The sequence below is a fragment of the Ulvibacterium sp. genome (genome assembly GCF_028285715.1).
In the GTDB taxonomy this organism is placed as follows: Bacteria; Bacteroidota; Bacteroidia; order Flavobacteriales; family Flavobacteriaceae; genus Ulvibacterium.
This window is the reverse complement of record NZ_JANQOO010000017.1, coordinates 461,372-692,057: the sequence shown is the minus strand read 5'-3', so window position 1 is coordinate 692,057 and position 230,686 is coordinate 461,372. Positions and strand designations below refer to the sequence as shown.

Sequence of the window (230,686 nt, the reverse complement as noted above, 5' to 3'; positions counted from 1 at the left end):
GAAGTACCGAAAATTTTAATTTTGAAAACGCCTTTACTTTGAGTAAGGCGTTTTTTATTTGTTTAATTTAGTATAGCATGAAGAATTTGATGAATAGGAAGCGATACCGCTGCAACATGTATACAATGCAATCATGCGGTTAGAACGAACCGTTTTTACCTATCCAAGATATGTCCGGAAATTTATGAGATGCTTTGCCCTTTTATTTCTTTTTTTTGGATTTTCGGGTTCCACATATGCCCAAGAGAATGAAGATACGTTTAGTGGGAGTACCAACTATTTGGAAGATCAATTTTACATGGGTATTACCTATAACTTTCTATTGGATAAGCCTGTTGATGTTACCCAGCGTAACCTTTCTTATGGACTGCAGGCCGGTTTTATTAGGGATATTCCCGTGAATCCGGATAGAACGGTTGCTTTGGGCCTAGGCCTTGGGTATAACCTAAATTCCTATTATTCCAATTTAAGGGCCACGGAATCAGGAGATGATGTGATTTACGATGTTCTAGATGGTGATGCCGATTTTAAAAGGAGCAAAGTGGAGACTCATTTGATAGAAGTACCTTTGGAATTTCGATGGCGTAATTCTACTGCCTCCAGTTATAAATTTTGGAGGGTATATACTGGGTTAAGGTTCGGCTATGTAGTGGGGGGCAGGTCCAAGTTCGTGTCGGATTCTGGAGACTTTTCTTTTTATAATGATGATATTAGGAGATTTCAGTATGGTCTAACTTTTAATTTTGGGTATAATACCTTCAATATTCACCTGTATTACTCCCTTAATAATTTATTCAATGATGATGTTTTTGTTAATGGATCCGAGATTTCAATGAGACCTTTGCGAATCGGTCTCATCTTTTATATTTTATAGACTTTCCTTTCTCTCTTTTTTATAGAATACCATACTATATGGCATGAATATTGTTTCCTATATTTTAGTATTTGGGAGTTCTTATCTTTAGAAACCCAAGTATTTTTCCTCAATAATCTTTATTATTTGCTATATGCTACGGTCTCATATTTTATGAACCAATACTCTACTATTATGTCGAAAAGAGAGGAAATGCCAAAAGTAAATGCGGGATCTATGGCAGATATAGCTTTTCTGCTACTAATTTTTTTCTTAGTCACCACAAGCATCGAAACCGACTCGGGAATAGATAGGATCATGCCCCCGTTAACGGATTCATCCGATGCCAAAATTAAGGAACGAAACATACTTCGAATAGAGGTGAATGATCGGGATGAATTATTCGTTGAAGAGAAATTGGTCCAAATTGAGGACCTAAAGGAAATTGCAGTTGGTTTTCTGGACAATGGGGGAGCTACTCTGGGAACCGAAGATTTTTGCGACTATTGTAGAGGACATCGGGACTTGACTTCTTCCGATAACCCGTCCAAGGCGGTTATTTCACTTACCTGCCAAAGAGAAACCGGTTATGGTGCGTATATCACCATTCAAAATGAGTTGGTTGCGGCTTATAACGAATTGCGGAATAGGGAATCCCAACGCCTCTTTAAGGAGGATTATTCAAAAATGGTGGAGCACTATGAGTCCCCTGGAACCCCATTATTGGCTAAGGAAAGACTCAAGGAAAGAATTCAACGTATCCAAAAGTTATTCCCCCAAAAAATAGCAGAGGTAAAAATAGAGTAAGTGGAAGTTAGCCGTTCCTTTAGTATCCCTAATTACGGTATAAAGTTCATAACCAGAACCTGACCAGCAGCAACTGCGAAATAAGGCCGATACAGAAACCAATAAAAAGCTCTGCTTTGGAATGTGCCTTTAAATAAAGCCGGGAACTAGCCACTAGCCCAATGAATACGGTAAGGAAACTTAGGGCTAGGGTAATGTTAATTTCAAAATGGATACTCAGCGCCGTGAGGAACATAAATAGACTTCCCAGGCCCATGAGATGCAAACTACACTTTACCTTAAAAAGTAATGTAAAAAGTGCTGCAATGGCCGCAATCGTCAATCCCAAGAAATAATAGTGGATTTCCATGACAAAATTATTGGGAAGGACCTCATAGATAATCATCAACAATAGGCCAATATGAATTAAAAGAGGATATCTGCGTTCTTTGATGGAAGGCATAAAAATAGAACGGACCACGCCTATATTCCGGAGTATAAGGTAGGAAACTATAGGAATGATTATGGTTAATATAAAAATGGGTAAAATATTACCACTCTGCACCTCCAGGGGGCTATATTTTGGCGTAATTATAAAGTAAGCAATAGTTCCTGCCAGGGGTATGAACAAAGGATGGGAGATATAGGAAATAGCCCGTAAAAATAACCCCATTATATTTGTTTTCGTAAGCGGGCGACCGAAATGCCCAACTGTTCCCTATACTTCGCTACCGTTCTGCGTGCGATGGGGTAACCTTTTTCCTTTAGAATTTTGGCCAACTTGTCATCCGTAAGGGGTTTCTTCTTTTCCTCATTCTGTATCACGGTCTCCAAAATCTTTTTTATTTCCTTAGTGGAGACATCCTCGCCCTGTTCATTTTTCATGGATTCGGAAAAGTAATCCTTTATCAATTTGGTACCGTAAGGGGTATCCACATATTTGCTGTTGGCCACTCTGGAAACCGTGGATACGTCCATATCAATTTCATCTGCAATATCCTTTAGTATCATAGGGCGCAAGTTCCGTTCATCACCGGTCAAAAAGTATTCCCTTTGGTACTGCATTATGGCATTCATGGTAATGTATAAGGTTTGCTGCCTTTGACGAATGGCATCGATGAACCACTTGGCCGCATCCAATTTTTGTTTGATGAAGAGAACGGTATCCTTTTGGGATTTGGACTTGTTCTTGGAATCCTTATAGCCTTTGAGCATGTTGCTATATTCCCTGGATACATGGAGTTCCGGGGCATTTCTGCCGTTTAAGGTAAGCTCTAGTTCCCCATCCACGATACGAATGGAAAAATCGGGAACTACATGCTCTACGATTCTATTGTTTCCAGAATAAGATCCTCCCGGTTTGGGATTTAACTTTTCAATTTCGGAAATGGCTTCCTTAAGCTCTTCTTCTGAAATACCATGCCTTTGCACCAATTTCTTGTAGTGCTTTTTGGTAAATTGTTCAAACGATTTTTCCAATATGGCAATGGCTAGTTCCACACTCGGATGTGTTTCCCTTCTTTTTAATTGTATTATTAGACATTCTTCCAGTGACCTTGCCGCAACGCCTGGTGGATCTAGTTCCTGTACGATGCCCAAAACTCTTTCAATGGTCTTTTCCTCCGTATATATATTCTGCGTAAAGGCCAAGTCGTCCATAATATCGGAGAGCGGTCTACGGATATATCCGCTTTCATCTACACTGCCGACCAAAAATTCGGCAATGGCCCATTCCTCATCACTTAAATAGACGGTATTAAGTTGATTTAACAAGTATTGATTAAAAGAGGTCCCCGCGGCATAGGGTACACTTTTTTCATCGTCGTCAACGCTATAGTTGCTGGTCTTGGTACGGTAATCCGGAATCTCATCGTCACTTAGGTAATCATCAATATTGATATCATCCGTGTTGATGCTCTCATTGTCCGAATCTCCTTCGTAGATGTCCCCATAGTCATCCTCGGGCGAACTGCTTTCCTCTTTACCACCTTCCAAAGCGGGATTCTCCTCCAGTTCCTGTTTTAAACGCTGCTCAAAGGCCTGGGTAGGCAATTGTATAAGCTTCATCAGCTGAATTTGCTGTGGGGAAAGCTTTTGCGATAATTTAAACTGTAGGTGCTGTTTGAGCATTCCGGTTAAATTCTGCGTACTTTATAAAGTTAAAAAATGAATTCTAAAACTCAGCATTTTGTGGCGTTCTTGGGAAAGGAATAACATCCCTAATATTTCCCATACCAGTGGCAAAGAGCACCAGCCTTTCAAAGCCGAGGCCAAACCCGCTGTGTACCGCGGTACCGAATTTTCGTAAATCCAGATACCACCAGAGTTCTTTTTCGTCTATTTCCAATGCGGCAATCTTTTCCTTCAACACGTCCAAGCGTTCCTCACGCTGAGATCCGCCTACAATTTCCCCTATTCCCGGGAATAGGATATCCATGGCACGTACGGTTTTGCCATCTTCGTTGAGGCGCATATAAAAGGCCTTGATATTCGCCGGATAATCAAATAGGATTACAGGGCACTTAAAATGCTTTTCCACCAAATAACGCTCATGTTCGCTTTGCAGGTCTGCTCCCCATTCGTTGATTAGGTATTGAAACTTCTTCTTTTTGTTCGGTTTACTATTGCGCAAAATATCGATGGCCTCTGTATAGGTGACCCGCTTAAAACCGTTGTCCGCAACAAACCCAAGTTTTTCAATAAGGGTCATCTCGCTTCGTTCGGCCTGTGGTTTACTTTTCTCCTCATCCAATAACCGTTTTTCGAGAAATTGGAGGTCTTCTTTACAGTTTTCCAAGACGTGGCGAATAACGGATTTGATAAAATCCTCCGCCAAGTCCATATTGGCATCCAGGTCATAAAAGGCCATTTCTGGTTCTATCATCCAAAATTCGGCCAAATGCCTGGAAGTGTTGGAGTTTTCCGCCCGAAATGTTGGGCCAAAGGTATACACTTTTCCCAGCCCCATGGCATACGCTTCCGCTTCCAATTGACCGGAAACGGTCAGGTTGGTTTCCTTTCCAAAAAAATCTTCTTTAAAATCTACGCGTCCGTTTTCATCCAAAGGAGGGTTTTTGGCATCCAAGGTGGTTACGCGAAACATTTCTCCGGCTCCTTCGGCGTCAGATCCCGTTACGATAGGGGCATGGAAGTAATAGAAGCCGTTTTCGTTGAAGTATTTATGTATGGCAAATGCCAAAGCGGAACGCACTCGCATAACCGCTGAAAATGTATTGGTACGTATACGCAAATGAGCCTTTTCACGCAGAAATTCCAAAGAATGCTTTTTGGGCTGAATGGGATAGGTTTCCGGGTCGGCACCCCCATGGACAAAAATGTCCTTTACCTGAATTTCCACGTTCTGACCTCTTCCTTGACTTTCAACCAAAGTACCCGTTATTTGTAGGGCCGCTCCTGTGGCGATTTGCTTCAACACATTTTCATTGAACCGTTCAAAATCCACGACACATTGGATATTGTGAAGCGTGGACCCATCGTTGAGGGCAATAAATCGGTTACTTCGAAATGTTTTTACCCAGCCGTCCACTTGGACTTCCTGCAAAGCGGGTGCCGTTACAAGCAGCTCTTTTACACTATATGATTTCATCATATGTTACATGAAAATTTGAAGGGCAAAGATAACTTTTTTGATTAAAAGGAATCGTGGGATATGCGGTATAAAAAAGGTTTGTTAGGGTATTGTTTCTATGGGTTTTCCATATTTACCTCTTCCTTGGGAAGAATATCTATTTGTGGTTTTTTCAACACCTCTTTGTTGGCTATACTCCTTTCCAAAGAGAGTAGAAGGGAGGGCAATAAAATAAGATTGGCCAACATGGCAAAAAGCAAGGTAGCCGAAACCAAGGAACCCAAGGCTACCGTTCCACCAAAGTTGGAGATAACAAAAACCGAAAAACCGAAAAACAAAACAATGGACGTATAGAACATACTTACCCCCGTTTCCCTAAGGGCCGCGTATACTGACTTTTGAATACGCCACTTATTTGCGGTAAGCTCCTGACGATATTTGGCCAGAAAGTGAATGGTGTCATCAACGGAAATACCAAAGGCAATACTAAATACCAAGATGGTGGACGGTTTTATGGGAACCCCCACAAAGCCCATGACCCCGGCGGTAATGACCAATGGGAGCAAATTGGGAATCAGGGATATAATGATCATACGGAATGAACGGAATAAATAGGCCATGAACAGGGCTATCAAAAAAATGGCAAAAGCCAAGGAAAGCACCAGGTTCTTTACCAAAAATTTAGTGCCTTTTAGGAATAAAAGCGCACTACCGGTCATATAGACATTGTAGCGCTCCGAGGGAAAAATCTTTTGGATATGCTCCAATAGCCTATCTTCTATTTCCTCCATCCGATCCGTTTTAACATCTTTCATAAAGGTTGTGATCCGGGCGGTTTGTCCCGTGCTATCGACAAAATTTTTGAGCAGGTCACTATTGCCCGAAGATTTCCGGGCGACATCCATAATGAAATTGTTTTCCTGTGCGGTGGGAAGTTGATAGTATTTGGGAATACCGTTGTAAAAGGCCTGTTTGGAATATTTGACCAAATTGACTACGGAAATCGATTTGGAAAGTTCTGGAATTTCTTCGATGACTTCGCCCAATCGATCTATGCGTTTCAAGGTCGCCGGCTTCAATACGCCCTTCGGCCTTTCGGTATCCACCACGATTTCAACCGGCATAATTCCGTCAAATTCGCACTCAAAAAAACGGATGTCCTGAAAAAACTCGGCCTTTTTGGGCATATCCTCTATAGGACTTCCTGAAATCTCGATTTGGTAGATGCCTATAATGCTTACAACTAAAAGGGCTATGGAAACAATGTATACCGCTATCCTATGGTCTCGGACTATACGCTCCATCCAGTTGACGAAGGCATCGATCCATCTTTTGTTCAGATGTTTTAAATGCTTGGTCTTCGGCAACGACATAAAACTATAAACAATGGGAATGATCAATAGGGATAAAATAAAGATACCGATGATGTTTATGGAAGCGACAACACCAAATTCCTTTAGCAATTTGCTGTCCGTTATAATAAAGGTCGCGAAGCCAGAAGCCGTGGTCATGTTGGTCATTAAGGTGGCATTGCCAATTTTGGAGATGACCCGTTGTAACGAAAGAGCCTGATTGCCATGTTTTTTTACCTCCTGCTGATACTTGTTGATAAGGAAAATACAATTGGGCACTCCGATTACGATAATCAACGGAGGGATTAATGCGGTGAGCACGGTAATTTCGTATTGCAACAAACCTAGAATGCCAAATGCCCACATTACGCCAATAATAACGACGCACATGGAAATGGTGGTTGCCCTGACGCTTCTAAAGAAAAAGAAAAAAATCAGGGAAGTAACGGCAAGTGCCGCAAAGATAAACTTCCCGATTTCATCAATAATATTCTGTGAATTCAGGGTACGGATATAAGGCATCCCGGATACATGTACGTTTAGGCCGGTTTCCTCCTCAAAATCGTCAATAAGATTGGTAAGGTCCTTTAGAATAAAATCTTTTCGTACGGAAGTGTTTACAATATCCTTATCCAGGTTCACTATGGTCCGTATGGTGTTACTTTCCTTATTGTAAATGAGTTTGTCGTAGAAGGGAAGGTTATTGAAGAGATATCCGGTAAGACTATCTATTTTCCTTTTGGTATCCAAGGAATCCTTAATAAAGGGTTCCAAAACAAATTCCTGCTTTTCGGAATTGCGCTTCAGTTCCAGGAGATTGTCCGTGGAAAGGACAAAATCCACTTCGGGAAAAGCCTGTAACTGCTTGCTGAGCCGATTCCATCGGTTAAAATTCTGCGGAGCGTACAAGGCACTGTCCTTAACGGCAAATACGACTGCGTTACCTTCTTCGCCAAACTGCTTCAAAAAGGATTGATATTCCTGGTTAATGGGGTGGTCGTCCGGGAGTAAATTTGCTTGGGAACTGCTAAAGCGCATATGCTCCCATTGCAGTCCTAAAAAGACCGTAAAAGCGGCGATCAAAACCAAAATCAATATCCGGTTACGGAGGATGATACGGGCGGTTCTCGCCCAGAAGCCTTGTGTAAGTTTTGCTACCACAGTAGATTTTTACAGAGCGCAAAGATAGGGAATGGTACTGAAGGTTCCTATTAGGTTTCAAAGTATACCAAGATTGGTATTAGCTGGAAAATTTTAATCTTAAAATATAGACTATTTACTATATTATATGTATATTTGAGAAAATAAATTACAAAATAGGTGGGTATTTATGCTAGCCGTTTTTTAATATCTTGAAAATAAATGACTTGAATCTTGTTTACTCCAACTTTTTAAAACCTAGTATATTCAATTCATAGTAATAAAAGAGAAATTAATCGAAATAACTTGAATTAGTAACCGTTCTAAACTTAAACACATGAAAAAGTTCCCCCCTTTATTGCTTTTCGTAATCATTTTTATGTTTTCGTTAAGCTGTGATGACGTTAATGACTTAGAAGTTTCAAGTGATACGATACTTGAAACACGAATGTATGATAAAGAATATATAAAAGATGCTACTTTAAATGAGCAAATAAATTACCGTATATTTCATTTATCTCAACTAGTTAATGAATTAAATGCGACGGCAATGGATTTTGACCAAATGTTTTCCGGGAATAACGGAAAGGATAAAAGGTTTAACAAATTGTTTTTTAGCGATTTATTGTATTCAAATGCTCTAGACAATAAAGGGAAGGACGTAAATGAGGATACGGAATTTTCACTTAACGCATTTACTGGTCTATCCGAACAAGATTTGTTGCCCTATATTGAAAAGATTAAAAATGGGGATACCTCGGACCCGTTGTTCCTTGTTTCCTCCTACGATATAGAAAACGATAAGGAAAATGTCATCGGACTTAAACTGGACTCCGAAGGTAAGTTGAAGATGGTCAGTTCTCATGTAGAGGAGGAAGACGTTTTTGGGGATTTGAAAGGAAAAGTTACCGATCGTAATGCCGTTTATAAGGTCGATTCCGATGGTTGCGGAAACTATCATAAAAATGCTAGTTGTGGTAGTAGTGGCAGTATAGGTGATGTTACTACAAGTGGATCTGTTGCAATAAGGAAAATACAAATAAGGGATAAAAAGGATTCCTGGCTCTCAAATGCTCAGATTAGGTTTCAAAAAGTTACAGCAGGTGATTTCAATCCATCAAATTACTACACGCATTGTGGTATAAATAATGCCTGGTGTAACTTGGATGGTGAATGGTTGGCCCAGTACAGTAGCAGAGAAGTAAAAAAGGGAAGGGTTGTAAATGTTAACAAACATCTCGGCCGAAAATCTGGTGATTTTGTATTGTATGCACTATATGAGTATGATAACTGGCCGGCACCAAAAAAAACGTTTGAGAGGAATATTAATGGTGCGGATGTTTATGTGGAATATAGGTCTTATCAGACCCCGTATGACCATAATGTTTTTACAACTTACTCTGGAAATAGATATGGTGTTAGGTCAAGGACCTCATATACATTGGACAATAGGTCTATTAAATATAATTTTAATTAGAATTAATGAGAGTAGTACTGCTTTTGCTAATAGCACCTTTATTGGCATGCTCTCAGAGAAAGAACGAAGTTGACTATGGTGGTCAATTTCACCTTAATTTGGGAACAGAATATAGAATTACTCCAATATACAATGTGAATGTTCTTGGTTTAAGCGATTCGGCTTTTTTTACAAATTTGGATAGGCAAAATTCCGGTTTTAGCTTTAAAATTGGACTTGAATTATTTGTCATAAAAAATTTTTCTATTGGTTTAGTGGGTTCGCTCAGGTATGATTTACTAGTAAACGAACCTCCTGATTCCATAGATGATTTCTCCCAAACTGTGGGTGAAAGGAGGTTGATGCTGGGATATCATTTAAATTTGAGTTATTACTTTAAACTTTTTAGAAAGGGAGAGGCCTTTATAGGAGGAGGTATTAGCCTTCTTAACAGAAATAGTGATTATACAACTCAAGAAGTATTTTTTGATGAAGTAGGTAATATTACTAGAACCGAAACGAGAACAGGAAATTACAAGTTTTCCGCCAACAAGCTTTTAATAGGCTATAACATAAAGAGAAGTAAAATTTGCCTGGGCATTTATCTAACAAGAGAATCTCCTTATTTCCAAGAGTCTCCGACATTTATTATTCCTTTTATTGGGTATAACTACAATATTGCCAAATTTTGAAAAACTGAAATCAATCTGATAATCCATGTGGTGAAGTTTCCGGGGACATCAACGGCACAGGGGGTGGCGATGCCCCCTCTGCCCCGGGAGGCGGGGACGGCCCCCAAACGGGTACTTCGCCTGGCACTAGCAATTCCGTGGGCGGCCCAAGGGCCGGGGGTTATGGTTCCGTATCAGGAAGTGCTGTTACTCCGCGACAAGGCTCGGGTTCGGTAGTGGTAGAGGATGGCTGTTTCTGTACAAAACATGCCCCTAAGCAGGAGGGTGATAGCCAAAAGGGTTTTGGACTGGCCAGCAGGGATGACGATTGTCCTAAAGGGGAGTTGCTGATTCCTGTGAACGAGGAGGATGGTCTAGGCCATACGGCATGTCGAAGTTTTGAGTATTCGGAACTGGGAAACACAGGAACTATCGTGGCCGGTGTAAATGGAATATGGGATGTGGTGACGAGGTTGGGAAGATGCCCTGGAATTGGACTTGCTAAATCTTATCAAACGTATTATTTTGGTTTACCCGCTCATCGTTATTCTGCTACTGGTAGCAGAGCAAAAAAAGCATCTTCCATAGCTCTTGAAAAGGCCTTTAAAAGTCTGCAAATTTGGTTTGGAAAACAAAACTGTGGTAAAGCAATGGTCAATGTTCTAGGGCAAAAAATGGATCAGTTTATAAAAGCGGAATTTAAAAAAATTGGAGGCCAAGTGACTAGAACAATCCCTTTGGGATGGGACGGGGAGGAACAGGATTATGAGTCAAATGTTGGGATGTCAGTGCCTGACTGCTAATTTTAACTGAATAGGATATGACTAGAATACTAGTTTTTATATTATTTTTCCCATTAATGGCAAAATCACAACTAGACGAGAAAATTCTATGTAAAGATTTTAAAAGAATCGAGAATTCAGATTTCCGGGAAGTCTTAGAAACGGATGTTGATTCCTTTGAAATCGAATTCGATTTTGATTATTACTACAAACCCAGGAACGAAAAAGTTTATACATTTTTGAATCGGCCAATATCAGGAGCGTCATTTTTGCTTGATAAAAATCGAAAGATAAAGGAGTTTGGGATGTGGTTATATATAGAAGACTCTAAACTTTTTTATCGGGAAATGGTCGAAACCTATGGTGAAGCATCCTCGGCTAGCTTGTCCGAGTATTATTTGAAACAACATGGATTTAAAAAACTTTCTGAATATAATGATTTGGACGAGTCTGACTTCGAATCCCTGCCATTACCTACTCCAGAGAATTATAATAATACAAGGATGGTAAGTTGGTATAAAAAAGAAAGTAAAAATACCGGAAAAGAGGTCTTGATTTCAATTTATAATTATCCTGAGGATGGCTACGATTTTTCATATCCTAGTCGAAAACTTAGAATTAAGATTTCCCATTTAAATATGGAAAATATGCAATGACCCAATAAACCCAAGATACTCTAAAATATTGCTCGAACTAAGTATGGAAATTATGAAGTTGGTGTATCCGATTTTAATAGTATTAACGATTGGTTTAGCCGTTACCGGATTGACATTTAATCCGGAGGAGTCAATGATTATTACGTACTCAGACACTTAATTTGTCGTTTCTTATAGAAGTATTTTTCTGGTTTTGGCTCAATTGTTTTTCGTGTCTTTTTGTGTGATTCTTTGTTTTAGGCGGTTTGGAAGAAAATTTTTCAAATGATATTGGCATTTCAAGAAATGGAGATTGACGAAAATATTTTATCCAGAAGTTTTTCAGAGTACCACAATGTCACTTTTATTAAAATTGACCAGAATACTTCTTATGACTATGGTATAAGTTATCATTACAATTATTTTTATCCTACAGAAAGCCCAATTCCGTTTAGCTTTATGGGGCATACTGTTTCTAGGGCGGCTTTTGCTGTTAAAGAGGAACAAAATTCCATACAGAGTGTGGTTCTATTCCTGGAAGTTTTTGATATAGACTTGTTCTACTCGGAAATGGTTGAAAAATTCGGTCAACCGGGTACGGTAAGCGTTTCAAAAATATATTTAGAACAACACGGTTACAAAATACCTACAGAAATTGAAAATTTTAATGAAAGCTATTACGACTCATTACCTGTTCCAAAATTAAAAGACTATAAAAACTTGAGAAATATAAATTGGTATGAGGTGAATGATGTAAAAAACGATATGGCCAATGATACAAATATTATTGTTAGAAACAACCTTGTAAATCGTGTTATGGATACGGAGACCCATGAAGTTGAAATCACTTTTCTGGAAAGCAAAAAGGATTGGTAAGGGATACCCTTTGTGGCTTGTGTTTATGCGCCGGGAAGTTGGGTCAGAAAAATGAGTATTTTTTGGTGGCGTTTGATGGATAAATTACATCAAGAACAATACATGGTCATAAGGGAAATTTATAATCAAACATTGGAAATTCAACCGAAACTGAATTCTGTAAAGCACCTATAATTAAGGCCCATGACCTATTCTCAATTGGATGAAAAGATAGTATTAGGGAATTTTGAAATCATAAAAAATCTTGATTTCAGAAAAGTCACCTCTGGGGATTATGATAACTGGGATATTGAATATGAAAGTGATTATTTTTATAAACCCAATACTGAACCACCCTTAACCTTTTTGGAGTACCCAGTCTTGGATGCCTCTTTTTATTTGACGGAAAATCAAGACATAAAAAGCTTCGGACTTAGGCTGTATTTGGATGACGCTGATGGATTTTATGGAAAAATGGTGGAGCAATACGGGGAACCGTCGATAGTAAACCAATCAAACTATTATTTTCAAAATCACGGTATTGAATTACCCGTTGCGGAAAGTGAAAAAGCAAAAAAAATAATCGCGTCGATTCCTTTTCCATTAGTTAATGAGTACAAGGACATGCGTAAAGTAAGTTGGTATGATTTACGAAATGATTTTTCCGAAAACGAAATGGTAATACGAATTTATAATTACCCAATAGACCATTTGGGATTTGATAGTCCAAAGCGGATATTGCGTATTCTATTTGAAGAAGTGGAGGAGATGGACGACTAGAGAAGACCAAGTTCTACAATCTGCTAGCTTGCATGAAGCGCTAGGAATACCAGGAAATGGAAGTGCACCTGAAAAACCTAAACCTTCATGATCTCCGCTTCCTTGGCATGGAGAAAGTCGTCAATTTTTTTGGTATAACTATCGGTAAGTTCCTGAATGTCCAATTCGGCGTTCTTTTGTAGATCTTCGGAAACATCGAGACCCTTCACCTCCTTGTTGGCTTCCTGCCTGGCACTACGTACCCCCACCTTGGCGTGCTCGGCCTCCGATTTGGCCTGCTTTACCAATTGCTTCCTGCGCTCCTCGGTCAATGGAGGCACGTTAATGATGATCATTTCACCATTGTTCATAGGATTAAAGCCGAGGTTGGCATTCATAATGGCCGTTTCAATTTCTTGTAGCATGCTCTTTTCCCAAGGTTGTACGGAAATAGTTCGACCGTCCGGTGTGTTGATGTTGGATACTTGGGACAAAGGGGTCTGCGAGCCATAATATTCCACCATGACCGAGGAAAGCATAGCCGGACTGGCCTTTCCCGCCCGGATTTTGATAAACTCTTTTTCCAAATGCGCAATTGCCGCACCCATTCCCTCTTCTGCTGCTTCGAGTATAAACTGTACTTCTTCGTTCATTTTGTGAAATTTTTAATGCTGGAACAAAAATTGAACCAAGTTATAAGTTGACCACAGTCCCGATATTCTCCCCCGAAATAATCCTCATAAGATTGCCTTTTTTATTCATGTCAAAGACTACAATCGGCAACTCGTTCTCTTGACTGAGCGTAAAGGCCGTAGTGTCCATTACCTTTAGTCCTCTTCGTAATACATCGTTGAACGAAATGGTATCGAATTTGGTGGCATTTTTATCTTTTTCGGGATCGGAAGTATAAATCCCGTCCACACGTGTCCCTTTCAATATTACATCGGCCTCGATTTCAATGGCACGCAATACGGCGGCGGAATCCGTGGTGAAATAAGGATTTCCGGTACCTCCCCCAAATATGACCACCCTACCTTTTTCCAAATGGCGCATGGCGCGTCTGCGAATAAAAGGCTCCGCAACCTCATTTATTTTGATTGCGGATTGTAACCGGGTCTGTACCCCTTTTTGTTCTAGGGCACTTTGTAGGGCAAGTCCGTTTATGACCGTCGCCAACATACCCATATGATCGCCTTGTACACGGTCCATTCCCGTTGCTGCCCCTGAAAGCCCACGGAATATATTTCCTCCTCCAATGACCACGGCCACTTCTATGCCTCTCTCCACCACATCCTTTATTTCAACGGCATATTCGGCAAGCCTTTTCGGATCTATTCCATATTGTCTTTCGCCCATTAGTGCTTCACCGCTTAATTTTAATAGTATTCTTTTATACTGCATGCCGAAAAATTGTTTCAAGCAAAAATAATCAAAAAAAGTTAGGCAAAATCCTCACTTTTTTGGCGGTCGCTACCCTAATTATTTCATAATAATAGTGTGTGGCTGCAGTATATTTTATATTCTTGCAACATGTTAAAAACGATGTAGTTAAGTATTGAATAGATTGTAAAAGCACTAATAATGAAAAACACGATTGTAGTATTCTTTTTTGCAATGGCAGTTTATGGTTGCGGCTCCTCTAAAGCATTGATAACCGCAGAAAAAACACCTATGGCCGTAGCAATAGATCTTGTAAATGTTGATGACGATAAGGTGTTGGTATCTATAGATCCCGGGGCGTTCCAGGAGGATATGGTATCCTTTTATATTCCAAAGATAATTCCGGGAACCTATAGCGAAGACAATTACGGCAGATTTGTGGAAGGCCTTAAGGCGTTGGATTATAAGGGAAACGAGCTTAACGTCAGCAAGAGCGATGACAATACTTGGAACATCTCAAATGCAAGCAGTTTGGATAGGATAACCTACTACGTCAACGATACCTATGACACGGAAAACGAGGTCAAGGATGCCGTTTTCTCACCTGCGGGCACCAATATTTTGGGGAATGCAAACTTTGTTCTTAACCTCCACGGCTTTGTAGGTTATTTCAATGGTTTGAAGGAGATACCTTACAAAATCACGATTACAAGGCCGGCCGGTCTAAAGGCTACTACCTCCCTTAAAGAAAAAATTAATGAAAGTTCGGTCCCTAACATAGATGTGTTCACCGCCAACCGTTATTTTGAAGTCATTGATAGCCCTATTCAATATACACAACCAAATACGGAAACTTTTCAAATTAAGGATATTGAGGTCACACTCAGTGTATATTCCCCAAATGGAACCTACACCGCTTCAACCCTTAAAGATCGCATGGAAGAGATGATGACGGCCCAGAAAGCTTTTCTGGGCGATATTGATGGTACAAAGGAATACAACATTTTGCTGTATCTATCCACCATGGATCCTTCAGACGCAACGGGTTTCGGGGCTCTGGAACACCATACCTCCACTGTAGTGGTTTTACCCGAGACCATTTCCCAGGACCGTTTGGAACAGGCCATGGTAGATGTAGTGTCCCATGAGTTTTTTCATATTGTTACACCGCTGAACATACATTCCGAGGAAATTCAATATTTTGATTTTAATAATCCAAAAATGTCAGAGCATTTGTGGATGTATGAAGGTACTACCGAATACTTTGCCAATATCTTTCAAATTCAGCAGGGGTTAATAAATGAGGAGGAGTTTTATAAAAGGATGATGGACAAGGCCAACAATGCCAAAGCCTATGATGATGCAATGTCCTTTACCAAAATGAGCAAAAACATTCTTAAGGAACCCTATAAGAAGAACTACGCCAATGTGTATGAGAAGGGCGCATTGATCAATATGGTATTGGATATTATGTTACGAGAAAAAAGTAATGGGGAAAAAGGGGTATTATGGTTAATGAAGGAGCTCTCAAAGAAATACGGGGGAATGACACCTTTTAAAGATGATGAATTGATTGACGAAATCGTTGCGATGACCTATCCGGAAATGCGTGCATTTTTTGACATCCACGTTATCGGAGATACGCCGATAGATTACGGGAAGTATTTGGCGAAGGTGGGCCTAACGATCAAAACCCTTGAAAAGGAATCAGGGTATTTTCTGAATGGGGAGGTGCCTTTTATAGACGTTAATCAATCCGAGGGTAATTCCATCTTTGTCCGAAGGGGCATAGAATTGAACTCATTCTTCAATGACTTGGGTGCCAAGGGCGGGGATGTTATAAAAAGTATCAACGATACTTCTATCAACCTTGAAGCCATTCGGCCAATAATCGGGCAAAGTTTTCAGTGGAGCCCGGAAACGGAGATCAAGATGATTGTGCAACGCGGGGAGGAGGAAATTACCTTGGAAGGAAAGGTAGGAACTCCCGTATTGCAGGTAGAGACTATTGTACCCATGGAAAATGTGACCCCTGAAAAGAAAGAATTACGGAAAGCATGGTTAAAGGGCTAACCTAAGAAGGATTGTAGTTTAAAGAAGCCACCGAACCGGTGGCTTTTTAGTTTTATGGGTATAGGTGAAGAATCCTTTTTTGCAAAGAGCATCTTTTTATCGCTTAATCAACTTCTTTATTGCTTCGTTTCCTGGGGAAAGCCTTTCCTTAAGCTGCTTTCTTTTGTCCAAAAGAAGTACCTTAAAGAAATTTGAACTTTTTTGTAACCTTTTCAAAAAACATCGGTTTACCCTTTTGAAGATCTAAAACAAAGCATGCAGCAACTGACCGATAATGCACTAATGCTAAAAGTAAAATCAGGAGACCTGGATAAATTGGGTCTCTTGTACGAACGTCATAAAAAAAGGTTGTTCGGCTTTTTTTATAATATGAACGGAAATCCATCCATTAGTGAGGACTTGGTACAGAACGTATTTATAAGAATGTTGAAGTACAGGCATACCTTTACCGGGGAGGGTTCCTTTGCGGCTTGGATGTTTCGGACGGCCAGAAATGTGAACTACGATCATTTTAGAAAATATAAAAAGGAAAATGACCAAACTCAACTGACCTCGGTGGAATACAGGTTAGTGGATGACTTGGGGCCAGAGGCCAAAATGGATAAAAGGGATGAGGTTTTACAATTGAACCGTGCTATGCAACGGTTGACCCCAGAAAAAAGGGAAATACTAATTCTAAGCAAATATAAGGAAATTAAATTTAGTGAAATAGGAGAAATTATGGGATGTAGCGAGGGAGCCGCCAAAGTAAAGGCCCATAGGGCACTGAAGGATTTGAGGGCAATTTTTCTACAACTGGAAATGCAATAGGTTATGGAACAGGAAAGATTTGACATTTGGATGATGGAATACCTATCCGATGCTTTGGATGAGGATGGGAAAAAGGAATTTGAGGGGTTTGTGCAGAATCATCCCAAATATCAAAAACAGCTTAGCGAGATGCAGCGAACCTGGAATCAAGTGGATATTACCTCCGTTCCCGAACCGTCCGACGCCATGGACCAACGTTTTTTTGGGATGCTTCACGGTGAAATCGAGAAATCGGAAAAATCAAAGGACGGCATAACGTCTTGGTTCTCAAAACTTGGAACGGTTTTTTGGAGGCCACAAATGGCTTACGGCCTATTGCTGTTACTGTTAGGGCTAAATCTGGGATATTTTCTGAATTCTGAAGGGTCTTCTGAAAATGTAAGAACCACTGTGGTAAGCGATACGGAGGCAGAAGAGGTAAGGGAACAACTGGTGTTGACTTTATTGGAACAGCCTTCCGCCAATAAACGCTTGCAAGGCATAAACGAGGTCACCAAGATCAAGGAAGTGGACGAAACGGTGATTAGTGCCTTGTTGCAAACGTTAAACAGTGATCCAAATGTAAATGTACGCCTGGCCGCGATAGAATCACTGACCAATTATTTGGATAACCCAACGGTACGCGAAGGTTTGGTACAATCCATAGTGAAGCAAGATTCGCCGATAGTTCAAGTTACCTTGGCAAGCCTTATGGTGGCACTCCAAGAGAAGAAATCCATAGAGCCTTTTAAGACGCTGATGCGCACTCAGGAAATGGATAAGTCCGTAAAGGAAAAATTGGAAACATCGATCAATTCGATCATTTAGAGTAAGACTAAAATTTGTAATACAGCAAGTTTATTCATCAACACGTGCCGGACTTGTTTCGGTATCAAATCACGAACAGTTAAAATGTAAACCAATGAAAAGAGCAGTAGTATGTACCATTTTAGTGGGTTCCCTTATGGTACAATGTGCTAAGGCACAGAAAAAAGAGTTTAGAGAACTTATTAAGAAAGAGTTGTCCTACGCAAGTACGAGCGGGGATCGAATGCTTGAAGTACAAAATCTAGATGGTTCCATATCGGTTGAAGGATACGATGGTAATCAAGTTCTTTTGGAAGTGGAAAAAATCATTACCGCTAGAACTACAACGGACCTTGAACTTGGGAAAAAGGAAATCGGAGTAAAGGTCCTCCAGGAAGGTAGCAAGCTTATCGTTTATCCGGATTCGCCCCATATGCATTACAAAGATGGGCGGTTTACCTCAAGAAACTGTGGTCGCTGGGAGGAATCTCCTTATGATTATACCTTGAACTTTAAGGTGAAAATGCCCAAAAGTAGTAGGTTAAAGGTCGGTGCCATAAATAATGGGGAGATCCTGGTAAAGAATACCAAAGGCGATTATATCGAGGCCCATAATATAAATGGGGGCATTGAGCTTATGAATGTTACCGGTCAGACCAAGGTACACTGCATAAACGGAAAGGTGGATATTTCCTATGCGAATAATCCAACGGTCGCATCTACGTATTATTCGCTTAATGGGGATATCAATATTACCTACCAAAAAAACTTATCCGCTGACATCGTTTTTAAGAGTATGAACGGAGAACTGTTTACGGATTTTGATATCACCAAGCAATTTGCCAGAACTACTAAAGACAAGACCGGGGAAAAGAATGTTAAATATAAATACGAATCAAGGCCGGTAGTCCAGATAGGCCAAGGTGGTTTATCTTTTGATTTTGAGACTTTGAACGGCGATGTTATTATAAAAAAAATATAAAATAGATATCCTGAAGTGGGTGAAGGCAAATCCAAACGAAATGCGATTTCCATTGGAGGATTACCTTGCTTGACTTTAACAGTCGGATGTATACTTTAAAACAATTAAAAAATAGACAAATGAAAAATATTGGATTAGTAATCGTATCAATGTTCATGTTGCCCATATTGATCAATGCCCAAGAAGAGAGCGTGGAATTGTTTTCGGTTCCATTAAGTGACGGCAACAGTCCTGGAAAATTGATTGTAGAACAATTGGCAGGCTCAATAGATATTCTGGCCTATGAAGGGAATGAAGTGGTCGTCAAAGCTTCTTTTGGGAACAGAAAAGCACATTATAAGAAGGAAAAGGAAAAAAATGGCCTAAGACGGATTCAAAATAGCTCCCTAAAAATAAGTGCCGAGGAAAAGGACAATGTAGTGCGGATTATCAATGAACAGTGGGATAGGCCCACGAACCTTGAAATCAAGGTACCCAAAAATTTCTCCTTAAAGCTGGGTACCGTTAATGAGGGGAACATCACAGTAAAGGAGGTTAATGGCGAAATGGAGGTGAGCAATGTGAATGGGGAAATAACGCTAGAAAACATAAGTGGCTCTGCTTTGGCCGATACGGTCAATGGGGATATAAAGGTAAGCTTCGTATCGGTAACGCCAAATGTGAATATGGCCTTTAGTAGTCTCAATGGAGACTTGGACGTTACCTTTCCCAATTCTGTAAAGAGCGATCTTAAATTAAAATCGGAACAGGGCGATATCTATACAGATTTTGAAATGGTCACGGATAAACAAAAAACGGTGGCCAAGACCGACAAATCGTCCAGTACCTATAGAGTAAAAATTGAGCAATGGGTACGCGGACAGCTAAATGGTGGTGGGCCGGAAATGCTTTTTAAGACCTTTAATGGGGATATTATTATAAGATCCAAATAGTTTCAGTACATTTTTTGCACAATAGATTTTGATAAAAAACGCCCCGACAAAGTTGTCGGGGCGTTTTTCATTTGAGTTGGTTTTATTAGGTTTTAAATTACCCTAAGGCCACACGTTGGAACCCGATAACTTCCAAATTGGTATCTACGGATTTCACGTATTGTGCAACACTTTGTTTGCTGTCCTTGATAAAAGCTTGATTTACCAAAGTATTATCCTTAAAGAAACGTTTTAGTTTTCCCTTGGCAATATTGTCAAGCATAGCCTCTGGTTTGCCCTCTTGACGCAATTGGTCCTTGGCTATCTCAATTTCCTTGTCTATTACGGACTGGTCTACACCTTCTTCGTTCAATGCCACTGGATTCATGGCCGCTGCTTGCATGGCAACATCCTTGGCGGCTACGGCCGCACCTTCTACGGCAGCGGAAAGTCCGGCTAAAGTGGCAATTTTGTTCCCGGCATGGATATATGAACCAACGAATGGGGCGTTCAATTTTTCAAAACCCCCGATTTCTATTTTTTCCCCAATAACACCGGTTTGTTCCGTCAATTTGTCCTGAACCGTATTTCCTTTGAAATCAGCGGAAAGAAAGTCCTCTTTCGAATCGAATCCAAGGGCCAATTCAGCCAACTCATTGGCCAAGGTAACAAAGCTGTCGTTCTTGGCCACAAAGTCGGTTTCACAATTCAAAGAGATGATGACACCGGAAGTATTATCAGAATTTACCTTTGCAATTGCGGCCCCTTCAGAGGATTCCCTATCGGCCCTTTTGGCCGCCACTTTCTGGCCCTTCTTACGAAGGATTTCAATTGCTTTTTCAAAATCGCCTTCGGCCTCGACAAGGGCATTTTTACAGTCCATCATGCCGGAACCGGTCATTTTTCTTAATTTATTTACATCAGCTGCGGTAACTTTTACCATCATCGTTTCTTATGTTTTTATTCGGATATCAAAGATAGGGTTGCCTATCCTAAATTTATTTTACTAAAAGTTTATTTTTATTCTACTCCGGCCTTTACCTTGTCCTGCCATTCTTTGAGTTCGTCCCATTTGCCTTCGGCGGCCATTTTAGCCTGCTTGGGCCATGATGTTGGATCCAAATGAGCCATACGTGAACTGGCTTCGGTCAAGATTTCCTTTATCTTGTCGGACTTGGCTTGTGCCAAATCGGCAAAAGAAACTATTCCAGAATTTGCGATCGCCTCTGCCGCTTTGGGACCTATACCCTCTATTTTGGTAAGGTCGTCCGCCTTTTCCGATTTTTCGTTAGCCGTGGCTTCACCGGTCACCTCCTTATCCTCTTTTTGTTCTTCTTCCTTTGCCGCCTCTTCAACAACAGCGACTTCCTCAACTTTTTCCGTCTCTATTGCTTGTTCAGGTTCCGTGGCTTCTACTGTTGTATTCTCCGGGTTCTCTTGAGCAGTCTCTTCTACGACTTCGGCTTTAGGGGATTCTGGCTCTTCAAGGCCCTCCTTATCAGATTGTTTTTCGGCTTTTCGTTCCGCCAAGCCCTCGGCCACTGCATTGGTCACATGGGTCATGATAATATCAATTGACTTGGAAGCGTCATCATTGGAAGGAATTACAAAATCAATATCCCTGGGATCGGAGTTGGTGTCGATCATGGCAAAAATAGGGATATTCAATTTCTGTGCTTCCTTAACGGCTATATGCTCGCGCATAGTATCCACGACAAAAAGGGCTCCGGGCAATCGAGTCATCTCCGAAATGGAACCTAGGTTTTTCTCCAACTTCGCACGTAGACGATCCACTTGCAAACGTTCCTTTTTAGATAGCGTGTTGAACGTGCCATCTTTTTTCATTCGATCAATGGAAGCCATTTTCTTCACCGCCTTACGGATGGTGACAAAATTCGTAAGCATTCCACCTGGCCATCTTTCCGTAATATAAGGCATATTTACGTTGGAAACCTTTTCGGCCACAATGTCCTTGGCTTGTTTTTTGGTAGCTACAAAAAGGATTTTACGACCAGAGGCCGCAATTTTTTTGAGTGCCGTATTGGCCTCGTCCAATTTTGCTACGGTTTTGTAAAGATTGATGACATGAATCCCATTGCGCTCCATGTAGATATAAGGAGCCATGTTCGGGTTCCACTTTCTTGTGAGGTGGCCGAAATGCACACCTGCTTCCAATAATTGTTTTACTTCGACTTTCTGAGCCATTTTTACTATTAGTTTACGTTCCTTTGAATTAGCAATACGGGAGTGGTATCCGAAAATTTCAACGGAAGCCTCCAGCATTTAGATGCTAAACTAATTTACCTTGATGCCTTGGAAAGCATGCTAAGGGTTTTTAATTGTCCCCGCCATAAAGCGAAGACTTTCAATGAACTTGGTTATATCCCCGAACCTATTTCAGGGTTTGTTTATTAAATCTATTCTTCAAATAAAAAGTCCACAAACATTCAATGGTTCCTGAAATGGACTTGGCACCAATTAACGCTTGGAGAATTGGAATTTCTTCCGAGCTTTCTTTTGGCCAAATTTCTTGCGTTCCACCATTCTGGGGTCACGGGTCAATAGTCCTTCGGGCTTAAGGATAGTTCTATTCTCCTCGTCAATTTCGCATATGGCTCTAGAAAGGGCTAAACGAATTGCTTCCGCCTGTCCGGTAACACCTCCACCATAAACATTTACATTTACATCATAATTGTCTTCCGTCCTGGTAAGTGCAAAAGGCTGTTTTATCTTGTATTGTAAAGTAGCGGTAGGAAAATAATCGTTTAAATCGCGTTGATTCACGGTAATGCTCCCTTTTCCTTCGGAAACATATACCCGCGCAACGGATTTTTTTCTTCTACCAATTTTATGAATAGTCTCCATTATTTAATTTCATTAAGATTTACAACAGTAGGTTTTTGCGCTTCTTGTCCATGCTCCGCTCCAACATAAACCCTTAAGTTTCTAAAAAGGTCGGCCCCCAATTTGTTTTTCGGAAGCATACCTTTTACGGATTTCTCGATAATACGTTCTGGATGTTTTTCCAATAAATCCTTCGCCGTAGTAGATCGCTGCCCGCCTGGATAACCGGTATAACGGAAGTAAACCTTATCTTCCCATTTGTTTCCGGAAAGCTGTATTTTTTCGGCATTGATGACAATGACGTTGTCGCCGCAATCCACATGGGGCGTAAAATTGGTCTTATGTTTTCCTCTTAGAAATTTGGCCACTTCAGAGGCTAATCGTCCTAAGGTTTGTCCTTCTGCATCGATTAATAGCCATTGCTTATCAACGGTAGCCTTATTTGCAGAAACTGTCTTGTAGCTTAATGTATCCACTACGTTTGTTTTTATTAATTAAACCCTTTGATTCTGTAAAACGGGCTGCAAATGTACAATTATTAACTTGAAATGCAAACGGTTCTTTCTTGTATTTTTTCAATTCCTAAAGAATTTTTTTTGTAACAATCTTTATATAGGTATGGGAACAGTTCTAGGGACATTTCCAACCGTAAGGCCAAGTAATGCCATACCTATTTATGAAAAGAGTAAAGATGAATGGATCAATCCAAGTTTCTTTGTATACCGATACCATTACGGGGCACGGCATTGGAATCGACTCAATATTTGGAGGATAGTGTATTTGGATGGAAGAAACCAAAGAATGGCTTTCTTTTAAAGGTAACATATAGGTTGGTTTTTTAGGAGGCAAAGACGCTTCATAAAATATTACCGTTTTTTTTGCGTTACTACCACGCACAACGGAAAATAAAAACGCAATGAAAACACGAATAGTACTACTTTTTCTTTCAGCTACCCTATTTTGGGCCTGTTCATCGGACAATGATGACGGGAATGGGGGTGACGATAATTCCTTGATCGGAACTTGGAGTTTTACCGAACTTAAAGTTGATGATGCGGATGGGGAGATCAAATTGGCCAATGAAGTCATTCAGGTCCTCATTGCCCAAGGCTGCGACATCTTCACTTTTGAATTCAAAAGCGATCAGACTTTGGAAGCGGCATTTAAGGATTTTACCGAGACCGGCACGGATGTGAACTCGGAAGGTACCGGACTTTTAATTGAATGCCCTGAAAATGCCGAAACTACTTCTTCCACCTGGAGTTTGGAAGGAGACCAATTAACCATAGTGGATGGTAACGGCATAAGTGAAACCGTAACTATAAAACTGGAAGGCGGTACACTTACTCTTTCTGCGGAAATTATAGATGAGGACAATTTGGAAGGAGCCGAAGCCGTTTTCAAAAAGGATTAGTTTTTCCATAATACTTTACATATATAGGGGTCTTATGATAATTCGTAAGGCCCTTTTTAATTCTTCCTCATTTCATAATGGTAGTCTTTTGTTTCCACCTTTTTACCCGAATACGCTATTTCTTGCTGTTAGGCACTATATTTAAGGTGTTTTCCAAGGACTAAAATGCATTTGATAAGAAGTACTTTTTTAGGAAAGGCGACCTTTTTGCTTATAACCTGTTTTTTATGGGCCTGTGTTGATGCCGTAGATCCAGAGTTTAGGTATCAGGAGGGCTTGGTTTATATCGATGCCTTGGCCTCTACAGTTCCAGGAACTTCCTTTGTAAAGATTACACAATCCACCAGGGAGTTTGATATTAACACAAATGTCTTTATCAAAGGCGCCAGAGTTAGTTTCATAGAATCCAATACGGGCAATGAGATCGATCTTGTTGAGCAAGATGATGCATATATTCCTCCTGCCGATTTTGCATTGGAGGTTGGATCTACATGGGAACTGCGCGTGGTTTTGGAAGACGGTAGGGAGTATTGGTCAGAGCAGGAAACCACACTTCCACCGGTTGAAATCATGGATGTTAAGGTCGAATATGACCCCGAACTTCTTTTGATCGGTGATTCGGAAACTAGGGCTCCGGGTCATTCCCTTTCAGTTACCTTTATTTATCCACCAGAAGACGATAACTACTACTATTGGAATTTTCAATCGTTTGAACGTCTTATTTATTGCGCTACCTGCTTTACTTCATTGTACCGAAATGGCGGCTGTATTACAATAGCCCCTGCCTTGGTAAGTGCAATAAAGCCGTATTACACCTATGGCTGCTCCCCGAAATGTTGGAGAATTCGCTTTAACGATGATATAAATATTTTTTCGGATAAATTCACCAATGGAAATGAAGTGAAAAATTTTCCGGCTGGCAAGGTCCCTTTATTTACCAAGGAAAACATAGTGGTGGAATTGCGACAATTTTCCCTTACACCTTCGGCCCACTCCTACTATGAAACATTGAATGATATCGTTGATAATAATTCTGGGTTTAATTCTCCAATCCCTGCGGTTTTGGTCGGGAACCTTTTTAATCCAAACGATAACGAAGAATTTGTTCTTGGGAGATTCACTGCTGTCGGCACCTCCACAAAATCGGTTTTTATAGAGCGGACCTTTGTTCTGGAGAATCAGATAGAGAAGGATATTTTTGGGCAGTTTGAAGGGCTTGAAGTACCCGTAGGACCCATTACCACGAATGCGCCTTGTGAGGAAAGCCGCTACCGGACAAGTATTCTACCCGAAGGCTGGATAGAATAAATGAAGAACACGCTTTAGCTTAGTTTCTAATATCTTTACTTTAAACTATCAAAATGATCAAGGTCCCCCAACCGCTTTTACGCATTCTTTTTCTACGGATTGCTTTTATAGTCCCTATCGGATGTGTGGACCCCGTTGAACCTGAGTTTAAGTTCGTTGAAGATTCTGTATTTATAGAAGGTTTTGCTTCTACCATGCCTGGGGCCTCTTTTGTTATAATAAACAGGTTTGCACAGGAATCTGGAAGAAATACGGTCAATTTTGAGGAAAGGGCCACCGTAAGTTTTATAAACCTTGAAACCGGGGATGAGGAAACCTTGGTAGAAGTTGAAGGGCAATATTTACCTTCTGCAAGTTTTGTTGTCCGTGAGGGGGAGGAGTGGAAGTTAAATATTGTTCTTTCAGATGGTACCAACTACACTTCAACTGGGGAAAAAGTGTTGCCGACCGTACCTATTTTAGATTTGGAAATAGAATATGATCCAGAACTTGAATTTCGAGAAATCGGAGGGGGGCGGTTTATCCCAGGGCATCGGGCTCTTGTGAGCTTTGATGACCCATCCGATAGGGAGAACTATTATTACTGGACGTATCGAACTTTTGAAGATTTGGATTTCTGTGAGAAGTGTTTTGAGGGATATTTCAGAAATGGGGAATGCATAATGCCCAATGGCGTGGGTGGTCTACCTCCTTTTTATTTATATATCTGTGAAACCGATTGTTGGCGTATACGATACACTGAAGGTATTTCGGTCTTTAGTGATGAATTCTCCAATGGCCTACCAATATCAAAACTTACTGTAGGTAACCTGCCTTTATATACTTATGAAGATATGGTAGTGGAGGTACAGCAATTTTCCATAAATGCAGCAGCTTACGATTATTATAAAGTATTAAAAGATATTGTAGATAACAATGCGGGGCTGAATGCGCCACCTCCTGCGCCTTTGGTAGGCAACATAACAAACCCCAATGATTCCGAGGATTTTGTTTTTGGCCGTTTCACGGCTGCCTCAACTTCCGTAGTGTCGGCATTCATTGAGCGCAGCCGAATTGCCGAAGAAGCCCTGGAACCAAGAGACCCCATAATTTTAGAAGATATGTTTGATCCGGTACCGCCACCAATAACCAATTTTGCCCCATGTTCGGAAACCAGGTTTAGAACAGCCTTGCCTCCAGATGGATGGATTGAGCAATAGTTCCAAAAATGGATTTAGTACCCGAATAATTCCAAGAGATTTCTTTTTTAGTTAAAACTGACTTTTACCATTGTCCTAGTAGTCATTTTGCCTTATATTGAGATTCTGGAAATTTCCTACATGCATTTAAAATATCCGAAACATAAAGTATTGTTTTTCCCAATAATTGTTGTTGCTCTATTCAACAGTTGTATTGATCCCATAGAGCCGGATTTTGAATTGCGCGAGGGACTTATTTTTATAGAGGGTTTTGCCTCTACCGAACCTGGGGTTTCCTTTGTCTCCATAAGCGAATCTGCGATTGAATTTAACGTGTATGTCGTAAATTTTGTGGAAGGGGCCTCGGTAAGTTTTGAGAATACCGACAATGGGGAAATTGTTCCGCTTACGGAAATAACGGAGGCCTATGTGCCTCCTGAGGATTTTACTGTTGCCCCTGGGGAAAGTTGGATGCTGAACATACGAATGCCCAGTGGCAAAAGATTTTCCTCCCAGATAGAAAAAGTTTTAGATCCGGTGCCGATTACAGATTTAAATGTGGAGTATGATGCCGAATTGGAGTTTAGGGAAATTTTTGGAGGAAAATTTGTGCCCGGTCACGAAATCTTCGTTTCATTTGATGATCCTCCGGAAGAAGGCAATTATTACTATTGGAGCTACCGTAGTTATGAAAATCTGAATATCTGTGAAAAATGCAGGGAATCTTATTTTCGTAACGGCGAATGTCAACCCCTTCCCAGAAATGTAGGAGGTCTTCAACCCTATTATGATTATCCCTGCCAAACGGATTGTTGGCGAATTCGTTTCCCCGAAAGCATTCCAATTTTTCAGGACGAATTTTCGAATGGTCGTGCCATAACCGATTTTTCCATTGGCAATGCCTTGTTATATACCAAAGAGGATATGGTAATCGAGGTACAGCAGTTTGCGATTTCATCTTCGGCCCATGAGTACTATAAGGTATTGAAAGACCTTGTAGACAATAACAGTGGGCTCAATGCACCTCCTCCGGCCGGTTTGGTCGGAAATATGTTTAATCCGGAAGATAGTGAAGAGTTTGTATTTGGTAGGTTTACCGCTGCAGCAACCTCGGCGGCCTCTATTTTTATTGATAGAACATTTATAAATGAGGAGGCATTGGATGGAAGGGACCCTATACTGTTGGAACCTACCTTTAACTCTCCCTTACCTCCTCCAGCAACCATCTCTGCGCCCTGTGGCGAAACAAGATTTAGAACTGCGATTCGTCCAGAAGCTTGGATCGACCAATAGTGCCAAACCTAGACCAATATGTCATTAAAACCAAAATTAGTACTGACTTCCATCTTTTTTATTTGCCTGGGCTCAGTGGTTAGATCACAGGAGTATGCCATGTCCTTTGAAGTGTTGGCCCAGGCAACCGGACTGCCTATGGACAATGCCCAAATCTCCATAAGACCCTGCAACTGTGGAGGTATCACAAATAGGTCGGGAAGGTTCTCCATTAATCTTCCGGAAAACACCTATCAAGTTACGATTTCCTTTATAGGCTTTAAAGATGATATTCGAACCGTGGTACTTGATCAAAGTCAAATTATCCGAGTACAATTATATGAAGAGGAAGAGCAATTGTCCGAAGTAGTGGTAAGGGCCAAGCGTGTTCTGGAAAATATTGAAACCCCTCAAATGGGAGCTTTGAAATTGACCTCCCAAGAACTGAAAAAAATACCGGCGGCCGTTGGTGAGTTCGATGTATTGCGCGGGATGACACTTTTGGCCGGAGTCAATAATGCCGGCGAGATCAGTAACGGAATATCCGTCCGCGGAGGATCTTTGGACCAAAATTTGGTGTTGTATGATTATGCCCCGGTTTTTAATCCTACCCATTTATTCGGGCTTTTTTCCGTTTTTACCCCGGATGCCATTTCTTCCGTAGATTTGTATAGGGCCAATATTCCGGCTCGTTACGGGGGCAGGTCTACCTCGGTATTGGATATTAAGGTGAAAAACCCATATACGGATAAGTTTAAGTTGAATGGAGGAGTAGGCATTGTATCCAGTAGGCTATCATTAGAAACACCTATTATTAAGGATAAGTTGCTCCTCAACATTGGGGGCCGGGCCGGGTTTACCGATTTTTTGTTGCCGCTCTTTTCTGAGCGACTGGAAGATACCAAAGCCAATTTCTACGATGGTACAATGAAATTATTGTACCTGCCCACGGAAAATGATCAGATTTCCTTTACAGGATTTTACAGCAAGGACTTTTACCAGTTGGATTTGATTACCCAAATAGAGAATATCAATGCCAGTAGCAATCAATATGACTTTCAGACGTTGAACGGTACGCTCAATTGGATACATACCTTTGGTGATGAGTCCAATCTGCGGAACATTTTTGTAATAAGCGACTATACACCGAAGACCATCTTTCCAGAAAGGGATAGTAACAACGATATAGTGTTTGAGTCCAGGATCAATTATTTAAGTTTTATTTCCGAATATTCCAAAAGAATAAATGATAGGCTGGAATATTATGGTGGTATTCAAGCGAATAGATATAACATTGAACCCGGAAATTTGGACCCAGGAACAGGGAATAGTATCATTCCAGTTACCTTGGAATCGGAAACCAGTTATGAATTTGCCGGCTTTGGTAACGTAAATTGGAATGCGACCGAGGATTTGACCATTTCTGCCGGGCTTCGTTTCAACCATTTTGTGTTCGTAGGACCTTATACGCAAGCCACTTTTGATGAGAATTCGGGTGCCTTGTTAAGTACCCAATTTTTTGAGAAAGGCGCTGGCGTAAAGACCTATAATGGCCTAGATCCCAGATTGGGAATTAACTATAAACTTGGTGAAACAATGTCGCTGAAAGCCAGTTATGCCAGACTAAACCAATATCTTCAAAATATTTACAACACAACTACCCCTTTGCCAACATCCCGTTGGAAAACCGCTGATCCAAATATTGAACCACAACAAAGTGATAGTTACGGTCTTGGTTTTTATAAGAACCTAGAGGAAAGTGGTGTGGAGATCGGCCTGGAAGGCTATTATAGAAAATCAAAGAACAATCTGACCTATAAGCCCGGGGCAGATTTTTTCCTTGAAGAGTTTTTGGAAAGGGATGTGGTACAGGCGGAAGGCGAGGCCTATGGAGTGGAACTTAGCTTTAAGAAACCCAAAGGGAAGCTTAATGGTTGGTTCAACTATACTTGGTCCCGTAGTTTTTTGCGTTCCTTTAACGAAAGGCTGGCAGATCGAGTTAACAACAACCAACAGTTTCCTTCTGACTTTGACCGTCCGCACGTATTCAATGGTACCATCAACTTTGAAGGGGACAAATACAATACATGGAGCTTCAATTTTACGGCCCAAAGCGGAAGACCTTATACCGTTGCCAATAGTGTTTTTGCGTTGGAGGATATTAATGTGCCTATCTTTTTGGAAAGAAATAATGCACGTCTAAGACCCTATCACCGTTTGGATTTTTCGTGGAAGGTGAAGTATGGGAGAAATCCCAATAGAAGATGGGTAGGGGATTGGACATTTACCATTTACAATGTCTACAGCCGCAGAAACCCCTTGAACTTATATTATGCACAGCGGCAAGATGGCGTGGACGCCGATGTGTTTTTAGGGAGCCCCTTGGGGACCTATGAGCTTTCAGTACTTAACAGCCCCTTATTTGCCGTTACCTACAATTTTGTTTTCGATTAGCTTTGGACACTTGTGTGCCTTATTGTTTGTAGAATTTTGTACGGACTTTTTGCTCCAATGAATTAATAATGATAAGGTAAACCCCTTTTTCAAGATGTGCCACGGGTATGCTCAATGCATTGTTCTTGATTTTCCATTGGTGTTGCAGAACAGGATTCCCGTAAATATCCGAAATTAAAATATGGGCCCTATCACTATTTTCCAAACCTAAAACGTTGATTACATTGGTCGCCGGGTTGGGAAACAACTTTATTTTGGCTTGCACGGCAATTTGTTCGGAGTTCCCTGCTTGGGAATGACCCAATACCGTAAAGAAAAACAGACCAAGTATAAGGATAAGTTTTTTCATAGCCGAAATATCCGTAGAATACATCGACAAAAGTATCCCAGGCTATTATTCCGAACAAATCATTGTTGTAAAACCCGGTTTTTAATGGCCAAAAAAGAATAATTAACGCATGTTAACATTTTGACCGGTTTGCTAATGCGCCTGTAACCAATTATTTCCTTCCCCGAGCTCAACATCCAAGGGAACAGCAAGCTCATAAGCGCTTTCCATTTCGGACTGGATAAGCGGTCTTAATGTTTCCAGTTCCGGTTTGTAGGCATCAAAGACCAGTTCATCGTGTACTTGAAGTAGCATCTTGGTCTTGTAATTGCCCTCGATAAGTTTTTGGTGGATGTTGATCATGGCAATTTTAATGATGTCCGCGGCACTACCTTGGATAGGGGCATTCACGGCGTTCCGTTCTGCGGCCCCACGTACTACTTGATTACTGCCATTAATATCCTTTAAATAGCGTCTTCTGCCCAAAACAGTCTGTACATACCCATGTTCCCTGGCGAAATCAATCTGATCGCTAATGTAGTTCCGCAGTTTGGGGTAAGTTTTGTAATAGGTGTCTATGAGTTCCTTAGCCTCTGAACGGCTAAGATCTGTTTGGTTGCTTAAGCCAAAGGCGGAAACACCATAGATAATCCCAAAATTCACGGTTTTGGCATTGCTTCGCTGTTCCCGTGTTACTTCCGAAATAGGCACATTGAATACTTTCGAAGCCGTGGAGGCGTGGATGTCCTCTCCATTTTTAAAGGCCTCTATCATCGTAGTTTCTTCACTAAGGGCTGCAATGATACGAAGTTCTATCTGGGAATAGTCCGCAGCCAGTAAGGTGTAATTTTCATCCCGTGGTACAAAAGCTTTCCGAACTTCCCGGCCTCTTTCCGTTCGGATGGGAATGTTCTGTAAGTTGGGATTATTACTACTTAATCTTCCGGTGGCGGCAACGGTTTGCATATAATCCGTATGGACCCGTCCTGTAGAAGCTTCTACTTGCTCCGGAAGCGCATCTACATAGGTGCTTTTTAATTTGGAAAGTCCGCGATAATCCAACACATCCTGAATGATCTGGTGGTCCTTGGCCAAATAGGACAACACGTCTTCCGAAGTGGAATATTGCCCGGTCTTGGTCTTTTTAGGTTTATCCACCAGTTTCATTTTATCAAAGAGGATTTCACCCAATTGTTTTGGGGAGGCGATATTGAATTGTTCTCCCGAAGCTTCGTAAATCTTGCTTTCCAGCGTTGCAATATCGTTGTTGAGTTCCTCGGAAAGGGATTTTAGGAATGCCTCGTCCAGATTGATGCCTTCAAGTTCCATATCGGCCAATACACGGAGCAATGGTATTTCAATGGTATTGAACAAGTCTTCCGTCTTGGCTTCCGCCAATTCGGGCCTAAAGTGTTGTGCCAATTGAAAAGTGATATCCGCATCTTCTACGGCGTATTCGGTCTGTTGCTCCAGAGGAACATCGCGCATGCTCAATTGGTTCTTCCCTTTTTTGCCAATGAGTTCGGTAATGGAGACAGGGGTATAGTTGAGGTAGGTTTCCGAAAGGACATCCATATTGTGGCGCATATCCGGATTGATTAGGTAATGTGCCAACATGGTGTCGAAAAATTTTCCTTTCACCTTTACATTGTACTTGTACAGAACCTTAATATCATACTTTAGATTCTGTCCAATTTTTTCTATGGCCTCCGATTCAAAAAAGGGACGCAATTGCTCTATGATTTCCTGTGCCTTGTCCCTTTCCTCCGGGAAGGGAATGTAAAATCCCTTACCGGGCTCCCATGAGAAGGCAATGCCCACGAGCTCGGCGGTCAATGAATTTATTCCAGTAGTTTCGGTGTCAAAACACACGGCATCCTGCTTCATTAGGTTTTGTAGAAACAGTTTCATGGCCATTCCGGGAGCAACACTTTGGTAGACATGGGAAACGTCTTTAATGCTCTTTCGGCTGGACACTTCCTTGATGGTGGCAGCTGGGCTGGCCCCGTCATTCCCGAAAAGGGAAAATTGGCCACTACCGGCGGGCTGTACTTGTTTTTTTGCTGTTTCCGTGCTGCTTACCGGCGTCTGCGTTTCCTCTATCTCACCGGAAAAGATTTTTATGAATTGATCTTTTAACCTTCGGAACTCCAATTCCTCAAAAATCTCCTGCACCTTTTCACTGTCGGGGACTGAAAGTTGGTAATCTTTCGCATCAAATTGAACATCACAAGTGATGCAGATCGTTGCCAGTTTTTTGGAGAGGATACCGAGCTCGGCATTGGCTTCTACCTTTTCCTTCATCTTGCCCTTTAATTTATCGGTATTGGCCAATAGGCCTTCCATAGAATCGAATTCCTCTATAAATTTCTTGGCGGTCTTATCACCTACACCGGGTAGGCCGGGAATATTATCACTGGCATCGCCCATCATACCGAGATAGTCAATAACCTGCTCGGGCCTTTTTACCCCAAAACGCTTTTGCACCTCTGGGATTCCCCATATTTCAATACCATTTCCCATTCGAGCCGGGCGGTACATAAAAATGTTTTCCGATACCAATTGCCCAAAATCCTTATCCGGAGTTACCATAAAGACTTTATAGTCCTCCTTTTCGGCTTGTTTAGCCAAAGTGCCAATGATATCATCGGCTTCAAGCCCGGAAAGTTCCACCACGGGAATATGCATCGCTTTTAAGATATCTTGAATATAGGGCACGGCAATCTTTATGGCATCTGGGGTCTCATCCCGATTGGCCTTGTAATCGGCGAACATTTCCGTACGTTCCGCGCTTCCATCCTTGTCAAAGCATACTGCTAAATGGTCTGGTTTCTCCCTCTTGATGACATCAAAGAGAGAATTCATAAACCCCATTATGGCAGAAGTATCCATTCCTTTGGAGTTGATACGGGGATTTTTTATCAAAGCATAGTAACCCCGAAAAATAAGGGCGTAGGCATCCAATAAAAAGAGTCGTTTTTGTTCGGCCATATCAGTTGTTCTTTGAAGAATTAAAACTACGAATATTATTTCCGTTCAAAGGTATTAGGAGGTGATATATGAATCGGAAGGGTTATTTACATGTCCGGCCTTTGAAAACGTTCTGTAGGTAAAACCGGGTTGAATGCAATAGCCACCCGTTTCCCCTTTTTTGTTGATGGCGATAAACCCAATTTGGAAGTCGAGTTTATTCCTGTTTTTTTCAATAATACGTTTTACGCCTTCCTCACAGGCTTCTTGTGGAGACTTACCTTGCCGCATAAGTTCTACGATTAGAAAACTGCCTACGGTACGCACCACTTCTTCACCAACACCTGTTGCGGTGGCTGCGCCCACTGCATTATCCACAAAAAGTCCGGCCCCGATAATGGGGGAGTCCCCGACGCGTCCGGCCAATTTATAAGCCATTCCACTGGTGGTACAGGCACCGGCAAGGTCCCCGTTTTTGTCGATGGCCAGCATCCCTATGGTGTCATGATTTTCTATATTGATGATGGGTTGATATTTGGAGGTTTTTTTCCATTCCATCCATTCCTTTTTTGATTTTTCCGTGAGAAGGTCGGTCTTGTTAAAACCTTGCTCCATGGCAAATTGTTCCGCCCCTTTTCCAGCAAGCATAACATGAGGTGTTTCCTCCATAACCATGCGGGCCACGGATATCGGATGGGCTATGTTTTGCATGCATAGTACGGCGCCACAGTTACCATTCTTGTCCATAATACAGGCATCCAGGGTAACTTTTCCGTCCCGGTCCGGGCGTCCGCCCACTCCCACGGTCTGATTTTCAATATCAGCTTCCTCTACCTTAACCCCCATTTCAACGGCATCCAAGGAACTGCCTCCGTCTTTTAAGACTTCCCAAGCCTTGGCCGAAGCATTGTGGAAATCCCATGTACAAATGACAATTGGGCGTACGTTTTCCATTTCCTGGGGCAATGCTTTCACTGATTTGTCCATCTCACCACAGGACGCCAAAACAGAGGAGGATACAAGTCCGGCTGTACCGGTCGCCGAATTCTTAAGAAAGGTTCTTCGTTGCATGTTTTATTGGTAAATTACAGCCTTAAATATACATAAATATGTTGGTGGAAATTTGTGCAAATTCCTTGCAATCGGCTTTAAACGCAGAAATGGGCGGGGCGGATAGGATAGAGTTGTGTTCGGAATTGGCGGTAGGCGGTATTACCCCTTCGTATGGGTTGTTGAAGAGTATAAAAGCACATATCTCCATTCCAGTACACGTCCTTATTAGGCCCAGAAGTGGTGATTTTACCTACTCTGACCTGGAATTTGAGATTATGAAAAAGGATATAGCAATTTGTCGGGACCTGGGTTTTGAGGGAATCGTTGCTGGGGTTTTGCATAGAGATTTTACCTTGGATGAGGAACGCACCCGTTCCTTGATCGAAGCTTCAGGCGGACTCCACTTTACTTTCCACCGGGCGTTCGACTGGGTCCGGGACCCAATTTCTACTTTTGGGAAGTTAGAGCATTTGGGAGTACAGACTTTACTAAGCTCAGGACAAAAAATATCGGCTTTGGAAGGGATCGAATTACTGACACGTTTATACGAAAAGGCAACTACTTGTACTATTTTGCCCGGTGGAGGGATTGGAATGGGAAATGTGCAGGAATTTAAAAAGAGAAACTTCAAGGCCGTTCATCTCTCTGGAAGCACTTCGATAAAAAAGCTCAAAACTACGCCTCTTTTACCGATGTATTCCCAATCAAAATTAAAAGATGACGAGATTACCGTAACGGATTTGGATATTGTCCGTCATATTATAAATGAAGCCAAATAAGTCCCAATTCATAACCTTAAGTATGCTGTTGGGGATATCTTTGCAAAAAAAGTATTAAATGCTACGTTGGATTATTTTTATCGCCATATATATTGTCCTTGGATTGTATACCTTACAGGCCCTAAAAACCGCCACCCGTTTTCCCTGGGTATACTATCTTTTCATGGTCATTTCCATTTTGGTCCTTGGTAATTTTGTATACCAGTTTACCTGGGGAGAGACCGAGGGTCGAGTGTTGAGTCGCTCAAAAAGTTATGCCTTTGGTTTTTTGATTACTGTGCTCACGTTTCAGTTTATTACGATTATTTTTCTTTTTTCCGAGGATATTTTCCGTTTGCTGGCCGGCACGTATCACAAGTTTTTTGGAAGTTCAAGAGAGTTCAGCCTACCCGAAAGAAGACGATTTCTAAGCCTTATTGCCCTGGGCATTGCGGCCGTACCTTTTGGAGCGTTGTTGTACGGCATGTATCGTGGGAAGTACAATTACCAGGTATTGAAATATGATTTGGAATTTGAAGACTTGCCCGATGCCTTTGATGGCTACCAGATTACACAGCTATCCGACATACATAGCGGTAGTTTTGACAATAAGGAGATGGTGCAATATGCCGTCAACCTGGTCAATCAGCAGCGCAGTGATGTCATTTTCTTTACTGGGGATATGGTGAACAATAAAGCTGAGGAAATGTATCCATGGAAGGATATCTTTGCGCAACTCGAGGCGAAGGACGGGAAGTATTCCATTTTAGGAAATCATGATTATGGCGATTACGTACCATGGCCTACCGCAGCACAAAAAAGGGAGAATCTGGAAGAGCTTAAACGATTGCAGAAAGATATGGGTTTTAATCTTTTGCTCAATGAAAGTACATACCTGCAAAAAGGCGGAGATAAAATTGCACTTGTAGGTGTGGAGAATTGGGGACGTGGTGGATTTAAAAAAGCGGGCGACCTTAACAGGGCCATACAAACGATATCTGAGGATGATTTTAAGATTTTGCTGAGCCATGACCCGTCGCATTGGGAAGACGTGGTAATACCCCATGAATATCATTATCACCTAACACTCAGCGGCCATACCCACGGAATGCAATTTGGGATAGAAATACCGGGCTGGGTCAAATGGAGTCCGGTAAAATGGCGCTATAAATATTGGGCGGGAATTTATAAGGAAATGGGTCAATTCATCAACGTAAACCGGGGATTTGGGTTTATCGGGTATCCAGGCCGGGTAGGGATTTGGCCTGAGATTTCCGTAATCACTCTTAAAAAGAAAATCTTAACATGATTTTAACCTTCGTTACCGACTATAAAAACAAGGGTTTCCAAGTGTTTTTTAACAAATTTTACTACATTTGGCGCATAACCCAATGATTTACATATGTCTAAATTTGGTGAACTTATAGACGTAAACGTTCCGGTCCTTTTGGATTTTTATGCAGAGTGGAACGAGCAATCCACCGCCATGCATCCTGTTCTTAGGGATGTGGCCGCCGCCTTGGGCGATAAGGGAAAGGTAATAAAGATCGATGTGGATAAAAACAAAGAACTTTCCCAGGCGCTACGCGTTAAGGGATTACCCACTTTAATGATTTATAAAAAAGGTGAAATGGTTTGGCGACAAAGTGGGGAGCAGGACGCCAACACACTTATTGGGATACTTAACGAATATGTGTAAATAGGTCAATAAACGGGGCAAAATAGAACCACCCTTTGCTTTTTGTCCTAATACATCTTCAAAATCAGGACTGCTTCCAAACCCGCCAAAACAATCACATTACTTTACCTGAAAAGAAAAGTCGCTTAACTTTGTTCAGTAGAGGCAACGGTATTTTATTCACTTTGGGATTCTAAACTATCAGTGGAAGTACTGTCCGATAGGGGCATGGTATCCCTAAGGTCTGGATCACTTTCGGCGTCCGTACCTTCATCCAGCATATCGTCCCTATAAAAATGGGCGAACTTATCAATGTACTCGTTAAATATCAAGGTTTCCTTTTCCGATAATTCCCGATCATTATTGGTGATAAGAATATCAATGTTTCTTCTATATCCTTCCATGTCTGCAATGATATCATCAATATGGTCGTATTGCTCATCCAAGGGCACCCCGGCATAGTACTCCAAACGTTCTTGATATTTTGTTTTCAATTTATTAAAGAGTTCCCTTGCCTTGGTGGTTTCGCCGACCCTGTAATAACCATCCACAAAGGGCTCTACAAAAGTATAATACCCAAAATGATCCACCGGCAAATTGGTCATCGCAATTTCAATAATAGCCTTGGCCTTATCGATTTTTTCTTCCTTAATGAGTTCTTCCATCAATCGTGCAAGGTTGCTTCTAAATGTGAGTCCCTGGATCCTGGTCTGCGTATCGTGGTAAATATCCGAACGGCCAGAATTGCCCCATTCCCAATGGGTCACTATATCGTACATGAGTTCGGTATCTATACGTCCCATCTCAAAGGAATTTCTACGTTCCGTTTTAATGGGCACCAGTTTATAGGCCAGGCCATCCAACTGTAGATAATCCTTCATCCAAATGAATTCGGCATCGTCAAAACTTCCACCGGAGAAGTATATAGGTCTTCTCCAGTCGTTGTTGGCCATAATGTCCAACATCATCATACTCTTCTTTGTAATGGCACTCTGGGGAAGATCAATATCAATATAATCCACCATCAATGCGGAATCCTTCGCCTTTACCAGGCCACTTTCCAATGCATTTTTCTTGTTTACCGGAATACGGATTTTATTAGTAGGATAATAGACTGTATTTAAAAAGTTTTCCGAATACTGCTCAATATCGGCACCTTGCTTTTGTAGTATATGCCTTAGCTTGGTCTGAGGTTTATCGCTATCCAACCAGTCAATGAAGTCCTTTACATTCCATCTACTGTCCGTAAGCCCCTGATAATAGAGCACATCCCGGGAACCCCAACGATATTTGTCATGTGCTATTTGCGATGGTATGGGTTCACTGTCATAGGCCTTACGTTTCATCTGATCTACATACCAATCCGTTTCGAACAGGCTAGTACAAACAATTCGGACATCGGTTCTAAAGCCTTCTATTTCCTGAGCGTACCATAGCGGAAAGGTGTCGTTGTCCCCAATAGTGAACAATATGGCCCCAGCATCCTTTTGACAGGAATCCAAATAGGCCCGGGCCGATGACCATGCGGTATAGCGATTGGACCGGTCATGGTCGTCCCAGTTTTGTACGGCCATAACCGTGGGTACGGCAAGAAGGCATATCACAACAACAACGGGTGCCAGGATTTTTGGGCTCAACCACTTCTTGAATTCATCAAACAGCCCATATACGCCCAATCCGATCCAAAGCGCAAAAATGTAAAAAGAACCTACTAGGGAATAATCCCGCTCCCTAGGTTGAAAGATATAGGGGTTGGTATAAAACTGAATAGCGATGCCCGTAAACATAAAGAATATAAAGAGTACCCAGAACTGTTTGGGGTTCTTTGAGATTTGGAAGAGGATACCGATGATTCCCAAAATCAAGGGCAGGAAGAAATACGTATTTCGACCCTTATTCTCCAAAACTTCACTAGGTAGGTTGTCCTGGCTTCCTAAAAACCAGCTATCCACAATAGGGATCCCCGAAAGCCACCGGCCATTTTCATCATATCTACCCTGCACATCGTTCGTTTTCCCTGTGAAGTTCCACATGAAATAGCGCCAATACATATAGCCAAATTGAAACTCCAACATATATTTGATATTCTGCCAAAGGGTAGGTGGTTGCACCTCTATGTATTCACTAAATCGTTTCAGGAAGCTTATATATTGTTCAGCATCTATTTCGCCATTGGCATACCCATCCTTGACTTGGTTCACTGCCCTGCGTAGTTCATCATTGGATTGGGTCATCTTAAAGTCCAGCGGTCCAAAATAACGCATATAATTTTCCGCATGCTGTCCGCTCCACAATCGGGGAAGGATACCCACATGATCCGGATTGGGGCCCTGTAACGCGTCCTCGTAATAGTTTACGATAACATATTTGCCCAGTTTTTCATCTTTCTCATACTTTGGAGCTTCATCCTTGTCTTCCCCTGGAGGGGCAAAAATATCGGAGTAATAGGTGCCGAATACGGGACTGTCTACCCCGGGATATTGTTCCCTGTTGTAATACGCCAATAAGGCCCTGGCATCAGCTGGATTGTTCTCATTGATAACTACATTGGCATTGGCCCTAATGGGCAGCATAAGCCATGAGGAGAAGCCCAGAAAAAGAAACATAAGACAAAGGACCAGGGTATTAGCAGTCCTAAAATTGTTCTTTCGGGTATAATTAAGACCAAAATAGAAGGCGGCTGCAAAAATAAGTCCCATAATGATGGTGCCCGAATTAAAAGGTAGTCCAATGCTATTGATGAAAAAGACCTCGCTCCAACCAAAGAGTTTCAGCACATAGGTCAATGAAAATTTATAGACCAACATCAATATGGCTATGACCAAGACATTGGCGATTAAAAAATTCTTTACCGTGGTAGTTTTGTACTTCTTGAAGTAATAAAGCAGACCAATAGACGGAATTGCCAGAAAGCCCATAAACTGGATACCGAAGGTAAGCCCTACAACAAAAGAAATCAACACCAACCATTTATTCCCCCGGGGACTGTCTAGGCTGTCCGTCCATTTTAATCCCAGCCAGAGTAAAAGCGCCATGATAAAACTTGCCATTGCATATACTTCGGTCTCAACCGCATTGAACCAAAAACTATCGGAATAGGTAAAGGCCAGGCAACCAATCAAACCACTTCCCAGTATGGCGATAGCCTTGCCATTGGTAAGGGGACCATTTTTCCCTATTAGTTTTTGGGTAAGATTGGTTATGGTCCAAAACATGAAAAGAATGGTAAAGGCACTGGAAACACCCGAAACGGAATTGACCATTCTTGCTACTTGATCCGGGCTTAGGGCAAACATGGCAAAGAAGGCTCCTATCATCTGCAACAAAGGAGCTCCCGGTGGATGCCCTACCTGTAATTTGGCCGATGTGGCAATGTATTCACCGGCATCCCAAAAACTACTGGTGGGCTCAACGGTAATGGCATAGGTAATAAAGGCTATAAAAAAAACGACCCATCCTAAGATGGTGTCCCATTTCTCGAAGTTTTTTGCAAACATGCAATCCGTGGTTTTGGTAAACCCTGGCCTCAAAATTCAATTTCAAAACCTCGGGCTAAACGAATCCCGCTATGAACAGGATAGGTTTTATACAATGCAACAATAACGGCGAATTTACTAAATCTAACCTAGACCAGGGTATATTTTTTATAAAGGATTAACAGTTTGAACTGGTCCAAATTTGGTGGATTGTCCGTAAAAATGTTTGTGCAAACCAAACTTTGTTTTAAATTTGCACGCTCTTATACTGAACTTGATTCGGTATGTTTTTTTGGAATTGGCCCATGGTGTAATTGGCAACACAGCTGGTTTTGGTCCAGTCGTTCTAGGTTCGAGTCCTAGTGGGCCAACAAAGTAGAAAATCCCGGTTTTTACCGGGATTTTTTGTAAAAAAATAGAGACTAAGGATATCTTCTAATTACTTACGAAGTATTTTTTAGGCCACATTAGTTCCCAAACCCTGATTGTCAAAAAGCTCCAATAAACTTGTTCTTCTCCTTCTTGCTACAGGAATGCGTTCTCCAGTGTCAAGGATCAATGTGCCGTCCGGAAAAAACTTCTTTATTTTCTGAATGTTGACCAAATGGGACTTATGCGCCCTAAAAAACAAAGGCGGTGTTAGGGAATTTTCAAAAAATTTGATGCCATAGGAACTCAGATGAATATTCCCGTCCTGCAAATATATTTTGGCATAACCCTCTACGCTTTCTAGCCTTATGACATCCGAGATATTGGCAAAATAGGTGCATCCCAAGGTGGGTATGGCAATTTTTTTATTTTCCAAAGCAAGCATATCCAAGAGTAGCTTACTGTTGACATTCTTTTTTTGGCCATTCGTCAACCGTTGTAATGCCTTGGTAATGACAGCGATAAATTCTGCTTGGCTGTAAGGCTTGAGTAAAAAGCCGAGTGCAAAATTTCTATAGGCCTCTATGGCAAACTTATCATGCGCCGTACTAAAGATTACCTCTGTATTTGGAGACTTTAGGTGTTTCATTAGGTCCAAACCGGTCATATTTGGCATTTCAACATCAACAATGAGCAAGTCCGGTTGATGCTCATTTAGATATTCCAAACCTTCCAAGGGGTCGGTAAAACACTTTGGCGTATCAAAACGGTCAAAGTTCTGGGCCAATGATTTCTTACAATATTCTATGTCCGATATATCATCGTCTATTAGTACAATGGTCATCATAAAGGATTTTAAAAGGAGTGCACTTTATCTTAAAATTACATCTTACAAGGCTAATAATTACATAGTTAACGATTAAATATAGTTTTAATTATCTGGAACTACAATTTTAGAAAATCCACAATTTGGGAAACATATTCAATTTTACTGGTGGAGACGTCCATTACCTCAATTCCATTAACTCTTTTTAAGCTTTCATAACTGTTCTTATCAATTGGGGCAAAAACAATGGGGATGTTAAATTTTGCCAGTGCGATGCAATCGATCAATTCGTATTCTTCATTATAGACAAATAATATAAAAAGGAACTTTACCTCCGATTTCTTTTTAAGGGCATCCGCGATATTCAAAATCTTTTTGCATCGAAAGACATTGATGTTGGTTTTTTTTAAAGATTGCTTAATAATGCTGCCCAAAGGCCCTTGTTTATCATAGATTATAAAATTTCCTTCTGCTTCGAACATAGTACCGTATAAAACATGGTTAGTATTGAATGCTAGGTTTTGCATAAAGAAATGGGAAGTAAATTGAGTTCGGTCATAAGGTTAAACATGAATCTGAAGTCGGAATAACATGCGATAACAACAGATTACCGTTCCTATAGATTTTTAACCATTTTGCATCATTGTTCAGCGGAACGGCTATATCGAAAAAAGCACCATCGGCAAAAGGGAAGGCATCCAACTCCTGCAGAGCCCCGAGCGCAACCAGGGTACGGTCCTGGTTTACAAGCGTATAATAGAAATGATCCTTTGTGGGATCTAACCCCTTAGGTCTTTCTTGTATGTACTCTCCGATAGGGGTCATTTCATAATCCCTTACCCATAAATGACCGTGCTGATTGATGAAATACTTTACCAATAGGCCATTATAATCCTCTTCCAAGGGCTCTTCTTCATGTTTTTCGGTCGAGTTGTATTCCTTATAGTCGTAGTAGGGCAGGGTATTTTCCACTTCAAATACATCGCTTGTTGGAAAAAGAAATTTTTGGAGATATAACAACCAGTTGTGTGTTGTGTTTCTTAAAAGGGCTTGTGCTTCCATGGGAACTATTATTTGGGTTTGGATTTTATTTTTCGAATTCAACAATGAATTCACTTCTTCGATTGAGCTGGTGCTCGGCCTTTGTACAGGAGACGCCATTGGAACAATGGTTCACCAATTGGGTTTCACCATAACCCTTACTTGTAAGTCTTGTCTTTGAAATTCCCCGGGTTACCAAATAATCTATGGTGGATTTGGCCCTTCTTTCAGAAAGGTCCATATTGTACATGTCATTGGCACGGCTATCGGTATGAGACCTTACATCGATATTTATGGAGGGATGAAGCTTCATCACCGAAACAATTTTTTCCAGTTCCAGTGCGGCATCCGGGCGTATGTTGGATTTATCCAGATCAAAGTAAATGATAACATTGAAGAGTTTGGCTATGTCGTCTCCCGCCTTAATATCAATTACATTTTTATCTAGTTCAAAGTTGTGTTCACGTTCTTGTTGTCCTTTTTGGGAATATGCATCTTTGGATTCATATTTTTCTTTTTCGGCCTTAATGATGTAGGATGTACTTATATCTACTTCGCTCTCATAAAATCCCTTTTCATCCGTTTCCAGCTCAACAAAGACATTATCTCCCTCGTCATATAAGGTAATCGAGGTATTCTTTATAGGCTCTTCGGTTTCCCTGTCCGTAACCACACCAAACACCCTACTTTTTAATACATCCTTAATTTTTTCTGTTTCTATAAAGCTATAGATATCATCATGGCCCAGACCTCCGGGCCTATTGGAGCTTATATAACCCCTGTCTTCCATAATCGCAAAGGCGAGGTCGTCAAAGGAAGAGTTCAGCGGCTTTCCTACATTTAAAAGATTCCCAAAAGAGCCATCTTCCTTGATTTTCACATAGAAAATATCGTAACCGCCTAAGCCGTAATGGCCATCGGAAGAAAAGTATAATTCATTATCAGGCGTTAGGAATGGGAAGGATTCCCTTCCTTTCGTATTGATTTTTGGCCCCAAATTTTTTGGTCTACCTAAATTGCCGTCTCGGTCTATGGTCACTGTATAAACATCGGTGAAGCCCAAGGACCCTGGACGATTTGAAACAAAATAAAGTTTGTCTTCCTTAGGGCTTAAAATGGGGTGTGCATTGGAATAGTTGTCGCCATTAATGGATAGGTCTTCCACATTGGTCCATTTTCCATTCTCCAGTTCTGCCCTGTAGATCTTTAAATGTTGGATCTCTTGTTTTCTTTTATTCTTGGAGGGTGTTATATTATTACGTGTAAAGTACATGGTTGTTCCATCCGCCGTGAAAACAGCACTGGATTCATGGTACTTTGTGTTCACATCCCCTTTAAGTTTAGTTGGCGCGCCAAGAGATCCATCCTTGCTTATGGTGGATTCGAACAAATCCAAATAAGATAGTCCATCCCATGGACTAAGACGTTTCCCTGTTTTTGTAACGTCCTGGGTAGAGGCAAAGACCAGCTTTTTTTTATGAAAGGAAGCTCCAAAATCGACCCCTGTGGAATTTATTTTGGCCGCCCTCATAGTATACCTTCCTGAGTTTTCCTCTATAATCTTTAAATAGTCTATGGCATTTCCATAGGTCTCGTTTACCTTGCCATTTTTTTTGATGTAGGTATTGAACCAATATATGGACAGTCCTTCATCGCCAATGGCTTTCAGGGATTGTGAATATCTTAGATAGTATATGGGATCCAGGTTCTCGGTTAATGAAAACAATTCTCCATACCAATTTGCGGCATCTACATATTTGGCATTGAAATAATAAATGTTTCCAAGTTTTCTGAAAAGCTCTTCAGATCGGTATCCCGATTCTGCCAAATCGAGATAGATTTCCGAAGCATCGATATAAGCCAATTCCTTATACTTTTTATTAGCTCGGTCCAATTTCACTTCCTGTCCATAACTGGTAAGAAATGAGACGAAAAGAAACAAAATATATAGAGATGGAATTTTTGGATAGGTATTCATAATCGAGGGTTTTAAAAGAATCTTGGGTTTATGGAGTTTATGGTTCTTTTGGTAAACTCAAAGCGTAAAAAGAAATCATGGGAACCAGAATTGTAATTGCCTAATTCCGTGGTATCGTAGTCATAGGAATAGCCTATCATAAAACGATTGTTTATTTGAAAACCGACCAAGGCGCTTATGGCGGCATCCAGGCGATAGGATAGTCCTACCGTGAATCTATCATTGATTAAAAAGTTGGCCGACGCGTCAAAGGCCAAAGGGGCGCCTTTTACGGCTTTGGTCAGGAAGGCTGGTTTAAATTTAAGTTCGCTATTGATGTCAAAGACATATCCCCCGATAAGATAAAAGTGGGCTTTTTCGGAAGCTGTGGAAGAAATGGCACTGTCATAATGATCTGTGGACAATATATTCGGGGAGGATAGCCCAAGATACCACCTATGGTCAAAATGCAGATAAACACCTAGACCAACATTGGGTGAAAAGCGATTCTCAATGTTTTGAGAAAATTCCAATTCGCTCCGATCCCGGATATCCAATTTTCCGAAGTCCACATTTAGGAGGTTCATTCCTCCCTTTAGCCCAAAGGACAAGTTGGTCTTTAGGGTCAATGGAACTGTATAGGAAAAATCAACGGTTACATTGCTCTCGGTGGATGGGCCCACTTCATCGTGGATGACCGAAAGTCCAAGGCCTACCCCTCGTTCCCCGACTGGGCTGTTCACGGAGAAGGTAAGTGATTGGGGAGCTCCGTTCAGCCCCGTCCATTGAGAGCGATAGAGACTGTTGAAGCTTAGTACACCCCTGTTACCGGCATAGGCCGGATTTACCGTTACCGTATTATACATATACTGGGTATATTCCGAATCCTGCTGACTAGAGCAAAAGAATGGAAGCGCCATTCCCAATAGGAAAAGGAACATGGCTTTTATACAATTGTTATTGATTGTTTTCATGGTATCTGGTTGTTCTATGAATACGGATCAGTTATCGCTGATGAGGTATAAATAACCGGACTCTTGAATGGTCTGCGATTCACCGCCATTCATGGATTCATATTGTACTATGTAGAAATAGGTTCCCGTGGGTAGTTTTTTACTTGAAGCTAGGGTAAGTCTACCTTCCGAGTACCCTTTGAAGACCTTATTTTGATTATCGTATCCGTTCGTTTCAAACACTTTTACGCCCCAACGGTTGAATATTTCAACCTGGTTATTGGGAAAACAATCGATACCCTCCAGTAGGAAGATGTCGTTTTGCCCGTTACCATTGGCGGATACGGCATTATAGATTTTAACGGGACAAGCAAGTTGTATGGTTTGGGTATGGGAGGTTTCGTTACCACATGCATCCGTCGCCGTCCAAGTCCGCACCAAGTTGTATTGGGAACTGCAATTTCCGGGGATTTCGGTTTCGGTGAAATCAACGGTAGCTGCGCCGCAATTGTCCGTTGCCGTAAGTATAGCCGCTTCGGGAATGATGCCACAATCCGCAAAACCATCCTGTGGCAAAGTCTCTACAAAAACGGGAGCAGAAGTGTCCTCTACCGCAATCGTCTGTACATGTATGGTTTGGTTGCCACACGTATCCGTTGCTTCCCAAGTTCTTAAGATTGTATAGCTGCCTGCACATCCATTATTTAGGACTTCTTCGTTATAGGTCACTGTTGCCCCTCCACAATTATCTGTTGCGGTCAAAGTCTCGGCAATGGGTAGATCCGTATCACATTGCATGGTGAAATCCATAGGAAGTGCCTCAACAAATACGGGGCCCGTAGTATCTTGTACGGTAATGTTTTGGGTGCAGTTTACAGTATTGCGCACAATATCCTCTCCAAGGTCCCGTATACCGTTGCGGTTGGTATCTTCATACTCGGTTATGGTATAGGTCCGTTCAACAATCATATTACAATTGCCCATATCCGGACTGTTTGATGCGGTTATTTCGATAATTCCACAAGGAATATCACCGATGATTCCATCTGCATTGCCCAAGGCCTCAAATTCTGTTTCGGTGAACCTGTTGGCCGTAGGGATGTCTTCATAACATGCTACGGTGGTTGCCGGGAAAGTAGGACAGGCAACCTCAAATACGCAACATACAGGAGCGTTATCCATCACGCTTACTGTATTGCAGCCATTGACATCGGTAAAATTTGTACTATAATCCGTTCCGGAAGGGATAGGGTCCGAAGTCCAGAGATTCCCCGTGAAGGTTCCAGGGGCCCCACTTCCAGACACGTTAAAGGGTGCCGCTCCGTTTAGCTCTACGGTAAGGACATAACTTTGGCCGTCCAAGGCACAGGAGGTGGTTTCCGAACCTATTTGTGCCAATGGGGCATTTACACTTATTTGTGCAGTATCGCTATTAGTACATCCGTTTGCATCGGTAAATTCATAGGTTAGGGTGTGGATTCCTGTTCCGGATAATGCCGGATTAAAATTGTTCCCAGTTACTCCCGGTCCGCCGAAGTTTCCCCCAACTGGGGTAGCGAATGCCGTAAGGTCCAAAGCACCGGTATTCAAACATATAGTGGCCGGATCGTTAAAGGTAACGATGGGAAGGTTGTTCTCTATTATTTGTATCGGTGTACGTGTAGTACTGGTACAACCATTGATAATGTTCCTGGTTTCGGCATAATAGGTTCCTGGAGATGTGGGGATATATGTTGTATTTCCACTTGACAAAAGGGTACCTCCTGTAGGGGCGCTGTACCAATCTACGGTTTCTCCTGGATCTACTACTGCCACCAAGGAAGGAACCGAACTTCCAATGCAATAACTTTGGTCGCCACCGGTTATTGGCTCATTGACAACGGGACAACTACAGTCCGGGGCATTGATATTTAAAGTGGAAATACAACCATTGGTATCGGTTAGGGTCACAACAATGTTGGTTCCTGCCCCTATACTGGTAATTGACCAAGTATTTCCAGAGGTGTTGGTAACATTGCCAAAGGTGCTGCTCACTGTTCCGTTACTGACCGTAACTTCCAAGGAATAGGTCGTAAGGTCCGGAGAGCACGCCGCTGGGCTGGTTATTGAAAGGGTTGGCAAGGCATTTACAGTAATTATGGGGGATTGGTTCAATGTTACTGTACTACAACCAGAGCCGGAAGCCTCTACATCATACGTGCCCGTAGCAAGCTGAGGATGTCCGGCCGGTATTGTAAGCATTAGATCTCCTCCAGTACCAGTCCCTGTTACAGCAGGATTAAGGGGGATGCCGGATTGTTGTAGCTGATAGGTTATCCCCACCTGCGAATTCGATAGGGTCACCGTAGCGGGATCACCTTCGCAAACAGTGTCTCCTGTTACGTTCAAAAAGGTATCGGAATTCCCATTACTAAATGAGACCGGATCCCCCAGTATACCGCTACAACCAGGTACACCATTGGTAACAAATACTTGGTAATCCGTACCTCCGGCAGGAACATTTAGGGTTGGGATGTTAATCGAAAGATCTCCACCGTTTCCAATTCCGGTAAGGGCAGGGCTAAAAGAAATACCATTCTGGTCCCTAACCTCATAAATAAGACCAAGGGTGGTGTTGGCGATAATAGTTTCGTAAGGTCCCGGATTAAGGCAAAGGTCTATATCGGATGTGGTCAGATTTAGATCAAATATGCAGCAGTTAGGAGCGGTACCCGAAATTGTAAGGATATTACAAGTATTGGAATCCGTAAAATCTATGCTGTAATCGGTTCCGGCCGGAATAGGGTCGGAGGTCCATATATTTCCGGCAAAACTACCGGGTGCACCGGTACCCGTAGCGCTAAAAGGACCAGTTCCGGCCACTTCGGTGACGAGGGTATATTCGGTTCCGAGAAGGTTACAACTGGATGTTTCCGTTCCCACCTGAACAATATCCGGATTAACCGTTATGGTAATAGAATTGGTGTTCGAAGGGGCCGTTGGGCAAAATATTGGTTTTATGGCGTAACTGGCCGTGTAGGTGGTAGTGGCGTTGACGGTTACGGTAACCGGACTGCCCAAACCTACCGTATTGCCTAAATTATCGGTCCAAGTAATATCAAAAATGCTCGTCGGCAAGTTTATGGACAACTCCACATCGCCTCCAGGGGCACATATGGGATTATTATCCGCCGTTATTATGGTCGTTATGGGAGCAGTTATTAAATTGATATTCAGATCAACCCCATCACATGGCGTGGTCAATCGCACTATATAATTTCCTGCGGCAACATTTTCAAAAAGATGGCTGGTCATGGAGGGGTCCGTTTCTACATGGGTCATTACAGGATTGACCAAATCTGAGGTCGCAAACAACTCGTAGTTGATGGGATAGGTAGGGGTTCCACCGGTAATTTCGGTAAAGATGATTCCGGTATTGGGATCGGTAAAATCGCAGAACGCCCCGGCCGTAGCGGCAGTTATACTTTGGAAAGGTGCAATGGTTACTGTTGTCCAATATTCCCGATCTGCATTATTGCCTGTGGCGGCTGAAAAAACTTCATTTGCATTGGTCGATTGAAAATTGATGTTCGAAAACCGGATTACATAATCCCCGGCAGTAAGGTTATTGAAAGATCCCGTTAATCGAGCCTCCGGAATATCATCGGTCAAAAGTGTTCCCGGAGTACCACTACCATCATCCGTCCATAGCTCTACAATGGTATTGACCCTCGGAGGGCCAATGGAATTGGCTACATTTAACGCGTTCATATCGTATTCAATCCTACCGGAATTGGCACAACCGCTAAATGCTGTGATTTCCGGAGTATATTGGGCCGTACTCGAAATGGTATGGGAATGTACTGAGAGGTTACCGCATATATCCGTCGCCGTAATTTCATATTCCCCTGGGGGCAGGTCCCCAATAATGGAACGATTGGTTGTGGTGGTGTAGGTCAAAGGGAAATTTAGGGTATAGGGGCCTCCAAGGTTAAAAGGTTGGGTAGGGTTTATGGTAATACTGGATTGAAACGGTACGGGACGAATGGTGTATGTGGTTTCCGGAAAGACATTGGAACTGAACTGACCCGGAGCGCGATCTATGGTAAAACCCCCAGTTCCCTCCAAAATGGAGAGGGCAGATTGTATTCTTATGGCATCTAATGGGTTTGTAGTTGGAAGTGTGTTGAATTCCACGGATGTCGAATGGCAATCATCTATGCCGGTTAAGCGATAACTTCCTTCTCCAGGTAGTGTGTAGTAATTGACAAAATTGTTGTTCAAGGGATTGAAGGCACCTCCCACTAAAGGTACATTTGTCCATATATTTGAACCTACCGGGATTTCCTGTTCTATGGAAATACTATTGGTCGGGCAGAACATATTGTAAATGTCCGGCCCGTCGCTGGTTAAACCAATGGCATCTACCCTATGAATAACAGAGCAATCCGGGGGATAGGCAATTTCCTGGTCTATGACCAAAAAGCCATCATCCACCGGTAAGGTGGTTTTGGTAGTGCCAAAAGTACTACATCCATCATTGAAGGTGATAGTATACGGAACGTTAGCGTTAATTCCTGGTGGGTGCGTAAAGGATATAATGTTGCCATTTACATTGTCCAGTACAAGGTTTTGCTGGGCGCCCCCATTGATACTAATTGTGGCATTGCCCGCTTGTTGTATGGCGGTTATACCATCTGTAGTATAGACTCTTGTAAAAAATGTTACATCGTATGCACCACAGTTAGGACTACATTTCCTTTGAAAGGTAGCATTGAAATATTCGGATGGCAGTGCAGTGTTGTCCGCAATAACAGGATTTTGCGTTTGTGATACCGAACAGCCCAAATCGGTTACTTCAAAAGATACTGTTTCACCGCCGTTCAGACCTAAAAAGGTATGGGATGTATTGGGGGTGGGCCCAAAGGTTTGTGGTAATCCGGGTGCAGGGGGAGTCACGGTATATTCAAAAGGTCCGTTACCTCCGCTGTTAATGTCAATGGTCAGTGTTGCATCCGTTCCACTAGGACAGGAGGGTGCCGTATTGGTACTTGTGATGTTCATGGCCTGATAGGTACTCGTCACGGCTATGGGATTGTCCGGTGACTGAATTACCGTACCACCATTTACTAACCTTACCATATAGCTGCCCACGGCAAGGTTACTGAAATTAACAGGTCCTCCAGTATCGGGAACGTTGAGTACGGTTTCCAATCCCCCGGGGTTGGTTAAGATGGCTTGCCATCCGACACAGGGAGAACCGCCGGGAAGCGTCACGGCAATATTGCCATCGCTGGGACAAGTTCCTTCAGTAACGGTAACCGTAAAAGTATTGGGATCGCATTGTGCTTGGGCTATTTGCAAACCGAATGCCCATAATAACGCTAAAAAAAATATGGTATTATAACGTACTATTTTTCTCATGATCGATTACTTATATTGAAATTGGTTTTTGTAGGTTAAGCGTAAGAATCGGGATATTTTACCACGGCAATACAAGTAGCGACTCATTCTTTGCCAAACCGAAACTGGTTCAAAATTATCGCTGCGTACCTTCATAAAGAGGTCTCATCTATTAAGCGGTATGTCTCATCTGATAATAGGTAGCCGCACCTATTTTTCGGTAAAAGCCACGCTTTCGTTGGAGTTTGCAGTGCGATAAAAAAACTGAAGTTTTAATGTTGGAGCGCTTCCGATTGAATTTAATAATTTGATTTTCAGTATTTTATAATTTATATCTTCTTTTTATAACAAAGTCTGATATATATTTTTCGAAGGGACCGGTAAGCACCTTTTTGCAGTTTAAGAGTTACGTAACCAAAAACAAGTGTCTAATCTTTATATAATCCCATGACTCTATTTGAATAGGGTAACGAATAGGATATTTATGGATGATCAAATAGCAATAATAATTCTTGTCGTTGGTAGCATTCTATTTTTTGCAATGGCGATTTGGACAATCTTTTTTTCGAGGATAAAAAAGGGATTACTTCTGCTGTCCGGTATTAAGAAGAAAAACTCCCCCAAAAATGAACGAACTTAAACATTACGTGGGCACTGGGCTAAAGTTTCTTATTCATAGGGAGGGCGACCGCATTGAGGAAGAGGAAAAGTTTACCGGAATTCACTTTTCAAAATCGACGACCACTATATGGTTCGGTGAAATAGGGTATAGTGATGAATACTTCGATTTTAAACCGATTCTAAGACCTTTGGATATGTTAAAATATAGTCTTAGGGGATTGGAAAAAATAAGCCCGGAAAGCACTTTTTTCTCAACAAATGTGTTGGCGGCTGATTTATGGGCCATAGCTAATGGCAATATTACCGATTGGCGCAATTTTAAGTCCGATACCTTCATTTTTTTAATAGAGAGACAGTACGATGTTTTTGGTCTAATTGAAAGAAAATTGGCCATTAGAAGTATGGGACTGGGGGATGAATCCAGGAACGATTTTTATACTAAAAATTAGAATGGGAATTCTTCGCTCCGAGCTATGCACATTCTCCCATATCAACGTTGATATGGCCGACCAAAGCCCTTAAAAAATGAAGCGGATTAGGTTTAGGAGCAAGATATTGAGGAATTCTTTTTTTGATTTTCGAAAAGTGCTGGAGGGACAAGGCAAAGTATTCATTGACCGAATTTTGACATAAAAGTACCATTCATCCCAAGAAAAGGGCAGATTGTACATATTTGAGTAAAGGATTTCCTATAATTTGTATATTGTTCAGGAATTGGGAAGGTAGATCAAGGCATGAAAACCGAGAACCGTTCCAATTTGGAGCCCCACATTTAAGCTATTGCAGATGAAGTTGACCGTAAAAAACTTAAAGGTTATTCTTGTCCTTGTTATACTAGGCTTTGGTGTTGGCATATACCTACAAGACCTGGAACACCAGAAAAGTACGGCACATGCTTGGAAGGCAAATCGCCATAACCTTTCCCGTTTTGATAAGATTACGGAGTATAACAAAAAGATGAATTCCAGAAATTGGAGGCATATGCGAGATAGTATTGCCCAACAGTTGGATACCCTTATGATTTTGAAATTTAGACGAGAGGTGGATAGTCTTAATGAACTTGAGGAAAAAAATGCCAAGGTTCAACATGCGGGAAGTACCCTTGCCACCTCGTTATCATCCAGCGAATAGATTTTCCTACGCTCCAAAGAGTTTGTTTCTTAAGTCTACAACGAATAGGGCATCGTAGTAATCGATATTCATCTATTTCAAATTTCAGGCTTTTCTCCCAAAATTTCTTGGCTATCTCCGGTCTCTGGCCCGGATATTTCCCCATCCATCGCCACGTAATCTTCATCAATTTGATCCAACAAAGTCTTCATCTTTCTTTTGTCCTTTATCATGCCCCAGGTCATTATGAGGCTGGTACCTATGATAACGAACAATAAAATACCAGGCTCAAAAGTAGCCACCTTGGCTTCTGTCGGAATAGCAAAAAATAACAATACGGTAATCAATCCACGTGGGGCAATGAACAATTGAGGTAGAATGTCACTTCCTATAAAGGTTCGCAAAATAACAAACCGAATCGCATAAATGGAAACAATAATAAGAAGGCTTACCAAAGCCACACTTAAACTGAAAAGAGAAGCAATGGCAATGGTCAACCCAAAAATCACAAAGAAAAAAGTACGTACCACAAAAGCGGTTTCCAAGGTTACAATATGGAGTTCGTGATAAATGCGATGTGCTTTTTCGTATTCCAAAAAGTGGGCTAACTTCCCCACAAAGAATAGCTTCATATTGGCAATTACCAAACCAAAAATTAGAATTATCAACAAGGAGGAAAGATGCAATTGCTTACCGATAGCGTAGAGTAACAACAGTACGGCAATCAGTAAGAACAATTTGGCCTGACTCTTTATTTGTTGAAATATTAGAATAATGGCATAGCTCGCTACCAAGGAAAGAACTATAGTGAGTATAATATTCACTGCAAAGCCCACTGCTCCAGAATCCTCGGCAGGATTCAGGCCACCTACTAAAAAATAGAACATCATAATGCCCATAATATCCGAAAATGTGCTTTCGTATATATGGAATTCCTTTTTGTGCTCGGTTAATCCACTAACACTGGGGATAATGATGGCACTGGAAAGTATGGACAAAGGTGTTGCATACAACCAAGCGGACTGCATGGTCATCTCGGGTACGAACTGAAAGAGTATTAATGCGGCCACCCATGCGGACCCTACTAGACCTGTTAGGGCAATGGCCATGGATTTGAGTATGGGCACCAGTTTTTCCTTTTTCAATTCCAACTCCAGGGCGGCCTCCAGAACAATCATAATGAGTCCAATAATGCCCAATACTTCAAGGGCCGGAAAAAAGTCTACTTTTTCGGAGGTCATATACTTCAATACAAATTGAAGAACAACGCCCAACAGAATTAGGAGTAGTACCGAAGGTATGTTCGTGCGCTTGGCAACGCCATTGAACAAGAACGATAGAATTAGGATGATCGACGCCTCTATGATAAGGTTGTAAGATGAAAATATGTCCATTTTGGTTTGGGTTGTTTTTGGTCTATTTCCCTAAAGTAGGATATAATTTTCAATTCATATCCGCCCACTTGATTTTACATTAAGATTACTTTTTGCCGGTAATAAGGAAAGTCGGAAAAATTTGTATATTTGCACTACTGAACGGATATAAAATGTATTCATGAGGGGACAATTGGTCCTCTTTTTTATTGCTGAAACTTTGGTCTATTGAGGTCGTTGACATCTCGCCGGAGCAAGTACTTTAAATAATTCCCTCGGAAGGGCGAAATCTATTGAAAAGCAGTAGTACGATGTTGAAGGAAAAAGTGGAGTTGCTATTAAAAAATGCATTGGAAGGGGATAAATCCCTTTTTTTGATCGATTGCTCCGTTTCATCGGACAATACGATTAAGGTGGTAATTGATGGAGATAAGGGGGTTTCGCTCCAAGATTGCATGAAGGTCAGTAGGGCTATTGAGCACAATTTGGATAGGGATGATGAGGATTTTTCGTTGGAGGTGACCTCTTCAGGAGCGGCATCGCCCATACGTATGCCAAGGCAGTACAAAAAAAATATTGGGAGGAAGTTAAAGGTAAGGACCCAAGATGATATTTATGAAGGGAATCTTGTCCAAACTTTGGAAAACGGTATTGTTTTGACTTGGAAAGCCCGTGAACCCAAACCGATAGGGAAAGGCAAGGTTACCGTGCAGAAAAAAAAGGAAATCGATTTTTCGGAAATAAAGGAAGCAAAAGTTGTATTAAAATTTTAAGTGTAGTTAAAAATGGAAAATATTGCGTTAATAGAATCCTTTTCGGAGTTTAAGGACGACAAATTCATAGACAGGGTAACATTGATGGCGATTTTGGAGGATGTTTTTAGGAACGCCCTAAAGAAAAAATTTGGTTCCGATGACAACTTCGATATTATTATAAACCCGGACAAGGGGGATTTGGAAATCTGGAGAAACCGGATAGTGGTAGAGGATGGTGAAGTAGAGGATCCCAACGAAGAAATATCCATTTCGGAGGCACGAAAGATAGAACCTGATTTTGAAGTTGGCGAGGATGTTTCCGAAGAGGTAAAACTTATAGATTTGGGAAGAAGGGCTATTTTGGCATTGCGCCAAAATCTCATCTCAAAAATTCATGAACATGATAACACTACCATATATAAACAGTTCAAGGATTTGGAAGGTGAAATATATACTGCTGAGGTACATCATATACGCCACAAGGCCATTATCCTTTTGGACGATGAAGGCAATGAGATTATCTTACCCAAAGACCGACAGATTCCTTCGGACTTCTTCCGTAAAGGTGATAATGTTCGTGGAATTATTGAAAGTGTGGAACTTAAGGGAAGCAAGCCCACTATTATTATGTCCAGGACTTCCCCACGTTTTTTGGAGCAGTTGTTCTTTCAAGAAATCCCAGAAGTTTTTGACGGTCTTATTACCATAAAAAAAGCAGTGCGCATTCCCGGGGAAAAGGCCAAGGTGGCCGTTGATTCCTATGATGATCGTATCGATCCAGTAGGAGCCTGTGTTGGAATGAAGGGGTCGCGGATACATGGTATCGTAAGGGAACTGGGTAATGAGAACATAGACGTTATCAATTGGACCAACAATCCTCAGCTTATGGTTACAAGATCTCTAAGTCCGGCCCGTGTCACCTCCGTGAAACTCGATGACGAAAAAATGGCGGCGCAAGTGTATCTAAGGCCGGAGGAAGTGTCCAAGGCCATTGGCCGTGGCGGGCATAATATCCGTTTGGCTGGGCAATTGACGGGTTACGAGATCGATGTATTCCGTGAAGGAGTGGAGGAAGACGTGGAACTTACCGAGTTTTCTGATGAAATTGATGCATGGATTATTGAGGAATTCAAGAAGATTGGAATGGATACGGCCAGGAGTGTGCTGGAACAAGATGTGGACGACCTTGTAAAAAGAACCGATTTGGAGGAAGAGACCATTTACGAAGTTGTTCGAATACTCAAGGAAGAATTGGAAGATTAGCTATATATTAGCAACGTTTTAAGGAAATAGTAATAGTATTTATGGCAGACAATGCAAACATAAGGCTCAATAAGGTTCTCAGGGAGCTTAATATTTCATTGGATAGGGCGGTGGATTTTTTAACATCCAAGGGACATCAGGTGGATGCCCGGCCTACAACTAAAATATCCAATGAGATACATCAAGTGCTTTTGGACGAGTTCCAGACGGATATGAGCAAAAAGGTTGCGTCCAAGGAAGTAGGGGAGGAGAAAAGAAAGGAAAAAGAGGCCATAAGACTGCAATTGGAGCAGGAGCAGGAAGAAAGACGACTTGCCCGGGAGAGAAGGGCAGCTGCATCTTCGGACAACGTTATCAAGGCCAGAGCCGAACTTTCCGGCCCCAAGACCGTTGGTAAAATCGATTTAAGTCCAAAGAAAAAAGCTCCGGTAGCCCCCCAGAACACAGAAGAAACGGCCAAAATTCAGGAGCCTAAGGCAAAGGAAACCCCGAAAGCTCCTGTAACTCCGCAGGAAAAACCTTTGCAGACCAACGAACCCAAGGAGGCTCAAAAGGAAAATGAAAAGATAGCAACACAATACCAAAAACTCTCGGGCCCAAAAATAACCGGGGATAAAATAGACCTCACCAAATTTCAAAAACCAAAGAAAAAGAAAGAGGAACCGAAGAGTACCGATGCCGGAGGAGACAGGAAAAAAAGGAGAAAGCGGATTGTAAGCAATACAGGTGATGCTAACAAAGGTGCCGCGTCCCGTGGTAGGGCAACGGGTGGAAGAAAAGATGTAAAGCGATTTGCGTCCACAAATAAGGTAGAGCCTTCCGAAGAAGATGTACAAAAACAGGTTAGGGAAACCCTGGAGAAACTTCAAGGAAAATCCAAAAAAGGCAAAGGTGCCAAATATCGCAGGGACAAAAGAGATCAACACCGCCAGCAAACGGAAAAAGATCTTGAGCAGCAAGAACTGGAAAGTAAAATCTTAAAGGTAACTGAATTTGTTACCGCCAGTGAAGTTGCCACTATGATGGGTGTTTCTACCACCGATATTATTTCTGCCTGTATGTCCTTGGGAATCATGGTCACCATGAACCAACGTCTTGATGCCGAAACACTTTCCATAGTAGCGGAAGAATTTGGTTACGAAGTGGAATTTGTGACGGCCGAAATAGAAGAAGCTATAGAGGAAGAACAGGATGCACCGGAGGATTTGAGGGCAAGGGCACCTATCGTTACGGTAATGGGTCATGTAGATCACGGTAAGACATCCTTACTGGATTATGTGCGCGAAGCCAATGTTATTGCAGGTGAAAGTGGGGGTATTACCCAACATATAGGAGCTTATGGAGTATCCTTGGACAATGGCCAAAAAATTACCTTTTTGGATACTCCGGGACACGAGGCCTTTACGGCAATGCGTGCCCGTGGGGCCCAAGTCACGGATATTGCGGTAATCGTAATAGCGGCGGATGACGATATTATGCCTCAGACCAAGGAGGCCATTAGTCATGCCCAGGCCGCCGGGGTGCCACTGGTGTTCGCTATTAACAAAATAGATAGGCCAACGGCCAATCCGGACAAGATTAAGGAAGGGCTCGCCAATATGAACCTTTTGGTCGAAGACTGGGGTGGAAAAATACAGTCCCACGATATCTCGGCCAAAACCGGTGATGGGGTAAATGAACTATTGGAAAAAGTTTTACTGGAAGCCGAGTTATTGGAATTGAAGGCCAACCCGGATAAGAATGCCTCAGGTACCGTTGTGGAAGCCTTTTTGGACAAAGGACGTGGATATGTTTCCACTATTTTGGTACAGGCCGGTACTTTGCAAATTGGGGATTATGTATTGGCGGGTACCCACAGCGGGAAAGTCAAGGCCATGTACGATGAGCGCGGCAAAGAAGTAAAAAAGGCAGGTCCGGCTACGCCAATTTCAATTCTGGGATTGGATGGTGCGCCTCAGGCAGGGGATAAGTTCAACGTAATGGAGGATGAGCGTGAGGCCAAACAGATTGCCACAAAAAGATCTCAACTATTACGGGAACAGTCTGTTAGGACACAGCGTCATATTACATTGGATGAAATCGGAAGGAGAATTGCCCTTGGCGATTTCAAGGAATTGAATATTATCCTCAAAGGAGACGTAGATGGTTCGGTAGAGGCATTGGTAGACTCTTTCCAAAAACTCTCCACGGATGAGATTCAGGTGAATATTATCCACAAAGGGGTTGGTGCCATAACTGAATCCGATGTACTACTGGCTTCAGCTTCGGACGCCATAATCATCGGCTTTAATGTGAGGCCCATGGGGAATGCCAGGGAAATAGCGGAAAAGGAGGAAATCGATATCCGAATGTATTCCATCATCTATGACGCCATAAACGACCTTAAGGACGCCATGGAGGGAATGCTTTCACCGGAGATAAAAGAGGAAATCACCGGTACGGCTGAAATTAGGGAAACCTTTAAGATTTCCAAGGTAGGCACCATTGCCGGATGTATGGTAACAAGCGGAAAAATATTCCGAAATTCCAGCGTTCGCCTAATTCGGGATGGCGTTGTTATCTATACCGGGGAATTGGCATCGCTAAAACGATTTAAGGACGACGTTAAGGAAGTGGCCAAGGGGTACGATTGCGGTCTCCAGGTGAAAAACTATAATGATGTTAAGGAGAGCGATATTGTTGAGGCGTTCCAGGAAGTGGCCGTGAAGAAAAAATTATAAGTCGACAAAAACAGATAACAGAACCGAAAAATCGACCCATTAGGTCGATTTTTTGGGTTTTAACAACATTGCATTGGGATATTTCTCCCGTACTTCCAAAAACTTCCGTTCCGCTTCCAACTTATCCTTGAATTTTCCGACCCTAACCCTATATGTAGGCGAATCGAAATCTATTTTTGATGGTAACTCTGGGAAATCTTCCTCTACTTCCATTTGTATTTCCTGAGCTTGATCAAAGGAACCAAAACCCACTTGTATTCTGTAATGTTCGGTGCTCTCCTTGGCCGATTTATAAATCTCCAGCAGGGTATCGATGTTTTTGTCTTGCTCAATGGTAATTTTTCCTTGTTGGGCACGGCCAAGCTGAATTCCAAAGAGCAAAACGATCAATGATAACGGTATCTTTAAGATAAATTTCATAGTTTGTTTCTAGAGTTATACAAAAGTAATTCTTTATGTTTTAGTGCCTGTATTTTCCCTTTATTTAGAACAATTATAAATTAATAATTATAAATCCATTAACATTTTCAAAATAAAGTCAATGTCGTATTTTTGCCTTCAATTTGAGGCACCGTAATACGACCTAACATCCCATAAATATTAATTATCGTGCCAAGATTTCGAAAGAAATAGTTTCCATATGAAAAAGGTTCCATACCGCAATCGAATTTCTAAAGTTTTAGGTGTTAGTCTCATTATTTTCCTTCTTTTTTCCTTATCGCTTTACAGCCAGGAAGAAACGGTGGCCGAGAATGCCGAAGTTGTGGCTGAGGATGGAGCAGCGAATGCTTCTGCCGGAGATCCCGCAAAGGGAAAATCCCTATTCAATCAAAATTGTGCCGCATGCCATGCCTTGAACCGAAAAATGACCGGACCGGCTTTGGCCAATGTTGAAAGTAGGCTGGCGGAAGAAGAGGGTCTGGACAAGGAATGGTTATATGCCTGGATAAAAAACAGTCCGGGAATGATAAAATCCGGAGATGCATATTCAGTCAAAATCTACAACGAATATAATCAAGCGGCAATGACCGCTTTTCCCACTTTGAGCAATCAGGATATCGATGATATTTTAGCATATACTGCAGCCCCTCCACCGGAGGCCGCACCCGTTGCGGCCGCTGCAGCGACTGACACTGCCGGTTCCACTGGTTCTTCCGGAATTTCCAATGAAATACTACTGGGTGCCTTGGCTGTTATTTTTGGCCTTTTGGTATTGATGCTCTTTTTAGTAAATAGTACACTAAGACGAATTGCGGAGGCCAATGGCGTTGTTCTTGAAAAAGAAAAGGCGGAAAAAAGAACCCCTATTTGGAAAGCATTTGCTCAAAATCAGTTTCTGGTCTTGGTCACTGTAATTTTCTTATTGCTGGGAAGTGCTTACTTCGCCTATGGATGGATGATGCAAGTTGGCGTAGACCAAGGATATGCACCAATTCAGCCAATACACTATTCCCACAAAATACATGCTGGGGATAATAAGATAGAATGCAAATATTGCCACTCTTCGGCTAGAGTTTCCAAACATTCCGGAATCCCGTCCCTCAACGTATGTATGAACTGTCATAAATCCATCTATGAATATAAAGGAAACCCGGAAGGGCCTTCCAAAGAGGATTTGGCCGATGGATACACCAATGAGTTTTACACTGGTGAAATAAAGAAATTGTATAAGGCCGTAGGTTGGGACGAAGAAAACCAACGCTATACCGGGGAAAGTCAGCCTGTTGAATGGGTGCGTATCCACAACCTCCCGGACTTTGCTTATTTCAATCATTCCCAGCACGTTTCGGTAGCAGGCATAGAGTGTCAGACCTGTCATGGCCCTGTTGAAGAAATGGAAATAATGTATCAATATTCCCCATTGACCATGGGTTGGTGTATAGAATGTCATAGGGAGACCAATGTAAAGGTCGAGGGCAACGAATACTATGCAAAAATCCACGCGGAACTCTCCAAAAAATATGGCGTAGATCAGCTTACAGCGGCCCAGATGGGCGGTTTGGAATGTGGAAAATGTCACTATTGATCAAAACTAAAGCAGCTAATTACAGAGATATCGTATGGCATCAAACAAAAAATATTGGAAAAGTGAAGCGGAGTTGAATCCTAACGATTCCATTGTTGAGGCGCTAAAGCAGAACGAGTTTGTAGAAGAGATTCCTGTTGATGATTTCCTGGGTGATAAGGAAAACCTTTCGGCAACTACTACCAATCGAAGGGACTTTTTAAAATATGTAGGTTTTAGTACCGCTGCGGCTTCCCTAGCGGCTTGTCAAGGGCCTGTCCGAAAATCCATCCCATACGTCGTACAACCCGAAACTATTGTGCCGGGTGTGGCCAACTATTATGCAACTACGATTGCCAACGGCTTTGATTTTGCAAGTATCCTGATAAAGACAAGGGAAGGTAGGCCCATAAAGGTTGAGAACAACACAGATGCCAAAGTAGGTGGAAATGCAAACGCAAGGGTACAGGCCTCGGTATTGTCCTTGTACGACAGTACAAGATTACAAGGACCTTTGGCCAATGGAGAGCCTGTGGAATGGGACGCCTTGAATGCCGGAGTAAGGGCCAAATTAGGTAGCTTAAAAGGTTCGGGCAAGAAAATTGCCCTATTGACCCAGACCTATGCCAGCCCGTCTACTTCAAGGCTTTTAGAAGAGTTTAAGGAAATGTATGGCGATGTGGACCACGTTGCTTACGATGCGATTTCCGAAGATGCCGCGCTAACGGCATTCGAGAACCGTTATGGGGAACGTGCCCTGGCGGACTATGATTTTTCAAAAGCGGATTTGATCGTTTCTTTTGGAGCGGATTTTTTGGCCGACTGGCAGGGTGGCGGATATGATGGTGGTTATGCAAAGGGAAGGATTCCGAAAAATGGAAAGATGTCCAGGCACATCCAGTTTGAGGCCAATATGTCCCTTACCGGTGCTAACGCCGATAAACGTGTTCCATTGACACCTATGCTGCAAAAGGTTGCCCTGGCCAAGCTGTATGCCAAATTAAATGGTACCTCTGTAGGTGGTGAAATCGGGGATGCCGAACAAGCATTGGATGCCGTGGTGGCACAAATCAAAAAGAACACAGGTAATGCTGTGGTAGTGACGGGTATTGATGATGTAAACGCCCAGTCCGTAGTCTTGGCCATAAATGAAATGCTTGGCAGTAAGGCATTTGATTCAAAATCCCCGAAATACAGTAGGCAGGGAAATACAAAGTCGGTAAATGAGTTGATTGCCAATATGAACGCTGGAAAGGTAGGTGCTTTGATAATGGATGGGGTAAACCCCATGTACACCTTGCCCAATGCGGCGGATTTTGCCGGTGGAATTGAAAAGGTAGACTTATCCGTTGTATTCTCCACCAATTGGAACGAAACTACGGAGGTTACGCAATATACGGCAGCTGCCAACCACTTTTTGGAGTCTTGGGGAGATACTCAAGTTAAAAAAGGCCATTACAGCCTTATGCAGCCCACCATCCAGGAATTGTTCGATACCAAACAGTTTCAGGCTTCCCTATTGGAGTGGATGGGTCGCGATATCAGCTATTATGATTATATACGGGAAACTTGGGGAACATTTGTATTAAATGGAGCCGATTGGAACAAAGCTCTTCACGATGGGATATTTGTAGTTTCCAATGAGGTGGCCGATCCGGAGAATACAATGGGTCAGCAAGATAAAGAGGCGGAAGACGACACCATGATGGAAGAATCGGCTTCAGGTTCATCTATGGAATCCATAGCCTCCGCAGTACGTAGCTTGGCAAATGCAACTAGTGGCGGCGGAATGGAACTTGTGCTTTACCCCAAAATAGGTATGGGCGATGGGCAGCAGGCAAACAATCCTTGGCTTCAGGAATTCCCAGATCCCATCACCCGGGTGTCCTGGGATAATTACATTACGGTTTCCAAGGCAGATGCGGAACAAATAGGATTGGTTAACGAGCATGTGGCCAATGGAGGTCTGGATGGAAGTTATGTGAAGCTTACCGTTAATGGAGTGTCCATTGACAGGGTTCCTGTTATTGTACAGCCCGGACAAGCCAAAGGTTCCGTTGGACTGTCTTTTGGATATGGTAGAAAAGTGGGGATGAAATCCGAAATGCAGACCGGTGTAAATGCCTATGCATTATACCAAAACTTCAATTCAGTTCAATCTGTCACGATTGAAAAATCTCCAGGAATGCACGAATTTGCTTGTGTTCAGTTGCATAAAACATTGATGGGGAGAGGTGATATCATAAAAGAGACTACCCTGGAAATTTTCAACACCAAAGACCACGCTGAATGGAACTATGTTCCGGTAGTATCCCTGAATCACCAAGAGGTGCCTGCCACTACCGTAGACCTTTGGGACAGTTTTGATCGTTCCATCGGGCATCACTTCAATATGTCCATAGATTTGAATGCCTGCACCGGTTGTGGCGCCTGTGTCATTGCTTGTCACGCGGAGAATAATGTCCCAGTGGTTGGAAAAAGGGAAGTAAGGCTTTCCAGGGATATGCACTGGTTACGTATAGATAGATACTATTCCTCGGAGGATACTTTTGAGGAGGATAATACCAAAAAAGAGGAATTCGACGGTCTTTCCGGAGAAAAAGGTTCTTTAGGAGGTTTTGGGGAGCTAGAGGATCCGGCGGCCAATCCACAAGTGGCATTTCAGCCGGTAATGTGTCAGCACTGTAATCATGCGCCCTGTGAAACTGTTTGTCCCGTTGCGGCCACATCACATGGGCGACAAGGGCAGAACCAAATGGCCTATAACCGATGTGTAGGTACACGTTATTGTGCCAATAACTGTCCCTATAAAGTCAGAAGGTTTAATTGGTTTTTATACAATAACAATGACGAGTTTGACTATTACATGAACAACGATTTGGGCAAGATGGTGCTAAACCCGGATGTGAACGTACGCTCTAGGGGTGTTATCGAAAAATGTTCGCTGTGTATCCAAAAAACGCAGAAGACCATTTTGGATGCCAAACGTGAGGGTCGCACCATTCAGGATGGAGAGTTCCAGACAGCATGTTCATCAGCGTGTAGTACCGGAGCAATCGTATTTGGAGATGTAAATGACGAGGACAGCGAAGTTGCGGCATTGGCGAAAAGTGATCGTATGTACCATCTGTTGGAGCATGTGGGAACAAAACCCAACGTGTTCTATCATGTAAAGGTTAGGAATACCAACGAAGCTTAAACCATACAATAAGAAACAACTATAATAAAAATCTATGGCGTCGCATTACGAAGCACCTATTCGAAGGCCCTTAGTAATTGGGGATAAAGGCTACCACGATGTAACTGTGGATATTGCCGCTCCGGTAGAGGGAAAGGCCAACAAGCATTGGTGGATTGTCTTTACCATTTCCTTGGTGGCATTACTTTGGGGTGTTGGGTGTATAATTTATACAATTTCCACGGGAATTGGTACTTGGGGTTTGAACAAGACCGTTAACTGGGCGTGGGATATTACCAATTTTGTTTGGTGGGTAGGTATTGGCCATGCGGGAACCTTGATTTCGGCGGTATTGTTGCTTTTCCGTCAAAAATGGAGAATGGCAATCAATCGTTCAGCAGAGGCCATGACCATCTTTTCCGTAATTCAGGCAGGATTGTTCCCTATTATTCACATGGGTCGACCATGGCTGGCATATTGGGTATTGCCCATTCCCAATCAGTTCGGTTCACTATGGGTAAACTTCAATTCGCCCTTACTATGGGATGTTTTCGCAATTTCGACCTACCTTTCCGTTTCCTTGGTGTTTTGGTGGACAGGCCTTTTGCCTGATTTTGCAATGATTCGCGACCGTGCGGTTAAGCCATTTCAAAAGAAAATTTATAGTTTACTGAGTTTTGGATGGAGTGGACGTGCCAAGGATTGGCAGCGCTTTGAGGAGGTTTCCTTGGTATTGGCCGGTTTGGCAACGCCTTTGGTACTTTCTGTACATACCATCGTATCATTTGATTTTGCCACATCCGTAATTCCTGGATGGCACACCACGATTTTCCCACCTTACTTCGTTGCCGGTGCTGTTTTCTCAGGTTTTGCCATGGTAAATACCTTGTTGATTATCATGCGCAAGGTCTGCCATCTGGAGGCCTATATAACTGTACAGCATATTGAGTTGATGAACATCATTATTATGATTACGGGGTCCATAGTGGGTTGCGCTTATATTACGGAACTGTTTGTGGCCTGGTATTCCGGAGTTGAATATGAACAATATGCTTTTTTGAACAGGGCTACAGGGCCTTACTGGTGGGCATATTGGGCTATGATGACCTGCAACGTATTTTCACCCCAGTTTATGTGGTTCAAAAAATTACGGACTAGTATCATGTTCTCGTTCTTTATTTCTATAGTGGTAAACATTGGGATGTGGTTCGAGCGCTTTGTAATCATCGTAACCTCACTTCATAGGGATTACCTTCCTTCATCATGGACCATGTTTTCTCCTTCTTATGTGGATATCGGTATATTCATAGGAACTTTGGGCTTCTTTTTTGTATTGTTCCTGCTTTATGCAAGGACCTTTCCGGTGATTGCACAGGCGGAGGTAAAGACCATATTAAAATCTTCAGGGGAACGATACAAAAAGTTAAGAGAGACGGGAAAGCCCCTGTATGAGATTACCAAAACCACCGACGTCAAAGATAATGTGGTTGAGGAAAAATTACTATCCAATGAGGAGCAGGAAAGTCAAGTTTCCACCCTTTTGGACTCAATTGGGGCATTTGATGCAAATACGGAAACGCCAGATGACTTGAAGAAGGTAAAGGGAATTGGCCCCCAAATGGAAAAGACATTGAACCAAATCGGGATATTCACTTTTGCACAAGTCAGTAAAATGACAGAGAAAGAGTATAACCTTTTGGATTCTATTACCGGTTCTTTCCCGGGACGGGCACAGCGGGATGATTGGGCCGGACAAGCTAGAATTTTAAATAACAATAAATAATATGGCATCTAAAGTTATACATGCTTACTATAATGATGATGATGTGCTGATGCACGCGGTCAAAAAGATAAAAGAGGCCAAACATCATATAGAGGAAGTGTATTGTCCTTTCCCGGTGCATGGTCTGGATAAGGCTATGGGACTGGCACCTACCCGGATTGCCATTACTTCCTTTATGTACGGTTGTTTGGGGCTTACCGTGGCCATTGTAATGATGGACTATATTATGATTGACGACTGGCCTCAAGATATTGGAGGAAAGCCTAGTTTTAGCTATATCGAAAATATGCCTGCATTCGTACCCATTATGTTCGAACTGACTGTATTCTTTGCGGCGCACCTCATGGTAATCACCTTTTACCTAAGAAGTAGACTATGGCCATTTAAAAAAGCCGAAAATCCGGATGTAAGAACAACGGACGATCATTTCGTGATGGAAATCGAAATCCATGACAATGAAAGGGAATTGCGTAATTTATTGTTGGATACCGGCGCAGTGGAGATAAGCATAGCGGATAAAAACGATCATTGAATATGAAAAGTTTTGGTAAAATAGGAATTGTATTGGTTGGGGTCTTGGTCTTTTTATCCTGTCAGGATAAAAACATACCGAATTATCAATATATGCCGAATATGTACGAAGCCGTAGGTTATGAAACCTATGATAAGGTCTATTTTTTGCCCAAGGGTACCGAGGCCCTTGTACCGCCTGCGAATACTATTCCCAGAGGCTGGTTGCCCTATGGGTATGAGAATACCTTGGAAGGAAAGGAATTGGCGCGCTTGCAGGTGAGCCCTTTGGATTCATTACAAAAGGAAGAAAATTTGGCTATCGGAAAAGAATTGTATGATATCTATTGTGCGATATGCCATGGTGCAAACGGCAAAGGTCAAGGAAATTTGGTAAAACGGGAAAAGATTTTGGGTGTACCCAGCTATGCCGATGCAGCAAGGAACATCACAGTGGGTACTACATTTCACACCGTGCAATATGGTTTAAACTCCATGGGGTCCTATGCATCGCAAATGAACACCACGGAGATGTGGCAGGTTTCGGAATATGTAATGAAATTAAAGGAAGACTTAACAAAATAATACATAGATCAATATGTACACGTTTTCAAGTAGATTAAAAATTGCTTCTATAGTATTAATGGTAGTAGGAGCCTTGGGCTTAGGCTACGGTTTTCTTACTATGCCCACATCCGTGGAAGAGGCCAAGGCTATGGTGGCGAGTCATGATCACGGTCATGGAGGTTCTCATGGAGAAGCACATGCTGGTGCCGATTCCCATGGAGGACATGATGCTTCCCACGACGAACACCTGTTACACCAATTGCAAAATAAGCCTTGGGCGGCATTATATGTAGCAGCCTTCTTTTTCTTTATGATTGCCTTGGGAACTTTGGCTTTTTATGCGGTCCAACGTGCCTCGCAGGCAGGGTGGTCGCCATTGCTGTTCCGTGTTATGGAGGGGATTACTTCCTATTTGGTGCCCGGTGGTATTATTGTCTTTGTTATCCTAGTGCTTTCGGTAATGCATATGAACCACCTGTTCGTTTGGATGGATGCCGAGGTGGTGGCCCATGATAAATTGCTACAGGGAAAAGCAGGCTACCTTGACCCGGTTTTCTTCTTGATCAGGGCGGCAATATTTTTGGGAGGATGGATTCTCTATCGTGAGTACTCCAGAAAGTTATCCATTAAGCAAGATGAGTCCGATGACAATTCAAACTTTAAACTGAATTTTAAGATTTCCGCCGGTTTTTTGGTGTTTTACCTCGTTTCGGAATCCATGATGTCCTGGGATTGGATCATGAGCGTGGATCCCCATTGGTTTAGTACCTTATTTGGATGGTATGTTTTTGCCAGTATGTTCGTGTCTGGCATTACGGTAATTGCCATGATTACCATTTACTTAAAGTCAAAGAACTACTTGCCGGATGTGAATGATAGTCATATCCATGACCTGGCCAAATTTATGTTCGGAATCAGTATTTTTTGGACCTATCTTTGGTTTTCGCAGTTTATGTTGATTTGGTATTCCAACATTCCGGAAGAGGTTACCTATTTTGTCTCGAGGATTGAGGATTACAAATTGCCCTTCTTTGGAATGTTGGCAATGAACTTTATATTTCCCTTTTTGATTTTAATGAATAGTGATTATAAGCGAATTAATTGGTTCGTGGTTATGGCTGGAATCATTATCCTGGCCGGACATTACATCGATGTTTTTAATATGATTATGCCGGCTACCGTTGGTGATCAATGGTATATAGGTATTCCCGAAATCGGGGCAATTCTTTTCTTTGCCGGGCTTTTCATATTTTGGGTTTTCAGGGCCCTTGGTACGGTGCCCTTGCAGCCGAAGCGAAACCCATTCATTGAGGAAAGTAGGCATTTTCACTATTAACGGATTTTAAAGAATAATTTCAAATCATACAATGACTACATTACTGGTTTTAATTGTTTTAGTTCTCGTGGCAATCGCAATCTGGCAGATGACCAAGATGTTCGAATTTGCCCAACTCAAAACAAATAGTTCGGAAATAGCCAATGATTCAGATAACAAATACAATGGTTACCTATTGTTCGCGTTTTTGATATTCATTTATGGCATTACCATCTTCAGTTTTTGGAAATACTCAAAAGTATTACTCCCTGAGGCCGCATCTGAGCACGGGAGTGGTTACGATTATCTAATGTTGGTATCGTTTATTATCATATTCTTTGTACAGACCATTACCCAGGCCCTGCTTCATTATTTTGGGTATAAGTATAGAGGAGAGAAAGGAAAGAAAGCCCTTTTTTATGCAGATAACGATCGTTTGGAATTTATTTGGACCATAATACCGGTAATTGTATTGGCTGGACTCATATTGTGGGGCTTGTATACCTGGACCAATATTATGGATGTCAATGATGAGGATGATCCATTAATAGTAGAGCTTTACGCCCAACAGTTTAATTGGACCGCTAGATATGGGGGGGAAGATAATGTTTTGGGTGCGGCCAATGTAAGGATGATAGACATCGATAAGGCCAATGTATTGGGACTTGATGAGTCGGATTCCTACGCCGCGGACGATATTATCGTAAAGGAGCTTCACTTGCCTGTGGGCAGAAAAGTGAATTTCAAGATGCGCTCCCAGGACGTATTACACTCCGCTTACATGCCACACTTCCGGGCCCAGATGAACTGCGTGCCGGGAATGACAACTGAGTTCTCGTTTACCCCGATTACTACAACAGAGCAAATGCGGCAGAATCCGGATGTGGTGGACAAAGTGAAGCGCACCAATGCACTTCGGGCCGAATGGGCTGCAGAAGGAAGGCCAAATTCCGACCCATGGGAATTTGACTACGTTCTCATTTGTAATAAAATATGTGGTAAGTCACACTATAATATGCAGATGAAGATTATTGTAGAGACCGAGGAAGAATATAATGAATGGATAAAATCGCAGAAGACCTTTGCGGAAACCGTTATGGTGGCTGACGGACGGGAACCGAATTTCAACCCCGTTGGAGCCGAAACGGCAGAGCTATCTTATGGGACTCAGGATTAAAAATATTGCTAGAAAAAGAAAAAATAATTAAAAAAGTAAAATTATGTCTGTTACGGCACAAGCACATGTAGAAGATCATGCACATGATCATGGGCATCATCACAAAGAGACATTTATAACCAAATATATATTCAGTCAGGATCATAAGATGATTGCCAGGCAGTATTTGATTACTGGACTCATCATGGGTTTTGTAGGGATCGCGATGTCCCTGTTATTCCGAATGCAACTGGCCTGGCCGGGAGAGTCCTTTCCCATATTCGAAACCTTATTGGGAAAATGGGCACCTGAGGGTGTAATGGATGCGGATATTTACTTGGCATTGGTTACCATCCACGGAACCATAATGGTATTTTTTGTACTCACCGCGGGATTGAGCGGTACTTTTAGTAATCTTTTGATACCATTACAAATAGGGGCTAGGGATATGGCTTCGGGTTTTCTAAACATGATATCGTATTGGCTGTTCTTTTTATCCAGCGTAATCATGGTGATTTCACTATTTGTGGAAGCAGGGCCCGCTTCTGCCGGATGGACAGTATATCCTCCGTTGAGTGCCCTTCCCATGGCCCAATCCGGCTCAGGTATGGGAATGACACTATGGCTGGTATCCATGACCGTATTTATCGCTTCGTCCCTTTTGGGATCTTTGAACTACATTGTTACGGTATTGAATTTAAGGACCAAGGGGATGTCCATGACCCGTTTGCCTCTAACAATTTGGGCATTTTTCGTTACTGCCGTTATTGGTGTAATCTCTTTTCCAGTATTGTTATCGGCCGGGCTATTATTGCTTATGGATAGAAGTTTTGGAACATCGTTCTTTTTATCCGATATCTTTATTCAGGGAGAAGTTTTACACTACCAAGGGGGGTCTCCGGTATTGTTTGAGCATCTTTTCTGGTTTCTCGGACATCCAGAGGTCTATATCGTGATCCTTCCTGCAATGGGTATTGTTTCCGAGGTAATGTCCGTTAATGCCCGTAAGCCAATTTTTGGCTATCGTGCCATGATTGCCTCCATATTGGCTATCGCATTTTTGTCCACCATTGTTTGGGGACATCATATGTTTATTTCAGGGATGAACCCATTTTTGGGATCGGTATTTACCTTTACAACTCTTTTGATAGCCATTCCTTCCGCCGTAAAGGCATTTAATTGGATTACCACTCTGTGGAAGGGAAATCTACAACTAAACCCCGGAATGTTGTTTTCAATAGGAATGGTATCCACCTTTATCACCGGAGGTCTTACGGGGATTATCCTAGGGGATAGTACCTTGGACATCAATGTACATGATACTTATTTCGTTGTGGCACACTTTCACTTAGTAATGGGAATCTCGGCATTATATGGATTATTTGCGGGTGTCTACCATTGGTTTCCAAAGATGTTCGAAGGTAAAATGATGAGTAAAAATTTGGGATACATCCATTTTTGGATTACAGCCATTGGCTCTTATGGAATATTCTTCCCCATGCACTTTGTGGGCATGGCCGGGGTACCAAGAAGGTATTACGAGAATACGGCATTTCCAATGTTCGATGAGTTGACGGATGTACAAGTACTTATGACGGTTTTTGCATTAATTACCGCGGGGGCCCAGCTAGTCTTCGCATATAACTTTATCAGTAGTATTTTCTATGGTAAAAAAGGTCCGAAGAACCCTTGGAATGCGACCACCTTGGAATGGACGGCCGAGGTAAAACATATTCATGGAAATTGGGACGGTCCCATACCTCATGTTCATCGTTGGGCCTATGATTATAGTAAAACGGACGAAAATGGGGAGTACATTCTTCCAGACCAGGATTTTGTACCCCAAACCGTACCACTACAGAAGGATGAGGAGGAATTAAATCATTGACACCAAACTAATTCAAGCCAAAAATGCCCAAGCTATCCAGTTGGGCATTTTTTTTGATGGATATCGAAAGGGTACTATTTCGCTTTTTTGTAATATCTTAGTGAAGCCCTGATTGAAAGATACCTTTGAAATCGGTTCCAGTACTTGGGTGGACCCACAATAGGACGTACTGGTACCCTCCATGAAATCTAACCTGGTATGAAAAACATTTTTCTTATAGTACTGGTCATGCTTACAGGACTTGTATACGGCCAACGCAAACCTAAAATCAAGGGAAATAGAAGCATAGTACAGGTGAAGGAGGATTTACCTCCTTTTCGTGCCTTACAACTTGTAGATGATTTGGAAATCGTCTTAAAGAAATCCTTTGAGGAAGGTTATACTATTGAAGCCGATGACAACTTGATCGATGTGCTGAAATTTGAAGTTGAAGACGGTACGCTGCTGATCAGTTCATTTTACAAGATTACGGCCAAGAAAAAGCTGGAGATCACTGTTAACTACAAGGAATTGGAATCAATTACCATGGAAAATGGGAAGATAAATACAGATGATGTAATCTCTTCCGATGAATTGAGCATTAAAACCTCGGGTCCTTCGCGATTGGAATTGAATGCCAATGCAACAATTACGCATCTTGCCATGGAAGGTATTAGTTCAGGTGATTTCAACTTTGCGAGCGACTCCATAGATGTTCAATTAAAAGACCGTATAGATGCCCGCATATATGTGGTAGGTGAAAGTACCCATATCTCAATGCAAAAGAATGCCACGGCAAGATTGGAAGGTACCACGGACAGTTTGCAGGTAAACTTGTTCGGTAATGCGAATCTTAAGGCAGAACGATGTGAAGCAATCGGCGTTAAAGCCTTTTTAGAAGAATCCTCGGATGCCAACATTTATGCCATTACAAATTTTGAACTTTCGTCAAAGGGTTCTTCCCGTGTTAATCTATACGGGGACCCAAAAATTCGGATTTTAGAATTTTTGGACACTTCCAAACTTCATAAAGCAGTGGATTAAGAAGCGATTGGCGCGGTAATACAATGTTCGGGAATACCAAAACCGTCCACCAAAGTTTCCATATGTGGCCTTAACTCAGAGCAGAGGCGCTCTACTCTTTGTCGTATCGCCTTTGATTTGGTTCTTCCTATATAACCCTGTTCCAAAAACCATTCGGCATCTTTTCGGATTTCATACAGCGCATAAAGTGTTCCCAGTTTTTGGAACAATAAACGGTTTTTTTCATCCTCGATCGAAGAGGCAAAATTAGAATATTGCGTGTAGGCCAACTCTACACTGTAAGCCTTTCCCAAAGCTAATAGATGCGTCTGAACTTTAAGGAATGCTTGATAAGAAGGAACTCCCTTCTTTATATGATTACGTATGCGCATGGCCAACGTATAGGTCAATCTTTTGGTCCTATAATTAAAAGCGTGTTTATGGAATTTGGAACTGTATAGATGTTCCTTATCCGTTTTATTGGTGTATATTGGGTTAATGGCGGAAAGTCTTTCTCCAAGTTGAGTCGTTAGTAATCGCAATACGGAGGAAAAACCTGCACTATTGAATTCCGCCCTAAAATCCGAAAGCACCCCTTTGGCAGCCAATTGCAATAACACCGTATTGTCGCCTTCAAATGTGGTAAAAATATCCACATCGCCCTTGAGATCCGCGATACGGTTTTCAATTAGATAACCCTTACCTCCACAGGCTTCCCTACATTCTTGGATAGTGTTGTTGGCATACCAAGTAATCAAGGATTTTAGGCCGGCCACCTGGGTCTCCACCTTACGTTTATCCGCATTGTCGTCATGGCAATAGGCTTCCATAATCTTGTCCAAGGTAACATGGTAGACAAAGGCACTGGCAACTAAGGGTGTAAGCCGCAATTGATGTGTGGGATAGTCCAATAATAAGTCCTCCTGAATTTTTATATTATCATTGAATTGCCTTCTTTGTAAGGCATATTTTATAGCAATGGCCAGCGCAAATTTGGCCCCACCCAATCCGGCACGGGCCACACAAATACGTCCACCTACCAAAGTACCCAGCATGGTAAAGAAGCGCTTGTTCGGATTTTGGATATCCGAATGGTAGGTGCCATCATCATTTATATGACCGTATTTATTCAACAAGTTCTGCCTTGACACATGTACCTGATTAAACCAAATTTTACCGTTATCCACGCCATTGAGCCCTAGCTTATACCCATTATCTTCTACGGTTATCCCAGGTAATAACCGATGCTCGGAATCACGTAAAGGAACTAAAACGGCGTGCACTCCTTCGTTTTTTCCATTTACGATAAGTTGTGCAAATACAGTGGCGATTTTAGCATGCAGGGCATTCCCAATATACTCCTTGTTGTCTTTTTCGCCAGGGGTATGAATGATGATTTCGTCGGTTTTGGAGTCGTAGGTCGCGGTGGTCTTAATACCCCTTACATTGGAGCCATGCCCCGTTTCCGTCATGGCAAAACAGCCTAAAAGCTTGGCTTGTCCGGTTTTCTTTAGATAGAGGTCATGATGCCTTTTGGTTCCCAATTTTTGAATGCTTCCTCCAAATAAGCCGAACTGTACCCCAAACTTGATGGCAAGACTACCATCAACGTACATTAAACTTTCGAAAATGGTGGCATAACCTTCCATATCCCCGGTTCCGCCATAGTTGTCCGGGTACGCCATGGCACCATAACCCTTTTCTCCCAGAAACTTTACTTGCTCCAAGACCCGCTTCCTAAATTCATCCTTGTCCCTATGAATGTTCCACTTAAAAAGGGGATGGGATAAAAAAGAGCGGAAGTCATCCATTACCTTGGCATGCCTTCCTTTTAAAAGGGCGTCTAATTTTTGGGCATCATAGTAGTTGGATGTCCTTTGGTGAACCACCTCTACATCAAAAAGATGGTTATAGTGGTTGGGTTGTATACCAAGATTTATTTCTATGTACTTTAGATTTTCGTTGAATGGGCATTCATCGTAATAGCTGCAGACTACTTTTTGACTAAAAGTGGCCAAAGGATAGGTATCGCTCTCCACTAGTCTTACGGTAGATTTGGAAATGGTACGCTTCCAGTTTTTGAACTCCATATCGGAAGGAGGTGTTGCCCGTATTAGCCATTTGAACAAAGTGTCCCTTTCGGTTTTGGACAATGAGCCGTCTTGCTTTAGGGCCTTTTCAACAACGGCAATTTCAGAAGCTGATAACAGATCATCTGACCATATGACATAAAAAAAGGGAATATATTGAAGAATCCCCGACGTGTACATTTCCATGATATGAAGTTACAATTTTAAGGGAGAATCTAAAAAGGATACAGGACCCAATGAAAACCCCCGATCAAACCTGATCGGGGATTTTAACATATAACTAAATAAAAAATGAAACTATGCGGGTTCTGCAATTTTTGGACCGGCAGCGACGATTTCAGGGTTCACATTGGCCTTGAATTGCTCAAAATTATCGTTGAAAAGGGTAACCAGTTTGTTTTTAACTTGGGTATATTTCTCCTTATCTTCCCATGTATTTTTAGGAATTAGAACCTCTTCCGGAACGTTTGGACAACTGGTCGGAATTTGGAAGCCAAACTCCTCATCCGTAACATATTCCACGTTATCAAAGTCGTGATTATGGATTGCATCGATCATAGCCCTTGTATACTTCAATTTCATACGGGAACCACTACCGTTCCATCCGGTATTTACCAGCCAAGCCGTAGCTTTGTGTGTTTTTATTTTTTCGGCCAGTAACTCGGCATACCTATTGGGATGCCACATCATAAAGGCAGCTCCAAAGCAAGCACTGAATGTTGCCTGAGGTTCGGTTACCCCCATTTCCGTTCCGGCGACTTTCGCTGTGTACCCTGAGATAAAGTGGTAACTAGCTTGTTCGGGGGTCAACTTGCTGACCGGAGGCAATACACCAAAAGCATCACAGGTTAGGAAAATAATGTTTTCGGGATGGCCAGCTATACAAGGAATCTGTACATTGTCAATAAACTCAATAGGATAAGACGCCCTCGTATTCTGTGTTATGGAGACATCGGTATAGTCTACTTCGCGGGTATTCTTGTCATATACCACATTTTCAAGGACGGTACCAAATCGGATAGCATTAAAGATATCAGGTTCATTTTCCTCGGAAAGGTCAATGGCCTTGGCATAACAACCTCCTTCAATATTAAAGGTTCCTTTATCGGTCCAGCAGTGCTCGTCGTCACCAATCAATTTTCGCTTGGGATCCGCGCTTAAGGTAGTTTTACCCGTTCCGGAAAGACCGAAAAGAATACTTACATCACCTTTTTCACCCACATTTGCGGAACAGTGCATAGGCATTACACCTTCCAATGGCATAAGGTAGTTCATAACACCAAAGAGACCTTTTTTCATTTCCCCGGCGTACTGCGTACCCAATATCACGATTTCCTTTCGCTCCAGGTTTACGTCAATACTTGTCTTGGATGTCATTTCGGATGTGTAGCGGTTGGCTGGAAAACCACCGGCGTTCATAACTACATAATCCGGCTCACCAAAATTGGCCAATTCCTCTTTGGTGGGCATGATTAACATGTTCTGCATAAAAAGCGCATGATAGGCCCGTGTACAAATAATCCTTGTCTTTATTCTATAGTCTGGGTCCCATCCCGCAAAAGCATCCACAACAAACAAGTGATCGCGTGTATTGAGATAATCAAGAGCACGTTCATGGTTTACCATATAGGTGTGTTCATCCAGCCCTATATTGATATCGCCCCAGTCAATATTATTTTCAGAATCTGGGTGCCTCACGATACGTTTGTCCTTTGGGCTACGACCCGTTTTTTCCCCAGAATAGGTCATCAGGGCGCCTACATCGGAAATTGCGGTACCCTTTTCCAATCTCAGTCCCAGTTCATAAAGTACGGGAACACTACTGTTACGATAAATGGTCTCGGTGTCTATACCGTATTTCCGAAGATTAAATGCTTCTGCCATGTTAAATTGTTTTAAAGTTGATATATAGTATTTGCTCATAAATCTTATGCAAATGTAGTTGATGATTAAGGGTAAAAAAGATGACAAATGTCATGTAGGTCAAAATCATCAACTTGCTTACTCCGAATTTAACCTTAAGATAACCTAACGGCATAAGGCATCCATTTGAGTTTAATTCATGTAGCTACTTGTGCATGCTTTAGTATCTTTGTTAGGATATGAACGAACACTTAGACCCAACGGCAGAGAACTTTTCCAAGGAAGAACTGGATATAGAAAGGGCTTTGAGACCTGTTACATTCGGTGATTTTACCGGACAGGAACAAGTTCTTGAAAACTTAAAAGTTTTTGTACAGGCCGCCAATCTAAGAGGAGAGGCTCTGGACCACACACTGTTCCACGGCCCACCTGGATTGGGCAAAACTACATTGGCCCATATTCTGGCCAATGAACTGGGAGTAGGTATTAAGATTACTTCGGGACCGGTGTTGGACAAGCCGGGGGATTTGGCTGGTCTGTTGACCAATCTTCAAGAAAGGGATGTCCTTTTTATCGATGAGATTCATAGATTAAGCCCTATCGTGGAAGAATATCTTTATTCTGCCATGGAAGACTATAAAATCGATATCATGATAGAAACAGGACCCAACGCCCGATCCGTACAGATTAATCTTAACCCCTTTACTTTGGTAGGGGCAACAACACGTTCGGGTTTATTAACGGCACCTATGCGCGCACGCTTTGGTATTTCCAGTCGCTTGGAATATTATTCTACGGAATTGCTATCTACAATAGTACAACGTAGTGCGGATATTTTAAAAGTGCCTATTACCAATGAGGCCGCCATAGAGATTGCCGGTCGCAGTAGGGGTACTCCGCGAATCTGCAATGCCCTTCTACGCCGCGTTCGCGATTTTGCCCAGATAAAGGGTAATGGCAATATAGATATGGATATCTCCAAATTTGGTCTTAAGGCCTTGCATGTGGATGCCCATGGCCTGGATGAAATGGACAATAAGATTCTGACCACCATAATCGATAAATTCAAAGGAGGCCCTGTTGGAATTACTACCCTGGCCACTGCAGTTTCTGAAAGTGCGGAGACCATTGAGGAGGTCTACGAGCCTTTTTTGATCCAGCAAGGTTTTATTATGCGAACCCCTCGAGGTCGGGAGGTGACCGGATTGGCCTATAAACATTTGGGTCGGGTAAAAGGGGGAAATCAGCCGGGCTTGTTTTGATGAAGGATTTGCCAAGTATCCCCCGATATGAAGTGCTAAGGAACAGAAGGACAATCCTAAAAAACCCTTTGCCCTTTCATCACCATTATTTCCAAAAGTATGGCGATACCTTCAGGATAAATTTAGGGAGACGAAACGACTGGGTCTTTACCAGGAATGCGGAATCCATCAGGCATATACTTCAAAAAAATCACAAGAATTATGGAAAATCATCTTTACAGACCAAGGAATTGGCCAAATATATTGGACATGGGCTGCTGACATCCAATGGCGAGTTTTGGCGAGTACATCGACGGATGATACAGCCTGCCTTCCACAAGAAAAAGTTGGAAGGCCTTATACGCATGATGTATAAAGCCATTGTAACCGAACTAAAAGAGGTAAAGGTAAATGCCGAACAGGACATTTTTCCTTTAATGGGAGATCTGGCCTTTCAAGTAGTGGCAAAGTCCCTTTTTAGCGCGGACAATATTCGGGATAGAATGCAACGCCTAAAGGAAATTACAATTGCCAATCAAAAAATGCTGATCAAGGAAATGCGAATGCCCTACCTCAAATGGTGGTTTCATTTGAACGGGGATATCCAAAAACATTTAAGATTAGCTGTTCGGGCAAGGAATTTGATTAATGGAATCGTTCAGGAACGCTTGGACTCCAAGGAAGAAAAAGACGATTTGCTGGATATGCTATTGAGTGCACGTTACGAAGATGGTAAACCTATGCCGAGGCAGCAGCTCATAGATGAGGTCATGGTACTTTTTACTGCAGGCCATGAAACAACGGCCAACGCGTTGAGCTTTACTCTGATGTTATTGGCGAGACATCCTGAAGTTCAACAAAGGCTTTACCAAGAAGTAAAGGATATTGATTTTGAAAGGGGGAACAGCATATTGGCTTTGACTCAATTGCCCTATACCCAACAGTGCTTAGAGGAATCCATGCGCCTTTATCCTCCGGTATATTTTATGGACCGGGTAAGTTTGGCCGAAGATACCCTTGAAGGACATGTTTTTAAAACAGGCACCGTCTGGTTGATGAGTATTTATGAGTTACATCGCCATGTGGATTTCTGGGAAGACCCCGATCACTTTGTTCCGGAACGCTTTGTTGCCGATGGCAAAAGGGACTTTTCCGGTCAATACTTTCCTTTCGGGGCCGGACCTCGAATGTGCGTGGGCAATAATTTTGCTATGTACGAAATGCTTATGACCATTGCCTTTTTGGTAAGGAAATACCAGTTGTCCACTACCAGGGAAATTAAGGTTCATCCACTGATCAGTTTAAAGCCCAGTGAGGCGTTTGTGAAATTTACGGCACGCATATAAATGTATGGGAAAGGTAAACATACGGTTTTAATAAAAGAGGAAGCACGGCGCCTGGGTTTTTTATCCTGTGGTATTTCCAAAGCTGAGTTTTTGGAGGAAGAGGCCCCTAGACTAGAAAAATGGCTAGACAGTGCCATGCATGGGGAAATGCGTTATATGGAAAACCATTTCGACAAGCGTTTGGATCCCACCAAGCTCGTAGATGGTGCAAAATCAGTGATTTCATTGCTGTTGAATTACTATCCCTCCGAAACCCAAAACACCGGTTCCTATAAAATCTCAAAATATGCGTATGGCGCGGACTACCACTATGTGATAAAGGAAAAGCTCAAAAACCTGCTCCGGTTCATTCAGAATGAAATTGGGGAGGTACACGGCAGGGCCTTCGTGGATTCAGCTCCGGTATTGGATAAGGCCTGGGCCGTTAAAAGTGGTTTGGGATGGCTGGGTAAGCATAGTAACCTGCTTACACAACAGGTAGGTTCCTTCTATTTCATCGCTGAGCTTATCGTAGATTTGGAATTGGATTATGATTCCCCGGTAACCGATCATTGTGGTTCCTGTACCGCTTGTATCGATGCCTGTCCCACAGAGGCAATTGTGGAACCCTATATAGTGGATGGGAGCAAATGCATATCCTATTTTACCATCGAACTCAAAAACGAAATTCCAATCGCATTTAAGGACCAATTTAAGGATTGGATCTTTGGTTGTGATATTTGTCAGGATGTCTGTCCCTGGAATCGATTTTCCAAATCCCATAATGAACCTCTATTTGATCCGAAACCGGAATTACTGTCCATGACCAAGAAAGATTGGGAGGAAATAACGGAGGATGTCTTCAAAAGGGTTTTTCAAAAATCGGCGGTAAAACGCACTAAATTTTCCGGCCTTAAGAGAAATATCAACTTCGTGAAGTAAAGTTTAAGGGCAAGGTTTTCAAAACTTTAGGGTTTTTTCTCCTCTTTTTGTGGTAATCGGAAAACGCAAACGTTTTCGTAATAAAATTTACCATTTTCTATTTAAGATTTTTTTAAGAACTCATGAAAAACGTTATATTCGGAGACTATTGCATTTTGTGGATTTCTCAAAAGTGGTCGATAGATATGGGGGATATGTCAAAATAATGGCAATTGATTGTCGAAATACCAAAATGAACCGATAAAAACTAACTAAACTAAATCAATACTATCATGGGCGGATTGGAAACATTGGACGTCATTGTAATTCTGGTTTATCTTGTAGGAATTATCATATATGGTATATCGAAGTCCAAGAGAAGCAGTTCGGAGGACTACTTTTTGGGAGGTAGGACCATGACTTGGCCCATTGTAGGTATTGCCTTGTTTTCGGCCAATATTTCCAGTTCTACCTTGGTAGGATTGGCCTCGGATGGCTTTCAGACCAATATCAACGTCTACAACTATGAATGGTATGCTGTTGTAATCTTAATCTTCTTTTCCATTTTCTTCCTGCCCTTCTATTTAAAATCCGGGGTATATACGATGCCGGAATTTATGATGCGTCGATACGATAAGCGATCTCGCTATTATTTTTCCTTCATAACCATTTTGGGAAATGTCCTTGTGGACACAGCTGCCGGTCTCTATGTAGGTAGTATTGTTTTAAAGTTGTTGTTCCCAGATATTAGCTCAACCTATATTATCATTATGTTGGCCATTGCAGCAGCGGCCTATACCATTCCTGGAGGCCTAAACTCGGTAATTCAGACCGAGGTGATACAGGCTGTACTGCTTATTATTGGCTCTTGTCTCCTTACGTATTTCGCCTTTGACCAACTTGGGGGCGGTTGGCAAGGAATGATGGGAAAATTGGATGCCATGTTGGCTGGTGGGGAAGTGAATTTTGGGGATAGGGCCGCCGAAGGTAAGTTCATTCCGTCCAATTCGGGCGAGGTATTTAGTTTGGTGCGTCCGGACAATGATGAGTTTATGCCCTGGTGGGGATTGTTGACCGGAGTTCCTCTTTTGGGATTCTATTTCTGGGCAAATAACCAGTTTATGGTACAGCGGGTTCTCGGAGCTAAGGACTTAAACCATGGGAGATGGGGTGCACTATTTGCTGGATTTTTAAAACTCCCGGTTATTTTTATTATGGTCGTTCCCGGTGTGTTGGCCTTGTTGCTTTTTAATAACTTGGATATTTCCGGCCTCAATTATCCCATAGCCGATGGTGGAATGTGCCAGAATTTGGCAGATTGTCCTAACCTTACCTATCCGGTATTATTGTTTCAATTGCTACCAACCGGAATTTTAGGTTTGGTGGTGGCGGGTCTCTTGGCGGCCATGATGTCGTCGGTCTCGGCAACGTTCAATTCGGCATCCACCTTGATCACTATGGATTTTGTAAAACAACTTCGCCCGGAAATGACGAGTAAACAATTGGTTCGGGCGGGCCAAATAGCTACCTTGATTTTGGTGGTTCTCGCTTCTGCATGGGTGCCGTTCATTGAAAAGGTAAGTGATTCATTATGGGGCTATTTGCAGTTGGTTATCGCATTTACCAGCCCTCCTGTGGTATCTGCGTTTATATTGGGACTTTTTTGGAAAAGGGCGAACGGTACTGGAGCCTTTGTTAGTTTGTTGGTCGGTGGTGCCTTCGCTCTTTTTATGATATTGTCGGCGGCATATGATATTTCCCCTTACCTCAATGATTTCCACTTTTTGGCAAAAGCCAATCTGTTGTTCGTTATTAGCATTGTTGTCCATATTACGGTGAGTTTGTTGACCGGTCTTCCAGACGAGGATCAGGTACGGGAGTATACCTACAAAAAGGAAATGTTTACGGAAGAGACGGAAGAACTCAGTGCCCTCCCATGGTATAAAAATTATCGGTATCTCGCCATTGTATTATTGGTCATTACTACCATTGTGGTAGGATACTTTTGGTAATATAGGTTTAACATTTGATAAGGCATCAATAGTTTTATTGGTGCTTTTTTATTTTTGGAGGGCCCATTCCTAAAAGATTAGGCTAAATTTACAGATCAAACTTAGGATATGAGTGAAGAGAAACGCAGAAGGGAAGCCTTGGTCTACCATGCCAAACCCAGACCTGGAAAGATTAAAATAGTACCTACCAAACCCTATACCACCCAGCGCGACTTGGCATTGGCATATTCCCCGGGAGTAGCGGAACCCTGTCTTGAAATTAAAAAGAGTAAAGATGAGGTATACAAATACACCTCTAAGGGCAATATTGTAGCAGTGATTTCGAATGGAACGGCAGTTTTAGGTTTGGGGAATATTGGACCCGAAGCCTCTAAACCTGTAATGGAGGGAAAAAGTTTGTTGTTTAAGATTTTTGCAGATATTGATGGGATAGATATTGAGTTGGACACCGAGGATGTGGACAAATTTGTGGCAACGGTGAAGACCATTGCCCCTACTTTTGGCGGAATTAATTTAGAGGATATCAAGGCTCCCGAGGCTTTTGAAATAGAACGGCGACTTAAGGAAGAACTGGACATTCCGGTAATGCATGATGATCAACATGGAACGGCGATCATTTCCGCCGCCGCCTTGCTGAATGCATTGGAATTGACAAATAAGAAAATCGAGGAAGTAAAAATAGTGGTCAGTGGGGCAGGGGCCGCCGCGGTCTCCTGTACCAAGTTGTACAAGGCATTCGGGGCCAAGGCCGAGAACATCATCATGTTGGATAGCAAAGGTGTGATCCGAAAGGACAGGGAAGGTCTATCCCATGAAAAACTGGAGTTTGCCACGGACCAAAAAATAGATACTCTGGCAGAGGCCATGAAGGGTTCCGATGTTTTTATTGGACTTTCCATTGCGGATATTGTGAGTCCAAACATGTTGAAGTCCATGGCCGATAATCCCATTGTATTTGCCATGGCCAACCCAAATCCAGAAATAAAATATGAATTGGCCTGTAAAACGAGGGATGATATCATTATGGCCACAGGACGTTCGGATCATCCCAATCAGGTCAACAACGTTCTTGGATTTCCATTCATATTCAGGGGTGCCTTGGATGTAAGGGCTACCGCGATCAATGAGGAGATGAAAATGGCCGCGGTAAAGGCTTTGGCCGATTTGGCAAAACAACCCGTCCCAGAACAGGTAAATATTACCTATGGGGAAACCAGGCTTACTTTTGGTAAGGACTATATCATTCCGAAACCTTTTGATCCCAGGCTTATTTCCGAAATACCTCCCGCAGTAGCCAAAGCGGCCATACAAAGCGGGGTTTCAAAGGCACCTATCAATGATTGGGAAGCGTATAGTGAGGCACTGCTTCAGCGATCTGGTGATGACAATAAGGTGATGCGTCTGCTTATGAGCCGGGCAAAAATAAACCCGAAGAAAATTGTTTTTGCGGAAGCTGACCATTTGGATGTCCTTAAAGCGGCCCAGATAGCGTACGAAGAGGGGGTTGCACATCCTATTTTGTTAGGGGATAAACAGATTATTTCCGAATTGAAAAAAGAATTGGAATTTGATGCTGATGTTCCCATAATCGATCAATACGGAGATGATTCCCTAGAAAAAAGAAACCATTATGCCCAAAAATATTGGGAAAGTAGAAAGAGAAACGGAACGACCCTGTATAGTGCAAAAATAAAGATGCGGGAACGCAATTATTTTGGTGCCATGATGGTCTTGGAAGGGGATGCCGATGGTATGATAACCGGACATTCAAGGGCCTATGCCAATGTGGTAAGACCTATCTTTGAGGTGATTGGTAGGGCGGCCAACGTAAGAAAGGCAGCCACGGCCCATATTATGATAACCAACATTGGCCCTCTGATTTTATCGGATACCTCTATCAATATCGATCCCAACGCAGAGGAATTGGCTGAAATTGCAAGAATGACGGCCAATTTAGGCAGTGCTTTTGGATTTGACCCTGTTGTAGCCATGCTGTCCTATGCCAATTATGGTGCCTCCAATCATCCAAACGCCTCAAAGGTGAAGAGAGCCGTTGCGAAGCTTCATGCCGAAAACCCCAATTTAATTGTTGATGGGGAAATACAGACGGATTTTGCACTGAACAAGGGGATGCTCAAAAGCCAATTCCCGTTTTCAAAACTTGCCGGGAAAAAAGTGAATACCCTAATATTCCCTAATTTGGAATCTGCGAACATCACCTATAAATTGTTAAAGGAACTGCATGCAGCGGATGCCATTGGGCCCATAATGCTGGGACTGCGAAAGGCCGTTCACATCTTACAATTAGGCGCCAGTGTTGATGAAATGGTTAACATGACCGCTGTCGCGGTGATAGATGCCCAGGAAAGGGAAAAAAGAAAAAAGGCAAGAATGAAAAAATGACGATATATAAATTGCTAAGTTCTCCAATAACTAACCCGTTGCCATTGTGATACATCACTTAAAAGGAAGGCTTATAGAAAAAAATCCTACCCATGTCATTATTGAGTGTGGGGGAGTAGGTTATTTTGTAAATATATCACTCCATACATTTTCTAAAATATCCGATTCAGAGGATATCAATCTCTTCACCCATTTACAGGTAAAGGAAGACTCGCATACCTTGTTTGGTTTTGCCGAGAAAACCGAGCGTGACATATTTCGTTTGCTGCTGTCTGTTTCCGGGATAGGTTCCAGTACGGCAAGGACCATGTTATCCTCCTTGTCGCCACCTCAAATACGGGAGGCTATTGCCAGTGACAATGTGGTTGCAATCCAAGCCATAAAGGGGATTGGGGCAAAAACCGCACAAAGGGTTATTTTGGACCTAAGAGACAAAATTTTGAAGGTCTACGATGTAGGCGAAGTTTCCATTGATTCAAACAATACAAATAAAGAAGAAGCGTTATCTGCTTTAGAGGTTCTTGGCTTTGCCCGAAGACAGGCCGAAAAGGCAGTGGACAAAGTTCTAAACCAAGACCCTTCTTTAAGCGTTGAGAACATTATAAAACACGCGCTGAAAAATTTGTAACAAGTTTGAAAAAAGGGGCCAAGCAATTTCTTAAATTAACATTTAAGCTTACTTTCCTATTCCTGTTGTTTCTTATGACCGTGGTACCCACCGTGGCCCAGGAAACGGAGGGAGAGGAACCTGTTGAACAACAACAGGACTCCGTAAAGACAGGCCCGGATTTGGGAAAATTGGTGATGCCAAATCCTGAGAGCATAGTCTCCAAATACATTTATGACCCGAAACTGGACATGTATGTCTACAATGAAAGTGTCGGGGAGTTTAACATAGGCTATCCTATTATCCTTACGCCTAAACAGTATCTGGAACTGGTACAACAGGAGGGCATCAAGGAGTATTTCAAGGAAAAGTCAGATGCCTATTCCGGTAAGAAGGAAGGTAGCGAGGAAGCACGTAGAAACCTACTTCCCAATTTTTACATCAATAATAACTTCTTTCAGTCCGTTTTCGGAGGAAATACCATAGAGGTCATACCCCAGGGTTCCGTAGCCATGGATTTGGGGGTCATTTGGCAAAAAAATGATAATCCCGCCCTCTCACCTCGAAATAGGACCAATCTTTCATTTGACTTTGACCAACGCATTAGTTTAAGCATGTTGGGCAAGATAGGAGAGCGCTTACAGGTTACTGCAAATTATGATACAGAGGCAACTTTCGATTTTCAAAATATAGTAAAATTAGACTACACGCCAACAGAGGATGATATTATCCAAAAAATAGAGATTGGAAATGTGAACATGCCTCTGAACAGTTCGTTGATCCAAGGAGCACAAAGCCTATTCGGGGTAAAGACACAATTACAGTTCGGAAAGACCACGGTTACCGCCGTGTTTTCGGAGCAGCGCTCCCAAAACAATACGGTGGTGGCCCAAGGCGGAGGTACTTTGAACGACTTTTCCATTACCGCCTTGGACTATGATGAGGACAAACACTTTTTCCTGGCCCAGTATTTTCGGGATCAATATGATGGCGCCTTGGCCAACTATCCCTTTGTACAAAGTCAAGTCCAAATTACCCGTTTGGAGGTATGGGTAACCAATAGAAGCCAACAAACCTTAAATGTCCGCAATGTTGTAGCTATTCAAGATTTGGGAGAAGCTATCGAGGAACAAACGCGGTTAGGGCTTTTGAACGCTGCCCCCCCGGGATTCTTCAATGATCCGAGTAATGTACTTCCCCGAAATGACGCAAATGATTTTGACCCCGAGCAGATAGGTACTGGCGCATTGACCGAATCAATACGGGACATTGCAACCGTGGAGGCCGGATTTAATATTCCCGGATATGTCTCAAACCAGGGATTTGATTATGCTATCCTAGAGAATGCAAGAAAATTAGAGGCCGGAAGGGACTATGATTTCGATTCACAATTGGGCTATATATCACTGAATCAACGTTTAAGCAATGATGAAGTACTGGGCGTAGCATTCCAATATACCTTTAACGGGCAAGTTTTCCAGGTTGGGGAATTTGCCAATGGTGGTCTGGATGCAACCACGGTTTCAGGGGGCGCAAACCCGATAATTGAAAACAATACTTTGATTCTTAAGTTGTTGAAAAGCAACATTACCAATATTTCAGATCCTATTTGGGATTTGATGATGAAGAACATTTATGCTACCGGTGCCTTTCAATTGAGCCAGGAGGATTTTAAAATGAACATCCTGTACTCGGACCCTACCCCTCGAAACTATATAACTCCGGTAGATGATGCCACCTGGCCGACCGGTTTGGAAGAGGATATTCTTTTGAAGGTTTTCAATTTGGACCGTTTAAACATTTACAATGATGTACAACCTGGAGGGGATGGCTTTTTTGATTTTGTACCCGGGATTACAGTAAACACCCAAGGGGGACTTATTATTTTCACCAAGGTTGAACCTTTTGGGGAATACTTGTTTGAGGAACTTGGTGGTGGAGATTATGAAAATGTTCCAGGTTATAACCCTAACCAACAACAGTATGTTTTTCGGGATATGTATGAACTTACCAAAGCTGCGGCGCTGCAAGATCCGGAAAAGAACAAGTTTATCCTAAAGGGACGTTATAAGTCCGAGGGGAGCAGCGGAATTCCCATAGGAGCCTTTAATGTTCCCCGGGGATCGGTACGGGTTACGGCGGGAGGTAGGCAATTACAGGAAGGAATAGACTATACCGTAAACTACCAGGCAGGAACTGTGCAAATTTTGGATCCCAGTCTTGAAGCTTCCAATACCCCTATTAATATTTCGGTAGAGAACAATGCCGTATTCGGTCAACAGACCCGAAGGTTTACCGGAATAAATGTGGAACATCAGTTTAACGAAAACTTTGTACTGGGAGGAACTTGGTTGAACCTAAACGAAAGGCCCCTTACCCAAAAATCAAATTTTGGCGTGGAACCGGTCAATAATACCATTTTTGGCCTTAACGGAAACTTTTCGACCGAAGTTCCCTTCCTTACCCGTATGGTCAACAAATTGCCAAATATAGATACGGACGTGCCCTCTAATGTCTCCGTCCGTGCAGAAGTAGCCTGGTTAAGACCAAACTCCCCAAAAAATGCAGATTTTCAAGGTGAAACCACTACATATCTCGATGACTTTGAAGGGGCACAGGCCTTAATAGATATTCGCGGATCGTTGGGTTGGACTTTGGCCAGTACCCCCTTGGAGTTTGTTCCGGGAGGACAATTATTGGGAAGTTCTCCCGAAGACCCGGATAATTTGTTGAACGGATACGGGAGGGCAAAAATGGCGTGGTACACCATAGACCCCATTTTTTATACCAATCAAAGACCATCCGGTGTTTCGGATAGCGATGTTTCCACAAACCCGACACGAAGGATATTCGTGGATGAGGTCTTTCCTCAAGTGGATATCGCCCAAGGCCAGACTACCGTTCAGAATACCCTGGATTTGGCTTATTACCCCAACCAAAAGGGTCCTTATAACAACAATCCCAATTTTGATACGGAAACACCGGATAACAAATGGGCCGGGATTATGCGTTCCCTGAGCAGTACCAACTTTGAACAGTCCAATGTGGAATTTGTTCAGTTTTGGGTGCTGGATCCCTATGTGGACGGTACAAGTACGAGTCCTGGGGAATTGGTCCTGAATTTGGGAAATATCTCGGAAGACATCCTTAGGGACGGTAAAAAACAGTATGAAAACGGCTTGCCCGGGGTAGAGAGCAATGATTTGGTGGCGCCGACTTCCTGGGGAGAGGTTCCGGCCACACAATCACTGGTTTACGCCTTTGATGCCAGTGAGACCAACCGTAGCCTTCAGGATATTGGCTTTGATGGATTGGACGATGCCGGGGAAGCGTCGGTATACTCAAATAATACAGGGAATGATCCCGCATTGGACAATTACCAGTATTATCTTAATCGAGAAGGTGGAATATTGGAACGCTATATCGATTTCAATAATCCCGATGGGAATTCCCCGGTCCAAGTGACCAATACCAATAGGGGTTCCACCACACTTCCCGATGTGGAGGATATAGATCGGGATTTAACCATGAACACGGTCAATAGTTATTATGAATATCGAATTCCGATAAGACCCAATACTACTATAGACGATCTATACGTAACTGATATCAAGGAAGGGGTAACTCCGGAACTACCGGACGGGTCCCAACTTAACCGAAGATGGATACAATATAAGGTGCCATTGAGCGACTTTACCGAGGCTGTTGGAGGTATTACCGATTTTAGGTCCGTGAGCTTCATGCGGATGTACTTGACCAATTTTAGCAGTGATGTTGTACTTCGCTTTGCCACACTAGATCTGGTACGTGGCGATTGGCGGACCTATCTTAAAAACCTTCAGGATGAGAGTGTGGACACGGATCCCACAGACGATGGTACCGTTGTGGATGTAAATACGGTGAATATTGAGGAGAACAACTCCAGAATTCCAATACCTTATGTGCTTCCTCCAGGAGTGGTGCGGGAGCAATTGAACAACAATAACACGATTATAAGACAAAATGAACAGTCCCTTTCCATTGTGGTGGAGAATCTGGAATCCGAGGATTCCCGTGGGGTATTTAAAAATTTGAATATTGACCTTCGCCAGTATGAAAAAATAAAGATGTTCATGCACGCGGAAAAAATTGTGGACAGTGATTACTCGGATGACGATATTCCTTTAATAGGGTTTTTCCGAATTGGAACGGATTTTACCCAAAATTTTTATCAGATAGAGCTTCCTCTGCGTTTCACCCCCTTTACGGCCACTTCAGCAAGTGAAATTTGGCCGGAAGAAAATGAAATGGATATTGCGCTGAGCGATTTGAACAAAGTGAAATCCTTGTGGATCAATAGTGGCGATTTGAGCGAAATCCGTTTTTTTGAAGTGGAAAACGGCGAAGTGATACCGGTGGAGGAATTTGCGCCTAGGACTCCGGGTAGGTTGCGTATTGGGATAAAGGGTAATCCTTCCTTAGGAAGTATTCGAAGTATGATGGTCGGTGTTAAGAATACCGATGATTTGCCCGCGCGAGGCGAAGTTTGGTTCAATGAACTACGTTTGGCCGGATTGGACAATAACGGGGGTTGGGCCGCTGTAGCCGCGGTGGATGCCAACCTAGCCGATTTTGCCAACGTATCCGCAACAGGGAGCAGAAGTACCTCAGGTTTTGGGGCCATAGACCAAATGCCCAATGAACGTGCCCGTGAAGATGCCATTTCCTACGATTTGGTCACCAATGTAAACTTAGGTCAATTACTCCCGAAAAAATGGGGCATACAGCTCCCATTCAATTACGGTATTTCCGAGCAGTTGATTACCCCTGAGTTTGATCCGGTATACGATGATTTGAAATTGGACGATTTGATAGATACTGCGCCTACCGCCGAGGCCGCGGAAGAAATAAGGGAACAAGCGGAGGATTATACCAAACGGACCAGTATTAACTTCATCGGTGTACGTAAGGACAGGGGAGAGGAAGCGGATGCCAATTTCTATGATATTGAAAACTTTACCTTCAATTATTCCTATAACGAAACCAACCATAGGGATTTTGAAATAGCCAATTTGCAGGATCAGAATGTTGTGACCGGATTTGTGTACAATCACGCCTTTGAGCCCGTTGAGGTAGCACCCTTTGCCAAGAAGGATTCGCTCTTTACCGGTAAGTATTGGCAATGGCTCAAAGACCTTAATTTAAATCTGTTGCCTGCCACCGTATCTGTAAATTCCAATATTAACAGACAGTTCAATCGGCAGCGTTTTAGGGATGTACGCGAGGAAGGTGTGGAACGTTTGGAATTGCCCGAACTGCAACAACGAAATTATCAGTTCAATTGGCAATATGCCATAAACTACAATCTTACGAAATCCTTACGATTGAATTTTACCGGAAGCAATAACAATATTGTACGCAATTTTCTAGAGGATGAGGATAATCCGAATTCCGAAATAGACCAGACTCTAGGACTTTGGGATGGGTTTTGGGATTTAGGAGAGCCCAATAGGCATTCACAGCAAATGCAATTGAATTATGAACTGCCCTTCAATAAGATTCCTGCATTGGATTTTATCAATGCCCAATATACCTATTCCAGTAACTTTGATTGGCAACGGGGCGGGGATGCACTTCGTGAGGTGGCCGGGGAGGATATCAATACGGTACAAAACGCCAATACCCATAATCTAACGGCAAACCTTACCATGCAGAAGTTCTACGATTTGATCGGACTTAAAAAGCGGGATGGCAAGGTAGCCGTAAACCGGACTCCGATCCGTAGGGACAAAGCTGGAAACACTGCTACGGGGGAAGAAGAACAAAAACCGAAGACCAGCGCTCTTTTCAATACGGCCGTGGATATTTTGACCATGGTGAAGCGGTTGAACATCAATTATAACGAGACAAACGGTAAGGTACTTCCAGGATACACCCAAAGCATAGGTTTTATCGGATCCTTGCGGCCATCCTTCGGTTTTGTTTTTGGTAGTCAGGCCGACGTGCGTTTTGATGCTGCCCGTAATGGATGGTTAACACAGTTTGACGGATTCAATGAACAATTTCTGGAACGTACCAACAAGCAATTAAATATCACCGCTACGGCACAAGTAACCCCTGATTTGACCATAGACCTCAACGCGGACAGGCAATACTCCAGTAGCTATCAAGAAAATTTTGAGGTAATTCCGGATCTTGAAAATGGCGGACTTCAATACAATCAGTTACTGGGCAACCAATTTGGGAATTTTAGTATCTCCACTATGATGATCGGCACGGCTTTCAACAAAAGTGACGAATTTACTTCCGAGACCTTCGAGAAATTTAAGGAGAACAGATTGATCATTGCCAACAGATTGGTGGCAGATAGGGGGCAGGCCATTGGAGATTTGGATGAGGATGGTTTTCCTCAACTCTACGGCAAGACCAATCAAGAAGTGCTTTTGCCCGCCTTTTTTGCGGCCTATACGGGTCAAGATGTGAACAGGGTTAATCTGGACGCTTTTCGGGATATTCCGATTCCAAACTGGAACATAAAGTATACCGGGTTAATGCGCAATAAGTGGTTCAAGAAAAAATTCAAACGATTTTCGTTGACCCACGGGTATCGGGCCGCCTATAGTATCAATTCGTTCCAGACCAATTTGGAAAAGGAAAACGGTAGTATCGACTCAGAAACGGGGGATTTATTGCCCGATCTTATACTGAACAATGTAGTGCTTACCGATCAGTTCAATCCGCTGATGCGTGTGGATTTTGAGATGAAAAATTCCATTAGTGTTCTAGCGGAAGTACGGACCGATAGGGCACTGTCCCTCAGTTTCGATAATAATCTTATGACCGAAGTGAATGGAAAGGAATATACATTGGGGTTGGGATATCGCTTTAAGGATGTAAAATTTGTTACCAACATCGGAGGCAATAAAACAAGGCTCAAGGGAGATTTAAACCTAAAGGCAGATGTTACACTGCGTGATAACATTACCATCATCCGAAATCTGGATATCGATAATAATCAGATTACCTCTGGTCAAAATTTGTTGTCCATTAAGTTTACGGCAGACTACGCGCTGAACAAGAATTTGAACGCCCTGTTCTTTTATGATCACTCGTTCTCTCAATTTGCGGTATCCACTGCTTTTCCGCAAACTACCATTAATGCTGGATTTACATTACGTTACAATTTTGGAAATTAAATGCGGGTTCTGGCATATATCCCTAAGACTATAGAGGTAAATTTAGTGTGTATGGTCATTGGCAACATATCTTGGCATTTTGTTTAAAGGAATCTCTAAAAATGACGTATCGCTTATGTGCTAAAAATTGAACCGCGACTTTGATGTCCGAACTTGAATATATTCTTGAAAACCTATCCAGAATCCGTTACATTTGCCTACGGATACAAACAAGAAAAAAATGAATATACCATCCGAGTTAAAATATACAAAAGATCATGAATGGGTACGGATAGAGGGTGACGTGGCCATTGTGGGCATCACAGATTTTGCCCAAGGTGAATTGGGGGACATTGTTTATGTTGAGGTAGAGACCTTGGACGAATCCTTGGAAAGGGAAGAGGTTTTTGGCACAGTGGAGGCCGTAAAAACGGTATCTGATCTATTTCAGCCCTTAAGCGGTGAAATCATTGCCTTCAATGAATCCTTGGAAGATGAGCCCGAAAAAGTGAACTCAGACCCTTATGGAGAAGGTTGGATGATAAAAATAAAGATAAGTGAACCTACGGAAATTGACGATTTGCTCAGTGACGGGGATTACAAAGAACTGATAGGTGTCTAAAAAGCCAATTTTTACAATTCTCTTTATAAGCTGGATGGTGTTCGTTACATTTTCCAGCTTATATTCTTTTGAAGATACCAGTGTTCCGGACATCCAAATTCCCCATTTGGACAAGATCGTACATTTTGGGTTTTATTTTGTAGCGGCTGTTTTAGGTTTTTTCTCCTTTCGTAGTAGACTTAAAAGCGGTACCTCCATATCGAAAATGATAACGGGCCTACTACTATTTCTTATTGTTTTTGGTATTATTATTGAGGGAATTCAACACAGATACACGACAACCCGGGCCGGGGACGTTTTTGATGCGTTGGCCAACACCATTGGCGCCTTTATCGGAGTGTTAACGGCAAAAACCATTTTTTCCTCTAAAAAGCGGTTAAATTGGGAATAGTATTTGCTTTTTAAGCATTATTTTAATTAAATTAGCGAACATTAAAGATATAGTTATGGAACTAAAAAAGAACCCAAAAGCGGATATTGGCAGGAATAGTGGGCTTTATTTTGTAATAGGATTGGCGTTGGTCATGGCCTTGGTTTACGGTGCCTTGGAGTGGAAAACCTATGACAAGGTAAACGACTACGATATTTCGATGAACGTAGATGATGATTTGGATGAGGAGGTTCCCATGACAGAACAGATCAAGACACCCCCACCCCCACCGCCACCTGCGGCTCCGGAAGTTATCGAAGTAGTAGAGGACGAAGAAGAAGTGGAGGAAACCGTTATAGAATCTACTGAAACGAGCCAAGAAGAAGAGGTTATAGAAGTAGAGGATGTGGCCGTCGAAGAGGTTGAGGAAGATGTGGATGTGCCTTTTGCCGTTATTGAGGACGTACCTGTTTTTCCAGGTTGTGAAAGCGCATCCAATAAAAGGGCCTGCTTCAACAAAATGATGCAGAAACACATCAGTAAAAACTTCCGCTACCCTGAAATAGCCCAAGAAATGGGTATTCAAGGACGGGTAAATGTTATGTTCGTTATCCAGAAGGACGGAAGTATCGGTAATGTTAGGATGCGGGGCCCGGATAAAAATTTGGAAAAGGAAGCAGCGCGAATTATCGGTAAATTACCTAAGATGACTCCGGGAAAACAACGGGGAAGGGCAGTTAGGGTACCTTTCAGTATTCCAATTACATTTAAGCTGCAATAACAAGATTTCAAGAACGATTTAAATAAAACCCTGATATATCATCAGGGTTTTTCTTTTTTGGTTTAGTCCCTTTTTACCCAATAAACTCCCTTATTCGTTGCAAAAAATAGTGTTTGGGGCTATCTTTGCTGACCTATTGGAATTTGAGAATGAAGACTGCCATCGGAACGGTAAAAAGCACCCCATGGGCCCTGTTTTTTGCTGATTTTAAAGAAATCACTAAAGTTAGACTTGCCATAAGCGTAGTCTTTTCTTCCTTGGCCGGTTATCTTTTGGGTGCCGAGCAGATAAATTTTGTTTCTTTACTATTACTGGCCTTTGGTGGATATTGTATGGTAGGTGCCTCAAACGCATACAATCAAATCATAGAAAAGGACCTGGATGCCTTAATGAATAGGACTCGGAATAGGCCTATCCCTTCAGGGCGTATGTCGGTCAACAAAGCGTTGTTCATTGCTGTTTCCCTAACCATTTTAGGTGTGGTTACCCTTTATATCCTAAACCCGAAAACGGCTATGTTCGGTGCGATATCCATTTTTTTATACACCAGCATATATACGCCATTAAAGACAAGAACACCGTTATCCGTATTTGTTGGCGCATTTCCTGGTGCCATACCCTTTATGCTGGGATGGGTAGCGGCCACCAACGATTTTGGAATAGAGCCGGGAACACTCTTTATGATACAATTTTTTTGGCAATTTCCCCATTTTTGGGCTTTGGGATGGATGCTGGATGAAGACTATAAAAAGGGTGGATTTAAAATGTTGCCAACAGGAAAAAAAGACGGCGGTACTGCCTTACAAATTATAATGTATACCATATGGATGATAGTTATTTCAGTAATTCCGGTATTTGGGATTACGGGAAGGCTACACCTTTCCATTCCGGCGGCCATTCTTATTTTTCTCATGGGATTGGCAATGCTGTTTTTCGCCTTTAGACTTTATGAGAAAAGGGATAATGCCTCTGCACGGAAATTGATGTTGGCCAGTGTCAGTTATATCACGCTAATGCAAGTGGTATATGTAATCGACAAATTTATAACATAAGGCTCCAAGCCGATTTCAGAATAGTGAATAGGATTGTTTGTAGTTATTAAACATAAAATAGTACTGGACATTTGAAGGATTTTGCCGAATCTACACAGGAAGAAAAAAATGCGCGGGCCAAAAAAATGATGCTTTGGTTCGGTATTGTGAGCCTTTTGATGGCTTTTGCGGGATGGACCAGTGCTTATATCGTAAGCAGTAGCAGGGAGGATTGGTCGCAAGATATGGAACTTCCCCCTGCCTTCTATTGGAGCACGGCGATTATCATAATAAGCAGTCTTACCTATATCTTGGCGAAAAGGGCAATAAAATTGGGAAACCCCAAACTCTGTACCTCTTGGTTGGTTACTACTTTAGCTTTGGGGGTTCTTTTTATCGTATTGCAATTTAATGGGTTTTCCCAAATGATAGCCCAAGGTTATTATTTTACCGGACCTACCAGCAGTATTAAAATGTCCTATATATTTCTTATTGCAGCGGTTCATATTGTGCATGTCATAGCCGGAATTATATCCTTGCTTGTGGTTTTGTTCAATCAGATCAAAGGAAGATATAACGCCGATGCGTTTTTAGGACTTTCCCTTGGGGCCACATTTTGGCATTTTCTGGATTTATTGTGGATATATCTTGTACTGTTCATGACTTTTGTACGTTAATCAAAAAATATAGGGGCTTTTCGTTGGAATCTGCTTTCGTTTAAAAGAAGAAAACTATAAATTTGTGCCAATTCTAATCAGACTTTAAGATTTTATGGATTCTACGGTTACTACGGCTTCGGAAGATAACGTTTGGGGAGGGGGTAACAGGCCCCTAAATGCCAGCTACGGCAAATTAATGATGTGGTTCTTCCTGGTATCCGATGCCTTGACCTTTTCGGGTTTTTTGGCCTCTTACGGATTTTCAAGATTTAAGTTCATAGAAACATGGCCGATTGCGGACGAGGTTTTTACACACGTTCCCTTCTTTCATGGAAATTATCCCATGTACTATGTGGCCTTTATGACCTTTATCCTAATTATGTCCTCGGTAACCATGGTACTTGCCGTTGATGCAGGCCATCGTATGAAGCAAAATTCCGTAATCTGGTATTTGTTTCTTACTATAATAGGTGGTGCCATATTTGTGGGCTCCCAAGCATGGGAATGGGCCACTTTCATTAAAGGCGATTTCGGCGCACTGGAAACCAAGGGTGGGCGGATTCTACAATTTGTAAATGCCGATACCGGTGAGAGGGCGGCGTTGGCGGATTTTGCCAAGGCCATTCCGGATGCGCGCCTGGAGCACGAAAGAAAAAACGGGGTGTGGTACTATGATGAGGGATATATGCCCAGCTACAATGTAAATGAGGTAATAGAAGGATTCAAGGCCAACTCCAATATATTGGTTAGAACAGAAACCATAAACGAGGAAGGTGAAAAGGTGGTGTTGGACAGGGCGCAGTCGTTGACCAAACTTAATGATGCCGTTCAGGTAGTGGAAGGGGCCAATCTTATCCACAACGAATACGGTAGCCGACTTTTTGCCGACTTCTTTTTCTTTATAACAGGTTTCCATGGCTTCCACGTATTCTCCGGGGTAGTGATCAATATTATCATATTCTTTAATGTGATATTGGGAACCTATGAACGGCGGGGGCATTATGAAATGGTAGAGAAAGTAGGTCTGTATTGGCACTTTGTAGATTTGGTCTGGGTATTTGTATTTACTTTTTTCTATTTGGTATAATAGTCCTTGGATTTTCCTTATATAGCAAGGGAAGTTCTACTATGTTAAAAACAAGACAAAACTGAAACATGGCACACGAACATAAGCTTGAAATTTTTAGGGGACTCTTGAAGTTCAAATCCAACACCCAAAAAATATGGGGTGTTTTGGCCTTCTTAACCATTGTTACGGCAATAGAAGTGGCACTGGGAATTACAAAACCTGCGTCCTTAACGGACAATTACTTTCTGGGAATGAAACTTCTGAACTGGATATTCATTATTCTTACCTTGGTAAAGGCCTATTATATCGCCTGGGATTTCATGCACCTTCGTGATGAGAAAAGTTCTTTACGAAGGGCCATAGTTTGGACGCCTATTTTTTTGGTAGCCTACCTGATTTTTATTCTTCTATTTGAGGCGGACTACATTTATAATGTCTTTAAGGACGGCTATGTGAAATGGAATTTCTAACGTAGAATTAACAATTTTGAAAGACGGTTTACACACCGTCTTTTTTTATTTTTGTGTAGGTCAATAGAGCTATGAAAAAGACATTTGTACTTACTGTTTTATTTGTATTGCCTATAGTAGTATATCTGTTTTTTGCCTCCGGTGTCACCAATTTTGGAAAACTGCCTACGCTCACTGAAAACGTATCGAATTTGCCACCTTCCGATAGTGATGTTTCTTTAAAGGGAAAGATTACCATTTTGGGTTTTTTGGGAAAGGATATCGAGTTTAAAAAGGGAAATGCCTTTAATCTTAATCAAAAAATATACAAACGATTTTATGAGTTCAAGGATTTCCAATTTCTTATGGTAGTACCCAAGGGAACCGAGGAAAAGGTTTCCGAACTGAAAAAGGAATTAGGTAGTTTGTCGGATGTAGGAAAATGGAATTTTATGTATGCCAAGGAAAATGAAATACAAGCGTTTTTCAAAGGTTTGCGCACCAATTTGTCCCTAGACGATAACTTGTCTACCCCCTATGTCTTTATAATAGATAAGGAGGGCAATTTACGGGGTCGGACAAATGACGAGGAAGAGGGCGTAAAATATGGTTTTGACGCCACTTCGGTAGCTGACTTAAACAATAAGATGGAAGATGATGTGAAAATAATCTTAGCGGAATATCGCATGGCCCTAAAGAAAAATAATTCCAACAGGGATAAATAATGCGCCGGAAACACACTTATATATGGGTATCCTTTGTAATCCTCATTTTTGGGATAATTTTTGTGCCCACAATTGTAGATCGTGTACGGAGTGGGGAAATCGTTAAAAATGACAGGATGAGCAAATTGGCCTTCATAGAGGTCAATGGCCAAAAAAGAAAGGTGCCCTCATTTTCTTTTATTAACCAGGACAGCCTTTTGATCACGGACAAGGATTATTTGGGAAAGGTATATGTGGCTGAATTCTTTTTTACGACCTGCCCTACTATCTGTCCAGTAATGACAGATAACTTGGTGGAACTTCAAAACGAGTTCAAGGACTCCGAGAACTTTGGTATCGTTTCCTTTACCATCAATCCACGTTATGATACCCCTCGGGTTTTAAAGGAATATGCCGAGAAACATGGGATTACGGATTTGGATTGGCACTTATTGACAGGCAACAAGGACTCTATTTACAGTTTGGCTCAAAATGGATTCTATTTGGTCGCCCATGAAGATGAGGAGGCTCCCGGAGGTTTTGAGCATTCCGGAATGTTCGCCCTCATCGACAAAAAGGGATATTTCCGTTCCAGAAGGGATGCTGCGAACAACCCGATAATTTATTACAGGGGGGCCATAACCGAAATACAGGGTATGAATAGCGCAGGTGAAAAAGAACAGATAAGTATACTCAAAGAGGACATAAAGGAATTATTGAAAGAAGACTAAATGGAGACGGTGGAACTTAAGGAAAAAAGATTTAATAGACTGATAACGGTTGTATCCATTTTGGTACCTGTTGTGGTCGCTATTTTGTTTGGGGTTAAATTGCCCAATGTGGAACCGTTGACCTTTTTGCCTCCTATCTACGCAACTGTTAATGGATTAACCGCCCTCTTGTTAATTTTGGCGGTTTGGGCCATTAAACAAGGCAAGCAAAGATTGCATCAAAATGTTATGAACATCTGCATTGCACTATCCGTATTGTTTTTGATGATGTACATCGCATATCATATGACCTCGGAATCTACACCTTTTGGAGGAGAGGGAAACATCAGGTATGTGTATTACTTTATCTTATTTACACACATCATATTGTCCATTGTCATAATTCCATTGGTTTTGAAGACCTATGCAAGGGCATATCTTGGTAAGTTCAAGGCGCATCGGAAACTGGCCAAGATTACTTTTCCTATATGGCTATATGTGGCGGTTACCGGGGTTGTTGTTTATGTTATGATTTCACCTTACTATGCATAGTGACAGAAAAAGTCGATTTTGGTTAATTTTGTTTTCAACGCGATGGACACAGTGAAAATACAGATAAGCAATATGTCATGGAGGGTCTGCAATCGTACGGGATTAATTTTGGTCGTGGTGTGTCTTCTCTTGTTTTCATCATCCGTTGAGGCACAATGTGCCATGTGCAGGGCCGTTCTGGAAAGTGAAGGGAACAGAAGTACGGCTGAAGGAATAAACAATGGTATAGTGTATCTCATGGCCATACCTTACATCCTTGTGGGTGTGCTTTTTTACTTTGTATACCGGAAAATAAGGGGATAGGCTTTTCGGTCTAGTTTTAACATATTTTTAAGAACTGTACTGTAACAATGGCATGATCTGGAAGTCTTATTAAAGTGCAGTAAACATGTTGCACGTAGCGATCAAAAACCGACCGAATGTTTGATATCGAAAGATGGCAAGAAATTTTTGATACCATTCGCAAAAACAAATTGCGAACGTTCCTTACCGGCCTTTCCGTTGCTTCCGGCATATTTATCTTGGTGATTTTATTGGGATTTGGACAGGGAATGCAGAATGGTGTTGCCCATGAATTTCAACAGGATGCTTCTACAAGCGTTTGGGTATGGCCTGGGGTTACTGCTAAGGAGTACAAGGGGCTTAACCCTGGTAGAAGGATACAATTTCGCAATGAGAATTATAAGAACAGCGTTTCCCTTTTCAGCGAGGATATAGAATATAAATCGCCCCGTATATTCGTTCAGGATGTTACGGTAAACTACAAGGAAGAAGTCCTAGGTTATGGTGTTCAAGGGGTATCCTATCAGTTTCAACAAATTGATAATGCCAAGATGTCCGAAGGTCGCTTTGTCAATTATAGCGATGAAATTGGGACCGCAAAGGTTGCCGTTCTCGGCAATAAGATCAAAAGGGACGTATTCAAAAATGTAGACAATCCCTTGGGTGAGTATTTGAACATTTCCGGAATCCCTTTTAAGATTGTTGGATTTTTTGGAGAGCAAAACGAACGAGAGGAAGAAGTCATTTACATTCCGATTACTACGGCGCAAAAAGTTTTCAACGGATCGGACAGGGTAAGTAATCTTGCGTATACAGTACCGCCCATGGAAAACTTTGATGAGGCCGCGGCGCGCTCCGTAAAATTAAAGAACGATTTAATGGCCTACTTACAACAAGCCCATACCGTTGCTCCGGACGATACCAGTGCCATTCACGTATGGAGCGCTATGGAGGAGGCGAAACGGTATTACGGCTTAACTGGAAATATCAAATTCTTCTTTTGGTTCGTAGGGATTTGTACTATTATAGCGGGCGTGGTAGGGGTAAGTAATATTATGCTTATTGTGGTGAAGGAGCGGACTCGGGAAATAGGAATACGGAAAGCTTTGGGGGCCAAACCGTGGTCCATCGTGGGTATGATACTTCACGAATCTATCTTTGTGACCGCTATCTCAGGTTTTACCGGCCTAATTTTTAGTATGGGTTTATTGGAAATTGTTGGTCCCCACATAGAGGTGGACTATATTATGAACCCGTCGGTAAATTTCAATGTGGCATTGGCCACCGTTTTTGTACTGATTTTTGCCGGGACTTTTGCAGGTTTTTTCCCTGCATGGCGCGCGGCCAAAGTACAGGTAGTTGAGGCTTTGAAGGATGAATAGACCGGAATAAGTCACAAACTTGGGTTTTGGGTTTTGAGTTTTGGAATTTTACAGAGTGAACCATGTTTAACAGAGATCGTTGGAAAGAAATTTTGGAGGTGCTCACCAGCAATTGGTTTAGGACCGTACTAACGGCGTTTGGTGTATTCTGGGGTATCCTTATTTTGATTATTCTTTTAGCAGCAGGTAAGGGTCTCGAAAATGGGATAAAGGCAGATTTTGGGGATATTGCCACAAATACCATGTTCATGTGGACCCGTAGTACCACTAAATCGTATCAAGGCCTACCAAAAGGAAGAAGTTTTGAATTTAAGTTAGACGACGTACAGACCCTCAGGGACAATATTCCCCATCTTAGGTTCATTTCGCCCAGGAACCGATTGAGTGGTTTTAGAGGGGGGAGCAATGTGGTACGAGGACTTAAAACTGGGGCTTATAATGTGTACGGCGATTATCCGGAGATTATAAACCAGGACCCCATGACCGTAACGTCTGGTCGATTTCTAAATCAGAACGATATTAGTGAGAAACGAAAGATTGCCATTATTGGTAGCGGGGTAAAGAACGATTTATACGATAAGGATGAGAAAGTGCTTGGGACCTATATTAAAATTCAGGGTGTAAATTTCATGGTAGTAGGCACATACAAGAAAAATAGCAACGATGGGGATGGCGAAGAGGCCCAAAAGGAGATATTTGTACCCTTCACCACCTTTTCCCAGGCCTTTAATCGTGGTAATGATGTAGGATGGATGGCCATAACCGCACAAGACGGTCACTCCATTTCCAATTTAAAGGAAAGTATTATAAAAACGGTAAAGGAGAAACGCAAAGTACATCCGGAGGACGATAGGGCCATTGGCTATTTTGATCTTTATGAGCAATACAATAGGGTAGAAAGCCTTTTTGGGGCCATGGGATTCATCGCCTATTTTGTTGGAATCCTAGTGTTGCTATCCGGTATAATAGGAGTAAGTAACATCATGTTGATCGTCGTCAAGGAACGGACCAAGGAAATTGGCATACGTAGGGCCCTAGGAGAAGATCCATGGTCCATCAAGAAACAAATATTGATGGAGTCCATTTTTCTTACCCTCATTTCCGGGATGGCTGGAATTAGCTTTGGCGCCTTGTTTATTTATGGGGTCAACGCGCTATTGGATGCCAATGGCCCTGTGGATATGTTCCTTAATCCCAGCGTGAGCCTTGGCGTAGTGGTCGGCGCTCTGGTCATATTGATTATCTCCGGTCTTCTGGCAGGCTTCATCCCGGCACAGAGTGCCATTAAGGTGAGACCTATAGATGCGTTAAGAACAGAATAATAAATAGAAACATCAATCAAATCATAAAACCAAAACGAGACAGGAAATGAAAAAGTCGGTTACCATAATCATCTTACTGCTTATAGTCGTAACATTTGGGGGATCCATGTATTACTTATATCAAAAAAATGCCGAGGACCCCATAATTTATGAAACAGCAGAGCCTTCCAAGCAGAATATTATTAAAAAGGCCGTTGCCACGGGAAGCATCCTTCCTTTGGAGGAGGTATTGATAAAGCCTAATATTTCCGGGGTTATCGAGGAGATTTTTGTAGAGGGGGGAGATTATGTGAAGTCAGGAGATCTCCTGGCGCGGATTAAGGTGGTTCCCAACCTAAACGCCTTGAATAATGCAAGAAATGCCATAGACGCGGCCAAGATTGCCCTGGACGACCAAATTCGAAACCTTGCCCGCCAAAAGAGCCTTTTTGATAAGGGGGTAATTTCCAAGGTGGATTTGGAAAGGGCCGAGGTGGCCCACGATCAAGCAAAACAGTCCTATGCTGCGGCCAATAAGGATTACGATATCATTAAAACCGGTACTTCAAGAGGGTATGGAAATGTGGCGAATACCCAAATTCGGTCCACGGTAAGTGGTATGGTCCTGGAGGTTCCCGTGGAAGTGGGGAATCAGGTCATAGAAAGTAACAATTTTAACGAGGGAACTACCATAGCCGCTGTGGCGGACGTGGAAAAAATGATATTTGAAGGAAAGGTAGACGAGTCCGAGGTCGGTAAGATCAAGGAGGACCTTCCTTTGGAAATAACCGTTGGTGCCATTGAAAATACTGTTTTTGATGCCGTGCTGGATTACATTGCGCCAAAAGGCAATGAGGAGAATGGCGCTATCCAGTTTGAAATCAAGGGTACGCTAAAAAAACAGGATACCGTATTTATTAGAGCTGGACTAAGTGCCAATGCATCAATAATTCTAGGCCGCGCAGACAGTGTATTGGCCATTAAGGAGGCTCTGGTACAATTTGACGATGAGACCAAAAAGCCTTTTGTAGAGATTGAAAATGGGGACCAAAAATTTGAACGCAAGGATATTGAACTCGGAATAAGTGATGGAATTTTTGTTGAGGTCAAGTCCGGCGTCGCTGAAAATGATAAAATCAAGGTTTGGAACAAAGTGGAGCCTGACGAGGGCGTAAACTAGTTTTTTTAACATAATATTTTGAACCTCTCTTGTAACATTTTAACAATTTGCCAGTCTCATTACCGGTGAAGAACTTTCCACCCAAAAATCACTAATATAACCACCATGATTGAAATCAAGGATCTTCATAAATCGTATAAAATGGGGAGCAATTCCCTGCACGTCTTAAAGGGAATTAATTTCTCGGTAAAAGAAGGTGAACTTGTAGCGATTATGGGTTCTTCTGGATCGGGAAAATCTACACTTCTCAATATCTTGGGCATGTTGGACGAGGCAAATTCCGGGGAATATACCTTGGATGGGGTACCTATAAAAGACTTAAACGAAACCAAGGCAGCAAAATACCGAAACAAATTTTTAGGTTTTGTGTTCCAGTCCTTCAACTTGATCAACTATAAAAACGCCATGGAAAATGTGGCCCTTCCCCTATATTACCAAAAGATGGGTAGGAAGGAACGACAGGAAAAGGCATTGAAATACTTGGGTCAAGTAGGGTTAAAGGAATGGGCCACCCACTTGCCCAATGAGCTTTCGGGGGGTCAAAAACAGCGCGTGGCCATTGCCAGGGCCATGGCGGCCGAACCCAAAGTACTTTTGGCCGATGAGCCTACAGGAGCTTTGGATAGTACAACATCCTATGAGGTTATGGATCTTATTCAGAAAATAAACGATCAAGGAAATACTATTCTCGTGGTCACACACGAAGAGGATATCGCACATATGTGTAAGCGGATTGTACATTTAAAGGATGGTATTATCGTAAAGGACGAAAAGGTAAAGCAGGTAAGAGCTTCGGAATATGTTTAGTAGGGACAATTGGAAAGAGATCTTTGAAACGATCCAAAAGAATAAGCTGAGGACTTTTCTGTCCGGCTTTACGGTTGCTTTGGGGATTCTCATTTTTGTTATCCTTTTTGGTTTTGGTAATGGGCTGATCAATACCTTCAACGAGTTTTTCGCGGATGATGCCACTAATGTTTTCTATGTTTTTCGCGGGAGGACAACCATGCCCTACAAGGGATACAAATCCAATAGGCAAATTGAATTTGATAATAGTGACCTTGCGGACATAGAAAAGAATTTTGCCCTTTTCCTGGACTATACCACCCCAAGAATTTCCAGACAGGACACGGTGAAGTATAAGGAGGAATCCAATAGTTACACCACCCAGGCAGTAGCTTCTTCCCATCAATATGCCGAGAAGACCATTATGATGAAAGGGAGGTTTTTGAACAAAAATGATATAGCGGATAAGACCAAGTACGCGGTTATTGGTCGTCTTGTTGAAAGGGATTTGTTTGGGGCAAAAAACTCGATTGGAAAATATATAGATATTAGGGGGAGCGCGTTCAAGGTAGTCGGCGTTTTCCAGGACGATGGTGGGGATAATGAGGAACGCATCATTTATATGCCCTATACAACAAGGCAGCTTATTGAAAAAAATACGGATGAGATAGACCAAATAATCGTAGGGTTTAAGCCAGAAATAGGGTATGCGGGGGCAATGGCATTTGAACGTAGTCTTAACAGTTTTATTCGGGAAAAGAAGTTTATAAACCCAAAAGATCAAAACGGGATTTTTATTCGCAATGTGGCCGATCAATTAAAGCAGAACCAGCAATTTGCCCGTGTACTCCAAATTATTGTGGGATTTGTTGCCTTCGGGACCATTATAGCAGGTATCATAGGAATCAGCAACATCATGGTTTTTGTAGTCAAGGAACGGACCAAGGAACTGGGTATTCGAAAAGCGCTTGGTGCAACCCCCAAAGCCGTTATTGGGACCATTTTGTTGGAGTCCGTCTTCATTACCACCATTTCCGGGTTTATAGGCATGTTGATCGGGATAGCTGTGTTGAGTTCATTTGGGGAAAAACTAAAGGACTTTTTCATTACCAATCCCTATATAGATTTGACCATGGCCGTCATCGCAACCATAGTCCTGATAATTTTTGGGGCCGTTGCCGGTTATGTACCGGCAAGACGGGCGGCAAGTATCAAACCCATTGTAGCATTAAGGGACGATTGATATGAGATTTTTATTCGATAGAAATACTTGGCAGGAGATTTTTGGTTCTATAAGCAAAAACAAGGTACGTACCGTTATTACCGTAATAGGTGTGTTGTGGGGTATTTTTATCTATATAGCCCTTTCCGGTGCGGCCAAGGGAATGGACAATGGTTTTGAAAGTATGTTCGAAAGTATTGCGAGAAATAGCATGTTCGTTTGGGCGCAAAGCACAAGTATACCCCATGACGGATTTAAAACGGGCAGGCAATTACAATTAAAGCTGGAAGATGCCGCGATGATGGAAAACAGGATTCCCGAACTCCAATATATTGCCCCCAGAAATGTCAAAGGTTTTTTTGGGTCATCCCCCGCCAGTATAGGTCGAGGTAATAAATCCGGTAGTTATCCGGTATTTGGGGATTTTCCAGTATTTACAAAAATAGCTCCAAAAAAAATATACGATGGTGGCCGTTTTGTAAATGATGAGGATATTGATCAAGCGAGAAAAGTTGCCGTGATCGGCGAACGTACCCAACAGGAATTGTTCGAAAAAGATGAGGATCCCATTGGTGGCTACATCAAAATCGACGATGTTTATTTTCAGGTCATTGGCGTCCATAAATTTGATCCCAGTGGTGGTTTTGGTGGGGATGGGGATATTTTTATTCCCTTTACCACGTACAGAAAATTATACAACACTGGGGATAATGTAGGATGGTTTTCCATAGCGGCCCATGATGATGTGGATGTGGTAAAGGTAGAAGAAAACATCAAGGCACTTTTACGGAATATCCATAGGGTCCACCCGGATGATGAAAGGGCATTTGGGTCATTTAATCTGGGAGAGGCTTTTAACCGGATTATCGGCTTTTCCAAGGGGATTACCTTTTTGTCCCTAATTGTTGGCATAGCCACCATCTTGGCAGGTGTTATCGGCATAGGTAACATCCTATTGATTTCAGTTAAGGAACGTACCAAGGAACTTGGCGTACGAAGAGCCTTGGGGGCGACTCCCCAAGAAGTGAGGTCACAGATTATTTTGGAGTCCGTTTTTTTGACCATGATAGCCGGAATCATGGGCATTATCTTGGGAGCAGCTACACTAAGCCTAATCAATGGTTTTACCCAGAATATAGATTTTCCCTATACCAACCCGACGGTTCCCATCCCTTATGTATTGGGAGCTTTGGCCATAATGGTCATATTGGGCACATTGATCGGTTTAATACCTGCCCAGCGGGCCGTAAGCATAAAGCCTATAGATGCGCTGAGGGAGGAATAGAAAGTAGTGTAACAAAGTTTAGAAAAATACAACCAACGGATAATAAACACGTATAAAATGAACAAGATTGTAAAGTATATACTTATCGGTGTTTTGGTACTAGGCGCACTTTGGGCTGCGGCTTTTTTTATCAAATCCAATAGCAAATCGGCCATAGAATATGAAACAAAAACCCCTTTTATTGCCAATATCGAGAAAAAAACAGTGGCCACGGGAAAGGTGGTGCCAGAAGACGAAGTTGAAATAAAACCCCAAATTACTGGTATTATCGACAGGATATTTATGGAAGAGGGAGCGGATGTAAAGGCGGGGGATTTGATCGCCGTCATTAAGGTGGTACCTAACGAACAGTCTTTGAATCAGGCTCAAGGGCGGGTCCGAAATGCGGAAATAGCCCTTAAAAATACCACCATCGAGTATGACAGGAATAAGAAATTGTACGACAGGGGGGTGATATCGAATCAGGACTTCAACAACCTGCAGTTACAATATGACCAAGCCGTTCAGGAACTGGATAATGCCAAGGCGGATTATCGGATTATCCGTATCGGTTCGGCCGGGGGATCTGCCAGCGCCAATACGGATATACGGGCCACGGTTACTGGGACGATTCTGGAGATTCCCGTTGAAGAGGGTGTTCAAGTAATTCAGAGTAACAACTTTAATGATGGGACTACTATTGCCACCATAGCTGATTTAAGCAAAATGATCTTTGAGGGAAAGGTTGATGAGGGGGAAGTTGCCAAATTAGAGCTGGGCATGCCCTTAAAGATTAGTTTGGGAGCCATTGAGGACAAAGAACTCGATGCAGAACTACGGTTCATTGCGCCCAAGGGAATAGAGGAGACCGGGGCGGTACAGTTTAAGATCGAGGGTGATGTTCAGGTGCCCGATGATTTCATGATACGGGCGGGTTATAGTGCCAATGCCTCCTTGGTACTGGAAAAAAAGGATAGTGTAATGGTAATTCCGGAAGCCTTACTTCAATTTGATAAAAAGACGGATGAACCCTATGTGGAAGTAGAGACCGGGGAACAGCAATTTGAGCGCAAGGATATTGAAATTGGTATTTCCGATGGAGTAAACGTAGAGATAGTCTCCGGACTATCCATGGAAGATAAAGTGAAGGAGTGGAACAAAACCGAGCCCATAAAGAAAGGTGAAGAAGAAGATGATGAGGAGGAAAACACCGAGTCAGAATAAGAACAACATCAATCAAAAAAAGAATACATGAAACCATTTGCAATTGCTGTACTCATTCTATTTTCAATAGGTATTACCAACGCCCAACAGAGAAAATGGACCTTGGAAGAATGTGTTACCTATGCCTTGGATAATAACCTAAGTGTTGAACAGTTTGAACTGGATTTGGAAAATGCCGTAATCGACAAGTCGGATGCCTTGGGGGCCTTCCTACCAACTCTTAATAGTAATGCCAGTGTAAGTGAACGATCCGGTTTGGTTACCAACCCGAACACCAACATTATAGAGCCCGGGCAAATTTTTTCGACTTCAGCCGGTATAAGTAGTGGTATGCGGATTTTTGATGGTCTAAGGAACATCCATCAGTTAAACCGAGCCAAACTGAATACCCTGGCCAACCAGTATCGTTTGGACGATTTAAAGGACGATATCCGTCTCAACGTAGCAAATTCTTATTTACAGGTCATTTCCAATAAAGAGTCTCTAAAAGTCTTTAGGGCCCAGTATGCGGTAACGGAACAAGACGTTAAGCGGACTAATGAATTGGTAGAATCCGGAGTACTTCCCCGAGGGGATTTATTGGAGATTGAGGCAACGGCGGCCTCTCAGGAGCAACAGATTGTAAATGGGGAAAACCAAGTACTTTTGTCCCGTATTGCACTGGCGCAATTGCTCCAGATTACGGATTATGAGAATTTTGATGTGGCCGATGAAGAGTTCGATATTCCACCTTCGGATATCTTGAACAATTCGGCAAAGGTTATTTTTGACAAGGCCCTAACTTTTCGTAATGATATTAAGTTTTCCGAGGCCAACGTAGAATTGGCTGAGAAAGATCTACAGATTGCCAAAGGGGCCAATTATCCCACGATAGATGCTTTTTTCAACTATAATACTTTTTACACCAATCAGTTCCAGACTATTCCGGATCCCGTAGACCCTGTCAACAATCCCCCCATTGCCTTTAGGGCGGATTTCATAGATCAGCTATGGTTAAATGATGGGATTTCCTATGGTTTTCAAATGAATATCCCGGTGTTTAATGGTTGGGCGACCCGAAATAATGTGAAACGGTCCAAAATAAATCTGGAGCGCAACAAATTACAACTGGAACAGGATAAATTGAATCTAGAGACCGATATAAACCAAGCCTATGTGGATGTCTCCAATTTTTTCAAGGTCTACGAAGCAGCCCAAAAAACATTGGATGCCAGGCGTTTGGCCTATGTATATGCCAAGGAGCGCTATGATGTGGGGCTCATGAACGCTTTTGACTTTGGGCAGGCACAAGCCAGGGTAGATGATGCTGCCGCAACTGTAATCCGTTCCAAATACGATTATATTTTTAGGTTAAAGGTGCTGGAGTTCTATTTCGGGATTCCAATTGCCTTGGAATAGATAGGGTGGTTTAAAAAAAATAGGACCCGCCAGGTTTTTAAAACTCGGCGGGTCTTTTTTAGAAATCAACCTATCTTTGTGCCCGTTATGGCAGTAATCCTAAATTTGGAAACGGCGACGACCAATTGTTCGGTAAGCATAGGAAAAAATGGCAATATTCTTGCACTTATAGAGGATAACACACCCAATTATTCACATTCAGAACAACTGCATGTCTTCATAAAGAAAGCCCTGGATATGGCTTCCCTGTCGTTTTCTGATTTGGACGCTATAGCCGTAAGTAAAGGTCCAGGTTCGTATACAGGTTTAAGGATTGGGGTCTCCGCGGCAAAAGGCCTGTGTTTCGCCTTGGACATTCCCTTAATTTCAATCGCGACATTGGAAAGTATGGCGCATCAAATAAAAGCGGGGACATCGGACTTTAGTATTCCGGTTTTGGATGCCCGACGGATGGAGGTGTATTCTGCGGTTTTCGATTCAAAATTCAATCAAGTTAGGGAAACAAAAGCTGAAATCATCACCGAGAATTCGTTTTTCAAATACGCAGAAGCCGGCAAAACCCTACTATTAGGTCCCGGGGCCCGGAAATGCCATGAGATTCTTAAGCATCCTAATTTTGAATTCATGGATGATGTAATCCCATCCGCAAAGGAAATGGGCAAACTTTCCTTTTTAAAGTACCAAAAATCCGATTTTGAGGATGTGGCCTATTTTGAACCCTATTATTTAAAGGACTTCATAACAAAAGGAAAGTCCTGAGGTTCCAAAATGGTTTGAAAATGAGGCATTTTCCTTATTTTTGGGGCAGGGAGTCGTAATAGTTAAGAACTTGAATAACCTCTTCCACGGTACGCATTCGCAATTTGTTTTCCCTTGCATATGTGCGAAGGTCGGCATAGTGCTCCCATAGCACGGCAAATATTTCCTTCTTGCTTAAATCATTCAGGGGCATTGCAGGCCTGTCCTTTCGTTTTAGATAATAAGAGGTATTCTGTATGAATTTAGGAGGTATAAAAGATTCATAACCATTTTCGGGGGCCTTATAAAAAATGGTTTTTGTATTTCGCAGATATAAAATGGTTTCCCCCTCATTCAAGGGGTTAAAGAATCCGGATTTTTTCTCGCCCCCATCCAAATAGTCTATATAGCGATATGTAATGGAATCGATAATTGCTCCCATGTACTCACTTCTTTGAAATAGCATACGCTTATCTTCATCATCCAGATATTCAATTTCGTCGGAGTAAGCATCATACCGAAGCAACAATTCCTTGTTTTTATGTCCATTCAGAAGAGCGAACCCTTTTTTGAACTCCTTGTCCCAATAAACCGTCCCACCTACCGACCAATCGGCCAAAGTACCATTTCTCCATAGAGTCATTTTAACTTCTTTCTCGGAAGGCTGTGCCATTAGAATAAGGGAAAAAAGCAAAAGAGGTGGTGTCACCAAAGAACTTTTACATGCAAATATCGTCCTTGTCAAAAAATGAACCTTAAAAGGATTGATAGGATAGCCCATGGCCACTTCATTTGATGGTGATTTCTTTGATGTAAAAGTTACGAAATAGTTTCTGTTTTCATATGGATATCCCGTTGTGGGAAAGGGATTTCAATACCGGCCTCATCAAATCGGAGCTTTATTTCCTCCATTACATAAAAATGGGCCGCCCAAAAGACATCATTGTTCGCCCAAAAACGCAATGTAAGGTTTACCGAACTATCGGCAAGTTCCCCAACGTAAACTTCCGGTATCGGTTCTTTTAAAATATTTTCATTGTCCGAACAAATTTTTAGAAGGATATCCTTAGCACTTTTTATATTGGAGCCATATCCGATTCCTATGTCTATTTTATCTCTTCGCGTACTTTCCGCATTGTAATTGATGATATTGTTGTTGCTCAGCTGTCCGTTGGGAATAATGGCCAACTGGTTACCAAAAGTGTTGAGTTTTGTGGTAAATATGGATATCTCCTTTACCGTTCCATCAACACCTTGTGCCGAAATAAAATCCCCGACCCTAAAAGGCTTGAACAAAAGAATAAGCACGCCACCGGCGAAATTGGATAAAGAACCCTGTAAGGCAAGACCAATGGCAAGTCCAGCTGCGCCCACTATGGCTACCAAAGAGGACGATTTAACGCCTAGTTGGGTTATGACCAATACGAATAACAGGAGTTTAAGTGCAATGCTTATAAAACTCTGTAAAAAAGTTTCCAGGGCCAGGTCGTAATCCTTTTTCTGGAAAAATTTGCGGACCATACGATTGATAAACTTAATGATCCAGAGACCTACGACTAAAATAATGACCGCCATGATCATGTCCGGGAGAAAATTCCAAACCCAATTTATGGCCTCGTCTATGTGTGCTTGCCAATCCGTAAATTTTTCCATTTTGTAGCTTTTTGGTTTTTAGAAACTTAAAAAATTGTAGAATCCCAATCAAAAAGAAAGGATTAAACTATTGTTAATATTAATTCTGAAATTGCAATTGGTTCAACACCTCTTCCAATTGCAGCACGGGAAGCTTGCAGGAACCCTGCTCACAGACATAATACAAGGTCTGCTTTGGGTTGAATCTATTTTGTAACAGTGGCAATTTGCTCTCTTTTTTTGTAGCGGCCAGAACAATATTGGGTAAATAAAGGGTGTGCATCGCCTTGGCTTTTTCCTCAAATTGTTCCCCTATAATGGCCACTTCATAGAAAGGCTTGTTAAAATATAGCGCCAATTGCATCCAATTGGCATGACTTTGGGCATTTTTGTCAAAATTTTCCTGAATGTTTTTAAGCATTTGTCGAGCGATTTCTCCATAGTCCATCTCAAATAGGATTTTGGACAACTTATATAGGTTTTTTGCCATAATGGAATTGGATGCTGGGATAACATTATCGGAGGTTTCCAGAGTTCTACGAACCAAACGCGGTTCTTCCTTGGATGTAAAGAAGAATAGGCCACTTTCTTCGTCCCTAAAGTTTTCCAGGCAATATTCCGTCAATGTTTTGGCCCGCATCAACCATTTCCCGTCAAATGTTATTTCATATAGGCCGATAAATGCATCGATAACGGAAGCATAATCCTCCAAATACCCATTAATGGTACTTGTGCCGTTTTTATGATTGTGATAAAGCCCACCTTCTTCCTTGGTCAATTCCGATTCAATAAAAGCCGCATTTTTTAGGGCCAACTCCAAATAGTCACTTTTTCCAAGATATCGGTATGCATCCACCAAACCCTTTAGCATAAGGCCGTTCCAGGAGGTAAGGATTTTATCGTCCAACCTGGGTCTATTTCTTTTATTGCGTTCTTTTTCCAATAACACAAGGCAGTCTACAATAGTATTTTTCAGGCTCGTTGGGTCAACGGAGTGTTTTTTTGCGATTTCCGAGTCCGGTTCGTCACGGATCAACACATAATTTCCATGCTCCCAGTGCCCATAACTATTAATGTTAAAATAGTCCTTAAACAATGGGAAGTCCTTTCCCAAGATTGATTGCAAATCGTTCTCTTGCCAAACATAATAAGCTCCTTCTTCCAAGCTCCCATTTTCGTTGATGCTATCGGCATCCAAGGAAGAATAGAATCCAAAGTTTTCACTCATTAGTTCCTTTTCCACGAATTGGACGGTTCTTTCAACAACACTTTTGTAGAGCTCATTTTTTGAGGAGGCATAGGCCTTTGCATAAAGGCTAACCAATTGGCCATTGTCATACAGCATCTTTTCAAAATGGGGCACATGCCATTTGGCATCGACGGAATATCTGGAAAATCCCCCACCTACATGGTCAAAAATTCCACCCCAGGCCATTTTGGTAAGGGAAGTGTGTACATAATCCAGGATTTTTTCGTCATTTTCCATCGTACCATAGTGTAGAAGGAAATTGAGGTTAACTGGCATCATGAATTTTGGAGCACGCCGGTAGCCCCCCATTTTTTTATCAAAAAATTGTGACCATTCCTGTACACCCTTGCCTAAATCCTGTGAAGTAATAATATCCGAATCCGGTTTATTCTCCACTAGATTTATGGCGTTTAAGCCCTCCGTCATATTTTGGGCATATTCCAAAATTTTTGATGGATTTTTGTGGTATAGAACGGACAATTGCTCCAGTACATTGATCCAATTGCCCTTTTTTACATAAGTGGCTCCCCAAAAGGGCCTACCATCCGGCAATGCCACGATATTGAGTGGCCAACCGCCACTACCTGTCATGATTTGAAGGGCATCCATGTAGATTTGATCAATGTCCGGACGCTCTTCCCTATCCACTTTTATATTTATAAAGTTTTGGTTCATGACCTCCGCCACTTCTTTGTCCTCAAAACATTCATGTTCCATAACATGGCACCAATGGCAGGCAGCATAGCCAATACTTATGAGCAGTAATTTGTTTTGCTTTTGGGCAACCTCCAGACTTTCCGGATTCCACGCTTGCCAATTAACCGGATTATGGGCGTGTTGCAATAAATAGGGACTGGTTTCGTGAATTAAGGAATTGGTATAGGTATGGGTCATCTTTTGGGTTTTTTGGGCAAGCCCAATACAGGAAAAAAAACACACTATCATACATCTAAAGAAAGACATATTCAAAGGTAGTGCAAAGAAAATATAAAAAAAGCCCGCCATTTGGCGGGCGTAACCTAACATATCTTAAAAGATATTTACTTTACCTCAAAGGTGATTTTTACGTTTACTCGGTACTCCTTTATTTTTCCGTCATCCACGGTAGCACTCTGCTCGTTGACGTATACCGATCGAATATTTTTTACGGATTTGGAGGCCTCCGCTACAGCCTTCTTTGTGGCATCTTCCCAACTTTCATCGGAGTTCGCCAATACTTCAATTACTTTTAAAACTGCCATAATGATCGTGTTTTTAAATTCTATTAAAGTTAGCGAATATAAACTGGAATGAAGGAGTAATCGGCTAAAATCAACCGTTCAATGCAATCACCTCATTCACCTTATCTCCCATCATATTTTTGAGCATGGTTTCGATTCCATTCTTTAGCGTATAGGTTGAGGACGGACAACCGCTACATGCACCCTGAAGGATTACGTTCACGGTTTTACTTTCCTGTTCATAGGATTTAAAAAGAATATTGCCTCCGTCGCTGGCTACGGCCGGCTTTACGTATTCTTCCAGGATGTCTATGATTTGCAATGAAGTGTCGTCCAAATTTTCGTTAATTTTTTGTTCCTTGGGAGTGTTTGCCGTTTTTACGCCTTCAGCATTGGCAGATACCACTTCTTTCCCGTCCGCAATGAAATCCCGTATAAACTCACGAAGTTCCATGGTAATTTCGTCCCATTGGGCCATTTCGTATTTGCTTATGGAAACATAATTCTCATCCAGAAAAACCTGTTTCACAAATGGGAAATGGAATAATTGTTTGGCCAGTTCGGATTCCGCCGCCTCATCAATATTTTTAAATTCAAACGCCTCCGGGACTATTTTTCTGCTGGCTACGAATTTCATTGTAGAAGGATTGGGAGTAACCTCGGCATAGACCGTTACCGGGATTTTTTTTCCACTTGTTTCTTCTCGGACAACGGGCTCGCCGGCATTCAGGTATTCTACCAACTGTTGGGCCACTTCATCCTTTACATCTTCCCAATCCACGATATCGAACCGTTCCAGGGCTATAAAGTTTCCCGAAATGTAAACGGTTTTGATAAAAGGAAGGTAGAAAAGCTGCTGGGCCAAAGGTGAATCTTTGGCATCATCTATGTTTTTGAATTCATAGTTATTTCCTTTGGTGAGCAATTGGTTGGTCTCAAATTTTAAAATGGCAGGGTTTTGAGTTGGTACTACGGTAATATTATACTCCTTCATGGCGACTAATTTTTTTCAAAAATACAACCATTTTCTCGGTATTTGTATATATAATAATGTAGCGTTTCATTCGTTATATGTTTTATATTTATCGATATTAACTCATATCCCCCCAAATTTGATGAAACTTCGTTTACTGCTTTTATGCTCCTTTCTTGCTTATGGCGTCCAGTCATGGGCACAAGAAGGGATTCCCGTATATTTTGACTATTTATCGGACAACTACTATTTAGTATACCCCTCTATGGCGGGTATCGGGGAAGGTGGAAAGATAAGGGGTACCATAAGGCAGCAATGGTTTAGTGTGGACGAGGCTCCCAATCTTCAGACCTTGAATGCCCATTTTAGACTGGGTGACAGTAATAGTGGCGTTGGGGCTATCTTCTTCAATGATGCCAATGGGTACCATTCACAAACCGGTTTAAAATTGACTTATGCACACCATTTAAAGCTAGGGGGCGATATTCGATATCTAAATCAATTATCATTTGGTCTTAGTGGGGGTTTGATTCAAAGTAGTTTGGACGAGACGGAATTCCGTTCTGTAATTCCCGATCCTATTATTACCGGAACTAGAAATAGTGTGAGCTATTTTAATATGGATTTGGGCATGTCCTACAGTCTCATGGAGTTTTATGCGCATTTTTCGGTGCTTAATGTTTTGGGATCCGGACGAGATTTATATACGGCCATAGAGTTTGATAATCTAAGAAGATATCTAATTTCCGCTGGATATGTCTTCGGAAGAAACGAATGGCAATATGAACCTTCCGTGTTATTTCAGTTGACCGAGTTTACTGAGGAAAGAACCGTGGACATCAATGCCAAGGTATACAAGGATGTAAGTTTTGGACGATTATGGGGCGGGATATCCTATAGAAGAAGTTTTGATGGGGCCCAGTTCCAAACCGATGGTAGTTTCGGCGAGCAGCGGTTGCAATTGATAACGCCGATAATAGGTGCCAATATTAAAAATTTTATGGTATCCTATAACTATTCCTATCAAATGGGGGATATCCGTTTTGACAATGGTGGGTTCCACCAGATTACGGTTGGATACGATTTTGGGCAATCCGAAAGACGTTACGATTGCTATTGCCCGGCAGCACAGTAAGACCGTAAAACAAAAACGCCCCACCCATTTGTAAATAAATGGATAAGGCGTACCTAAAGCATTTTACTCCCATCTGTAATTCTTCTGGGCCGCCTGCTTTTCAATAGCTTCCAACATGGCCCCTTCCAAATCGCCTTGGGAATTTTCTTTTTGGTTTTTGGTGATATAGATTTCCCGCTTGGCGTTCAATTCCCGAATTTCCTTTTGAATCTTTTTGCGCTCCTCTCTTTTTTTCAAGATATAGGATTCGATTTCCTGCGGATTCTTGTTTTTTAGTTCTGGAGGCAATTCATCTGTTTTAATATCGGATAGGGTCATTGTTCCTTCCCCATAGGCGTCAACCAAATCCCATTTGGAATTTTTATACAATCGGGAACTTTTGCTAACGGCGCGTTTTACGGCCACAGCTTCTTCCATCGCCATGGCATTCTCGTCCTGGTCCAATTGAATCTGTACTTTTTCCCTTCCGAGGGCCCCATAGGAGATATACGTACGGTTTAATTTGGAATTTAATTGAATAATGATGTCATCATATGGGGTGTCTATGTGCACTACCTTCCTATTATGGTCAATAGCCGAATATTCCCCACCGGTCAAGGTGGCCCCGTGCTTCCATCGCGTATGGATACCTTGTTCATAATCCCCACAAAAGATGGTATTTACAATTATATCCTTCTCCTTTGCCTGGGTAGCGGCATCTTTGTAGTCCAATTTCCCTTGGGTAAAAGGCTCGTTTCCGGCAATAAAGATCATTTTAAGATTATCCGGGTTTTTACCCCAATCCAATTGGCCCAACGCGGTTTGGATAACCTTTCCGCAATACTCTTCCCCACCGTTTGTGGTAAGGGAAAACAATTTCTCTGAAATTTCATCCAGATCGTCACTAAAACCCAATACCTGTTGAATGTAGCCTTCCCTAGAGGACAGGTTGTCATTACCATATTGGTAAAGCGCAATTTGCAGATTTGGCACACCTTGATTTCCACATTTTGCATGGGTAAATTTGTTTATAATATCCCATAACTGTGCCTTGGCCTGATTAATGAGTCCGTCCATACTATTGCTAGTGTCCAACAGCAGTGCGATTTTCACCATGTTGTTGGATGTTTTTTTCTCGTCCAGAATAGCCTGGGCAACAATAGTTTCTTTATTCTTGCTGTTGGGTTTTGGCTCGCATCCGTATAGGGATACCGCAAAAAGCGAAAGTCCAATACCCAAGAGTTGTTGTGCAAATTTCATTTTGATTTTTATTTATGGATTATGGACTAAAACTAGATGCAAACTTTTTCCCAAAAAACAGGTAATGAGCAAAGTGGTTTTTTGAATGCGTAAAGTAGCCCTTTGATCGATCAAAGGGCCGGAATTTACTATTTCAAGTCTTGTTTTTGGGATTTTCCCGTTTTTCAGTACCGCCAAAATCTCCTAAGTTTACAGGGTATAACAGCACTATGCGAAGCAATACGTACATAACATTTCTATTTCTTATACTTTTTTCGACCGGGCTTTCCCAAGTAACTAGGAACTCCACCCAGATGACAATAAAAGGTTCGGTAAAAGGCAGGGAAACGGGCATACCCATAACCGGGGTTGAGGTCTCTACAAATACCGGAGAGTATACCGTAACAAATGCTTTTGGCGAATTTACCATAGATGTCAGCGTTGGGGATGAACTCGTTTTTACAAGTTCCGAATTCGAAACGGTACGGCATACCATCACCAGTAACGAGGACGTGGACGTTTTAGTCGAAGGATACGTTGGGGACGAAAGGAAGGCCAGTAGAAGTAGCCTTTCCAGAGGGTCAATATCCGAACATCAAACTTTTTTGGACTCGGCCAATCGATATAAAAAAACGGATATTGAAAAAAGTATCGATTTCATTGCTCAGTCTATTTCCAGATTGGGCAAAAGGGGAAATAAAAAGGAATTGGCCCGGTCCCTTACCCTGCTAGGGGAAGTGTATTTATATCATAGACAATATGACCTGGCCATTGATAACCTTAAAGATGCCAATGAGGCTAATAAGACCATAAAGGCTTCTTTGCTGTTGGGAGAGGCCTACTTACAGAACAAAGAATTCGATGCCGCCCAAACCACACTTTTACCATTGCTAAAAATTAAGCAATTGGAACCTTATCAGAAAACTGAGCTTTACGAATTTTTAGGGGATACATTTCAAGGCCTTAATCAATTGGATGAGGCCATCGCCTATTATGAAGAGGGCCTCAAAGTGGCCAAAAAAAACCAGATTACCCCAAAGATGACCGATCTTACCTCCAAAATTGCGGACGCATATGCCAACGAGAATCGCACCTTGGAGGCCGAAGGTTTTTATGGAAATTCGCTCGAACTTGCCAGCCTACAAGCACCACAAAGGGCTATTCAGGAGAAAGAAAAGGTAGCTGATTTTTACAATAAAAAGAACCGATATGACGAGGAAATTCAGCTTCGTAAAAAAACGCTGAACGAACTAAAGGAAATTTCAAGTCCGGTTTTGGATAACAACAACTCCGCAAGAGAAGCGGATACTATCACCTCCCAGCGTATCAATTACAAGATTGCCAATGCCTACATTGCCCAAGATAAGTATGACGAGGCACTTCCATATCTGGAGCGCAGTATTGTCGAGGCAGATTCGGAGGATGATTTGGTGGTTCAGAAAGATGCTACTCGAAAATTATCCGAAATCTACAAATACAAGGGGGATTATTCAAAAGCCTTGGAAAGCTACCAAGATTATGTGGCCCTGGTAGATACCCTATATATTCGAAAAGAGCAAGAGATTTCCAGAGCAGCAAGGTTTAATAGGGAGATTGCATCCAAACAGAGTCGTATAACAGGCTTGGAGCAGGAACGCGAACTTTCACAAAGTAAGTATGATTTGGCCCTTACGGAGCAACAGTTGATTCAGGAGAACAACAAACGGCAAAAGTGGATTATCTATTCCCTGATTTTCGGAATGATTCTAACTGCTTTGGCTGCCTTTTTCTTCTATAGGAGCAATCAACAACAGAAATTGGCCAACAATTTGCTCGCTTTAAAATCGTTGCGCTCACAGATGAACCCGCATTTTATATTTAACGCGTTGAATTCCGTGAATAACTATATTGCCAAGAGCGATGAGCGAAGTGCCAACAGATATTTAAGCGAGTTTTCTACTTTAATGCGTTCTGTTCTGGAGAATTCGGAAGAAGATTTTATTCCACTGTCCAGGGAATTGGAATTGTTGGAGCTCTATGTAAAACTGGAACATTCCCGCTTTCCGGAAAAATTTAATTACGAGATAGTTTCAAGCGAGCATTTGGATATCGATTCCTACCAAATTCCACCCATGCTGCTTCAACCTTATATCGAAAACGCCATTTGGCATGGTTTACGGTACAAGGAAGAAAAGGGATTCTTAAAAATACATTTAAAGCAGCAAAGTAAGGCTACTTTGGAAATTACCATTTCGGACAACGGCATTGGTCGAAAGAAATCGGCCGAATTAAAGACCAGGCACCAAAGGAATCAGAAGTCCAAGGGTATGGGTAACATTGCCAAGCGTATCGCCATCTTAAATGATATGCACAAGAATAGAATAACCATTCGTATTTCGGATCTGAATAGGGATGGGACAGGAACCAAAGTGACTTTTACCTTAAAAAAGAAGTAATGGAAATCAATGCGATTATAGTAGAGGATGAGACAGGTAGCCGGGAAATCCTAAGAAATTATTTAAAAAAGTATGTAGAGGACATTAACCTAAAAGGTGAGGCAGCTTCCATAAAGGAGGGATTGAGTCTAATAAAGCGGTATGCTTTGGACCTAGTCTTTTTGGATGTGGAAATGCCTTTTGGCAATGCGTTCGACCTCTTGGATCAGGTCTCCGATCGCACCTTCGAAGTAGTTTTTGTTACTGCCTACGACCACTATGCCAAGGAAGCCCTGAACCAACATGCCGCGTACTATTTGATGAAGCCCATTAATATTGATGAATTGATAAAGGCCGTGGATTATGTTAGAGAGATAAAACAACGGGAAGCAAACTTGGAAAATCGCGTATTGCAGCCCAAGTTAAGGGGTGTAGAGGGGAAAATTACATTACCCCAACAAGATGGATTTCAGGTGCTGAATGTATCTGAAATTCTGTATTGCAAAGCAGATGACAACTACACGGAAATCTATTTGGAAAATAAGAAGATATTGGTAAGCAAGACCTTGAAATACTTTGAAGAGGCTCTCTCGGGCTTTTCCTTTGCCCGTATCCATAAGTCCTTTTTGGTCAACGTAAATGAGGTCGTCAAATATAGAAAGGGCAAGGGGGGTAGCGTAGTCATCTCCAATGGGAAGGAACTTTTGGTCTCGGCCTCCAGGAAAAAGGAATTGTTGTCCTATTTTTGATAAAGATTGGAAATCGGAAAATGCTTCATTTTTTCTTTTACCAAATACCAAATACCGAACACCGAACACCGAACAGCAAATCATGTCATACTGAGAACAGTCGAACTATCAAAATTTATAACCTAACGCCAAAAATCTAATTCCGCATCATGCCCATTATAAAAGCTGTTAACAAAAAAACCCCACAATTAGGAAAGGATTGTTTTATTGCAGAAAATGCCACCATTGTAGGTGAAGTACATATGGGTGATCAATGTAGCATTTGGTTCAATGCCGTAATAAGAGGGGATGTTCACTATATAAAAATGGGCAATAAGGTAAATGTCCAGGATGGGGCCGTAATCCATTGTACCTATTTAAAATCACCCACGACCATTGGCAATAATGTCTCCATTGGTCATAATGCAATAGTCCACGGCTGTACAATCAAGGACAATGTGTTGGTAGGTATGGGTAGTATAATTATGGACGATTGTGTTGTGGAAAGTAACAGTATAATTGCTGCAGGGGCAGTGGTTACCAAGGGAACCCATGTGCCTTCGGGAAGCGTCTTTGCGGGTATGCCGGCAAGAAAAATAAAGGACATAAGCCCGGAACTAAGTTCTGGGGAAATTGATAGGATAGCCAACAACTATGTAAAGTATTCCAGCTGGTTCAAGTAGTGTCGTGAAAGTACTTTTGGCGGTATTTGGGCCACGTTCTTGGTGGCGATCCAAAAAACAAATGATCCAAATTAATCGACAATCTTTAATTCCTATATTTGTGGGGTCAAAACACAAACTATGAACGCATACGTATTTCCAGGTCAGGGAGCTCAATTCGTTGGAATGGGTTTGGACCTTTATGAGGGGTATCCCGTTGCCCAAGAAATGTTCTCGCAGGCCAACGATATTCTTGGTTTCTCGATTACGGATATCATGTTTGAAGGCACTGCCGAAGACTTAAAGCAGACCAAGGTTACCCAGCCAACTATTTTTCTGCACTCCGTAGTGCTGAGTAAGGTTATGGGTGATGACTTTAAGCCTGATAGTGTGGCAGGACATTCCCTGGGTGAATTTTCGGCCTTGGTGGCCAATGGGGCCCTTAGTTTTGAAGAAGGGCTGCAATTGGTGGCCAGAAGGGCGATGGCCATGCAGAAAGCATGTGAATTAAAGCCGGGCACTATGGCCGTGGTTATGGGAATGGAAGATGCAACTATTGAAAAGATATGTAGCGAAACCCCTGGAATAGTGGTTCCTGCAAATTACAATTGTCCAGGTCAATTGGTAATATCCGGGGAGGTTGATGCCGTGAATGAAGCCTGTGTAAAATTAAAGGAGGGGGGTGCCAGAAGAGCTATGGTATTACCCGTTGGAGGGGCATTTCATTCCCCATTAATGGAACCGGCCAGGGAGGAATTGGCCGCTGCTATTGAGGAAGCTACCTTTAATGACCCCAAATGTCCTATTTATCAGAATGTAACTACCACTGCTGTGGTTGACCCATCAGAGATCAAGAAAAATTTGATCGCCCAATTGACAGCCCCTGTGAAATGGACCCAGAGTGTCCAAAACATGTCCAAAGGGGGTACCTTGAAATTCATAGAAGTTGGCCCTGGAAAGGTACTACAAGGTTTAATAAAGAAGATTGTAGGGGATGCCGAGGCCATATCTGCCGAAATCCGATAAGTTGTATTGATCTCTTAATAATGTTGTATTTCATCCGAAAAAGCCCTACTTAATCCTTTAATTTGAGGACTGGGCTATTTTTTTTAGTAATATTGAGTCCATTTTCGGATAACCCACCAACCCCACTTGAATTTGAATTCTTGGAATTCGAGGAAATTATTGTATATGCCGACGTATGAGGATTTGAACAAGGCATTTGTCGGTAAATTGCACCTTACTGTTTTTGGGTAAGTGTTGACAAATAAAAAGTGAAAAAGAAAAATACTATGGATGCCCCATCCAAAAGAACCTCTGCTTTAAAAGAATTTTGGCTATCCCTTCTTTTCCTGTTTTTGGGTTTTACCGTGTATTCCCAGGAGTTTTCCATTGCCGCGATAAGTGATGCCAATGAGGATGGAACTACCCTTGCCACTTTTAGGATAACCCGTAGTTTGTCTTTTAATCCAGATGATGTTACGGTTACGTTTTCCGTAGGAACCATTGGTGACACGGCTATTTCTGGGGTTGACTATACACCTCCAGCAACAACCTCGGTAGTTATCGGGGGAGGAGTTGTTGGTTCTTTTGTTGATATTGGAATAGCTCGAATTATAGATGACTTAGTAGAGGGAAATGAAACCTTGACAGTGACCTTGGAAACCGTTTCGGCAGGGAGCATCAGCCTAACTGACAATAGTGATGTGGCCAGTATAATCGATGACGATCAAGGCTTGGTAAGCATATCCGTTTCTGATGGTGATGCTTCGGAACCCAATAACAATGGGGAATATACTATTGACCTTGGAGGTGTTAACGGAACAGGCGGTCCGATTACCGTTACTATTAATATCGGCGGAGCCACCACGGCTACCCAAGGAACGGATTTTAGTGCTTTTCCACCGTCCGTTGACATTGCCGATGGGCAGCAGCTCGCTACGGTGCCATTGACTGTTTTGGATGATGCTGATATTGAACCGGATGAATTTGTAAGGTTACGAGTGGATGCTACAAGTAATGCCACCTTGTTTCCCATAGATGGTGCCAATGATCGTGTCGACATCACGATTCTGGATGATGATTGCTTTGCAGGATTCACCGCTCCAACGATATTGGGAGGTAACCCTACGGAATTTTGTGATTCCGCAGGCGAAAGTTTGGATGGTTTTGTACAGGGAGGTGCTGGAAGTGCACCGGCGGGAGCAGCATTACGTTGGAGTACCAACCCGAATCCAACTGGAGCAGGGGACTTACTCGCTGCCAATCCTTCCGTGTCCATATCGAATACCTATTATGCAGTATACTTTGATGCCGCCAATGTATGTTTTAGTCCTACTTCATCCGTAACGCTCACCTTTGGTACAACCCCTTCAATAACCGGTTCAACCCCTGATTCAAGATGTGGTCCGGGAACGGTTACATTGGGTGCTACCGCTAGTGCCGGTACCTTGAACTGGTATGTTGCACCTACAGGTGGAACAAGTATAGGAACAGGTACAAGTTTTGTGACTCCGAGTATAAACATCACCACCACATACTATGTAGAAGCTTCTTTAAATGGGTGTATTTCCTCTAGAACAGCAGTAACGGCTACCGTAAATCCCATACCGGTCATTACCGGTACCACTCCCGATTCTAGATGTGGCGCGGGAACCCTGACTTTGGGAGCCACGGCCGATTCCGGTACCCTTAGCTGGTTTGCTACCGATACCGGTGGTACGAGTATTGGTACGGGTACGAGTTTTTCAACACCCAGTATTAACACTACCACAACCTATTATGTAGAAGCTTCGCTAAATGGTTGTACCTCTCCAAGGAGTGCCGTGGTGGCTACAGTGAGTCAGCAACCTTCCGCAGGGAACACTACCAACGCCAATGCCTGTAGCGATGATAACTTCGGGGATACGGAAATCGATTTGGACGATTTGATAGAAAACAATGATTCTGGTGACTGGGCATTTACTTCGGGCCCAGCTGTTGTAAATCCCGGAGGTGGTAATAATGTAGATTTCGAAAATGAACCTTTGGGAACTTACATATATACTTATACAACGGACAATGCAGTTGCTCCTTGCACCAATGAATCCGTAGACGTAACGATTACGGTTATTGATTGTGACCCTTGTGTAGCGGGCAACTTGGCACCCACTTTAAATCCCGGTGCCCCAGACACAGAGTATTGTGGGGACAGTATCGTTTTGGATTTGGATGATTTTGTAACCGGTAGTGGGCCCGCTGGAACGGAATTGCGGTGGAGTACAGTTTCCGACACCTCGGATGAAGCGGCCCATTTATCCTCGAGTGCAATAAATGTGGCAAGTGGAGGATCTTATTTCGGTTTCTATTGGGATGATGTGAACAATTGTGCCAGTCCCTTTTTGGAGGTGGAACTACGCCTTAATCCTATACCTGTCATAACCGGAACTACCGATGGGGAAAGGTGTGGTCCAGGGCCGGTGGAATTACAGGTAACCGGTAATGTTCCTGGTCAGGCCCAGCCACCGACGTTTAATTGGTATACGGTGCCCACTGGCGGAGCGGCCCTTTTTTCCGGATCTACCGTAATGCCGGATTTGAGTGCCACTACCACCTATTACGTGGAGGCCACTGCGGATGGTTGTACGTCCTCGCCCAGAGCGGAAGTAGTAGCTACGATTGTTCCCCAGGTATCTGCCGGGACTCCAACCGATGGTTCCTCGTGTAATGATGCTACCTTTGGAAGTACCACGCTAGATCTTGCCGATCAGTTGACCGGAGAGGACACTGGCCAATGGACAGTGACCAGTCAACCCGCCGGAGGAACCATTGCAAATGGAATCAGCTTAATCGATTTCGAAGGCCAACCGGCGGGAGATTACGTTTTCACCTTTACTACAACAGGAGCACAGGCGCCTTGTACAAACGAGTCTTCGGAAGTGACCATATCCGTAAGCAGTTGTGATACGGACGAGGATAACGACGGCCTACTGGGAGGTGAGGAAGCTGCACTGGGCACGTTGCCTAACAACCCGGATACGGATGGTGATGGGATAGATGATGGTGTGGAAGTAGGAGGCGATGTTCAGAATCCTTTGGATGCAGATAGCGATGGTATCATAGATGCCCTGGATTCCAATATTTTGGATAGCGATTCCGATGGGGTCGTCGATCAATTGGATCCTGCCAATGATAATCCGTGTATTCCCTCTAGACTAAATGGCCAATGTGATTTTGATGGGGACGATATTTCGGATCCGGAGGAAGAGGCTAATGGTTCCGATCCCAACGACCCCTGCGATCCCAATCCGGACCATCCCAATTGCGACCCTACACCTATAGATTTGGCGATTACGAAAGTCGTGGACAACGAAAATGCGGTTATCGGCAGCCAAGTAACATTCACTATTACGGTGACCAACACATCGGATAGGAGCGCCAGTGGCATACTGGTCGGGGATCTTTTAGAGACCGGTTTCGAATATGTTTCCGATGAACCTTCTACAGGTAGTTATGATGAAAATATGGGGGAGTGGACCATTCCCGAACTCAATTCTTCGGAAAGTGCAAGCCTGGACATCGTAGTGAATGTTTTGGAAGGGGGGCCTTATACCAATACCGCGGAACTTTTGGATTCTTTTCCAGCTGATGATACTGCTGCCAACAATAGCGCCACGGTAACCTTAAATATTGACTTGCCAGAGGGAATTGATTTAGAACTTCAAAAGCTGGCACGGATCGGAAATGATAGAAACTCGGTTAACATTTATCCTTTAATAGGTCAGGAAATAACATTTGTATTGATCGTTTCCAATGAATCCACGGAAGACGATGTGATTTCCAATATCGTTATCGAGGACATTTTGCCTACTGGCCCGGATGGCCGTATTACCAATGTGACCTCTACTGCGGATATAGGAAATTATAACGTTGACTCAGGTTTATGGGAAATTCCAAATTTATCAAGGGGGCAGGAAGCTACTTTGGAAATTACGGCTACAGTGGAACCCGTAGAAGGCACATTTGCCAATACGGCCACAATTATTAGATCGTCACCGGCGGATGGCAACCCGGGCAATAACCAAGCCACGGCTACGGTTACCGTAAATTTGCCGACTGCAGCCGATCCGGGGTTTGTATTCAATCAATTTTCACCTAATGGAGACGGGACTAACGACTTTTTAACAATTAGGGATATAGGTACTTTTTCGAATACCTCTTTGGAAATTTTTAATCGTTACGGTAATCAGGTATTTGCCTCCCAGAATATGACGGATGACAATGTTTGGGACGGAACATGGAAGAATGAGCAGGCACCGGATGGCACATATTTTTACATATTAAATCTTGGGGACGGTTCCCAACCAAGAAAAGGCTGGATTCAGCTTATTAGATAATGTATCTATGGCATATTATTTAGGTAAATCGCTCTATAAATACTTTTATTTTTCCCTTGCGCTTGCTGCCCTTAGCTGCACGTATAACGGCCATGCCCAAAAGGAACCCCAATACACGCAATATATGTACAATATTGGTAGTTTTAATCCGGCCTATGTAGGGAGCGTGGAGAATCCGGAGATTATCGGTTTGTATCGTGCACAATGGTTGGATATCCCGGGATCGCCAAGAACCATTCGTTTTGGGGTTAATTTTCCATTTGAGAACAAAAAACACGGTCTAGGGTTCAATGTAGTGAATGATCAATTGGGACCCGTAACCCAGACCTATGTAGACCTTTCCTATTCGTATCAATTTAATGTCACCTATAACACTATGCTATCTTTTGGGATGGATGTTGGAGGTGGTTTTCTAGATGTCGATTTTTCCAAGGGAACGTTTGAGAATCCTGGAGAACCCATATTGAATCGTAGCCCCCTCAACAATTTTTATCCCACTATTGGAGCGGGGCTATTTTTGTATAGTGATGACATTTGGTATTTTGGGCTTTCCATACCTAATTTTCTGACGGACGGGATTTATGACGAGGATGTTGCCGCTATTGTTGAAGATAACATACATCTCAATATTATTGGAGGTTATGTTTTTGACCTGTCGGAAACCTTAAAATTCAAACCGGCTTTTTTGTTGAACTACGTCAGCGGAGCACCATTAAATACCAACATTTCAGCAAATTTCCTTATTAACGAAAGGTTCACGGCAGGTGCTTCCTACCGTGTGGATAATGCAATTAGTGGGTTGGCCGGTTTTCAGGTTTCCAGTAGTACGTTTATTGGCTATTCCTATGACTACAATACCAATTTACTTGGGGAATTCAACAATGGTTCCCATGAAATTATTCTTAAATTTTATCTCGGTAAGGGTAAAGGACGTTCTAAAGATGAGAAACCTGATATTAAGGACCAACCCAAACAAATTGACACACCAAGGTTCTTTTAAATGATATTCCTATGAAAATAAGGGTTTTATTTTTGACATTCTGGGTAGTATCGACCATTTGCTTGGCGCAAGAGAAGAAAATGTCCAAAGCAGATAAATTGTTCTACAGTTATTCCTATGCAAATGCCATAACGGAGTATCAAAAACGGATTCGAAATGGAAAATTGATGACCAATCACCAGTTTTTGAATCTTGCTGATTCCTATTTTCATACAGGGGACTATAGAAATGCGTCCCAAGTATATTTGGATATCAATAAAAAGGATACCATTATGACGGTGCATCAGTTTAACAAGATGCTCCAAAGTTTGGCCAAAAACTCGGAAAAAGATAGGATACAGGCCTTTTTAAAAACAAAAAGGGATATGTTACCCAGCCAATTATTGGAAAACGTGGACTTTAATTCCCAATTACTTAATTCCCAATCTGATGCGGATAGGGATTTTCAAATTTTCAATATCAGCGCCAACAGCCCTCAAGCAGATTTCTCCCCTACTTTTTATAAGGATAAATTGCTCTTTAGTAGCTCACGTCTTCAAAAGTCAAAGAAAATATACGAGCCCTCCGGAGAGTCATACTTAGATATTTATGTGGCAAGGGTGGGTTCAAATGGGGATATTCTCAATTCAAATCCATTTGCCCGGATACCGGATTCCAAATACCACAAATCAACGCCCTTTTATTCGCAAGGCTTGGATCGTGTGTTTTATATACTTTCCAATACGGAGGATGAACGACTTGCCTTTGATAAGAACGGCAAAAATTCCTTGGCCATGGGGGTTTTATATCCAAACGGCTTTTTTCGCTATATTCTCAAGGATTTAAGCACCTCTTTTTACTATCCATTTTTTGAGGAGTCTACAAACAGGATTTATTTTGCTGCCAATTTCGAGGATAGTTACGGGGGAACGGACATTTACTATGTAAATACAAGTAATGGACAGATTATGTCCGAACCCTTTAATTTGGGACCTCGTATAAACACGGCCGGAAATGAAATAGCGCCTTATATTTTTGAAGGGAGTCTGTATTTTTCCTCCGATATTTTTTATGGACTGGGAGGCATGGATGTTTATAAGACTAATATGCAACCTGATGGTACCTTTAGTATTCCCATTAATTTGGGAAATGGAATCAATTCGCCCAGGGACGATTTTGGATTTATTATCGAAGGCGACGGTGAAGATGGTTATTCCGGATATTTTTCATCGAATAGAAAAGGGGGCAAGGGAAGTGATGACATTTACGGATTTAAGATTAACCGTACCCCTGGCCTAAAGACCTTGGTATTACGCGGAACCATAAAAGAGCTGGGAAAAAGACAGGGAATCGAGAAAGCGGCGGTTAGGATTCTGGACAAGAACAAAGACTTGATAAAGGAGGTATATTCCAATGAGGAAGGGACATTTCAAACAGAACTTCCTTGGCCTGATGGAATTGTTTTGGAAGTGAGCAAGCAAAGGTATTCCAAGTTTTACGATTTGTACGATGAAAACAAACTTGAGGAAGTTCAAAAAACACCTTTGGATATCGAATTGTTGTTCTTGGAAAATGTTGTTGAGCAAAGGGAAGGGAAAACGGTCCTTAAGTTAAATGATTTTCTTTTCGCCAAAGGAAAGAGCAACCTATCCGAGGATATGATAGCAGAATTGGATAAAGTTGTCCAAATACAACAAAAATTTCCTGAAATGCACCTCCGAATAGAATCGTATACAGACAGTCGCGGAAGTGAGTATTCCAACAAAAGGGTCTCCCAACAAAGGGCAGAAGCGGTGAAGGAGTACCTTTTAGGAAATGGTGTACCCCCCTCAAGCATTTTATCGGTAGAAGGGTTTGGAGAGGAAAAAATACTTAATAATTGCACGAACGGGGTGTACTGTTTGGAATTTTTGCACAATCAAAACTTACGTACGCTAATCGTGATAGAGAATTATTCGGAACTCGAATAAAGGTCTCAACACATATTCCTGAGAATACTATTTGGCGGTTATGTGGTTTTAAAAGACAATCATCCAAAAATAGAGCAAGGAAAAAAGGGATAGAAAAACGATGCCCAAATAGGTTAAAATCCTTAGACTTCTTTTAGGACGGTGGATTTCCGGAATTTCTTCGCTCATCACATTTTTAAGATTCATGTAGCCAATAATGGGGGCTACCACAAATGAGACGAAGGTTGCCAGTGCTACTAGCTTTCCCATATTGGCACTAAAGGTGGCGATTACCACAAAGTTAACTGCGGCCAGCACAAGCACTCCCAACGCAAAATAGCCCTTCTTTCCAGTCAATTTAACTTTAGGGTTCAATAAATCTATAATATCAAGGGCCACACGTGTAACGGCATCATGAGCGGTCATACAGGTACTGAACATAGTGGCGAAAGCCGAGATGGCTATAAAAATATAGGCCCAAGGCCCTATATGGGTGGTAAATAACTGTACCACTTGATCGGCAAATGTTGTTGCATTTCCACTGAGCTCCGTATTCGTTCCGTAAAGGGTCATCCAACCGATAATTAAAAAAAATAGGGCCAAAAGTGCCGTCATAAAATAACCGGTATTAAATTCTTGCAATGATTCCCTCAAAGATGGTTTTTCTTTCTGTCCTTTCCATTTTTCGATACTCCACAAACTTACCCAACTAGAGGCCTCTACTGTGGTGGGCATCCAACCCATAAGACTTATTAGGAACAGAATGCCAACTTCATTAAAAATTGCAGGCGGGCTAAAATTCTCTACTTCGGTCACCTGCCCCTTAAGGATTACTAATCCCGTAGTAACGATTAGGGCAATAAATAAAATGGATACCACAAATTTTAAGGAAACCTCCAAGAATTTGTATCGACCAATAATCAAAAGGGAGCTAATGAATGCGAATAGTCCCAGAGCAACCATGCCCACGGAAATACGCGAAACCTTAAAAAGATTGATAAAAAGCCCCGCAGTAACCGTATACAGGGCCGCCAAAATGGTAAATGTAGTTATTAGGGTAATAAAGGCGTAGAACCACAAATATCCCTTGCCGCGGTTTAGATAGCCTTCAATTAGGGTCTTGTTCGTAACATTGGTATAGCGTACGCCAAACTCAAAAAAGGGATATTTAAAAATATTGGCCAATAGAATGGGAATGGCCATAACCCAACCATATTGGGCCCCTGCCTTGGTGGAGAGGACCAAATGCGAAGTACCGATGGCCATACTGGCGAATAGGAGACCTGGCCCGAGGTTTCTCAGTAGCGTTTTGATTTTTGACATAGTCTGGAGGTTATGAGCTCTAAAATACGGTATTTTGAGCTAAAACAGGGACTGCTTTATTTTATCTCTATAGGTTCCCCGTAGAATTTGGGTTGGGTATTGAACAAAAGATCAAGGAAGACTTTTACCCTGGCAAAATATTCCCGGAACTGCACCTTAAAACCTTGTTGGCCGGCAACGTCTTTGGCATTATAACCAATAGCGGTAAGCCCTTTTTTTTCGGCCAGATATAGGGCCCGCTCGTTATGGAATTTTTGTGAAATTACTGTTACGCTGTCCAGTCCAAAAACCACTTTTGCCCGGACCATGGAATCCAAGGTCCGAAAACCCGCATAATCCAAAAAAATTCTTTCTTGGGGAATACCTTTTTTGACCAAATCCTTTTTTATAGTAGAAGGTTCATTGTAATAAATAGTGGCGTTATCCCCACTAACGAGGATGTATTCAATTTTCCCGGCCTTGAAGAGTCTTACTGTAGCCTCGACCCTAAAGGTATAGTACGGATTTTCCTGTCCGCTGACCAGTCTTTTCGAGGTCCCCAATACCAATCCTACCCGATTTTTAGGAATCCCATCAACATTTGAGAATGTTTTCTCTTCAGCTGATGTATCTATAATAACATTACATAGCAAAATGAGCAGCAAGGCTATTACAAAAGGTAAACTCAAAAACTTAAGGTATTTTTTTCTCATCTTGGGTAGGAAGGAAAGCTGTATAAAGGTAAGGAAATGCGGAAAACTTAGGTGTTGAAGACTGCGAAAGAAAAATCAAGACAAGATTGGGAATAACACACGGTCTTTATCTGTCCGTGAAGTATAAGATGTTTCCTAACATCAATTTTAGGTCTATTTTTTATTGACCAGTCCCTTGGTAAACTCATTTAAGGTTTCTACTTTTTCCTCAAAATCACCTTTTAGGGTTTTCCGGTATTCATTGAGGTTTTTGACGAGATCATCAATATTGTCGGGAATAACATCCTCAAAAAACTGGCGTAGACGCTTAGCCGTAGTAGGTGATTTGCCATTGGTGGAAATGGCGACCTTTACATTGCCCTTGGTAACGATACCACCCATATAAAAGTCACAAAATGGGGGATTGTCGGCCACATTAACCAAGATACTCCGTTTTCTACAATCGTGGTATACCAATTCGTTTACGGAAACCTGGTCCGTAGTAGCTACGACTATATGCTTGCCTTCCAGGTAACCTTCGTGATAGGCGGCCTTAATCATTTCCACATCAAATTCCTTGGCCAAGGCAATGGTATCTTCCCGAAACATCTTGGAAACCATTTGGACCTTGGCATTTGGACTCGATTTCAACAAAAAGGTAAGTTTTTCCAAAGCCACGTTGCCGCCACCAACAATAAGTACGTTCAGTTGGGATACCTTTAGGAATATGGGATAGAGTTCATTTCGTTCCATCTGACGTATCTTTAAGTTGCTCTACTTACTTGATTTATGTTCATTCTTTAATGGCTTTGACTACCAATTCGTATGCCTTTTTTGAAAGTGGTAGATCCAATGCGGCTTTCTGCCCCGTCTCGGACATTTTGCGCCAGGTCTTCTGGAGAATCTCCAAGCTCTTTTCTTCTGGATGCTTTTCTGAGAAAGGTTCAAGATAAAACTCCAAAAACACTAAGCATATGACATCTTCCAAAGTTTGCGTATCCTCATTTTTCTTTAACTGCTTCTTTTCCAACAGAAAGGAAACCTTTTCAATAACATCTGTCTCATAGCCTACCTCTTTTAGAATTTCGGAGGCCTTCTGGACATGGAACTTTTTCAGTTCCTGTCGCCATTTCAAATAACCGATTCGATCCATAGGATAGGAGCCCCTCGGTATTTCCCAACGCCGGATGTGTTGGCAACGTGCGGTAAGTTGTAGGGCCTCGGAGGCATTAGGGGCAAAACTATCCAATCTTTCGGTCATGCGAATGGCATATAGCAATTCCTTGGGGTAGGTTTTACCGGAATGTTCCTCTTGGTTCGGATCTTCACTATTGGCCTGGTCAAATAACTGAAAAGCCTTTGTTAACTTGTCGGGGTTGGACATAACCACATGTTTTATCCGAAGATACAAAAAGACCGCATCCGTTGTTCTTCAATAGGAGAGTTGAATGCTTTTTTGTTGAAATACTGAAAGAGGTAAAGGTCCAGTATTCAATTTTGAGCATAAAAAAAGGATACATTGATGAAGTGTATCCCTTGAAGTATGTGTTTAGACAGACCGCTTAGCGGAGGCAATAGGTTTGGTCTGTTCTGCGGATTCGCTTGCTGTGCTCAATATTGATTAAAAAAGCTAGCCTGCTGGATTCCGTTACCGATTGATTGATGAATGTTTCCATGATATTGTTCGTTTAGTGCTGATGTGCCTCCGCTGATTTGTTGATATTAACGATTAAAGTTTCTGTACTGTGCCCATTGTGCCCTCTTGCTACCGCTGAAAGAAGAAAAGAACTGTCCTGATTTTGATTCTGTTGCTGTTTTTGTAAATGATGCTTTCATGATTTCTAATTTTTTATGCTGTTGATGTCGTTGTTTTTAAATCTGTATTATCGGTTGAAGTTTCTGTACTGTGCCCACTTTGCCCTCTTGCTGCTGCTAAAAGAGGAAAAGTACTGTCCTGATTTTGATTCTGTTGCTGTTTTTGTAAATGATGCTTTCATGATTTCTAGTTTTTTATGTTGTTGATGTCGTTGTTTTTAAATCTGTATTACCGGTTAAAGTTTCTGTACTGTGCCCACTGTGCTCTTTTGCTTCCGCTAAAGGAAGAGAAATACTGTCCTGATTTTGACTCTGTTGCTGTTTTTGTAAATGATGCTTTCATAATTTCTAGTTTTTAATAGTTTTTATGTTGTTTTTTAATTGACTTCTGATTAATAGACGACCGGAAATATTTTTTGTTACAGTACTATGTATAAAAAGGTACTATTTTATATATTATTTAACATTTATTTCATTCGAACTAAAATTCGATTAGAGTTTAAATAATTAATAATCAGTATGTTAAATGAACTTTTTATTTCTTATCGTTTGAATTAAAGACCACGGCATTTTAAAAAAGTTACACTAAAGCTCAATTTTTTTTGATCCAAACCCGATTTTTTATTTGGAATAATGTGCTAAATGGGGGGGTAAGGGTTTCGGAAAATCCCAAAAAGGCCGATAATGGAATGAAACTTACAATTGGAGCGTATTGCGTATTGGAAGGAAGGGAAACGAATGATATGGTTGAGGTTCGAAGATAGACTGCTTAATTGGATATCCTTGGACAGCCATTCCGGGATAAGCAGATTAAAAAAACCGTTTTAAAAGGAGCTTTTAATTGAATTCCGGCCAATATTTTTTTATTTTTTTTCTAAGAAATAGGACACTACGTTCCAGTTGCTCCATACCATCCACACCGTCCTCTATGCTGATCCAGCCATCAAAGCCTACGCGTTTTAATTCGGTAAAAATGGCATCATAGTCATTAAGACCCTGACCAATTTCCCCATGGCGCAATCGTTTGGCATACCCCAAGGAATCGTTTTCCTCCTTTCTTAGGTCTTCTATGGTCCCCTCAATAAGATAGCGATCACTTGCATGCATTGTAACCACCCTGTCCGATACCCTATATAATAATTCCAATGGGTCCTCTCCAGCTAAAAAAGTATTGCTAGGGTCATAATTTACACCAAAGTAGGGGTGCTTTATTTTATCCACCAGCGCACAGAATACATCCATTTGCTGCGCAAATTCGGGATACTCCCAAAAATCGTCCTTATAATGATTCTCCAAAATTAGGGTCACACCCAATTCTTCCGCCTTGGGCAAACAGGTTTCTATACATTCCGCGGCCAGATTTACGCCTTGTTCAATACTTAGTTCCGGACGCCGTTGACCAGACAATACCCTGCAATAGTTCCCCCCCAGGGCGTAGATCATTTCTATCCAGTTCAATTGCTTTTGGATTTCCTTTTGCCGAAAGGAGCCATCGGGATGGGTAAAATCCGGGGAACAACAAAGCATCGGGATACTTTTTTCAGTATCTTCTACTTGCTTTCGGAACAAAGGCCAGTTGGCCTTACGCTCCATCTCCAAAAAGCCGGCATACCATTCCAGACCATGGACATCGAGATTGTCGGCCAATTGGACCCATTCGGAAACCTTCATGGTTCCATCCTTACAAAGGGCCTGCATATAGGCTTTTGGAAAAACAGCTAGTTTTGGCAAAGTATTATGGATTTATGGTTTCTCAACGTCTTCAAACTTTCAGCGATGAATTGTTGGCCTGATCAACAAGGGCTACCAGGTCTTAGCAACATTTCTGCCTATCATGGGATATTGCTCCAGTTCAATGACCTGAGCGCTGACGGGACCACACTCATCTGAAAGCAAAAAGACAGCCGCAGCGGCTATCTCCTCGGGCTTAAGCAATTTTTTGGCAGGTGCAAACAGTGCCGGAATGTCCTTATACCAGCCTTCCTTCTTTCCCAATGCTTTTTGATTGGCCAATTCGTTTTCCGTCAATACCCACCCCGGATTGATCTGATTTACCCGAATCCCATTTTCCCGAAATAAGGTGTCACCTAGGTTTCGGCTCATGGTCATCAAGGCTCCCTTGGAGATACTATATGCCAAAAGGTTGGGTTCACCGCTCCATGCATTTATGGAACCGATGTTTAAAACACAGCCCTTGGCCTCTGTTAGATGGGGTAGGGCCGATTGTATAAGGGCGAAAGGAGCCAAGGTATTGACCGCAAGCATCCGCTTTAGAAAATCCATATCCGTGGTGGCGATATTGGAAGATTGGATAATGGCTGCATTATTGACCACGGCATCCAGCTTGCCAAAGCTATCCATGGCGACCTGTACAAGCTTTTCGGGGGCCGCTTCCTCGGTAACGTCCTGTGTATGTACCACCAAATTCTTTGTGCCCAATTCGTCAATTACTTTTTCGGCTTTTTCTTCCCGTAATCCGTTGGCGACTACACGTGCCCCTTCCCTTAGGCAGGAGCGGACAATGGCGTTGCCAATCCCCGTATACCCTCCAGTAACAATAATAACCTTATTTTCTAATCGCATGGTTCATTAATTCGGTTGCAGAATACTCTTTATCACTTGTCCTGAATGCATAGCCGTAAATGCGGCATGCCACTCTTCCACGCCCCAAATTCCGCCTATAATGGGTTTTACATCAAGACGACCCGATTGCAGTAAGGAAAGTACTTTCTCCCAGATAGGCCAGTTGTGGCTAAAACTTCCCTGCAATCGAACATTTTTTTGGACCAAAGGATCCAAGGAGAAGTTAAGCGGTTGGGGCCCCCAGCCCACCTTGGTAATCTGACCGTTGGGACGAACCAACTGAAGCGCTATTTGCAAAGTTTGGCTTACACCGGCAGCGTCGATGACACAATCCACGCCCAACCCATCTTTTTCTTTGGACCATTCGGAAGCGTCTCCTATTATGGCATGGCAATCGTATTGTTGCGCGGTTTTTAACCGCTCGGAGTCGGATTCCAAACCTAGTATGGCCACTTCGGCCCCACATAAATTGGCCATGGCCGCACAAAGGATACCTATGGTACCCGGACCTAGGACAATAACGCGATCTCCTGGCCTAATATTCGAATTCATGATTACGGCATTATAGGCCACTGAGCAGGGCTCCGTTAAACAGGCATGCTCAAAGGGAAGGTTCTTCGGAACGGTATGTAGGCATCTCGCCGGCACCTTTACAAATTGCGTCATGGCACCGTTAACGCCGTAACCAAAACCTTTTCTATCTGGATCCAGATTATAAAGTCCTTGGCGGGATAGGGGACTATCTGTATTTATTATTGCCGCTGTTTCACTGACTACCCGATCTCCTTCCTTCCAATCCTTTACGCGATTTCCCAATTCAACAACATGTCCACCGAATTCATGGCCCAGTACCACTGGATAGTTTACGGGCCAACTGTGATCTGAGGTCCATTGATGGAGATCGCTGCCGCAAACCCCTACATGGGATACCTTTAATAAAACATCATCTTCCCCAATAACAGGTTTTGGAATTTCCCGTATCTCAACACTTCCTTTTTCAGGTGCAAAATTAACGACCGCGGGAGATTTCATAAATACACAATTTGTTTAGTTGGAAAGTTGTCCATATCGGTGGATTTTTTCACAAATAAGCCGAAGTGAACTTTCAAGATCACCTTCTGCCGTCTTAAAGGCGTCCGCATCTATTGTAAGCGGGGCACCCAAAACCACCATGGGGGCGCCATATTCCGGGCATTGTATGGCCTGTTCCAAGGAAAGTCCGCCAACAGCCTGTACCGGGACATTTACAGCGGCGACTACCTTTTGCAATTCATCCAAGGGACTTGGCATGGGCAATCCCGCTGCGGCTATGCCCCTTCTTTCGTCATAACCTATATGATGAATAATATAATCGCAACCAAGTGCCTCAAGTTTTTTGGCTCCCTCCACCATATCCGGGCAACCCAAATTGTCACCCATAACCTTAACATCAAAATCCTTACCGGCCTGCGCCACCACCTTAATGGTCTCTTCATGGGCACGGGCCATGACAACCACATGGGTAGCACCCGCTTTGGCCATCATTTCGGTTTCCAGATACCCGCCATCCATGGTTTTTAAATCCGCTACAATAGGGACTTCCGGAAAGGCTTCCCTAAGTTTTCTTACCCCATGTAGGCCCTCTGCCAAAAGCAGGGGAGTCCCTGCTTCCAACCAATCCACACCCGCGCGTAGGGCAATTGCAGCGGTTTCCAGGGCCTCATCGATATGGGTAAGGTCTAGGGATATTTGGACGATGGGTTGCATAGAAAGGGATTATCCCATAAATATAGAAATTTAGAGGTTAGGATGGTAGAATAAAGTGAAGTGTTGAGAAACTAGTACTTCCGAGGAAATTATGGCAACTTGATGGTCATGGTGTATAAAAATAGTGCTTGACCAATACAAGGAAAACCTCGGTTTTCTACTATCGCTATGGTGAATTATCGACTATGTTGAGCATTTTTTAATCATCGTTCAGGATATCCCGCAATACTTCTTCTACTTGATTTTCATCCAGTCCGGTGTTCATTTTGGGATGGTACAACAATCGGATCAGTTCCCTGTCAATATCCGCATACTCCGGTGCATAGCCGGCATCGTTTAAGGTCTCATAGAAAACGGAATCGGGTTGCAAAGGCGAATCATTGGTGAGCCCTATGGATTGGGTAATTTCTTCCAAAATGACGCTTCTTTGTTGCGTTGGGGTCAATAAATTGGGATTGATGATGATTCTGGCTTTTTGGATGACATTGTTGTTGCTCCACCATACCCTAAAATATCCGGTGGTAAAGGCGAATACATTACTTTCCTCATCTGGAAAAAGTTCTACAAAATCCAAGCCCGAACCAAAAAAAACATAGCAATTGGAACGTAAGGGATCATCCACGATCTCTATTGAAAAACCATCCGTTGCCAGTTGATTGATATCTTGTACAGCCTGTTCCAACGTTAACCTGTTGTCCGCCGTAGGAGCGCCGTCCATAAATATTCTCATACTGGCCTCCCATTTCCTTGTGACTTCGGAGGAGTTGCCAAATTCAAATCCTAAGGCTACGTCCTTAAAATAACGGATTACTTCAACATCCGATTCGCTCAATGGTAGATCCGGTGGTACCGGAACTTCTTCTTCCGTACAGGATACGAGCAAAAAGAACGTGCCCAATACATAAAGGAGTGAGAATCGATGGGTCATTTTTTTAGTTCCAATTAGGGCATTTTGGAAATTTAGATCATATGATCTATACATCTGCCATGTGTGGAACTAAGATATGAGATCTTTGCTTCCTTTGATTAAAGTTTTGGATAGCTGGGTATGGAATTCCATTTTTTTCGATACTCGAGGCCAAAATTGTTCGGTCTTTCACGCTTTTACGGGTCCCAGCTCTAACGTGTTGAGGATAAAAACCAAGACCGGTGGCTTGGTTTTTGTTTTGTCCACTGAACTCCAAAAAAGTTTGACCCGGTTCGAACGTGTTGAAAGTAAAAAATCAATTCAGACGAATTGATTTTCTTCCACAAGATTTTGCTCAATTAAACTTGGCTCATTTTGTTTCATAAAAAAACCAAGGCAAAAGCCTTGGTTTTTTACCTATTTGTACTCGAGGCGGGAATTGCCTCAGGCGAGTCCCGGTTCGAACGTGTTGAAAGTAAAAAATCAATTCAAACGAATTGATTTTATTCCACAAAATTTTGCTCAAGTAAACTTGGCTCATTTTGTTTCATAAAAAAACCAAGGCTTTTGCCTTGGTTTTTTTACTTATTCGTACTCGAGGCGGGACTTGAACCCGCACGGCCATAATGGCCATTGGATTTTAAGTCCAACGTGTCTACCAATTCCACCACTCGAGCAGGACTTAATTATAATTTTTTACTTCAATTAAAAAAAAACTCCACCCTGGTTGACTGAGCGGAGTCGAAGTCGAGCGAAAAACGGGATTCGAACCCGCGACCTCCACCTTGGCAAGGTGGCGCTCTACCAACTGAGCTATTTTCGCATTATACAGGAACTTGGCATAAAAAAAATGTGAGAACCCATATGCCTAAGGCAGGTGCAAATTTAATACAATTTGGTAAAAGGCAAAGAAAAAATGAGGGCAAAAACACAATGCTATAAAAACCATTTCGCTATGGTTCGTTCTGTTTATGAAGAGGCCTTTTTGTTCTTGGTCAATAAGCGTTTTATTTCATTCAATTTCATAAGGGCCTCCACAGGGGTAAGTGTATTGATGTCCAAATGGGTAATCTCTTCCTTGATTTCCTCCAAAAGCGGATCATCCAGGTTAAAGAAACTCAGCTGCATTTCACTCTGAACTGTTTGGAGCTTATGGGTCAATTCTTCGCTGGAATGCGATTTTTCCAACTTCTTTAGAATTTTGTTGGCTTTATGGATAACCTGTTGCGGCATACCGGCCATTTTTGCCACATGGATGCCAAAACTATGTTCACTGCCGCCAGGTGTCAATTTCCGAAGAAAGAGAACCCTGTCCTTTAGCTCTTTTACGGAAACATTATAGTTTTTAATGCGCTCAAAAGTCACGGCCATCTCATTGAGCTCATGATAGTGCGTCGCAAAGAGGGTCTTGGCCCGTGCTGGGTGTTCGTGGAGATATTCGGATATGGCCCAAGCTATGGAAATTCCATCGTAGGTGCTTGTTCCACGGCCTATTTCGTCCAAGAGTACCAAGCTTCGTTCGGATAGGTTGTTTAAGATGGAGGCGGTTTCGTTCATCTCCATCATAAAGGTAGACTCCCCCATGGAGATATTATCGCTGGCACCGACCCGGGTAAAAATTTTGTCCACCACTCCAATTTTAGCAGATTCCGCCGGTACAAAGCTGCCTATCTGGGCTAAAAGCACAATCAATGCGGTCTGTCTTAAAATGGCCGATTTACCACTCATATTGGGGCCGGTAATCATGATAATCTGCTGATCTTCCCTGTTCAACAGCACGTCATTGGCAATATAGGCCTCGCCCAAAGGCAATTGCTTTTCAATGACGGGATGCCTTCCATTTTTAATTTCAATCTCGGTGGAATCATTGATCAAGGGTTGTGCATAGGAATTCTCCCGGGCCAATTGGGTGAATCCGCAAAGGCAATCCAATTGCGCAATTTGATAGGCGTTGTTCTGGACAGGTGCTATATATTCCTGCATCCAAACGATAAGTTGGGAGAACAATTGTTGTTCCAGGCTTAAGATCCGTTCCTCGGCACCCAATATTTTGGCTTCATACTCCTTAAGCTCCTCGGTTATATAGCGTTCTGCATTGACCAAGGTCTGTTTACGAATCCATTCTTCGGGTACCTTGTCCTTATGGGTGTTGCGTACCTCGATATAATAGCCAAATACGTTATTGGAGGCTATTTTGAGGGAAGTTATACCGGTTCGTTCGGTTTCCCGTTCCAACATCTTGTCCAGGTACTCCTTGCCGGAATAGGCAAGTTCCCGCAATTCGTCCAGTTCTGCGGAATATCCCTGTGCAATGGTATTTCCCTTCTGTACGTTTACAGGGGCCTCTTCATTTAGAATTTCCTTGATTCGGGCTCTGAGCATATCACAGGAGTGCAATTGATCCCCGATAGATTGTAGGGAAGCGTCAACACTTTGTACGGCCAATTGTTGTATGGGGATAATGGATTCCAATGAATTTTTAAGCTGTACGGTCTCCTTTGGATTGATTCTGCCCGTGGCCACTTTGGAAATTAGGCGTTCCAAATCGCCCATTTGCCGAATATGGTGCTGTAATTTTTGAAGGACATCCTCCTGTTGGGTTAAATAGGCAATGACCTGATGGCGTCTTCTTATTTTTTCAATAGTTTTTAAGGGTAATGCCAACCAACGTTTTAACATTCGACCACCCATGGGGGATAAGGTCCTATCTATGATATCCAATAGGGTTACAGCTCCCTCATTGACCGAATGGTACAGTTCCAGGTTCTTTATGGTAAAACGATCCATCCAAACATGTTCCTCCTCGGCAATGCGTCTAAGGGCGGTAATATGCTGCAACCGTCGGTGTTGGGTTTCGGAAAGATAATGCAACACTACGCCGGAAGCCACAACACCTTCGGTAAGATGGTCCACGCCAAAACCCTTAAGCGTAGTCGTCTTAAAGTGTCCGTTGAGCATTTCTAGTGCATAGTCGTGCTGAAATACCCAATCCTCTAGATAAAATGAATGATAATTAGTGCCGAAAACTTCGGAAAATTCTTTTTTATGAGCCTTGGAAACCAAGACTTCGTTGGGGCCAAAATTTTGTAGTAGTTTATCAATTTGTTCTTCATCTCCATGGGCCGTAAGGAACTCTCCGGTGGAAATGTCCACAAAGGAAATACCCAATACCTTGTTTCCAAAATGCACGGCGCAAAGAAAATTGTTGGTTTTGGCATGAAGAATATCATCGTTCATAGCTACCCCTGGGGTCACCAATTCCGTGACGCCCCGCTTCACTATGGTCTTGGTCATTTTTGGATCTTCCAACTGATCACAAATGGCAACACGCTGTCCGGCCTTTACCAATTTGGGAAGATAAGTATTCAAGGAGTGATGGGGAAAACCGGCAAGTTCTGTACGATCGCCCCCATTATTGCGATGGGTAAGGATGATGCCCAAAATTTTGGAGGTCTTTACGGCATCCTCCCCAAAGGTTTCGTAAAAATCACCTACTCGGAACAACAATAGGGCATCGGGATATTTTGTCTTGATGGTATTGTATTGCTTCATCAAGGGGGTTACCTTTTTTGTTTTTAATGTGTTGCCCAAAGCGATTTTATTGGTTTATTTTTACAAAACAGTGACTCGAACGAATGTACCCATTTTACGAATCATTGAAAATGGATGTTGATATTTATGAATAAGTTTTCCACGTAGCGGGTACGCAAGAACTACGCAATTCAACTCATAAAATGCGCAAATTAAAGAATGAAGAATTAGACCGGCCCAGCATAGGGGAGTTTAAAGAGACTCCAAAATCCCCATTGGTCCTTGTTCTAGATAACATCAGAAGTCTTAACAATATTGGTTCTGTATTCCGGACTGCGGATGCCTTTTTAATCGAGAAAATTTACTTGTGTGGTATTACAGCCTGCCCTCCCCATAAGGATATTCATAAAACAGCCTTGGGGGCAACGGATAGCGTAGCCTGGGAATACCATAAGAGTACAGTGGATCTTGTGCCAGATCTACAGGCTCAGAAGTATCGTGTAATGGCGGTGGAACAGGCCGAGAATGCTACGATGCTGAACCAATTCCCTGTACAGGCCGAAAAAAAATATGCTTTGGTATTTGGGAATGAGGTAAAGGGAGTGTCCCAAGAAGTTGTGGACCTTTGTAATGGAGTTTTGGAAATCCCCCAATATGGCACTAAACATTCGTTGAATGTAGCCGTAAGCGCAGGTGTGGTTGTTTGGGATATTTGGTCAAAATTGTCTAAAATAAAAATGCCCTAACGTTTTTACATTAGGGCAGAGATATATAGTTTGAGTTAGTTAGTTGTTCAATTGAGGATGCAATAACGTAAATCCAATGGTATTGTGCAAGAAATTTGCCAAAATTGTGTTAATTTCCTTGACCAAGGGCAAAGTTTTGGATGGTCCGAACCACGGTATTATAATCATCCCGGTCCGCTACAAAATCCATTTCACTAATATCTATGATTAGGCAATTTGCCTTTGGGTAGCTTTTTAAAAAATCAAAATAGCCTCTATTGATCTTTTCAAGATAGTCTGGTCCGATATTCCGTTCATAGTCCCTTCCCCGCTTCTTGATATTCTCCAATAATCGTTTCGTGGTTTGATATAAGTACACATAGATTTGAGGCTTTTTCACCTCTTTGTACATGAAGTCAAAAACTTTTCGATAGAGTTCAAATTCCTCTTTTTGAAGTGTAATCTTGGCAAAAATTAAAGACTTATAAATATCATAATCACTTATCATAAAATTCCTGAAAAGATCAAACTGCGAAGTGTCATCAGAAAATTGTTGGTAACGGTCCGCCAAAAATGACATTTCCAAGGGAAACGCATAACGGTTGCTGTCTTCATAAAATTTGGGTAAGAAAGGATTTTCAGCAAACCTTTCCAGCACCAGTTTGCCATTAAAATCGGTAGACATTCTCCTGGCCAATGTGGTTTTTCCTGCCCCGATATTCCCTTCAATGGCGATAAACTGCACATTTGAAAAAAGCGCTTCCCGAGAGGGAAACAAAACACGATCCGTCTTTTTAGGGATGTTCCCATCTTTGCTTTCCTGCAAAAGATTACGGGTGTCTTTCTGAAGAATAGGATGATAAAGCTGTGGCGCAATATCCGCCAAGGGCCTAAGTACAAAACGACGGTCGTGCAATTTGGGATGGGGAATGGTAAGTTGGTCGTTATCGATTATCTCGTTTTCAAAATATAAAATGTCGATATCCACTGTTCTGGAAGCATACCCCTTGGCATTCTCACGAATTCTTCCCAATCGTTTTTCAACGGACAGAATACGATTTAGTAGGTCTAGTGGTTGTAATGAGGTCCTTAGGCCTATACAGACATTATAAAAATCCTCGCCCTTAAAACCCCATGAAGCGGATTCATATACGTGGGAAATCGCACTGATTTCACCAATTTCCTCATGAATATGGAATAGGGCTTCCTGAATATTCAAAAATCGATCCCCAAGATTACTTCCAATGGAAAGATATGTCAGGTTTATTACCTCCATAGCGCGAACAAAGTAAGCAAAACAAAATCACTTTGGTTATCTTTGAAACGAATTCTAACAAAGCATTACGTGAAATTTTTAAGAAATCTATTGGCGGCGATATTGGGATGTATGATTGCCTTTGGAATTATCATGGTGATGTTCGTGGTATTCCTGGGCTTGGTAAGCAACATGGAAGAAGGCATCAATATTAAGGAAAATTCCATTTTGGAGCTAAGGATACAACGCCCAGTAAAGGACTACGTAGGCAAGACTGCCGGAGATCCCTTTGACGGATTTTTTGAGCAGTCCTTGGGATTGGATGATATCGTACAGGCCATCGAGGTTGCCGTAAAGGATACGGATATTAAAGGTATAAGCATTCCCAATAACTTTATTATGGCGGGGTTGGCCCAGACGCAGACCATCCGCAAGGCACTTTCCAAATTCCGTGAAAGTGGTAAATTCGTATATGCCTACGCGGATTTCTACCCACAAAAAGATTATTATTTGGCCAGTGTGGCCGATTCCATATTCCTAAACCCCGTGGGTAAAATGGATTTTAAGGGTCTTTCCACGGAAGTGTTATATTTTAAGGATTTTCAGGAGAAGACAGGGATAAAGATGGAAGTCGTGCGCCATGGAAAATACAAAAGCGCAGTAGAACCTTTTTTGTCCAATGAAATGAGTCCAGAAAATCGTACGCAGATTCATGAACTGCTGGAATCCTTATGGAATTCTATGCTTTCTGACATTTCTGAGCAACGCGACATCAGCGAAGGAGACCTGAATGTTATTGCCGATACCTTGGGAGCTAGGTCCCCGGAGTTTGCCCTGAAGAGCGGGCTTATCGATTCCGTGCTTTATTTTGATCAGTATGAGGAAAAACTGGCAAAGGCTTCCGGATTGGAGCATCCAGATCAATTGAATTATTTGAGTTTGGAGGACTACATAGGATATGCCAAAACCCAAGAAATATCCTCGGGTAGGGACAAGGTTGCCGTAATCTTCGCACAGGGCGAAATTATCTATGGCGAAGGAGGACAGGATTTGATTGGTCAGGGCATTATGAACGAAGCCCTAATAAAGGCGCGTGATGACAAGTCGGTCAAGGCCATTGTAGTTCGGGTCAATTCACCGGGTGGTAGTGCACTGGTCTCCGATATTATCTGGCGACAGATCGAGTTGGCCAAGATGAAAAAGCCGGTGGTGGTCTCCATGGGAAATATGGCTACCTCGGGGGGGTATTACATTGCCTCGGGAGCGGATAGGATATTTGCGGAGCCCACAACGGTCACAGGCTCAATAGGCGTGTTCGGAACCGTTCCTAACGTTGGGCAATTAACGGATGATATCGGTATCAATGCAGAACAAGTAGGAACCAATACGAATTCCGTTGGGTATTCCATTTTTGAACCCATGGGCGACAACTTTAGGACGGTTGTCCGACAGGGTGTGGAAGATGCGTACAACACATTTTTGGATCGTGTTTCCAAGGGCAGGGGTATATCGATTGCCAAAGCGGACAGCCTGGCCCAGGGCAGGGTCTGGAGTGGCGTGGACGCCAAACGATTAGGTCTGGTGGATGAACTGGGCACTTTGAAGGATGCCGTTGCGGAAGCAGCGACATTGGCAGAACTGGACGATTACAGGCTTAAGAAATATCCAAGATACAAATCGGGATTTGAGCGCTTTATGGAAGATATGGGCGGGGCTAGTGCAAAAACCTATGAAAGTATCATCGAAAGGGAAGTTGGTCTGGAGACCTATAACATTATAAAACAGATACGTACCGCTATGAAACAAAAGGGAATCCAGGCTCGGATGCCCTTTATTCTCAACATTAAATAATTTATGACCAAAAAGGACAAGAAATTGGCCTACCGGATTTATCTCTATCTGGGGGCACTGTTCATTACCTCATTGGTGGTGTCCAATCTAATTTTCCAGAAGTTTTTCTACTGGAATCCATTCGGAAAAATAGAGCTTTTTGGAGCTCCTTTATTTGAAATTTCAGTAGGTGTGCTGCCTTATCCAGTCACTTTTTTGATTACCGATCTTATTTCGGAGATTTTTGGAAAGAAAAAGGCCAACCAAATCGTGACTGCTGGGATCTTTGCCTCTTTTTTTTCCATGGGCTTTATTTACATTTCGGACGCCGTACCGGCCATACCCTCTTCCCCAATCGATGATGCCCTTTTCAAAAAGGTGTTCGCACTTTCTCCTGTTGCCGTCCTGGCCTCTATGATCGCCTATCTTTGCGCACAGTATGTGGATATAGCGATATATCATTTTTGGAAAAAATTGACCAAGGGAAAATACTTATGGTTGCGAAACAACTTTTCTACTTTTCTTTCGCAATTCATAGATACTTTTACGGTGGTGGGGCTACTCTGTATTTTTGGCATACTCCCTTGGAACCTTTTTTATGGACTTGTAATCAGCGGATTTATTTTTAAGATTTTTATAGCATTTTTGGATACCCCTTTCCTGTATTTTTTCGTATATCTCCTAAGAAAACGGTTTAAGCTTGCCATCGGCGAGGAAATCGACCTGGAAGCATAATAAAGAACGCTTTTTTAAGTTCTAATCGAAGAATATACATATCATGAAAAAGAAGATTCTCCGCATTCTTGCTATTTTTTTGCTGTTGATTGTTGCCCTATTGATCGCAGTCCCCTTTTTCCTTGAGGCCAAAATAGGGGATATCATTAAGAATAATGTGAACTCGAATGTAAATGCGCATCTGGATTTTACCGATGCCCGTTTAAGCCTAATCAGCAGTTTTCCGAATGCTCAGGTCACTTTCGAGAATGTGGCTTTGCTCAACCATGCTCCTTTTGAGGGAGATACCCTTTTCGCGGCAAGAAGGATAGGTTTAAAAATGGGTTTGGGGGAGTTGTTTAAATCTCAAGGTGATCCCATAGGCATAAAAAACTTTCAAGTAGAAAGCGCTACCCTAAATATTAAAATCGATAGTGCGGAAAATGCCAACTATGTTATTGCCAAGGAATCGGAGGTAACGGATGTTGCCGAACAATCTTCGGATAGTTTCTCCTTTAACCTGGAGTCCTACGGGATTACGGAATCCGAGATTTCGTATGCCGATTTGGCTACAGGTATCCGTCTGGTATTATCCGATTTCCAACATAGTGGTACAGGAGATCTTTCATTGGAAACCTCTGAATTGGATACGGAGACCCAAACGCTAGTGACTTTTGGAATGGGCGGGACCAATTATTTGAACCGCAATATGTTGAAGTTGGATGCCTTGATAGGCATAGATCTTCAGGAAAACAAATACACCTTTTTAAAAAATGAAGCCCTGGTAAACCAATTGCCCTTGATATTTGATGGATTTGTCAAACTAAATGAGAATAATCAAGAGGTGGCCATTGGGTTTGAGACCCCATCATCCGACTTTAAAAATTTCTTAGCCGTAATTCCTGAGGAGTATTCCAAGAACATCGAAAATGTTAGGACAACGGGAAACTTCACGGTAAAAGGAGCCATCAACGGAGTGGTCGATGAAACACATATTCCGAAATTCAACATCAGTATAAACTCGGAAGACGCTTCCTTTAAATATCCGGATTTACCCAAATCGGTTCGTAATGTTTTTATTGATGCCGAAATCAACAACACCACGGGTATTGCCAAAGATACTTATGTACATATTGAAAAATTGTCTTTCAACATAGATGAGGACCGGTTTAATGTTACCTCAAAAATCTCGGAACTCATGGGCAATACAAGGGTTGATGCCCATATGGACGGTAGGATGAACCTTGCTAATATCTCCCAGGCCTATCCAGTTCCCACGGATTTGAACCTAAGTGGAATCTTAAAAGCTGATGTAACTACAGCATTTGATATGGCCTCGGTAGAGCAAAAGCAATATGAGAAGACCAAGACAATTGGAAATATTGGCGTAAAGGACTTTGAATACAGCTCGGCAGAAATTACAAATCCTGTAAAATTGAACAACGTGGCCGTGAGTTTCGATCCCGAGATGGTGCGTCTTGAGGAAATGAACGGGATTACAGGCCAGACTGATTTTGACATTACGGGCAAAATCAGCAATCTCCTAGGGTTCATGTTCAACGATGAAGAAGTAAAGGGCAATTTCAATCTAAAATCAAACACCTTTGCCCTAAACGATTTTATGGTGGACGAAACGACAAGTACTTCGGAAACTAAGTCTGGGGAATCGGAATCCACAGAAGAGAAAATAAAGATTCCTTCCTTTTTGGATGTGAGTATTGCAGCTATGGCAAATACCGTAATCTATGATAATATTAGATTAAAGGATGTAAGGGGCAATCTTCGTATAAAGGACGAAAAAGCAATTTTGAACAATATGACCTCTTCCATTTTTGATGGTCAAATGGCCTTTAAAGGTGAGGTCTCTACCAAGGAAGAAACTCCCGTTTTTGCCATGGAACTGGATATGGCCCAACTGCAGATTAGGGAAACTTTTGAGGCCATGGAAATGTTTCAGGTTCTAGCGCCCATTGCGCAGGTCTTAGAGGGTAAATTGGATACCGAAATCAAACTTTCTGGAAATTTGACCGAAGATTTTACGCCTGACCTATTAACATTGACCGGGAATTTGTTGGCCAATGTAATGACCCAGGAGATTGACACGGAACAGGCCCCATTACTTTCTTCCCTAGATGGCAAATTGGATTTTGTTAACCTAAAGGAACTGAATCTAAAGGACTTGAAGACCCAACTTTCCTTTGAGAATGGGTTGGTGAGCGTAAAGCCCTTTACAGTAAAGTACAGGGATATCGCCATTAATGTGGACGGAGGCCATGGTTTTGATAAAAAACTGGATTATAAGGCCACAATGGATGTGCCGGCCAAGTATTTGGGCAAACAGGTTAACGATTTAATTGCCCAAATCGATGAGGAGAATTTGGAAACACTTACCGTTCCTGTTACGGCTAACATTAGGGGAGATTATTCCAGCCCCAATGTGAGTACCGATTTAACTTCCGGGGTCAAGAATTTAACCGGCCAATTGGTGGAAATTCAAAAGCAAAAACTTCTTAATAAAGGCAAGGATACCGCAACGGATTTAATAGGGGGACTTCTATCGGATAATTCATCCGAAAGTGATTCTACCCAAAGTGAAAATGCTACTTCGGATGGTGTCCAAGCAGTTCTTGGGGGTATTTTGGGCGGCAACAAGAGTGGAAAAGACAGTACCCGGACAGGTACGGATTCCCTGGCCGATCCAAAAAAAGATCCGGTAAAAGAAGCGGCAAAAGGTATTTTGGGGGGGCTGTTCGGAAAGAAAAAGGATACGATACAACAAGAATAGTGTATCAATCTATACGCAACCCTACATAGTATCCTTCATTTCCACGAATGTTAAAGACCGTATTGTCCTCGAAAATAAGGTATTGCCCCTTAATTCCTTTTAAAATGCCTTTATAGCTCGGTTTTTTATCAAGATTTAAACTATTTACCTTTTCTGGATATTGTAGTACGGGAAATTGTAGATGGGTTTCTTGATTCGTATCAATGTAGTATTCAACGACTTCCTTGGGAAGGTACTCCTTTAATCTGTCTCTCCATTCCACCAAGTTTTCGTCCTTCACATCATTGGTCAACATTTTACGCCAATTGGTTTTGTCACTAAGGTGTTCCTTTAAGGCTACCTCGGTAATTCCCGCCAAATATCGATTAGGGACTTCAACAATTTCAATGGCCTCATGGGCACCTTGATCGATCCATCTCGTAGGTATCTGTGATTTTCGGGTCACTCCTACCTTAATGTTACTGCTATTGGCCAAGTAAACGATATGGGGCTGTAATTGCACCTTCTTCTCGTATTCCAGATCACGGTCCTCCTTATCTAAATGGGCGGTGCTCAATTCCGGTCGCATAATCCAATCCCCGGCCGTAGGAATTTTATAAAAACAAGTCTTGCAGAAACCTTGTCGATAAATGGGTAGGTCCTTTCCACAGCTAAGGCATTGGTATTTGATAAAGTCGATTTGTAGGTGCTTGCCCAACAACTGGTTCATATTCAGAAAATCGTTCTCGAAGACCAAATAGTATTGGATGGGCGTACCCAGTTCCGTCTGCATCTTTTGTAAAACACCCTCGTACTGCATAAAAGTATTTCTTATTTGAAAATAATACGGATTAAAGTTATTTTAGGCACATAAAGATACCCAAAAATGCCAATACCGCTGTTTAATTCCATTGCCTCTTGGTTGCTTAAAAAACGCTATCATCAGATAGAACTTTTCCTAAAGTATCCCTTGGAAGTACAGGCGGAGGTGTTACAACAATTGCTTGAAATTGCGAAGGATACGGAATTTGGAAAAAAGTACGATTTTGAATCCATTCCGGACTATGATACGTTTCGGGAAAGAGTCCCTATGGTATCCTACGAGGAATTGGAGCCGGAGATAGAACGGACTCGCAAAGGGGAGCAGAATATAATATGGCCTACCTCCATTAAATGGTTTGCCAAAAGTAGCGGTACTACCAATGCCAAGAGCAAGTTTATTCCGGTAAGTACAGAGGCGTTGGAAGACTGTCATTATAAATCCGGGAAAGATTTGCTTTGTCTCTACCTCAACAACAACGAGAACTCCCAATTGTTTACAGGCAAAAGTCTTCGGTTGGGCGGTAGTAAGGAATTGTATGAGGACAACGGGTCTTTTTTTGGGGACCTCTCAGCTATCTTAATAGATAATATGCCGCTTTGGGCGGAGTTTAGTAGTACGCCTAGCAACAAGGTTTCGCTAATGAGCGAATGGGAAGACAAATTAAGGGCCATAATACAGGAGAGTACCCGAGAAAATGTTACCAGTTTGGCCGGGGTACCTTCCTGGATGCTTGTCCTGTTGAACAATGTATTGGAAGAGACCGGAAAGCCCCATCTCTTTGAGGTCTGGGAGAATTTAGAGGTGTATTTTCATGGCGGGGTAAGTTTTGTCCCCTATAAAGAACAATATCAAAAGCTTCTACCCCGGAAAAATTTCAGGTATTATGAGATTTATAATGCTTCCGAGGGCTTTTTTGCCATTCAAGACCGAAACCATGCAGACGATCTTTTGTTAATGCTGGACTACGGTATTTTTTATGAATTCATCCCTATGGACTGTTATGGAACTCCGCTTGAAAAAGCAATTCCGCTCTGGGAAGTGAGGACGAAGACCAATTATGCCATTGTCATTACCACCAATGCCGGATTGTGGCGATACAAAATCGGGGATACCATACGATTTACCTCAACCGATCCTTATAGGATCAAAGTGACCGGGCGTACCAAACACCACATCAATGTTTTTGGAGAGGAATTGATAATTGAAAATGCGGAGGAAGCCCTAAAAAGTATTTGTAAAAAGACAGGTGCTGAAATAAAGGACTACACGGCAGGGCCCATATTTATGTCAGGCAGGGGAAAAGGAGCCCACGAATGGATTATCGAGTTCAGAAAACCACCGGAGAAAATCGATTACTTCACCGAATTCTTGGACAATGCCTTAAAATCCCTAAACTCGGATTATGAGGCCAAACGCTATAACAACATTACCTTAAAAATGCCCAAGGTGCATGTGGCCAGGCAAAATCTTTTCTATGACTGGTTAAAATCCAAGGACAAGCTGGGCGGTCAGCATAAAATACCGAGATTATCCAATACAAGGGACTACATTGAGGAATTGCTACAAATGAACAAATAGTGGTATCTTAGACAATAACCCTTTTGTTAACCTCATGTCATGACCGCTGTTTTCAATTTTCTTATGATTGCAGGGGCTATACAGGGTTTTCTTTTTAACATTGCCACGTTTTTTTCTAGAAAAAAAATAGAGAAAACCGTTCTTTTCCTAAACCTGTTCGTTTTTTTCCTTTCGCTGAATAATTTGCAATCCTGGTTGATTGACAAGGGCTTTGTTTCATCCCATGCCTATTGGCAAAGTTTTACCATACCCTGGTATGTTCTTATTGTACCTATGTATTACGCCTTTTTGATATCCTATCTGGAAATTGAAAGGAAGAGATGGACATTCATTCTCATGTCGGTGGGTATCTTTTTGATCGAATTCCTTACCAGAAGTTGGATTACTTACTTGGTTTATGATGGTGTATGGGAATCAAAGCGGTTGGCAACGTATAACATTATGGAGGATATGCTAACGCTGTCCTATTCCTTATTTCTGTATTTTAAGGCGTATAGGATACTGTATATTTATCAGGGGTTACAAAGTCCAATCCTCTCGTTTGATAATTTGAATTGGCTTAAGCGGTTCATGGCCTTGGGCGGGCTCGTATTCGTTTTATGGATTCTGGCCATTTTTTTAAATCTAACGGAATGGGTGGAACAGCCTTATAGCTTCTACCCCCTGCGTTTGGGCTCATCAATCTTGATTTATTGGGTGGGATATCAGGCCTTCTTTCGCTATGTTGTCGTAAAGGACAGAATACTGTTACGTGGTGTAATCCGGGATAATAGGGCCAAAAGTGGAAAAGGAGGGGTGAACCAGCTACAAAATCTTGAAGACATTCAAAAAAAAGCCAATGCATTTAAGGAAGTACAAACTTATATTTTGACGGAACAGCGCTATTTGGATCCTTTTTTAAGCTTGGAAAACTTATCACGGGAAATCGGCACCAGTACTAGCAGCTTGTCCAAATTGGTAAATGCCTATTCCAAGGGCAATTTTTCGGATTATATCAATACGTTTAGGGTGGAAGAAGCCAAGAAGTTATTATCTCATCCGGATTACGGCGCCTATACTATTGTCGCTATTGGCCTAGAATGTGGTTTCAACTCAAAATCCACCTTCTATTCAGCTTTTAAAAAATTTACGGGTAAAACTCCTACCCAGTTTAGGGCGGAGCATTCTTAAAGCACACCCACATTTGTCCGATATCTTATCGTCTGGATAATCTTGGACATCCCTTCTCCATCAGCAACTAATTTTGTTGTATAGGCTTGAAATTCAGAAATATGAAAACAAAAATTTTCTTGCTGGCCGGCTATATGCTTTTTTCCGGTTGTTACAGCTATAGAACAATGGAGACCAAAATGCCCAAAATAGTGGAGGGCAAAAAATACAAGATCGTAAGCACCAATGATAAAAAATACAAAATAAGAATTCTAAAATACGGCGATACCTTGGTTGGTCTCAAATCAAAATCATCGAGAATTCCCATTAAGCTGGCCAAAGACGAGGTGAAGGCCATAAAGGAGCGAAAGTTTTCCCTGCTAAAAACTGTGGGTTTGCCTATAATACTTATGGGTTCTGCCCTGGGAATATTCGCCATTTCGGCAGGACCTGACTTCGATTTAAGTATAAATTATTTGGAAAATTAGGCGAATCGGTTTCAACGGGCCAATATTCCAAAGGGAAGGACTACATCGAAGAATTACTTCAGATAAACAAATAAATATGGGGATATGACGTTAAATGTACAATTTGTGGTACAATTTCATCTAACCATTATTTAATTATAGAATTATCATGGCAGAAAGACTTGTAGTGATTTCAGACATGTGGGGCGTTAAAAAAGGGCTCTGGATTACATCTTATCTAGGCTATCTTCAACAATATTATGATATAGTTTTCTATGATTGCCAACAATTGGCGAATATTGACCTGACCATTCAAACCGATGAAAATATACATCAGGCTTTTGTAAACGGGGGCATAGACATTGCCGTGGCACATTTGTTAAGAAAGGAAAACATTCCCAGCCATTATCTAGCATTTAGTACCGGGGGTACCATAGCTTGGAAAGCTTGTGTGGAAGGGCTTCCCATGAAGTCGTTATATGCCCTTTCCGCTACTAGAATACGGATGGAGGATAAAAGGCCAAAGGTACCCACTACCTTGTTATATGGAGAAAATGACGAATATCGTCCTTCCAATAAGTGGTCCTCAAAAGTTGGAGTTGAAATGGAAATCGTTAAAAATTTTGGCCATACGCTATACACGGATGAAAAAATAATCCAGAAGGTGTGTCAAGATTTGTTGAATCGGGTAACCCAAAAGGAGCCCAAGACCAAAAGAGCGGTATAATTCCAAACATATGATAAATAAAAAGTCCTGAGGTTCTAAAACTTCAGGACTTTTTATTTAAAGGTTTTTTAAACTACGAGACTGCCTTAAGTCTTTTTATGGTTTCACGGGACAGTTTGTTCTCCGCATAGGGTTTGGTAACCTTGAATTCTGTTTCGCCATTACTGGGCATTTCGAACATGGCATCGGTAAAAATTGCTTCGCACAATGAACGTAGTCCCCGAGCCCCCAGTTTGTACTCAACGGCCTTCTCTACGATATAATCCAAGGCCTGCTCGGTTATTTTAAAAGATATGCCATCCATTTCGAACAGCTTTTCATACTGTTTAATAATCGCATTTTTGGGCTCCGTGAGTATTGCCCTTAGCGTTTTTTCATCCAATGGATTCATATGTGTTAGGACGGGCAGCCTTCCAATAATTTCCGGAATTAGACCAAATTCTTTTAGGTCTCGAGGAATGATATATTGCAAGATATTTCGCTCATCCAGGTTCTCCTCTGCTTTTGAGGCACTATATCCCACGGCCTGCATGTTCAGGCGCTTGGAAATGGTCCTTTCAATTCCATCAAAGGCACCTCCGGCAATGAACAATATATTCTCCGTATTTACTTCAATAAATTTTTGATCTGGGTGTTTTCTACCTCCTTTGGGCGGTACGTTAACCACCGTGCCTTCTAGAAGCTTTAGAAGTCCTTGCTGTACACCTTCACCGGAAACATCCCTAGTAATGGAAGGATTATCGCTTTTACGGGCTATTTTATCGATTTCATCTATGAACACGATTCCCCTTTCCGTCTTTTCCAAATTGTAATCGGCGGCCTGTAACAAACGGGTTAATATGCTCTCCACATCCTCGCCCACATAACCTGCTTCGGTCAAAACAGTAGCATCTACTATGGCCAAGGGAACATTGAGCATCTTTGCGATGGTTTTGGCCATTAAGGTCTTTCCCGTTCCCGTTTGCCCCACCATAATGATGTTGCTTTTTTGTATTTCTATTTCGTCCTCTTTGGAGGAGGGTTGTAACAACCTTTTATAATGGTTATATACGGCAACGGACATTACCTTTTTTGTCCGCTCCTGACCAATAATGAACGTATCTAAAAATTCCTTGATTTCCAAGGGCTTCTTTAAAACCAGCTCGGTAGTAAGGTTGTTGGTCTTGGTCTGTCTGGATTCCTCGGCGACTATTCCATAGGCCTGCTCTATGCATCGATCGCATATATGTGCGTCAAGACCGGCAATAAGCAGATTGGTTTCCGACTTTTTTCGTCCACAAAAGGAGCATTCTAAGTTTTCCTTTGCCATAAGAATTTATATATATCCAAAATAGTAACGAAATAATTTGGATTTTGGTTTAATGCTTTCAGTAGCAATATCCAATTTTTTTCCGATTCGTCGAAATTAGTTATTGTCCCTTACCAGAATTTCGTCGATCATCCCGTATTTTTTGGCGGCATCCGCTTTCATCCAGTAATCACGGTCACTATCCTCGTGTACCTTTGCAATAGGTTGTCCGGAATGCTTTGCTATAATTTGGTAGAGCTCTTCCTTGAGTTTAAGGATTTCACGGGCGGTAATCTCAATATCACTGGCCTGGCCTTGGGCCCCGCCCATAGGTTGATGAATCATTACCCTGGAATGTGTAAGGCCGCTACGTTTTCCTTTTTCTCCCGCGCACAATAATACAGCACTCATAGAAGCTGCCATACCGGTACAAATTGTAGCTACATCGGGCTTAATGAACTGCATGGTATCATAGATGCCAAGACCCGCATATACGCTGCCTCCTGGAGAATTGATATAAATCTGAATATCCTTGGAGGCATCCGTGCTTTCCAGAAACAACAGTTGTGCCTGCACAATATTCGCCACCTGATCGTTGATTCCCGTGCCCAAGAATATAATGCGATCCATCATAAGCCGTGAAAAAACGTCCATGGCCACAGCGTTCAATTGTCTTTCCTCGATAATGTTGGGGGTAAGGCCTACCGGATACATACTAGTTAGTAGGGCATCATAATAAGTACTACTTATACCTTGATGCTTTATGGCGTAATTCTTAAATTCTTTTCCGTAATCCATTGATTTTAAACTAACATTTTTTAATAAAAAAAGGTGCCGAAACTATTGCTTCGGCACCGTAAAGATACTTATTATTTTTGGGAAATTATCCGTAGACCTCCTTTACGAAATTTTCATAGGTAACCTCCTTTACTTTGAAATTTACCTTCTCTTTATAGAGGTTTAACAACTTTTGGCTCATTAACTGTTCAGAAAGGCGTTTTACTTCATCCTGATTACTCAAAACCCTTGCCGCAATATTGTCAAGCTCTTCCTCCTCTGGGTCTAATTGCCCAAACTGAGCCATTTGGGATTTAATGAAACCTTTGGCAAACTCCTTTAATTCATCAAATTGTATTTCCAAATTATTCTCTTTGATGATCTTCCCTTCGATAAGCTGATAACGTAAGCCTTTCTCCGATTTTTCAAATTCCTCTGTAGCTTGTTCGGCGGAAAGAGGCTTTTCACCTGTTGTCTGGATCCACTTGGTAAGAAATTCCGAAGGAAGATCAAACTTTGTGTTTTCAATGAAATACTCCGTGATGTCGTTCAATACCTTTTGATCGGACTGTTGTTCAAATTGTTTCTCGGAATCTTCCTTTATGCGCTCTTTCATCTGCTTCTCCGAGCTTACGGCATCCTTCCCAAATATTTTATCAAAAAAATCTTGATCCAATTGTGCAGGTTCCCGTTCATTAATTTCTTCAATCGTAAAGGAAACGTCTATTTTTAGGTTCTTGGCCTTTTCTTGGGAAATCCCTAAAACACTGGACAAAAGATAATCTTCTTTGAAAAGGCCCTTGGTGTTGAGCAAGACAGTATCTCCTACTTTTTTTCCAATAAGGGCTTCCAACGCCTTCTTACTTTTTATTTTCTCCAGTTCTACGATAGCCTTGTTTTCTATCTCCTCACTTTCGTTCAGAAAAGTACCGTTTACCTCATCCTTTTTTTCTATCGCCGCTTTGGTCACCAATTTTCCGTATTGTTTACGCATACGCTCTACTTGCTCATCGACCATTTTTTTGTCGGCAATGATTTTGTATCTGGTGATGCTCTTTTTGGTCTTTAAGGGTACTTCAAAGGATGGAGCCAGACCCAACTCAAATTCAAAGGCAAAATCTTCCTTGTCCCAATCAAAATCATCCTGTTGCTTCGGCAGGGGATTACCAAGAACGTCTAATTTTTCTTCAGTAAGGTATTTGTTGAGATTGTCTTGCAAAAGTTTATTGACCTCGTCTACGAGAACGGCTTTGCCATATTGTTTCTTTATAAGGCCTATAGGGACTTGCCCTTTTCTAAAACCGGGAATATTGGCCTGTTTTCTATAATCCCTGAGAATCTTATCTACCTTATCTTGATAGTCGTCCTTAGTGATGGCCACTTTAACAACGGCATTCAATTCATCTATCTGCTCTTTGGTGATATTCATTATCGTATATCTTGTTTAGAAAAATAAAATGGGTTGCAAAAGTAGTACAATTTGGACATCCCAACAAGTTTTTGAGTCATTGGATGACCTAAGAAGGATTATACTATTTACTTTCCTTTAGCAACGAAAACAAGATGGATTGCAGAAAGGACAAAAGCAAACTGAACAACAGGGCCCACCAAATACCATCCACACTAAAACCAGCAATAAGTTGATCCGCCAACAAGATAATAATGGCATTGATAATCAAGAGGAACAGACCAAAGGTAATAAGGGTAACGGGTAGTGTAAGAATCACCAAAATAGGTTTTACAATAAAATTCAAAAGACTCAACACTAGGGCCACAATGATGGCGGTTAGATAGGAGTCCACGGAAACGTGGGGTAGGATCTTCGATAATATTACTACGGCTAGGGCACTGAGTAGAATACGCAGGATAAGCTTCATATCAAATTGTTTTGAAGGATGGATAAAAAGGCACCGATATCATCCTGATTTCCCTAAAAGTATAAAATATATTTTAGATTTAATCGATGTAGAGACCGGTATATTCCAATGGGTCCACTTCCGGTAATTCCGCCCCATATTTTGTCTCAATGGCCTCTATGAAGGCATTGGCAATTAGGGCATATCCTCTTGGGGAAAGGTGTACACCGTCCAAAGAAAATCCGCCTCCCGTAGCAAATTCGGTGGTAATCGTACTTCCATCGGACAGGGGTATGCCCTCGTTTCCTGCCCTTTCCAATAATGCGTTTATGTCAATGAGGGGAAGGTCATATTGTGCCGCCAAAGCTGTTATAATCCCATTGAAGCGATTCAAGGCAACGGCTATGGTTTCCTGCTCTTCCGGCGTTAGGACCCATTTGTCTTCCATTGGGTAGGTAATTCCATTTACCGATAACTGACCTGCTTCGGCAGCAGGCACACCAAGATTTTGCAATGTGGCAAAAGCGGTCTCATTAAACTGGGCTATCGCATTTTGAGCCGGCAATACAATAAGATCATTCCCATTGGCCTGCCTTGCCTGGCCATACAGAAATCCGAGTACAGTGGCCGTTGGAGCATCAAGGCCACCTACTTGCAAAGCGCCGGCTATCTGCGCTGACAAATCCGTCAATGATTCATCTTTAATAACCAAAGCACTGGCAGAGCTTGCGGAAAAGGTGATTGACCTTTCGGGAACCCCGAGAAATTCAAAAACTTGGTTCAATTGGGCATAAGTGGCATTTAAAGTTGGAATTTGAGGTCCAAAATCAGGATTGGTAGGATCTAGAGGTGCAAAAGGTACCGTTGTAAAATAGGGAATACTTGTCACATTCGGAATATTGGCGATTGCACCATCGGCACCATTTGCGGTAAGTGCCTGTAAAAGCTGATCATAAACACTGGCAAAAACACCGGAATCGGTAATATCACTTGATCCATAGGTCAATGGATTGGTGTTTCCTTCCTGATCTTCGCCATCGCCACCTTCGGTAGCATAACCCAAAATATCATTATTCCCGATCCAAAGCGTAAAAAAAGTCGGGTTTTGGGCAACGGCATCACCTATTATGGATGCAGAAGGTGATGAAGCAAAACGGACGTAATAAGGGTTGGCGGCACCAATTGCCAATGCATCCAAACTTCCATAACCTGCTGCCGGCAAATGATAAATCTTGGCTCCGGGAACTCCCATATTGTTAAAGGGGCCACTTAAGATACTGGAAACTTCCGTAGAACCTGTTCCATCCAAACGAACGGGTGACGGGGAGCCCGAAGCAAATGATAGGATAAATCGGTTTTCGAAGTCTTCCAAGGGCATACCGCCCAAGGTCAATCCACCAAGATTATCGTTCATAAGGGGAATAGTAAATTCGCCACCCCCGGCCTCGGCAAAACTAGTAGCCAACATATTGGGGAATGAAGCGGTTTGACCAGCACTGAAAAGGGCTCCATCGGAAAAACCTGCGGTTAACGAGTTTCCAACGGCCACATACGTGGAAAAGTCAGCCGTACCACTGGAGTAATTTATAGGGTCCGGGGGAGTGCCACCAGAATTGTCGGGAGGAGTATCGTCATCACTGCACGAAACAATCAGAAATCCGAAAAAGGCCAGTAATGCTATAATCTTTTTCATAGGTACAAAACGTTAGATTATGTAAAATCATCGTTAAAATGATGTAAAACCAAAATTAACCAAAATTACGGGACGTACAATAATTCGGACAAAAAAATTATGCATGCATAATAAAACCCCCTGTTTTTTAACGATTTAGAAATGAGAGGGATTTTTCAAAAAATTCCTTTGGGTTTTCGGCATGTAACCAGTGCCCTGTGTTTTCAATGGAATCCAATTCCGCCATGGGGAAGTGTCTTTTGATTTCAAGGATATCGTGGGGAGCTATATACTCTGAATTACCGCCTCGAAGAAAAAAGGTGTCTCCCTCAAATTTTTCGGAAGAACCTATATTTTCACCTATTTCTTCCAATTTGTCACTCAAAACCTTTAAGTTGAACCGGAATCCCAGACTTCCTTTTTCTTGCCAATATAGGCTCTTCAATAAAAACTGACGAGTCCCCATATCCAAAATGGACTTCGAAAGCTCTCGATCCACTTTCCCCCGGGAATCCAGTATATTTAAGTCCACTTGGTTGAGCGCGTCCAGAATGGGTTGGTGATGTGGTGGATAGTATTTGGGCGCAATATCGGCAACAATCAATTTACTGACCCATCCCGGGTAGGTGCAGGCAAATTGCATTGCCGTTTTACCCCCCATGGAATGTCCTATTAGGTAAACTTTTTCCAATCTATGTTGAATGATGTAATTGTGAACGTCTTGGGCCATCACATCGTAGTCAAAAACCTCCGACCAAAAACTCCGACCATGATTTCGCTGATCTATTAGGTGTACTTCAAAGCCCTTTTCGGCATATTGGTTGCCCAGAGTCTTCCAATTGTCCGACATGCCCAAAAAACCATGAAGAATAATCAATGGTTTTCCATTTCCCAAAATCTTAGAATGTAGTAGTTGCATTACTTCAGTTTATTCAAATACATTCGTACTACATTTTCCAACCCAAGGTATAGGGACTCACAGATCAAGGCATGACCTATTGATACTTCTAGCAAATGCGCGACGTTGCTCTTAAAATAGGCTATATTCTCCAAACTAAGATCATGCCCGGCGTTGATTCCTAAACCTAATTTATGGGCCAAATATGCTGCATCCACAAACGGTTCAATTGCCGCTTTTTTATTATGGGGGTATAACTTGGCATAACTTTCCGTATAAAGTTCAATTCTATCCGTACCGGTTTGCGCAGCGCCTTCTATCATTTGAATATCGGGGTCAACAAAAATGGAGGTCCGGATACCTTTTTCGCGGAATGTGGATATGACCTCCTTAAGAAAATCTTTGTTTTTAATTGTATCCCACCCGGCATTTGAGGTAATGGCATCCTCTGCATCGGGCACTAGGGTAACCTGAGTCGGTTTTACCTCAAGAACCAGATCAATGAATTTTGGTATGGGGTTGCCCTCTATGTTCAGTTCCGTGGTCACTACTCCTTTAAGGTCCCTTGCGTCTTGATAACGTATATGCCTTTCATCAGGTCTGGGATGAATAGTGATACCCTGAGATCCAAATTCCTCGATATCCGTAGCCATTTTAAGGAGGTCGGGAACGTTTCCCCCCCTTGAATTTCGCAAGGTCGCAATCTTGTTCACATTAACGCTAAGTATCGTCATCCGCTTTATCTATGATTATGTCGTAAAAATACAAATTAGGCATACCTTTTGATGTTTTTAATTGTTATTTTGCGCTATATTTAAAGTTATGCAGATTCAAACGCACATCCTTACCGATTTACCGGTTTTTGATATTGGCGACACGCTGGAAAAGGCCATTCTTTTTTTTAAGGGCACTGTCTTTTCGCACATAGCCATAACGGAAAATGGTAGTTTTTTGGGAACATTGGGCGAAAACGATTTGGAGAACTCCAATGGCCATAAAAAAATTGAGGACTACCGATATAATTTGGAAGCCTTTTTTGTGCGTAAGGATAGTAACTGGCTTGATGTTCTTGAGACATTTGCTAGAAACGAAGCTAACCTTTTAGCTGTTTTGGATGACAATGCGAAGGTAATTGGATACTATGACCTTAATGAAATAGTCCGGGCTTTTATTGATACGCCCTTTTTTACCGAACCAGGTGATATCGTAGTTGTCGCAAAAGGCACAAAAGACTACTCATTTAGTGAGATTGCCCAAATTATTGAAAGTAACAACGCAAGGATTATTGGTGCATTCATTACGGATATGCGTAACGATGTAGTACAGATTACCCTTAAGATTAGCACTTCGAGTTTAAATGAAGTTTTACAAACCTTTAGGAGATACAACTACAACATATTGCTAGGCAGCAAGGATGATCAATTTTTGGAGGATTTAAAGCAACGATCGGATTATTTGGACAAGTATTTAAATGTTTAGCGGAACAATTGGGATTTTTTCTTTCCTCCATTCTGTTGACCGGACCCTTTATGGTACAATTGTATTGTTCCATTCATACATATTTAAACAGAAAAGAAAAGGTTTGGGCCTATCAATGATTGCTATGAGGATGGTATCTGTTTTTTCCAATTCCAAAACCTATAGTCAATGAAAGTTGCCATATATGGCCAGACGTATCAAGAGGCGATCTCGGATTTTGTCCAGGAATTATTGGAAGAACTCCAATCCGTATCCGCAAAGGTGTCCATTGAGAAGAATTTCCGTGCATTCTTATCCAGAAGCCATTCCGGTATAAAGGATTTCAAAACCTTTACCGCCTTTGAGGGATTGGACAGTTCATATGATATGTTCGTAAGCTTTGGAGGAGATGGAAGTATTTTAAGGGCAACTACTTATGTCAGAGATCTAGGTATACCTATTGTTGGAGTCAATACAGGTCGTTTGGGTTTTTTATCCACTTTTAAAAAGGAAGATGTTAGAAAAGTAGTCCGGGAGTTTGTAAAAGGGGACTATCACATTGTGGAAAGGAGCCTCGTCAAAATCAGTTCAGATTCGAATATTCCCGAATTCGAAGACCTGAATTTTGCACTCAACGAGGTAACCGTAAGTAGAAAGGATACTACTTCCATGATTACCATTGAGACATATTTGGACGGAGAATATCTAACGTCATATTGGGCAGATGGTCTCATTGTTTCTACTCCTACAGGATCTACAGGGTATTCCTTGAGTTGCGGGGGCCCCGTTATAATCCCAACTGCAAAATCGTTGGTTTTAACCCCAATTGCGCCGCATAACCTTAATGCCAGACCTTTGGTCATTTCGGATGAAACCGTTATACGCCTAAAGGTTTCGGGTAGGGAAGAACATCATTTGATTTCTTTGGATTCAAGAATTGCATCGGTAGAAAATGGGACTGAAATAACCGTGGAAAAAGCCAGTTTTACCATAAAGATGATAGAGTACACTTCGGAAAGCTTTTTAAAAACACTTCGGAATAAACTTTTATGGGGAGAAGATAGGCGTAATTGACCCTTCCTTGGAACAATAAATACCAGTAAAAGCTGTTAATCAAGAGAGAACGGGAATATAACCGATGAAGTAGGTTCTAATGGATATATTCGCAAACTTTTGGAATTTATGAGGCGATGCATTATCGTAATTCTTGTATTAATTAGTTTTAAGTTGGAAGCCCAAACCTATGAAATAGGAGGATTTTTTGGTGGTGCAAATGTTATAGGGGATGTTGGAAGGACCAATTATATCCTGCCATCGGACATAGCCATTGGAGGGGTGTTCAAATGGAATAAAAGCAAAAGATATGCATGGCGGGCAAGTGTTATCTATGGAAAGTTCACCGCCGATGACTCCAAATCCAATATTTCCTCAAGACAGCAAAGAGGTTTTGTAATGGACAATTCCATTCTGGAAGCCTCTGCCGGATTGGAATTTAATTTTGTGGAGTACAATCTCCATAAGCTTGGCCCGGCATTTACACCATACTTGTATACCGGATTGACATACTTCCGATATGATTATAACTATTTCGATGCGGGGCAATTTATTAATGCTGATCAAAGAGACGGATCTCTGGCCATTCCAATGACCGTAGGGGCCAAATTACGACTCAACCAATTCTTGATTATTGGGGCCGAGATCGGGGCCAGATACACCTTTACGGATAATCTCGATGGAAGTAATCCCGAGAAATCCAACGTAATGCAACAAATTAACCCTGGGCCCGAATTTGGAAATATTCTTAGTGATGATTGGTACGTATTTTCAGGAGTTACCTTAACCTATACTTTTGGAAGAAAACCATGCTCCGATTGTTTTGAGTAACTTTGCATATGGGCATTTTGCAAGATATCAATCGTGAAAACCTCCCAAAACATTTGGCTATCATTATGGATGGCAATGGGAGATGGGCAAAAGAAAGGGGAAAACTAAGGGTCTTTGGACATGAAAATGGGGTGCGCACCGTACGAAATACAGTAGAAGACTGCGTTAAAATCGGGATACAATTCTTGACCCTCTATACCTTTTCTACAGAAAATTGGAAACGGCCAAAACTGGAAGTGGATACCTTGATGAAACTTTTGGTCTCCTCCTTAAAAAAAGAACTCCAGACTTTTGAGGAAAATAATGTTAGATTAAACACCATTGGCGATATTGGTTCATTGCCAAAAAAAGCTCAGGCAGAGTTGTTGGAAGTAATGCAAAAGACAAATCACCACACCGGGATGACCCTTACTTTGGCCCTTAGTTACGGCGCTCGCGAGGAATTGAAAAATGCCGTACGACAGATAAGTACCAAAGTTAAAAATAATATAATTTCTCCTGAAAATATTGATGAAACCATTATAAATAGCCATCTTTACACGCACGATTTACCCGATGTAGACTTGTTGATCCGTACCAGTGGGGAACATAGGATCAGCAATTTTTTGCTTTGGCAGATAGCGTATGCGGAATTATATTTTATTGATGTATTTTGGCCCGATTTTAGCGAGAAACATTTGGCAGAGGCCATCCGTAATTACCAGAACAGAGAACGACGATTTGGAAAAACTAGCGAACAACTCAACTAGCGATATGAAAAGGTTCATATCTCTTGAACCACTGATTACCCTCCTTCTACTCTTCACCACCACATTCACTTTTGCCCAGACAACCTCATATGAGGAAGGGAAAAAATATATTCTTGGAGGTTTGGAGGTAACGGGATTGCAAAGCTACAACGAGCAGACTGTTAAAACCTATACAGGCCTTAGGGTAGGGCAGCCCATTACCGTTCCTGGGGAGCAAATAAGTGGGGTCATAAAAAAATTATGGGGACTGGAACTCTTTAGCGATATCGATTTTTACATCACCAGAATAGAAGGAGACGAAGTTTTTTTGGAGCTCAACATAATTGAACGTCCCACTTTGTCCAAGGTTACCATTAATGGTGTTAAAAAAAGGAAGGTGGACGATATTGTAAAGGATACGGACCTTAAGAAAGGTAAAAAGATTACAGAGAGCCTAATCGCGAACACCAAAAACTATCTTCAAAACAAGTACAGAAAACAAGGCTTTCTTAACGCCAAGGTTTCCATAATAACGGCGAATGATACCTCTGAGACCAATGCTCAGAAAATGGTCATTAATGTAAACAAAGGCGATAAGGTAAAAATAAAGGATATCATTTTCGACGGAAATGAAAAGCTTAAGAGCAAGAAACTGCGGAAAGCTTTTAAGAAGACCAAGGAAAAGAGATTGGGCCGGTTTTGGAAAAAGTCCAAGTTTATAGAAGATGACTATGAGAACGATCTCTCTTTGCTAGTGGACAAGTATGCCGAGAACGGATACAGGGATGCTCGTATACTATCGGATTCCGTGATAATATTGGATGATAATAATATCAATATTAAAATTGCGGTTGAAGAGGGGAACAAATACTATTTTGGTGATATTGATTTTGTTGGCAACAGCGTATATACCGATCGATATTTGGGCCAGGTACTTGGTATCAAAAAGGGAGCTACCTACAATGGTGTTTTGCTCAGGGAACGTATTGCCGATGATTCCAAACCGGATGCCTTGGATTTGACCAATCTTTATCAGAATAACGGCTATCTTTTTTCTAGTATCAATCCAGTTGAGGTCTCTGCCCAGAACGATACCATAAATTTTGAGATTAGGATTATTGAGGGCAAGGAAACGTTTTTAGATCATATTACGGTTTCAGGAAATGACAAGACTAATGATCATGTTATTTTTAGGGAGCTTCGCACGCGTCCAGGTCAGAAATACAACAAATCGGATATCATTAGAAGTATACGGGAATTGGGACAGCTCGGTTATTTTGATGCGGAGCAGATAAAGCCGGATATTCAGAACCCCAATCCCAATGAAGGTACGGTGGACATTGCCTATAGTTTGGTTGAATCCGGATCAAGTCAGATAGAATTACAGGGAGGATATGGAGGAGGAGGTTTTATTGGTACCCTGGGACTTTCGTTCAATAATTTTTCCATAAAGAACTTGCTCAAGGGGGAGGCCTATAAACCGGTTCCCATGGGAGATGGGCAGACTTTCGCTGTTCGCGTCCAAGCCAGTAGGACCTTTAGGGTATATAGCCTTAACTTTTCCGAGCCCTGGTTAGGAGGTAAGAAACCCGTACGCTTTAATCTTTCATTATCCCGAACACAACAGTTTGGTACCAGTTTTGACAGTAGAGGTAGAATCGACGTGGACAGGAGTCGAGGTTTTGCCATTACCGGAATATCTGCGGGACTGGCTAAGAGAGTACAATGGCCGGATGATTTTTTTACAATTTCCCACTCTCTGGGATATCAACTATATGATTTTAATAATTATAATATTGGGTTGTTCAGTTTTGGTAATGGATCGTCGAATTCATTCACCTATACCTTGGGCATATCAAGAAACGCAACCTCCGGAGGACGGATATTTCCTCGTGGGGGATCTAATTTTGAGATTACTACAAAGCTCACACCGCCCTACTCCCTTTTTAGCGATAAAGACTTTAAGGCCATCCGGGATGAAAGTGAGGAACTTTTAGAGGAAATTAGCCAATTGAATCCCAATGACCCTCAAGCTATAGCCCTTAACGAAAGACGCGAAGCACTTGAGGAAGAGCGTTTTAAATGGTTGGAATACTATAAAATTAAATTCAGGGGAGATTGGTATACTACCTTGGTAGGTAGTGCGGATAAGTCATTGGTATTAAGAACCAATGCGGAATTCGGGTTCTTGGGAAGTTATAATACGGATATTGGAGACGTTCCTTTTGAACGCTTTTTCGTCGGTGGGGATGGTCTTGGAAACTTTACCTTGGACGGAAGGGACATCATACAATTAAGAGGATATGAAAACCAGTCGTTGACCCCTATTAATCCCACGACCGGTAGGCAAGAGGGCGGATTGGTGTACAACAAATACTCCATGGAAATAAGATATCCGCTCACCTTAAAACCTTCCGCATCTATTTTTGCCCTAACTTTTTTAGAAGCAGGGAACGCTTTCAACAATTTTCAGGAGTTTAATCCGTTTGAGTTAAAACGATCGGTCGGGGCGGGGCTTCGGATATTTATGCCGGCATTCGGTCTATTGGGTATTGATTTTGGGTATGGGTTTGATCCAGATAACGTCAGCCCCCAAGCAGGCCCAAGCGGATGGCAAACGCACTTCATCATTGGCCAACAGTTTTAGATTTGGAAATCATGACCGTAGCTAATCCTTTCATTTTAAAAGTTTTAGTAATTTTGGCATGATATTTTCTATTGGATAAAACGAAAATATAATGAAGCAAAAATCAAACGTTCTTTTGATTCTATCAATTGTGCTTTTCGCTTGGTTTTCCCAAGCCCAACGTGGAGCTCGGATCGCATATGTGGATATGGAATATATCTTGGAAAATGTTGAGGAATATAGAGAAGCCAGCGAACAATTGGAGTCTAAGGTGCAAAAATGGAAGGTAGAAATTGAGCAAAAGCAAAATTCGGTCGATCAAATGAAAAAAGACCTTATGGCGGAAAAGGTTTTGTTGACCGATGAGCTCATTGCCGAACGTGAAGAGGAAATACAGATTTTGGAGAAGGAAATGTTAGAATATCAACAAGACCGTTTTGGCCCTCAGGGGGACCTGGTTATACAAAAACGGCAACTTATCCAACCCATACAAGATCAGGTATTCAATGAAGTGCAAAAAATTGGAGCCAACAAAAGGTATGATTTTATTTTTGATAAATCAGCAGATGTTGTAATGTTGTACTCCGAAAAAAGGCATGATATTAGCGATTTGATTTTAAGGGGTATTGCAAGGACCCGAAAAATCAGTAAACCTAAGAAGAAGGCGGAGACCAGGAACCGACTTCAGGATTTTGATGGGGAACCGGCCGAAGAGGAAATGAGCGATGCCCTTAAGGAACGAAAAGAAAAAGCGGAACAAGCTGCAGAGGCTAGAGCCAAAACGGCGGATGAAAGGAGGGCGGAACAATTAAAATTAAGGGAAGAGCGTAAAAAGGCATATGAGGCAAGAAGAATGAAGCTTTTAGAGGAACGCGAAGCAAAACGAAAAGCTAAATTGGAAGCCCGAAAAAAACAGGAGACCGAAGCCGAGGGCGAAAATGATTCAACTAACCAAGACTAAAAAAGCTTTTAACCATAAGTAACACTCATAAATTAGAATCAAAGTTCATGGAATTGACTTTATTCAACAAATAATTAAATTTGAAGAAAATTATTCGATTAACGAAAATTCCATGAGACCATTAAAAACAATTAAAATTTAACTCATGAAACAAGTAAGAAGGATAGCTATAGCAATAGTTTTGTTTATAGCCGTGACCAGTTTTGTAAACGCCCAGAGCAAGATTGCACATATCGATGTGACCCAATTGTTATCTTCAATGCCGGAGATGAAAGCGGCCGAGGCCGAATTAAAAAAGCTTCAGCAAACATACACGGCGGATATTGAAAGTTCCATGACGGAATTAAAGAATAAATCTACCCAATACGAAAATGAGGCTCCTTCCAAGACTAGAGAAGAAAATGAAAAAAGGGCCATTGAATTACAAGGTTTTCAGAAGAGCATCGTAGACGCAGAACAGGCAGCACGTCAGGAATTGGGAAAAAAACAAGCAGAACTTTTCCAACCGATTTCCGAGAAGGCCAAAGCGGCCATAGAAAAAGTAGCCGCTGCCCAAGGGTTTGACTACGTCATGGATGCCACTGCCGGGGGTGGTCTAATCGTAGCGCAGGGCCAAGATCTTTTACCGGCGGTAAAGGCGGAATTAGGAATTTGACTAAGAATACTTCACAAAATAACAATACAACCGCTTGGGATACCTTGCGGTTTTTTGTTTTATTTATGTAAAAGTTTGTCTCCAATGTTCTTCCATCTCAGGTTTCTAATAAACCTGGCCTCCTCCTTAGATATCAAAAAGGGCACTTTGTTTTTCCTCGCCTTGAAAAAACCGCTCAGGTTGTGAAAAAAGACGTTTAAATTTCGCTGTTTCAATGCCATTTTTAGAGAGGCCAAACCGCTTAACAGAAGTCCGTAGCCCATGGTGTACATAGCTTCTCCCTGCAATAACCTGGCTTTTTTGTTGTAGGCCTTTCCTGTAGGACGAAGATGTTTAACCTTAAGTGTCTCATCGGTAAAGATCCTAAAACCGTGGTATTGGGCCAAAAGCTCATCTACAGTATCCCATCCCATAGCATTTCTAAGTCCCCCAATGGCCCTAAAACATACCCTGGTATAGGCCTTAAAAGCGCCCCTCACGTGGTCTTTATTCATCGGATGGTTCAATTTCCATTCCCCATCCCGGCCCTTCTCGTAGGCGAATCCACCGGCAATTCCTACTTCGGGATGCATTCTGAATATTTCAGCGACTTTTTCAAAATAATTATAGGGCAAAATAAGGTCTGCATCAAGTTTTACCAAAAAATCATATCCTTCATCCAGTGTGCCCAGTCCCTTATTAAAAGCGTTGATTACCTTACGGCCCGGCAAATGATCTGTTGAGGATTCACCATTGAGTTTCTCAAAATGGGGATTGTCCTTTACAAAATGATCTATAATGGACTCCGTACCATCAGTTGAATTATCGTTTACCACTACCACTTTTTTGGGCAGCAAGGTCTGTCGTTGGACAGAATTCAGCGTATCCGCCAAAAAGGCTTCCTCATTGTGGGCGGGTATTATGATATAATAGTTCATTGTAGCTATCGATTTCGAATACCAAATTCGCAATCTTTATTTTTTACGTACCGCGTAAACGATATAATAGCGTGGAGTAAAACTTCTTAGTAACGGACGTAAACCAATTTTTTTGACAGGATTCGTCCATTTGGCCGAGTCTTTGATTTCCCATCCAGCTTTTTCCAATAACCAATTAAACTGCCAATCTTCAAATTCGTGATAGTGCCTGTCCCAAGGATCTGATTTGCTTCTATAAGCCGGTGAAAACCACAACCGCAAGGGAATACTGGCTACCAGTTTATGGGGTTTTACTTTTTTTAGCACATTAAAGGGAGCTACCAGATGTTCAAAGATTTCAAAAGCCGTAACCACATCGGCAGTCGTGTTTTGAACTGTGGAAAAATCAGTATCCAAGTCCTCGCCCTTTGTATTCTCCACAGTATATCCCCGCTTCGACATGACTTCCGTAAAAGGGTTTTCCACTCCAAGGTCTAAAATGGATTCCTCGGTAGAAATATGCTTTTGGAGAAACTCCAAGGTAAGTCTAAAACGCTTGTTGGGATAGGTGTTTTCGTACATGTTTTTAAGACTGATTGCTAAGGCATAAGGCAGTATGAATATAAGGTTTTATAGCTGGTTGAATGCCCAATACAACCGTTTTTATGCTTCAGCATAAGCTTCAATAGGTGTGCATGTGCAAATCAGATTGCGGTCACCATAGGCATCATCTACCCTTCTGACAGATGGCCAAAATTTATTCTCTGCAATAAAGGGTAAGGGAAATACCGCTTTTTGTCTATTATAAGGGTAATCCCAATCATCATTAGTGACCATTTCCAAAGTGTGTGGTGCATTTTTCAATACATTGTTGGGATTGTCCGCATGGACCGCATCGATTTCCTCCCGAATAGATAGCATGGCATCACAAAATCGATCTAGCTCACCCAAGTTCTCACTTTCTGTGGGTTCGATCATAACCGTCCCCGCAACGGGGAAAGAAACTGTAGGGGCATGAAAACCGTAGTCCATAAGTCGTTTGGCAATATCCACGACCTCAATGCCATTTTGTTTAAAAGGCCTACAATCTATAATCATTTCATGTGCCGCTCTACCATTTTCACCGCTATATAGGACATTGTATTTTCCCGATAAACGATGCTTAATATAGTTGGCATTCAGAATAGCGATTTTGGTAGAATGTGTCAATCCTTGTTCTCCCAACATTTTAATATAGCCATAGGAGATTAAACAGGCCAATGAACTTCCCCAAGGGGCGGCCGAGATTCCGGAAATCGCCTTTTCCCCGCCGGTTGGGATTACCGGATTCCCGGGTAGAAAGGGCACTAATTGTTCCGCTACACAAATGGGGCCTACTCCTGGTCCTCCTCCGCCGTGTGGAATAGCAAAAGTTTTATGGAGGTTTAGGTGGCAAACATCGGCCCCTATCGAGGCCGGATTGGTAAGCCCAACCTGGGCATTCATATTCGCTCCATCCATATAGACCTGTCCACCATTATCATGGATGAGTTTGGTGATACGCTTAATAGAGGACTCAAAAACTCCATGTGTGGATGGATAGGTAACCATTAGGGCAGCCAAATTATCAGCATGCTTTATCACTTTTTCTTCCAAGTCAACCACATCTATATTACCTTTTTCATCGGTTTTGGTCACTACCACTTGCATTCCGGCCATTACTGCCGATGCCGGGTTGGTACCATGTGCCGATGCCGGGATGATACAAATATTGCGATGTCCCTCATTTCTGGATTCGTGATAGGCCCTTATTACCATCAGACCGGCATACTCGCCCTGGGCACCTGAATTGGGTTGCAACGAGGTTCCGGCAAAACCCGTGATTTCCGTAAGGTCCTTTTCCAATTCGCGTAAAACGATTTGGTACCCTTTTGCCTGTTCAATAGGTACGAAGGGATGAATGTTGCCCCAATTCGTCCAGCTAATAGGCAGCAATTCCGAAGCCGCATTAAGCTTCATGGTACAAGATCCCAAGGAAATCATGGAATGGTTCAGGGATAGATCTTTGCGTTCCAACTTTTTGATATACCGCATCAATTCGGTCTCCGAATGATGGGAATTGAATACGGGATTTTCTAAAAATGGGGAAATTCGGACAACATCCTCCAAAATAGCTGATTGATTGGATAGTTCTTTTATCGGGTCGATTTCTTTGTCCAAGATTTTTGCAAAAACACCTAGAATTTGATTTAGATCATTTAAGGAGGTGGCTTCGTTCACTGAAATGGAAACAGTTTCGTCGTCACTATAAAGAAAGTTAATTTCATGTTCCTCGGCAATAGGCCTGAGTATACGCACATCGCATTTAATCGTAATGGTATCAAAGAACGATGTGTTTACCTGATACAACCCCATTTTTTCCAGGTTTTCAGCCAATGTCACCGCAGTACGATGTACTTTTTCGGCAATATATATTAGCCCCTTAGGGCCATGATATACGGCATACATACCAGCCATAACGGCCAAAAGCACTTGGGCAGTACAAATATTGGATGTGGCCTTATCCCTTTTGATATGCTGTTCCCTGGTTTGTAATGCCATACGCAAAGCGGATTTTCCATCCATATCTTTGGTGACACCTATTATACGGCCCGGGATATGTCGTTTATATTCCTCTTTGGTGGCGAAATAGGCGGCATGGGGCCCACCATATCCCAGTGGAATGCCAAAACGTTGGGTAGTACCCAAAACTACATCCGCACCAAGTTCACCGGGAGAGGTCAACAAAACCAGACTTAGAATATCTGCGGCCACTGCGACCTTAATGTTGTTCTTTATCGCATTTGTTATAAAATCCGAATAGGAATGGATTTGGCCGTATTTGCCAGGATACTGCAAAAGTGTTCCGTAAAATTCGTTCCCGAAATCAAACTCCATATGGTTACCGACAACCAATTCAATGCCCAACGGTTTTGAACGGGTCTTCAGGAGGGATAATGTCTGAGGCAAGACATCCTGGGAAACGAAAAATTTGTTGACATCGTTCTTTTTTTGTTCGCGACTTCTTACGGCGAATAACATGGTCATGGCCTCTGCCGCCGCAGTGCTTTCGTCCAACAATGATGCATTGGCAATTTCCATTCCGGTAAGGTCACATACCATGGTCTGGAAGTTAAGTAACGCCTCCAAGCGGCCTTGGGCAATTTCCGCCTGATATGGGGTATAGGCCGTGTACCATCCCGGATTTTCCAGAATATTGCGCTTTATTACGGAAGGAGTGAGGCTTTCATGGTATCCCAAACCAATATAGGAGCGAAAAACTTTATTCTTTTGGGCCAAGTCATGCAAATGCGCCAGGAATTTATGCTCGCTCATAGGGGTGTCCAACTTCAGAGGTTCCTTAAGCCTAATTTCATCCGGTATCGTTTCATAAACAAGTTGCTCCAAATTCTCTACCTCTATAACCTTCAACATATGTGCAAGGTCTTCTTCCCGTATACCGATATGGCGTAAAGCAAACAAATCTGTCCTCATAAATTTTACTAAAAGCTGCACAAAATTAGGGATAAATTCCCTGAAAATGGACAAAACGGGGTGTAGCGAAGGGCAAAGTTTTTAACCAAAAAAGGGGTTTATAAACAGTTTGGCTACTTTTGTTCGATGAAGCTCTTGGGTCGTATTTTTGATTTTTACCTGGACGCTAGCATCCATGTGGCTTTGGCCATCTTTTCGCTACTCTGGGTAACATCTTCCCTTTTACGTATACCTGTGGACAGACATCTATGTTCTCTTATATTTTTTGGAAGTGTTGCCTGTTACAATTTCATTAAATATGGGCTGGAAGTAAAGAAATACGTTCAACTTGCACACCAATACCACGGGTACATTCAATTTTTTAGTTTCGTTTGCCTAGGAATTGCGGCATACCATTTATTTTTTCTTGAGTGGAACGCTATTTTCGTGCTGACAATATTGGGATTGTTTACGGTTCTTTATGCGCTTCCCGTCCTTCCCAAAACCCGGAGTCTAAGAAGTTTGGCAGGGTTTAAAATATTTCCAGTCGGTGTGGTATGGGCTGGTACTACCGTTGTACTTCCTGTAGTGGCTGCGGGTTCAATTATCTCCTGGGACGTTTGGGTAGAAACAACACAACGCTTTATGCTCGTACTTGCTTTAATAATCCCATTCGAAATTCGGGATATGGCATATGATCCACCCGAATTAAAAACACTGCCGCGGCGTTACGGTGTGGTAAAAACCAAAGTTTTGGGCATTTCACTGATTGTGCTCTTCTTTCTTCTGACTTTTTTCAAGGATGAAATTACCCAAAACGAAATTTTGTCCAAAACATTTTTACTTTTTGGGATAGGGAGCATCTTAATAGTGACCAGGCAAAACCAGAATAAATATTTTTCAGCGTTCTGGGTAGAAGCCATCCCCTTTTTCTGGTGGGTGCTAATTTGGTTATTGGAAAAAATTAGATTTTCTCTTCCAATCGTTGCTTCATTTTAATTTTTTCACCCTCCGAAAGGCTGTGTAGATTTGCTTTTTCGCACAAAGCGGTCAACTTTGTATTCTTTTTGGTAAAAGCTGAACATGTTTTGCATATAAGCAAATGTATCTTCAGCTTTATCTTTTCCATAAAGGTCGCTTCCCTGTATTGTGTTTTATTGCATATCGACGCCGCTTTCTCGCAGGATATCATCATTTTAGAACCAGTTTTGATTTAGGCAGCCCATCAGGGAAGTTCTAGCCCTATGGATCATTACCCATAGATTAGACGGGTTTATACCAAGTTCATTACAAATATCCTCAGTACTCATTCCACGTATGGTTTTCATGGTGAATACCAAAGATTGTTTCTTGGGCAATTTGGAAATACAACCGTGTATGGCCAATCCTAATTCCTCATTTTCGATGGCATCGTTTTCAAAGCTGCTGAAGGGATCTGCTACCTGCTCTTCCATCCAATCGCCTTCTGAATCGCTTCCGGCACTATAGCTCATGCGTACTTCCGCCTTACCTTTTTTTGAGTTAATCTTTCTGTAATAATCAATTACCTTTCGTTTCAAAATCGCAATAAGCCAAGTGCGCTCGGCGGCGTCTCCCTTATAATTTTTAGCTGAGTTTAATCCGGCAAAAAAGGTTTCCTGGACCAGATCCTTGGCTATTTCCGAATCGTTTACTCGGGCCACGGCATAGTTAAAAAGGTAGTCTGCATAGGAGTCTACCCAAGTTTCGGGATGTAGTTGTTGCGTTGTCATAGATGCCTTGTCATTATCAAAAATAGATGAATTTGATTTAATTAACCGCATATTCCCATTTTGTTCCTTATATTTTCTAGCTGCCATAATTGCTTATTTTTGATTTTTAAATTGGATTCGATGAAATTTTTATCTGTAATCGTGGTTTTTCTCGGTCTTAATACCTGTTATGGTCAAATAAAATCAAAACCTATCACAGAGTTTTCACAAAAGGATATCAAAGATGGGATATTGATCGATGTCAGGACCCCTAAGGAATTCAACATGGGGCACTTAGAAAATGCCGTGAATATTAACTGGTTCGATTTAGGGTTTCAAAAACATTTCGATACCATGCCTAAAGACAGAAAGTTGTATTTGTATTGCAAAAAAGGAGGTAGGAGTGCCAAGGCACAAAAATTGCTGGATTCTTTGGGTTACCGGAATACGATTAACTTGGAGGGAGGTTATGACCATTGGAAGGCCAAAGAAAAACTCTAAAGGATAATGACAATTAAACGTTCAATAGGAATACTTACCCTTTTCGCTTTATCGATTCAGTTTTCCTTTTCACAGACCTCTGAAAATCTGGTAAAAGAACATCCGAGATTGTTTATCGCACCGGGCACGATTAATACAATAAAACAAAGAATCGATTCCGATACAAGATATGCGTTTATCCATCAACAGATTTTAAGGAATTGTGATAGTCTTTTGGCCATTCCACCCGCATTGGAAATTAAGGAGGGTAGAAGATTGCTTGAAGTTTCTAGAACATATTTGAAGCGCATACTCTATTTGGCCTATGCGTACAAGGTTACGGGACACAAACCATATTTTAAGAAGGCCAAACAAGAAATGCTGGCCGCAAGTGGATTTTCGTCTTGGAATCCCTCGCATTATTTGGACGTTGCCGAAATGGCCATGGGCTTGGCCATTGGATATGATTGGCTGTTCCATGATTTAAATGTCACAGAAAGAGAAACTATTGTAGACGCCTTGTTGGAAAAAGGAATCGGAACCTCACTGGATGAGACTATGGAACATGCTTGGATCAGTTCTTCCAATAATTGGAACCCAGTTTGCCATGGAGGATTGACCGCAGCTGCAATCGCAGTATTCGATTCGGATCCGGATGTGTGCACTAGGGTAATCAAAAGAAGTATTGAACATGTCCCAGAGGCAATGAAGGAGTATGCAGCGAATGGAAACTACCCCGAAGGCCCCATGTACTGGTCTTATGGAACCACATACAATGTACTTTTGATCGCTGCCTTACAAACGGCCTTTTCTTCTGATTTCGGCTTGCTAAGTCAACCTGGATTTTTGGAAACCTCCAATTATTATCGCCATGTCGTAGGCCCGTCCGGGCTATACTTCAATTATTCAGATTCCAGGGAAAACCCTAGGCTCAATGCGGCACAATTTTATTTTTCCAAGGAAATGGGTAGACCGGAGTTGCTGTGGCAAGAAATCGATATTTTGAAATCTTATATGGATGGTGATAAAAAAATTAAGGCCACCGGAATTTCAAATCGGTTTCTTCCATTTATTCTCATATGGTCGTTGGATATTCCTGAACTTAGGTTTGATGCTGAAAACCACTATTTTGCCCATGGTACCACGCCAATTGCCGTATATCGATCGGCATGGTCGGACTCGGCCCTCTACCTGGGCGTCAAGGCCGGGAGCCCCTCGGCAAATCACGCCCACATGGATATAGGATCTTTTGTGTTTGAAAAGCATGGGGTGCGTTGGGCATTGGATCTGGGGTTGCAAGGATACCATTCCCTTGAAAGTTTAGGACTGGGTATTTGGAAAAGAAACAAAAAATCCGATAGATGGAAGGTTTTTAGAAACAATGTATTTTCACATAATACTTTAGTCGTAAATGACTCTCTGCAGAATCCAGAGGCCTTTGCCACTTTAGAAATGATTAATGACAATACCCATGCGTTTAGGGTAGGGGTAAATTTGTCCTCAATTTATGCACCCCAATTAACCCATTCGAAAAGGACTTTTGAAGTGGGCCACAATCAAGAACTTGTAATCACGGATTCCCTTCGGACCAGTAATACGGGTACTTCCAAAATTCGCTGGGCCTTTGTGACCCCTGCTGAAATAAAGATTGCCGAAGACGGCCGAACGGCTTATCTTTCCAAGGGAGGAAAATCCATTACGGTAGAGTTGTTACGGCCAAAAGAGTCCTTATTCAGAACATATGAAACCAATCCACCCCCTTCGGATTTTGATGCCCCAAACCTGGGAACCCAATTGTTGGGGTTTGAGATTTTTTCCAAACCAGGTACTGAAGAAATCATTAAGGTTAGATTTGACTAATATTAGGAAACAGCTTGGATTGCTATAGCAGCTTTTCACCTACTTCCTTCCAATCCCTGGCTCTCTCAAAACCATTGGTATGGACATTATGTGGAGAGCTGAACATAATGCTTCTGCCATGAAAAGTTTCCAGATTGCGGGTTCGATCATCAATCAAGATATCTCCCTTTAAAATGTGCTTGTGGCCACATAGAATTCGCTGTTGCCAGGGGATAAAGGGGAAATGCTCATCCAGCCATTCCGATTTTTCTTCAAGGGAACTTGGAAATTCCATGGCAGCGGAGGCAATATACACTTCATACTTTTTGGTCAATTCCTTCATAACTTTTTGACTGTCCTGAATGATTTTAAGGTTTCTAAAAAAGCCCTTTTGCGAGGTATGCAGACGAATGCTTTCCCTTCTGTTTTCGGGTACTTTTTGCCATACTTCCCAGCCAGAACAAAAGTCTACCGTAAGATTTTCGCCAAAATCTTTGTTATACTGTTCAATATGCGCACCGTAGGTATCCGCAAGTACCTCGTCCATGTCTACAAATAAGACCATACTAAATTAGTTTTGGGCGAAGTTCGGTAAAAAGTATTAGAATAAAGGAACTCAGGCGAAGGCTTATCAATAAGTTAACCCCAAAAAACTACGCCATAGTATTCAAAAGTCCGGCTCTTTCCAATAGAGCCTCTAATTTTGGTTCACGGCCCCTGAATCTCTTATAAAGCATCATCGGCTTTTCAGTACCTCCTTTGGAAAGTACATTTTCTTTGAATTTCGTGGCCACCTCTTTGTTGAAAATTCCTTTTTCCTTAAAGAAGGCAAAGGCGTCGGCATCCAAAACCTCGGCCCATTTATAACTGTAGTAACCTGAGGAATATCCTCCTTGAAAAATATGGGAGAATGCCGTACTCATACAGGTTTCCGGGGTATCGGGATACAATTGGGTGCCCTCAAAAGCCTGGTTCTCATGAATTTTTACATCGGTTATATTCAAAGGATTTCCTCCATGCCATGCCATGTCCAACAGTCCAAAACTCAGTTGTCGTAGTGTGGCCATGCCTTCTTGAAAAGTAGCGGATTCCTTTATTTTGTCAACCAATTCCATAGGGATCAACTCGCCTGTTTTATAATGGATGGCGAAAAGCTCAAGGGCTTCTTTTTCGTAACACCAGTTCTCCATCACCTGACTGGGAAGTTCTACAAAATCCCAATATACCGAGGTGCCCGAAAGGCTTGGATAGGTAGTATTGGCCAACATACCATGCAACCCATGCCCAAATTCATGGAATAATGTAGTTACCTCGGTAAACGTCAGCAAGGATGGTTTGCTGAGCGTTGAGCGCGTGAAATTACAGACATTGGAAACATGAGGTCGAACATTTTCCCCGTTCCTTTGGTACTGGGGCTTGTACGAAGTCATCCAAGCACCGCCTCGTTTTCCTTTTCTGGGATGGAAGTCTGCATAAAAAAGAGAAATGAAATTATGCTCCAAATCATAGACCTTGTAGGTTTTTACTTCTTCATGATAGGTATCGATATCAAAAACTTCCTCAAACTGTAATCCAAAGAGTTTTTCTGCTACCTTAAAAACTCCGGCAATGACATTTTCCAATTTAAAATAAGGCTTCAGCTTTTCATCATCCAAATTGAAAAGCTTCTGCTTCAATTTTTCGGAATAATAGCTGCCATCCCATTTTTGCAACCGATCAATACCATCAAGTTCCTTGGCAAAATCTTCCAATTGTTGAAATTCTCGTTCGGCGGCCGGTTTTGCCTTGCCCAAGAGTTCGTTTAAAAATGAATGTACCCTTTCAGGTGTCTCGGCCATACGCTCTTCCAACACAAAATGGGCATGGGTCTCGTAGCCCAACAAATTTGCCCTTTCGTATCGAAGTTGCGCAATTTTGAGGACGTTTGCCCGATTATCCAGTTTGTCCGCGTGAAAACCTTTGCTACCAAAGGCCAGGGACAACTTTTTGCGCAATTCCCTGTTTTTGGAGTACTTCATAAAAGGGATATAACTAGGATAATCCAGGGTTACCAACCAACCTTCTTTATCTTTTGAGCGGGCCAGCTGTGCAGCTGCTTCCTTTTCTCCTTCGGGCAGACCGTCCAAATCATTTTCATTGGTGAGGTGCAATTCATATTTGTTGGTTTCGGCCAATACATTCTCCCCAAATTGCAATTTAAGTTTGGCCAACTCCGCATCGATTTCACGAAGCCGTTTCTTTTTGTCTTCGGCAAGATTGGCCCCATTTCGGCTAAAGCTTTTGTACTTTTTTTCTAGCAGAGTCCGCTGTTCAGTGGATAGGGTTACATCATTTTTTTGTTGATAGACAAAATTGATTCTTTTGAACAAGGCTTCATTCAGGGTAACATCATTGCTGAATTCAGAAAGTAGGGGGGAGATTTCCTGGGCAATCTTTTGGATTTCGGGATTGGTTTCGGCAGAATTCAGGTTAAAAAATAGGCTCGAAACCCTATCCAAGTGTTGACCGGTAAACTCCAACGCCTCGATCGTGTTTTCGAAGGTCGGGGCATTGGGATTGTCCGTAATGGCATCGATTTCTTTCCGGGCATCTTCCATAGCTTTCAAAAATGCCGGTTTATAATGTTCGTTCCTTATTTTTGAAAAAGGTGCCGCATCAAAAGGACTGAGTAGGGGATTCATATTCGCTGATAGTTTAGAGTTGATGGTTGACGGTGACAACTTTAAAACAAATGACCATCAACCAAGAATTGGTAAGTATTATTATTTCTTGGTTTGTACTTTGTTGGCTCCGTCGATAACTTTTTGTTTCAATCCTTCCTTATATAACATGATCTTATCCAGCACGCATTTGTCTGAACTACCTATAATCTGGGCGGCCAGGATACCGGCATTTTTGGCCCCGTTCAAGGCTACGGTAGCTACCGGTACGCCACCGGGCATTTGTAGAATGGAGAGGATTGAATCCCAGCCGTCAATTGAATTACTGCTCTTTACAGGAACGCCTATTACAGGCAGCGGGGACATGGAGGCTACCATGCCTGGAAGATGTGCGGCTCCTCCGGCACCGGCAATAATAACGGCATAACCGTTTTCATGGGCATTTTTAGCGAACTCAAAGAGTTTTTCGGGTGTACGGTGCGCGGATACAATGTCTACCTCCACCGCTATATCAAATCCCTTTAGTATGTCTATCGCTTCCTGCATAACGGGCAGGTCGCTGGTACTTCCCATTACCACCGCTACTTTACTCATGCTCTTTGCTTATTACTTTTATGGTTTCCTTTACCTTTTGTGCTATTTCCCTTGCGCTGGAAACATTCTCGTTGACAATGGTCACATGGCCCATTTTACGAAAGGGACGCGTCTGTCTTTTTCCATAGATATGTGGGGTTACGCCTTCCATTTGTAACACCCGATCCATATTTTCATAGGTTACTTCCCCGGTGTGACCCTCTGCCCCAACCAAATTGACCATGATGCCCGCTACCTTACTTGCCGTGTTTCCCAAGGGCAGATTTAAAATGGCCCTAATATGTTGTTCAAATTGATTGGTATAGCTAGCCTCAATACTATAATGGCCACTGTTGTGCGGCCTTGGCGCTACTTCGTTCACTAGAATTTCATCATCCTGGGTTTGGAACATTTCCACGGCCAATAATCCAACATGTTTAATCTGCGCTGATACCCTTAAGGCAACTTCTTGGGCTTTTCTGGCTACAACACCATCAATACGGGCCGGACAAATGACATATTCCACCTGATTGGCCTCTGGATGGAACTCCATTTCCACAACGGGATAGGTAATACGTTCTCCATTGGCACTTCTTGCTACAATGACCGCCAATTCGTTCTTAAAGGGTATCAAATCCTCTGCAATACATTCACCGGGAGGTAATCCTTCCAAATCTTCAATTTTTCGGACTATTTTGACACCTTGGCCATCATACCCAAATTGCGCACTTTTCCAAACAAAAGGGAAATTGAGTCCACCATTTTCCAAACTGTCCCGTATTTCACTGGCATAAGCAAAGCGCGAGAAAGGTGCCGTTGGGATACCATGGTCAATATAAAAAAGCTTTTGCTTGGCTTTATTTTGTATAGTACGTAAGGCCTTGGTAGGCGGATATACTTTAATACCCTCATTCTCCAATTTTTCCAGGGCGTCCACGTTTACATTTTCGATTTCAATGGTAAGAACATCCACTTCCTTCCCAAAAGAATATACATCATCAAAATCCATGAGATCGCCCAGAATAAAATCGTTGCAGGCAATTCGGCAGGGAGCATCCCGTGAGGTGTCCATAACTCGCGTATGAATATCCCATTTTCGGGTTTCATAAAGCAACATTTTCCCTAGTTGGCCACCGCCTAAAATGCCTAGCTTAAAATTTGAAGAGAAATAGCTCATAGGATTTCGTTTTGCCTTATTTGGGAGGCGATGCAAAAATACAATGAATTTCCAAAACAAAAGTTGCCCTGCTCCAAAAGCAAAATCAAATTGGTATATTTGCCATCCCGGATAAAATTGCAGTGTTGATAAAGCTTCACGACAAATATTTTAAACCTTTTTTGACCGAACGTCAGATTACGGCGGCGATTCAGAAAATGGCTAATGAAGTTGCAGCGGATTACAAGGATAAGACCCCTATTTTTGTGGGTGTTCTAAATGGCGCCTTTATGTTCGTGTCGGACTTCCTTAAGGAATATGCCCATCCCTGCGAGGTTTCATTTGTTAAGTTAAGCTCCTACCAAGGGCTAACCTCCACAGGTATTGTAGAAACACTTCTAGATCCCCCAGAGAACATTGAGGGCCGCAGTGTAATTATCTTGGAGGACATTATAGATTCTGGCCGTACATTGCAGCAATTGGTCCATTTGTTTTCCAGTTCCAATGTAAAGGAGTTCAAAATAGCCAGTTTGTTTTATAAATCGGAAGTCTATAATGGAGAATATACCATAGATTATGTGGGCATTGAAATCCCCGATAGATTTATTGTGGGCTATGGTCTTGATTACAAGGAACTGGGGCGGAATCTCAAAGAAGTATACCAATTAAACCAAAAACATATGATCAACCTTGTATTGTTCGGAAAGCCGGGTGCCGGAAAAGGGACACAGGCCGAATTTCTAAAGGAGAAATACAATTTAAAACATATCTCCACTGGAGACGTATTCCGTTATAATATTAAAAATGGGACAGACTTAGGGACTTTGGCCAAATCTTATATGGATAAAGGCGATTTGGTACCGGATGAAGTCACTATTAACATGTTGCGCGATGAGGTGGAAAAAAACCCGGAAGCCAGCGGGTTTATCTTTGACGGTTTCCCTAGGACTAAGGCACAAGCTAAGGCATTGGATAAGCTATTGGAAACCAAGAATATGGAAATAAATGCCACTATTGCCTTGGAAGCTGATGACGAAGTTTTGATACAGCGGCTTTTGGAACGGGGTAAAGTGAGCGGCCGTTCCGATGATCAGGACGAGGTCAAAATTCGCAACCGGTTTGAGGAATATAACCAAAAGACAGCCCCTTTAATGGATTATTACGAAGCCCAGGGCAAATTCCACAGTGTTAGCGGCATTGGGGCCATTGATGAAATTACTATGCGATTGGGCAAGGTAATCGAGGAGCTTTAAACTTTCATTTGCTTCAAAGAGGGACTTCTGGGCCGTTTTTCCGCAGCTCTTTTTTTAACCGTTTGCTGTTTTATCCGTTGAAATGAACTTTAATCTTCAACCTTTATTGGAAAATGACTTGGTGAGTCTAAGACCCTTAAGGGAAGAAGATTTTGAAAACTTGTTGAATGCGGCGTCCGACCCCTTGATTTGGGAGCAACATCAAAATAAATTGCGCTACACATTGAAGGAGTTCACCTTGTTTTTTAAAGAATCCATGATATCAGGCGGTGCTTTGTTGATTACAGACCAGCAATCCAAAAATGTTATTGGGAGTTCAAGGTTTAAGATTGTGGATGAAGTTGAAGAAGTTGTGGAAATAGGATGGTCATTTTTGGCCAGGGATTACTGGGGTGGCTTTCACAACAGAGCGGTGAAGAGGTTAATGGTAGGTTACGCCCTAAATTTCTGCAGAACAGTTGTTTTTTATGTGCATCCCAAGAATTTCCGTTCCCAAAAGGCACTTGAAAAAATCGGCGCCAAAAGGCTAAACGAGGGAGAAAGATCTTGGGTATTACCTGAGAAAGAAGGGATTACCTACGCAATTTCGAGTCCCATTGAATAAGTTGATTTTAATATATTAGGATTCCCTACTCATGGGATTACAGGATTAGACTTATGACCGAAGGCAATTTTGTAGATTACGTAAAAATTCATGTGACCTCAGGTAAAGGAGGGCAAGGTTCCGCACACCTTCGCCGCGAAAAATACGTGGCCAAGGGTGGTCCGGATGGTGGGGATGGTGGTCGTGGTGGTCATATCATTGTCCGCGGTAATAAAAATTTATGGACCTTGGTCCATTATAAGTTTCAACGGCATTTTAAGGCCGGTCATGGAGGGCATGGTGGCAAACAGACCAGTACTGGCGCCAACGGGGAAGATGTGATATTGGAGGTGCCCCTGGGTACCGTGGTCAGGGATACCGAGACCAATGCCATTCTTTTTGAAATAACGGAAGAAAGGGATGAAAAGGTTATCGTAAGGGGAGGTAAGGGTGGTTTAGGAAATACCCACTTTAAAAGTAGTACCCATCAAACCCCAAGATATGCCCAACCGGGATTACCCGGGCAGGAAAAACGTGTAACCTTGGAATTAAAGGTACTGGCCGATGTGGGTCTGGTAGGTTTCCCAAACGCCGGAAAATCTACCTTGCTCTCGGTCGTCACCTCGGCAAGGCCAAAGATAGCGGACTATGAGTTTACAACCCTAAAGCCCAATCTAGGTATTGTGAAGCATCGTGATTTTCAAAGTTTCGTTATGGCGGATATTCCTGGAATCATTGAAGGTGCGGCTGAAGGCAAGGGTCTGGGCCATTACTTTTTACGGCACATAGAACGAAACGCCACCTTACTTTTTTTAATCCCGGCTGATAGCAAGGATATTAGCAAGGAATACGAGATTCTTTTGGATGAATTACGGCGCTATAATCCAGAACTGCTGGACAAACAGCGCCTTGTGGCGATTTCTAAGAGTGATCTTTTGGATGAGGAACTCATGGAAATGATGCGTACGGAATTGGACAGGGATTTTAAGGAAGTGCCTTATCTGTTTATTTCTTCCGTGGTACAGTTGGGCATTCAAGAATTAAAGGATAGGCTTTGGGGTTTACTCGCCAGTTAGTCGAATATAGTGCTGTATGCCAAAGTGTTATTCCTTTTTTCAGTATTTTTAAGAAAAGAAATATGATGAAAACAGCAGGATACATTCTTCTTGTGCTTCTTTTGGGTTCTTGCAATGCTATTCAGGTCAACTACGATTACGACAAGGCCACCGATTTTTCAAATTATACCACTTTCAACTATTATCCGGACATGGATACCGGCCTTAGTGAATTGGATGACAAAAGACTTTTTCGGGTATTGGATATTGCCTTGCAATCTAAAGGGTTGGTCTTTTCCGAAGAACCCGATTTTTTGATTAACATACAGAGCAACACATTTCAAGCTCCCCGCAACAGCAATGTAGGCTTAGGGGTCGGCGGTGGTGGTGGAAACGTTGGTGGTGGTGTTTCCATTGGTATTCCAGTGGGTAGGACCAACTTGGAACGTCGGATTCAATTTGACTTTGTGGATAACCAAAAAGATATGCTCTTTTGGCAAGCGGTCAGTGAAAGTTCCTTCAAGGAAGATGCATCCCCGCTCGAGCGAGAACAGAAATTAAAGGAAATTGTAGAGAAGGTGCTATCCAAGTACCCGCCTAAAATCAAGAAGTAAGGAATCGGCAGCTCTTAGTACAACCCGTCTTTTGTATTTGTCATTAGGACACCTATTCTCCGGCTCTCGCCAATACTCTAGTCCCTGAACTATGACTGCTGAATTCAGGAGCGTACATACTCTGAACCGTAGTAATACCATTGCTAAAATCCCCGGCATTGTTGACCCGAAGGTCATACTCAAAAACATATACACCTTTAGGCAAATAATCGAAGAAAAAGTGAGTACTGGCATCCTTGGTACTTTCATAGTAACCTAATCCGTCCTGCCATTTGTAGCTGGAAAGTACATTTGTGGGTTCAAACCCTGCTGCCCGCATATCCTTCATATGTATGAATTCCATATCCCTATCCACCTTGAGTTCTATACGCACGCGCAACAGGTCCCCCACCTTCAAATCTGTGGTAGGGGTAATTGTAGAAATTTCTTCGCCCGTGTTAGTATTCTTTTTGAGGAAAAGCTTCTTTTTGAGTTGCAATGGGGTTTCCGCTGAAGTTATCTTGTTCAAGTCTTCAAAGTATTGCCAGTACAGCCCGCCCCAAGCAACGCCTTCTCCTTTTTTCGCAAGCGTAACATGGGCCATTTTGGATTTCACTTCATCCCCGCTCCATGAGGTCTTATAATACCCCGTTCCGGCTTCCAACCTAACATCGTCATGTTGGGAGGCTTCTATCTTTTGCTCTCCAACGGATACCTCTACCGTTTCGGTCAGGGATAGCCAATCATTACCTTGCAATAAAAGGGCATAAACCGCTTCCGTTGTGGCTTTGGTGGTTTTCCATTGGTTGGTCTGCTTATGTTTTAGCAACCACACCTTCAACTTGTCAACGATTTTGACATCGTGCTGTAATTCTGAAAATACCTCTATCATCAAGGCTTGTGTTTCTATTGAGGCTTCATACCAGTGCCAGGAGGTAGTATTTTCCTTCCAATACATCCCCAGCTCCTCATTGGAAATACTATTTTCGTTTAAAGATCTTAAAATGTTATTAGCCGAAGCTCCATCATCCATACGATAAAGGGCCAAGGCCAACATACCTTTGGAATACAATCCCTTTTTTACCCAATACTTTTTTGCCTGGTCCTGATAGTAGGCCAAAACTTCATCCACTTTTTTGGAGGTCTTGATGTTCTTGAAAAAACTGCGCATATAGAGGTAATGGATTTGCATTTGGCTAAGATGGTCATCCTTAGGGTTTTTGGTATACTTTTTCATTTGCTCGTACTCGCTTACGAATTCGGAATCAAGATATTGAAGAGCGCTTTTAAGTATTTGTGGTAGACGATTGTCCGTATTTGTTGCCTTCAAATGGTTCAAATGCCCTAATCCTGCAATGATATGCTGTGTGATATATCGGCTGGCCCGTCCGCCCTTGAACCATGCCCAAGCCCCGGAAGACAACTGGTTCTGTTGAAGTTTGCCCAAGGAATTGGCCTGTTCGTTCCGCATGGTATTTAGGTTGAATAATAGGGCAATACGTTTTTTTTGTTCAGTCTCAGATTGGGCATCGCGCAACCATGGAGTTTCCTGGATCAAAAGTGACTTCAGTGCGGAATTCTTTTCCAGATTACTCAATAACGCATCGGAATTTCTCCATTGGTCAAATATCTCCTGTATCCTTGGATTGGTATTGGCAATATGGCTGGCCAAGGTATTCGCATAATACTTTGCAAAGATTTGTTCGTTGCACTCATGAGGATACTCCATAAGATAGGGTAAGGCCTGTACCGCATACCAGGCGGGGTTGGAGGTAATCTCCAAAGTCAACTTGTGGTTGCTGAGAGTGGTAGAGGTATTGTCCCATAACTTGTCCAAAACAAAGGTTTTGGTCTGATTACCACCGACCCACATTGGTAAAGTCTCGGTCACGGGCATTCGATTGGTCAATACGGGAAGCACGTTTTGTTCCCCATCGCTAAAATCCCCTGCTTTGGCCAATATAGTATACTGTACGGCCTGCATCCCTTCGGGAATCCTTAATCGCCATGAGACTTGGGTATTACCCAATGAATCGACTGAAAACTCCTTTTTTTCAACTGGTGCGGCAATTTCGTTGGAGGGGGTCAAAAACAGCTTTTCCGTAACATCTTTACCCGTAAGGGCATCCACCAATTGAAGTTTTGCATGGCCCGAAAGCTTTTGATTGGTAAGATTAGCGATTTTAGTACTTAGGGTAATTTCATCACCCTCCCGTAAAAATCGTGGTGCATTGGGGATGACCATGAGTTCCTTTTGGGTTACCGCTTCCAAGGTAGTATACATACTTTGAAGATTCTTGTCATGAGCCAATAACAACAATTTCCATGTGGTCAAGGCTTCCGGTGTGGTGAAGCTAAAGGATACATTGCCTTCCTCATCCGTGCGTAATTGTGGAAAGAAAAATGCGGTTTCCTGTAGGTTTTTACGAATGGCTACAGTGCTAAAATCCGCTTCTTTTTTTGCTATTTGATTTTCTTCAGGTGCCTTGTCGAATTCTGCCAGCCCAGCAATTTTTCCGGTAGGGTCATTTTCCACAACAGCTATTTCGTCCAGGGCTGCACTTTCTTCCAATACTTCCATTGCAGCTGGAGGCGCACTGGATTTCCGCACCAGATTGCCAGTAGTTCCGCGGATTCTTGACCCATATCCAAAATGAAACCCGAACCAATCAAAAGTATCATAATACTGGGGTTGGTAGTTGTATCTACCGGAAAGGTCACGATATATCCGGAAACCTTTCGTTCCAAAACTTCTGTAAGCATTGCTATGGCTATTGGAATAGTAAGTAGGTAGATAGGCGAAACCGACATTCCAAGAATGTTCGCGAAAGGCATCCAAGGAAGCATCGTACATACTGGCCAACAATTCGGCGGCTACCTTGGCACCCTTTGGACCTTTTATCTGAAAAGTCCAGGTTTCAGCCGTGTTTGGCTGTAATTTGTCCCGAAACGTCACCGTTTCGATTTCCAAATCGGTTTTGGGATAAGGTACAGGAACCACCAAAGAGCCGGAAGTAAAGGCATTGAATGCTGAAAAACTATAGTGGATCGCAAAGCCACCCAAATCCGATTGTGTAACCGGAAGGGTAAAGCTTTGGGTATTTTGGTTCAATCGGATAACCCTCGTATCCACGATTTCTCGATTTTTTTCCACGCTTACGCTTACAAAAAGATCTTTTGCGGCCGAGGCCAACACAATTTTTACCCGTTCACCAATTTGATACTGGGATTTATCAAGTTTTATATCGAACAATTGGTTGTCCGCCAAAGCAGCATCTTTCTCTCCAAAGAGTGTTGTTATGGTCTTGGCCCTTACAGCTCGTCCAAACTTGTCTTGGGTCTGAAGTTCCAAAATGTATTTGCCCGATTCCCATTTTTTGGAGGTGTCCAAGGGAAATTCTGTGGATTTTCCTGTATCAAAATCAGACTCCCATACTAATTTTCCTTTGTCCCAACTGGTAAAATCGTGCTCGTTGGAATAGGCATCATGTGGGAATAGTTTCTTAAAACTGCTTTTTTCCCAATTTTGGTAATCGGGTGAAGCCCAAGGCCTATTGCGCAGTACGTATTTTGAGGGCCGTAACTTATACATTTTAAGGGTACCCTTGGCATCCACAGCTTGGCCATTTAGATTGATGGTCGTTATTTCAATGGTATGGTCTTTCGCATTTTTGTCCAGCCGATCCGAAATCCTGATATCGGCATTAAGGGTATGGTAACCCACACGGACAATATCGGTGGCCGTATGCGTTTCACCATTAATATCGGTTACGTCCGCGGTAATTTCATAACTGAATGTCGGTAGATTATTCTTCTCAATACTATTGTCCGGAATAGCCTTGAAAGTAATGTTATAGTTTCCGGAAGCATCGGTTACCGTAATGCCATAAGCGATTTCCTGTGGAGGGGAATTGAAGTAAGATCTACTCCAATAATACCATCTTGGAAAATGAACGACTCGGCGTATACGGTAGGCCACCTGGGCATCGGTAATGGCACTGCCTGCATAACCGATTGCCGTGCCCTTTACTGTGATACTGTCGTTGACCTTATAGGTTTCTTTTACAGGTTGGAAAGAGGTTTGGAATTTGGGCCGTTTATACTCTTCCACGGAGAATTCGGTAGTGCCATTGATTTTGATTGCTTTTGAACTTGCCTGTAACGAAAAACTCCCGGTAAGTCCGTTGTCCGGCAATATAAATTTTCCTGAAAACGAACCAAATTCATTGGTCGTTACCTCCAACGTGGTCACTTCTTGATAGTTTACATCCTTAAGGTTTACTGTCATTGGAATATTGGGAAGGATTTGGGACGCATCGTCTTCCCTTGAAACTGCTATTCCTTTGAAATAAAGTACTTGTCCCGGTCTATACATACTTCTATCGGTAAACAAAAAAGCGGAATTATCCAGGGAACCGAGAACTTGTGTATTTGATTTTGAGCCGATGTAATATGCTCCAAAATGGGCCGTATCGTCATTGTAAACCCCCTTTATATCTATGGAGGTCCAGCGCTTGGTGCCCCGTGGAATTCGTACCGCACCCTTAGCATTGGTGGTAAATGTTTCCGTCAGAAACTTACGGTCGTAGTTCTCCTGATAGGTAAATTGTAGCTTAGCATTTTCCAGAGGTTTTCCATTGTTCCTATCTATGAGCTGAAATTGATGATGTTCCGGGGTCTGGGTTTCAACTAAGGCCAAATTTGTTACCTGAATCTTCGCATAAGCGAACGTATTATGGATTTCCGCTTTAGGGACGGCCAAAAGAATATATTGTCCATTGCCTAATTTAGGCAGCAAGACCTCAATACCATGCCGCTGGAAATCGTTTTCATTTTTCAACGGAGCCTCCCATTTTTTAACCGCGGATAGTTTTTTGATAAAGTTCAGTTTTTCGGATTCCGGATACAGGGTATTCAGTTTTTTGATATCGTTGTTTGATACCTCATATGCAACAAGCTGAAGTTCATCCAGGTTTTTGTAGTTCACCAATATTCGGGAGGGAGAATCAATGGGGATATATTGCTCCACGGTCAATTGTAAACTTTTGGAAAGAATTTCGGATTTTAGGGCCCTGCACTTTTCGGCACCCGTACTTTCCGGAAATTGCGCGATAACCGATTCACAAAGCGTCAGCGCTTCTTTTAGCTTCCATCGATGTTCTTCTTTGGACTTGGGTTGGTATGAATTTCCCCATTGATTGTACAATAGGGCAATTTCATATTGGTACAAACCCGATACCTCATGATGACTTAGGTTTTCTACGGAGTTTTGAAGAACATCAAGATAAGCCATATCCTTATTTGGGAAAACCGCATTTTGATGAATAAATCGTAATCGTTCAATATCCACATCTGCCAAGGCTTCCAATCGAACATCCGAAAAATGAAACTTCGTAAGTTCCTGATAGATTTGCAAGGCTCTGGATTGTAGGGAGGTTTCGTCCGTAAAATCAATGGATAGCTGTGTAAATTGGTAGGCCTCGCAAAGTAATTTCGGGTCGTCCATTTCAAATTTATCCGCAGGTCGTGTGATGGCGTTTTCAGGAGTTTTATAGAATTGTAGCGTGGTATGGGCCAACAGATCGAATAGGGTTGGACGATAGGTTTCAGAACCCTTTTGTTTGGTCAGTATTTCCTGGAATTCGTTCACATTTAGGGCCTGTAATTTTGTCGGATTCTCCAACGAAGCGGTAAAATGTTGGTGAATTTCTTCGAAAAGGGTGGTCAAATCCCACGTCCGAAAGTCGATACTGTCTACTTTGGCTTCCGTTTCGGTACGATCATAGAACCGATAGCGGTTCTGTTGAAAATACTGCCAATACAGATTCCCCAAATAACTTTCCAGTACATTTTTTGTGGGGAATTCCGCCTTTTGGATTTCGGACTTAAAGTCGCTTACAATCTTCAATTGGGCGTCTTCTTCCAATGTCATGGCGTATTTGGAGGTATACAGCAATGCCTTTATTATTTGGGGCGAACGACCTTCTTCCTTCGCCTTTTCGGAGATGGATCGTACTACCTTCAAGGCCGATTTGGTCAGCGCCTCGTTTTCCAGTTTTTCTACTTGCCTCCAAAGTGCTTGGTACGAAGTATCACTTTGTGCATTGGCCATTGAAAATTGAAGTATCGTAAATAGTAAAACCAGGTATCTCATCTTAAATTTGTTCTCCCTTATCACATGATTAACATGTTCACAAGGAGTAGGATCACATAGGCTAAAATTAAGCAACAAATGTGAGCAAAACTTGTGCCATACGAAAGTTTAAATGAGTGAACGAAGTCCCCAAATGAGTTTGGACAACCATTTGGAGGTCTGAAACTGTATTAAAAAAATTAAGGGATGGTAAGATCTACCGACAAAACATCAAAGTTTTGATTTGCCATGAAATATTTTCTTTTCCTGTCCGCTGTCGTTCAGTTGCATGTATGCCAGGCGCAAAGCACAGGAGTTGATATAAATCAACTTATCGAAAGAAAGAAATACGTCCAAGCGGAGACCGAACTTCTAAAGGAAATTCAAGTCACGACGGATAAGGATGTCAAGGATAGGCTAGGGGAGGTTTATGGCTATCAAGGCAAATGGGACGATGCCATTGCCATTTACAAGGAGCTTACCGAGACCTACCCACAGGTTTCGGACTATGCCTTTAAATATGGAGGCGTTATGGCCAAAAAAGCCCAAAATAGCAATAGGTTTAAGGCCCTTACCCTAGTAGGAAAAATTAAGGAGAATTTTAAAAAAGCCGCCACTTTGGATTCAAGCTCAATAGAAGTGCATTGGGCTTTGGTGGATCTTTATATAAGCTTGCCGGGTATTTTGGGAGGGAGTACTTCCAAAGCTTTTGACTATGCCAAAAAATTGAAATCCGTATCCCCAATCGATGGCTATTTGGCCATGGGCTATGTACATGAATACGATGAAAATCCCGAAAGAGCGAAACAGGATTATTTATATGCCTTGGGACTTTTGGACGATTTGGAAAGTATAGAACGAAACCAACTGCACTATCAAATTGGAAAGATTTGCGGTGAGTATGACCTTAAATTGGACGAAGGAGTGTATCATATGGGGCAATACATCAAAAACTACACATCTTTGGATGGGGTTCCCTTAAAATGGGCCTATTTTAGAATGGCCAAATTATATCGAAAGAAGAAGGACAAACCTAAGGCCCTAAAATGGATTGCCAGAGCTTTGTATATAGATAACGAATTGGAAGCCGCCTTAGAAGAGCAGAAAAAAATCGAGGCCATGGGCACGTTGAGGTCATAGACTTTTCAAAAGGCCGCCGTCAATCGGAATCGATGTGCCGGTGATATATGCTGCCTTGTCCGAAGCCAAAAAAGCAACCAGGTATCCATATTCCTTAGGTTTCCCAATTCGCCTCAAAGGAACTCGGGACTCCATTTCTGAACGCACCTCGGCTATGGAAATCCCCAGTTGTTCCGCTTTTTTTGCATTGAGTTGCGCAATACGGTCCGTATCAAAATATCCGGTGAGGATATTGTTTACCGTAATTTGTGCAGCGCCTACATCGTTTGCCAGGCTTTTGGCCCAAGTAACCACCGCCGCCCTAATCGAATTCGAGAGTGCTAGATAGGAAAGAGGTTCCCTCACGGAGACCGAGGCCACATTAATAATACGTCCCCATTGATTTTGCCGCATTTGTTTTAAAGCCAGCTCCGTAGTAAAAACAACGGTTTTGAACAATAGGTCAAAGGCCTCTTGGTAATCAGGTACATGCTTTTCCAAAGTATTGCCCGCAGCAGGCCCCTGGGTATTGTTGACCAAAATATCCACGGAATTGTTCTCGAAATAGTTGGAAATGATTCTTTTGTAAGCCTCAAAATCATTGAAATCCACCACCAAATAGTGATGTGCTTGCCCTTGGTCGGTAGGCAAATCCATGACAATTTCCTTTAGTTTTTCCTCACTACGAGACATCAGGGTAACACTGGTCCCGCTTTCCGCCAATTGAAGGGCGATTGCCTTTCCGATACCGCCGCTACTACCGCCGACCAAGGCCTTTTTTCCCTCTAGATATATCTCCATTTCTTTTTTAAACTACGTAAATGCCCTCTCGTTTTAAGGGACGGGTTATGGCATTACCTATATTCCTCCCGTACTGGGCTAAAAACATCCATTAACCTACAGGCAGTCAAAGCTTTTCCTTTATGCGGTGTATGCGGTGGAATTACCACCATATCATCCTTTTCATAAATTGCGGTAATGCCGTCCAAAGTAAATTCAAATTTTCCTTCCAAAACCTGCATCACCTGTTCGTTCCCATGGGAATGCAAAGGGACTTTGGCACCCTTTTCCACATCCCAAAAGGCAATGCTCATATTCCGGGTATGCACTAGTTTCCCATGGTAGCCGGGCATGATTTCCTTGGAAGGGATATCGGCGAGGTTCATATTACAAATTCTATTCGGCGAATATAAAAAGAATCCCTATCGAAAAGAAGTGGTTTGCGTAGCTCTTTTCTATACCTATCTTTACATCCTAATCTATATTTCATGAACATCCATTTTATTGCCATAGGTGGTAGCGCCATGCACAATTTGGCCTTGGCCCTTCACCATAGGGGATACACGATTACGGGTAGTGATGATATTATTTTTGAGCCTTCTAAAAGTAGGTTGGAGCAAAAGGGCCTATTACCCACCGAATTTGGATGGTTTCCCGAAAAGGTGACAGGTGATTTGGATGCTATTATCCTCGGAATGCATGCGAAACCGGATAACCCAGAATTACTACATGCCCAGAAATTAGGGATACGGATTTACTCCTATCCCGAATTTTTATATGAACAGTCCAAAAACAAAACCCGTGTAGTTATTGGGGGAAGTCATGGCAAGACCACCATTACCTCAATGATTTTGCATGTTCTAAGGTATCACGATAGGGAAGTAGATTATATGGTGGGGGCCCAGTTGGAGGGGTTTGAACGCATGGTCCACTTAACCGAGGATAACGATTTTATTGTTTTGGAAGGCGATGAATATCTGTCCTCCCCAATTGATAGGCGACCTAAATTCCATTTATATAAACCCAATATCGCTTTATTGAGTGGTATTGCCTGGGACCATATCAATGTATTTCCCACCTTTGAGAATTATTTAGAACAGTTTCGGATTTTTGTGGACAGCATCGTAAAAGGAGGCAGTATAGCCTATAATGCAGAAGATAGCAAGGTCAAGGAAGTAGTGGAAAGATCCGAGAATCCTATTCGAAAATTACCCTATCATACGCCTTTGTATTCTGTAGAGGAGGGCCAGACCTTTTTGGAAACCCCAGAGGGAGCTATGCCCATTGAAATCTTTGGAAGACACAATCTTAGCAATTTAGCCGGCGCCAAATGGATTTGCCAAAATATGGGAGTGGACGAAGACGATTTTTATGAAGCCATAGCCACTTTTACAGGGGCCTCAAAGCGATTGGAAAAAATAGCCGAAAGTTCTTCAGTTACAGTTTATAAGGATTTTGCCCATGCCCCGAGCAAGGTTTCCGCAACGACCAGGGCGGTAAAGGAACAATATCCGAATCGGCGGTTGGTCGCCTGCTTGGAACTCCATACCTATAGCAGTTTTAATGCAGATTTTTTAAAAGGATATAGAGGGGCCCTGGATGCCGCGGATGTCGCCGTTGTCTTTTATTTGCCCGAGTCCGTAAAAATAAAACGACTAAAGGAAGTGACCCCGGGCCAGGTTATTGAGGCTTTTCAACGGGATGATTTAGAAGTTTTTACCGAGGCATCCCAATTTCACGATTTTATATTTGATCAAAATTTTGAAAACTCCATATTGTTGCTGATGAGTTCGGGAAATTATGGGGGTTTGGATTTGGACTCGGTTCGGCAAAAGCTTTCCGGATAATCCCAAGTCTTCGACGGAAAATTTGTCATGTTGCCCCATGATGGAACATGTTTTGACCTCTTCGAGACATGCTCGTTATAGGAAACTACGTTCGATTAACCCGTTTTTTTGGAATACTAAGGCGCAAAGCTTCCTTGGTATTATTAGCTGCTATATTGGGTATGTCCAACGCCATTTTGGAGGAAGATAGGACACTCTATGATAATAGGAACTATTTGGAGGAACGGGAATTTCCATCCTATGATGAGCCGCATTGACTGCAATATATAGAAGGTTTACTTCTTCCGCTTCTTTCCAAGATTGCTATTTGGCTAACACTGCGAATTTTTTCTATTGATTTCGCTGTGGATTTCCAGGATAAAAATATTAGTTCATTATCTTTAACAAATGCAAGAAAAGCCTACTACCTTTTCGATAAAACACTGGGCCGATGACGACAAGCCACGGGAAAAACTGGTGCAAAAAGGGAGGTTGGCACTATCGGACGCGGAGTTGGTCGCCATACTCATTGGATCTGGGAGCAAAAAGGAGAGTGCCGTGGAACTCTCCAAACGTATTTTGGCCTCTGTCGGCAATAACCTGAACGAGCTTGGAAGACTTTCCACAAAACAATTGAGGCAGTTCAAAGGAATCGGAGAGGCAAAGGCTGTGACTATAGCAGCCGCCTTGGAAATAGGCAGAAGACGGCGGGTGGAAGGAATCCTTAAGATTTCAAAAATTGGAAATAGTCGGGATGCTTTTGAATTGCTCTACCCCAGAATGGGCGAATTGGAACACGAGGAATTTTGGATTCTATACCTAAATAATGCGAATAAGGTACTACAGACTGCCCAATTGAGCAAAGGCGGCATTACGGGTACATTGGTAGACGTGCGTTTGGTAATGAAACAAGCCTTGGAATTGGGTGCCGTGGCCCTAATATTAGCACATAACCATCCATCTGGAAACCTCAGGGCAAGCAAGGCTGACAAGGAGATCACCCAAAAGTTGCAACTGGCTGCCAGTGCTCTTGACATTAAAGTGCTGGATCATCTCATTATTGTCCAAAAGGATTATCTAAGTTTTGCCGATGAAAAGATACTGTAAGGTTCCTTTCGGGTTTCTTGAGTGCCGCGATTCAAATTTAACCTGGAGTTCCACGAAGAAAAGAGAAAAAAAACTATAACCTTTCAAACCGAAATTTTATTGAGTATGTTACTAGTTTATACGCATAAAATCACTTCGCGCTTCAATTATATAATGAAGCATATTTTTACGCGTATTTTGGGAATTGAAGTTTTGTTTACTACCAAGGTAGAAGATTTCATAAAACATACCGGGCCAAAGATTACCTACACCAAACAGGCCCTGCAAAATGAATTTTTTATCCGAAGTAATGACCTATTGTTTGAGCAGGGCATTAACGATTTTGAGATCAGTATAGGCGATTGGGATGGCATTCCCTGTTTTTTTTCCACTGGGGAACGAAGCAATATTCCATTTGATATTTTTTCGGCCAGTTTCTATCTTCTCAGCCGTTATGAAGAATACCTTCCCCACGTTAAGGACATTCATGGAAGATTCTCACCAAAAGATAGCATTGCCTATCGCCATGGTTTTCTGCAACAGCCGGTAGTAGATTTGTGGGCTTTTAAATTATTGGATGGTCTTTTAGATCGGTTTCCGAATATCAAGACTAAACAAAGGTCCTACACATATACCTCTCTTTTGGACATCACAACCTCGCATTGCTTTGCCCATAGGGGTTTTGTACGAAGTTTAGCGGGATTTTTCCTGGATTTGGGACAGTTCAGGCTAAAAAGGGTTTTTAATCGTGTGGCGGTTTGGTTCAAACCCTCCAAAGATCCCTACAATAATTTTGGATTTCTGGTTGACCTACATAAGAAATATGACATAAACAGCATATTCTTTTTTCAGTTTGCCGCGTATTCCACGTATGATAAGAATGTTTCCCCCAACAACAATAGGTTCCGATCTTTGATAAAATCCATTGCGGACTATAGTCAGGTTTCACTGGCCGCTTCATATAGTTCCTTTAATGATACCGGTTTGTTGAAAACGGAAAAAAGACGTCTCGAGGATGTAATCAATAGACCTGTCGATTGTACCAGGATGCGTTACAACAGAGTGGATATTCCCAATACGTACAGGAATTTGGTCGAAGCCGAATTTACGGACGATTATACGATGGGCTATACCCATGAGATTGGTTTTAGGGCAGGGACCTGTACTCCTTTTTATTTTTATGACGTGAATTTGGAAATACAACAGCCCATAAGGCTCTATCCTTTTGCCGTGCATGATTATGCATTTGTAAACCACAAAAACAAAGCTGAAATATTGAAAAAGATAGGAAAACTGTATGTCCTGGCAAAGCAGGTAAGAGGACACTTCATTACTGTTTTCTCCAATGAGTTGCTGGGCGATGATCATGATGTGGACTGGAAACGCCTATACGGGGACGCATTAAAAGAGTATCATGTTTAAGGATATTATTACCGACATTTTCTTCGATTTGGATCATACCCTTTGGGATTTTGAAAGGAATTCTGCCTTGACCTTTGAAAAAATACTTAAGGACAATCATATTGAGGTAGAACTATCGGATTTTTTGAAGATTTACATACCCACCAACCTTGCGTTTTGGAAATTGTATAGGGAAGAGCGGATAACCAAATCTGAGTTGCGCTACCAACGACTAAAGACCGTTTTTGATGCCTTAAAATATCCCATATCCGATGAAAACATAAACCTATTATCCGAGGAGTACATCGCACATTTATCCAACTACAACCATCTTTTCCCGAATACCATCGATGTTTTGGAATACTTAAGGCCAAAGTACACCCTTCATATCATTACTAATGGTTTTCAGGAAATACAGGAAAAAAAGTTGAAAAACGCCAATATTTCCGACTACTTTGTCCATATTATCAACTCAGAAATGGCAGGGGTAAAGAAACCTAATCCCATTATTTTTCAATTGGCCCTTAAAGCGGCAAAAGTATCGCCCCAAAAAGCGCTTATGATAGGCGATAGCCTGGAGGCAGATATCCTGGGCGCTCAAGCCGTTGGCCTCCATACCTTACACTTTAACGTACATAATGAACCACAGCACGAATTTTGCGAAATGATTCATGATTTACGTGAAATAAAATCTCTTTTATAGAGTTATATAGGTTGATATGCGTTGTATTTGGAGGCTCAGGTTTGGTAAAATGGGAAAACTAGGCACACACACTATATTTGGCTTGCTGTTGGCTATTATCTTCTCGTCCTGTGCAGAGAAACAGGATTTTGATCAATATGACGATTTGAGCATTACTCCTACTTATGAAGCGAGCATCGTATACCTTGAAACTCCTGAAGAAGTAATTAATGCCTCAAATGGGGCAAACTTCTATTCCCAGGATTTCAATTTCGACGCCTTTGCCGAGGATATTTTTTCAGAAAGGGTTTTGGATGGTGTACTCACCTATGAAGTGGAAAATACCACGAGCAAAAGATTGGACCTGATAATTGAATTTTTGGATGAAGCAGGCAATGTGCTAGATACGGAATCTTTTTCCATTAACCCGGCACCTACAGCGGTTTTGGTTAGGGAAATTGCTTATGGCAATGCAGGTCGCAGTATCGATATTATTAGAAACACCTCCGGAATACGACTAAGCGGCACAAACCTAAGCGATTCTTCCAGTACCTCAACACTTCCCGACCCTATGGTTACCTTAAAATCTAGTGGAAAATTCAGGGTACGAATAAAATGAAACTCCGACACCTCTTTTGGGCAACCATTTTTTGGGTTTGCTACTATTCGCATGCCCAAAACAAGCAGTTGCTTTATGACTTTAGCGATATTCCCCAGTCTTTGATGGTAAACCCTGGGGTGAAGACCGATTTTCAGTGGTATGCGGGTATTCCGGCATTATCGGGAATATCGCTACAGGGCGGATCAAGTGGAGTTACTGTGAATGATATTTTTGCCGATGATGGATTGGATATTAATGATAAGGTAAGGGATAGGGCCATCGATGGAATGAATATAAGGGATGAACTTAGCGGCACCTATCAAATTGAGCTTTTGAGTGGTGGATTCCGGGGAAAAGATCCAGACTATTTTTATTCTTTCGGTATATACAATGAAGGGGATGCCATTGGTTATTGGTTTAGGGATTATGCCATTCTTGCTTTCGAAGGAAACGCGGACCGTTTAAATCAAGAATTTGATTTGAGCCACCTAAAGACAAGGGGCGAAATGGTGAATGTGTTCCATTTTGGAATCAACAAAAGAGTCAATAACAAGCTTGTTGCCGGGGCCCGGGGAAAGATATATTCCAGCATTTTTGACTTCAACTCCACTCGGAACAAGGGCTTTTTTGTAACTCGAGAGGGTCAAAACAACCTCTTGGCCAGCACTCTTGATGCCGACATGAAGCTGCGGACATCGGGTATTTCCGAGTTGGAAGACGCCGAGGATAATGGAAACCTGGCAAGTACTGTCCTAAAGCGGGGTTTCTTTGGAGGTAATCTTGGATTGGGTGTGGATTTAGGGTTTTCCTATAATCTTGACCAACAGACCGTTATAACTGGAAGCCTTTTAGATTTGGGATTTATATATCATGCCAATGATGTCCAGACCTATACGTTGGATGGTGCCGCCACTGTGGAAGGGATTGAGGTAATACTCCCGGATGCCCTTTCAGATCCCGACGCCGATTTTTGGCAAGAATTGGTAGACGAAATAGAAGCTTTGGTACCTTTTGAAGAAGATACTAGGGGTTACATCACCTTTAGACCTACCAAACTTTATGCGTCCATTCGGCGAGATTTTGGGGAACAACTGGAATCTCGGGAAATTTGTGATTGTAATGAGGTAGTTGCCGGGGGTGGTGGGGCACGTTATAGATATGCCAATAGTTTTGGAGGGCAACTCTACATGATAAATAGGCCCAGAGGTCCTCAAACCGCACTCACTGCATTTTATATGAGACGTTTGGGGAATGTCCTGGCCGCCAAAGCCACATATACCGTGGATAAATTTTCCTATTCCAACATAGGTCTTGGAGTAAGTATACAGGCAGGCCCTGTAAATCTATACATGATGGCCGATAACCTTTTGGCTTATAGTAATATAGCGGACACCCATTACGCTTCTTTCCAATTAGGATTAAATATTATATCTTGGGGCCAAAAATAATGGGATTGTGAGGTGCGCCTTTACTTCAAGAATACTTCTTTGGCACGTTTTTTTCATTCCAAAATACGATAAACCTCAAAAGGATTACTTGTGAAACGATTGTTATTGACCCTTTTCATAGTATCGAGCTACTTAGGTATGGCACAAACGGATTTAAACGATTATAAATATATTATTGTTCCCAAGAAGTTCGATTCCTTCAAAAGGGAGAACCAGTACCAGACCAGTACGTTGGTTAAACATTTGTTCTCCAAAAATGGTTTTGAAACAGTTTATGAGGACGAAATGCCGGTGGAGCTTTATGAGGATAGGTGCTTGGGTCTTTTGGTGGAACTCCTTGACGATTCTTCCATGTTTACGACAAAAGTTGCCCTAGATTTAAAAGATTGTAGGTCCCAGACGGTGTTTACCACAATTCAAGGCAAAAGTAGATTAAAGGAATTTGTAGCCTCTTACAGTGAGGCCATAAGAGGGGCCTTTACTTCTTTGGAGGATGTGGATCATCAATACAATGGCGCATCTACCAAAACGGAACCTGTTACGGTCAGCTTTAAGAACGACATAAAAAAATTGAATGAAGGTCAGGACGCTACGGTACAACAAAAAGCTACCTTGGACGAGCAAAGCTATAAAGATTTGAGACCGGTGGAGTCCAATATTCAAAAGAAGGTCGAAGAAGATCCAGAAACAATTCGACAGGTGACCACTAAGGAAGAACAGATTTATGAAAATAGGCAACCCGTATCATCCAACATATCAAAAATGGATACGAATTCGACAAAAAAAGTTGCTGATACCGTGAATACGGATATTTGGTACGCCCAGGAATTGACCAATGGATACCAACTGGTGGACAACACACCCAAAATACGAATGACGCTTTTTGAAAGTTCTGTCCAAGGGGTTTATCATGCCAAGATGAACAATAAGCATGGACTGGTCTATACAAAGGATGGTACGTGGTTCTTTGAATATTACAATGGAAGCGATTTAATTACCGAGGAATTGAAGGTCAAGTTTTGACTTCTTGCTTTTCAACATCAAACATCATATTTGTCCTTCCATCGGTTTTTCAAAAATTCCTTGATAGCCCTTTCACGTTGGTTGTCGCCCGGCTTGTAAAATGCAGTTCCGGAGAGCTCCTCGGGCAAAAATTCTAGGGATACAAAGTTGTTTTCATAGTCATGTGCATATTTATATTCCTCCCCATAACCTAGATCCTTCATTAATTTGGTTGGGGCGTTGCGCAGCGCAAGTGGTACCGAAAGGTCGCCAGTCTGTTTTACAGTCTGCTGAGCTTTTCCCACCGCCGCGTAGCTTGCGTTGCTTTTGGGGGACGTTGCCAAATAAATGGCACATTGACTCAGGATAATGCGGGCTTCTGGATAACCTATGGTGGTCACGGCCTGAAATGTAGAATTGGCGATGACCAGTGCTGTGGGATTCGCCAAACCGATATCTTCGGCAGCCGAAATAAGCATTCTGCGGGCGATGAACTTTACATCTTCACCCCCCTCGATCATACGGGCCAACCAATACACTGCCCCATTGGGGTCACTACCCCGAATCGATTTAATAAAAGCCGAAATGATATCGTAATGCTGCTCTCCTGTCTTATCGTACAGAACCGTATTTTTCTGGACCTTGCCAATAACCAATGAGTCCGTGATGGAAAGGTTATCGCCCTCTTCGGAACTCACCACCAGTTCGAAAATGTTCAAAAGTTTTCTTCCATCCCCACCGGACAAACGTAAGAGGGCTTCCGTTTCCTTTAATTCTATTTTTTTTTCCTTTAGAAGACTGTCTTGTTGTATCGCCCTAAGCAGAAGTGCTTCCAGGTCCTCTTTTCCGAAAGGGTTCAGTACGTATACCTGGCAGCGAGACAACAAAGCTGGAATTACCTCAAAACTAGGGTTTTCCGTAGTGGCACCTATCAATGTCACCCAGCCTTTCTCAACGGCTGCCAAAAGCGAATCTTGCTGGGATTTACTGAATCGGTGGATTTCATCAATAAAAAGAATGGGGTTCTTGGAAGTAAAAAGTCCACCGCTTTGTTTGGCTTTGTCAATCACCTCTCTAATATCCTTTACACCACTGTTAATGGCACTTAAAGTATAAAATGGACGCTTACTTTCGTTGGCAATGATGTTGGCCAGGGTTGTTTTTCCCGTTCCCGGTGGTCCCCAAAAAATTAAGGAAGGGATGGTTCCCTTTTTAATCTGGAGCGTAAGCGAACCATTTTCACCCACCAAATGGTGTTGACTAACATATTCATCTAAAGTTTTAGGGCGTACCCTTTCGGCCAATGGTACATTCATACCATAAAAATAGAATAAAATTAATGATGACGATTTTACAGCATTTCCAGGTATGGCCGGCTTATTGCATTAAATGGGTTAATTTTATGATATGTCCGAACAACAGTATTTTAAGTTTTCCAATATAGTGGTTATTGCACCTCTTTTGGCTGTATTGTCTATTTGGACCGTCTTTTTGATTGAATTGCGTTTTCATATGAATCTAAACGATTATGGGGTGTACCCGAGAACGTTTTCCGGTTTAAAGGGCATTTTCCTTAGTCCGTTCATTCACGGTTCCGTAGAGCATCTTTATAACAATACGATACCTTTGGCCGTACTTACCGCCTCACTGTGCTTTTTTTACCGAAGGATAGCCTTGAGGGTTTTACTATGGGGGATTTTTCTATCAGGGTTATTGACCTGGGTTATAGGAAGACCTTCCTTTCATATCGGAGCTAGTGGAGTTATTTATGTTTTGGCAAGCTTTATTTTTTTTAAGGGGATTTTTTCCAAATATTATCGCCTGGTTGCACTTTCACTTATTGTGGTTTTTATCTATGGAAGTTTGTTGTGGTATATATTTCCCGTTAAAGATGGAATTTCCTGGGAAGGACATTTAGGCGGGTTTATAACTGGACTTTTATTGGCCATTTTTGTTAGGGCCGAGATACCATCACCTAAAAAATTTGATTGGGAAAAGGAAGATTATAATGAAGAAGAGGATGAGTTTTTACAACAGTTTGATGAAAACGGAAATTTTATTGAGAAAAAAGACCACCAGGACCACCAAAATGAATCCGTTCGGATTACCTATCACCTAAAAAAAGAGCCTAAGGGTAAAGGAAGTGAATAGCGTTGATATAAATAGGCACGAAATTACTTTTGCCACGTTTATGACGAATTTCTTTGCCGTAGCGCTTCATACAAAAAAACACCGCAGGCAACAGAGACATTTAAAGATCCTATTTCTCCCATCATTGGTAATTTGGCCCTATGGTCCGCGGATTTAAGTACTGAAGGGGAAATGCCAAGTCCCTCTGATCCCATTACTATAGAACACGGTCCCTTAAATGAAACTTCATAAATGGATTTTTCCGTCTTTTCGGTAGCTGCCACTACCTGCACCCCCGAAGCTTGAAGATAAAAAATGGCGTCCTTAATGTGGTCTACCTTGGCAATAGGTACTTTAAAAGCCGCTCCGGCAGAGGTTTTAATGGTATCCGAAGTGATTGGTGCAGCTCCTTTCTTTGGAATGATGATGCCGTTTACACCAGTACATTCAGCAGTTCGTATTATGGCCCCAAAATTTCGAACGTCCGAAATTTGGTCCAACAAAAGGAAAAGGGGTAGCTTTTGGGAACTTAGCGCTGCTTCTACAAGTTCTTCCAGCTTAAAAAAGGAAATAGGTGAAATATGGGCTATTACACCTTGGTGATTCTCTTTTGATGACCGGTTTAGTCTCTCTACTGGGACGTAAGTGGCGTTTACCCCTTTTTTCCGGATTATGCTCTCCAATTCCCTATACAGGTCTCCTTTTAATCCTTTTTGCAAGTAAACTTTGTCAATCGTCTTGTCCGAGTTTATGGCTTCGATAACTGCCCGAATTCCATAGATTCTTTCACTTTTTCGCATGGATAAAAGTAATCAAAAAGAAGCTCCAATGTAATATCAATATTTTCTTATGAATGGCGGGACAAATGGACCTTTTTAGCTACATATTTGACGAAATGTTTAATCTAAGGTCAGCGAAAAATCAATTCTAAAAAACTTTCTTAATGTATTTGCTGTTTATCAAAATATTAAGTATATTCTTACTTAATTTGTAGTTTTATTCATTATTTGTTTCATGATAAGATAACCATTATGGAAGCTTAAAAGATGGCTGAATCTGTATTATATTTTATCCATATATTTCTCGAAAGCGAAAAGTTTGGAACACCAAGAAATGGTTTTAAAGGTCTTGTGCCTTGTATTATTGAAATATTACGGATTTAAATCAATGGCGATCTGAATGGAGTGGGTGAGCAATATTTAGTTCAAATATGTATTGGAACTATGGCAAAAATTAAGTTGTAACAATAGTATGAGTTTAACACCAGTTGTTTTGATTGATAAAGGGGACTCCTAAAAGAATGCGAAAGAAATAATATCATTCATTCAATCAGAGATTTGATTGAAGAAATTGAAACCAAGCTGGCAAACCCGGTATAATTCGAGATTAAAAGCATCTGCAAAACGAACAATATCTTTTCGCGAAAGATGGACATAAACCTTGAGTGTCCTTAACTGTTCAAGGCCAATATAATCCTAATTTTTGTATCATGAAAAGTTTATTTAATCTAGGTGGAGTTAAAATCCTTACAAGTTCCGAACAAAAGGTCATCGCCGGAGGCGGAAAATGCTCAGACAATTGTGTTGGACAACCTGCTGGCACCCTTTGTTATGGTAATGGCCATTGTGGATGTCCAGGAGAGTGCAATGGCTTCGGATTTTGTGAAGCATACTAGAAATTGAAGTGGTTTATAGGCGTAAAACCTAGTTTCAATATTTAGTTAATAAGTAAAGGGCTTTCCTAAGCCCTTTCTTTCTTATGTCGCAGTTCCGCAAGTCCTTTTAAGAACAACATCCCTTCTTCCTTTACCTACAATGCAAAGTGGACATTTATGCCCCCTTTCCTTCCGACGTCACTATTTCGGCATATGACAACAAACGTTGTAAATCCTCTTTTTTGCTTAAGTCGATTTCGTTCCTTTTAATAAAGGTTTTTAAAATGCCCACTTTATTTTCTTCAAAAGTGGTGGAGAGCTTTTTCTTGGAGTCCGGAAAAAATCGGGGAGTTTCGGAATCCACCGCAACGTAAAACCCCAGTCGGTCCACAAATTTGTCCGGGGTCGGCAAATGTAGGGAGGTTTTGGGTTGTTGTCCTTCCTTAAAGGCCTTGGATTTTTTTTCATAGAGATCGTATTTTTCACCGGAAAAAGTTTTAACTAGATACCCATTTTCCAGATTTCCCCTTTTGTCAAGGTACTCCGAATAAACAAATCGTTGCCCATTTATCTCACAGGACACTTTGGCACCCTTAAAAAGGGATTCCACAGCTTCTCCCTCATCCCGTTTGATTTCTATCTCATCGGTGTACGCATTATAGCGTGCTAGGATACTTTTAAAAGGTTTGTTCGCATAATATATCTTTCCTAGGCTAAAATCCTCGTCATAATACATGGAACCTTCAATATCCGCCAAATCCACTGTGCGGTCAGTCATGATAGCCTCAGGCTTATTACTTAAAGTGTGAAAGTAATTTGCCAATCTAAAATTATTTTCAGTATCCCCGGAAGGGTTGGCTTGTAGCCCTGTTTGCCCGAGTGCTGAAAATCCAAGAATAGCGGATATTATAGTCAACAGTATTTTCCTATTCATTTCTTTTTCACTTATAGATTTGAGAAGAAAAACGTCCGTATATATGGTGTTAAGTTTAGGCACATTACTCCTATTTTTGTTAAATCCATAGTATACCTTTTTTCAAACGTATTCAAGATACTTTATTAAGCTTTACAAAGAAATCTTTAACCCCTTTTCTAGAAGTGGTGATTTAATGGTGTGTACAAATCATAGACAAAAAGAAGCAACAAGGAGATTCAAGCTCCTTTCCCTTCGGATGTCACCGTTTCGGCATATGACAACAGACGTTGTAAATCCTCTTTTTTGCCCAAATCGATTTCATTCCTTTTGATAAAGGTCTTTAATACACGCACCGTATCATCATCAAAAATGGTGGAAAGTTTTTTCTTGGAGTCTGGAAAAAACTTGGGCGTCTGTGAATCCTGTGCCACATAAAATCCCGATCTGTCCACGAATTTATCTGGAGTGGGGAGGTGTAACGAGGTTTTGGGTTGTTGCCCTTCCTTAAAACTTTTTGATTTTTTTTGATAAAGATCATATTTGTTACCGGAAAAAACCTTGACTAGATACCCATCTTCCAAATTTCCTTTTTTGTCCAGATATTCAGCATACTCGTATACATAGCCATTAACCTCGCAAGAAACCTTGGCATCCTTAAGTAAGGCCTCTACAGTTTCTTGGTTATCCCTTTTGATTTCTAATTCATCGGTATAGGCATTATACCGTGCAAGGATGCTTTGAAAAGGCTTACCGGAATAATAAATCTTTGCTTGGGTAAAATACTCGTTATAATACATAGAGCCTTCTATGTCTGCTAAATCCAAGGTGCGTTCTGATGTTAAGGAAGGTGATTTGGTACTCATAGTATGTATAAAATTAGCCATTCTAAGATTGCTTTCGGCAACTCCTTTTGAAGTAGCTTGGGCCAATACGGGAATTCCATATGCAACCAATATGGCGGAAAGTAATAATTTCTTTGTCATGATTATCTCTTTTGGATTGTTAGTGAGGAGGGTAATTTAAATGCCTTCCCTATACTTTAAATTTACTAAATAATTTGATACTATTGATAATATATGAATCAATATCCCATTTTGATAGAAAGGTATTTCTGGAAAAGAGTCAAAAAGTGACGATACAGCAACTGGCATTATAACTTTTCGAAAACAAAACTTTATGGAAGAATGATTACAAAAAGAAAGCCATGGTGATCTTAAGAGTCACCATGGCTTTTCCTTATATAATGGTTTATGCTTAAAACCGCTATTTGCACTTAATTAATACACCTTCCTGGGTTTGGTCCAAACGTTTGGCCACCAGCATAGGGACCAGATGGCGAGTTAACAGTAAACGTTACTTCTTCATCAAAACTACCGCCTGAGAAAAAAATAAGCAAAGTGGAACCGTCAGGTACATCTATGGAAAAGTTTGCAGAACCTCCACTTCCAAAAGTGAAGGAGTTATTTACCCCATCAATTACAAAATTGATAGAGGCCCCATTCCAACCATCTCCAAAACTGTCAAACGCATCCACAGTCCAAGTACCACCGACGGATACATCCGTTATCGGAGCACATTCAATCTGGACAATAAAATTAAATGCCTGGTTCTGCTCCGGTTGACCTAGGATACTACCACTAAAATTATCCTGATTGGCTACAAAACCACTGGAGCTCGTTGCCGTTCCCAAAAAACGCAGTATATCTCCGGCGGCGATATCTTCGGCAGTTATCCCCAGGGTAGTCGCAATTTCGGTAAATGGAATAGAAATATCCGATGGAAAAGTGGAAACCGTGGTCAAAGGTGTTGCATCAATATCGGCTGAACCTTCCAAGCTCACATCTACCGACCATGACTGCACGTTATCTTCAAAAGCATCTAGATTGGCATCAAAGCTTGCTGAGGGAACTTGGTCCACAGCCACTACATTATCATATAATATCCTTACATAAGGGGCCTTATTGGCCTCGTCCAAATGTACCTGCATCGGGTCTTTTTCATCCTCCTCACAGGAAATAAATCCCACAGAAAGAAGAGCGGCCCCGATCATATATATAAATAGTCTTTTCATTTTTTTCATTTTTATAAAAAGTTAGTTTTAATCAGTCTACAAATCCTTCTGGATTGGTGTCCCAAAATACCGGAGTATCGGGATTGGCCTTTTGGGTTATGTTGGTATTATTGTCGGATGCTACCTGGGGATACCACATACTTCTGAGGAATGTACCGGGATCGGCAACTCGTGTCGCGGGAGTTAGGTTATCCGGTTGTCCTGTTCTTCTATAAGTGCAATAAGCCTCCATACCGTTACACCAAGAGGAGATAAACACCTGTTCAGCAATAATTCTGAGCTTATCGGTATCGTTGCCTGCATCATATGCCGCCAAAACATCTGCTACATGGGAATCTATGGAGGCAGGTGTCGCTTCAAATCCGGTACCATCGGCCAAAACGGCACCAAAAGCGGCTACCTTATTCATGGACTGCCGCATCCCTTCTTCCAAATAGACTCTAGCATCGCCAGTGGTACCCAGTACAAGGGCAGATTCAGCTAACATCAAGTGTGTATTGGTAGCCAATAAAAGGGGTGATATACCCGCTCCGGCCAGTCCCTCACTTTGCGCGGTTGATCCGGCAACATTCCTAAAGGAGTCATCATCGAAGGGACCACCAATGGGATAAACACCATGTAATGTACGGAAAGCGTCATCAGGAGGAATACCATCATCATCCAAATGGTTTCTTCCCCACAGTCCATTGAGGCCATTCGCCGCAGGGACCAAGCAATAAGTGTCGAAGGGAGCCCACCATGCTGGTATGGCTGGTTCCGTAACACATTCCTTGGTGATTACATCGGCACCCGAATAATCCGATTGTTGCCTATAGAAGTAATAGCGGGTCCTTGGATCTGGGTCGTCATATTGGTTGGCCATCAAGTTCATATAGTAATTGCAGGTGTAGAAGTCCGAGCTGGGCCCAGCACCATCATAATTGGCATCAAAATAAGGGTGACGGCTATCCGGAGCTGCTAAATTTGAACCCCACTGGAACTGCAAATCATCTGCGGAATCGGCAATAAATTGCCCGCCTGCCACAATACTATTGATAATAGCAGTAGACTCCGCCGGATTTACCAATCTTGACTGTACGGCGAGTCTTAGTCGCAGAGTATTGGCCGCCTTAATCCACTTTCCCTCATCACCTCCATAAAATAGGTCATTAGTCGGTAACACCAGCTCATTTCTATTTAGGTTAACGATGGCATCCTGTAGTAGTTGATCCGCCGCTGCATAGATGGAAGCTCCTGTATCCGCGATTGGATTAAAGATACCCTCCTCACCTCGGGCCGCTTCCGTATAAGGTACATCTCCGAACATGTCTACCATGGTCGTAATCAAATAGGCCTCCAAAATTTGCCCAATGGCAATATGGGTAAACTGACCGGCCTCTTCTGCAATTGGGTTCATGGTGCGAATATCAATCAAGGCCCCAGTATAGGTATCCTCCCAAAGCTGGTCAAAATCAGTGGGGGAATACGATTCCCTGTAGGTAGGCCCGAAGGAATGTTGTATCCTTACGGGTTCCATACCAAATTGGGATGTACCGTTTTCAGCACGACCTTCCGTCCCGGAATGTACCTTGGCAACCAATTGCTGAATACTATTTAGGAAGAAATCTACGTCCGCCTGGGTCGGGTTTAATTCATTGGGACTTGGAACCACGCCAAGATCTGTGGTTTCGCATCCATCGTTTATTAGCAATACGGAAATGGCAACAAGAACCAGCCCCATATTTTTAAACCTATTTTTCATAATGCTATATATATTTTTCATTTTCTTTTTCGATTAGAAAGTAGCTCTTACAGTGAAACCATATCTTCTTACGGACGGGCCTGTAAAGAAGTCGATACCCTGCCCGTTACCTACACCCGTACTGGATGAGTTGGTGTCGTAGCGAACATTGTCCGGAAAGTTGATAGCCTTAAACCATAGGTTCTGCCCGGATAGCGTAAAGGAAAGACTACCGAATGGAGTCCTTTCCAACATTTTGGAAGGCAGGGAATAGCCTAAGGAAGCTTCCTGTAACCTGATTGTGGAACCGTCAAAAATGCTAAGCGGATTAATGGTTCCTCCAAAATAGGTGTTAAATCCAAGTTCAGTGGCGCTGATAGCCGTATCATTGGGCGTACCATCAGCTTTTACACCGGGGAGGATATAATTCGCTTCTCTGTCAATTGGAGTATCATCATCAACTACCCCACGACCAATCAATGCCGATGTGGTAACGGAGTAGATGTCCCCACCATGGCGATATTGCAGGTTCGCGGATAAGGTAAAGTTCTTATAGGTAATTGTGGGGATAAGCGCGGTTTGCCAATCCGGGTTTGGATCACCGATTTCCCGAATAGTTGGATCGAACAAATACCTTCCTGCATCGTTTACTACCCTGTTTCCGTTATCGTCAAATACGAAGTCCGTACCCAAAAGTACTCCAAAGGGTCTGCCCTCTACGGCATAGTTAGCGGCTTCTTCAGCAATGGCATCGGTCAAAAGAATGTTATTTGTGCCATCTGCTAAGTCAGTTACCGTAGTCTCAATGGTAGTCCAGTTACCGGCGATGTTGATGCCGATTCCACTTTCGAACTCTTTAAGGATTGCAAGATCAAAATCTATCTCGACCCCCTGCGCTTGGATTTCACCGATGTTAACCGTTGTGTCTGTAAATCCAGTGGAGCTATCCAAAGTACGGTCGGTAATCAAATCAGTTGTTCTTTTGTCAAAAAGACTAACATTCAAATTCAAACGGTTGAATAGACGAGTATCTAGACCGACTTCGAATTCCTGAATTCGCTCCGGTTTCAAATCTGCATTACCCAAAGTATTATCTACAGAGTTTGATGAGATAACGTTACCGTTTAAATCTACAAGACTTCTAGAGGTAAGTCCCAATACGCTTCGCGTGTTGAACGGCGTGGGGAAACCGGCTGATGAACCATAGCCCAAACGGAGTTTGGCATAGTTTAGAAAGTTGCCTTGAAGCCCTTCGAAGGCTGAAGTAGGTACAAAAGAGATACTTGCCCCGGGGTAGAAAATAGAGTTGTTCTCTCGTTCCAGTGTTGAGGACCAATCATTTCTACCTACTGCGTTTAAGAATAACCAATCCTTATAGCCTAAAGTCAAATCCAAATAGGCACCGACAAGGTTTTCCTCAAAGTTTTGATTGAGGTTTGGATTATTTCCTCCTCGAGTTTGAGAATTTTGGGCAGAAGGTGTGGTGAAGTTAAAATGCTCAAGTACACCAAAAACCAGTTGTCCTTGACTTTCGATACCATCTTGCCCAAATTCATCCCTTCGGCTATTTAAACCGGCAATAGCCTTTAGGTTAAGATTTTCTGAAAGATCCTTGTCAGCAGATAGAATAAGGTCATGGTTCCAAATCGTATTTCGCACACTGCTGGTTCGCAAAAGACCGATTACAGGACCATCAACCCCTCCTTTGTTTTGGCCGTAAAAGTTAAACTCACTATACGTATCCAACCCCAAACGATAGGTAAGATTCATCCAATCGTTGATTTCATAGGTAAGCGAAGTATTACCAATGAAACGATCCGTATCCTGGGATGTCTTTACATTGGCAACGGTCCAATAAGGATTCTGGATATCGTTTCCTGAGCGGTAATAGACACTTCTACCATCGGCCGCCTGGAAAGGCAGGTTGGTAAGGTCTACACTACGCGGAGTATACAGAAGGTCCCCGAAAACGGCACCTCCGTTAAAGGCGGCCCCACTACCAGTACTCACCGCGTTTGGAGGAGACTTAAATCCTGTACGAATAAAATTATATACACCGCTGATTGTAAATTTATTGGAAAGCCTTGCATTACCACCAATACTAAAGTTATTTCTAAGAAGGGTGTTTCCCGGAGTAATACCGATATCCTCGGTACGGCCATAGTTTAAATTGAAACTGGCCTTTTCCCCACCTCCCCTTACATTTATAGAGGTGCTGGTTACATAACCCGTTCTGAAGAATTCCTCAACACCATTATAAGGTTGGTACGGATAGGGATCATCCAAAAGATCTTCAAAACCGGCAATCAATGTAGGATCTGCGATAAAGTTATAAGGGTGTTGCAGAATGGCCACGCCACCTGGTCCATCACTTACAAATTGTGCAGCTTGAGAAATCCCGTCATCGTCGGCACGGTCAAAACGTGGTCCCCAGTTACTAAAGAAATAACCGAAACCTTGATGGAATCCACCACCATAATTATCTTGGTATTTTGGTAAAATGGCATCAGCAAGGAAAACGGACTGGTTAACGGTAATCTCGGTTTTGGAAGGAGCTTCGCCTGTAGCGGCACCTTTTGTAGTAATCAAGATCACACCATTTCGCCCTCTGTTACCATATAGTACTGTAGCACTTAAACCCTTAAGTACACTTACATTGGCAATGGTATTGGGATCTATATCCAGGAATCGGCTTGATTCCGTGTTACCGTCCAAAAAGGAAGTTTGGGTATTAGTCCCGGAATCTATCGGAATCCCATCTACAACGAACAATGGCTGGTTGGACTGTGTAACAGAACTGAAACCACGGATGATGATATTGGTCCCGGAACCGGATAGCCCGTTGTTATTGGTAATGTTAACACCGGCTACCTTTCCTTGTAGCACCCGTCCAATATCCGCTTCTGGCCTTGAGCTTACCTGTTCCTCGTCTACCGTAGTTACGGCATACCCCAGAGACCTTTCCTCTCTTTGGATACCCTGTGCGGTTACGACCACTTCCTCAAGGGCTTGGGCGTCTTCCTCCATTTGTACATCAATGGTGTTTGCACTCCCAACAGTAATTTCTTGGGTTCTTTGCCCAATGTAAGAAAAAACCAAAACGGCACCTACTTCCGTATCAATAGCATAGTTGCCATCGAAATCGGTTTGGGTACCTGTGGTGGTTCCTTTTACCACTACGGAAGTTCCAGGCAAAGGAAGACCGTCTTGGTCTGTCACGGTACCTGAAACCGTTTTTTCTTGTGCAAAAGATACTTGCACAATCAACGCCAGAAACAGCGTTAAAATTCCATTAAGTTTTGTTCTCATTTTTAAATTATTTGAATTAGCTACCGGCAAAAGTCATAAATTCATGTTAATAATCCAACTTTTTTTATCTTAAAGTTATGCATGCATAGCTTTTTACGCTGTTAAAAAATGGAAAAATGAAAGTAAATTCTGGTAAAATATCACATATGTACGTACCTAGATTATATATGCAACAGGTTTGAAATGCCAATAAAGAGAATACTTACAAAAAAAAGTTAAATTTTTAACAGGTACGTAAAAATCGGTTTGAGACTCTAAAAATATTCTTAAAATATCATATCCATAATTTTTCGAATAAAAAAATGAGGAATCAAAATCTGTAATGAAAATGAGTTTTCATTTGCTTCCATAAAAAGAGATGCAAAGAGCATTGTTACAGTCGAAAATTTGGTTCAAACATCTTTTCCCAAAAATATATTCTTACAAGCGCACAAAGGCATTATATGTATAGGTATTGGATCTGCTGGAAAGCTAGGGATGGTTAGGGTTTTAATGGCTATTCATAAATGGACGGGTAAATAGCTGTACATATCTGGTTAAATTAATTTAGGGTATTTAGAATGCTGGGAATTAAAAGATCGGCTTACTTTCAGTGTTTCATCAAATTGGATGGTATAGGAATGGAAAATAACGCAATCATTGGACTTGTCAATGTATTTGTTGAGTTTATGAGGCAAATTTATTGGGCCCATCGGAACAATTATCTGTGCTTTGATTTCTTGATGGCATTTAATCCTCAATCTGGGCATTACTGTACTTGCTTTGGCCCCTTAAAATAAATGGAAGTAAAATAAATTTTATACCGTTTGAATTTTTAGAAAATATCACTACATTTGCCAGCCCTTAAACAAGGGTAAATTTTAGATACATTATTATACGTAATGCCAACAATTTCACAATTAGTACGAAAAGGAAGGGCCACAATTACCAAGAAGAGTAAATCGGCTGCTTTGGATTCGTGTCCACAAAGAAGGGGTGTATGTACCCGGGTATATACCACCACTCCTAAAAAACCAAACTCTGCGATGCGAAAGGTCGCCAGGGTACGGTTGACCAACGGGAAGGAAGTCAACGCTTATATTCCAGGGGAAGGGCACAACCTCCAAGAGCACTCGATAGTATTGGTAAGAGGCGGAAGGGTGAAGGATTTGCCGGGAGTTAGGTATCACATCGTTAGGGGCGCTCTGGACACCGCGGGTGTAGCGGGGAGAACCCAACGTAGATCCAAATACGGCGCAAAAAGACCCAAAAAGTAAATTAATGGTTTCCTTGAGTTGAGCTCGTCTTTATATGAGACCTCAATTTGGAACCTTTAACTTTTTAAGAAAGCAGTAATGAGAAAAAAACAGGCAAAAAAAAGACCGCTCTTACCGGATCCCCGGTTCAACGATCAATTGGTTACCCGTTTCGTTAATATGATGATGTGGGACGGAAAAAAATCCGTTGCCTTCCATATATTTTATGGCGCCATGGATATTGTAGAGGAAAAGAAGACGGACGAGGAAAAAACAGCGTTGGATCTTTGGAAGGATGCCCTTTCCAATGTAATGCCCCATGTAGAGGTAAGAAGTAGACGTGTCGGCGGTGCAACTTTTCAAATCCCTATGCAAATCCGTCCAGATAGGAAGATATCAACCGCTATGAAGTGGTTGATAAACTACGCTAGGAAGCGAAATGAAAAAGGGATGTCCCAAAAGCTGGCAGCTGAAATCTTAGCGGCCGCCAAGGAGGAAGGAGCTGCAGTAAAGAAACGTGTGGATACACATAAAATGGCAGAGGCTAACAAAGCATTTTCCCACTTTAGATTTTAATCAAGAATGGCAAGAGATTTAAAATATACAAGGAATATTGGTATAGCAGCGCACATTGATGCTGGAAAAACCACCACAACGGAACGTATCCTTTATTATACCGGAGTGAGTCACAAGATAGGAGAGGTACATGATGGTGCGGCTACTATGGATTGGATGGAGCAGGAGCAGGAACGCGGGATTACTATTACTTCAGCGGCTACGACCTGTACCTGGAATTTCCCAATGAAAAACGGGCAGATTACTGACATTACCAAACCCTACCACTTTAATATTATTGATACTCCCGGACACGTAGATTTTACGGTTGAGGTAAATCGCTCCCTTCGTGTTTTGGACGGTCTTGTATTTCTGTTTAGTGCAGTGGATGGTGTTGAGCCACAGTCCGAGACCAACTGGAGGCTTGCGGACAATTACAAAGTGCCGCGAATGGGCTTCGTAAACAAAATGGACAGACAAGGTTCCAACTTCCTAAATGTATGTAAGCAGGTCAAGGAGATGTTGAAATCCAATGCCGTTCCTATTGTCCTGCCCATTGGAGAAGAAGCGGATTTCAAGGGGATAGTGGATTTGGTAAAGAACAGGGCCATTGTTTGGCACGAACATGATATGGGAGCCACTTTTGATGTGGTTGACATCCCAGCGGAAATGGAAGAGGAAGTCCATGAACATAGGGCGGCCTTAATAGAGGCTGTTGCCGAGTATGACGAGAACCTTATGGAGAAGTTCTTTGAGGACGAAAACTCCATTACCGAGGAGGAGGTCCATACAGCACTTAGGGCAGCAGTTATGGATATGAGTATCATACCCATGATATGCGGTTCTTCCTTTAAGAACAAGGGCGTACAGTTTCTATTGGATGCTGTATGTAGATATTTGCCTTCGCCATTGGATAAGGATGCCATTGTAGGTACCAATCCCAATACTGGTGAGGAAATTGCTAGAAAGCCCGACTTAAAAGAACCTTTTTCCGCTTTGGCCTTCAAGATTGCAACTGATCCATTTGTTGGGCGTTTGGCCTTCTTTAGGGCGTATTCCGGAAAATTGGACGCAGGTTCCTATGTTTTGAACAATCGTTCCGGCAATAAGGAAAGAATTTCCAGAATATATCAAATGCATTCCAATAAGCAGAATGCAGTATCATCCATCGGCGCGGGGGATATCGGAGCTGCTGTGGGATTCAAGGATATAAAGACAGGGGACACCCTTTCCGATGAAAAACATCCGATTATTTTAGAGAGTATGAACTTTCCCGATCCTGTAATCGGTATTGCTGTGGAGCCCAAGACAAAGGCGGATGTTGATAAGTTGGGGATGGCACTGGCGAAATTGGCCGAAGAGGATCCCACTTTTCAGGTAAAGACGGATGAGGCTTCGGGCCAAACCATTATTTCTGGAATGGGAGAACTTCATTTGGACATTATCGTAGACCGACTACGACGTGAGTTCAAGGTAGAAGTGAACCAAGGACAGCCGCAGGTCGAGTACAAGGAAGCATTGACCGCTTCCGCGGACCATAGGGAAGTTTATAAGAAACAGACCGGTGGGCGTGGTAAATTTGCGGATATTGTTTTTACCATGGAACCGGCAAGCGAAGAAACCAAGGCAGGTCTGGAATTTGTGAATGAGATAAAGGGAGGTAATATTCCCCGCGAATATATCCCATCCGTTGAAAAAGGTTTTAAGGAAGCCATGAAAAATGGACCTTTGGCCGGATTCGAGATGGACAGCATGAAGATTGTTCTTAAGGATGGCTCTTTTCACCCGGTGGATTCCGATTCACTTTCTTTTGAATTGGCAGCCAAATTGGGTTACAAGGAAGCAGCCAAAAAAGCACGGGCCGTTCTAATGGAACCCATCATGAAATTGGAGGTATTGACGCCAGAAGAGAATATGGGTGACATTGTCGGCGATCTTAATAGAAGAAGAGGTCAGGTAAACAATATGGATGACAGGGCCGGTTCCAAGGTGATAAAGGCCGAGGTTCCGCTTTCTGAAATGTTCGGATACGTTACCGCTCTCCGTACGTTGTCATCCGGTAGGGCCACTTCAACAATGGAATTTTCGCATTATGCGGAAACACCATCCAATATCGCTGAAGAAGTAATAAAGGCAGCTAAAGGGGTAACCGCTTAATTCTAGGAAAGATGAGTCAAAAAATTAGGATAAAACTAAAATCGTACGATCACAACTTGGTGGATAAGTCCGCTGAAAAAATCGTAAAAACGGTTAAGACAACGGGAGCGGTGGTTACAGGTCCCATTCCCTTGCCGACGCATAAAAAGATATTTACCGTGTTGCGTTCGCCACACGTAAATAAAAAATCTCGGGAACAGTTTCAATTGAGCTCGTACAAGCGACTTTTGGATATTTACAGTTCCTCCTCAAAAACCATTGATGCACTAATGAAATTGGAGCTACCCAGTGGTGTAGAGGTAGAGATTAAGGTATAGTTTTGATTTCCTGCTGGTGCGGGAACGACATGTCCGGAGCTGCGAGCGAAGGAAAAACGGGAAAAAATTAATTCAGGGTTGAATGATTTTTGACCCTATTTTTTTGAAAAGTAATAAGAGTATTACACTAAATTTTTAATAGTAACGGATGAAGGTTTTTCAGTGCGAAAACCCAAAATCCAAAATCTAAATCAGTATGTCTGGGTTAATTGGAAAAAAAGTAGGCATGACCAGCATCTTTGACGAAAATGGAAAGAACATTCCATGTACCGTTATCGAAGCCGGACCATGTGTAGTTACCCAAGTCAGAACCGAAGAGGTGGACGGGTACAGTGCCCTTCAGCTTGGTTTCGATGACAAGGCAGAAAAGCGTGCGAACAAGGCTGAATCCGGCCACTTTAAGAAAGCAGGCGCATCTCCCAAAAAGAAAGTCGTTGAATTCCGGGATTTTGAAGGTGAGTTTAAATTAGGGGATACCATCGGAGTCGATGTATTTGTGGAAGGAGAATTCGTGGATGTGGTTGGCACTTCCAAAGGAAAGGGCTTTCAAGGTGTGGTCAAAAGACACGGTTTTGGAGGGGTCGGTCAATCGACACATGGGCAACATAACAGATTGAGGGCTCCCGGATCCATTGGTGCGGCATCAACACCCTCCAGGGTATTTAAAGGGATGCGAATGGCAGGTAGAATGGGGGGTGATCGGGTAACCGTTCAAAACCTAAGGGTTCTAAAAATAGTGCCTGAGAAAAATCTTATTGTTGTTAAAGGATGTGTCCCCGGTCATAAAAATGCATACGTAACTATTGAGAAGTAATGAAGGTAGCAGTTTTAGATATCAAAGGAAAAGACACAGGTAGAAAGGCAGACCTTTCTGATGCAGTCTTTGCAATAGAGCCCAACGAACATGCCGTGTACTTGGATGTAAAGCAGTATATGGCACATCAAAGACAAGGTACACATAAGGCCAAGGAGCGTGGTGAGATAGCCGGAAGTACGCGAAAGATTAAGAAACAGAAAGGTACCGGTACGGCACGGGCCGGTAGTATAAAGTCTCCTGTCTTTAGGGGTGGAGGCCGTATTTTCGGACCGAGACCGAAGAATTATTCCCAAAAACTGAACAAAAATGTAAAGCGTTTGGCCCGGAAATCGGCCTTAAGTATGAAAACGAGGGACAAGGCGATTTTGGTAGTCGAGGACTTTGATTTTGAAGTGCCAAGGACCAAGGATTTCATTCAAGTTTTGAAGTCTTTGGGGCTCGAAAACAAAAAATCTTTGTTTGTGTTGGGCCATTCAAATAATAGCGTATATTTGTCTTCGCGTAATTTGAAGGGTTCAGAGGTCTTAACTAGTTCAGAATTAAGCACTTACAAAATTTTAAACGCCAATAATATTGTGCTGTTGGAAGGTGCTTTGGAAGGGCTTGAGACCAATCTAAATAAATAAGAAGACCATGAGTGTGTTGATAAAGCCTATAATAACCGAAAAGATGACTGCAGATAGCGAGTTATACAACCGCTATGGTTTCTTTGTGGATCCCAAGGCGAACAAATTACAGATCAAGGATGCCGTAGAGGCCACTTATGGGGTTTCGGTCAAAAAGGTGCGAACCATGAATTATGGACCGACCCGAAAATCCAGATACACCAAAACAGGGGTGCAGCATGGTAAAACAAATGCCTTGAAAAAGGCTATTGTAGATGTAGCGGATGGAGATATCATCGATTTTTACAGTAATCTATAAAGACAAGGAATGTCAGTTAGAAAATTAAAACCGATAACTCCCGGACAGCGTTTTAGAGTAGTAAATGGATTTGACGCGATTACTACTGATAAGCCGGAGAAAAGCTTGCTTGCTCCGTTAAAGAAGTCGGGAGGTAGAAACAGTCAAGGCAAAATGACCATACGCCATAGGGGCGGTGGACATAAAAGGAGGTATAGAATAATCGATTTCAAAAGGGACAAACAGGATGTTGACGCTACGGTGAAATCCATCCAATATGATCCCAACAGGACTGCTTTCATCGCCCTAGTGGAATATTCCGATGGTGAAAAGCGCTATATCATAGCTCAAAATGGCCTTCAAGTAGATCAAAAAATTTCCTCTGGGAAGGGTGTGGCTCCAGAAATAGGTAATGCCTTGCCCTTAAGCGAAATACCATTGGGAACCATTATTTCATGTATCGAATTGCGTCCTGGACAGGGAGCAGTAATGGCAAGAAGTGCTGGCGCCTTTGCCCAGTTAATGGCAAGGGAAGGGAAATATGCTACTGTAAAATTGCCTTCTGGAGAAACTAGGTTGGTTCTATCCAGTTGCTTGGCTACGATCGGTGCGGTATCTAATTCCGATCATCAGCTGATTGTATCCGGTAAGGCCGGTAGAAGCAGGTGGCTCGGTAGAAGGCCCAGAACACGGCCCGTAGCCATGAACCCTGTGGATCACCCCATGGGTGGTGGTGAAGGAAGGGCCTCTGGAGGTCATCCTAGATCCAAGAACGGCATCCCGGCCAAAGGATATAGGACACGTTCCAAGACCAAGGATACCAACAGATACATAATAGAACGTAGAAAGAAATAAAATTAGAAAGAAGAATAAATGGCACGTTCATTAAAAAAAGGACCTTACGTTCATTATAGTTTAGAGAAAAAGATTCAACAGAATGCGGCTTCTGGAAAGAAAAGCGTCATTAAGACGTGGTCCAGGGCCTCAATGATAACACCTGATTTTGTCGGTCTCACCATCGCGGTTCACAATGGGCGACAGTTTGTACCGGTCTATATCACTGAAAACATGGTGGGCCATAAGTTGGGAGAATTTTCGCCTACCCGATCTTTTAGAGGCCATGCAGGTGCAAAGAACAAAGGTAAAAAGTAAGCTATGGGAGTTCGAAAAAGACAGATGGCCGAAAGACTAAAGGCAGAAAAGAAACAAATGGCATTTGCGAAGCTTAATAACTGCCCAACATCACCACGTAAAATGCGCCTAGTAGCGGACCTGATCCGCGGTGAAGGCGTTGAAAAAGCGTTGGCAATCTTAAGGTTTAATCCCAAGGAAGCCTCACGTAGGTTGGAAAAGTTGTTGCTTTCGGCTTTGGCGAATTGGGAAGCCAAGAACGAGGATGCCAATGTTGAGGATGCGGAGCTTTTTATCAAGGAAATTAGGGTAGACAGTGCAGGCATGCTAAAGCGATTACGACCTGCCCCACAAGGAAGGGCACATAGAATAAGAAAGCGTTCCAACCATGTAACATTGGTTTTGGGATCTAATAATAATATGGAAAGTTAGGATGGGACAAAAAACAAATCCAATAGGAAATCGTCTTGGAATCATCAGAGGGTGGGAATCCAACTGGTATGGAGGAAACGATTACGGTGAAAAATTGGCCGAAGACGAAAAAATACGGAAATATATACATGCACGTCTTTCAAAAGCAAGTGTGTCCCGGGTAATTATTGAACGTACGTTAAAATTGATTACTGTCACCATCACTACGGCCAGACCTGGTATCATCATTGGTAAAGGCGGACAGGAAGTAGATAAATTAAAGGAGGAGCTTAAGAAGATTACCAATAAAGAGGTCCAAATCAATATCTACGAAATTAAAAGACCGGAGTTGGACGCAAATTTGGTTGCGGCCAGTATAGCTCGTCAGATAGAAAGTAGAATATCGTTCAGGCGCGCTATAAAAATGGCTATTGCCGCGGCTATACGTATGAATGCCGAGGGCATTAAGGTGCAAATATCGGGACGTTTGAACGGAGCGGAAATGGCAAGATCCGAGTCTTATAAAGAAGGCCGTATTCCCTTATCGACCTTTAGGGCAGATATTGATTATGCCATGCAGGAAGCTCATACGACATATGGAAGACTGGGTATTAAGGTATGGATCATGAAGGGCGAGGTCTATGGTAAGCGGGAGCTTTCCCCGTTGGTAGGTATGTCCAAGGGCCAGGGCAAGGGAGGCAAACAGGATGGAGGAAGGAAACCACGCCGTAGAAAGTAATTTTTTAAAGAAGTAGAAAATGTTACAGCCAAAAAGAACCAAGTATCGCAAAATGCAGAAAGGCCGTATGAAAGGTAATGCCGGAAGAGGGCATCAACTTTCAAATGGTATGTTCGGTATAAAGACCTTGGATTCAAAGTTTATAACATCCAGACAAATCGAGGCAGCCCGTATTGCGGCAACACGATATATGAAAAGGGAAGGGCAATTATGGATAAAGATTTTCCCGGATAAGCCCATTACCAAAAAACCTTTGGAAGTGCGTATGGGTAAAGGTAAAGGAGCCCCGGAATATTTTGTGGCCATTGTAAAACCGGGAAGGGTTCTCTTTGAGGTGGCCGGTGTTCCTATGGATATCGCCAAGGAAGCATTACGCTTGGCGGCACAAAAATTACCGGTCAGAACAAAATTTATCGTTGCACGAGATTACGAGCACAACGATTAATCGTAAGGTGATATGAAAAAACAAGAGATAAAACAAATGTCGGCAGAAGAGCTTACGGAAAAACTGGCCGAGTTTAAAAAGCAACATGCGGACTTGAAAATGGCCCATTTTGTAACACCCTTGGAAAACCCACTTCAGATAAGGAAGGTAAGGAGAACAATAGCAAGATTGGCAACGGAATTAACTAATAGGGAAAACCAATAATTGGTTCTGCTTTATGGAAAAAAGAAACTTAAGAAAAGAGAGAATAGGGGTCGTGACGAGTGACAGGATGGAGAAATCCATTGTGGTATCGGAAGTCAAAAGGGTTAAACATCCCATGTACGGTAAGTTCGTATTAAAGACGAAAAAATACGTAGCACATGATGAGAAGAACGATTGCAACGTTGGAGATACCGTAAAAATTATGGAGACCCGTCCTTTGAGTAAGACCAAATGTTGGAGGTTAGTAGAAATTTTGGAAAGAGCTAAATAATTATGTTACAGCAAGAATCTAGGCTAAAGGTAGCGGACAACACAGGGGCAAAGGAAGTTTTGACCATTCGAGTGCTCGGGGGAACAAAAAGAAGATATGCTTCCATTGGGGACAAAATAGTGGTTACCGTTAAGGAAGCAACTCCCAATGGGGGAATAAAGAAAGGAGCTGTTTCCACGGCCGTTGTGGTAAGGACCAAAAAAGAGGTAAGGAGACCGGATGGTTCTTACATACGTTTTGATGACAATGCCTGTGTATTGTTGAATCCGACAGGAGAAATGAGAGGGACCCGGGTTTTTGGACCAGTGGCCAGGGAGCTTCGCGAAAAACAATTCATGAAAATTGTATCCTTGGCACCTGAGGTACTATAACATTGTATTGGAGATGAGAAAGTTAAAAGTTAAAACGGGAGATACAGTACGGATTATTGCCGGTGACCACAAAGGGACCGAAGGCAAGATTTTAAGTGTTGATATCAAGAAGAACAAGGCAATAGTGGAAGGGGCCAATATGGTTTCCAAACATGAAAAGCCAAGTGCCAAAAACCCACAAGGTGGCATTATTAAAAAAGAGGCACCCATCCATATTTCCAATCTATCCTTGATCGATACAAAGTCTGGGGAAACGACGAGGGTCGGATTTGAGATTAGGGATGGAAAGAAAGTGCGAGTTTCCAAAAAATCGAATGAAGTAATTTAGTTATGGCTTACGTAGCAAGGTTAAAGAAAGAATATAGTGAGCGAATCATAGATGCGTTGAAGCAGGAATTCGGTTACAAGAATGTAATGGAGGTACCGAAGCTGAAAAAGATTGTGGTCAGTAGAGGAGTCGGTGCCGCGGTCGCAGATAAGAAATTGATCGATCATGCCGTTGAGGAGCTGGGCATTATTACCGGCCAAAAAGCGGTCGCCACGATTTCCAAAAAGGATGTGGCTGCCTTTAAGTTGAGAAAGGGAATGCCCATTGGTGCCAAGGTTACACTTCGTGGAGAGCGGATGTATGAGTTCTTGGACAGACTTGTTACAACAGCCCTGCCTCGCGTAAGGGATTTTCAGGGAATAAAGGCTACGGGTTTTGACGGACGGGGAAATTATAACCTGGGCGTAACGGAGCAGATTATTTTTCCGGAAATCAATATTGACAAAATCAACAGGATTAACGGTATGGATATCACCTTTGTAACTTCCGCAAATACGGATAAGGAGGCAAAATCATTGTTAACGGAATTGGGGTTACCTTTTAAAAAGAATTAATATGGCTAAAGAATCAATGAAGGCCCGTGAAAGGAAAAGGGCGAGAACGGTTGCTAAATATGCTGAAAAGCGAAAGGCTTTGAAAGAGGCCGGAGATTATGAAGCATTGCAAAAATTGCCGAGAAATGCCTCCCCGGTTCGTATGCATAACCGTTGTAAATTGACAGGAAGACCCAAAGGATATATGCGGACTTTCGGGATTTCCAGGGTTATGTTCAGGGAGATGGCCAATAAAGGATTGATTCCGGGGGTCAAAAAAGCCAGTTGGTAGTTTATATTTTTTTAATTCTGAATACAGATAGATATTCTTAAGTAAAGAGAAATGGTTACAGATACGATAGCAGATTATTTAACAAGGGTTAGGAACGCAAGTAGGGCCGGACATCGTGTGGTTGAAATTCCTGCCTCCAACCTTAAAAAGGAAATAACCAAGATACTCTTTGACCAAGGGTATATCTTAAGTTACAAGTTTGAGGATAACGATGTACAGGGTACGATCAAAATAGCCCTTAAATATGATAGGGTTACCAAGGAACCGGTTATAAAGAAGATTCAGCGTGTAAGTAAGCCTGGATTACGTAAGTATGCGAGTTCCGAGGATTTACCCCGTGTACTTAACGGGTTGGGAATTGCCATAGTGTCTACCTCCCATGGAGTAATGACCAGTAAACAGGCCAAAAATGATAATGTTGGCGGAGAGGTCTTGTGCTACGTGTATTAATTAAGTTTAGTAAAGAAGAAAAAATGTCTAGAATAGGTAATAGCCCAATAGCGATTCCTGAAGGAGTAACCATAGAGGTCAATGATACTATGGTTACGGTAAAGGGCAAACTTGGTGAGTTGACTCAGGAATATTCCGGAGTATCCATAAAGGTTGAGGATGGCCAGATATCGGTTGCGCGACCTTCAGATACAAAGGAACATAAGGCCAAACATGGATTGTACCGATCTCTTATCAACAATATGGTAGAAGGTGTTTCCAAAGGGTGGACCAAGGAATTGGAACTGGTAGGTGTAGGATATAGGGCATCCAATCAAGGACAGAAACTAGACCTTGCCTTGGGATTCTCCCATAACATTGTAATGGACTTGGCACCTGAAGTGAAAGTGGAGACTACCTCGGAAAAAGGAAAAAATCCGATTATAAAATTGACCTCCCATGACAAACAGTTGGTGGGACAAATAGCGGCCAAAATACGTTCTTTCCGCAAACCGGAACCTTATAAAGGAAAAGGTATCAAATTTGTAGGTGAGCAATTAAGAAGAAAAGCAGGTAAATCAGCTTAATATTACAAGCAATGGCATTATCAAAGACCGAAAGAAAATATAGGATAAGGAAGAGAATACGCAAAGTATCCTCCGGAACGGCTGAGAGGCCACGCTTATCCGTTTTTAGAAGTAACAGTGAAATCTATGTCCAGGTTATTGACGACAGGAAAGGTGAGACTTTGGCCGCAGCCTCTTCAAGAGACAAGGATTTGGGCAAGGCAAAAGGGACAAAAACGGAAGTGTCCGCTTTGGTAGGTAAAGCCATTGCGGAAAAGTGCATCAAGGCAGGTATTGAAAAAGTGGCCTTCGATAGGGGCGGAAATCTGTATCATGGAAGGGTAAAAGCTTTGGCCGAAGGCGCCAGGGAAGCAGGACTAAAATTTTAAGATTAGGTATGTACCAGAAATACAAAAATGTTGAGACCGTTAAGCCAGGAGGCTTGGAATTAAAGGATAGACTGGTCGGCGTCCAAAGGGTTACCAAAGTGACCAAAGGTGGAAGGGCTTTTGGTTTTTCCGCTATAGTTGTTGTTGGTGATGAAAATGGTGTTGTGGGACATGGTTTGGGCAAGTCCAAGGAAGTGGCCACGGCTATTGCCAAAGCTATTGAGGATGCAAAGAAAAACCTTATTCGCATCCCCTTGAATAAAGGTACATTACCCCATGAGCAAAAAGGAAAATATGGAGGGGCTCGGGTGTATATTCAGCCAGCTTCCCACGGTACCGGGGTAATTGCCGGAGGAGCTGTAAGGGCGGTGTTGGAATCTGTAGGGGTACAAGATGTATTGTCAAAATCCCAGGGATCATCCAACCCACATAACGTGGTAAAGGCGACTTTTGATGCTTTGCTTCAACTTAGGGATGCCCGGACCGTTGCAAGGCAAAGAGGTATTTCCCTGGAAAAAGTGTTTAAAGGATAATTGTAAGGATAATGGCAAAGATCAAGGTAAAACAGGTTAGGAGTAGCATCAAGCGGCCACAAAATCAAAAAAGGACTTTGAAAGCGCTTGGTTTGCGAAAAATAGGGCAGGTAGTGGAGCATGATGATACACCCAATATCCTAGGCATGATAAATAAAGTAAAACATTTGGTTTCTACCGAAGGGGCTTAATATAGAGGACCATGAATTTAAGTAATTTAAAACCAGCCAAAGGTGCTGTACATAAAGAAGGCAAAAGAGTAGGAAGAGGTCAGGGCTCCGGAAAGGGAGGTACAGCTACTAGAGGCCATAAAGGGGCAAAATCAAGATCTGGATATTCCAAAAAAATAGGTTTTGAAGGAGGTCAAATGCCACTGCAAAGACGGGTTCCCAAATTTGGGTTTACCAATATCAACCGAAAAGAGTACCAGGGTATAAATTTGGATACCTTACAAGATCTGGTTGATAGAAAGGTCATAAAGGATACAGTTACTTTGGACACCTTAATCGAAAATAGATTGGCCCGTAAAAATGATTTGGTCAAGATTTTGGGAAGAGGGGAGTTAAAGACCTCCCTTAAGGTTTCCGTGCATAAATTTACTGCCAGTGCCAAAGCGGCGATAGAGGCTGCCGGCGGAGAGGCAATAAGTTTATAAGGAAAAACATTATGAAGAAATTTTTTGATACCATATCCAATATTTGGAAAATAGAAGAACTTAGGAACCGTATCATGGTTACCTTGGGTCTTCTATTGGTATACCGATTTGGTTGCCAAATTGTTCTTCCAGGTATTGATTCATCACAACTTGCCGAATTGGCCTCAAGTACGGATCAGGGTATTTTTGGTTTGTTGAATGCTTTTACAGGAGGAGCATTTGCAAATGCTTCGATTTTTGCGTTGGGCATTATGCCCTACATTTCGGCCTCCATTGTGGTTCAATTAATGGGGATAGCCATTCCCTATCTTCAAAAGCTGGATAAGGAAGGTGAAAGTGGAAGAAAGACCAAAAATCAGATTACCAGATGGTTGACCATTGGTATCTGTATTGTACAGGCACCTGCCTATTTATATGGATTGGAAGCTTTCGGGGTTCGGGACAGTGCTTTCCTTTTGGGAAAAGGTCTCAATTTCATGATTCCTGCCGTAATTATATTGGTTACGGGATGTGTCTTTGCTATGTGGTTGGGTGAGAAAATTACGGACAAAGGTATTGGAAACGGTATTTCCCTGTTGATTATGATAGGAATCATAGCGACCATGCCTCAGTCCTTTGTACAGGAATTCTTTTCAAGGACTACGAATAACACTGGCGGCCTTATGTTCATTTTGATCGAAGTCATCCTTTGGTTCCTGGTCATCTTGGCCAGTGTACTGTTGGTAATGGCGACAAGGAGAATTCCGGTGCAGTATGCAAGAAGATCGGCATCTGGTGGATATGAGAAGAATGTAATGGGATCAAGACAATATATCCCTCTTAAGTTGAACGCATCCGGTGTTATGCCCATTATATTTGCCCAGGCCATTATGTTCGCTCCAGGATTATTGGGGAAAACATTTAACGAAACGGCCTTTGGACAATGGATGGAGGTACAGTTTAGCGATATATTCGGTTTGGCGTACAACATTTTGTTTGGCGTACTCATCGTAATATTTACGTTTTTCTACACGGCGATTACCGTGCCTACCAATAAAATGGCCGATGATTTGAAAAGAAGCGGAGGATTCATTCCCGGTATACGGCCTGGTAAGGAAACAGCTGACTTTTTGGATAAGATCATGTCCCTTATTACGCTTCCGGGTTCCATATTTTTGGCCGTTTTGGCGGTTTTGCCCGCAGTGGTGGTAAAACTAATGGACGTTCAGGCAGGATGGGCCTTGTTTTATGGAGGAACCTCCCTGTTGATCATGGTGGGAGTTGCCATTGATACCGTTCAACAAGTAAACGCCTATTTATTGAACAGGCATTATGATGGATTAATGAAAACCGGGAAAAATAGAAAAGTAGCATAATTTATGGCCAAGCAAGCACCTATAGAACAAGATGGTAGCATAATAGAGGCATTGTCCAATGCAATGTTTCGGGTAGAGTTGGAAAATGGTCATGTGGTGACCGCCCATATCTCTGGAAAAATGCGCATGCATTACATTAAATTGCTTCCAGGGGACAAGGTGAAGTTGGAGATGAGCCCTTATGACCTCACCAAAGCTAGAATTACATATAGATATTAAGCAGGAGACATGAAAGTAAGAGCATCGATAAAAAAGAGAAGTGCCGAGTGCAAGATCGTTCGTAGAAAGGGTCGATTGTACGTAATCAACAAAAAGAATCCTAGATTTAAACAAAGACAAGGATAGTTATGGCAAGAATTGCAGGTATAGATATACCGAAACATAAGAGAGGTGTAATAGCCCTTACCTATATTTTTGGTATCGGAAAAAGTAGGGCCCAGGAAATTCTGGAAAAGGCCCAGGTAAGCGAGGATACCAAGGTGTCCGACTGGAATGACGACGAAATCGGTCGGATTCGGGAAGCCGTTTCTTCCTATACCATAGAAGGTGAACTGCGTTCCGAGACCCAATTGAACATTAAGCGCCTTATGGACATTGGTTGTTATAGGGGTATACGCCATAGATCAGGATTACCTTTACGAGGGCAAAGGACAAAGAACAATTCCCGGACCCGTAAAGGAAAAAGAAAAACGGTGGCCAACAAGAAAAAGGCAACCAAATAATAAATTGGTATAAAGTACTAAGCTTAATACTAAACACGAATAGAAAATGGCAAAGGCAAATACAAAAGCGGCAAAGAAGCGTAAGGTTATCGTAGACTCGGTGGGCGAGGCCCATATCACTGCCTCTTTTAATAACATTATAATTTCATTGACCAACAAAAAGGGCGATGTAATCTCATGGTCCTCAGCAGGTAAGTTGGGCTTTAGGGGTTCTAAAAAAAATACTCCCTATGCAGCACAGGTAGCTGCCGAGGATTGTTCAAAGACCGCACATGAAGCGGGCCTTAGGAAGGTGAAGGTTTTTGTTAAAGGTCCTGGCAATGGTAGGGAATCGGCAATACGTACCATCCACAATAACGGTATCGAGGTAACCGAAATCATTGATGTTACCCCTATGCCCCATAATGGATGTAGACCTCCCAAAAGAAGAAGGGTATAAATTACATATTAATATATTTCACAGAAGTGTACCTAATGATTATCGAAGGATAAGCCTTAATTCATAATCGCACTTCAAACTACAGGAAAATGGCAAGATACACAGGACCAAAAAGTAAGATCGCCCGAAAGTTCGGAGAAGCGATTTTTGGAGACGACAAGTCTTTTGAGAAGAAAAATTATCCTCCGGGGCAACATGGACAAAACAGACGCCGTGGAAAAAAATCGGAGTATGCTATCCAATTAATGGAGAAACAAAAAGCCAAGTATACCTATGGTATTTTGGAAAAACAATTCCGCAATCTTTTTGCTACTGCAAAGCGTAAAGAAGGTGTAACCGGTGAAGTTTTATTGCAATTGTGTGAGTCCCGTTTGGACAATGTGGTTTACAGAATGGGCATTTCCACATCAAGAAGGGGGGCTAGGCAATTGGTTTCGCACAGGCACATTACCGTAAATGGGGAATTGGTGAATATACCGTCCTACTCCCTGCGACCAGGAGATGTTGTTGGCGTAAGGGAAAAATCCAAGTCCTTACAGGCGATACAGGATGCATTGGCGGCCAATAGCAGTGTATATGAATGGATTACATGGAATGCAGAAAAGAAGGAGGGTACTTTTGTTTCTACTCCAGAACGTTTGCAGATTCCAGAGAATATCAAGGAACAATTAATAGTCGAGTTATACTCAAAATAAATCAACACTGATCCAATTATGGCATTATTTAATTTTCAAAAACCCGATAAAGTAATAATGATCGATTCCTCAGACTTTGAGGGCAAATTCGAATTTCGCCCTTTGGAGCCTGGTTATGGATTAACGGTTGGGAACGCATTAAGAAGGGTATTGCTTTCTTCCTTGGAAGGACACGCCATCACATCGGTGAGGATTGATAAGGTAGAACATGAATTTTCCGTAATTCCTGGAGTTGTAGAGGACGTTACGGAAATTATCCTGAACTTGAAACAAGTTAGGTTTAAAAAGCAAATTGAGGACTCGGAAGCTGAAACCGTTTCCATTTCAGTAAGTGGTAAGGACCAAATGACCGCTGGGGATTTCCAAAAGTTTATTTCTGGGTATCAGGTACTGAATCCGGATTTAGTGATTTGCAATATGGATGCCAAAGTGAGCATAAATATGGAAATCACCATTGACAAAGGAAGAGGCTATGTGCCTGCCGAGGAAAACAAAAAGTCGGGAACACCTCTTGGAACCATAGCGGTAGATTCCATCTTCACCCCAATAAAAAATGTGAAGTATAGCATCGAGAATTTTCGTGTAGAACAGAAGACCGACTATGAAAAATTGGTATTCGAAATCGAAACGGATGGTTCCATTCACCCTAAGGATGCCTTGACCGAGGGTGCGAAGGTCTTAATTCACCACTTTATGTTATTCTCCGATGAGCGCATCACTTTGGAGGCCGATGAAATTGCCCAAACGGAGACCTATGACGAGGAATCCTTACATATGAGGCAATTGCTCAAAACAAAATTGGTGGATATGGACTTGTCCGTACGGGCCCTGAACTGTTTGAAGGCCGCCGAAGTAGATACCCTTGGAGATTTGGTATCCTTCAATAAGAATGACTTAATGAAGTTCAGAAACTTCGGAAAAAAATCCCTGACCGAATTGGAGGAACTTGTTATCAACAAAGGCCTAAGTTTTGGGATGGATTTGTCAAAATACAAATTGGATAAGGATTAATAATTTACTTCTGTTGGAAGGGAAGGTCCCGGATAAGGAAGAAAATAGAAAACAAAAATGAGACACGGTAAAAAGGTCAATCATTTAGGGCGCAAAGCCGCACATAGAAAAGCCATGTTGGCCAACATGGCCTGTTCCCTAATTGAACATAAAAGGATAAATACTACGGTGGCCAAGGCCAAGGCCCTAAAGCAGTTCATAGAACCTTTGATTACAAAATCCAAGGCAGAGAACAATCAAACAGTGGAGAAGGGCACACACAATAGACGTATTGCCTTTAAGAACCTAAGGAACAAATACGCAGTTACAGAGCTTTTTAGTGCGGTCTCTGAGAAAGTAGGTGATAGACCAGGAGGTTATACCAGGATCATAAAGCTGGGTAA

At 42.2% G+C, this 230,686-nt stretch carries 202 protein-coding genes and 3 tRNA genes (1 of these 205 only partly in view); 136 read left to right on the top strand and 69 right to left on the bottom strand.

What is annotated here, in order from left to right:
* Positions 1–133 precede the first annotated feature (133 nt).
* Both Q0993_RS10030 and Q0993_RS10025 read left to right on the top strand, forming a co-directional pair.
* The gene (locus tag Q0993_RS10030) at positions 134–874 is read left to right on the top strand and encodes a porin family protein (RefSeq protein WP_299532415.1); all 741 of its coding nucleotides are present in this window, start codon (positions 134–136) and stop codon (positions 872–874) included.
* A 174-nt stretch (positions 875–1,048) separates the two neighbouring features.
* Positions 1,049–1,660 carry a biopolymer transporter ExbD gene (locus Q0993_RS10025; protein ID WP_299532413.1) on the top strand — a complete coding sequence of 204 codons (612 nt, stop codon included), beginning with the start codon at positions 1,049–1,051 and terminating at the stop codon, positions 1,658–1,660.
* Positions 1,661–1,706: 46 nt separating this feature from the next.
* Here the strand turns inward: Q0993_RS10025 and Q0993_RS10020 are convergent, their stop codons facing one another.
* The 4 genes from Q0993_RS10020 to Q0993_RS10005 all read right to left on the bottom strand — a co-directional run bounded on the left by Q0993_RS10020 (position 1,707) and on the right by Q0993_RS10005 (position 7,741).
* Positions 1,707–2,312, bottom strand: coding sequence for a hypothetical protein (locus Q0993_RS10020; RefSeq protein ID WP_299532410.1), 606 nt, complete (start codon positions 2,310–2,312; stop codon positions 1,707–1,709).
* Complete coding sequence (gene rpoN, locus Q0993_RS10015; protein ID WP_299532407.1) at positions 2,312–3,769, bottom strand: RNA polymerase factor sigma-54; 1,458 nt, start codon at positions 3,767–3,769, stop codon at positions 2,312–2,314. Before rpoN ends, Q0993_RS10020 begins: the two co-directional genes overlap by 1 nt.
* Before the next feature lie 43 nt (positions 3,770–3,812).
* Positions 3,813–5,246 carry an asparagine--tRNA ligase gene (gene asnS, locus Q0993_RS10010; RefSeq protein WP_299532848.1) on the bottom strand — a complete coding sequence of 478 codons (1,434 nt, stop codon included), beginning with the start codon at positions 5,244–5,246 and terminating at the stop codon, positions 3,813–3,815.
* Between the two features lie 98 nt (positions 5,247–5,344).
* The gene (locus Q0993_RS10005) at positions 5,345–7,741 is read right to left on the bottom strand and encodes an MMPL family transporter (RefSeq protein WP_299532404.1); all 2,397 of its coding nucleotides are present in this window, start codon (positions 7,739–7,741) and stop codon (positions 5,345–5,347) included.
* 358 nt (positions 7,742–8,099) lie between these two features.
* On the opposite strand from Q0993_RS10005, the gene Q0993_RS10000 reads away from it, so the two are divergent.
* From Q0993_RS10000 to Q0993_RS09975, 6 genes are all read left to right on the top strand, one after another.
* Entirely contained in the window at positions 8,100–9,197 is a 1,098-nt protein-coding gene (locus Q0993_RS10000; protein WP_299532402.1) for a hypothetical protein, read from the top strand.
* A 5-nt stretch (positions 9,198–9,202) separates the two neighbouring features.
* Positions 9,203–9,868, top strand: coding sequence for a hypothetical protein (locus Q0993_RS09995; protein ID WP_299532401.1), 666 nt, complete (start codon positions 9,203–9,205; stop codon positions 9,866–9,868).
* Positions 9,869–10,005: 137 nt separating this feature from the next.
* The gene (locus Q0993_RS09990; protein WP_299532399.1) at positions 10,006–10,650 is read left to right on the top strand and encodes a hypothetical protein; all 645 of its coding nucleotides are present in this window, start codon (positions 10,006–10,008) and stop codon (positions 10,648–10,650) included.
* Positions 10,651–10,667: 17 nt separating this feature from the next.
* Complete coding sequence (locus Q0993_RS09985; protein ID WP_299532396.1) at positions 10,668–11,285, top strand: hypothetical protein; 618 nt, start codon at positions 10,668–10,670, stop codon at positions 11,283–11,285.
* A gap of 264 nt (positions 11,286–11,549) precedes the next feature.
* On the top strand, positions 11,550–12,140 hold the full coding sequence (locus tag Q0993_RS09980; RefSeq protein WP_299532394.1) for a hypothetical protein: 591 nt from the start codon (positions 11,550–11,552) through the stop codon (positions 12,138–12,140).
* 183 nt (positions 12,141–12,323) lie between these two features.
* Positions 12,324–12,899: a hypothetical protein gene (locus Q0993_RS09975; RefSeq protein ID WP_299532392.1), complete on the top strand. Its 576-nt coding sequence runs from the start codon at positions 12,324–12,326 to the stop codon at positions 12,897–12,899.
* Positions 12,900–12,976: 77 nt separating this feature from the next.
* Here Q0993_RS09975 and frr read toward each other — a convergent pair whose 3' ends face one another.
* Entirely contained in the window at positions 12,977–13,531 is a 555-nt protein-coding gene (gene frr, locus Q0993_RS09970) for a ribosome recycling factor (protein WP_299532390.1), read from the bottom strand.
* A 40-nt stretch (positions 13,532–13,571) separates the two neighbouring features.
* Complete coding sequence (gene pyrH, locus Q0993_RS09965; RefSeq protein WP_299532387.1) at positions 13,572–14,279, bottom strand: UMP kinase; 708 nt, start codon at positions 14,277–14,279, stop codon at positions 13,572–13,574.
* A 180-nt stretch (positions 14,280–14,459) separates the two neighbouring features.
* On the opposite strand from pyrH, the gene Q0993_RS09960 reads away from it, so the two are divergent.
* The 5 genes from Q0993_RS09960 to Q0993_RS09940 all read left to right on the top strand — a co-directional run bounded on the left by Q0993_RS09960 (position 14,460) and on the right by Q0993_RS09940 (position 19,841).
* On the top strand, positions 14,460–16,331 hold the full coding sequence (locus tag Q0993_RS09960; protein WP_299532384.1) for a peptidase M61: 1,872 nt from the start codon (positions 14,460–14,462) through the stop codon (positions 16,329–16,331).
* Between the two features lie 255 nt (positions 16,332–16,586).
* A complete protein-coding gene (locus Q0993_RS09955) occupies positions 16,587–17,141 on the top strand; it encodes an RNA polymerase sigma factor (RefSeq protein ID WP_299532382.1) in 555 nt (184 codons plus the stop codon).
* Positions 17,142–17,144: 3 nt separating this feature from the next.
* A complete protein-coding gene (locus Q0993_RS09950; RefSeq protein ID WP_299532381.1) occupies positions 17,145–17,948 on the top strand; it encodes a HEAT repeat domain-containing protein in 804 nt (267 codons plus the stop codon).
* A gap of 94 nt (positions 17,949–18,042) precedes the next feature.
* Positions 18,043–18,909, top strand: a complete 867-nt coding sequence (locus Q0993_RS09945) for a hypothetical protein (RefSeq protein WP_299532380.1) — start codon at positions 18,043–18,045, stop codon at positions 18,907–18,909.
* 119 nt (positions 18,910–19,028) lie between these two features.
* Complete coding sequence (locus Q0993_RS09940; RefSeq protein WP_299532379.1) at positions 19,029–19,841, top strand: DUF4097 family beta strand repeat-containing protein; 813 nt, start codon at positions 19,029–19,031, stop codon at positions 19,839–19,841.
* A 97-nt stretch (positions 19,842–19,938) separates the two neighbouring features.
* On the opposite strand, the gene tsf is transcribed toward Q0993_RS09940, so the two are convergent.
* The 4 genes from tsf to rplM all read right to left on the bottom strand — a co-directional run bounded on the left by tsf (position 19,939) and on the right by rplM (position 23,140).
* The gene (gene tsf, locus Q0993_RS09935) at positions 19,939–20,763 is read right to left on the bottom strand and encodes a translation elongation factor Ts (protein WP_299532846.1); all 825 of its coding nucleotides are present in this window, start codon (positions 20,761–20,763) and stop codon (positions 19,939–19,941) included.
* Positions 20,764–20,840: 77 nt separating this feature from the next.
* Positions 20,841–22,025: a 30S ribosomal protein S2 gene (gene rpsB, locus Q0993_RS09930; protein WP_299532378.1), complete on the bottom strand. Its 1,185-nt coding sequence runs from the start codon at positions 22,023–22,025 to the stop codon at positions 20,841–20,843.
* A gap of 273 nt (positions 22,026–22,298) precedes the next feature.
* Positions 22,299–22,685, bottom strand: coding sequence for a 30S ribosomal protein S9 (gene rpsI, locus Q0993_RS09925; protein ID WP_299532376.1), 387 nt, complete (start codon positions 22,683–22,685; stop codon positions 22,299–22,301).
* Positions 22,685–23,140, bottom strand: a complete 456-nt coding sequence (gene rplM, locus Q0993_RS09920; protein ID WP_299532374.1) for a 50S ribosomal protein L13 — start codon at positions 23,138–23,140, stop codon at positions 22,685–22,687. The genes rpsI and rplM overlap by 1 nt, the downstream gene beginning before the upstream one ends.
* A 440-nt stretch (positions 23,141–23,580) precedes the next feature.
* Here rplM and Q0993_RS09915 point away from each other — a divergent pair, with 440 nt between their 5' ends.
* The 5 genes from Q0993_RS09915 (at position 23,581) to Q0993_RS09895 (ending at position 30,290) form a co-directional block, all read left to right on the top strand.
* Positions 23,581–24,078, top strand: a complete 498-nt coding sequence (locus Q0993_RS09915; RefSeq protein ID WP_299532372.1) for a lipocalin family protein — start codon at positions 23,581–23,583, stop codon at positions 24,076–24,078.
* A 165-nt stretch (positions 24,079–24,243) separates the two neighbouring features.
* Positions 24,244–25,386, top strand: a complete 1,143-nt coding sequence (locus Q0993_RS09910) for a DUF4249 domain-containing protein (protein ID WP_299532370.1) — start codon at positions 24,244–24,246, stop codon at positions 25,384–25,386.
* A gap of 53 nt (positions 25,387–25,439) precedes the next feature.
* Positions 25,440–26,585: a DUF4249 domain-containing protein gene (locus Q0993_RS09905; RefSeq protein ID WP_299532367.1), complete on the top strand. Its 1,146-nt coding sequence runs from the start codon at positions 25,440–25,442 to the stop codon at positions 26,583–26,585.
* A 150-nt stretch (positions 26,586–26,735) separates the two neighbouring features.
* The gene (locus tag Q0993_RS09900; protein WP_299532365.1) at positions 26,736–27,857 is read left to right on the top strand and encodes a DUF4249 domain-containing protein; all 1,122 of its coding nucleotides are present in this window, start codon (positions 26,736–26,738) and stop codon (positions 27,855–27,857) included.
* Positions 27,858–27,875: 18 nt separating this feature from the next.
* Positions 27,876–30,290: a TonB-dependent receptor gene (locus Q0993_RS09895; protein ID WP_299532363.1), complete on the top strand. Its 2,415-nt coding sequence runs from the start codon at positions 27,876–27,878 to the stop codon at positions 30,288–30,290.
* Between the two features lie 19 nt (positions 30,291–30,309).
* Here the strand turns inward: Q0993_RS09895 and Q0993_RS09890 are convergent, their stop codons facing one another.
* The 3 genes from Q0993_RS09890 to Q0993_RS09880 all read right to left on the bottom strand — a co-directional run bounded on the left by Q0993_RS09890 (position 30,310) and on the right by Q0993_RS09880 (position 34,659).
* Positions 30,310–30,639 carry a T9SS type A sorting domain-containing protein gene (locus Q0993_RS09890; protein ID WP_299532361.1) on the bottom strand — a complete coding sequence of 110 codons (330 nt, stop codon included), beginning with the start codon at positions 30,637–30,639 and terminating at the stop codon, positions 30,310–30,312.
* Between the two features lie 132 nt (positions 30,640–30,771).
* Positions 30,772–33,609 (bottom strand): DNA polymerase I, encoded by a 2,838-nt coding sequence (gene polA / locus Q0993_RS09885; RefSeq protein ID WP_299532359.1) that lies wholly within the window; start codon positions 33,607–33,609, stop codon positions 30,772–30,774.
* Between the two features lie 54 nt (positions 33,610–33,663).
* Positions 33,664–34,659: an isoaspartyl peptidase/L-asparaginase family protein gene (locus tag Q0993_RS09880; protein WP_299532357.1), complete on the bottom strand. Its 996-nt coding sequence runs from the start codon at positions 34,657–34,659 to the stop codon at positions 33,664–33,666.
* Between the two features lie 38 nt (positions 34,660–34,697).
* Between Q0993_RS09880 and Q0993_RS09875 the strand changes: the two genes are divergently transcribed.
* From Q0993_RS09875 to Q0993_RS09865, 3 genes are all read left to right on the top strand, one after another.
* Positions 34,698–35,420: a copper homeostasis protein CutC gene (locus tag Q0993_RS09875; protein WP_299532355.1), complete on the top strand. Its 723-nt coding sequence runs from the start codon at positions 34,698–34,700 to the stop codon at positions 35,418–35,420.
* A gap of 58 nt (positions 35,421–35,478) precedes the next feature.
* Positions 35,479–36,708 (top strand): metallophosphoesterase, encoded by a 1,230-nt coding sequence (locus Q0993_RS09870; protein ID WP_299532353.1) that lies wholly within the window; start codon positions 35,479–35,481, stop codon positions 36,706–36,708.
* Between the two features lie 93 nt (positions 36,709–36,801).
* On the top strand, positions 36,802–37,098 hold the full coding sequence (locus Q0993_RS09865) for a co-chaperone YbbN (RefSeq protein WP_299532351.1): 297 nt from the start codon (positions 36,802–36,804) through the stop codon (positions 37,096–37,098).
* Between the two features lie 155 nt (positions 37,099–37,253).
* Here the strand turns inward: Q0993_RS09865 and Q0993_RS09860 are convergent, their stop codons facing one another.
* Positions 37,254–40,574: a DUF2723 domain-containing protein gene (locus Q0993_RS09860; RefSeq protein WP_299532349.1), complete on the bottom strand. Its 3,321-nt coding sequence runs from the start codon at positions 40,572–40,574 to the stop codon at positions 37,254–37,256.
* Between the two features lie 278 nt (positions 40,575–40,852).
* Here Q0993_RS09860 and Q0993_RS09855 point away from each other — a divergent pair.
* Positions 40,853–40,924: transfer RNA gene (locus tag Q0993_RS09855), tRNA-Gln, on the top strand.
* 86 nt (positions 40,925–41,010) lie between these two features.
* Here Q0993_RS09855 and Q0993_RS09850 read toward each other — a convergent pair.
* From Q0993_RS09850 to Q0993_RS09825, 6 genes are all read right to left on the bottom strand, one after another.
* Positions 41,011–41,769, bottom strand: coding sequence for a LytTR family DNA-binding domain-containing protein (locus Q0993_RS09850; RefSeq protein WP_299532347.1), 759 nt, complete (start codon positions 41,767–41,769; stop codon positions 41,011–41,013).
* 98 nt (positions 41,770–41,867) lie between these two features.
* On the bottom strand, positions 41,868–42,230 hold the full coding sequence (locus Q0993_RS09845; protein ID WP_299532344.1) for a hypothetical protein: 363 nt from the start codon (positions 42,228–42,230) through the stop codon (positions 41,868–41,870).
* A 73-nt stretch (positions 42,231–42,303) separates the two neighbouring features.
* Positions 42,304–42,810, bottom strand: a complete 507-nt coding sequence (locus Q0993_RS09840; protein ID WP_299532341.1) for a hypothetical protein — start codon at positions 42,808–42,810, stop codon at positions 42,304–42,306.
* Positions 42,811–42,835: 25 nt separating this feature from the next.
* Entirely contained in the window at positions 42,836–44,767 is a 1,932-nt protein-coding gene (locus Q0993_RS09835) for an OmpA family protein (RefSeq protein ID WP_299532338.1), read from the bottom strand.
* Positions 44,768–44,778: 11 nt separating this feature from the next.
* A complete protein-coding gene (locus Q0993_RS09830) occupies positions 44,779–45,720 on the bottom strand; it encodes a type IX secretion system membrane protein PorP/SprF (RefSeq protein WP_299532335.1) in 942 nt (313 codons plus the stop codon).
* Between the two features lie 27 nt (positions 45,721–45,747).
* A complete protein-coding gene (locus Q0993_RS09825; RefSeq protein WP_299532332.1) occupies positions 45,748–51,102 on the bottom strand; it encodes a gliding motility-associated C-terminal domain-containing protein in 5,355 nt (1,784 codons plus the stop codon).
* A gap of 605 nt (positions 51,103–51,707) precedes the next feature.
* Here Q0993_RS09825 and Q0993_RS09820 point away from each other — a divergent pair.
* Positions 51,708–52,151, top strand: a complete 444-nt coding sequence (locus Q0993_RS09820) for a hypothetical protein (protein WP_299532329.1) — start codon at positions 51,708–51,710, stop codon at positions 52,149–52,151.
* A 337-nt stretch (positions 52,152–52,488) separates the two neighbouring features.
* Positions 52,489–52,833, top strand: a complete 345-nt coding sequence (locus tag Q0993_RS09815) for a hypothetical protein (protein WP_299532327.1) — start codon at positions 52,489–52,491, stop codon at positions 52,831–52,833.
* Between the two features lie 77 nt (positions 52,834–52,910).
* On the opposite strand, the gene Q0993_RS09810 is transcribed toward Q0993_RS09815, so the two are convergent.
* Complete coding sequence (locus Q0993_RS09810) at positions 52,911–54,206, bottom strand: cation:proton antiporter (protein ID WP_299532325.1); 1,296 nt, start codon at positions 54,204–54,206, stop codon at positions 52,911–52,913.
* Between the two features lie 290 nt (positions 54,207–54,496).
* On the opposite strand from Q0993_RS09810, the gene rimP reads away from it, so the two are divergent.
* From rimP to infB, 3 genes are read left to right on the top strand one after another with little or no spacing between them, the layout of a single operon-like run.
* Positions 54,497–54,958: a ribosome assembly cofactor RimP gene (rimP, locus tag Q0993_RS09805; RefSeq protein WP_299532322.1), complete on the top strand. Its 462-nt coding sequence runs from the start codon at positions 54,497–54,499 to the stop codon at positions 54,956–54,958.
* Between the two features lie 12 nt (positions 54,959–54,970).
* Entirely contained in the window at positions 54,971–56,203 is a 1,233-nt protein-coding gene (gene nusA, locus Q0993_RS09800) for a transcription termination factor NusA (protein ID WP_120712316.1), read from the top strand.
* A gap of 41 nt (positions 56,204–56,244) precedes the next feature.
* On the top strand, positions 56,245–58,923 hold the full coding sequence (infB, locus tag Q0993_RS09795; protein ID WP_299532316.1) for a translation initiation factor IF-2: 2,679 nt from the start codon (positions 56,245–56,247) through the stop codon (positions 58,921–58,923).
* Positions 58,924–58,962: 39 nt separating this feature from the next.
* Here infB and Q0993_RS09790 read toward each other — a convergent pair whose 3' ends face one another.
* On the bottom strand, positions 58,963–59,343 hold the full coding sequence (locus Q0993_RS09790; protein ID WP_299532314.1) for an SPOR domain-containing protein: 381 nt from the start codon (positions 59,341–59,343) through the stop codon (positions 58,963–58,965).
* A 220-nt stretch (positions 59,344–59,563) separates the two neighbouring features.
* Here Q0993_RS09790 and Q0993_RS09785 point away from each other — a divergent pair, with 220 nt between their 5' ends.
* The 9 genes from Q0993_RS09785 (at position 59,564) to Q0993_RS09745 (ending at position 72,348) form a co-directional block, all read left to right on the top strand.
* A complete protein-coding gene (locus tag Q0993_RS09785) occupies positions 59,564–60,949 on the top strand; it encodes a c-type cytochrome (RefSeq protein ID WP_299532312.1) in 1,386 nt (461 codons plus the stop codon).
* 34 nt (positions 60,950–60,983) lie between these two features.
* On the top strand, positions 60,984–64,127 hold the full coding sequence (locus tag Q0993_RS09780; RefSeq protein WP_299532310.1) for a TAT-variant-translocated molybdopterin oxidoreductase: 3,144 nt from the start codon (positions 60,984–60,986) through the stop codon (positions 64,125–64,127).
* A gap of 34 nt (positions 64,128–64,161) precedes the next feature.
* A complete protein-coding gene (nrfD, locus tag Q0993_RS09775) occupies positions 64,162–65,889 on the top strand; it encodes an NrfD/PsrC family molybdoenzyme membrane anchor subunit (protein WP_299532309.1) in 1,728 nt (575 codons plus the stop codon).
* Position 65,890: 1 nt separating this feature from the next.
* Positions 65,891–66,421 carry a DUF3341 domain-containing protein gene (locus tag Q0993_RS09770; protein WP_299532308.1) on the top strand — a complete coding sequence of 177 codons (531 nt, stop codon included), beginning with the start codon at positions 65,891–65,893 and terminating at the stop codon, positions 66,419–66,421.
* A gap of 2 nt (positions 66,422–66,423) precedes the next feature.
* Positions 66,424–66,984 carry a cytochrome c gene (locus Q0993_RS09765; RefSeq protein ID WP_299532307.1) on the top strand — a complete coding sequence of 187 codons (561 nt, stop codon included), beginning with the start codon at positions 66,424–66,426 and terminating at the stop codon, positions 66,982–66,984.
* Positions 66,985–66,997: 13 nt separating this feature from the next.
* Positions 66,998–68,302, top strand: coding sequence for a quinol:cytochrome C oxidoreductase (locus Q0993_RS09760; RefSeq protein WP_299532305.1), 1,305 nt, complete (start codon positions 66,998–67,000; stop codon positions 68,300–68,302).
* 31 nt (positions 68,303–68,333) lie between these two features.
* On the top strand, positions 68,334–69,458 hold the full coding sequence (locus tag Q0993_RS09755; protein ID WP_299532304.1) for a cytochrome c oxidase subunit II: 1,125 nt from the start codon (positions 68,334–68,336) through the stop codon (positions 69,456–69,458).
* Positions 69,459–69,501: 43 nt separating this feature from the next.
* A complete protein-coding gene (locus tag Q0993_RS09750) occupies positions 69,502–71,325 on the top strand; it encodes a cbb3-type cytochrome c oxidase subunit I (RefSeq protein ID WP_299532303.1) in 1,824 nt (607 codons plus the stop codon).
* 198 nt (positions 71,326–71,523) lie between these two features.
* Positions 71,524–72,348: a DUF2807 domain-containing protein gene (locus Q0993_RS09745; RefSeq protein ID WP_299532302.1), complete on the top strand. Its 825-nt coding sequence runs from the start codon at positions 71,524–71,526 to the stop codon at positions 72,346–72,348.
* Here Q0993_RS09745 and Q0993_RS09740 read toward each other — a convergent pair.
* Together Q0993_RS09740 and pckA are read right to left on the bottom strand one after the other, a co-directional pair.
* Entirely contained in the window at positions 72,345–74,603 is a 2,259-nt protein-coding gene (locus Q0993_RS09740; RefSeq protein WP_299532301.1) for an acyl-CoA dehydrogenase, read from the bottom strand. The genes Q0993_RS09745 and Q0993_RS09740 overlap by 4 nt on opposite strands.
* A 111-nt stretch (positions 74,604–74,714) precedes the next feature.
* Positions 74,715–76,301 carry a phosphoenolpyruvate carboxykinase (ATP) gene (gene pckA / locus Q0993_RS09735; protein ID WP_299532300.1) on the bottom strand — a complete coding sequence of 529 codons (1,587 nt, stop codon included), beginning with the start codon at positions 76,299–76,301 and terminating at the stop codon, positions 74,715–74,717.
* 218 nt (positions 76,302–76,519) lie between these two features.
* On the opposite strand from pckA, the gene ruvB reads away from it, so the two are divergent.
* The 27 genes from ruvB to tsaB all read left to right on the top strand — a co-directional run bounded on the left by ruvB (position 76,520) and on the right by tsaB (position 109,688).
* A complete protein-coding gene (ruvB, locus tag Q0993_RS09730; RefSeq protein ID WP_299532299.1) occupies positions 76,520–77,542 on the top strand; it encodes a Holliday junction branch migration DNA helicase RuvB in 1,023 nt (340 codons plus the stop codon).
* The gene (locus tag Q0993_RS09725) at positions 77,542–78,867 is read left to right on the top strand and encodes a cytochrome P450 (protein ID WP_299532844.1); all 1,326 of its coding nucleotides are present in this window, start codon (positions 77,542–77,544) and stop codon (positions 78,865–78,867) included. The genes ruvB and Q0993_RS09725 overlap by 1 nt, the downstream gene beginning before the upstream one ends.
* Positions 78,868–79,788 carry a tRNA epoxyqueuosine(34) reductase QueG gene (gene queG, locus Q0993_RS09720; RefSeq protein WP_299532298.1) on the top strand — a complete coding sequence of 307 codons (921 nt, stop codon included), beginning with the start codon at positions 78,868–78,870 and terminating at the stop codon, positions 79,786–79,788.
* A 272-nt stretch (positions 79,789–80,060) separates the two neighbouring features.
* Positions 80,061–81,779, top strand: coding sequence for a sodium:solute symporter (locus Q0993_RS09715; RefSeq protein ID WP_299532297.1), 1,719 nt, complete (start codon positions 80,061–80,063; stop codon positions 81,777–81,779).
* Positions 81,780–81,887: 108 nt separating this feature from the next.
* Positions 81,888–84,182 carry an NADP-dependent malic enzyme gene (locus Q0993_RS09710; RefSeq protein ID WP_299532296.1) on the top strand — a complete coding sequence of 765 codons (2,295 nt, stop codon included), beginning with the start codon at positions 81,888–81,890 and terminating at the stop codon, positions 84,180–84,182.
* A 46-nt stretch (positions 84,183–84,228) separates the two neighbouring features.
* Positions 84,229–84,810: a Holliday junction branch migration protein RuvA gene (gene ruvA, locus Q0993_RS09705; RefSeq protein WP_299532294.1), complete on the top strand. Its 582-nt coding sequence runs from the start codon at positions 84,229–84,231 to the stop codon at positions 84,808–84,810.
* A gap of 5 nt (positions 84,811–84,815) precedes the next feature.
* Complete coding sequence (gene sprA / locus Q0993_RS09700) at positions 84,816–91,964, top strand: cell surface protein SprA (RefSeq protein WP_299532293.1); 7,149 nt, start codon at positions 84,816–84,818, stop codon at positions 91,962–91,964.
* A 220-nt stretch (positions 91,965–92,184) separates the two neighbouring features.
* The gene (gene gcvH / locus Q0993_RS09695) at positions 92,185–92,565 is read left to right on the top strand and encodes a glycine cleavage system protein GcvH (RefSeq protein ID WP_299532292.1); all 381 of its coding nucleotides are present in this window, start codon (positions 92,185–92,187) and stop codon (positions 92,563–92,565) included.
* Entirely contained in the window at positions 92,558–92,956 is a 399-nt protein-coding gene (locus Q0993_RS09690) for a VanZ family protein (RefSeq protein WP_299532291.1), read from the top strand. The genes gcvH and Q0993_RS09690 overlap by 8 nt, the downstream gene beginning before the upstream one ends.
* 55 nt (positions 92,957–93,011) lie before the next feature.
* The gene (locus tag Q0993_RS09685; protein WP_299532289.1) at positions 93,012–93,716 is read left to right on the top strand and encodes an energy transducer TonB; all 705 of its coding nucleotides are present in this window, start codon (positions 93,012–93,014) and stop codon (positions 93,714–93,716) included.
* A 149-nt stretch (positions 93,717–93,865) separates the two neighbouring features.
* Positions 93,866–94,768 (top strand): heme o synthase, encoded by a 903-nt coding sequence (gene cyoE / locus Q0993_RS09680; RefSeq protein ID WP_299532288.1) that lies wholly within the window; start codon positions 93,866–93,868, stop codon positions 94,766–94,768.
* Positions 94,769–94,893: 125 nt separating this feature from the next.
* Positions 94,894–95,424 (top strand): cytochrome c oxidase subunit 3, encoded by a 531-nt coding sequence (locus Q0993_RS09675; RefSeq protein WP_299532838.1) that lies wholly within the window; start codon positions 94,894–94,896, stop codon positions 95,422–95,424.
* Positions 95,425–95,518: 94 nt separating this feature from the next.
* Positions 95,519–96,493, top strand: a complete 975-nt coding sequence (locus Q0993_RS09670; RefSeq protein WP_299532287.1) for a cytochrome c oxidase subunit 3 — start codon at positions 95,519–95,521, stop codon at positions 96,491–96,493.
* 68 nt (positions 96,494–96,561) lie between these two features.
* A complete protein-coding gene (locus Q0993_RS09665) occupies positions 96,562–96,945 on the top strand; it encodes a cytochrome C oxidase subunit IV family protein (protein WP_299532285.1) in 384 nt (127 codons plus the stop codon).
* Between the two features lie 71 nt (positions 96,946–97,016).
* Complete coding sequence (locus Q0993_RS09660; protein ID WP_299532282.1) at positions 97,017–97,649, top strand: hypothetical protein; 633 nt, start codon at positions 97,017–97,019, stop codon at positions 97,647–97,649.
* Positions 97,649–98,359: an SCO family protein gene (locus tag Q0993_RS09655; RefSeq protein ID WP_299532280.1), complete on the top strand. Its 711-nt coding sequence runs from the start codon at positions 97,649–97,651 to the stop codon at positions 98,357–98,359. Before Q0993_RS09660 ends, Q0993_RS09655 begins: the two co-directional genes overlap by 1 nt.
* Complete coding sequence (locus Q0993_RS09650) at positions 98,360–98,890, top strand: DUF420 domain-containing protein (protein WP_299532279.1); 531 nt, start codon at positions 98,360–98,362, stop codon at positions 98,888–98,890.
* A gap of 42 nt (positions 98,891–98,932) precedes the next feature.
* The gene (locus Q0993_RS09645; RefSeq protein ID WP_299532278.1) at positions 98,933–99,193 is read left to right on the top strand and encodes a hypothetical protein; all 261 of its coding nucleotides are present in this window, start codon (positions 98,933–98,935) and stop codon (positions 99,191–99,193) included.
* 116 nt (positions 99,194–99,309) lie between these two features.
* Positions 99,310–100,554: an ABC transporter permease gene (locus tag Q0993_RS09640; protein ID WP_299532277.1), complete on the top strand. Its 1,245-nt coding sequence runs from the start codon at positions 99,310–99,312 to the stop codon at positions 100,552–100,554.
* Positions 100,555–100,616: 62 nt separating this feature from the next.
* The gene (locus Q0993_RS09635; RefSeq protein WP_299532276.1) at positions 100,617–101,876 is read left to right on the top strand and encodes an ABC transporter permease; all 1,260 of its coding nucleotides are present in this window, start codon (positions 100,617–100,619) and stop codon (positions 101,874–101,876) included.
* Between the two features lie 46 nt (positions 101,877–101,922).
* Complete coding sequence (locus Q0993_RS09630; protein WP_299532275.1) at positions 101,923–103,035, top strand: efflux RND transporter periplasmic adaptor subunit; 1,113 nt, start codon at positions 101,923–101,925, stop codon at positions 103,033–103,035.
* A gap of 105 nt (positions 103,036–103,140) precedes the next feature.
* Complete coding sequence (locus Q0993_RS09625; RefSeq protein ID WP_299532274.1) at positions 103,141–103,842, top strand: ABC transporter ATP-binding protein; 702 nt, start codon at positions 103,141–103,143, stop codon at positions 103,840–103,842.
* Positions 103,835–105,064 (top strand): ABC transporter permease, encoded by a 1,230-nt coding sequence (locus Q0993_RS09620; protein WP_299532273.1) that lies wholly within the window; start codon positions 103,835–103,837, stop codon positions 105,062–105,064. The genes Q0993_RS09625 and Q0993_RS09620 overlap by 8 nt, the downstream gene beginning before the upstream one ends.
* Position 105,065: 1 nt before the next feature.
* Positions 105,066–106,328 carry an ABC transporter permease gene (locus tag Q0993_RS09615; protein WP_299532271.1) on the top strand — a complete coding sequence of 421 codons (1,263 nt, stop codon included), beginning with the start codon at positions 105,066–105,068 and terminating at the stop codon, positions 106,326–106,328.
* Between the two features lie 57 nt (positions 106,329–106,385).
* Positions 106,386–107,531, top strand: coding sequence for an efflux RND transporter periplasmic adaptor subunit (locus Q0993_RS09610; RefSeq protein ID WP_299532269.1), 1,146 nt, complete (start codon positions 106,386–106,388; stop codon positions 107,529–107,531).
* 27 nt (positions 107,532–107,558) lie between these two features.
* Positions 107,559–108,929: a TolC family protein gene (locus Q0993_RS09605; protein ID WP_299532266.1), complete on the top strand. Its 1,371-nt coding sequence runs from the start codon at positions 107,559–107,561 to the stop codon at positions 108,927–108,929.
* Positions 108,930–109,016: 87 nt separating this feature from the next.
* Positions 109,017–109,688, top strand: coding sequence for a tRNA (adenosine(37)-N6)-threonylcarbamoyltransferase complex dimerization subunit type 1 TsaB (gene tsaB, locus Q0993_RS09600; protein ID WP_299532265.1), 672 nt, complete (start codon positions 109,017–109,019; stop codon positions 109,686–109,688).
* A 34-nt stretch (positions 109,689–109,722) separates the two neighbouring features.
* Here the strand turns inward: tsaB and Q0993_RS09595 are convergent, their stop codons facing one another.
* The 5 genes from Q0993_RS09595 to Q0993_RS09575 form a co-directional block, all read right to left on the bottom strand.
* The gene (locus Q0993_RS09595; RefSeq protein WP_299532264.1) at positions 109,723–110,376 is read right to left on the bottom strand and encodes a hypothetical protein; all 654 of its coding nucleotides are present in this window, start codon (positions 110,374–110,376) and stop codon (positions 109,723–109,725) included.
* Between the two features lie 110 nt (positions 110,377–110,486).
* Positions 110,487–111,320, bottom strand: a complete 834-nt coding sequence (locus Q0993_RS09590) for a mechanosensitive ion channel domain-containing protein (RefSeq protein WP_299532263.1) — start codon at positions 111,318–111,320, stop codon at positions 110,487–110,489.
* Positions 111,321–111,399: 79 nt separating this feature from the next.
* Positions 111,400–113,442, bottom strand: a complete 2,043-nt coding sequence (locus Q0993_RS09585) for a thioredoxin domain-containing protein (RefSeq protein ID WP_299532262.1) — start codon at positions 113,440–113,442, stop codon at positions 111,400–111,402.
* Between the two features lie 146 nt (positions 113,443–113,588).
* Positions 113,589–113,789, bottom strand: a complete 201-nt coding sequence (locus Q0993_RS09580; RefSeq protein ID WP_299532260.1) for a dodecin family protein — start codon at positions 113,787–113,789, stop codon at positions 113,589–113,591.
* Between the two features lie 70 nt (positions 113,790–113,859).
* Positions 113,860–114,762, bottom strand: a complete 903-nt coding sequence (locus Q0993_RS09575; RefSeq protein ID WP_299532259.1) for a NifU family protein — start codon at positions 114,760–114,762, stop codon at positions 113,860–113,862.
* 121 nt (positions 114,763–114,883) lie between these two features.
* On the opposite strand from Q0993_RS09575, the gene Q0993_RS09570 reads away from it, so the two are divergent.
* Entirely contained in the window at positions 114,884–115,876 is a 993-nt protein-coding gene (locus Q0993_RS09570) for a type IX secretion system membrane protein PorP/SprF (protein WP_299532257.1), read from the top strand.
* Between the two features lie 63 nt (positions 115,877–115,939).
* Here the strand turns inward: Q0993_RS09570 and Q0993_RS09565 are convergent, their stop codons facing one another.
* Positions 115,940–117,115 (bottom strand): VWA domain-containing protein, encoded by a 1,176-nt coding sequence (locus Q0993_RS09565; RefSeq protein WP_299532255.1) that lies wholly within the window; start codon positions 117,113–117,115, stop codon positions 115,940–115,942.
* 293 nt (positions 117,116–117,408) lie between these two features.
* Here Q0993_RS09565 and Q0993_RS09560 point away from each other — a divergent pair, with 293 nt between their 5' ends.
* From Q0993_RS09560 to Q0993_RS09530, 7 genes are all read left to right on the top strand, one after another.
* Positions 117,409–119,529 (top strand): histidine kinase, encoded by a 2,121-nt coding sequence (locus tag Q0993_RS09560; RefSeq protein ID WP_299532254.1) that lies wholly within the window; start codon positions 117,409–117,411, stop codon positions 119,527–119,529.
* A complete protein-coding gene (locus tag Q0993_RS09555) occupies positions 119,529–120,257 on the top strand; it encodes a LytTR family DNA-binding domain-containing protein (RefSeq protein ID WP_299532253.1) in 729 nt (242 codons plus the stop codon). Before Q0993_RS09560 ends, Q0993_RS09555 begins: the two co-directional genes overlap by 1 nt.
* Before the next feature lie 149 nt (positions 120,258–120,406).
* A complete protein-coding gene (locus Q0993_RS09550) occupies positions 120,407–120,919 on the top strand; it encodes a gamma carbonic anhydrase family protein (RefSeq protein ID WP_299532252.1) in 513 nt (170 codons plus the stop codon).
* 120 nt (positions 120,920–121,039) lie between these two features.
* On the top strand, positions 121,040–121,924 hold the full coding sequence (gene fabD, locus Q0993_RS09545; RefSeq protein ID WP_299532251.1) for an ACP S-malonyltransferase: 885 nt from the start codon (positions 121,040–121,042) through the stop codon (positions 121,922–121,924).
* 248 nt (positions 121,925–122,172) lie between these two features.
* Positions 122,173–126,273, top strand: coding sequence for a gliding motility-associated C-terminal domain-containing protein (locus tag Q0993_RS09540; protein WP_299532250.1), 4,101 nt, complete (start codon positions 122,173–122,175; stop codon positions 126,271–126,273).
* Positions 126,274–126,280: 7 nt separating this feature from the next.
* The gene (locus Q0993_RS09535) at positions 126,281–127,273 is read left to right on the top strand and encodes a type IX secretion system membrane protein PorP/SprF (RefSeq protein ID WP_299532248.1); all 993 of its coding nucleotides are present in this window, start codon (positions 126,281–126,283) and stop codon (positions 127,271–127,273) included.
* An 11-nt stretch (positions 127,274–127,284) separates the two neighbouring features.
* A complete protein-coding gene (locus Q0993_RS09530; RefSeq protein ID WP_299532247.1) occupies positions 127,285–129,222 on the top strand; it encodes an OmpA family protein in 1,938 nt (645 codons plus the stop codon).
* A gap of 48 nt (positions 129,223–129,270) precedes the next feature.
* Here the strand turns inward: Q0993_RS09530 and Q0993_RS09525 are convergent, their stop codons facing one another.
* From Q0993_RS09525 to mutS, 12 genes are all read right to left on the bottom strand, one after another.
* Positions 129,271–130,524 carry an NRAMP family divalent metal transporter gene (locus Q0993_RS09525; RefSeq protein WP_299532245.1) on the bottom strand — a complete coding sequence of 418 codons (1,254 nt, stop codon included), beginning with the start codon at positions 130,522–130,524 and terminating at the stop codon, positions 129,271–129,273.
* A gap of 56 nt (positions 130,525–130,580) precedes the next feature.
* The gene (locus tag Q0993_RS09520; RefSeq protein WP_299532242.1) at positions 130,581–131,216 is read right to left on the bottom strand and encodes an ElyC/SanA/YdcF family protein; all 636 of its coding nucleotides are present in this window, start codon (positions 131,214–131,216) and stop codon (positions 130,581–130,583) included.
* A 153-nt stretch (positions 131,217–131,369) separates the two neighbouring features.
* Positions 131,370–131,948 (bottom strand): bifunctional precorrin-2 dehydrogenase/sirohydrochlorin ferrochelatase, encoded by a 579-nt coding sequence (locus Q0993_RS09515; protein ID WP_299532239.1) that lies wholly within the window; start codon positions 131,946–131,948, stop codon positions 131,370–131,372.
* Between the two features lie 40 nt (positions 131,949–131,988).
* Positions 131,989–132,579, bottom strand: a complete 591-nt coding sequence (locus tag Q0993_RS09510) for a DUF4202 domain-containing protein (protein WP_299532236.1) — start codon at positions 132,577–132,579, stop codon at positions 131,989–131,991.
* A 1,268-nt stretch (positions 132,580–133,847) separates the two neighbouring features.
* Positions 133,848–134,741 carry a sugar phosphate isomerase/epimerase gene (locus Q0993_RS09505; RefSeq protein WP_299532234.1) on the bottom strand — a complete coding sequence of 298 codons (894 nt, stop codon included), beginning with the start codon at positions 134,739–134,741 and terminating at the stop codon, positions 133,848–133,850.
* 72 nt (positions 134,742–134,813) lie between these two features.
* Complete coding sequence (locus Q0993_RS09500; protein WP_299532233.1) at positions 134,814–135,593, bottom strand: SDR family oxidoreductase; 780 nt, start codon at positions 135,591–135,593, stop codon at positions 134,814–134,816.
* A gap of 6 nt (positions 135,594–135,599) precedes the next feature.
* Complete coding sequence (locus tag Q0993_RS09495) at positions 135,600–136,625, bottom strand: zinc-binding dehydrogenase (RefSeq protein WP_299532231.1); 1,026 nt, start codon at positions 136,623–136,625, stop codon at positions 135,600–135,602.
* A gap of 15 nt (positions 136,626–136,640) precedes the next feature.
* Positions 136,641–137,339, bottom strand: a complete 699-nt coding sequence (locus Q0993_RS09490; protein WP_299532229.1) for an orotidine 5'-phosphate decarboxylase / HUMPS family protein — start codon at positions 137,337–137,339, stop codon at positions 136,641–136,643.
* 199 nt (positions 137,340–137,538) lie between these two features.
* Positions 137,539–138,267, bottom strand: coding sequence for a DUF2927 domain-containing protein (locus tag Q0993_RS09485; protein WP_299532227.1), 729 nt, complete (start codon positions 138,265–138,267; stop codon positions 137,539–137,541).
* A 571-nt stretch (positions 138,268–138,838) separates the two neighbouring features.
* Positions 138,839–138,923 (bottom strand) — tRNA-Leu (locus Q0993_RS09480).
* 73 nt (positions 138,924–138,996) lie between these two features.
* Positions 138,997–139,069 (bottom strand) — tRNA-Gly (locus tag Q0993_RS09475).
* Positions 139,070–139,215: 146 nt separating this feature from the next.
* Complete coding sequence (gene mutS, locus Q0993_RS09470; RefSeq protein ID WP_299532225.1) at positions 139,216–141,798, bottom strand: DNA mismatch repair protein MutS; 2,583 nt, start codon at positions 141,796–141,798, stop codon at positions 139,216–139,218.
* Between the two features lie 182 nt (positions 141,799–141,980).
* Between mutS and Q0993_RS09465 the strand changes: the two genes are divergently transcribed.
* Positions 141,981–142,523, top strand: coding sequence for an RNA methyltransferase (locus Q0993_RS09465; protein WP_299532223.1), 543 nt, complete (start codon positions 141,981–141,983; stop codon positions 142,521–142,523).
* Positions 142,524–142,632: 109 nt separating this feature from the next.
* On the opposite strand, the gene folK is transcribed toward Q0993_RS09465, so the two are convergent.
* Entirely contained in the window at positions 142,633–143,778 is a 1,146-nt protein-coding gene (folK, locus tag Q0993_RS09460; protein ID WP_299532221.1) for a 2-amino-4-hydroxy-6-hydroxymethyldihydropteridine diphosphokinase, read from the bottom strand.
* Between the two features lie 69 nt (positions 143,779–143,847).
* On the opposite strand from folK, the gene sppA reads away from it, so the two are divergent.
* Genes sppA through Q0993_RS09445 form a run of 3 tightly spaced genes read left to right on the top strand, consistent with a single transcriptional unit; the run spans position 143,848 to position 149,086 of the window.
* Positions 143,848–145,608, top strand: coding sequence for a signal peptide peptidase SppA (gene sppA, locus Q0993_RS09455; protein ID WP_299532218.1), 1,761 nt, complete (start codon positions 143,848–143,850; stop codon positions 145,606–145,608).
* A gap of 3 nt (positions 145,609–145,611) precedes the next feature.
* Entirely contained in the window at positions 145,612–146,322 is a 711-nt protein-coding gene (locus Q0993_RS09450) for a queuosine precursor transporter (RefSeq protein WP_299532216.1), read from the top strand.
* A 43-nt stretch (positions 146,323–146,365) separates the two neighbouring features.
* Positions 146,366–149,086, top strand: a complete 2,721-nt coding sequence (locus Q0993_RS09445; RefSeq protein WP_299532214.1) for an AsmA-like C-terminal region-containing protein — start codon at positions 146,366–146,368, stop codon at positions 149,084–149,086.
* A gap of 4 nt (positions 149,087–149,090) precedes the next feature.
* Here Q0993_RS09445 and Q0993_RS09440 read toward each other — a convergent pair whose 3' ends face one another.
* On the bottom strand, positions 149,091–149,885 hold the full coding sequence (locus Q0993_RS09440) for a DUF2797 domain-containing protein (RefSeq protein WP_299532212.1): 795 nt from the start codon (positions 149,883–149,885) through the stop codon (positions 149,091–149,093).
* Between the two features lie 66 nt (positions 149,886–149,951).
* On the opposite strand from Q0993_RS09440, the gene Q0993_RS09435 reads away from it, so the two are divergent.
* The 4 genes from Q0993_RS09435 (at position 149,952) to Q0993_RS09420 (ending at position 153,809) form a co-directional block, all read left to right on the top strand.
* Positions 149,952–151,466, top strand: a complete 1,515-nt coding sequence (locus Q0993_RS09435) for a GH3 auxin-responsive promoter family protein (RefSeq protein ID WP_299532209.1) — start codon at positions 149,952–149,954, stop codon at positions 151,464–151,466.
* Positions 151,467–151,505: 39 nt separating this feature from the next.
* On the top strand, positions 151,506–152,636 hold the full coding sequence (locus tag Q0993_RS09430) for an AraC family transcriptional regulator (RefSeq protein ID WP_299532207.1): 1,131 nt from the start codon (positions 151,506–151,508) through the stop codon (positions 152,634–152,636).
* A 101-nt stretch (positions 152,637–152,737) separates the two neighbouring features.
* On the top strand, positions 152,738–153,103 hold the full coding sequence (locus tag Q0993_RS09425; protein ID WP_299532205.1) for a hypothetical protein: 366 nt from the start codon (positions 152,738–152,740) through the stop codon (positions 153,101–153,103).
* A 148-nt stretch (positions 153,104–153,251) separates the two neighbouring features.
* Positions 153,252–153,809 (top strand): hypothetical protein, encoded by a 558-nt coding sequence (locus Q0993_RS09420; protein ID WP_299532203.1) that lies wholly within the window; start codon positions 153,252–153,254, stop codon positions 153,807–153,809.
* A gap of 73 nt (positions 153,810–153,882) precedes the next feature.
* On the opposite strand, the gene clpX is transcribed toward Q0993_RS09420, so the two are convergent.
* The 7 genes from clpX to Q0993_RS09385 form a co-directional block, all read right to left on the bottom strand.
* Complete coding sequence (clpX, locus tag Q0993_RS09415) at positions 153,883–155,118, bottom strand: ATP-dependent Clp protease ATP-binding subunit ClpX (RefSeq protein ID WP_299532201.1); 1,236 nt, start codon at positions 155,116–155,118, stop codon at positions 153,883–153,885.
* Between the two features lie 96 nt (positions 155,119–155,214).
* A complete protein-coding gene (gene clpP / locus Q0993_RS09410; protein WP_299532199.1) occupies positions 155,215–155,895 on the bottom strand; it encodes an ATP-dependent Clp endopeptidase proteolytic subunit ClpP in 681 nt (226 codons plus the stop codon).
* An 85-nt stretch (positions 155,896–155,980) separates the two neighbouring features.
* Positions 155,981–157,303: a trigger factor gene (tig, locus tag Q0993_RS09405; protein ID WP_299532197.1), complete on the bottom strand. Its 1,323-nt coding sequence runs from the start codon at positions 157,301–157,303 to the stop codon at positions 155,981–155,983.
* 103 nt (positions 157,304–157,406) lie between these two features.
* Positions 157,407–157,751: a phage holin family protein gene (locus tag Q0993_RS09400; protein ID WP_299532195.1), complete on the bottom strand. Its 345-nt coding sequence runs from the start codon at positions 157,749–157,751 to the stop codon at positions 157,407–157,409.
* A gap of 79 nt (positions 157,752–157,830) precedes the next feature.
* Positions 157,831–159,423, bottom strand: coding sequence for a G-D-S-L family lipolytic protein (locus tag Q0993_RS09395; RefSeq protein ID WP_299532193.1), 1,593 nt, complete (start codon positions 159,421–159,423; stop codon positions 157,831–157,833).
* A 127-nt stretch (positions 159,424–159,550) separates the two neighbouring features.
* Positions 159,551–160,321 carry an alpha/beta fold hydrolase gene (locus tag Q0993_RS09390; RefSeq protein ID WP_299532192.1) on the bottom strand — a complete coding sequence of 257 codons (771 nt, stop codon included), beginning with the start codon at positions 160,319–160,321 and terminating at the stop codon, positions 159,551–159,553.
* Positions 160,321–161,034: a pyridoxine 5'-phosphate synthase gene (locus Q0993_RS09385; RefSeq protein ID WP_299532191.1), complete on the bottom strand. Its 714-nt coding sequence runs from the start codon at positions 161,032–161,034 to the stop codon at positions 160,321–160,323. The genes Q0993_RS09390 and Q0993_RS09385 overlap by 1 nt, the downstream gene beginning before the upstream one ends.
* Positions 161,035–161,122: 88 nt before the next feature.
* On the opposite strand from Q0993_RS09385, the gene Q0993_RS09380 reads away from it, so the two are divergent.
* The 7 genes from Q0993_RS09380 (at position 161,123) to Q0993_RS09350 (ending at position 168,612) form a co-directional block, all read left to right on the top strand.
* Positions 161,123–161,779, top strand: a complete 657-nt coding sequence (locus Q0993_RS09380) for a CBS domain-containing protein (protein WP_299532190.1) — start codon at positions 161,123–161,125, stop codon at positions 161,777–161,779.
* 168 nt (positions 161,780–161,947) lie between these two features.
* The gene (locus Q0993_RS09375) at positions 161,948–162,832 is read left to right on the top strand and encodes an NAD kinase (RefSeq protein ID WP_299532188.1); all 885 of its coding nucleotides are present in this window, start codon (positions 161,948–161,950) and stop codon (positions 162,830–162,832) included.
* A 108-nt stretch (positions 162,833–162,940) separates the two neighbouring features.
* On the top strand, positions 162,941–163,642 hold the full coding sequence (locus Q0993_RS09370; protein WP_299532186.1) for a DUF6089 family protein: 702 nt from the start codon (positions 162,941–162,943) through the stop codon (positions 163,640–163,642).
* An 8-nt stretch (positions 163,643–163,650) separates the two neighbouring features.
* Entirely contained in the window at positions 163,651–164,391 is a 741-nt protein-coding gene (locus Q0993_RS09365) for an isoprenyl transferase (RefSeq protein ID WP_299532184.1), read from the top strand.
* A 4-nt stretch (positions 164,392–164,395) separates the two neighbouring features.
* Positions 164,396–167,017: a POTRA domain-containing protein gene (locus tag Q0993_RS09360; protein WP_299532181.1), complete on the top strand. Its 2,622-nt coding sequence runs from the start codon at positions 164,396–164,398 to the stop codon at positions 167,015–167,017.
* Positions 167,018–167,108: 91 nt separating this feature from the next.
* Entirely contained in the window at positions 167,109–167,957 is an 849-nt protein-coding gene (locus Q0993_RS09355) for an OmpH family outer membrane protein (RefSeq protein WP_299532178.1), read from the top strand.
* Positions 167,958–168,102: 145 nt separating this feature from the next.
* Positions 168,103–168,612, top strand: coding sequence for an OmpH family outer membrane protein (locus tag Q0993_RS09350; RefSeq protein ID WP_299532175.1), 510 nt, complete (start codon positions 168,103–168,105; stop codon positions 168,610–168,612).
* Between the two features lie 59 nt (positions 168,613–168,671).
* Here the strand turns inward: Q0993_RS09350 and Q0993_RS09345 are convergent, their stop codons facing one another.
* The 3 genes from Q0993_RS09345 to gcvP all read right to left on the bottom strand — a co-directional run bounded on the left by Q0993_RS09345 (position 168,672) and on the right by gcvP (position 173,021).
* On the bottom strand, positions 168,672–169,529 hold the full coding sequence (locus tag Q0993_RS09345) for a glycosyltransferase family 2 protein (protein WP_299532173.1): 858 nt from the start codon (positions 169,527–169,529) through the stop codon (positions 168,672–168,674).
* Between the two features lie 36 nt (positions 169,530–169,565).
* Complete coding sequence (locus Q0993_RS09340) at positions 169,566–170,090, bottom strand: methyltransferase (protein ID WP_299532171.1); 525 nt, start codon at positions 170,088–170,090, stop codon at positions 169,566–169,568.
* Between the two features lie 81 nt (positions 170,091–170,171).
* On the bottom strand, positions 170,172–173,021 hold the full coding sequence (gcvP, locus tag Q0993_RS09335; protein ID WP_299532169.1) for an aminomethyl-transferring glycine dehydrogenase: 2,850 nt from the start codon (positions 173,019–173,021) through the stop codon (positions 170,172–170,174).
* 501 nt (positions 173,022–173,522) lie between these two features.
* Between gcvP and Q0993_RS09330 the strand changes: the two genes are divergently transcribed.
* Positions 173,523–173,999 (top strand): hypothetical protein, encoded by a 477-nt coding sequence (locus Q0993_RS09330; protein WP_299532168.1) that lies wholly within the window; start codon positions 173,523–173,525, stop codon positions 173,997–173,999.
* Positions 174,000–174,196: 197 nt separating this feature from the next.
* Here the strand turns inward: Q0993_RS09330 and Q0993_RS09320 are convergent, their stop codons facing one another.
* Complete coding sequence (locus Q0993_RS09320) at positions 174,197–174,751, bottom strand: sigma-70 family RNA polymerase sigma factor (RefSeq protein WP_299532835.1); 555 nt, start codon at positions 174,749–174,751, stop codon at positions 174,197–174,199.
* Positions 174,752–174,871: 120 nt separating this feature from the next.
* On the opposite strand from Q0993_RS09320, the gene Q0993_RS09315 reads away from it, so the two are divergent.
* Positions 174,872–175,231 (top strand): rhodanese-like domain-containing protein, encoded by a 360-nt coding sequence (locus tag Q0993_RS09315; protein ID WP_299532167.1) that lies wholly within the window; start codon positions 174,872–174,874, stop codon positions 175,229–175,231.
* A gap of 6 nt (positions 175,232–175,237) precedes the next feature.
* Complete coding sequence (locus tag Q0993_RS09310; protein ID WP_299532165.1) at positions 175,238–177,070, top strand: heparinase II/III family protein; 1,833 nt, start codon at positions 175,238–175,240, stop codon at positions 177,068–177,070.
* Positions 177,071–177,092: 22 nt separating this feature from the next.
* On the opposite strand, the gene Q0993_RS09305 is transcribed toward Q0993_RS09310, so the two are convergent.
* From Q0993_RS09305 to Q0993_RS09290, 4 genes are all read right to left on the bottom strand, one after another.
* Positions 177,093–177,614, bottom strand: coding sequence for a 5'(3')-deoxyribonucleotidase (locus Q0993_RS09305; protein WP_299532163.1), 522 nt, complete (start codon positions 177,612–177,614; stop codon positions 177,093–177,095).
* Positions 177,615–177,702: 88 nt separating this feature from the next.
* Positions 177,703–179,730: a M3 family metallopeptidase gene (locus Q0993_RS09300; RefSeq protein ID WP_299532161.1), complete on the bottom strand. Its 2,028-nt coding sequence runs from the start codon at positions 179,728–179,730 to the stop codon at positions 177,703–177,705.
* 81 nt (positions 179,731–179,811) lie between these two features.
* Entirely contained in the window at positions 179,812–180,303 is a 492-nt protein-coding gene (purE, locus tag Q0993_RS09295) for a 5-(carboxyamino)imidazole ribonucleotide mutase (protein WP_299532159.1), read from the bottom strand.
* Positions 180,296–181,459 (bottom strand): 5-(carboxyamino)imidazole ribonucleotide synthase, encoded by a 1,164-nt coding sequence (locus Q0993_RS09290; protein ID WP_299532157.1) that lies wholly within the window; start codon positions 181,457–181,459, stop codon positions 180,296–180,298. The genes purE and Q0993_RS09290 overlap by 8 nt, the downstream gene beginning before the upstream one ends.
* 125 nt (positions 181,460–181,584) lie before the next feature.
* Between Q0993_RS09290 and Q0993_RS09285 the strand changes: the two genes are divergently transcribed.
* The 4 genes from Q0993_RS09285 (at position 181,585) to Q0993_RS09270 (ending at position 184,943) form a co-directional block, all read left to right on the top strand.
* A complete protein-coding gene (locus Q0993_RS09285; protein ID WP_299532154.1) occupies positions 181,585–182,691 on the top strand; it encodes an adenylate kinase in 1,107 nt (368 codons plus the stop codon).
* A gap of 82 nt (positions 182,692–182,773) precedes the next feature.
* Complete coding sequence (locus Q0993_RS09280) at positions 182,774–183,295, top strand: GNAT family N-acetyltransferase (RefSeq protein ID WP_299532152.1); 522 nt, start codon at positions 182,774–182,776, stop codon at positions 183,293–183,295.
* Between the two features lie 53 nt (positions 183,296–183,348).
* A complete protein-coding gene (obgE, locus tag Q0993_RS09275) occupies positions 183,349–184,350 on the top strand; it encodes a GTPase ObgE (RefSeq protein WP_299532150.1) in 1,002 nt (333 codons plus the stop codon).
* A gap of 62 nt (positions 184,351–184,412) precedes the next feature.
* Positions 184,413–184,943 carry a DUF4136 domain-containing protein gene (locus tag Q0993_RS09270; RefSeq protein WP_367279598.1) on the top strand — a complete coding sequence of 177 codons (531 nt, stop codon included), beginning with the start codon at positions 184,413–184,415 and terminating at the stop codon, positions 184,941–184,943.
* Between the two features lie 52 nt (positions 184,944–184,995).
* Here Q0993_RS09270 and Q0993_RS09265 read toward each other — a convergent pair whose 3' ends face one another.
* A complete protein-coding gene (locus Q0993_RS09265; RefSeq protein WP_299532148.1) occupies positions 184,996–191,076 on the bottom strand; it encodes an alpha-2-macroglobulin in 6,081 nt (2,026 codons plus the stop codon).
* Positions 191,077–191,304: 228 nt separating this feature from the next.
* On the opposite strand from Q0993_RS09265, the gene Q0993_RS09260 reads away from it, so the two are divergent.
* Positions 191,305–192,195, top strand: coding sequence for a tetratricopeptide repeat protein (locus Q0993_RS09260; RefSeq protein ID WP_299532145.1), 891 nt, complete (start codon positions 191,305–191,307; stop codon positions 192,193–192,195).
* Here the strand turns inward: Q0993_RS09260 and Q0993_RS09255 are convergent.
* Positions 192,190–192,975: an SDR family oxidoreductase gene (locus Q0993_RS09255; protein WP_299532142.1), complete on the bottom strand. Its 786-nt coding sequence runs from the start codon at positions 192,973–192,975 to the stop codon at positions 192,190–192,192. The two genes, Q0993_RS09260 and Q0993_RS09255, sit on opposite strands and share 6 nt — an antisense overlap.
* 53 nt (positions 192,976–193,028) lie before the next feature.
* Positions 193,029–193,340 (bottom strand): cupin domain-containing protein, encoded by a 312-nt coding sequence (locus tag Q0993_RS09250; RefSeq protein ID WP_299532139.1) that lies wholly within the window; start codon positions 193,338–193,340, stop codon positions 193,029–193,031.
* A gap of 102 nt (positions 193,341–193,442) precedes the next feature.
* Here Q0993_RS09250 and murC point away from each other — a divergent pair, with 102 nt between their 5' ends.
* The 8 genes from murC to Q0993_RS09210 all read left to right on the top strand — a co-directional run bounded on the left by murC (position 193,443) and on the right by Q0993_RS09210 (position 201,021).
* On the top strand, positions 193,443–194,801 hold the full coding sequence (murC, locus tag Q0993_RS09245) for a Mur ligase family protein (protein ID WP_299532136.1): 1,359 nt from the start codon (positions 193,443–193,445) through the stop codon (positions 194,799–194,801).
* A 68-nt stretch (positions 194,802–194,869) separates the two neighbouring features.
* A complete protein-coding gene (locus Q0993_RS09240) occupies positions 194,870–195,058 on the top strand; it encodes a hypothetical protein (RefSeq protein WP_299532134.1) in 189 nt (62 codons plus the stop codon).
* A 130-nt stretch (positions 195,059–195,188) separates the two neighbouring features.
* A complete protein-coding gene (radC, locus tag Q0993_RS09235) occupies positions 195,189–195,887 on the top strand; it encodes a DNA repair protein RadC (protein WP_299532131.1) in 699 nt (232 codons plus the stop codon).
* Positions 195,888–195,992: 105 nt separating this feature from the next.
* Entirely contained in the window at positions 195,993–197,288 is a 1,296-nt protein-coding gene (locus Q0993_RS09230) for a polysaccharide deacetylase family protein (RefSeq protein WP_299532129.1), read from the top strand.
* On the top strand, positions 197,281–197,970 hold the full coding sequence (locus tag Q0993_RS09225; RefSeq protein ID WP_299532127.1) for a YjjG family noncanonical pyrimidine nucleotidase: 690 nt from the start codon (positions 197,281–197,283) through the stop codon (positions 197,968–197,970). Before Q0993_RS09230 ends, Q0993_RS09225 begins: the two co-directional genes overlap by 8 nt.
* Positions 197,971–198,019: 49 nt before the next feature.
* Entirely contained in the window at positions 198,020–198,568 is a 549-nt protein-coding gene (locus Q0993_RS09220) for a hypothetical protein (protein WP_299532125.1), read from the top strand.
* Positions 198,565–199,998 (top strand): DUF5723 family protein, encoded by a 1,434-nt coding sequence (locus tag Q0993_RS09215; protein WP_299532123.1) that lies wholly within the window; start codon positions 198,565–198,567, stop codon positions 199,996–199,998. Before Q0993_RS09220 ends, Q0993_RS09215 begins: the two co-directional genes overlap by 4 nt.
* A 90-nt stretch (positions 199,999–200,088) precedes the next feature.
* On the top strand, positions 200,089–201,021 hold the full coding sequence (locus Q0993_RS09210) for a hypothetical protein (protein ID WP_299532121.1): 933 nt from the start codon (positions 200,089–200,091) through the stop codon (positions 201,019–201,021).
* A 17-nt stretch (positions 201,022–201,038) separates the two neighbouring features.
* On the opposite strand, the gene Q0993_RS09205 is transcribed toward Q0993_RS09210, so the two are convergent.
* Entirely contained in the window at positions 201,039–202,316 is a 1,278-nt protein-coding gene (locus Q0993_RS09205; RefSeq protein ID WP_299532119.1) for a replication-associated recombination protein A, read from the bottom strand.
* 91 nt (positions 202,317–202,407) lie between these two features.
* Here Q0993_RS09205 and Q0993_RS09200 point away from each other — a divergent pair, with 91 nt between their 5' ends.
* Positions 202,408–203,151, top strand: coding sequence for a rhomboid family intramembrane serine protease (locus tag Q0993_RS09200; protein ID WP_299532116.1), 744 nt, complete (start codon positions 202,408–202,410; stop codon positions 203,149–203,151).
* 38 nt (positions 203,152–203,189) lie between these two features.
* Here the strand turns inward: Q0993_RS09200 and rlmB are convergent, their stop codons facing one another.
* Positions 203,190–203,930, bottom strand: a complete 741-nt coding sequence (gene rlmB / locus Q0993_RS09195) for a 23S rRNA (guanosine(2251)-2'-O)-methyltransferase RlmB (RefSeq protein ID WP_299532114.1) — start codon at positions 203,928–203,930, stop codon at positions 203,190–203,192.
* Between the two features lie 711 nt (positions 203,931–204,641).
* Here rlmB and Q0993_RS09190 point away from each other — a divergent pair.
* Positions 204,642–204,812 carry a hypothetical protein gene (locus Q0993_RS09190; RefSeq protein WP_299532112.1) on the top strand — a complete coding sequence of 57 codons (171 nt, stop codon included), beginning with the start codon at positions 204,642–204,644 and terminating at the stop codon, positions 204,810–204,812.
* A gap of 147 nt (positions 204,813–204,959) precedes the next feature.
* Here Q0993_RS09190 and Q0993_RS09185 read toward each other — a convergent pair whose 3' ends face one another.
* The 5 genes from Q0993_RS09185 to Q0993_RS09165 all read right to left on the bottom strand — a co-directional run bounded on the left by Q0993_RS09185 (position 204,960) and on the right by Q0993_RS09165 (position 212,800).
* Positions 204,960–205,718 (bottom strand): hypothetical protein, encoded by a 759-nt coding sequence (locus Q0993_RS09185; protein WP_299532110.1) that lies wholly within the window; start codon positions 205,716–205,718, stop codon positions 204,960–204,962.
* A gap of 218 nt (positions 205,719–205,936) precedes the next feature.
* Positions 205,937–206,683 carry a hypothetical protein gene (locus Q0993_RS09180; RefSeq protein ID WP_299532108.1) on the bottom strand — a complete coding sequence of 249 codons (747 nt, stop codon included), beginning with the start codon at positions 206,681–206,683 and terminating at the stop codon, positions 205,937–205,939.
* Positions 206,684–206,973: 290 nt separating this feature from the next.
* Entirely contained in the window at positions 206,974–207,771 is a 798-nt protein-coding gene (locus Q0993_RS09175) for a hypothetical protein (RefSeq protein WP_299532106.1), read from the bottom strand.
* Positions 207,772–207,802: 31 nt separating this feature from the next.
* Complete coding sequence (locus Q0993_RS09170; RefSeq protein ID WP_299532104.1) at positions 207,803–209,533, bottom strand: SusD/RagB family nutrient-binding outer membrane lipoprotein; 1,731 nt, start codon at positions 209,531–209,533, stop codon at positions 207,803–207,805.
* Positions 209,534–209,545: 12 nt separating this feature from the next.
* Entirely contained in the window at positions 209,546–212,800 is a 3,255-nt protein-coding gene (locus tag Q0993_RS09165; protein WP_299532102.1) for a SusC/RagA family TonB-linked outer membrane protein, read from the bottom strand.
* 881 nt (positions 212,801–213,681) lie between these two features.
* Between Q0993_RS09165 and rpsL the strand changes: the two genes are divergently transcribed.
* The 32 genes from rpsL to rplQ form a co-directional block, all read left to right on the top strand.
* Positions 213,682–214,056: a 30S ribosomal protein S12 gene (gene rpsL / locus Q0993_RS09160; RefSeq protein ID WP_013305196.1), complete on the top strand. Its 375-nt coding sequence runs from the start codon at positions 213,682–213,684 to the stop codon at positions 214,054–214,056.
* Between the two features lie 78 nt (positions 214,057–214,134).
* On the top strand, positions 214,135–214,611 hold the full coding sequence (rpsG, locus tag Q0993_RS09155) for a 30S ribosomal protein S7 (RefSeq protein WP_299532100.1): 477 nt from the start codon (positions 214,135–214,137) through the stop codon (positions 214,609–214,611).
* Between the two features lie 6 nt (positions 214,612–214,617).
* On the top strand, positions 214,618–216,747 hold the full coding sequence (gene fusA / locus Q0993_RS09150) for an elongation factor G (RefSeq protein ID WP_299532098.1): 2,130 nt from the start codon (positions 214,618–214,620) through the stop codon (positions 216,745–216,747).
* A gap of 11 nt (positions 216,748–216,758) precedes the next feature.
* Positions 216,759–217,064 carry a 30S ribosomal protein S10 gene (gene rpsJ / locus Q0993_RS09145; RefSeq protein WP_007094989.1) on the top strand — a complete coding sequence of 102 codons (306 nt, stop codon included), beginning with the start codon at positions 216,759–216,761 and terminating at the stop codon, positions 217,062–217,064.
* A 196-nt stretch (positions 217,065–217,260) separates the two neighbouring features.
* Positions 217,261–217,878 (top strand): 50S ribosomal protein L3, encoded by a 618-nt coding sequence (gene rplC / locus Q0993_RS09140; RefSeq protein WP_299532096.1) that lies wholly within the window; start codon positions 217,261–217,263, stop codon positions 217,876–217,878.
* A complete protein-coding gene (gene rplD / locus Q0993_RS09135) occupies positions 217,878–218,507 on the top strand; it encodes a 50S ribosomal protein L4 (protein WP_299532094.1) in 630 nt (209 codons plus the stop codon). The genes rplC and rplD overlap by 1 nt, the downstream gene beginning before the upstream one ends.
* Positions 218,508–218,514: 7 nt before the next feature.
* Positions 218,515–218,805: a 50S ribosomal protein L23 gene (gene rplW, locus Q0993_RS09130; protein ID WP_120712442.1), complete on the top strand. Its 291-nt coding sequence runs from the start codon at positions 218,515–218,517 to the stop codon at positions 218,803–218,805.
* Between the two features lie 9 nt (positions 218,806–218,814).
* On the top strand, positions 218,815–219,639 hold the full coding sequence (rplB, locus tag Q0993_RS09125; protein ID WP_299532091.1) for a 50S ribosomal protein L2: 825 nt from the start codon (positions 218,815–218,817) through the stop codon (positions 219,637–219,639).
* Positions 219,640–219,657: 18 nt separating this feature from the next.
* A complete protein-coding gene (rpsS, locus tag Q0993_RS09120) occupies positions 219,658–219,936 on the top strand; it encodes a 30S ribosomal protein S19 (RefSeq protein WP_120712444.1) in 279 nt (92 codons plus the stop codon).
* A gap of 3 nt (positions 219,937–219,939) precedes the next feature.
* Complete coding sequence (gene rplV, locus Q0993_RS09115; RefSeq protein WP_299532085.1) at positions 219,940–220,347, top strand: 50S ribosomal protein L22; 408 nt, start codon at positions 219,940–219,942, stop codon at positions 220,345–220,347.
* Position 220,348: 1 nt separating this feature from the next.
* Positions 220,349–221,065: a 30S ribosomal protein S3 gene (rpsC, locus tag Q0993_RS09110; protein WP_282162319.1), complete on the top strand. Its 717-nt coding sequence runs from the start codon at positions 220,349–220,351 to the stop codon at positions 221,063–221,065.
* Between the two features lie 19 nt (positions 221,066–221,084).
* Complete coding sequence (rplP, locus tag Q0993_RS09105) at positions 221,085–221,510, top strand: 50S ribosomal protein L16 (RefSeq protein WP_299532080.1); 426 nt, start codon at positions 221,085–221,087, stop codon at positions 221,508–221,510.
* A gap of 12 nt (positions 221,511–221,522) precedes the next feature.
* The gene (rpmC, locus tag Q0993_RS09100) at positions 221,523–221,714 is read left to right on the top strand and encodes a 50S ribosomal protein L29 (protein ID WP_299532078.1); all 192 of its coding nucleotides are present in this window, start codon (positions 221,523–221,525) and stop codon (positions 221,712–221,714) included.
* Between the two features lie 13 nt (positions 221,715–221,727).
* Entirely contained in the window at positions 221,728–221,985 is a 258-nt protein-coding gene (gene rpsQ / locus Q0993_RS09095; RefSeq protein ID WP_299532076.1) for a 30S ribosomal protein S17, read from the top strand.
* 2 nt (positions 221,986–221,987) lie between these two features.
* Positions 221,988–222,356, top strand: a complete 369-nt coding sequence (rplN, locus tag Q0993_RS09090; RefSeq protein WP_120712450.1) for a 50S ribosomal protein L14 — start codon at positions 221,988–221,990, stop codon at positions 222,354–222,356.
* A 13-nt stretch (positions 222,357–222,369) separates the two neighbouring features.
* Entirely contained in the window at positions 222,370–222,684 is a 315-nt protein-coding gene (gene rplX / locus Q0993_RS09085) for a 50S ribosomal protein L24 (RefSeq protein ID WP_299532072.1), read from the top strand.
* 2 nt (positions 222,685–222,686) lie between these two features.
* Positions 222,687–223,238, top strand: coding sequence for a 50S ribosomal protein L5 (gene rplE / locus Q0993_RS09080; protein WP_299532070.1), 552 nt, complete (start codon positions 222,687–222,689; stop codon positions 223,236–223,238).
* A 1-nt stretch (position 223,239) separates the two neighbouring features.
* Entirely contained in the window at positions 223,240–223,509 is a 270-nt protein-coding gene (gene rpsN, locus Q0993_RS09075; RefSeq protein WP_013993870.1) for a 30S ribosomal protein S14, read from the top strand.
* A gap of 51 nt (positions 223,510–223,560) precedes the next feature.
* A complete protein-coding gene (gene rpsH, locus Q0993_RS09070) occupies positions 223,561–223,959 on the top strand; it encodes a 30S ribosomal protein S8 (RefSeq protein ID WP_299532066.1) in 399 nt (132 codons plus the stop codon).
* Between the two features lie 23 nt (positions 223,960–223,982).
* Positions 223,983–224,525, top strand: a complete 543-nt coding sequence (rplF, locus tag Q0993_RS09065) for a 50S ribosomal protein L6 (protein ID WP_299532064.1) — start codon at positions 223,983–223,985, stop codon at positions 224,523–224,525.
* Positions 224,526–224,536: 11 nt separating this feature from the next.
* The gene (gene rplR, locus Q0993_RS09060) at positions 224,537–224,893 is read left to right on the top strand and encodes a 50S ribosomal protein L18 (RefSeq protein ID WP_299532062.1); all 357 of its coding nucleotides are present in this window, start codon (positions 224,537–224,539) and stop codon (positions 224,891–224,893) included.
* 8 nt (positions 224,894–224,901) lie between these two features.
* A complete protein-coding gene (gene rpsE / locus Q0993_RS09055; protein WP_120712456.1) occupies positions 224,902–225,426 on the top strand; it encodes a 30S ribosomal protein S5 in 525 nt (174 codons plus the stop codon).
* Between the two features lie 11 nt (positions 225,427–225,437).
* Positions 225,438–225,617, top strand: coding sequence for a 50S ribosomal protein L30 (rpmD, locus tag Q0993_RS09050; RefSeq protein ID WP_299532058.1), 180 nt, complete (start codon positions 225,438–225,440; stop codon positions 225,615–225,617).
* 11 nt (positions 225,618–225,628) lie between these two features.
* A complete protein-coding gene (rplO, locus tag Q0993_RS09045; protein ID WP_299532056.1) occupies positions 225,629–226,081 on the top strand; it encodes a 50S ribosomal protein L15 in 453 nt (150 codons plus the stop codon).
* An 11-nt stretch (positions 226,082–226,092) separates the two neighbouring features.
* Entirely contained in the window at positions 226,093–227,436 is a 1,344-nt protein-coding gene (secY, locus tag Q0993_RS09040) for a preprotein translocase subunit SecY (protein WP_299532054.1), read from the top strand.
* Between the two features lie 3 nt (positions 227,437–227,439).
* Entirely contained in the window at positions 227,440–227,655 is a 216-nt protein-coding gene (infA, locus tag Q0993_RS09035) for a translation initiation factor IF-1 (protein WP_015753973.1), read from the top strand.
* Between the two features lie 9 nt (positions 227,656–227,664).
* Positions 227,665–227,781: a type B 50S ribosomal protein L36 gene (ykgO, locus tag Q0993_RS09030; RefSeq protein WP_013621733.1), complete on the top strand. Its 117-nt coding sequence runs from the start codon at positions 227,665–227,667 to the stop codon at positions 227,779–227,781.
* Between the two features lie 2 nt (positions 227,782–227,783).
* Positions 227,784–228,158: a 30S ribosomal protein S13 gene (gene rpsM / locus Q0993_RS09025; RefSeq protein WP_299532052.1), complete on the top strand. Its 375-nt coding sequence runs from the start codon at positions 227,784–227,786 to the stop codon at positions 228,156–228,158.
* Between the two features lie 46 nt (positions 228,159–228,204).
* Positions 228,205–228,597 carry a 30S ribosomal protein S11 gene (rpsK, locus tag Q0993_RS09020; protein WP_299532050.1) on the top strand — a complete coding sequence of 131 codons (393 nt, stop codon included), beginning with the start codon at positions 228,205–228,207 and terminating at the stop codon, positions 228,595–228,597.
* A gap of 89 nt (positions 228,598–228,686) precedes the next feature.
* Positions 228,687–229,292 (top strand): 30S ribosomal protein S4, encoded by a 606-nt coding sequence (gene rpsD / locus Q0993_RS09015; RefSeq protein WP_299532048.1) that lies wholly within the window; start codon positions 228,687–228,689, stop codon positions 229,290–229,292.
* A gap of 18 nt (positions 229,293–229,310) precedes the next feature.
* Entirely contained in the window at positions 229,311–230,303 is a 993-nt protein-coding gene (locus Q0993_RS09010) for a DNA-directed RNA polymerase subunit alpha (RefSeq protein WP_299532046.1), read from the top strand.
* A gap of 57 nt (positions 230,304–230,360) precedes the next feature.
* Positions 230,361–230,686, top strand: partial view of a 50S ribosomal protein L17 gene (gene rplQ / locus Q0993_RS09005; RefSeq protein WP_299532044.1) — the 5' portion only. Its footprint extends 214 nt past the window's final position; 326 of the gene's 540 nt are visible here — the first part of the coding sequence; the start codon lies at positions 230,361–230,363; its stop codon lies beyond the right edge, outside the window.

Excerpts from the sequence above, each read along its gene's own strand:
- Q0993_RS10030 (WP_299532415.1), top strand. The coding sequence starts at position 134 with ATGCGGTTAGAACGAACCGTTTTTACCTATCCAAGATATGTCCGGAAA.
- Q0993_RS10025 (WP_299532413.1), top strand. The coding sequence starts at position 1,049 with ATGTCGAAAAGAGAGGAAATGCCAAAAGTAAATGCGGGATCTATGGCA.
- Q0993_RS10020 (WP_299532410.1), bottom strand. The coding sequence starts at position 2,312 with ATGGGGTTATTTTTACGGGCTATTTCCTATATCTCCCATCCTTTGTTC.
- rpoN (WP_299532407.1), bottom strand. The coding sequence starts at position 3,769 with ATGCTCAAACAGCACCTACAGTTTAAATTATCGCAAAAGCTTTCCCCA.
- asnS (WP_299532848.1), bottom strand. The coding sequence starts at position 5,246 with ATGAAATCATATAGTGTAAAAGAGCTGCTTGTAACGGCACCCGCTTTG.
- Q0993_RS10000 (WP_299532402.1), top strand. The coding sequence starts at position 8,100 with ATGTTTTCGTTAAGCTGTGATGACGTTAATGACTTAGAAGTTTCAAGT.
- Q0993_RS09995 (WP_299532401.1), top strand. The coding sequence starts at position 9,203 with ATGAGAGTAGTACTGCTTTTGCTAATAGCACCTTTATTGGCATGCTCT.
- Q0993_RS09985 (WP_299532396.1), top strand. The coding sequence starts at position 10,668 with ATGACTAGAATACTAGTTTTTATATTATTTTTCCCATTAATGGCAAAA.
- Q0993_RS09980 (WP_299532394.1), top strand. The coding sequence starts at position 11,550 with ATGATATTGGCATTTCAAGAAATGGAGATTGACGAAAATATTTTATCC.
- Q0993_RS09975 (WP_299532392.1), top strand. The coding sequence starts at position 12,324 with ATGACCTATTCTCAATTGGATGAAAAGATAGTATTAGGGAATTTTGAA.
- frr (WP_299532390.1), bottom strand. The coding sequence starts at position 13,531 with ATGAACGAAGAAGTACAGTTTATACTCGAAGCAGCAGAAGAGGGAATG.
- pyrH (WP_299532387.1), bottom strand. The coding sequence starts at position 14,279 with ATGCAGTATAAAAGAATACTATTAAAATTAAGCGGTGAAGCACTAATG.
- Q0993_RS09960 (WP_299532384.1), top strand. The coding sequence starts at position 14,460 with ATGAAAAACACGATTGTAGTATTCTTTTTTGCAATGGCAGTTTATGGT.
- Q0993_RS09955 (WP_299532382.1), top strand. The coding sequence starts at position 16,587 with ATGCAGCAACTGACCGATAATGCACTAATGCTAAAAGTAAAATCAGGA.
- Q0993_RS09950 (WP_299532381.1), top strand. The coding sequence starts at position 17,145 with ATGGAACAGGAAAGATTTGACATTTGGATGATGGAATACCTATCCGAT.
- Q0993_RS09945 (WP_299532380.1), top strand. The coding sequence starts at position 18,043 with ATGAAAAGAGCAGTAGTATGTACCATTTTAGTGGGTTCCCTTATGGTA.
- Q0993_RS09940 (WP_299532379.1), top strand. The coding sequence starts at position 19,029 with ATGAAAAATATTGGATTAGTAATCGTATCAATGTTCATGTTGCCCATA.
- tsf (WP_299532846.1), bottom strand. The coding sequence starts at position 20,763 with ATGGTAAAAGTTACCGCAGCTGATGTAAATAAATTAAGAAAAATGACC.
- rpsB (WP_299532378.1), bottom strand. The coding sequence starts at position 22,025 with ATGGCTCAGAAAGTCGAAGTAAAACAATTATTGGAAGCAGGTGTGCAT.
- rpsI (WP_299532376.1), bottom strand. The coding sequence starts at position 22,685 with ATGGAGACTATTCATAAAATTGGTAGAAGAAAAAAATCCGTTGCGCGG.
- Q0993_RS09915 (WP_299532372.1), top strand. The coding sequence starts at position 23,581 with ATGAAAACACGAATAGTACTACTTTTTCTTTCAGCTACCCTATTTTGG.
- Q0993_RS09910 (WP_299532370.1), top strand. The coding sequence starts at position 24,244 with ATGCATTTGATAAGAAGTACTTTTTTAGGAAAGGCGACCTTTTTGCTT.
- Q0993_RS09905 (WP_299532367.1), top strand. The coding sequence starts at position 25,440 with ATGATCAAGGTCCCCCAACCGCTTTTACGCATTCTTTTTCTACGGATT.
- Q0993_RS09895 (WP_299532363.1), top strand. The coding sequence starts at position 27,876 with ATGTCATTAAAACCAAAATTAGTACTGACTTCCATCTTTTTTATTTGC.
- Q0993_RS09890 (WP_299532361.1), bottom strand. The coding sequence starts at position 30,639 with ATGAAAAAACTTATCCTTATACTTGGTCTGTTTTTCTTTACGGTATTG.
- polA (WP_299532359.1), bottom strand. The coding sequence starts at position 33,609 with ATGGCCGAACAAAAACGACTCTTTTTATTGGATGCCTACGCCCTTATT.
- Q0993_RS09880 (WP_299532357.1), bottom strand. The coding sequence starts at position 34,659 with ATGCAACGAAGAACCTTTCTTAAGAATTCGGCGACCGGTACAGCCGGA.
- Q0993_RS09875 (WP_299532355.1), top strand. The coding sequence starts at position 34,698 with ATGTTGGTGGAAATTTGTGCAAATTCCTTGCAATCGGCTTTAAACGCA.
- Q0993_RS09870 (WP_299532353.1), top strand. The coding sequence starts at position 35,479 with ATGCTACGTTGGATTATTTTTATCGCCATATATATTGTCCTTGGATTG.
- Q0993_RS09865 (WP_299532351.1), top strand. The coding sequence starts at position 36,802 with ATGTCTAAATTTGGTGAACTTATAGACGTAAACGTTCCGGTCCTTTTG.
- Q0993_RS09860 (WP_299532349.1), bottom strand. The coding sequence starts at position 40,574 with ATGTTTGCAAAAAACTTCGAGAAATGGGACACCATCTTAGGATGGGTC.
- Q0993_RS09850 (WP_299532347.1), bottom strand. The coding sequence starts at position 41,769 with ATGATGACCATTGTACTAATAGACGATGATATATCGGACATAGAATAT.
- Q0993_RS09845 (WP_299532344.1), bottom strand. The coding sequence starts at position 42,230 with ATGTTCGAAGCAGAAGGAAATTTTATAATCTATGATAAACAAGGGCCT.
- Q0993_RS09840 (WP_299532341.1), bottom strand. The coding sequence starts at position 42,810 with ATGGAAGCACAAGCCCTTTTAAGAAACACAACACACAACTGGTTGTTA.
- Q0993_RS09835 (WP_299532338.1), bottom strand. The coding sequence starts at position 44,767 with ATGAATACCTATCCAAAAATTCCATCTCTATATATTTTGTTTCTTTTC.
- Q0993_RS09830 (WP_299532335.1), bottom strand. The coding sequence starts at position 45,720 with ATGAAAACAATCAATAACAATTGTATAAAAGCCATGTTCCTTTTCCTA.
- Q0993_RS09825 (WP_299532332.1), bottom strand. The coding sequence starts at position 51,102 with ATGAGAAAAATAGTACGTTATAATACCATATTTTTTTTAGCGTTATTA.
- Q0993_RS09820 (WP_299532329.1), top strand. The coding sequence starts at position 51,708 with ATGAACGAACTTAAACATTACGTGGGCACTGGGCTAAAGTTTCTTATT.
- Q0993_RS09815 (WP_299532327.1), top strand. The coding sequence starts at position 52,489 with ATGAAGTTGACCGTAAAAAACTTAAAGGTTATTCTTGTCCTTGTTATA.
- Q0993_RS09810 (WP_299532325.1), bottom strand. The coding sequence starts at position 54,206 with ATGGACATATTTTCATCTTACAACCTTATCATAGAGGCGTCGATCATC.
- rimP (WP_299532322.1), top strand. The coding sequence starts at position 54,497 with ATGTTGAAGGAAAAAGTGGAGTTGCTATTAAAAAATGCATTGGAAGGG.
- nusA (WP_120712316.1), top strand. The coding sequence starts at position 54,971 with ATGGAAAATATTGCGTTAATAGAATCCTTTTCGGAGTTTAAGGACGAC.
- infB (WP_299532316.1), top strand. The coding sequence starts at position 56,245 with ATGGCAGACAATGCAAACATAAGGCTCAATAAGGTTCTCAGGGAGCTT.
- Q0993_RS09790 (WP_299532314.1), bottom strand. The coding sequence starts at position 59,343 with ATGAAATTTATCTTAAAGATACCGTTATCATTGATCGTTTTGCTCTTT.
- Q0993_RS09785 (WP_299532312.1), top strand. The coding sequence starts at position 59,564 with ATGAAAAAGGTTCCATACCGCAATCGAATTTCTAAAGTTTTAGGTGTT.
- Q0993_RS09780 (WP_299532310.1), top strand. The coding sequence starts at position 60,984 with ATGGCATCAAACAAAAAATATTGGAAAAGTGAAGCGGAGTTGAATCCT.
- nrfD (WP_299532309.1), top strand. The coding sequence starts at position 64,162 with ATGGCGTCGCATTACGAAGCACCTATTCGAAGGCCCTTAGTAATTGGG.
- Q0993_RS09770 (WP_299532308.1), top strand. The coding sequence starts at position 65,891 with ATGGCATCTAAAGTTATACATGCTTACTATAATGATGATGATGTGCTG.
- Q0993_RS09765 (WP_299532307.1), top strand. The coding sequence starts at position 66,424 with ATGAAAAGTTTTGGTAAAATAGGAATTGTATTGGTTGGGGTCTTGGTC.
- Q0993_RS09760 (WP_299532305.1), top strand. The coding sequence starts at position 66,998 with ATGTACACGTTTTCAAGTAGATTAAAAATTGCTTCTATAGTATTAATG.
- Q0993_RS09755 (WP_299532304.1), top strand. The coding sequence starts at position 68,334 with ATGACTACATTACTGGTTTTAATTGTTTTAGTTCTCGTGGCAATCGCA.
- Q0993_RS09750 (WP_299532303.1), top strand. The coding sequence starts at position 69,502 with ATGTCTGTTACGGCACAAGCACATGTAGAAGATCATGCACATGATCAT.
- Q0993_RS09745 (WP_299532302.1), top strand. The coding sequence starts at position 71,524 with ATGAAAAACATTTTTCTTATAGTACTGGTCATGCTTACAGGACTTGTA.
- Q0993_RS09740 (WP_299532301.1), bottom strand. The coding sequence starts at position 74,603 with ATGGAAATGTACACGTCGGGGATTCTTCAATATATTCCCTTTTTTTAT.
- pckA (WP_299532300.1), bottom strand. The coding sequence starts at position 76,301 with ATGGCAGAAGCATTTAATCTTCGGAAATACGGTATAGACACCGAGACC.
- ruvB (WP_299532299.1), top strand. The coding sequence starts at position 76,520 with ATGAACGAACACTTAGACCCAACGGCAGAGAACTTTTCCAAGGAAGAA.
- Q0993_RS09725 (WP_299532844.1), top strand. The coding sequence starts at position 77,542 with ATGAAGGATTTGCCAAGTATCCCCCGATATGAAGTGCTAAGGAACAGA.
- queG (WP_299532298.1), top strand. The coding sequence starts at position 78,868 with ATGTATGGGAAAGGTAAACATACGGTTTTAATAAAAGAGGAAGCACGG.
- Q0993_RS09715 (WP_299532297.1), top strand. The coding sequence starts at position 80,061 with ATGGGCGGATTGGAAACATTGGACGTCATTGTAATTCTGGTTTATCTT.
- Q0993_RS09710 (WP_299532296.1), top strand. The coding sequence starts at position 81,888 with ATGAGTGAAGAGAAACGCAGAAGGGAAGCCTTGGTCTACCATGCCAAA.
- gcvH (WP_299532292.1), top strand. The coding sequence starts at position 92,185 with ATGAATATACCATCCGAGTTAAAATATACAAAAGATCATGAATGGGTA.
- Q0993_RS09685 (WP_299532289.1), top strand. The coding sequence starts at position 93,012 with ATGGAACTAAAAAAGAACCCAAAAGCGGATATTGGCAGGAATAGTGGG.
- cyoE (WP_299532288.1), top strand. The coding sequence starts at position 93,866 with ATGAAGACTGCCATCGGAACGGTAAAAAGCACCCCATGGGCCCTGTTT.
- Q0993_RS09675 (WP_299532838.1), top strand. The coding sequence starts at position 94,894 with ATGATGCTTTGGTTCGGTATTGTGAGCCTTTTGATGGCTTTTGCGGGA.
- Q0993_RS09670 (WP_299532287.1), top strand. The coding sequence starts at position 95,519 with ATGGATTCTACGGTTACTACGGCTTCGGAAGATAACGTTTGGGGAGGG.
- Q0993_RS09665 (WP_299532285.1), top strand. The coding sequence starts at position 96,562 with ATGGCACACGAACATAAGCTTGAAATTTTTAGGGGACTCTTGAAGTTC.
- Q0993_RS09660 (WP_299532282.1), top strand. The coding sequence starts at position 97,017 with ATGAAAAAGACATTTGTACTTACTGTTTTATTTGTATTGCCTATAGTA.
- Q0993_RS09655 (WP_299532280.1), top strand. The coding sequence starts at position 97,649 with ATGCGCCGGAAACACACTTATATATGGGTATCCTTTGTAATCCTCATT.
- Q0993_RS09650 (WP_299532279.1), top strand. The coding sequence starts at position 98,360 with ATGGAGACGGTGGAACTTAAGGAAAAAAGATTTAATAGACTGATAACG.
- Q0993_RS09645 (WP_299532278.1), top strand. The coding sequence starts at position 98,933 with ATGGACACAGTGAAAATACAGATAAGCAATATGTCATGGAGGGTCTGC.
- Q0993_RS09640 (WP_299532277.1), top strand. The coding sequence starts at position 99,310 with ATGTTTGATATCGAAAGATGGCAAGAAATTTTTGATACCATTCGCAAA.
- Q0993_RS09635 (WP_299532276.1), top strand. The coding sequence starts at position 100,617 with ATGTTTAACAGAGATCGTTGGAAAGAAATTTTGGAGGTGCTCACCAGC.
- Q0993_RS09630 (WP_299532275.1), top strand. The coding sequence starts at position 101,923 with ATGAAAAAGTCGGTTACCATAATCATCTTACTGCTTATAGTCGTAACA.
- Q0993_RS09625 (WP_299532274.1), top strand. The coding sequence starts at position 103,141 with ATGATTGAAATCAAGGATCTTCATAAATCGTATAAAATGGGGAGCAAT.
- Q0993_RS09620 (WP_299532273.1), top strand. The coding sequence starts at position 103,835 with ATGTTTAGTAGGGACAATTGGAAAGAGATCTTTGAAACGATCCAAAAG.
- Q0993_RS09615 (WP_299532271.1), top strand. The coding sequence starts at position 105,066 with ATGAGATTTTTATTCGATAGAAATACTTGGCAGGAGATTTTTGGTTCT.
- Q0993_RS09610 (WP_299532269.1), top strand. The coding sequence starts at position 106,386 with ATGAACAAGATTGTAAAGTATATACTTATCGGTGTTTTGGTACTAGGC.
- Q0993_RS09605 (WP_299532266.1), top strand. The coding sequence starts at position 107,559 with ATGAAACCATTTGCAATTGCTGTACTCATTCTATTTTCAATAGGTATT.
- tsaB (WP_299532265.1), top strand. The coding sequence starts at position 109,017 with ATGGCAGTAATCCTAAATTTGGAAACGGCGACGACCAATTGTTCGGTA.
- Q0993_RS09590 (WP_299532263.1), bottom strand. The coding sequence starts at position 111,320 with ATGGAAAAATTTACGGATTGGCAAGCACACATAGACGAGGCCATAAAT.
- Q0993_RS09585 (WP_299532262.1), bottom strand. The coding sequence starts at position 113,442 with ATGACCCATACCTATACCAATTCCTTAATTCACGAAACCAGTCCCTAT.
- Q0993_RS09580 (WP_299532260.1), bottom strand. The coding sequence starts at position 113,789 with ATGGCAGTTTTAAAAGTAATTGAAGTATTGGCGAACTCCGATGAAAGT.
- Q0993_RS09575 (WP_299532259.1), bottom strand. The coding sequence starts at position 114,762 with ATGAAGGAGTATAATATTACCGTAGTACCAACTCAAAACCCTGCCATT.
- Q0993_RS09570 (WP_299532257.1), top strand. The coding sequence starts at position 114,884 with ATGAAACTTCGTTTACTGCTTTTATGCTCCTTTCTTGCTTATGGCGTC.
- Q0993_RS09565 (WP_299532255.1), bottom strand. The coding sequence starts at position 117,115 with ATGAAATTTGCACAACAACTCTTGGGTATTGGACTTTCGCTTTTTGCG.
- Q0993_RS09560 (WP_299532254.1), top strand. The coding sequence starts at position 117,409 with ATGACAATAAAAGGTTCGGTAAAAGGCAGGGAAACGGGCATACCCATA.
- Q0993_RS09555 (WP_299532253.1), top strand. The coding sequence starts at position 119,529 with ATGGAAATCAATGCGATTATAGTAGAGGATGAGACAGGTAGCCGGGAA.
- Q0993_RS09550 (WP_299532252.1), top strand. The coding sequence starts at position 120,407 with ATGCCCATTATAAAAGCTGTTAACAAAAAAACCCCACAATTAGGAAAG.
- fabD (WP_299532251.1), top strand. The coding sequence starts at position 121,040 with ATGAACGCATACGTATTTCCAGGTCAGGGAGCTCAATTCGTTGGAATG.
- Q0993_RS09535 (WP_299532248.1), top strand. The coding sequence starts at position 126,281 with ATGGCATATTATTTAGGTAAATCGCTCTATAAATACTTTTATTTTTCC.
- Q0993_RS09530 (WP_299532247.1), top strand. The coding sequence starts at position 127,285 with ATGAAAATAAGGGTTTTATTTTTGACATTCTGGGTAGTATCGACCATT.
- Q0993_RS09525 (WP_299532245.1), bottom strand. The coding sequence starts at position 130,524 with ATGTCAAAAATCAAAACGCTACTGAGAAACCTCGGGCCAGGTCTCCTA.
- Q0993_RS09520 (WP_299532242.1), bottom strand. The coding sequence starts at position 131,216 with ATGAGAAAAAAATACCTTAAGTTTTTGAGTTTACCTTTTGTAATAGCC.
- Q0993_RS09515 (WP_299532239.1), bottom strand. The coding sequence starts at position 131,948 with ATGGAACGAAATGAACTCTATCCCATATTCCTAAAGGTATCCCAACTG.
- Q0993_RS09510 (WP_299532236.1), bottom strand. The coding sequence starts at position 132,579 with ATGTCCAACCCCGACAAGTTAACAAAGGCTTTTCAGTTATTTGACCAG.
- Q0993_RS09500 (WP_299532233.1), bottom strand. The coding sequence starts at position 135,593 with ATGCGATTAGAAAATAAGGTTATTATTGTTACTGGAGGGTATACGGGG.
- Q0993_RS09495 (WP_299532231.1), bottom strand. The coding sequence starts at position 136,625 with ATGAAATCTCCCGCGGTCGTTAATTTTGCACCTGAAAAAGGAAGTGTT.
- Q0993_RS09490 (WP_299532229.1), bottom strand. The coding sequence starts at position 137,339 with ATGCAACCCATCGTCCAAATATCCCTAGACCTTACCCATATCGATGAG.
- Q0993_RS09485 (WP_299532227.1), bottom strand. The coding sequence starts at position 138,267 with ATGACCCATCGATTCTCACTCCTTTATGTATTGGGCACGTTCTTTTTG.
- mutS (WP_299532225.1), bottom strand. The coding sequence starts at position 141,798 with ATGAAGCAATACAATACCATCAAGACAAAATATCCCGATGCCCTATTG.
- Q0993_RS09465 (WP_299532223.1), top strand. The coding sequence starts at position 141,981 with ATGCGCAAATTAAAGAATGAAGAATTAGACCGGCCCAGCATAGGGGAG.
- folK (WP_299532221.1), bottom strand. The coding sequence starts at position 143,778 with ATGGAGGTAATAAACCTGACATATCTTTCCATTGGAAGTAATCTTGGG.
- Q0993_RS09450 (WP_299532216.1), top strand. The coding sequence starts at position 145,612 with ATGACCAAAAAGGACAAGAAATTGGCCTACCGGATTTATCTCTATCTG.
- Q0993_RS09445 (WP_299532214.1), top strand. The coding sequence starts at position 146,366 with ATGAAAAAGAAGATTCTCCGCATTCTTGCTATTTTTTTGCTGTTGATT.
- Q0993_RS09440 (WP_299532212.1), bottom strand. The coding sequence starts at position 149,885 with ATGCAGTACGAGGGTGTTTTACAAAAGATGCAGACGGAACTGGGTACG.
- Q0993_RS09435 (WP_299532209.1), top strand. The coding sequence starts at position 149,952 with ATGCCAATACCGCTGTTTAATTCCATTGCCTCTTGGTTGCTTAAAAAA.
- Q0993_RS09430 (WP_299532207.1), top strand. The coding sequence starts at position 151,506 with ATGACCGCTGTTTTCAATTTTCTTATGATTGCAGGGGCTATACAGGGT.
- Q0993_RS09425 (WP_299532205.1), top strand. The coding sequence starts at position 152,738 with ATGAAAACAAAAATTTTCTTGCTGGCCGGCTATATGCTTTTTTCCGGT.
- Q0993_RS09420 (WP_299532203.1), top strand. The coding sequence starts at position 153,252 with ATGGCAGAAAGACTTGTAGTGATTTCAGACATGTGGGGCGTTAAAAAA.
- clpX (WP_299532201.1), bottom strand. The coding sequence starts at position 155,118 with ATGGCAAAGGAAAACTTAGAATGCTCCTTTTGTGGACGAAAAAAGTCG.
- clpP (WP_299532199.1), bottom strand. The coding sequence starts at position 155,895 with ATGGATTACGGAAAAGAATTTAAGAATTACGCCATAAAGCATCAAGGT.
- tig (WP_299532197.1), bottom strand. The coding sequence starts at position 157,303 with ATGAATATCACCAAAGAGCAGATAGATGAATTGAATGCCGTTGTTAAA.
- Q0993_RS09400 (WP_299532195.1), bottom strand. The coding sequence starts at position 157,751 with ATGAAGCTTATCCTGCGTATTCTACTCAGTGCCCTAGCCGTAGTAATA.
- Q0993_RS09395 (WP_299532193.1), bottom strand. The coding sequence starts at position 159,423 with ATGAAAAAGATTATAGCATTACTGGCCTTTTTCGGATTTCTGATTGTT.
- Q0993_RS09390 (WP_299532192.1), bottom strand. The coding sequence starts at position 160,321 with ATGCAACTACTACATTCTAAGATTTTGGGAAATGGAAAACCATTGATT.
- Q0993_RS09385 (WP_299532191.1), bottom strand. The coding sequence starts at position 161,034 with ATGACGATACTTAGCGTTAATGTGAACAAGATTGCGACCTTGCGAAAT.
- Q0993_RS09380 (WP_299532190.1), top strand. The coding sequence starts at position 161,123 with ATGCAGATTCAAACGCACATCCTTACCGATTTACCGGTTTTTGATATT.
- Q0993_RS09375 (WP_299532188.1), top strand. The coding sequence starts at position 161,948 with ATGAAAGTTGCCATATATGGCCAGACGTATCAAGAGGCGATCTCGGAT.
- Q0993_RS09370 (WP_299532186.1), top strand. The coding sequence starts at position 162,941 with ATGAGGCGATGCATTATCGTAATTCTTGTATTAATTAGTTTTAAGTTG.
- Q0993_RS09365 (WP_299532184.1), top strand. The coding sequence starts at position 163,651 with ATGGGCATTTTGCAAGATATCAATCGTGAAAACCTCCCAAAACATTTG.
- Q0993_RS09360 (WP_299532181.1), top strand. The coding sequence starts at position 164,396 with ATGAAAAGGTTCATATCTCTTGAACCACTGATTACCCTCCTTCTACTC.
- Q0993_RS09355 (WP_299532178.1), top strand. The coding sequence starts at position 167,109 with ATGAAGCAAAAATCAAACGTTCTTTTGATTCTATCAATTGTGCTTTTC.
- Q0993_RS09350 (WP_299532175.1), top strand. The coding sequence starts at position 168,103 with ATGAAACAAGTAAGAAGGATAGCTATAGCAATAGTTTTGTTTATAGCC.
- Q0993_RS09345 (WP_299532173.1), bottom strand. The coding sequence starts at position 169,529 with ATGAACTATTATATCATAATACCCGCCCACAATGAGGAAGCCTTTTTG.
- Q0993_RS09340 (WP_299532171.1), bottom strand. The coding sequence starts at position 170,090 with ATGTACGAAAACACCTATCCCAACAAGCGTTTTAGACTTACCTTGGAG.
- gcvP (WP_299532169.1), bottom strand. The coding sequence starts at position 173,021 with ATGAGGACAGATTTGTTTGCTTTACGCCATATCGGTATACGGGAAGAA.
- Q0993_RS09320 (WP_299532835.1), bottom strand. The coding sequence starts at position 174,751 with ATGACAACGCAACAACTACATCCCGAAACTTGGGTAGACTCCTATGCA.
- Q0993_RS09315 (WP_299532167.1), top strand. The coding sequence starts at position 174,872 with ATGAAATTTTTATCTGTAATCGTGGTTTTTCTCGGTCTTAATACCTGT.
- Q0993_RS09310 (WP_299532165.1), top strand. The coding sequence starts at position 175,238 with ATGACAATTAAACGTTCAATAGGAATACTTACCCTTTTCGCTTTATCG.
- Q0993_RS09305 (WP_299532163.1), bottom strand. The coding sequence starts at position 177,614 with ATGGTCTTATTTGTAGACATGGACGAGGTACTTGCGGATACCTACGGT.
- Q0993_RS09300 (WP_299532161.1), bottom strand. The coding sequence starts at position 179,730 with ATGAATCCCCTACTCAGTCCTTTTGATGCGGCACCTTTTTCAAAAATA.
- purE (WP_299532159.1), bottom strand. The coding sequence starts at position 180,303 with ATGAGTAAAGTAGCGGTGGTAATGGGAAGTACCAGCGACCTGCCCGTT.
- Q0993_RS09290 (WP_299532157.1), bottom strand. The coding sequence starts at position 181,459 with ATGAGCTATTTCTCTTCAAATTTTAAGCTAGGCATTTTAGGCGGTGGC.
- Q0993_RS09280 (WP_299532152.1), top strand. The coding sequence starts at position 182,774 with ATGAACTTTAATCTTCAACCTTTATTGGAAAATGACTTGGTGAGTCTA.
- obgE (WP_299532150.1), top strand. The coding sequence starts at position 183,349 with ATGACCGAAGGCAATTTTGTAGATTACGTAAAAATTCATGTGACCTCA.
- Q0993_RS09270 (WP_367279598.1), top strand. The coding sequence starts at position 184,413 with ATGATGAAAACAGCAGGATACATTCTTCTTGTGCTTCTTTTGGGTTCT.
- Q0993_RS09265 (WP_299532148.1), bottom strand. The coding sequence starts at position 191,076 with ATGAGATACCTGGTTTTACTATTTACGATACTTCAATTTTCAATGGCC.
- Q0993_RS09260 (WP_299532145.1), top strand. The coding sequence starts at position 191,305 with ATGAAATATTTTCTTTTCCTGTCCGCTGTCGTTCAGTTGCATGTATGC.
- Q0993_RS09255 (WP_299532142.1), bottom strand. The coding sequence starts at position 192,975 with ATGGAGATATATCTAGAGGGAAAAAAGGCCTTGGTCGGCGGTAGTAGC.
- Q0993_RS09250 (WP_299532139.1), bottom strand. The coding sequence starts at position 193,340 with ATGAACCTCGCCGATATCCCTTCCAAGGAAATCATGCCCGGCTACCAT.
- murC (WP_299532136.1), top strand. The coding sequence starts at position 193,443 with ATGAACATCCATTTTATTGCCATAGGTGGTAGCGCCATGCACAATTTG.
- Q0993_RS09240 (WP_299532134.1), top strand. The coding sequence starts at position 194,870 with ATGCTCGTTATAGGAAACTACGTTCGATTAACCCGTTTTTTTGGAATA.
- radC (WP_299532131.1), top strand. The coding sequence starts at position 195,189 with ATGCAAGAAAAGCCTACTACCTTTTCGATAAAACACTGGGCCGATGAC.
- Q0993_RS09230 (WP_299532129.1), top strand. The coding sequence starts at position 195,993 with ATGTTACTAGTTTATACGCATAAAATCACTTCGCGCTTCAATTATATA.
- Q0993_RS09225 (WP_299532127.1), top strand. The coding sequence starts at position 197,281 with ATGTTTAAGGATATTATTACCGACATTTTCTTCGATTTGGATCATACC.
- Q0993_RS09220 (WP_299532125.1), top strand. The coding sequence starts at position 198,020 with ATGGGAAAACTAGGCACACACACTATATTTGGCTTGCTGTTGGCTATT.
- Q0993_RS09215 (WP_299532123.1), top strand. The coding sequence starts at position 198,565 with ATGAAACTCCGACACCTCTTTTGGGCAACCATTTTTTGGGTTTGCTAC.
- Q0993_RS09205 (WP_299532119.1), bottom strand. The coding sequence starts at position 202,316 with ATGAATGTACCATTGGCCGAAAGGGTACGCCCTAAAACTTTAGATGAA.
- Q0993_RS09200 (WP_299532116.1), top strand. The coding sequence starts at position 202,408 with ATGTCCGAACAACAGTATTTTAAGTTTTCCAATATAGTGGTTATTGCA.
- rlmB (WP_299532114.1), bottom strand. The coding sequence starts at position 203,930 with ATGCGAAAAAGTGAAAGAATCTATGGAATTCGGGCAGTTATCGAAGCC.
- Q0993_RS09185 (WP_299532110.1), bottom strand. The coding sequence starts at position 205,718 with ATGAATAGGAAAATACTGTTGACTATAATATCCGCTATTCTTGGATTT.
- Q0993_RS09180 (WP_299532108.1), bottom strand. The coding sequence starts at position 206,683 with ATGACAAAGAAATTATTACTTTCCGCCATATTGGTTGCATATGGAATT.
- Q0993_RS09175 (WP_299532106.1), bottom strand. The coding sequence starts at position 207,771 with ATGAAAAGACTATTTATATATATGATCGGGGCCGCTCTTCTTTCTGTG.
- Q0993_RS09170 (WP_299532104.1), bottom strand. The coding sequence starts at position 209,533 with ATGAAAAATATATATAGCATTATGAAAAATAGGTTTAAAAATATGGGG.
- Q0993_RS09165 (WP_299532102.1), bottom strand. The coding sequence starts at position 212,800 with ATGAGAACAAAACTTAATGGAATTTTAACGCTGTTTCTGGCGTTGATT.
- rpsL (WP_013305196.1), top strand. The coding sequence starts at position 213,682 with ATGCCAACAATTTCACAATTAGTACGAAAAGGAAGGGCCACAATTACC.
- rpsG (WP_299532100.1), top strand. The coding sequence starts at position 214,135 with ATGAGAAAAAAACAGGCAAAAAAAAGACCGCTCTTACCGGATCCCCGG.
- fusA (WP_299532098.1), top strand. The coding sequence starts at position 214,618 with ATGGCAAGAGATTTAAAATATACAAGGAATATTGGTATAGCAGCGCAC.
- rpsJ (WP_007094989.1), top strand. The coding sequence starts at position 216,759 with ATGAGTCAAAAAATTAGGATAAAACTAAAATCGTACGATCACAACTTG.
- rplC (WP_299532096.1), top strand. The coding sequence starts at position 217,261 with ATGTCTGGGTTAATTGGAAAAAAAGTAGGCATGACCAGCATCTTTGAC.
- rplD (WP_299532094.1), top strand. The coding sequence starts at position 217,878 with ATGAAGGTAGCAGTTTTAGATATCAAAGGAAAAGACACAGGTAGAAAG.
- rplW (WP_120712442.1), top strand. The coding sequence starts at position 218,515 with ATGAGTGTGTTGATAAAGCCTATAATAACCGAAAAGATGACTGCAGAT.
- rplB (WP_299532091.1), top strand. The coding sequence starts at position 218,815 with ATGTCAGTTAGAAAATTAAAACCGATAACTCCCGGACAGCGTTTTAGA.
- rpsS (WP_120712444.1), top strand. The coding sequence starts at position 219,658 with ATGGCACGTTCATTAAAAAAAGGACCTTACGTTCATTATAGTTTAGAG.
- rplV (WP_299532085.1), top strand. The coding sequence starts at position 219,940 with ATGGGAGTTCGAAAAAGACAGATGGCCGAAAGACTAAAGGCAGAAAAG.
- rpsC (WP_282162319.1), top strand. The coding sequence starts at position 220,349 with ATGGGACAAAAAACAAATCCAATAGGAAATCGTCTTGGAATCATCAGA.
- rplP (WP_299532080.1), top strand. The coding sequence starts at position 221,085 with ATGTTACAGCCAAAAAGAACCAAGTATCGCAAAATGCAGAAAGGCCGT.
- rpmC (WP_299532078.1), top strand. The coding sequence starts at position 221,523 with ATGAAAAAACAAGAGATAAAACAAATGTCGGCAGAAGAGCTTACGGAA.
- rpsQ (WP_299532076.1), top strand. The coding sequence starts at position 221,728 with ATGGAAAAAAGAAACTTAAGAAAAGAGAGAATAGGGGTCGTGACGAGT.
- rplN (WP_120712450.1), top strand. The coding sequence starts at position 221,988 with ATGTTACAGCAAGAATCTAGGCTAAAGGTAGCGGACAACACAGGGGCA.
- rplX (WP_299532072.1), top strand. The coding sequence starts at position 222,370 with ATGAGAAAGTTAAAAGTTAAAACGGGAGATACAGTACGGATTATTGCC.
- rplE (WP_299532070.1), top strand. The coding sequence starts at position 222,687 with ATGGCTTACGTAGCAAGGTTAAAGAAAGAATATAGTGAGCGAATCATA.
- rpsN (WP_013993870.1), top strand. The coding sequence starts at position 223,240 with ATGGCTAAAGAATCAATGAAGGCCCGTGAAAGGAAAAGGGCGAGAACG.
- rpsH (WP_299532066.1), top strand. The coding sequence starts at position 223,561 with ATGGTTACAGATACGATAGCAGATTATTTAACAAGGGTTAGGAACGCA.
- rplF (WP_299532064.1), top strand. The coding sequence starts at position 223,983 with ATGTCTAGAATAGGTAATAGCCCAATAGCGATTCCTGAAGGAGTAACC.
- rplR (WP_299532062.1), top strand. The coding sequence starts at position 224,537 with ATGGCATTATCAAAGACCGAAAGAAAATATAGGATAAGGAAGAGAATA.
- rpsE (WP_120712456.1), top strand. The coding sequence starts at position 224,902 with ATGTACCAGAAATACAAAAATGTTGAGACCGTTAAGCCAGGAGGCTTG.
- rpmD (WP_299532058.1), top strand. The coding sequence starts at position 225,438 with ATGGCAAAGATCAAGGTAAAACAGGTTAGGAGTAGCATCAAGCGGCCA.
- rplO (WP_299532056.1), top strand. The coding sequence starts at position 225,629 with ATGAATTTAAGTAATTTAAAACCAGCCAAAGGTGCTGTACATAAAGAA.
- secY (WP_299532054.1), top strand. The coding sequence starts at position 226,093 with ATGAAGAAATTTTTTGATACCATATCCAATATTTGGAAAATAGAAGAA.
- infA (WP_015753973.1), top strand. The coding sequence starts at position 227,440 with ATGGCCAAGCAAGCACCTATAGAACAAGATGGTAGCATAATAGAGGCA.
- ykgO (WP_013621733.1), top strand. The coding sequence starts at position 227,665 with ATGAAAGTAAGAGCATCGATAAAAAAGAGAAGTGCCGAGTGCAAGATC.
- rpsM (WP_299532052.1), top strand. The coding sequence starts at position 227,784 with ATGGCAAGAATTGCAGGTATAGATATACCGAAACATAAGAGAGGTGTA.
- rpsK (WP_299532050.1), top strand. The coding sequence starts at position 228,205 with ATGGCAAAGGCAAATACAAAAGCGGCAAAGAAGCGTAAGGTTATCGTA.
- rpsD (WP_299532048.1), top strand. The coding sequence starts at position 228,687 with ATGGCAAGATACACAGGACCAAAAAGTAAGATCGCCCGAAAGTTCGGA.
- Q0993_RS09010 (WP_299532046.1), top strand. The coding sequence starts at position 229,311 with ATGGCATTATTTAATTTTCAAAAACCCGATAAAGTAATAATGATCGAT.